Origin of the sequence: Thioclava sp. F42-5, assembly GCF_002213195.1 — a bacterium.
Classification (GTDB): domain Bacteria; phylum Pseudomonadota; class Alphaproteobacteria; order Rhodobacterales; family Rhodobacteraceae; genus Thioclava; species Thioclava nitratireducens.
In genome coordinates, this window is record NZ_NBNZ01000001.1 from 903,296 (window position 1) to 1,126,755 (window position 223,460).

General features: G+C 63.1%; 222 protein-coding genes, 5 pseudogenes and 1 riboswitch (2 of these 228 running past the window's edge). Of the genes and pseudogenes, 82 read left to right on the forward strand and 145 right to left on the reverse strand.

Annotated elements, in window-relative coordinates; all coding sequences use genetic code 11:
• From B6V74_RS04065 to B6V74_RS04115, 11 genes are all read right to left on the reverse strand, one after another.
• Positions 1-1,522 carry the 5' portion of a GMC family oxidoreductase gene (locus B6V74_RS04065; RefSeq protein ID WP_088722017.1) on the reverse strand. Its footprint begins 50 nt before the window's first position, so 1,522 of the gene's 1,572 nt are visible here — the first part of the coding sequence; it begins with the start codon at positions 1,520-1,522; the stop codon falls past the left edge of the window.
• A gap of 11 nt (positions 1,523-1,533) precedes the next feature.
• A complete protein-coding gene (locus B6V74_RS04070; protein WP_088722018.1) occupies positions 1,534-2,058 on the reverse strand; it encodes a Twin-arginine translocation pathway signal in 525 nt (174 codons plus the stop codon).
• A gap of 36 nt (positions 2,059-2,094) precedes the next feature.
• Positions 2,095-2,490: a VOC family protein gene (locus B6V74_RS04075; protein WP_075776354.1), complete on the reverse strand. Its 396-nt coding sequence runs from the start codon at positions 2,488-2,490 to the stop codon at positions 2,095-2,097.
• Between the two features lie 113 nt (positions 2,491-2,603).
• The gene (locus B6V74_RS04080) at positions 2,604-2,897 is read right to left on the reverse strand and encodes a ribbon-helix-helix domain-containing protein (protein WP_075776355.1); all 294 of its coding nucleotides are present in this window, start codon (positions 2,895-2,897) and stop codon (positions 2,604-2,606) included.
• Between the two features lie 118 nt (positions 2,898-3,015).
• The gene (locus tag B6V74_RS04085) at positions 3,016-3,816 is read right to left on the reverse strand and encodes an ABC transporter permease (RefSeq protein ID WP_075776356.1); all 801 of its coding nucleotides are present in this window, start codon (positions 3,814-3,816) and stop codon (positions 3,016-3,018) included.
• The gene (locus B6V74_RS04090) at positions 3,813-4,667 is read right to left on the reverse strand and encodes an ABC transporter permease (RefSeq protein WP_088719183.1); all 855 of its coding nucleotides are present in this window, start codon (positions 4,665-4,667) and stop codon (positions 3,813-3,815) included. Before B6V74_RS04090 ends, B6V74_RS04085 begins: the two co-directional genes overlap by 4 nt.
• Positions 4,664-5,704 (reverse strand): ABC transporter ATP-binding protein, encoded by a 1,041-nt coding sequence (locus B6V74_RS04095; RefSeq protein ID WP_075776358.1) that lies wholly within the window; start codon positions 5,702-5,704, stop codon positions 4,664-4,666. The genes B6V74_RS04090 and B6V74_RS04095 overlap by 4 nt, the downstream gene beginning before the upstream one ends.
• Before the next feature lie 74 nt (positions 5,705-5,778).
• A complete protein-coding gene (locus B6V74_RS04100; RefSeq protein ID WP_075776359.1) occupies positions 5,779-6,843 on the reverse strand; it encodes an extracellular solute-binding protein in 1,065 nt (354 codons plus the stop codon).
• Between the two features lie 29 nt (positions 6,844-6,872).
• Positions 6,873-7,829, reverse strand: coding sequence for an agmatinase (gene speB, locus B6V74_RS04105; RefSeq protein ID WP_088722019.1), 957 nt, complete (start codon positions 7,827-7,829; stop codon positions 6,873-6,875).
• Between the two features lie 95 nt (positions 7,830-7,924).
• Entirely contained in the window at positions 7,925-8,845 is a 921-nt protein-coding gene (locus tag B6V74_RS04110) for a LysR family transcriptional regulator (RefSeq protein ID WP_075776361.1), read from the reverse strand.
• Positions 8,845-9,636 (reverse strand): nitrilase-related carbon-nitrogen hydrolase, encoded by a 792-nt coding sequence (locus B6V74_RS04115; RefSeq protein WP_088722020.1) that lies wholly within the window; start codon positions 9,634-9,636, stop codon positions 8,845-8,847. Before B6V74_RS04115 ends, B6V74_RS04110 begins: the two co-directional genes overlap by 1 nt.
• Positions 9,637-9,881: 245 nt before the next feature.
• Between B6V74_RS04115 and B6V74_RS04120 the strand changes: the two genes are divergently transcribed.
• Positions 9,882-10,811: an NADP-dependent oxidoreductase gene (locus tag B6V74_RS04120; RefSeq protein WP_088722021.1), complete on the forward strand. Its 930-nt coding sequence runs from the start codon at positions 9,882-9,884 to the stop codon at positions 10,809-10,811.
• Between the two features lie 98 nt (positions 10,812-10,909).
• Here B6V74_RS04120 and B6V74_RS04125 read toward each other — a convergent pair whose 3' ends face one another.
• From B6V74_RS04125 to B6V74_RS04170, 10 genes are all read right to left on the reverse strand, one after another.
• On the reverse strand, positions 10,910-11,956 hold the full coding sequence (locus tag B6V74_RS04125) for an FAD-dependent oxidoreductase (protein WP_088722022.1): 1,047 nt from the start codon (positions 11,954-11,956) through the stop codon (positions 10,910-10,912).
• Positions 11,957-11,989: 33 nt separating this feature from the next.
• Entirely contained in the window at positions 11,990-12,658 is a 669-nt protein-coding gene (locus B6V74_RS04130; protein WP_088722023.1) for a cupin domain-containing protein, read from the reverse strand.
• A gap of 122 nt (positions 12,659-12,780) precedes the next feature.
• A complete protein-coding gene (locus B6V74_RS04135; RefSeq protein WP_088722024.1) occupies positions 12,781-13,554 on the reverse strand; it encodes a carbon-nitrogen hydrolase family protein in 774 nt (257 codons plus the stop codon).
• A gap of 28 nt (positions 13,555-13,582) precedes the next feature.
• Complete coding sequence (locus B6V74_RS04140; protein ID WP_088722025.1) at positions 13,583-13,783, reverse strand: hypothetical protein; 201 nt, start codon at positions 13,781-13,783, stop codon at positions 13,583-13,585.
• A gap of 42 nt (positions 13,784-13,825) precedes the next feature.
• The gene (locus tag B6V74_RS04145; protein ID WP_088722026.1) at positions 13,826-14,791 is read right to left on the reverse strand and encodes an FAD:protein FMN transferase; all 966 of its coding nucleotides are present in this window, start codon (positions 14,789-14,791) and stop codon (positions 13,826-13,828) included.
• On the reverse strand, positions 14,772-16,979 hold the full coding sequence (locus tag B6V74_RS04150) for a PepSY domain-containing protein (RefSeq protein ID WP_088722027.1): 2,208 nt from the start codon (positions 16,977-16,979) through the stop codon (positions 14,772-14,774). The genes B6V74_RS04145 and B6V74_RS04150 overlap by 20 nt, the downstream gene beginning before the upstream one ends.
• A gap of 11 nt (positions 16,980-16,990) precedes the next feature.
• Positions 16,991-17,461, reverse strand: a complete 471-nt coding sequence (locus tag B6V74_RS04155) for a DUF2271 domain-containing protein (RefSeq protein WP_075776368.1) — start codon at positions 17,459-17,461, stop codon at positions 16,991-16,993.
• 39 nt (positions 17,462-17,500) lie between these two features.
• Entirely contained in the window at positions 17,501-17,902 is a 402-nt protein-coding gene (locus tag B6V74_RS04160; RefSeq protein WP_088719196.1) for a PepSY domain-containing protein, read from the reverse strand.
• Positions 17,903-18,077: 175 nt separating this feature from the next.
• The gene (locus B6V74_RS04165; RefSeq protein WP_088722028.1) at positions 18,078-18,755 is read right to left on the reverse strand and encodes a cytochrome b/b6 domain-containing protein; all 678 of its coding nucleotides are present in this window, start codon (positions 18,753-18,755) and stop codon (positions 18,078-18,080) included.
• Positions 18,748-19,065, reverse strand: a complete 318-nt coding sequence (locus B6V74_RS04170; RefSeq protein ID WP_088722029.1) for a PepSY domain-containing protein — start codon at positions 19,063-19,065, stop codon at positions 18,748-18,750. The genes B6V74_RS04165 and B6V74_RS04170 overlap by 8 nt, the downstream gene beginning before the upstream one ends.
• A gap of 144 nt (positions 19,066-19,209) precedes the next feature.
• On the opposite strand from B6V74_RS04170, the gene B6V74_RS04175 reads away from it, so the two are divergent.
• The 4 genes from B6V74_RS04175 to csgH all read left to right on the forward strand — a co-directional run bounded on the left by B6V74_RS04175 (position 19,210) and on the right by csgH (position 21,997).
• Positions 19,210-19,869 carry a response regulator transcription factor gene (locus B6V74_RS04175; RefSeq protein WP_088719199.1) on the forward strand — a complete coding sequence of 220 codons (660 nt, stop codon included), beginning with the start codon at positions 19,210-19,212 and terminating at the stop codon, positions 19,867-19,869.
• Entirely contained in the window at positions 19,866-21,215 is a 1,350-nt protein-coding gene (locus B6V74_RS04180) for an ATP-binding protein (protein ID WP_088722030.1), read from the forward strand. Before B6V74_RS04175 ends, B6V74_RS04180 begins: the two co-directional genes overlap by 4 nt.
• Positions 21,212-21,448, forward strand: coding sequence for a LysR family transcriptional regulator (locus B6V74_RS19050; protein ID WP_088719201.1), 237 nt, complete (start codon positions 21,212-21,214; stop codon positions 21,446-21,448). The genes B6V74_RS04180 and B6V74_RS19050 overlap by 4 nt, the downstream gene beginning before the upstream one ends.
• A 183-nt stretch (positions 21,449-21,631) precedes the next feature.
• Positions 21,632-21,997 carry a curli-like amyloid fiber formation chaperone CsgH gene (gene csgH, locus B6V74_RS04190; RefSeq protein WP_088722031.1) on the forward strand — a complete coding sequence of 122 codons (366 nt, stop codon included), beginning with the start codon at positions 21,632-21,634 and terminating at the stop codon, positions 21,995-21,997.
• Between the two features lie 31 nt (positions 21,998-22,028).
• Here the strand turns inward: csgH and B6V74_RS04195 are convergent, their stop codons facing one another.
• The 6 genes from B6V74_RS04195 to B6V74_RS04220 form a co-directional block, all read right to left on the reverse strand.
• Positions 22,029-22,211 carry a hypothetical protein gene (locus B6V74_RS04195; RefSeq protein ID WP_088722032.1) on the reverse strand — a complete coding sequence of 61 codons (183 nt, stop codon included), beginning with the start codon at positions 22,209-22,211 and terminating at the stop codon, positions 22,029-22,031.
• Between the two features lie 74 nt (positions 22,212-22,285).
• Positions 22,286-23,932 carry a GMC family oxidoreductase gene (locus B6V74_RS04200; protein ID WP_088722033.1) on the reverse strand — a complete coding sequence of 549 codons (1,647 nt, stop codon included), beginning with the start codon at positions 23,930-23,932 and terminating at the stop codon, positions 22,286-22,288.
• Positions 23,929-24,552, reverse strand: coding sequence for a gluconate 2-dehydrogenase subunit 3 family protein (locus B6V74_RS04205; protein ID WP_088722034.1), 624 nt, complete (start codon positions 24,550-24,552; stop codon positions 23,929-23,931). The genes B6V74_RS04200 and B6V74_RS04205 overlap by 4 nt, the downstream gene beginning before the upstream one ends.
• A complete protein-coding gene (locus tag B6V74_RS04210; protein WP_075776379.1) occupies positions 24,549-25,535 on the reverse strand; it encodes a hypothetical protein in 987 nt (328 codons plus the stop codon). The genes B6V74_RS04205 and B6V74_RS04210 overlap by 4 nt, the downstream gene beginning before the upstream one ends.
• Positions 25,536-25,602: 67 nt before the next feature.
• Entirely contained in the window at positions 25,603-26,703 is a 1,101-nt protein-coding gene (locus B6V74_RS04215) for an enolase C-terminal domain-like protein (protein WP_088722035.1), read from the reverse strand.
• A 1-nt stretch (position 26,704) separates the two neighbouring features.
• The gene (locus B6V74_RS04220; RefSeq protein WP_088722036.1) at positions 26,705-28,474 is read right to left on the reverse strand and encodes a thiamine pyrophosphate-requiring protein; all 1,770 of its coding nucleotides are present in this window, start codon (positions 28,472-28,474) and stop codon (positions 26,705-26,707) included.
• Between the two features lie 172 nt (positions 28,475-28,646).
• On the opposite strand from B6V74_RS04220, the gene B6V74_RS04225 reads away from it, so the two are divergent.
• Positions 28,647-29,501 (forward strand): SDR family oxidoreductase, encoded by an 855-nt coding sequence (locus tag B6V74_RS04225; protein ID WP_075776382.1) that lies wholly within the window; start codon positions 28,647-28,649, stop codon positions 29,499-29,501.
• Positions 29,502-29,587: 86 nt separating this feature from the next.
• On the opposite strand, the gene B6V74_RS04230 is transcribed toward B6V74_RS04225, so the two are convergent.
• Positions 29,588-29,935, reverse strand: a complete 348-nt coding sequence (locus tag B6V74_RS04230) for a BON domain-containing protein (RefSeq protein WP_168184176.1) — start codon at positions 29,933-29,935, stop codon at positions 29,588-29,590.
• Positions 29,936-30,154: 219 nt separating this feature from the next.
• Here B6V74_RS04230 and B6V74_RS04235 point away from each other — a divergent pair, with 219 nt between their 5' ends.
• The 4 genes from B6V74_RS04235 to B6V74_RS04250 all read left to right on the forward strand — a co-directional run bounded on the left by B6V74_RS04235 (position 30,155) and on the right by B6V74_RS04250 (position 32,637).
• Complete coding sequence (locus tag B6V74_RS04235) at positions 30,155-30,352, forward strand: hypothetical protein (protein WP_075776384.1); 198 nt, start codon at positions 30,155-30,157, stop codon at positions 30,350-30,352.
• Positions 30,353-30,418: 66 nt separating this feature from the next.
• Positions 30,419-30,688 (forward strand): hypothetical protein, encoded by a 270-nt coding sequence (locus tag B6V74_RS04240; protein WP_075776385.1) that lies wholly within the window; start codon positions 30,419-30,421, stop codon positions 30,686-30,688.
• 131 nt (positions 30,689-30,819) lie between these two features.
• Complete coding sequence (locus B6V74_RS04245; protein WP_088722038.1) at positions 30,820-32,079, forward strand: cytochrome P450; 1,260 nt, start codon at positions 30,820-30,822, stop codon at positions 32,077-32,079.
• A gap of 321 nt (positions 32,080-32,400) precedes the next feature.
• Positions 32,401-32,637 (forward strand): hypothetical protein, encoded by a 237-nt coding sequence (locus tag B6V74_RS04250; RefSeq protein WP_346393644.1) that lies wholly within the window; start codon positions 32,401-32,403, stop codon positions 32,635-32,637.
• A 111-nt stretch (positions 32,638-32,748) separates the two neighbouring features.
• Here the strand turns inward: B6V74_RS04250 and tenA are convergent, their stop codons facing one another.
• Genes tenA through thiM form a run of 4 tightly spaced genes read right to left on the reverse strand, consistent with a single transcriptional unit; the run spans position 32,749 to position 35,616 of the window.
• A complete protein-coding gene (gene tenA / locus B6V74_RS04255; protein WP_088722039.1) occupies positions 32,749-33,420 on the reverse strand; it encodes a thiaminase II in 672 nt (223 codons plus the stop codon).
• The gene (gene thiD / locus B6V74_RS04260; RefSeq protein ID WP_088722040.1) at positions 33,417-34,220 is read right to left on the reverse strand and encodes a bifunctional hydroxymethylpyrimidine kinase/phosphomethylpyrimidine kinase; all 804 of its coding nucleotides are present in this window, start codon (positions 34,218-34,220) and stop codon (positions 33,417-33,419) included. Before thiD ends, tenA begins: the two co-directional genes overlap by 4 nt.
• Positions 34,217-34,831 (reverse strand): thiamine phosphate synthase, encoded by a 615-nt coding sequence (gene thiE, locus B6V74_RS04265; protein WP_240497043.1) that lies wholly within the window; start codon positions 34,829-34,831, stop codon positions 34,217-34,219. Before thiE ends, thiD begins: the two co-directional genes overlap by 4 nt.
• Positions 34,828-35,616 carry a hydroxyethylthiazole kinase gene (thiM, locus tag B6V74_RS04270; RefSeq protein ID WP_088719210.1) on the reverse strand — a complete coding sequence of 263 codons (789 nt, stop codon included), beginning with the start codon at positions 35,614-35,616 and terminating at the stop codon, positions 34,828-34,830. The genes thiE and thiM overlap by 4 nt, the downstream gene beginning before the upstream one ends.
• Positions 35,617-35,677: 61 nt before the next feature.
• A riboswitch (TPP riboswitch) is annotated at positions 35,678-35,772 on the reverse strand.
• A gap of 311 nt (positions 35,773-36,083) precedes the next feature.
• Between thiM and B6V74_RS04275 the strand changes: the two genes are divergently transcribed.
• Together B6V74_RS04275 and B6V74_RS04280 are read left to right on the forward strand one after the other, a co-directional pair.
• The gene (locus tag B6V74_RS04275) at positions 36,084-36,539 is read left to right on the forward strand and encodes a cytochrome c (RefSeq protein WP_077701130.1); all 456 of its coding nucleotides are present in this window, start codon (positions 36,084-36,086) and stop codon (positions 36,537-36,539) included.
• A 43-nt stretch (positions 36,540-36,582) separates the two neighbouring features.
• Positions 36,583-38,289 carry a PQQ-binding-like beta-propeller repeat protein gene (locus B6V74_RS04280; RefSeq protein WP_088719211.1) on the forward strand — a complete coding sequence of 569 codons (1,707 nt, stop codon included), beginning with the start codon at positions 36,583-36,585 and terminating at the stop codon, positions 38,287-38,289.
• A gap of 142 nt (positions 38,290-38,431) precedes the next feature.
• Here the strand turns inward: B6V74_RS04280 and B6V74_RS04285 are convergent, their stop codons facing one another.
• From B6V74_RS04285 to B6V74_RS04315, 7 genes are all read right to left on the reverse strand, one after another.
• The gene (locus tag B6V74_RS04285; protein WP_088722041.1) at positions 38,432-39,286 is read right to left on the reverse strand and encodes an SMP-30/gluconolactonase/LRE family protein; all 855 of its coding nucleotides are present in this window, start codon (positions 39,284-39,286) and stop codon (positions 38,432-38,434) included.
• The gene (locus B6V74_RS04290; protein ID WP_088722042.1) at positions 39,283-39,891 is read right to left on the reverse strand and encodes a 2-dehydro-3-deoxy-6-phosphogalactonate aldolase; all 609 of its coding nucleotides are present in this window, start codon (positions 39,889-39,891) and stop codon (positions 39,283-39,285) included. Before B6V74_RS04290 ends, B6V74_RS04285 begins: the two co-directional genes overlap by 4 nt.
• Positions 39,888-40,778: a 2-dehydro-3-deoxygalactonokinase gene (locus B6V74_RS04295; RefSeq protein WP_088719214.1), complete on the reverse strand. Its 891-nt coding sequence runs from the start codon at positions 40,776-40,778 to the stop codon at positions 39,888-39,890. The genes B6V74_RS04290 and B6V74_RS04295 overlap by 4 nt, the downstream gene beginning before the upstream one ends.
• Positions 40,775-42,847 carry an alpha-galactosidase gene (locus B6V74_RS04300; protein ID WP_088722043.1) on the reverse strand — a complete coding sequence of 691 codons (2,073 nt, stop codon included), beginning with the start codon at positions 42,845-42,847 and terminating at the stop codon, positions 40,775-40,777. Before B6V74_RS04300 ends, B6V74_RS04295 begins: the two co-directional genes overlap by 4 nt.
• Positions 42,844-43,689 carry a carbohydrate ABC transporter permease gene (locus B6V74_RS04305; protein WP_075776397.1) on the reverse strand — a complete coding sequence of 282 codons (846 nt, stop codon included), beginning with the start codon at positions 43,687-43,689 and terminating at the stop codon, positions 42,844-42,846. Before B6V74_RS04305 ends, B6V74_RS04300 begins: the two co-directional genes overlap by 4 nt.
• Position 43,690: 1 nt before the next feature.
• A complete protein-coding gene (locus tag B6V74_RS04310) occupies positions 43,691-44,608 on the reverse strand; it encodes a sugar ABC transporter permease (RefSeq protein WP_075776448.1) in 918 nt (305 codons plus the stop codon).
• 89 nt (positions 44,609-44,697) lie between these two features.
• Complete coding sequence (locus tag B6V74_RS04315) at positions 44,698-45,933, reverse strand: extracellular solute-binding protein (RefSeq protein ID WP_088719216.1); 1,236 nt, start codon at positions 45,931-45,933, stop codon at positions 44,698-44,700.
• A gap of 127 nt (positions 45,934-46,060) precedes the next feature.
• Between B6V74_RS04315 and B6V74_RS04320 the strand changes: the two genes are divergently transcribed.
• The 5 genes from B6V74_RS04320 to B6V74_RS04340 are packed head-to-tail and all read left to right on the forward strand — an operon-like array spanning position 46,061 to position 52,252.
• Complete coding sequence (locus tag B6V74_RS04320) at positions 46,061-46,864, forward strand: IclR family transcriptional regulator (RefSeq protein WP_075776399.1); 804 nt, start codon at positions 46,061-46,063, stop codon at positions 46,862-46,864.
• A gap of 32 nt (positions 46,865-46,896) precedes the next feature.
• Complete coding sequence (gene ugpC / locus B6V74_RS04325) at positions 46,897-47,958, forward strand: sn-glycerol-3-phosphate ABC transporter ATP-binding protein UgpC (RefSeq protein ID WP_088722044.1); 1,062 nt, start codon at positions 46,897-46,899, stop codon at positions 47,956-47,958.
• Complete coding sequence (locus tag B6V74_RS04330; RefSeq protein ID WP_088722045.1) at positions 47,955-48,875, forward strand: Gfo/Idh/MocA family oxidoreductase; 921 nt, start codon at positions 47,955-47,957, stop codon at positions 48,873-48,875. Before ugpC (B6V74_RS04325) ends, B6V74_RS04330 begins: the two co-directional genes overlap by 4 nt.
• A 27-nt stretch (positions 48,876-48,902) precedes the next feature.
• Entirely contained in the window at positions 48,903-50,051 is a 1,149-nt protein-coding gene (dgoD, locus tag B6V74_RS04335) for a galactonate dehydratase (protein ID WP_075776402.1), read from the forward strand.
• Between the two features lie 2 nt (positions 50,052-50,053).
• Positions 50,054-52,252, forward strand: a complete 2,199-nt coding sequence (locus tag B6V74_RS04340; protein WP_088722190.1) for a glycoside hydrolase family 2 TIM barrel-domain containing protein — start codon at positions 50,054-50,056, stop codon at positions 52,250-52,252.
• Positions 52,253-52,496: 244 nt separating this feature from the next.
• Here B6V74_RS04340 and B6V74_RS04345 read toward each other — a convergent pair whose 3' ends face one another.
• Positions 52,497-53,099, reverse strand: a complete 603-nt coding sequence (locus B6V74_RS04345; protein ID WP_168184177.1) for an autoinducer binding domain-containing protein — start codon at positions 53,097-53,099, stop codon at positions 52,497-52,499.
• A 127-nt stretch (positions 53,100-53,226) separates the two neighbouring features.
• Between B6V74_RS04345 and B6V74_RS04350 the strand changes: the two genes are divergently transcribed.
• Complete coding sequence (locus tag B6V74_RS04350) at positions 53,227-53,697, forward strand: autoinducer binding domain-containing protein (RefSeq protein ID WP_088722047.1); 471 nt, start codon at positions 53,227-53,229, stop codon at positions 53,695-53,697.
• A 70-nt stretch (positions 53,698-53,767) separates the two neighbouring features.
• On the opposite strand, the gene B6V74_RS04355 is transcribed toward B6V74_RS04350, so the two are convergent.
• The 7 genes from B6V74_RS04355 to B6V74_RS04385 form a co-directional block, all read right to left on the reverse strand.
• The gene (locus B6V74_RS04355) at positions 53,768-54,808 is read right to left on the reverse strand and encodes an aldo/keto reductase (RefSeq protein ID WP_088722048.1); all 1,041 of its coding nucleotides are present in this window, start codon (positions 54,806-54,808) and stop codon (positions 53,768-53,770) included.
• Positions 54,809-54,817: 9 nt separating this feature from the next.
• Positions 54,818-55,450, reverse strand: a complete 633-nt coding sequence (locus B6V74_RS04360; protein ID WP_199224625.1) for a dihydroxyacetone kinase subunit L — start codon at positions 55,448-55,450, stop codon at positions 54,818-54,820.
• A gap of 8 nt (positions 55,451-55,458) precedes the next feature.
• Positions 55,459-56,460 carry a dihydroxyacetone kinase subunit DhaK gene (locus B6V74_RS04365; RefSeq protein WP_075776406.1) on the reverse strand — a complete coding sequence of 334 codons (1,002 nt, stop codon included), beginning with the start codon at positions 56,458-56,460 and terminating at the stop codon, positions 55,459-55,461.
• Positions 56,461-56,464: 4 nt separating this feature from the next.
• On the reverse strand, positions 56,465-57,520 hold the full coding sequence (locus tag B6V74_RS04370; protein ID WP_166504566.1) for an ABC transporter permease: 1,056 nt from the start codon (positions 57,518-57,520) through the stop codon (positions 56,465-56,467).
• The gene (locus B6V74_RS04375; RefSeq protein WP_088722049.1) at positions 57,520-59,049 is read right to left on the reverse strand and encodes a sugar ABC transporter ATP-binding protein; all 1,530 of its coding nucleotides are present in this window, start codon (positions 59,047-59,049) and stop codon (positions 57,520-57,522) included. Before B6V74_RS04375 ends, B6V74_RS04370 begins: the two co-directional genes overlap by 1 nt.
• Before the next feature lie 120 nt (positions 59,050-59,169).
• A complete protein-coding gene (locus B6V74_RS04380) occupies positions 59,170-60,177 on the reverse strand; it encodes a substrate-binding domain-containing protein (protein ID WP_075776408.1) in 1,008 nt (335 codons plus the stop codon).
• A 32-nt stretch (positions 60,178-60,209) separates the two neighbouring features.
• On the reverse strand, positions 60,210-61,223 hold the full coding sequence (locus B6V74_RS04385) for an ABC transporter permease (RefSeq protein ID WP_075776409.1): 1,014 nt from the start codon (positions 61,221-61,223) through the stop codon (positions 60,210-60,212).
• Between the two features lie 178 nt (positions 61,224-61,401).
• Here B6V74_RS04385 and B6V74_RS04390 point away from each other — a divergent pair, with 178 nt between their 5' ends.
• Positions 61,402-62,466: a LacI family DNA-binding transcriptional regulator gene (locus B6V74_RS04390; RefSeq protein ID WP_206185173.1), complete on the forward strand. Its 1,065-nt coding sequence runs from the start codon at positions 61,402-61,404 to the stop codon at positions 62,464-62,466.
• Positions 62,467-62,499: 33 nt separating this feature from the next.
• Here the strand turns inward: B6V74_RS04390 and B6V74_RS04395 are convergent, their stop codons facing one another.
• From B6V74_RS04395 to B6V74_RS04425, 7 genes are all read right to left on the reverse strand, one after another.
• Positions 62,500-63,588 (reverse strand): tartrate dehydrogenase, encoded by a 1,089-nt coding sequence (locus tag B6V74_RS04395; RefSeq protein ID WP_088722050.1) that lies wholly within the window; start codon positions 63,586-63,588, stop codon positions 62,500-62,502.
• Between the two features lie 7 nt (positions 63,589-63,595).
• Positions 63,596-64,438, reverse strand: a complete 843-nt coding sequence (locus B6V74_RS04400; RefSeq protein WP_088722051.1) for an SDR family NAD(P)-dependent oxidoreductase — start codon at positions 64,436-64,438, stop codon at positions 63,596-63,598.
• A gap of 43 nt (positions 64,439-64,481) precedes the next feature.
• Positions 64,482-65,507 (reverse strand): LacI family DNA-binding transcriptional regulator, encoded by a 1,026-nt coding sequence (locus B6V74_RS04405; protein WP_075776412.1) that lies wholly within the window; start codon positions 65,505-65,507, stop codon positions 64,482-64,484.
• 120 nt (positions 65,508-65,627) lie between these two features.
• Entirely contained in the window at positions 65,628-66,521 is an 894-nt protein-coding gene (locus B6V74_RS04410) for an NAD(P)-dependent oxidoreductase (protein ID WP_088722192.1), read from the reverse strand.
• 47 nt (positions 66,522-66,568) lie between these two features.
• Positions 66,569-68,071, reverse strand: a complete 1,503-nt coding sequence (locus B6V74_RS04415; protein WP_088719228.1) for a sugar ABC transporter ATP-binding protein — start codon at positions 68,069-68,071, stop codon at positions 66,569-66,571.
• A gap of 65 nt (positions 68,072-68,136) precedes the next feature.
• The gene (locus B6V74_RS04420; RefSeq protein WP_077701127.1) at positions 68,137-69,069 is read right to left on the reverse strand and encodes a sugar-binding protein; all 933 of its coding nucleotides are present in this window, start codon (positions 69,067-69,069) and stop codon (positions 68,137-68,139) included.
• A gap of 167 nt (positions 69,070-69,236) precedes the next feature.
• Positions 69,237-70,199: an ABC transporter permease gene (locus tag B6V74_RS04425; protein ID WP_088722052.1), complete on the reverse strand. Its 963-nt coding sequence runs from the start codon at positions 70,197-70,199 to the stop codon at positions 69,237-69,239.
• A 466-nt stretch (positions 70,200-70,665) separates the two neighbouring features.
• On the opposite strand from B6V74_RS04425, the gene B6V74_RS04430 reads away from it, so the two are divergent.
• Both B6V74_RS04430 and B6V74_RS04435 read left to right on the forward strand, forming a co-directional pair.
• On the forward strand, positions 70,666-71,310 hold the full coding sequence (locus B6V74_RS04430) for an aspartate/glutamate racemase family protein (RefSeq protein ID WP_240497044.1): 645 nt from the start codon (positions 70,666-70,668) through the stop codon (positions 71,308-71,310).
• A 40-nt stretch (positions 71,311-71,350) separates the two neighbouring features.
• Positions 71,351-72,406: an aldo/keto reductase gene (locus B6V74_RS04435; protein ID WP_088722054.1), complete on the forward strand. Its 1,056-nt coding sequence runs from the start codon at positions 71,351-71,353 to the stop codon at positions 72,404-72,406.
• Between the two features lie 19 nt (positions 72,407-72,425).
• Here the strand turns inward: B6V74_RS04435 and otnI are convergent, their stop codons facing one another.
• Together otnI and ltnD are read right to left on the reverse strand one after the other, a co-directional pair.
• The gene (otnI, locus tag B6V74_RS04440) at positions 72,426-73,196 is read right to left on the reverse strand and encodes a 2-oxo-tetronate isomerase (protein WP_088722055.1); all 771 of its coding nucleotides are present in this window, start codon (positions 73,194-73,196) and stop codon (positions 72,426-72,428) included.
• Positions 73,197-73,199: 3 nt separating this feature from the next.
• A complete protein-coding gene (gene ltnD, locus B6V74_RS04445; protein ID WP_075776418.1) occupies positions 73,200-74,126 on the reverse strand; it encodes an L-threonate dehydrogenase in 927 nt (308 codons plus the stop codon).
• 198 nt (positions 74,127-74,324) lie between these two features.
• On the opposite strand from ltnD, the gene otnK reads away from it, so the two are divergent.
• The 3 genes from otnK to B6V74_RS04460 are packed head-to-tail and all read left to right on the forward strand — an operon-like array spanning position 74,325 to position 77,166.
• On the forward strand, positions 74,325-75,602 hold the full coding sequence (gene otnK / locus B6V74_RS04450; RefSeq protein WP_088722056.1) for a 3-oxo-tetronate kinase: 1,278 nt from the start codon (positions 74,325-74,327) through the stop codon (positions 75,600-75,602).
• The gene (otnC, locus tag B6V74_RS04455; protein WP_088719234.1) at positions 75,595-76,233 is read left to right on the forward strand and encodes a 3-oxo-tetronate 4-phosphate decarboxylase; all 639 of its coding nucleotides are present in this window, start codon (positions 75,595-75,597) and stop codon (positions 76,231-76,233) included. The genes otnK and otnC overlap by 8 nt, the downstream gene beginning before the upstream one ends.
• A gap of 39 nt (positions 76,234-76,272) precedes the next feature.
• A complete protein-coding gene (locus tag B6V74_RS04460; RefSeq protein WP_088722057.1) occupies positions 76,273-77,166 on the forward strand; it encodes an NAD(P)-dependent oxidoreductase in 894 nt (297 codons plus the stop codon).
• Positions 77,167-77,547: 381 nt separating this feature from the next.
• On the opposite strand, the gene B6V74_RS04465 is transcribed toward B6V74_RS04460, so the two are convergent.
• Positions 77,548-78,468, reverse strand: coding sequence for a DMT family transporter (locus B6V74_RS04465; protein WP_240497045.1), 921 nt, complete (start codon positions 78,466-78,468; stop codon positions 77,548-77,550).
• 102 nt (positions 78,469-78,570) lie between these two features.
• On the opposite strand from B6V74_RS04465, the gene B6V74_RS04470 reads away from it, so the two are divergent.
• Complete coding sequence (locus B6V74_RS04470) at positions 78,571-79,440, forward strand: LysR family transcriptional regulator (protein ID WP_088722059.1); 870 nt, start codon at positions 78,571-78,573, stop codon at positions 79,438-79,440.
• A gap of 99 nt (positions 79,441-79,539) precedes the next feature.
• Here B6V74_RS04470 and B6V74_RS04475 read toward each other — a convergent pair whose 3' ends face one another.
• From B6V74_RS04475 to B6V74_RS04495, 5 genes are all read right to left on the reverse strand, one after another.
• The gene (locus B6V74_RS04475; protein ID WP_075776423.1) at positions 79,540-80,895 is read right to left on the reverse strand and encodes a TRAP transporter large permease subunit; all 1,356 of its coding nucleotides are present in this window, start codon (positions 80,893-80,895) and stop codon (positions 79,540-79,542) included.
• Positions 80,896-80,898: 3 nt separating this feature from the next.
• Positions 80,899-82,221: a TRAP transporter small permease subunit gene (locus B6V74_RS04480; RefSeq protein WP_088722060.1), complete on the reverse strand. Its 1,323-nt coding sequence runs from the start codon at positions 82,219-82,221 to the stop codon at positions 80,899-80,901.
• A gap of 92 nt (positions 82,222-82,313) precedes the next feature.
• Entirely contained in the window at positions 82,314-83,411 is a 1,098-nt protein-coding gene (gene dctP / locus B6V74_RS04485) for a TRAP transporter substrate-binding protein DctP (RefSeq protein ID WP_088722061.1), read from the reverse strand.
• A 369-nt stretch (positions 83,412-83,780) separates the two neighbouring features.
• Positions 83,781-84,530, reverse strand: coding sequence for an alpha/beta fold hydrolase (locus tag B6V74_RS04490; RefSeq protein WP_088722062.1), 750 nt, complete (start codon positions 84,528-84,530; stop codon positions 83,781-83,783).
• Positions 84,531-84,647: 117 nt separating this feature from the next.
• A complete protein-coding gene (locus B6V74_RS04495; RefSeq protein ID WP_088722063.1) occupies positions 84,648-85,526 on the reverse strand; it encodes a LysR substrate-binding domain-containing protein in 879 nt (292 codons plus the stop codon).
• A 131-nt stretch (positions 85,527-85,657) separates the two neighbouring features.
• Between B6V74_RS04495 and B6V74_RS04500 the strand changes: the two genes are divergently transcribed.
• The 3 genes from B6V74_RS04500 to B6V74_RS04510 are packed head-to-tail and all read left to right on the forward strand — an operon-like array spanning position 85,658 to position 88,661.
• Positions 85,658-86,185 (forward strand): TRAP transporter small permease subunit, encoded by a 528-nt coding sequence (locus B6V74_RS04500; protein ID WP_141104897.1) that lies wholly within the window; start codon positions 85,658-85,660, stop codon positions 86,183-86,185.
• On the forward strand, positions 86,182-87,492 hold the full coding sequence (locus tag B6V74_RS04505; protein WP_088722064.1) for a TRAP transporter large permease: 1,311 nt from the start codon (positions 86,182-86,184) through the stop codon (positions 87,490-87,492). Before B6V74_RS04500 ends, B6V74_RS04505 begins: the two co-directional genes overlap by 4 nt.
• Before the next feature lie 44 nt (positions 87,493-87,536).
• Entirely contained in the window at positions 87,537-88,661 is a 1,125-nt protein-coding gene (locus B6V74_RS04510; RefSeq protein ID WP_077701126.1) for a C4-dicarboxylate TRAP transporter substrate-binding protein, read from the forward strand.
• A gap of 103 nt (positions 88,662-88,764) precedes the next feature.
• Here B6V74_RS04510 and B6V74_RS04515 read toward each other — a convergent pair whose 3' ends face one another.
• Positions 88,765-89,658, reverse strand: a complete 894-nt coding sequence (locus tag B6V74_RS04515) for a LysR family transcriptional regulator (RefSeq protein ID WP_088722065.1) — start codon at positions 89,656-89,658, stop codon at positions 88,765-88,767.
• Positions 89,659-89,751: 93 nt separating this feature from the next.
• On the opposite strand from B6V74_RS04515, the gene B6V74_RS04520 reads away from it, so the two are divergent.
• Entirely contained in the window at positions 89,752-91,302 is a 1,551-nt protein-coding gene (locus tag B6V74_RS04520) for a proton-conducting transporter membrane subunit (protein ID WP_088722066.1), read from the forward strand.
• A 4-nt stretch (positions 91,303-91,306) separates the two neighbouring features.
• Entirely contained in the window at positions 91,307-93,673 is a 2,367-nt protein-coding gene (locus B6V74_RS04525; protein WP_088722067.1) for a DUF2309 domain-containing protein, read from the forward strand.
• A gap of 135 nt (positions 93,674-93,808) precedes the next feature.
• Here the strand turns inward: B6V74_RS04525 and B6V74_RS04530 are convergent, their stop codons facing one another.
• From B6V74_RS04530 to hppD, 3 genes are all read right to left on the reverse strand, one after another.
• Positions 93,809-94,282, reverse strand: coding sequence for an autoinducer binding domain-containing protein (locus tag B6V74_RS04530; protein ID WP_088722068.1), 474 nt, complete (start codon positions 94,280-94,282; stop codon positions 93,809-93,811).
• A 188-nt stretch (positions 94,283-94,470) separates the two neighbouring features.
• Positions 94,471-95,001 (reverse strand): hypothetical protein, encoded by a 531-nt coding sequence (locus B6V74_RS18730; RefSeq protein WP_143597861.1) that lies wholly within the window; start codon positions 94,999-95,001, stop codon positions 94,471-94,473.
• 49 nt (positions 95,002-95,050) lie between these two features.
• Complete coding sequence (hppD, locus tag B6V74_RS04540) at positions 95,051-96,145, reverse strand: 4-hydroxyphenylpyruvate dioxygenase (RefSeq protein ID WP_088722069.1); 1,095 nt, start codon at positions 96,143-96,145, stop codon at positions 95,051-95,053.
• Positions 96,146-96,278: 133 nt separating this feature from the next.
• Between hppD and B6V74_RS04545 the strand changes: the two genes are divergently transcribed.
• Both B6V74_RS04545 and B6V74_RS04550 read left to right on the forward strand, forming a co-directional pair.
• Positions 96,279-96,734 carry an Lrp/AsnC family transcriptional regulator gene (locus tag B6V74_RS04545; protein WP_088722070.1) on the forward strand — a complete coding sequence of 152 codons (456 nt, stop codon included), beginning with the start codon at positions 96,279-96,281 and terminating at the stop codon, positions 96,732-96,734.
• 88 nt (positions 96,735-96,822) lie between these two features.
• Positions 96,823-97,275, forward strand: a complete 453-nt coding sequence (locus B6V74_RS04550; RefSeq protein ID WP_075777563.1) for a MarR family transcriptional regulator — start codon at positions 96,823-96,825, stop codon at positions 97,273-97,275.
• On the opposite strand, the gene B6V74_RS04555 is transcribed toward B6V74_RS04550, so the two are convergent.
• From B6V74_RS04555 to hmgA, 8 genes are read right to left on the reverse strand one after another with little or no spacing between them, the layout of a single operon-like run.
• Positions 97,272-98,582 carry a TRAP transporter large permease gene (locus B6V74_RS04555; RefSeq protein ID WP_075777562.1) on the reverse strand — a complete coding sequence of 437 codons (1,311 nt, stop codon included), beginning with the start codon at positions 98,580-98,582 and terminating at the stop codon, positions 97,272-97,274. The two genes, B6V74_RS04550 and B6V74_RS04555, sit on opposite strands and share 4 nt — an antisense overlap.
• Positions 98,579-99,025, reverse strand: a complete 447-nt coding sequence (locus B6V74_RS04560) for a TRAP transporter small permease (protein ID WP_075777561.1) — start codon at positions 99,023-99,025, stop codon at positions 98,579-98,581. The genes B6V74_RS04555 and B6V74_RS04560 overlap by 4 nt, the downstream gene beginning before the upstream one ends.
• Positions 99,022-100,062 carry a TRAP transporter substrate-binding protein gene (locus B6V74_RS04565; protein WP_075777560.1) on the reverse strand — a complete coding sequence of 347 codons (1,041 nt, stop codon included), beginning with the start codon at positions 100,060-100,062 and terminating at the stop codon, positions 99,022-99,024. Before B6V74_RS04565 ends, B6V74_RS04560 begins: the two co-directional genes overlap by 4 nt.
• Before the next feature lie 54 nt (positions 100,063-100,116).
• Positions 100,117-100,353, reverse strand: coding sequence for a DUF2783 domain-containing protein (locus tag B6V74_RS04570; protein WP_088722072.1), 237 nt, complete (start codon positions 100,351-100,353; stop codon positions 100,117-100,119).
• Complete coding sequence (locus tag B6V74_RS04575; RefSeq protein WP_088722073.1) at positions 100,350-101,906, reverse strand: FAD-dependent oxidoreductase; 1,557 nt, start codon at positions 101,904-101,906, stop codon at positions 100,350-100,352. Before B6V74_RS04575 ends, B6V74_RS04570 begins: the two co-directional genes overlap by 4 nt.
• A 27-nt stretch (positions 101,907-101,933) precedes the next feature.
• Positions 101,934-102,884 (reverse strand): MBL fold metallo-hydrolase, encoded by a 951-nt coding sequence (locus B6V74_RS04580; RefSeq protein ID WP_088722074.1) that lies wholly within the window; start codon positions 102,882-102,884, stop codon positions 101,934-101,936.
• 11 nt (positions 102,885-102,895) lie between these two features.
• Positions 102,896-104,134: a fumarylacetoacetase gene (fahA, locus tag B6V74_RS04585; RefSeq protein WP_088722075.1), complete on the reverse strand. Its 1,239-nt coding sequence runs from the start codon at positions 104,132-104,134 to the stop codon at positions 102,896-102,898.
• Positions 104,131-105,492, reverse strand: coding sequence for a homogentisate 1,2-dioxygenase (gene hmgA, locus B6V74_RS04590; protein ID WP_088719250.1), 1,362 nt, complete (start codon positions 105,490-105,492; stop codon positions 104,131-104,133). The genes fahA and hmgA overlap by 4 nt, the downstream gene beginning before the upstream one ends.
• Positions 105,493-105,751: 259 nt before the next feature.
• On the opposite strand from hmgA, the gene B6V74_RS04595 reads away from it, so the two are divergent.
• Entirely contained in the window at positions 105,752-106,228 is a 477-nt protein-coding gene (locus B6V74_RS04595) for a MarR family winged helix-turn-helix transcriptional regulator (RefSeq protein WP_088722076.1), read from the forward strand.
• A complete protein-coding gene (maiA, locus tag B6V74_RS04600) occupies positions 106,225-106,842 on the forward strand; it encodes a maleylacetoacetate isomerase (protein WP_088722077.1) in 618 nt (205 codons plus the stop codon). The genes B6V74_RS04595 and maiA overlap by 4 nt, the downstream gene beginning before the upstream one ends.
• A 181-nt stretch (positions 106,843-107,023) precedes the next feature.
• Here the strand turns inward: maiA and B6V74_RS04605 are convergent, their stop codons facing one another.
• The 4 genes from B6V74_RS04605 to B6V74_RS04620 form a co-directional block, all read right to left on the reverse strand.
• A complete protein-coding gene (locus tag B6V74_RS04605; protein ID WP_088722078.1) occupies positions 107,024-108,460 on the reverse strand; it encodes a TrkH family potassium uptake protein in 1,437 nt (478 codons plus the stop codon).
• A gap of 8 nt (positions 108,461-108,468) precedes the next feature.
• Complete coding sequence (locus B6V74_RS04610; protein ID WP_088722079.1) at positions 108,469-109,803, reverse strand: TrkH family potassium uptake protein; 1,335 nt, start codon at positions 109,801-109,803, stop codon at positions 108,469-108,471.
• Positions 109,804-109,806: 3 nt separating this feature from the next.
• Positions 109,807-110,556: a TrkA family potassium uptake protein gene (locus B6V74_RS04615; protein WP_088719253.1), complete on the reverse strand. Its 750-nt coding sequence runs from the start codon at positions 110,554-110,556 to the stop codon at positions 109,807-109,809.
• A gap of 119 nt (positions 110,557-110,675) precedes the next feature.
• A complete protein-coding gene (locus B6V74_RS04620; RefSeq protein WP_240497046.1) occupies positions 110,676-111,617 on the reverse strand; it encodes a DMT family transporter in 942 nt (313 codons plus the stop codon).
• A 284-nt stretch (positions 111,618-111,901) separates the two neighbouring features.
• On the opposite strand from B6V74_RS04620, the pseudogene B6V74_RS19120 reads away from it, so the two are divergent.
• The 3 genes and pseudogenes from B6V74_RS19120 to katG form a co-directional block, all read left to right on the forward strand.
• Positions 111,902-112,259 (forward strand): annotated as a pseudogene (locus B6V74_RS19120) (TIM barrel protein); the annotation flags it as partial.
• A gap of 35 nt (positions 112,260-112,294) precedes the next feature.
• Positions 112,295-113,410: a Gfo/Idh/MocA family oxidoreductase gene (locus tag B6V74_RS04630; protein ID WP_088722193.1), complete on the forward strand. Its 1,116-nt coding sequence runs from the start codon at positions 112,295-112,297 to the stop codon at positions 113,408-113,410.
• 436 nt (positions 113,411-113,846) lie between these two features.
• On the forward strand, positions 113,847-116,021 hold the full coding sequence (gene katG / locus B6V74_RS04635) for a catalase/peroxidase HPI (RefSeq protein ID WP_088722080.1): 2,175 nt from the start codon (positions 113,847-113,849) through the stop codon (positions 116,019-116,021).
• Between the two features lie 222 nt (positions 116,022-116,243).
• Here katG and B6V74_RS04640 read toward each other — a convergent pair whose 3' ends face one another.
• Positions 116,244-116,687, reverse strand: coding sequence for a YtoQ family protein (locus B6V74_RS04640; protein ID WP_078604465.1), 444 nt, complete (start codon positions 116,685-116,687; stop codon positions 116,244-116,246).
• A gap of 247 nt (positions 116,688-116,934) precedes the next feature.
• Between B6V74_RS04640 and B6V74_RS04645 the strand changes: the two genes are divergently transcribed.
• A complete protein-coding gene (locus tag B6V74_RS04645) occupies positions 116,935-117,744 on the forward strand; it encodes a M90 family metallopeptidase (RefSeq protein ID WP_088722081.1) in 810 nt (269 codons plus the stop codon).
• 70 nt (positions 117,745-117,814) lie between these two features.
• Here B6V74_RS04645 and B6V74_RS04650 read toward each other — a convergent pair whose 3' ends face one another.
• On the reverse strand, positions 117,815-118,954 hold the full coding sequence (locus tag B6V74_RS04650; protein WP_088722082.1) for a glycine cleavage T C-terminal barrel domain-containing protein: 1,140 nt from the start codon (positions 118,952-118,954) through the stop codon (positions 117,815-117,817).
• Between the two features lie 141 nt (positions 118,955-119,095).
• Complete coding sequence (locus tag B6V74_RS04655) at positions 119,096-119,599, reverse strand: Lrp/AsnC family transcriptional regulator (protein WP_088722083.1); 504 nt, start codon at positions 119,597-119,599, stop codon at positions 119,096-119,098.
• Positions 119,600-119,901: 302 nt separating this feature from the next.
• Here B6V74_RS04655 and rlmF point away from each other — a divergent pair, with 302 nt between their 5' ends.
• Together rlmF and B6V74_RS04665 are read left to right on the forward strand one after the other, a co-directional pair.
• Positions 119,902-120,807, forward strand: coding sequence for a 23S rRNA (adenine(1618)-N(6))-methyltransferase RlmF (gene rlmF / locus B6V74_RS04660; protein ID WP_088722084.1), 906 nt, complete (start codon positions 119,902-119,904; stop codon positions 120,805-120,807).
• 490 nt (positions 120,808-121,297) lie between these two features.
• Positions 121,298-121,924: a DedA family protein gene (locus B6V74_RS04665; protein ID WP_088722085.1), complete on the forward strand. Its 627-nt coding sequence runs from the start codon at positions 121,298-121,300 to the stop codon at positions 121,922-121,924.
• A gap of 183 nt (positions 121,925-122,107) precedes the next feature.
• On the opposite strand, the gene B6V74_RS04670 is transcribed toward B6V74_RS04665, so the two are convergent.
• The 12 genes from B6V74_RS04670 to B6V74_RS04725 form a co-directional block, all read right to left on the reverse strand.
• Positions 122,108-123,112, reverse strand: a complete 1,005-nt coding sequence (locus B6V74_RS04670; protein ID WP_088722086.1) for an XdhC family protein — start codon at positions 123,110-123,112, stop codon at positions 122,108-122,110.
• Positions 123,039-124,211 carry a M20 aminoacylase family protein gene (locus tag B6V74_RS04675; protein ID WP_088722087.1) on the reverse strand — a complete coding sequence of 391 codons (1,173 nt, stop codon included), beginning with the start codon at positions 124,209-124,211 and terminating at the stop codon, positions 123,039-123,041. Before B6V74_RS04675 ends, B6V74_RS04670 begins: the two co-directional genes overlap by 74 nt.
• 11 nt (positions 124,212-124,222) lie before the next feature.
• Positions 124,223-124,813 (reverse strand): carbon monoxide dehydrogenase subunit G, encoded by a 591-nt coding sequence (locus tag B6V74_RS04680; RefSeq protein WP_088722088.1) that lies wholly within the window; start codon positions 124,811-124,813, stop codon positions 124,223-124,225.
• Positions 124,813-125,706 carry an NAD(P)-dependent oxidoreductase gene (locus B6V74_RS04685; RefSeq protein ID WP_088722089.1) on the reverse strand — a complete coding sequence of 298 codons (894 nt, stop codon included), beginning with the start codon at positions 125,704-125,706 and terminating at the stop codon, positions 124,813-124,815. Before B6V74_RS04685 ends, B6V74_RS04680 begins: the two co-directional genes overlap by 1 nt.
• Positions 125,703-128,081 carry a xanthine dehydrogenase family protein molybdopterin-binding subunit gene (locus B6V74_RS04690; RefSeq protein ID WP_088722090.1) on the reverse strand — a complete coding sequence of 793 codons (2,379 nt, stop codon included), beginning with the start codon at positions 128,079-128,081 and terminating at the stop codon, positions 125,703-125,705. The genes B6V74_RS04685 and B6V74_RS04690 overlap by 4 nt, the downstream gene beginning before the upstream one ends.
• Entirely contained in the window at positions 128,078-128,575 is a 498-nt protein-coding gene (locus tag B6V74_RS04695) for a (2Fe-2S)-binding protein (RefSeq protein ID WP_088722091.1), read from the reverse strand. The genes B6V74_RS04690 and B6V74_RS04695 overlap by 4 nt, the downstream gene beginning before the upstream one ends.
• Positions 128,572-129,441 (reverse strand): FAD binding domain-containing protein, encoded by an 870-nt coding sequence (locus B6V74_RS04700; RefSeq protein ID WP_088722092.1) that lies wholly within the window; start codon positions 129,439-129,441, stop codon positions 128,572-128,574. Before B6V74_RS04700 ends, B6V74_RS04695 begins: the two co-directional genes overlap by 4 nt.
• 4 nt (positions 129,442-129,445) lie before the next feature.
• Entirely contained in the window at positions 129,446-130,555 is a 1,110-nt protein-coding gene (gene ugpC, locus B6V74_RS04705; RefSeq protein ID WP_075777135.1) for a sn-glycerol-3-phosphate ABC transporter ATP-binding protein UgpC, read from the reverse strand.
• Positions 130,556-130,568: 13 nt separating this feature from the next.
• Complete coding sequence (locus B6V74_RS04710) at positions 130,569-131,534, reverse strand: carbohydrate ABC transporter permease (protein WP_206185174.1); 966 nt, start codon at positions 131,532-131,534, stop codon at positions 130,569-130,571.
• A 1-nt stretch (position 131,535) separates the two neighbouring features.
• Positions 131,536-132,381, reverse strand: a complete 846-nt coding sequence (locus B6V74_RS04715; protein ID WP_206185175.1) for a sugar ABC transporter permease — start codon at positions 132,379-132,381, stop codon at positions 131,536-131,538.
• 131 nt (positions 132,382-132,512) lie between these two features.
• Complete coding sequence (locus tag B6V74_RS04720; RefSeq protein ID WP_088722094.1) at positions 132,513-133,844, reverse strand: extracellular solute-binding protein; 1,332 nt, start codon at positions 133,842-133,844, stop codon at positions 132,513-132,515.
• A gap of 240 nt (positions 133,845-134,084) precedes the next feature.
• Positions 134,085-134,810 carry a TetR/AcrR family transcriptional regulator gene (locus B6V74_RS04725; RefSeq protein WP_075777133.1) on the reverse strand — a complete coding sequence of 242 codons (726 nt, stop codon included), beginning with the start codon at positions 134,808-134,810 and terminating at the stop codon, positions 134,085-134,087.
• Between the two features lie 178 nt (positions 134,811-134,988).
• Between B6V74_RS04725 and B6V74_RS04730 the strand changes: the two genes are divergently transcribed.
• On the forward strand, positions 134,989-135,300 hold the full coding sequence (locus B6V74_RS04730; protein WP_088722095.1) for an NIPSNAP family protein: 312 nt from the start codon (positions 134,989-134,991) through the stop codon (positions 135,298-135,300).
• Positions 135,301-135,353: 53 nt separating this feature from the next.
• On the opposite strand, the gene B6V74_RS04735 is transcribed toward B6V74_RS04730, so the two are convergent.
• Positions 135,354-135,689, reverse strand: coding sequence for a hypothetical protein (locus B6V74_RS04735; RefSeq protein WP_088722096.1), 336 nt, complete (start codon positions 135,687-135,689; stop codon positions 135,354-135,356).
• A gap of 474 nt (positions 135,690-136,163) precedes the next feature.
• Between B6V74_RS04735 and B6V74_RS04740 the strand changes: the two genes are divergently transcribed.
• Together B6V74_RS04740 and B6V74_RS04745 are read left to right on the forward strand one after the other, a co-directional pair.
• Positions 136,164-138,065 (forward strand): SLC13 family permease, encoded by a 1,902-nt coding sequence (locus B6V74_RS04740; protein WP_240497048.1) that lies wholly within the window; start codon positions 136,164-136,166, stop codon positions 138,063-138,065.
• Positions 138,066-138,395: 330 nt separating this feature from the next.
• A complete protein-coding gene (locus B6V74_RS04745) occupies positions 138,396-138,824 on the forward strand; it encodes a response regulator (protein ID WP_206185176.1) in 429 nt (142 codons plus the stop codon).
• A gap of 20 nt (positions 138,825-138,844) precedes the next feature.
• On the opposite strand, the gene B6V74_RS04750 is transcribed toward B6V74_RS04745, so the two are convergent.
• From B6V74_RS04750 to B6V74_RS04760, 4 genes are all read right to left on the reverse strand, one after another.
• On the reverse strand, positions 138,845-139,207 hold the full coding sequence (locus B6V74_RS04750) for an ATP-binding protein (protein ID WP_088719262.1): 363 nt from the start codon (positions 139,205-139,207) through the stop codon (positions 138,845-138,847).
• 273 nt (positions 139,208-139,480) lie between these two features.
• Positions 139,481-139,642 (reverse strand): hypothetical protein, encoded by a 162-nt coding sequence (locus B6V74_RS18900; RefSeq protein ID WP_168173018.1) that lies wholly within the window; start codon positions 139,640-139,642, stop codon positions 139,481-139,483.
• A 67-nt stretch (positions 139,643-139,709) separates the two neighbouring features.
• Positions 139,710-139,928, reverse strand: coding sequence for a hypothetical protein (locus B6V74_RS04755; protein ID WP_075777128.1), 219 nt, complete (start codon positions 139,926-139,928; stop codon positions 139,710-139,712).
• 56 nt (positions 139,929-139,984) lie between these two features.
• Positions 139,985-140,191, reverse strand: a complete 207-nt coding sequence (locus B6V74_RS04760) for a cold-shock protein (protein WP_075777127.1) — start codon at positions 140,189-140,191, stop codon at positions 139,985-139,987.
• Positions 140,192-140,901: 710 nt separating this feature from the next.
• Between B6V74_RS04760 and B6V74_RS04765 the strand changes: the two genes are divergently transcribed.
• From B6V74_RS04765 to B6V74_RS04785, 6 genes are all read left to right on the forward strand, one after another.
• On the forward strand, positions 140,902-141,171 hold the full coding sequence (locus B6V74_RS04765; protein ID WP_088722097.1) for a DUF982 domain-containing protein: 270 nt from the start codon (positions 140,902-140,904) through the stop codon (positions 141,169-141,171).
• A gap of 460 nt (positions 141,172-141,631) precedes the next feature.
• Positions 141,632-141,838 (forward strand): cold-shock protein, encoded by a 207-nt coding sequence (locus B6V74_RS04770; RefSeq protein WP_075777126.1) that lies wholly within the window; start codon positions 141,632-141,634, stop codon positions 141,836-141,838.
• A gap of 181 nt (positions 141,839-142,019) precedes the next feature.
• Entirely contained in the window at positions 142,020-142,172 is a 153-nt protein-coding gene (locus B6V74_RS18905) for a hypothetical protein (RefSeq protein WP_168174414.1), read from the forward strand.
• A gap of 330 nt (positions 142,173-142,502) precedes the next feature.
• Positions 142,503-143,447, forward strand: a complete 945-nt coding sequence (locus tag B6V74_RS04775) for a J domain-containing protein (RefSeq protein WP_088722098.1) — start codon at positions 142,503-142,505, stop codon at positions 143,445-143,447.
• On the forward strand, positions 143,444-143,773 hold the full coding sequence (locus B6V74_RS04780) for a chaperone modulator CbpM (protein WP_088722099.1): 330 nt from the start codon (positions 143,444-143,446) through the stop codon (positions 143,771-143,773). The genes B6V74_RS04775 and B6V74_RS04780 overlap by 4 nt, the downstream gene beginning before the upstream one ends.
• Before the next feature lie 221 nt (positions 143,774-143,994).
• Positions 143,995-144,201 carry a hypothetical protein gene (locus B6V74_RS04785; RefSeq protein WP_088722100.1) on the forward strand — a complete coding sequence of 69 codons (207 nt, stop codon included), beginning with the start codon at positions 143,995-143,997 and terminating at the stop codon, positions 144,199-144,201.
• A 24-nt stretch (positions 144,202-144,225) separates the two neighbouring features.
• On the opposite strand, the gene B6V74_RS04790 is transcribed toward B6V74_RS04785, so the two are convergent.
• The 3 genes from B6V74_RS04790 to B6V74_RS18910 form a co-directional block, all read right to left on the reverse strand.
• Positions 144,226-145,158, reverse strand: a complete 933-nt coding sequence (locus B6V74_RS04790) for a transglutaminase family protein (RefSeq protein ID WP_346425916.1) — start codon at positions 145,156-145,158, stop codon at positions 144,226-144,228.
• Positions 145,159-145,236: 78 nt separating this feature from the next.
• On the reverse strand, positions 145,237-145,743 hold the full coding sequence (locus B6V74_RS04795; protein ID WP_078540095.1) for a hypothetical protein: 507 nt from the start codon (positions 145,741-145,743) through the stop codon (positions 145,237-145,239).
• Positions 145,744-145,817: 74 nt separating this feature from the next.
• Complete coding sequence (locus tag B6V74_RS18910) at positions 145,818-145,955, reverse strand: hypothetical protein (protein ID WP_168184179.1); 138 nt, start codon at positions 145,953-145,955, stop codon at positions 145,818-145,820.
• A 154-nt stretch (positions 145,956-146,109) separates the two neighbouring features.
• Between B6V74_RS18910 and B6V74_RS04805 the strand changes: the two genes are divergently transcribed.
• The 5 genes from B6V74_RS04805 to B6V74_RS04825 all read left to right on the forward strand — a co-directional run bounded on the left by B6V74_RS04805 (position 146,110) and on the right by B6V74_RS04825 (position 152,883).
• Positions 146,110-146,715 carry an SLC13 family permease gene (locus tag B6V74_RS04805; RefSeq protein ID WP_240497049.1) on the forward strand — a complete coding sequence of 202 codons (606 nt, stop codon included), beginning with the start codon at positions 146,110-146,112 and terminating at the stop codon, positions 146,713-146,715.
• A 400-nt stretch (positions 146,716-147,115) separates the two neighbouring features.
• Positions 147,116-148,867 carry a sigma-54-dependent Fis family transcriptional regulator gene (locus B6V74_RS04810; protein WP_088722103.1) on the forward strand — a complete coding sequence of 584 codons (1,752 nt, stop codon included), beginning with the start codon at positions 147,116-147,118 and terminating at the stop codon, positions 148,865-148,867.
• Positions 148,868-149,008: 141 nt separating this feature from the next.
• Complete coding sequence (locus B6V74_RS04815; protein WP_088722104.1) at positions 149,009-150,808, forward strand: NAD(P)/FAD-dependent oxidoreductase; 1,800 nt, start codon at positions 149,009-149,011, stop codon at positions 150,806-150,808.
• A 63-nt stretch (positions 150,809-150,871) separates the two neighbouring features.
• Positions 150,872-151,924 (forward strand): 2,3-butanediol dehydrogenase, encoded by a 1,053-nt coding sequence (locus B6V74_RS04820; protein WP_088722105.1) that lies wholly within the window; start codon positions 150,872-150,874, stop codon positions 151,922-151,924.
• A gap of 530 nt (positions 151,925-152,454) precedes the next feature.
• Positions 152,455-152,883: a PACE efflux transporter gene (locus tag B6V74_RS04825; RefSeq protein WP_088722106.1), complete on the forward strand. Its 429-nt coding sequence runs from the start codon at positions 152,455-152,457 to the stop codon at positions 152,881-152,883.
• A gap of 558 nt (positions 152,884-153,441) precedes the next feature.
• On the opposite strand, the gene B6V74_RS04835 is transcribed toward B6V74_RS04825, so the two are convergent.
• The gene (locus tag B6V74_RS04835) at positions 153,442-154,698 is read right to left on the reverse strand and encodes an RNA-guided endonuclease TnpB family protein (RefSeq protein WP_088722107.1); all 1,257 of its coding nucleotides are present in this window, start codon (positions 154,696-154,698) and stop codon (positions 153,442-153,444) included.
• A 26-nt stretch (positions 154,699-154,724) separates the two neighbouring features.
• On the opposite strand from B6V74_RS04835, the gene tnpA reads away from it, so the two are divergent.
• Positions 154,725-155,129, forward strand: a complete 405-nt coding sequence (tnpA, locus tag B6V74_RS04840) for an IS200/IS605 family transposase (protein WP_146694515.1) — start codon at positions 154,725-154,727, stop codon at positions 155,127-155,129.
• A 52-nt stretch (positions 155,130-155,181) separates the two neighbouring features.
• On the opposite strand, the gene B6V74_RS04845 is transcribed toward tnpA, so the two are convergent.
• Positions 155,182-156,489 (reverse strand): Glu/Leu/Phe/Val dehydrogenase, encoded by a 1,308-nt coding sequence (locus B6V74_RS04845; protein WP_206185177.1) that lies wholly within the window; start codon positions 156,487-156,489, stop codon positions 155,182-155,184.
• A 480-nt stretch (positions 156,490-156,969) separates the two neighbouring features.
• A complete protein-coding gene (locus B6V74_RS04855; RefSeq protein ID WP_088722109.1) occupies positions 156,970-157,437 on the reverse strand; it encodes a hypothetical protein in 468 nt (155 codons plus the stop codon).
• A 273-nt stretch (positions 157,438-157,710) separates the two neighbouring features.
• Here B6V74_RS04855 and B6V74_RS04860 point away from each other — a divergent pair, with 273 nt between their 5' ends.
• Positions 157,711-158,958 carry an SLC13 family permease gene (locus tag B6V74_RS04860; protein WP_088722110.1) on the forward strand — a complete coding sequence of 416 codons (1,248 nt, stop codon included), beginning with the start codon at positions 157,711-157,713 and terminating at the stop codon, positions 158,956-158,958.
• A 249-nt stretch (positions 158,959-159,207) separates the two neighbouring features.
• On the opposite strand, the gene hydA is transcribed toward B6V74_RS04860, so the two are convergent.
• Genes hydA through B6V74_RS04885 form a run of 5 tightly spaced genes read right to left on the reverse strand, consistent with a single transcriptional unit; the run spans position 159,208 to position 164,152 of the window.
• The gene (gene hydA / locus B6V74_RS04865) at positions 159,208-160,626 is read right to left on the reverse strand and encodes a dihydropyrimidinase (RefSeq protein ID WP_088722111.1); all 1,419 of its coding nucleotides are present in this window, start codon (positions 160,624-160,626) and stop codon (positions 159,208-159,210) included.
• A complete protein-coding gene (locus B6V74_RS04870) occupies positions 160,623-161,876 on the reverse strand; it encodes an aminotransferase class V-fold PLP-dependent enzyme (protein ID WP_088722112.1) in 1,254 nt (417 codons plus the stop codon). Before B6V74_RS04870 ends, hydA begins: the two co-directional genes overlap by 4 nt.
• Positions 161,877-161,896: 20 nt before the next feature.
• Positions 161,897-162,634, reverse strand: a complete 738-nt coding sequence (locus B6V74_RS04875; RefSeq protein WP_075777112.1) for an amino acid ABC transporter ATP-binding protein — start codon at positions 162,632-162,634, stop codon at positions 161,897-161,899.
• Positions 162,631-163,305, reverse strand: coding sequence for an amino acid ABC transporter permease (locus tag B6V74_RS04880; RefSeq protein ID WP_075777111.1), 675 nt, complete (start codon positions 163,303-163,305; stop codon positions 162,631-162,633). Before B6V74_RS04880 ends, B6V74_RS04875 begins: the two co-directional genes overlap by 4 nt.
• A 55-nt stretch (positions 163,306-163,360) precedes the next feature.
• Positions 163,361-164,152 (reverse strand): ABC transporter substrate-binding protein, encoded by a 792-nt coding sequence (locus B6V74_RS04885; RefSeq protein ID WP_075777110.1) that lies wholly within the window; start codon positions 164,150-164,152, stop codon positions 163,361-163,363.
• Positions 164,153-164,319: 167 nt separating this feature from the next.
• On the opposite strand from B6V74_RS04885, the gene B6V74_RS04890 reads away from it, so the two are divergent.
• The 4 genes and pseudogenes from B6V74_RS04890 to B6V74_RS19130 all read left to right on the forward strand — a co-directional run.
• Positions 164,320-165,018: a FadR/GntR family transcriptional regulator gene (locus B6V74_RS04890; RefSeq protein WP_088722113.1), complete on the forward strand. Its 699-nt coding sequence runs from the start codon at positions 164,320-164,322 to the stop codon at positions 165,016-165,018.
• Positions 165,019-165,674: 656 nt separating this feature from the next.
• Complete coding sequence (locus tag B6V74_RS04895; RefSeq protein WP_206185178.1) at positions 165,675-166,469, forward strand: ion transporter; 795 nt, start codon at positions 165,675-165,677, stop codon at positions 166,467-166,469.
• A 351-nt stretch (positions 166,470-166,820) separates the two neighbouring features.
• A pseudogene (locus B6V74_RS19125) lies at positions 166,821-167,582 on the forward strand (AarF/ABC1/UbiB kinase family protein); the annotation flags it as partial.
• 338 nt (positions 167,583-167,920) lie between these two features.
• Positions 167,921-168,039 (forward strand): annotated as a pseudogene (locus B6V74_RS19130) (integrase); the annotation flags it as partial.
• Positions 168,040-168,332: 293 nt separating this feature from the next.
• On the opposite strand, the gene B6V74_RS04905 reads toward B6V74_RS19130, so the two are convergent.
• The 7 genes from B6V74_RS04905 to B6V74_RS04935 form a co-directional block, all read right to left on the reverse strand.
• Positions 168,333-168,677, reverse strand: a complete 345-nt coding sequence (locus B6V74_RS04905) for a RidA family protein (RefSeq protein ID WP_088722115.1) — start codon at positions 168,675-168,677, stop codon at positions 168,333-168,335.
• Positions 168,674-170,059: an NAD(P)/FAD-dependent oxidoreductase gene (locus B6V74_RS04910; RefSeq protein ID WP_088722116.1), complete on the reverse strand. Its 1,386-nt coding sequence runs from the start codon at positions 170,057-170,059 to the stop codon at positions 168,674-168,676. Before B6V74_RS04910 ends, B6V74_RS04905 begins: the two co-directional genes overlap by 4 nt.
• The gene (locus tag B6V74_RS04915; protein WP_075777105.1) at positions 170,059-170,361 is read right to left on the reverse strand and encodes a (2Fe-2S)-binding protein; all 303 of its coding nucleotides are present in this window, start codon (positions 170,359-170,361) and stop codon (positions 170,059-170,061) included. Before B6V74_RS04915 ends, B6V74_RS04910 begins: the two co-directional genes overlap by 1 nt.
• The gene (locus B6V74_RS04920; protein ID WP_088722118.1) at positions 170,339-171,430 is read right to left on the reverse strand and encodes an FAD-dependent oxidoreductase; all 1,092 of its coding nucleotides are present in this window, start codon (positions 171,428-171,430) and stop codon (positions 170,339-170,341) included. Before B6V74_RS04920 ends, B6V74_RS04915 begins: the two co-directional genes overlap by 23 nt.
• Positions 171,431-171,501: 71 nt before the next feature.
• Positions 171,502-172,506, reverse strand: a complete 1,005-nt coding sequence (gene dctP / locus B6V74_RS04925) for a TRAP transporter substrate-binding protein DctP (RefSeq protein WP_075777103.1) — start codon at positions 172,504-172,506, stop codon at positions 171,502-171,504.
• A gap of 29 nt (positions 172,507-172,535) precedes the next feature.
• Complete coding sequence (locus B6V74_RS04930; protein WP_075777102.1) at positions 172,536-173,834, reverse strand: TRAP transporter large permease; 1,299 nt, start codon at positions 173,832-173,834, stop codon at positions 172,536-172,538.
• Positions 173,827-174,303: a TRAP transporter small permease subunit gene (locus B6V74_RS04935; RefSeq protein WP_075777101.1), complete on the reverse strand. Its 477-nt coding sequence runs from the start codon at positions 174,301-174,303 to the stop codon at positions 173,827-173,829. Before B6V74_RS04935 ends, B6V74_RS04930 begins: the two co-directional genes overlap by 8 nt.
• 114 nt (positions 174,304-174,417) lie before the next feature.
• On the opposite strand from B6V74_RS04935, the gene B6V74_RS04940 reads away from it, so the two are divergent.
• From B6V74_RS04940 to B6V74_RS04980, 9 genes are all read left to right on the forward strand, one after another.
• Complete coding sequence (locus tag B6V74_RS04940; protein ID WP_088722200.1) at positions 174,418-175,344, forward strand: LysR substrate-binding domain-containing protein; 927 nt, start codon at positions 174,418-174,420, stop codon at positions 175,342-175,344.
• Positions 175,345-175,488: 144 nt separating this feature from the next.
• Positions 175,489-176,412 (forward strand): MurR/RpiR family transcriptional regulator, encoded by a 924-nt coding sequence (locus B6V74_RS04945; RefSeq protein WP_088722119.1) that lies wholly within the window; start codon positions 175,489-175,491, stop codon positions 176,410-176,412.
• Positions 176,413-176,527: 115 nt separating this feature from the next.
• Positions 176,528-177,595, forward strand: a complete 1,068-nt coding sequence (locus B6V74_RS04950; RefSeq protein ID WP_088722120.1) for a substrate-binding domain-containing protein — start codon at positions 176,528-176,530, stop codon at positions 177,593-177,595.
• 47 nt (positions 177,596-177,642) lie between these two features.
• Complete coding sequence (locus B6V74_RS04955) at positions 177,643-178,728, forward strand: ABC transporter ATP-binding protein (RefSeq protein ID WP_088722201.1); 1,086 nt, start codon at positions 177,643-177,645, stop codon at positions 178,726-178,728.
• The gene (locus tag B6V74_RS04960) at positions 178,725-179,576 is read left to right on the forward strand and encodes an ABC transporter permease (protein WP_075777098.1); all 852 of its coding nucleotides are present in this window, start codon (positions 178,725-178,727) and stop codon (positions 179,574-179,576) included. Before B6V74_RS04955 ends, B6V74_RS04960 begins: the two co-directional genes overlap by 4 nt.
• A gap of 1 nt (position 179,577) precedes the next feature.
• Positions 179,578-180,354 (forward strand): ABC transporter permease, encoded by a 777-nt coding sequence (locus B6V74_RS04965; protein WP_088722121.1) that lies wholly within the window; start codon positions 179,578-179,580, stop codon positions 180,352-180,354.
• A 29-nt stretch (positions 180,355-180,383) separates the two neighbouring features.
• Positions 180,384-181,619 (forward strand): diaminopropionate ammonia-lyase, encoded by a 1,236-nt coding sequence (locus B6V74_RS04970; RefSeq protein WP_088722202.1) that lies wholly within the window; start codon positions 180,384-180,386, stop codon positions 181,617-181,619.
• Positions 181,616-182,887: a Zn-dependent hydrolase gene (locus B6V74_RS04975; RefSeq protein WP_088722122.1), complete on the forward strand. Its 1,272-nt coding sequence runs from the start codon at positions 181,616-181,618 to the stop codon at positions 182,885-182,887. Before B6V74_RS04970 ends, B6V74_RS04975 begins: the two co-directional genes overlap by 4 nt.
• Positions 182,884-183,798 (forward strand): N-carbamoyl-D-amino-acid hydrolase, encoded by a 915-nt coding sequence (locus B6V74_RS04980; protein WP_088722123.1) that lies wholly within the window; start codon positions 182,884-182,886, stop codon positions 183,796-183,798. The genes B6V74_RS04975 and B6V74_RS04980 overlap by 4 nt, the downstream gene beginning before the upstream one ends.
• 92 nt (positions 183,799-183,890) lie before the next feature.
• Here the strand turns inward: B6V74_RS04980 and B6V74_RS04985 are convergent, their stop codons facing one another.
• The gene (locus B6V74_RS04985; RefSeq protein WP_088722124.1) at positions 183,891-184,115 is read right to left on the reverse strand and encodes a hypothetical protein; all 225 of its coding nucleotides are present in this window, start codon (positions 184,113-184,115) and stop codon (positions 183,891-183,893) included.
• 298 nt (positions 184,116-184,413) lie between these two features.
• Here B6V74_RS04985 and B6V74_RS04990 point away from each other — a divergent pair, with 298 nt between their 5' ends.
• The 3 genes from B6V74_RS04990 to B6V74_RS18735 all read left to right on the forward strand — a co-directional run bounded on the left by B6V74_RS04990 (position 184,414) and on the right by B6V74_RS18735 (position 185,907).
• Complete coding sequence (locus B6V74_RS04990) at positions 184,414-184,608, forward strand: hypothetical protein (protein WP_088722125.1); 195 nt, start codon at positions 184,414-184,416, stop codon at positions 184,606-184,608.
• A 7-nt stretch (positions 184,609-184,615) separates the two neighbouring features.
• Complete coding sequence (locus tag B6V74_RS04995) at positions 184,616-184,930, forward strand: hypothetical protein (RefSeq protein WP_088722126.1); 315 nt, start codon at positions 184,616-184,618, stop codon at positions 184,928-184,930.
• Positions 184,931-185,718: 788 nt separating this feature from the next.
• Complete coding sequence (locus B6V74_RS18735) at positions 185,719-185,907, forward strand: hypothetical protein (RefSeq protein ID WP_146694516.1); 189 nt, start codon at positions 185,719-185,721, stop codon at positions 185,905-185,907.
• 19 nt (positions 185,908-185,926) lie between these two features.
• Here the strand turns inward: B6V74_RS18735 and B6V74_RS05005 are convergent, their stop codons facing one another.
• The 3 genes from B6V74_RS05005 to B6V74_RS05015 are packed head-to-tail and all read right to left on the reverse strand — an operon-like array spanning position 185,927 to position 188,446.
• The gene (locus B6V74_RS05005) at positions 185,927-186,685 is read right to left on the reverse strand and encodes a glycosyltransferase family 25 protein (protein ID WP_088722128.1); all 759 of its coding nucleotides are present in this window, start codon (positions 186,683-186,685) and stop codon (positions 185,927-185,929) included.
• On the reverse strand, positions 186,682-187,728 hold the full coding sequence (locus B6V74_RS05010) for a glycosyltransferase (RefSeq protein WP_088722129.1): 1,047 nt from the start codon (positions 187,726-187,728) through the stop codon (positions 186,682-186,684). Before B6V74_RS05010 ends, B6V74_RS05005 begins: the two co-directional genes overlap by 4 nt.
• A 1-nt stretch (position 187,729) precedes the next feature.
• On the reverse strand, positions 187,730-188,446 hold the full coding sequence (locus B6V74_RS05015) for an FkbM family methyltransferase (RefSeq protein ID WP_088722130.1): 717 nt from the start codon (positions 188,444-188,446) through the stop codon (positions 187,730-187,732).
• 468 nt (positions 188,447-188,914) lie between these two features.
• Here B6V74_RS05015 and B6V74_RS05020 point away from each other — a divergent pair.
• Positions 188,915-189,174: pseudogene (locus B6V74_RS05020) on the forward strand (transposase); the annotation flags it as partial.
• Between the two features lie 243 nt (positions 189,175-189,417).
• Here the strand turns inward: B6V74_RS05020 and B6V74_RS05025 are convergent.
• Positions 189,418-190,239: an IS110 family transposase gene (locus B6V74_RS05025; protein ID WP_346425918.1), complete on the reverse strand. Its 822-nt coding sequence runs from the start codon at positions 190,237-190,239 to the stop codon at positions 189,418-189,420.
• A 297-nt stretch (positions 190,240-190,536) separates the two neighbouring features.
• Here B6V74_RS05025 and B6V74_RS05030 point away from each other — a divergent pair.
• A pseudogene (locus B6V74_RS05030) lies at positions 190,537-191,279 on the forward strand (integrase core domain-containing protein); the annotation flags it as partial.
• 190 nt (positions 191,280-191,469) lie between these two features.
• On the opposite strand, the gene B6V74_RS05035 reads toward B6V74_RS05030, so the two are convergent.
• On the reverse strand, positions 191,470-191,694 hold the full coding sequence (locus tag B6V74_RS05035; RefSeq protein ID WP_088722132.1) for a hypothetical protein: 225 nt from the start codon (positions 191,692-191,694) through the stop codon (positions 191,470-191,472).
• A gap of 335 nt (positions 191,695-192,029) precedes the next feature.
• Between B6V74_RS05035 and B6V74_RS05040 the strand changes: the two genes are divergently transcribed.
• The 4 genes from B6V74_RS05040 (at position 192,030) to B6V74_RS18740 (ending at position 195,832) form a co-directional block, all read left to right on the forward strand.
• Positions 192,030-192,320: a hypothetical protein gene (locus B6V74_RS05040; protein WP_088722133.1), complete on the forward strand. Its 291-nt coding sequence runs from the start codon at positions 192,030-192,032 to the stop codon at positions 192,318-192,320.
• Positions 192,321-193,798: 1,478 nt separating this feature from the next.
• Positions 193,799-194,338: a DUF6634 family protein gene (locus B6V74_RS05045; protein WP_088722134.1), complete on the forward strand. Its 540-nt coding sequence runs from the start codon at positions 193,799-193,801 to the stop codon at positions 194,336-194,338.
• Between the two features lie 2 nt (positions 194,339-194,340).
• Positions 194,341-195,087, forward strand: coding sequence for a metallophosphoesterase (locus B6V74_RS05050; RefSeq protein ID WP_088722135.1), 747 nt, complete (start codon positions 194,341-194,343; stop codon positions 195,085-195,087).
• Complete coding sequence (locus B6V74_RS18740) at positions 195,074-195,832, forward strand: hypothetical protein (protein WP_146694517.1); 759 nt, start codon at positions 195,074-195,076, stop codon at positions 195,830-195,832. Before B6V74_RS05050 ends, B6V74_RS18740 begins: the two co-directional genes overlap by 14 nt.
• A gap of 636 nt (positions 195,833-196,468) precedes the next feature.
• On the opposite strand, the gene B6V74_RS05055 is transcribed toward B6V74_RS18740, so the two are convergent.
• The 13 genes from B6V74_RS05055 to uxaC all read right to left on the reverse strand — a co-directional run bounded on the left by B6V74_RS05055 (position 196,469) and on the right by uxaC (position 208,613).
• Positions 196,469-196,858, reverse strand: coding sequence for an antitoxin Xre-like helix-turn-helix domain-containing protein (locus B6V74_RS05055; protein ID WP_088722136.1), 390 nt, complete (start codon positions 196,856-196,858; stop codon positions 196,469-196,471).
• 153 nt (positions 196,859-197,011) lie between these two features.
• Entirely contained in the window at positions 197,012-197,170 is a 159-nt protein-coding gene (locus B6V74_RS18915) for a hypothetical protein (protein ID WP_168184180.1), read from the reverse strand.
• A 238-nt stretch (positions 197,171-197,408) separates the two neighbouring features.
• The gene (locus B6V74_RS05060) at positions 197,409-198,290 is read right to left on the reverse strand and encodes a sugar kinase (protein WP_240497051.1); all 882 of its coding nucleotides are present in this window, start codon (positions 198,288-198,290) and stop codon (positions 197,409-197,411) included.
• A complete protein-coding gene (locus B6V74_RS05065; RefSeq protein WP_088722137.1) occupies positions 198,287-199,807 on the reverse strand; it encodes an altronate dehydratase family protein in 1,521 nt (506 codons plus the stop codon). Before B6V74_RS05065 ends, B6V74_RS05060 begins: the two co-directional genes overlap by 4 nt.
• Positions 199,800-200,984 (reverse strand): mannonate dehydratase, encoded by a 1,185-nt coding sequence (gene uxuA / locus B6V74_RS05070; protein WP_088722138.1) that lies wholly within the window; start codon positions 200,982-200,984, stop codon positions 199,800-199,802. The genes B6V74_RS05065 and uxuA overlap by 8 nt, the downstream gene beginning before the upstream one ends.
• Positions 200,981-202,420 carry a mannitol dehydrogenase family protein gene (locus B6V74_RS05075; protein WP_088722204.1) on the reverse strand — a complete coding sequence of 480 codons (1,440 nt, stop codon included), beginning with the start codon at positions 202,418-202,420 and terminating at the stop codon, positions 200,981-200,983. Before B6V74_RS05075 ends, uxuA begins: the two co-directional genes overlap by 4 nt.
• Positions 202,398-203,141 (reverse strand): 2-dehydro-3-deoxy-D-gluconate 5-dehydrogenase KduD, encoded by a 744-nt coding sequence (kduD, locus tag B6V74_RS05080; protein ID WP_088722139.1) that lies wholly within the window; start codon positions 203,139-203,141, stop codon positions 202,398-202,400. Before kduD ends, B6V74_RS05075 begins: the two co-directional genes overlap by 23 nt.
• The gene (kduI, locus tag B6V74_RS05085; protein ID WP_088722140.1) at positions 203,138-203,962 is read right to left on the reverse strand and encodes a 5-dehydro-4-deoxy-D-glucuronate isomerase; all 825 of its coding nucleotides are present in this window, start codon (positions 203,960-203,962) and stop codon (positions 203,138-203,140) included. Before kduI ends, kduD begins: the two co-directional genes overlap by 4 nt.
• Positions 203,963-203,973: 11 nt before the next feature.
• The gene (locus tag B6V74_RS05090) at positions 203,974-204,279 is read right to left on the reverse strand and encodes a cupin domain-containing protein (RefSeq protein WP_078599802.1); all 306 of its coding nucleotides are present in this window, start codon (positions 204,277-204,279) and stop codon (positions 203,974-203,976) included.
• Positions 204,280-204,292: 13 nt separating this feature from the next.
• Positions 204,293-205,573 (reverse strand): TRAP transporter large permease, encoded by a 1,281-nt coding sequence (locus tag B6V74_RS05095; protein WP_088722141.1) that lies wholly within the window; start codon positions 205,571-205,573, stop codon positions 204,293-204,295.
• Positions 205,574-205,577: 4 nt separating this feature from the next.
• Positions 205,578-206,135, reverse strand: coding sequence for a TRAP transporter small permease (locus tag B6V74_RS05100; RefSeq protein WP_088722142.1), 558 nt, complete (start codon positions 206,133-206,135; stop codon positions 205,578-205,580).
• A 62-nt stretch (positions 206,136-206,197) separates the two neighbouring features.
• Entirely contained in the window at positions 206,198-207,178 is a 981-nt protein-coding gene (locus B6V74_RS05105; protein ID WP_088722143.1) for a TRAP transporter substrate-binding protein, read from the reverse strand.
• Positions 207,179-207,206: 28 nt separating this feature from the next.
• Positions 207,207-208,613 (reverse strand): glucuronate isomerase, encoded by a 1,407-nt coding sequence (gene uxaC, locus B6V74_RS05110; protein ID WP_088722144.1) that lies wholly within the window; start codon positions 208,611-208,613, stop codon positions 207,207-207,209.
• A gap of 143 nt (positions 208,614-208,756) precedes the next feature.
• Between uxaC and B6V74_RS05115 the strand changes: the two genes are divergently transcribed.
• Entirely contained in the window at positions 208,757-209,419 is a 663-nt protein-coding gene (locus B6V74_RS05115) for a GntR family transcriptional regulator (protein ID WP_240497052.1), read from the forward strand.
• Between the two features lie 73 nt (positions 209,420-209,492).
• On the opposite strand, the gene B6V74_RS05120 is transcribed toward B6V74_RS05115, so the two are convergent.
• The 7 genes from B6V74_RS05120 to B6V74_RS05155 all read right to left on the reverse strand — a co-directional run bounded on the left by B6V74_RS05120 (position 209,493) and on the right by B6V74_RS05155 (position 218,218).
• Entirely contained in the window at positions 209,493-210,740 is a 1,248-nt protein-coding gene (locus B6V74_RS05120) for a Mob protein (protein WP_088722146.1), read from the reverse strand.
• A gap of 492 nt (positions 210,741-211,232) precedes the next feature.
• Positions 211,233-213,071: an ABC transporter ATP-binding protein gene (locus tag B6V74_RS05130; protein WP_088722148.1), complete on the reverse strand. Its 1,839-nt coding sequence runs from the start codon at positions 213,069-213,071 to the stop codon at positions 211,233-211,235.
• A 3-nt stretch (positions 213,072-213,074) separates the two neighbouring features.
• Positions 213,075-213,950 (reverse strand): metallophosphoesterase, encoded by an 876-nt coding sequence (locus tag B6V74_RS05135; protein ID WP_088722149.1) that lies wholly within the window; start codon positions 213,948-213,950, stop codon positions 213,075-213,077.
• Between the two features lie 68 nt (positions 213,951-214,018).
• The gene (locus tag B6V74_RS05140; RefSeq protein WP_088722150.1) at positions 214,019-215,584 is read right to left on the reverse strand and encodes an ABC transporter substrate-binding protein; all 1,566 of its coding nucleotides are present in this window, start codon (positions 215,582-215,584) and stop codon (positions 214,019-214,021) included.
• Positions 215,585-215,647: 63 nt separating this feature from the next.
• Complete coding sequence (locus tag B6V74_RS05145) at positions 215,648-216,529, reverse strand: ABC transporter permease (protein WP_240497053.1); 882 nt, start codon at positions 216,527-216,529, stop codon at positions 215,648-215,650.
• A 4-nt stretch (positions 216,530-216,533) separates the two neighbouring features.
• Positions 216,534-217,463 (reverse strand): ABC transporter permease, encoded by a 930-nt coding sequence (locus B6V74_RS05150; protein ID WP_088722151.1) that lies wholly within the window; start codon positions 217,461-217,463, stop codon positions 216,534-216,536.
• A complete protein-coding gene (locus tag B6V74_RS05155) occupies positions 217,457-218,218 on the reverse strand; it encodes an HAD family hydrolase (protein ID WP_088722152.1) in 762 nt (253 codons plus the stop codon). The genes B6V74_RS05150 and B6V74_RS05155 overlap by 7 nt, the downstream gene beginning before the upstream one ends.
• A 167-nt stretch (positions 218,219-218,385) precedes the next feature.
• Between B6V74_RS05155 and B6V74_RS05160 the strand changes: the two genes are divergently transcribed.
• Positions 218,386-219,288, forward strand: a complete 903-nt coding sequence (locus B6V74_RS05160) for a LysR family transcriptional regulator (protein WP_240497054.1) — start codon at positions 218,386-218,388, stop codon at positions 219,286-219,288.
• A 188-nt stretch (positions 219,289-219,476) separates the two neighbouring features.
• Here the strand turns inward: B6V74_RS05160 and B6V74_RS05165 are convergent, their stop codons facing one another.
• The 3 genes from B6V74_RS05165 to B6V74_RS05175 are packed head-to-tail and all read right to left on the reverse strand — an operon-like array spanning position 219,477 to position 221,973.
• Complete coding sequence (locus tag B6V74_RS05165) at positions 219,477-221,210, reverse strand: ABC transporter ATP-binding protein (protein WP_088722153.1); 1,734 nt, start codon at positions 221,208-221,210, stop codon at positions 219,477-219,479.
• A complete protein-coding gene (locus B6V74_RS05170) occupies positions 221,207-221,698 on the reverse strand; it encodes a lasso peptide biosynthesis B2 protein (RefSeq protein WP_088722154.1) in 492 nt (163 codons plus the stop codon). The genes B6V74_RS05165 and B6V74_RS05170 overlap by 4 nt, the downstream gene beginning before the upstream one ends.
• Before the next feature lie 5 nt (positions 221,699-221,703).
• On the reverse strand, positions 221,704-221,973 hold the full coding sequence (locus B6V74_RS05175; protein WP_088722155.1) for a PqqD family peptide modification chaperone: 270 nt from the start codon (positions 221,971-221,973) through the stop codon (positions 221,704-221,706).
• 138 nt (positions 221,974-222,111) lie between these two features.
• Here B6V74_RS05175 and B6V74_RS05180 point away from each other — a divergent pair, with 138 nt between their 5' ends.
• A complete protein-coding gene (locus B6V74_RS05180; RefSeq protein ID WP_088722156.1) occupies positions 222,112-223,014 on the forward strand; it encodes a hypothetical protein in 903 nt (300 codons plus the stop codon).
• Positions 223,015-223,460, forward strand: the 5' portion of a protein-coding gene (locus tag B6V74_RS05185) for a sulfotransferase domain-containing protein (protein WP_088722157.1). It continues 415 nt past the right edge of the window; only the first 446 of its 861 coding nucleotides appear in the window; it begins with the start codon at positions 223,015-223,017; the stop codon falls past the right edge of the window. It begins immediately after the preceding gene.

The following is a 223,460-nucleotide window of genomic DNA, read 5'->3' on the forward strand; positions in this document are numbered from 1 at the left end:
TCGCGAGCGCCACGATGGTCAGCGTGGGGTTTTCGGCGGCGCCGGTCGTGAATTGGGAGCCGTCCGAGATGAACAGGTTGGGCACGTCATGGGTCTGGCCGTGTTTGTTCACCACACCGTCGCGCGGGTTCTCGGACATCCGGTTGGTGCCGAGGTTATGTGTCGAGGGATAGGGCGGCGTCGGCAGCGTCCGGGTCGCCCCAACCGCTTCGTAGATCGCCTTGCCACGGGCATAGGCGTGATCGCGCATCGCCCGATCGTTCGGGTGATCGGTGTAATTCACATTCGCGACCGGCAGCCCGTAGGCGTCCTCGACCGAGTGGTTGAGCGTGATGCGGTTGGTCTCCTGCGGCATGTCTTCGCCCACGATCCACATCCCGGCCATGTTCTCGTAGCTGTCGAGCGCAGTCGTGAACTCGCGCCCCCAGCCGCCCGGATCGAGGAAGGCCGCCATGAAGGGCAGACCGAGGCTGAGCGTCTCCAGCTCGTACCCGCCGACGAAACCGCGCGAGGGATCGTGACGCGCCTCGTCGCGGACGATGCCCGCCATCGTCGTGCCGCGCCACATCTTCACCGGCTTGTCGAAGATGCCGTAGACCGAGCCCGTGGTGTGCCGCATGTAGTTGCGCCCCACCTGCCCCGAGGAGTTCGCAAGCCCGTCGGGGAACATCGCCGAATGCGAGTTCAGCAGCACGCGCGGACTCTCGATCGAGTTGCCCGCGACGCAGACGATCTTGGCCTTCTGCATCTGCAGGTTGCCGTCCTTGTCGAAATACTCGACGCCCGACGCGCGGCCCTTGTCGTCATGCAGGATACGCGCGACATGACAGTGATCGCGGACCTCCAGATTGCCGGTCGCCTCGCCGCGCGGAATATCCGTATAGGCCGACGACCACTTGGCGCCCCATTTGCAGCCCTGGAAACAGAAGCCCGTCTGCTGGCACGACATCCGGTCGTCGTAGTCGATCGAGTTGATCGCCATATGGCCTGTATTGACCTCTTGGTAGCCAAGCGACTTCGCGCCTTTCTCCAGCACCTTGAAGTTGTTGTTGCCCGGCAAGCCCGGACGATCGCCGGTGCGGGTCACACCCAGCTTCGCCTCGGCCTTGTCGTAATAGGGCGCAAGCTCCGCCGGATCGATCGGCCAGTCGAGCAGGTTTGCCCCGTCGACATTGCCGTAATGGGTCTTCGTCTTGAACTCATGGTCCTGAAAGCGAAGGCTCGCCCCGGCCCAGTGGATCGAGGTGCCGCCGACCGCTTTCACGATCCATGCGGGCAGACCCGAGAAATCCTTGGCCACGCGCCAGTCGCCGCTCGTGGTGCGCGGCTCGGTCCAGGCGAGCTGGCCGAAGCTTTCCCATTCGTCATTGATGTAATCTTCGGGCAGATAGCGACCGCCCGCCTCGAGCGCCACGACCTTGACGCCCTTCTGCGCCAACTCGTTGGCCAGCACACCGCCGCCAGCGCCAGTGCCGATGATGACAACGACGCTGTCGTCGCTCAGATCAAATTTCGCAACCATGTCTGCCTCCCTTACAGCCAGTCGATGTCGTCAAAACCGCGGTTGATGTAGCCGCCCTTGGAATAGGACTCGCCCTCGTAGCCGAAGATCGGCCAGACCGCTTTCTGGTTGTAGAGGCCGGTCACCAGACCACCCCGAATCTTCTGGAAGAAGGGGCTCTCCTCCATGCCCCGCAGGATCATGACGCGATCCTTCTCCCAGCCGGTTTCAAGGTAATTCGCGAAGCCTTTGCCGCGCGCCGCCGCATCGAGCGCGGCGATGCCGGCTTCGATCTCGTCGGCCGCATCTGGGCTGTCATAGCCTTTCACCGCGATGACATAATACTGGTCGTCGACCCTGTCGTGCGGATAGATATCGCGCGCCATCTGCACCAGCGTCGCGAAGGTCGTGGGCTTGATCGCCGAGAGCTCGGTGGCCCAGGCAGCATTGCGCGCCGCCATGAACCCCGACCCCACGACGAAGCTCGCCCCTGCCGCGGTCGCCCGCGCCAGCAGCTGCCGTCTGGTCAGCCCTTTCGAGCTTGCCTTGGTCGTCATTGTCGTCTCCTCCCTGATGTCTCCCTTAGGAAAATCTCACTTGAAGCGGCCTTCGCGCGCGAGCACCTCGATCTGGTATCCGTCCGGATCGGCCACGAAAAAGAACTTCGCGACGACCTCCCCTGCCGGCGCGAATTCCACGAGTTTGCGGGGCGCGAGGCCCTCCGCCTCGAAGCGCTTGTGCTCGGCTTCGAGATCATCGACCGCGACCGCGAAATGGCCGTAGCCATCGCCGAGGTCATAGGGCTCGGTCCGGCCCTTGTTGACGGTGAGTTCCAATTCGAAATCGCTTTCGGGATTGCTCAGATAGACGAGCGTGAATTCCGGAAAGTCGAGACGGTCGGCGACCTTGAGGCCGAAAGCCTTGTCGTAAAACGCGACCGAGCGGTCCTCGTCGAGGACACGGATCATGGAATGAATGGATTTTGCCACCGGTTGCTCCCGCTGTAGTGCTGTCAGTTGTCCTGAGAGCGTAGCAGCGGGCGAAGGTGGGGCGGGTAGTAGGTCTATACTACCCCTCAAGAATGTTTGACGTCAGGCTTGCGCTACTCTGCAGCGACGGCGAGCGGTGCGCGATCGGCCGAGATCTCCATGAATTTCAGGCAGGCACAGCGCAGGAGCGACGTGAAGTTCGACGGCTCCCCGCGCAGTTCGAGCACTTCGGCATGCAGCGTCGAGATGAAGGTCGGCGTGGATACCCCGTCCCGCGCCGCGATCTCGTCGAGAATATCCCAGAAGGCGTTCTCGAGCCGGATGCTCGTGCTTTGCCCGTTGAGCCGAAGCCTGCGTGTCTCGCTGGAATAACGCTCCGGATCCTGACCGGCGAATACATGGCACATATCGTCTCTCCTCCCTCGGATCCGATTGCCGGGGCGAACCAAGATTCACCCGAGACTCAAGAATATGGGCAATCCGGAGCGGGTCAATCGTGTTGTGAGAGCGGACGGAGAGGCCCGCCTATTCGCTCGATCCCCGCTCAGACCCCATCAAACGCGGCAGATCGCCGAACTTGCCGATCAGCCCGAAGACGACCGCTGCAAGCAGAACGAAAAGCACCGACACCACCCCGAGGATCGGCGTGTAGCCGTAGCGCAGGGCGTTGAAGATCTTGATCGGGATCGTCTCGACGGTAAAGCCCGCGACCATGTAGGCAATGATGTATTCGTTGAGGCTGAGCACGAAGGCGAAGGCATAGCCCGACACGATGAAGGGCAGCACCAGCGGACCGATCACCGTGCGCAGCACCGTCCAGCGCCCTGCCCCCATCACGCGGGCGGCCTCCAGCAGCGCGCGGTCGATGCCCTTCAACCCGAGCGAGATCGTCACCAGCGGCAGCGTCACGAGAAAGACGGCATGCGAGACGATCGTGGCCCAGATCTGCCCGTACCCGCCGACCGTCATCCAGAACACCATGAAGCCCAGAGCGGAGATCACCGGCGGCAGCGTGAAGGGCGCGAGCCCCAGCCCGGTCAGCAGCCGCGCCGCGATGCCGTTGCGCTCCCACGCGAACAGCGCGAGCGGCAGCGCGACTGAGACCGAGAGCGCAGAGGCGCAAGCCGCGATCAGCAGCGAATGGCCCAGCGGCACCAGCCACGCGCTGTCCTGAAACAGCGTGCCATACCAGCGCAGCGACGGCTCCACCGGGGGGAAGCGCAGGGTCTGCGGCCCGTTCAGCGACACTCCGGTCACGACGACCAGCGGCGCAAGCAGCAAGAGCAGGATCACGATCACATAGGCGCGTTTCAACCAGCTTGTCATGATGCGCTCCTTTGCCGTCCGGCGAGCGAGGCGAGGCCCACGAGGGCCAGCGCCACCAGCATCAGGAAGATCGACATCGCCGCGGCGAACGGCAGGTTCGTCTGGTAGATCGCCTGATCGGTGATGTGGACCGAGAGCGTCCAGTCCTCGGAGCGACCCAAGAGCTGCGGCAGAAGATAGGAGCCCAGCGTGAAGACGAAGACGAGGATGAAGGCGCCCACGATCGCTCCGCGCAGGTTGGGCACGATCACCCCGAAGAAGGCGCGCGAGGCGGAGGCCCCCATGACGCGGGCGGCCTCGACGATCTCGGGATCGAGCCGGGAGACCGGCGGGTAGAGCACCAGCACCGCGAAGGGAAAGCCGATATAGCAAAGCCCGGTGATCAGCGCGAAGAGCGACGGCGTATAGGCGCGCGGCGCATCGATCATCCCGAGCCAGTAGAACAGGTTCGAAATCCCCGCCGTCTTCGACAGCAGTGTCGAGAGCGAGAAGCCGATGATGACCTCCGAGAGCGACAGCACCGAGAGCAGCACCACGAGCGCGACGGTCTGCGCGCGATGGCTCATCGAGGCGAGGAAGACGGTGAACGGAAAGGCCAGCACGACGCAGATCGCGGCCGCCGCCAGCGACACGCCAACCGAGACGCCCATCACCTTGGCGAAGAAGGCGGTCATGAACCGCGCGTAATGGGTAAGCTCGAAGCCCGGGATGAAGGCGCCGGCCGGATCGCGTTGCGAGACCGACACGGCGACCATGATCCCGAAGGGCACAAGGAAGAAGACCGCCAGCATCAGCGCCGGCCAAAGACCGACCCAACCCGGTGTCGCACGCATCTCGGTATTCTGGCTCATGTCACCACCACACGCTCGCCCGGGCGGAAGCTGAGGCTGACCCGGTCGCCGGGGCGATAGCTCGCCTGCGTCTCGGGGGAGAGCTGTGCAGTGATCTCTTGGCCTTGCGCATCCAGCAGCACATGGCGGCTTTCGCCGAGATCGCGCAGGAAGGTCACTTCCGCCTCGATGCCGCCAGCGCCCGCGGGCTCGATGGCGACATGCTCGGGCCGGATCGAAAGCTGCGCCTCGCCTTGCTCGAGAGCGATCCTGTCGCCCTCGGCAATCGGCAACCGCGCGCCCAGCACCTCGATCGCGCCGTCGCGGACGGTGCAGGGCAGCAGGTTCGTCGTGCCGATGAAGCCCGCCACGAAAGCATTCGCCGGGTTGCGGTAGATCTCCATCGGCGCGCCCGCCTGCTGGATCACGCCGTCCTTCATCACGATGACCAGATCGGCCATGGTGAGCGCCTCTTTCTGGTCGTGGGTGACGACGATCGTAGTCACGCCCAGGCTTTGCTGGATCTGGCGCAGCTCGATCTGCATATGCTCGCGCAGGCCCGCGTCGAGCGCCGAGAGCGGCTCGTCGAGCAGGAAGACCTTCGGGTCGATGGCGAGACCACGCGCAATCGCGACACGCTGACGCTGGCCGCCCGAGAGCTGGTCGATCCGCCGCGCGCCCATGCCGGGCAGGCGCACCAGTTTCAGCAGTTCATCGGCCTTCGCGTCTCGCTTGGCGCGGTCTGCGCCGCGGATCGCGAGCGGATAGGTGATGTTTCCCGCCACGTCGAGATGCGGGAAAAGCGCCAGCGACTGGAACACCATGCCCATGTCGCGGCGGTGGGTGGGGACCTTCGTCTGGTCATCGCCATCGACGACCACTCGGCCTTTGGTCGGCGTCTCGAGCCCGGCGACCACCCGCAGAAGCGTGGTCTTGCCGCAGCCCGAGGGACCCAGAAGGCAGACGAATTTCCCCGTCGGTATCTCGAGCGAAACATCATCGAGGGCGGTGAACGACCCGAATTTCTTGCTTAGCCGCTCGATGCGCAGATTGGTCATCGCTGTCCTGTTTCCTCAAAGCAAATAGACGCCGTGGCGACATGCGGACGCCACGGCGCAAGTTAGTAGCCAAATCAGCCGGTGATCATTTCCGACCACTTCTGATTGATCCAGTCACCGCGGTCCACATAGATATCGTAGAGCGGCAGGATCGGCTGCTTGTCCGAGGACACGGCCGCGAATTCCTCGTCGGTCAGGTCGGTCTTCTCGCGCGGCACGGTCGGCGCGGTGCCGACATTGCGCGACAGCTTCGCCTGAATTTCCGGCTGGGCCATGTAGTCGATGAAGATCTGCGACTGATCGAGCGCGCTCGACGCCTTCGACACCACCCACGAGCCGGAATCGAGCACCGCGCCCTCATCCGGGAAGGTCGAACGCACGGGCTTGCCCTGCGACGCGGCCAGCGAGGTCACGTCGTGGTAATACTCGCCCATCGGGATTTCGCCGGTCTCGAGCGCCTGCTGGAACTGGCCCTCGTCGCGATACCACAGGCGCACATTCGGCTTCACCTCGGCGAGCTTGTCCATGACCTTGAGGATGCCCTCCTCGGTCTTGAGGATGTCGGTGCCGCCGAAATAGGTGGTCGCGGTAATCTCGAGCAGGAAGGAATTTGTCGCGAGCGACATCAGCCCGAGCTTGTCCTTGTTCGCCGGATCCCACAGCGCCTTCCACGAGGCGGGCGCATCGGCATAGGCGTCGGTATTGGTCACCAGCGTGATATACCAGCTGACCGCGCCGGTTCCGTAGACGCTGCCATCCTCATAGCGATGCACGAAGTGATCGGGGAGCACGGAGATGTTGCTCATCTTGTCCGCGTCGAGCTTGGCCCAAAGGCCCGAGCGCTCGCCCTTGATACGCGGCAGCTGCGCGATCATCGACACGTCCGCCGGGGCCTGATTTGCGCGCGCCGCCTGCGACAGCTGCACCAGCCACGCCTCGCCCGTGGGCTCGGCGATGCTTTCGACCTCGATACCCGTGGCGGCCGTGAAATCGGGGTAGATGAACTTGTCGAAGCTGTCTTTGAAGTAGCCGCCATAGGTGCCGACCTTCAGCGTCGAAGAGGCCGCGCGCAGCACGGTCGGAGCCGCAAGCGCGGCCGTTCCAAGCGCGGCACTTACCAGAAACTCACGTCTTTTCATTGGATATTCTCCCTGTTGTCCGGCTTGTCTTAACGCCCTTGCGGCACGCCGGGCAGCGCGCAGAGCATTTCGTAGAGGAAGTTCGCGGCGATCACCGCCGTGTTGCCTGCCATGTCGTAGGGCGGCGAGACCTCTACCAGATCGCAGCCCACGAGGTTGAGCCCCGCCGTCCCGCGAATGATCTCGAGTCCCTGCATCGTCGTCAGCCCGCCAACCTCGACCGTGCCCGTGCCGGGCGCGAAGGCCGGATCGAGGCTGTCGATATCGTAGGACAGATAGACCGGCGCGTCACCGATTTGCGCACGGATATCCGCCATCAGCGGCGCGAGCGATTTGTGCCAGCACTCTTCGGCCTGGATGCAGGTCCAGCCGCGCTCGCGGCCCCAGTCGAAATCGTCGGTGCCGTAACCGGTACCGCGCAGACCGATCTGGAAGACCTTGTCGTTGATCAGGCAGTCCTCTTCCCAGGCGCGGCGGAACGGGCAGCCATGGGCGGCCGTCTCTCCGAACATATTCGCGTTGGTGTCGGAATGCGCATCGACATGGATCAGCGCGACCGGCCCGTGTTTCTCCTTGATCGCACGCAGGATCGGCCAGGTGAGCGTGTGGTCGCCGCCTAGCGTGAGCGGGATCGCATCCTGCGCGAGGATGCCGCGATAATGCTCCGCGATGATCTCCACCGACTTCTTCAGATCATACAGGTTGATTGGCACGTCGCCGATATCGGCCACCTGCAGATGCTCGAACGGGGCCGCGCCCGTGGCCATGTTGTAAGGCCGGATCATCCGGCTTTCGTCGCGGATCTGGCGCGGGCCGAGACGTGTGCCCGGGCGGTTCGACGTACCGATATCCATCGGAATGCCAACGAAACACGCGTCGAGCCCCTCCGCCGTCGGTGCGGAGGGCAGTCGCATCATCGTCGCGGGCCCGCCGGTGCGCGGCATCGCGTTTCCGCTCAGAGGCTGATTGTATCGGTGTTCGGTCATCGCAATCTCCGTAATTCGCGGAAGCATGCGTCGCGACGATGGACTGAAAAATATAGTTGTGTCGAAATTCACTTCGACGAAATTCGAAGCATAGATCAGACGGTGACGCTTTTTTCAGCATCTCCAGCGTAGACCGCTTCAAGCTCCGAGCGCATGGCCTGAGCAAGCGGTGAGGCCTCCGCATCGGGGCGCGTGATCGCCTCGAAGGGACAGCGGTAAAGGAAACGCTGCGGCAGGATGGCCCGCAGGCGGCCCGCCTCGACCCAGCGCCGCGCGGAGTGGTCCGGCATGTAGCCGATGAAGGCGCCCGAGAGGATCATCACCAGTTGCTGCTCGAGCCCCTGCGCCATCGCGGTCGTCTGCGGAAAATCGCGATTGTTCCAGTGATCATCCCGCCAGTAGCTGCGCCCGACCGCGCGCATCGAACTGACGAATTCAGGGGTCAGCGCCGCATCGGGCACTGACCAGAGCGGGTGACCCGGCGCACAATAGAGGAAGTTCTCCTCGTCATAGAGCTTTCGGTAATTGAGCCCGGCTACCTTGTGCGGGAAGGACCCGATCGCGAGATGCAGCGATCCGTCGAGCACCCGGGTCTGAAACTCCTGTGGCGAGCCTTGCGCAAGCTCGAACCGGACCGAACGCGCGCGACGCTCCAACGCGGCGATCGCTTCGGGCAGCCGGAAGTTCGGATCGGTCACGACATGGTCCACGAGCCCGATCCGCAGCGTGCCCGAGAGCGTGCCACGCAGGGCGGCGGTTTCGGTGACGAACTCCTCCGTCGCGGCGATCAGCTTGACCACCGCCGCATGCACGATCTCGCCCTTCTGGGTAAGCCGGAACCCCGCTCGTCCCCGCCGGCAAAGCGTCACGCCAAGCCGTTCTTCCAGCGCCGTGATCTGCGTCGAGATCGTCGACTGGCTGACATTGAGCTCTGCCTGCGCGGCGGCGAAGCCGCGATGGCGGACGACCGCGTCGAAGACGCGCAGAAGACGCAGGTCTGTTCCCGCAAGCTGCATCAGGCCGTCTCGTCGACGTGGCGGAAGTCCTGCGCCTGCGTCGAGACGAGCGCGGGATCGTACTGCCGCTTCAGGGTGGCAAGGAGCATCGCAGGATCGCTCCCGGCGCGGGCGAGCGTCTTGCCGTCGGGGCCCATGATGACCGAAAGGCCGAAATACTCCAGATCGGCCTCGCTGCCGCAGAGATTGGCATAGGCGATGGCCAGCCCGTGATTGGCCGCCATCGCGGGCACGACATGATCGCCCACATGCTCGAACGGGCGCATCGCGGCGGTCGGCGCGAGGATCAATTCGACCCCTTTGTCACGCAGCGCCGCGACATGCGGGGCGAATTCGACATCGTAGCAGATCAGGATCGCAGTGCGCTTGCCCGCCAGGTCGAACAGCGTGTAGCGCGATCCCGGCACGAAGCGCTCGGCCTCTGCGGGGCCGTAAAGCTGGATCTTGCGATGATTGCCCAGCACCTCGCCCGTCGACGAGACGCAGATCGCCGAATTGCGAAGCCCGTCCGCGGCGCGCTCGGGGTATCCGACGCAGATCGCGCAGCAAGCCTCGCGTGCAAGCGGCGCGAGCCGGTCCGCCATATCCTCGACGCTCAGCGCAAGCTCGTTGAGGTCGTCGCGCTCATACCCGGTCAGGAACAGTTCGGGAAAGACGATCACCGCCGCCCCCGCCTGCCCCGCCGCGCGCGAGGCGCGGGCGATCTGACCGAGCGCGGCGTCGCGATCCCCCGCGACCGTCTGTCCCTGCCAGAGCGCCACGCCCAGCCCGTCTTGCGCCTTGTCACTCATCGCTGCCCTGCTCTCGCTTTACGAAATTTTTCTGCGCCAGTTTCACCGCTCCGGAAAACGGCTGCAAGTCCGGAGCTGTGGATGGCGCATCGGCGCGCCGCCAACCGTCGGCGCTTCACATCTTCGGTGTCCATGGACCTTCAGCGCCGCGTTCGAGTTCTACCGTCAGATTGACCTAAAGACCTCTTGAACCGCGACCCACGCGCAAGCCGGTTTCCCATCCCATTCAAACAGGAGATACGCCCATGAAAGCCGCCATCATCCGGGACTACGACACGGCGATCGAAATCGACGACATCGCCCCGCCCCAGCTGAAGGAAGGCTCCGTCCTGATCGCCGTCCACGCGGCCAGCGTGAACCCCATCGACTACATTCTGCAATCGGGCGCGATGAAGGAAAACGTCCCGCTCGAGTTCCCGCATGTCATGGGATACGACGTTTCGGGTGAGATCATCGAGGTCGGCCCGGGTGTCACGGATTTCGAAGTGGGAGACGCGGTGTTCGCGCGCCCCAACCAGGAGGACGCCGGCGCGATCGCGCAGGTCGCTCGCCTCAAGACCGATGAGATCGCGCTCAAGCCCGCGAAGCTGAGCCACGAGGAAGCGGCTTCCGTTCCGCTCGCCGGACTGACCGCGTGGCAGGCGCTGATGTCGAAAGCCAAGCTGAAGCCGGGCGACAAGGTTCTTATCCATGCCGGATCGGGCGGGGTCGGCACCTTGGCGATCCAGATCGCGAAGCATTTCGGGGCCCATGTCGCCACCACCTGTAGCCCGCGCAACGCTGATCTGGTCCGCGAGCTCGGGGCGGATATCGTGATCGACTATCACAGTCAGGCCTTCGACGAAGAGCTTTCGGATTACGACATCGTCTTTGACCTGCTGGGCGGCGAGACGCTGAACCGCTCGTTCAAGGTTCTCAAGAAGGGCGGCAAGCTCGTCTCGATCAAGGGGCAGGACACGGACGATCTGGCCTCCAAACACGGCGTCGAGTTCGAATGGTTCCTGATGGAGCCCGATGGCGCGATGCTGTCCGATCTGGCCAAGCTGCTGGAAGACGGGGCCGTTCGTCCCGTGATCGACCGCGTCTACCCGATGAGCGAGACTCGTGAGGCTTATGAGCGGCTCAAGGACGGGCACGCCGTAGGCAAAATCGTGGTGACCATCGACCAGACCTGAGACCGCTTGCGGAAGGACTGAAAGCGGCTTGCCGGTCGGGGTGCGTATCCCGACCGGCAATGTTGTCTAGGATCGGCTTTTCCGACAGCGGGTTCGGCTCAAATATCCAGTTCGCGCGCCACGCGTTCTGCCGCAGCCAACGCGCCTTCCATGTAGCCGCCCATCTCGGGCGCGGTCTCGGATGAGGAGAGATGCACATGTCCGTCATGGAGGCCCCGAAGGACCGGCGGCAGGCCGTAATCGGGGTGAAACCGGAGCGGCTCGAGATCGGCTTCCGTCGCGGTTTCGGGGGCCATGGCCCAGTCCTCCAGCGCATAGGTCAGCGGGTTGGCGGCTTCGGGACCGAAGATACGCGCCAATTGCGCAAGCGCCATCGCTTCGATCGTCTCTCCCTGCCCGATCCGCGCCCGCGCGGGGACGCCCAGAAATCCAAAGAGCGCAGCCGGAGATCCTTCCGCCCCAGAGGCATCGTGGATTTCCGCCAGCGGCCCGCGCTGGCTCATCGCATCGCCTGAGAGCCCGGCTTCGCGCCAGAACGGACGCTCGTACACCGCGACGAACTTTGCGTGTCCCGCCATCCACGTCGGGGGCGCGCGGAGCGCCTGCATCTGCACGTCGCTCAGCGGCGGCGCAAAAGAGATTTGCGCCGCGACGCGCGGCGGCACGGCAAGCACGACATGCTCGGCCCAGCAGACACGGCCATCCGCAAGCGTGACCGAGGGCCCAGTCCCAAGCGCCACGACCCGCGCACCGGGATGAAGCCGCGCGGACGGAAGCTCAGCGGCCAGCGCGTTCGTCAGCGCGACCATTCCGCCTTCGAGGCGCCACGACCCGGCCATGCTGGCAAACCCCATGTTGCGGTGAACATGGCCGTTCGCATCTTCCAGCGACACCGCGCCGCGCGCGTACTGCTCGAACTTTCGCAGCTTCAGCGCCTCGGTGAGCGCAGCGATACGTGGCTGGCCGGGCCAGAACCACGACGGGCCGAGATCGACCTTCCCGGCGCCGATCTCAAGCGCCTTGATCCGCCCGCCGAAGCGGGGCCGTGCCTCGAACAGCTCGAAAGCAATCCCGCGTGCGTGCAGACGCCGCGCAAGCGCCAAGCCTGCCAGCCCACCGCCGACGATCGCGACCTGCGTCTTCATTGAAATCCCGTCATTTGGAGAAATGGTTTTCCGTCACTGGTCCGGTGCCGCGACAAAGCGCAGATGCCCTGTCTTGATCCAGAACTCCGCGCCGTCCTGCCCCGCCTGAACCTGCAGCGTGTGTCCGATAGGCAGGCGCAACCACGACCCCTTGCGCAGCTCGTCGCCGCTCTCGGTCAGCGTCCCGCCAAGCACGAGCAGTTCCATCCCGCCCGGATCATCGAGCGACAGGCCCGCATTCGGCGCCAGCCGGAAATAGCGAACGATCTCACGTGCATCGCGGTGAAGCTCGGAGCACTCAATACCCTCTTCGGTGTGGACCAAATCGGTCCGCATGTCCTTGTGGAACTGGTCGCGGTCGTCGGGGTCGAATTGCCAGAGCTTCACGAAGATCGTGCAGCCGCCCTCCGAGCCCGGACGATGCCGGGTCTGCGGCGGATTGCGCACGTAAGTTCCCGCTGGATAATCGCCGCTCTCGTCCTGGAAGACCCCTTCCAGCACGAGGTATTCCTCGCCCCCGCCATGCGTATGCGCCGAGAAACTATGCCCCGGGGCGAAGCGCACGATGCTCGTCGCCCTTGCCACCTCGTCGCCGATCCGGTCGAGCATCCGCCGCTCCACGCCAGCCGACGGCGAGCCATGCCAATCGAGCGTGTCGGAATGAACGAGCACGCGCTCCGAAAACTCCGCGTTGATTTCCATATGTCCTCCGAAATATTTGCCCCAACCCGAGGTGGACTGTCGCACCGCCCCTAAGCGGTGCGTAATCGGGAGCTATGCTCGGATGGCCGAATTTCAAATCGCGAAGGCGCGAAGGCCGCCGACTACTCCACGCGACGCAAATCGTCGAACTGAACTGAGATCGCCTCGGCCGGATAATCGGCAGTTTTCGGCAGGTCCGCAATCAACGTCGTCGGCCCTCTTCCGGCCTGCGCCACGGCCTGCCCGTCGGGGCCCGCGATCACCGACTTGCCGCCAAAGTCGATCTCTCGATCAGGTCCCGCGTAATTCGCGTAGACGACCACGGCCGCGTTTTCGTTCGCCCGCGCCCGCACGAGCAGATCGGGAACGTGATCGTAGCCAACCGGATTCGCCGTGGGCACGAGGATCAATTCGGCCTTGGCACGCGCCAGAGCACGCGCATGTTCCGGGAACTCGATGTCATAGCAAATCAGCAGACCGGTCCGGACGCCATTCAGCTCGAATACGGGTGGCGCCTCCGTACCGAAGTCGAAGCTCGCACGCTCCATCTCGCCGAAGAGCTGAATCTTGCGATAATGCCCGACCCTTGCGCCTGTCTTGTCGAGCACGGACGCCGCGTTGAACACCTGATCGCCCAGCCGTTCGGCCCAGCCATAACAGATCGCGCACCCGTGTTTCCGCGCGATGTCGCGCATCGCTGCGCACCACTCTCCGTCGAGCGGTTGCGCCTGCTCGCGGTGTTCTTCGGGGCGGTTGTAGCCGGGCAGTATCAGCTCGGGCAGCACGACAAGATCGGCTCCGAGCGACGCCACACCGCTCACCCATTCCTCGATGATCGCAAATATTCGCCTCTGATCAGAGGAAAGCGGCCGCGGTTGGACAAGCGCGATTTTCATGTTCGTCTCCATTCTCGACAGACAAGGGTTATCGCTTGCGCCGCAGCCCGGCAATCAGAGCGCGACCTGCAAACTGCGCAGCCCTTTCCGCGTCAAGGCGGATCGGATTACTCGCGGCACAGGGATCGCGCGATGCATCAACGATCAGGTCGGGGATATCGTTTTCCTCCATCGTTACGCCCATCCCGATAAGGGGCGAGGACATGTCGGAGCGCGCCTGCAGCGGCATCTCCCGGCGCCGTCGGTCGGATCCGCGGCGAACCGACGTAGCCTATACCGTGGCCGCCACACTCTGGGGAAAGAGTTCGCCTGTGCCACGGCTTTGCACGCTGCCGTCGTCCTCATGCATAAGGAAAAGGGCGTCGAGACCGCGCGCCTTCGCAACCTCCAGCCCCTTGCCCGGACCGAGCACCATCAGCGCGGTGGCCCAGCCATCAGCTTCGGCGCAACTGCGCGCGACCACCGTCACGGAGGCAGGCGATGCCAGCAACGGCGCGCCACGCGAACGATCCATCGTATGCGAGAGCCTGCGCACGCCGAGATCGATCCAGTGACGGTAATCGCCCGACGTTGCGACCGATGCATTCTCGAGCGCGAGGATCGAATGCGGCATGCGGCGAAGCGGATCGGGGCTCTCGACCGCGATCGTCCACGCGCTGCCATCTGGCCTGAGCCCCTCGGCCCGCATTTCGCCGTCGATCCCGACAAGACCAGCCTCGATCCCCTGCGCGGCAAGCGTCTCGGCGAGGCGATCCACGCCGTAACCTTTCGCGATCCCGTTCAGGTCCAGCGCCGCAGGGCTGTGCTTGCGCACCCTGCCATGGTCGATCTCGAGCCATTCATATGCAGGCTGCCGCGGCACGCTCATCGCGGCGCGGATCGCGTCGGGCGACGCTTCGTCGGGCCCGAAGCCCCACGCCGTGACCGCATCGCCGAGCCCGACATCGAACGCGCCCCCAGAGGCTTTGCCGATCTCCAGCCCGAGGTGGAGCACTTCGGCCAAGCGACCGGGCACCTTCACCCATTCGCCGTCCGGAGCCGCATTGAGCCGCATCAGGTCGCTGTCGGGTTTCCACGTGGACATCTGGGTGTCCACCTCCGCAACCGCCGCCTGAAGCGCGGCCCGGATCGGCGAGGGATCGCGCCCGGGCGGTGCGAAAAACAGGGCGGTCCAGCGGGTGCCCATGGTCGGGCCGTGCAGGGCGTGGCGCACGAGATCAGAAGATGTCTTCGACATAGCGTCCCTCCGTTTTCAGTTTGGTCGCACTCAGACCAGAGGCCGCGAGGATATCGTGAAGGGCATCGGCGACCCCCGTCGCCATGTCTCTCCCGCCGCACACCATGATCCGCGCGCCGCTCTGCACGAGCCGAACCAATTCGGGGCCATCGGCGCGCATCGCATCCTGCACATAGCGCGGGCGCTGGCCGCGCGAGACCGAGGTCACGAGCCGCGACAGACGGCCCTCGTCCTTCCAACCCCCGATCTCCTGCGCATAAAGGAAATCGCTTTGCGGATCGCGCATCCCGAAGAACAGGTGGATCGGGCGACGTTGCTCGTTCTCACGCACGAAGCCCACAAGGGGGCCGATCCCCGTGCCCGCGCCGATCAGGATCAGCGGCGTATGCGAGCGGTCCGGTCGGAAGGCGGGATTGCGCCGGATGAATGCGCGAACGCGCTCCCCCGGCTCGAGTGACGTCAGTTGGCTCGAACACAGGCCGCCGGGATGCTTCCTGACCACGATCTCCAGAAACCCGTCGCGACGCGACGACGCGAGCGAATAAAAGCGCGGTGTCGGCGCCCCTTCGGGCAGGATCCCGATCAGGTCTCCCGCGGCGAACCGCGTGAAACCCGTACCTGTCAGCCTCTGCCAGAACGTAGCGCGCGGCAGCGAGAAGCGCAGGATCGACGTCGGCGCCTGCACGTCCGCCCCGTAATCGCGCCGCGACTGGAGCGTGAGTTCGGTCGTGACGGGCGGCGTCGGTTGGTGATGCAGATCGAGCTCGATCCCGAGCACCGCGCCCAGCGCCTGCCCCCAGCGCGCGAAGGCCTGCGGCGACTGACGGTCGATCGTGTCATAGGGCAGAAGAACCGGCCACCTCTTCGCGTCCACGGTGTCGGCAACCGTCTGGGCATAGGCGCAATAGGCAGGGAAACTCCGGTCCCCGAAGCCGAGCACGGCAATCGGGATATCCAGCGCATCGGAATGGGCTTCGAGTTTCGTCAGGAACCCTTTCGCGGAACTGGGCTCCGCCCCGTCGCCATAGGTCGCCGCGAGCACGATGATCCGATCGGCCCGGGCGTAACGCTCGGGGGCGAAGGACGACATCGGCGCGATGTGAACACTCTGGCCCGCTGCGCGAAGCGCGGCGTGCAGGGTCGTCGCAAACCCCCATGTGCTGCCGCTTTCGCTACCGACGAGAAGGATCGTCTCCGCGCCCCCGGCCGGCTGGTTGGCCCGGATACGCGGGCGTCCGCGACGCCCCACGAGCCAGATCGACACGCCGGTCAGACCCATCGCCGGCACGCCGAGCGCCATGAGACCCAGCACCGCACCAAGCAGCGCAGCGCCCTGCCCCGTATGCAGGGTGTAGATGGTTTCCGAGACGCGTTGCCATGCTGTCAGATCCGCCCAGGCGAGCACGGTGCCGGTGCCCTGATCGAGATAGCCGGTGCCGCGATCGGTCTTGAGCGTGAACACATCGGTGGCATCGCCGTCATAGGGGAAACTCAGGCTGCGCAGTTCCGAGACGGGCGTGGTGCCGAGCAAGCCGAGATCGGCAATCGACGCGCCCGTTTGGCCGCTCACCTCGGCGGGCACGCCCAGCGACGGCCCGCCATCCGGGATCAGCGCGAAGGTCGAGGCCGTCATCCACAAAGAGGTGACGGAGGAGAAGATCAGACCTATCACCGCGACGCGGGCGATCTCCACATGGAGCCGCCCGGCGAGCGGCCCGCGCAAACCGGAGAACCAGCTCCGCCAACCGCCGACACGCCGCGCGACGAGCATCGCTCCGGAGACCGAGAGCACAAGCATCGCGACGGCGCCCAGCGCGCTCGCGACACGGCCGGGATCGCCGAGAAAGAGGGAGCGATGCAGGTTGGTCAGCCAACGCTGAAAGCCATTCGGATCAGCCGAGGCGACGCCGCGACCCGTCATGGGATCGATTACGGCGGCACCGGGCTGTCCGGACTCGAACCAATAGGCGGTGATCCGCCCCGACGGTGCACGCCGGATCTGCTCGAGCCCCGGATAGACAGTCTGGATGCGCTCGGCGAGGGGCGCAACGCTTAGCTCTGCGCCGGCCTGCGGCGCCGCGATCCGCTCCGTCACAGGAAAGACCGCGAGCACCGCGCCGCTAAGCGCCAGCACCGTGACAAGCGCCAGGGCAATCAGCCCCGGCCAGCGATGAAACGCGCGGATCATGGCCTTTCACCTCACATGTCGTAGGTGAAATCGGCCACGTAGCGACGGCCCGAGACCGGCTTGCCCGCGCCGTCCGTGGTCAGCGGTACGGCGATCTCGTTGGGGCTGTCGCGCATGTCCTCGACCGCGGCGTCGACGTGGAGCGTGTAGCCCGCGTCGAAGAGCGCATCCGCGAGATCGAGCGTTATCTCGAGCGTCCGGCCCGCGCCGACGCTGGCGCCGGTGATGCCGTTGATCTGCGCCGGGTCGCCCGCGGTCGCGCGATACCAGTCGCGGAGATGCTCGTAATATTTGGACTTGCCACCCGCCATCCAGAGGCTGCCCGCATAGGCGCCCGACGGGTCGGTGACATAGAGCGCGAGATAAGCGCCGTCGCCGCCGTAATTGTTCAGCGTGGTCTTGAGTGTGACGGGCTGCGCCGACGCGAGGGCGGGAACGGTCAGCGCCGTGCTCAGCGCCAAAGTTGCTAGAAGAGACTTCATTACGGGAATCCTTTTTTGGGGGAGGAATGCGATGTCGGCTCAGTTCACCTGAACCTTGGGCGGCGCGCCGTTGCCGAAGAGACCGTTTTTCGGCGGGGCGACCGTGCCCGCGGGGGCCGGGTTGCGCGCCGATGCGCCGTAATCGTCATCGTCGTCGTCTTCTTCGTCATCGTCGTCATGTTCCGACCTGATGAGGCGCAGCGTCGCCGGATCGAGCTTGGTGTCGATTTTGCGCCCGTCGCGGTCGCGGCCCTCGATCTTGTATTGGCCGTCTTCCGTCTCGATTTCCTCGACGGTCCAGCCGTTCTCGCGCGCCATCTGCATCACCGCATCACGGGACATTCCTTCGCCGCGCGAAGACTTTCTGTAGTCGTCGTCGGCCAAGGCCATCCCTGCGGGCAGCAGGGCGATGAGGGGAAGTGCGGTCAGGGTCTTTCGCATGGCAGTGTCTCCTTTTTCATCTGCTACCGACAATCTGCGCAGCGGACCTGAGGGCATCCTGACAGGCGGACGGTTTCCGCTTCAGCTTGGCGTCAGGAAAAAGGCCCCGCCGTGTGAGGGCGGGGCCGAGTGAGGCCGCGGAACGAAACGGCCTTGGCGACGAAATCGGAAGCGGTCAGGCGATATCGCCGGGGCCAGGCGCACGCTTGTCGCCGGTGAGCATCGACCGCGCGAGGTTCTCGCGATGCCGGGAAGACGCGAGAACGACACCGGCGACATGCAACGCCACGAGCAGCAGGACCAGATTGGCGAGAACCTCGTGCAGCTCCTCGAGCGCCTCGTTACCGCCGCCCTCCGCGCCCTCCGCGCCCTCGCCGTATTCGCCCTCCTCGTCGGCCAGCGCCGGGGTCACGATCTGCGGCAGCGCGGGCAGCATCGCAATGCGTGTGGGCTCCGCCATCAGCCAGCCGGTGAAGGCGGCTCCCGACAGCGAGATCAGCAACGCCACGATCATCAACGCCCCCGCAGGGTTGTGACCGAGATAGCGACGCTCCTTGCCGCGCAGCATATCGCCAAGATAGGAGAGCGTCTGCCCCGGCCCTCTGAGGAACTGGGTGAACCGGGCATAGCGCCCGCCCACGACCCCCCAGATCAGTCGGAACGCGACCAGCCCGGCGACAGTGTAGCCTGCAACCTCATGCACCGGCTGCACTTCGTCGGCGGTGAACCAAGCAATCGCGAAGGTGGCGACAACGGCCCAGTGGAATATCCGCACCAGCGGATCCCAGACCCGCACGCGTCCCCCGGCCTCGCCGTTCGGACGCGTTGCGTCGCGAAATGCTGCGTCACTCATGGTTGTCTCCTTCACGATCTTGGCGGGACCGACCGTCTTCGCCGTTTTCATATTCGATCTCGAGAACCTGGAGCGTCGCCGGATGAAGCTTCACTTCGACCCGGCGGCCCTGCACGTCAGTGCCGTCGATCTCGTAGCAGCCGTCGTCGATCTTGATGCGGCGCACTGTCCAGCCGTTCTGCTCGGCGAGCTGGACCACGGCGTCGCGGGGCTGCCAATCCGCCATCGGCGCGAAACAATCGTCATCGGCCAGGGCCGCCCCGGCCGGGAACGTCGCGAGAAAGGCGAGAATTGTCATGGTCTTCTTCATGGGCCAAACTCCTGTTCACGGCCAATTCCGCACCTTTCATGGGCAATCAATCTGACGGGAACCTGAAGCCGCATCCCGCGCAGCGTCAGCTTGGTGTCAGCCGGGCGGGTGAAGAGGGGTCAACGGACAAGAGATGGAACGAAGATGCGCATCCTGCTGATCGAGGACGACACTATTCTGGGCAACGCGGTGCGCGACCAGATCGCAAGCGACGGTCACTCCGTGGACTGGGTCACGCGACTCGACGAAGCGGGCGCGTCGGTCCGCAGCACCGGCTACGATCTCGTCCTGCTGGACCTCATGCTTCCCGACGGTCGGGGCATCGGCTTTCTGAAGGCGCTGCGCGGCCGGGGCGATGTGACGCCGGTTATCATCATGACCGCGCTCGATCAGGTCTCGGACCGGATCGAGGGGCTTAACGCGGGCGCCGACGACTATCTCGTGAAGCCCTTCGATCTCGCGGAGCTCTCGGCGCGCATCGGGTCGGTGGCGCGGCGCTACAGCGGCAATCCGAACCCCATCGTGAGCCATGCCGGGCTCGAGATCGACCTCGCCGCGCGCAGCATCAGGCGCGACGGCAAGCCCGTGCAGCTGACCGCGCGCGAATGGGCCCTGTTCGAAGCGTTCCTCTCGCGACCCGGCCAGTTGCTGTCGAAAGCCCAGCTAGAAGAGAAGCTCTACGCCTTCGATGCGGAAGTGGAGAGCAACACGATCGAGGTCCATGTCAGCCGCCTGCGCAAGAAACTCGGCGCCCATGTGATCGAGACAGAACGCGGCCTCGGCTACAGGCTGGGCAAGGCATGAGGCTGCCCCGAAGCCTTCAGGCCCGTCTGGGACTTTCGCTCGGGGTCGTGCTGGCGTTGATGTGGATCGCCGCAGCGACAGTCACCGCGCTGATCGTGCGCAAGGAGATGAGCGAGGTCTTCGATTCCACGCTTCAGGAAACGGCGCAGCGGATTCTGCCCCTCGCGGTCATGGATATCGTGAACCGTGACAGCACGAATGTGACACAGCGCCTTGCGCAGCTTCGCAATCACGAGGAATTCTTCACCTATATCGTGCGGGACGCGGAGGGGCATATCCTGCTCCAATCCCACGCCGCCGATCCTTCCGTGTTCCCTGCGTATGAGGGACGGGGCTTCAGCCAGACGGCCACCCACCGGCTGTACAGCGATGCCGCGCTTCAGGACACGGCACGGATCACCGTCGCGGAGCCGCTCGCGCATCGCGCGCAGGTCGCCCGCGAGATCGAGCTCGGCCTCGGCCTGCCTTTGCTGATCGTGATCCCGCTCGCTTTCGCGGCTGTCGTTCTCGCGGTGCGGACCAATCTGGGGCCCTTGCGGCGGTTCCGGACCAGCCTCGAGGCGCGCAACGCCCGCGACCTTACGCCCATTCCGACTGACGACCTGCAGGCCGAGATCGCCCCGGTCGCAGCCACGCTCAACAATCTTCTGGGGCGGTTGCGCGAGGGGATCGAGGCCGAGCGAAGCTTCGCCTCCAATGCGGCCCATGAACTGCGCACACCGCTTGCCGGTGCCATCGCGCAGACCCAACGGCTGAGCGCGGAAACCACCGATCCAGCCGCCAAGGCACGCGCCGCCGATATCGAAGCGACGCTCAAACGTCTAACGCGGCTCTCGGAACGTCTGCTGCAGCTCGCCCGGGCGGAAGGCGGGCCGTTGCGGCTGGAGCGCAGTTCGGACCTGCGCATGACCGCCCGCCTGATTGTCGAAGACCTCGCGCGCAGCCTCGATCCCGGGCGTATTGCGCTGGAGTTACCGGAGACGCCCGTGCTCTCGGATCTCGATCCCGACGCCTTCGGCATCCTGTGCCGGAACCTCATCGAGAACGCCCTGAAGCACGGTACGCAGGACGACCCCGTCACGGTACGGCTGACCAAGGAGGGCGTGTTCACAGTGACGAATGGCGGGCCCGTCATCCCCAAGGAGACGCTGGCGCGCCTGACTGCGCGGTTCGAGCGAGCGGGCAGCACGAATGACGGCAGCGGGTTGGGCCTCGCCATCGTCTCAGTGATCGCGGAGCGCATCGAAAGCCCCCTCACTCTGACCTCGCCGCCGAGCGGTCGCGACGCGGGTCTCGAGGTCAGGGTGCAGCTCCCTCTGAATGGGACGGAGGTTAAGCCGTCGTGACGGTCACACGCCGCAGGGATGGGCAAACGACCGCCGCATGGCATCGTCGTTTAGCGAAGGCGCAAGAAACGCTGAAAGACATCAACCTCAACGCGATGAAACACTTCGTGGCCGTCGCCCGGCTGGGCGGCATCTTGAAGGTAGCCGAGGAACTGGGCGCGTCGCCCTCTCCCGTCAGCGAGCGCGATCATTCGAATGGCCGAGCGGGGACGGAAATAAACCGTCCGGGGTAAAGCCAGCTCCGATCAGACGTGATATTCTCGATATGTCAGGGTCTTGCATCATCTGAAAAAGGCACCAGCGACGTGATCGCCAGAGACGTGCGGTCCCAGCTGCTGTTCTTAGCCGGCACCACGTTCGTTTTTACTCTGGAGACCTCAACCGGCCGGCGCGCCCCGTGATCACAGGAGCTCATCATGAAACTGAAGGCCTATCTCCTCGCCTTTCTACTTGTCGCACCGTTTCAGGCTCTGGCCGACGGGGCCGGGCGCGCATGGATTTCACTCTCGAAAGACAAAGGACTTGTCACGATTGAGACCTTCTCCCGGCTGGAGCCCGGCCATTCGGGTAAATATATCCTCGAGGTGATGAAAAGCGGCCCGAACGGGCGATCCGTCAACCGGCAAGCCGGCTCTGTTCCTGTATCCGATGGAGACGCGACCGGCCCGCTTTCCACAGCGAAGATCTCGTTGGAAGCGAATGCGGACCTCACCGTTCACCTGCGCGTCACCGATGACGAAGGGCGGGTGTTCGAAGATACGGCGGTGAAATCCGGCGAGTGACCCTGCAGCGGATCAGCCGCCGAACACGCACCTATTCGGAGCGTTCTCCGGGAGGTTTCTTGAGCCGGACGTAAGCCGCATAGCCTTCTCGCAAGGGGGTGTATTCCGTTACGTTCTCCACGAGGCCGTCCTCGAAGCGGTCATCGACCTCCGGCAACCGGTCGACGTTCTTGTCGGCCCTCAGACCGTCCGCATATTCGACCTTGATCTTCATGGCGTCCTCTCAAATCGGGTAATCTCTATGAACTCGCAGCGCCCCGCCTGCGTGCGGGGCGCCACCCTTCGTCTTCAATGGAAGCGCGCATCGATGATCCGGTCGGCGATCCGCGCGGCATTGGCGAGGATCGTCATCGCCGGGTTCACGCCGCCGCCGGTGGGCATCAGCGAGCCGTCACAGATCCACAGATTGTCGACATCCCAGCTGCGGCCCATGTCGTTGGTGACCGAGGTCTCGGGATCGTCGCCCATCGGGCAACCGCCCATCAGATGCGCCGTGCTCTGGGTTTCGAACAGGTTGTGACCGCCCGCGGCGCGCATCATCCGGGACATGAACCCCCGCGCATGTTCCTGCAGCCGCTTGTCATTGTCGCAGAAGGAATGGGTCACCTTGGCCCGGGGAAGGCCAAGCGCATCGGTCTCGTCGGCCAGCGTCACGCGGTTGTCCGGTGACGGCATCGACTCTCCCACCATCTTCAGCCCCGCCATCCGGTTGTAGCGGCCCATCTTGCTCAGCAGATCGTCGCCGAACAGCCCCGACGAGGAGACGAGCGTGCCCGCAAAATCGCCGGGCAGCGGGCCTTGGCTCATGAAGGAATAGCCACCGTCGAAATCCTTGCTCGGGTCGTCATCGGCATAGTTCCAGTGCTCGCAGGTCGCCATCGAGGGCGGGCCCTTGTACCAGCGGATCTCCTCGTCGAACTCGCCCCAGACAGCGTCGTTCGCATGCACCATGAGGTTGCGCCCGACCATGCCGTTGGAATTGCCCAAGCCCTGCGGATGATGCGCGTTGGCCGAGTTCAGCAACAGCCGTGGCGTCTCGATGGAGTAGCCGGCCACCACCACATTCGCGGCCTTCTGGAAATGCCATTCCCCGTCGCGATGGTAGGAGACGCCACTGGCGCGCCCGTCCGGGCCCGTTTCGATGCGGCCAACCATGGCGAGGTCGCGCACCTCCGCCCCCGCCTTGATCGCGCGGGGGACATAGGTAATCAGCATGCTCTGCTTGGCATTCACCGAACAGCCGATCTTGCACATGCCGCGATAGGCGCAGGGCGGAGACTTCCCGCGTGGCGCGGAGACGGTGCAGAGCGGCGTCGGCGCCCAATCGACGCCAAGCGCCTCTGCCCCGCGCGCCAGAACCAGACCGGCCTCGTTCACCTCATGCTCGCGATAGGGGTAGCGCCCGCGATCGGGCCCCCACGGGTAGCGGATCGGCCCCGAAATCTTCAGCGCGTCCTCCACCTCGTCGTAGTAGCGCCACATCTCGCGCCAATCGACGGGCCAGTCGCGGCCGTAACCAAGTTTCGAGCGGGACTTGAACCATTCCGGACGGAAGCGGAGCGACACCATCTGGAAATGCACCGAGGAGCCACCCACCGCGCGGCCGGAGTTGTTCGCCCCGAGTTCGATCGGATCGTCGCCGTCGGAGATACGCGGATCGAGCCAATAGAGCTTGTCCTGCTCGCGCTCATCGGATGCGAAGTCACGCTTTGGCTGGAAGAAGGGACCGGCATCGAACAGCACCACCGACATTCCGGCTTCGGCGAGCTTGGCTGCGAGAACCGAACCGCCGCAGCCCGCACCGACGATTACGAAATCGACCGGCGCGTTCTTAGGGTATTCGCGCATCGGCACCTGCCCTTCGCGCTTGAATACGTCCGGGGCGTGGCCATCCACCGCGCGGGGGCGATCGCTGCGAGACGCGTCTTGGGTCATGCCTGGTCCTCCCATTTTCCGAAGGGCGCCTCCCACGGGTCGATCTGGCCGGCCTTGAGGCGCACATAGCCGCGTGGCGCGGCGGGGCCGCCATAGCCGATCTCGCTCATCCCGGCGGGGGCGCTGTAATAGATTTCCACGATCTGCTTGAGCAGAAGCGCGCGGAAGAATTTCTGCGGTGGCATGTCCTGCCATGTCTCGGGCGCGCGACATTCGCCGCGATCGATGGCGCGCAGCAGGCGCTCCTGCTCGGGCCGGTCGAGCTCGCGAAATCCGAGCCCGTCGAACGTCGCGCGTGCCTCGGCGTCGATCGCCTTCAGGCCGCGGGGCCATGCCTCGCGCTCGGGCGGCATCGTGGCGAACCGGGTGCCGGTGCCGCGATCCTCGTGCAGCGCCGCGTCGATGAAGGGCGCGATGGGCACGGGCTCGGGGCGGCGCTGCGGGATCACGACCGCGCAGAGCGCCTCCAGAAGCGCGAACTGGTCCGGGTCGAGGAAGCGGCGCGGCGGCGGATCACGTCGCGCGCGCAGAACCGCGCGGGTCTGATCGTCGAAGGACGGGCTGTCCCATTTATCGAGCACGTCATAGCCCGGATACGGGGTACGAAACGGTTCGCTCATATCGCTGCCCTTTCCTTTGTCTGGTGCGGCTGATCCTGTTCCACCGCGAGCAGATCGAGTGCGGCACGCCCGGTCTTGCCGAGCCCCGCGAAGCTGATTGGCGCGGGCATCGGCGGGCCCGCCAGCGTCGTCTGTCGCCAGTTGCGCCAGCCCGCCGAGTTGCGTGCGACGCCGTAGGCATGAAAGCCTGTGCCGACATAGCCAAGCCCCTCGACCGCGCGCAGCAGCAGGGTAAGCGGGCGCCGGAAGCGCCTATGCGGATAGATCGCCTGCGCCATCAGCCCGGCGGCGGCGAGCGGCGGCAGCGTGACCGGCAGATACATCGCCTTGTCATGGAACGCGCCGCGGAAATGCAGCAGCGCAACTTCGCCCGACTCCGCCACCAGCGCGAGCGCGGTGAGGCAGGCCAGTTCGCGCCCGTGCAGATGCTCGTAGCCGCGAGTCTGGGCCATCCGGTGGGTGACCATGCCGAACAGACCGCTCATGATCAGCGCCCCCGGTGCACCGAGCGGCGCGGCGTAGAACAGGTTGTTCCACGAAATCCCGCCGGGCCGGCGACTGATGTTGCGCAGGTGGAACCCCATCCCGGCCATCCCGATCCCGACGGAGGTGAGATGCGTCGCCTCGAGCGCCCGGCCGCGCTTGCTGCGCCGCGGCTCCGCCAGGGCGGCTGCCATCGCGGTCGCTCCAGTCAGCGGGGCGACATACATCTCGTCGCGGCGGAAATCGCCGCGCAGATGTTCCAGCGCGCTGTCGAAAAGGACGCTTGCGCCCATGATCGCGGCCCCGTCCCGACCGAGCCGCAGCGCCTCGCGCTTGTTGCGCGACCGCTTCACCGGGTTGCCGGAACGCGGGCGGCGCGCGGCCAGCCCGGCGGCGACGAAACCGAGGCCCACGCCTGCGACGATGGCGCCCAGCCCGATGCCGCCGACGGGCCGACGGGTGCGGCGTCGGAATGCTTCGTATATCCTGTCATGGGTCATTGCGAATTCCCTTTGCTACTGCCGAAACCTTTCGTCCCGGCGTCAGACGATGCGCCGGGAACTGCGCTCAGGCCTGTCGGAACCGCTCGGCTTCACGCGGACGCAGCCGCAGCCCCAGCCCCGGTTCGCCATTGTCGCGAAGCTGGCCCTTCTCCGGCTCGGGCGCGCCGTCGAACAGCATCCCCTCGATCCGGACATGGTCGTGAAACCATTCGAGATGGATCGCGGGCAGCGCGGCGAGGCAGGCGTGCAGATGCAGCGCGGGAGCGCAATGGGCAGAGAGCGGCACCTGATGCGCGGCGCTCAGCGCGGCCACGCCCATGAAGCCGGTGATACCCGCGCAGCGCGTGGCATCCGCCTGCAGCACATCCACCGCGCCCGCTTCGAGCATGTGGCGGAAATAGCCGATATTGAAACCGTACTCCCCCGCCGTGACATTCATCCCCGCCGGGGCCCGGTCGCGGCACAGGCGCAGCCCTTCGAGATCGTCCGAGGAGACCGGCTCCTCGTGCCATTCGACGCCGAATTCGCGGGCACGCTCGGCCAACGCCAGCGCCTCCTTGCGGTTCTGGGCACCATTCGCATCCATGAATAGCCGACAGTCTGAACCGATGGCGTTGCGCGCCTGTTTCAGCCGGTGCGGATCGCGATCGGGGTCGCGCCCGACCTTGATCTTCACCATAGAGAAGCCTTCGGCGGCCCAACCCTCGAGTTGGTCGCGCAGCTGCCGGTCGTCATAGGAGGTGAAGCCGCCCGAGCCATAGGCCGGAATCGCGTCGCGCGCGCGGCCGAGAAGGGCGGCGACGGGCTGGCCCAGCAGCTTCCCTTTTAGGTCCCAAAGCGCCGTGTCCACCGCCGCTATCGCCATCGCGACGGGACCATCGCGCCCGATGTTGCGCGTGGCATGCACCATCGCCAGCCAGAGCTTCGCGATGTCGAGCGCATTGCGCCCTTCCACTTTTGGAAAGAGAGTATCGCGCACGATCCCCGCCGTCGCGGGGGTCGTGTAACTGTAGCCAAGGCCGGTCTCGCCCCCAGCGGAGATGGAGACGAGAACCATCGAGGTCTCGCTCCATTCCAGCGTCCCGTCGGATTCCGGCGCATCGGTCGGGATCGTCAGGACGGAGACGTCGACCGCCTCGATCAGCGGATCGGAGCCGAGGGTCATCTCAGCGGTCCGTGACGCGCTTGAACGCCTGCTTCACGATGCCACCGGCCTCGGAGTCTCCATGGACGAGCGCGCTCATGAAGGATTTCGCCTGCTCCATCGTGATATGGGGCGGCAGCGTCGGCACGTCGGGATCGACGGTGGCGTGGATCACGGTCGGGCGATCCGCGGCGAAGGCGGCTTCCCACGCCGGACCGATCTCCTCGGTGCGGTCGATCCGCAGCCCCTTGAGGCCCAACAGCTCCGCATAGGCGGCCATGTCGATATCGGGCACGTCCTGCGTCTTGTCGACACGCGGGCTGTCGGCCATCGCGCGCAGCTCCCAGGTCACTTGGTTGAGGTCCTGGTTGGCCAGCACACAGATCACCAGCCGCGGGTCTGCCCAGTCGCGCCAGTATTTCGAGACGGTGATCAGGTCGGTGATGCCCAGCATCTGCATCGCGCCGTCACCCACGAAGGCCACAGCCGCGCGGTCCGGATAGCAGAACTTCGCCGCCACAGCGTAGGGCACGCCCGGGCACATCGTCGCCAGCGTCCCCGAAAGCGAGGCCTTCATGCCGCGGCGGATCTTGATCGCACGCGCCAGCCAGTTGGCCGAGCTGCCGGAGTCCGCCGACAGGATCGCGTTGTCGGGCAGCCGCGACGACGCCTCCCAGAACAGCCGTTCGGGATTGACGGGATCGGCGCTCTCCTTGGCGCGCTTTTCGACACCTTCCCACCATTCGGCGGTCTTCTTCTCGATCTTCTCCCGCCACGACCGGTCGGTCTTGGGCTTGAGGCGCGGCAACAGGGCCTCCACCGTGTCGGCTGCATCGCCGACGAGGTTCACGTCCATCGGGTAGCGCATGGACACCATCGTCGGGTCGAGGTCGATCTGCACCGCCTTGGCCTGCCCTTCCTCGGGCAAGAATTCCGAGTAGGGGAAGCGCGAGCCGATCATCAGAAGCGTGTCGCATTCGCGCATCATCCAGTCGGAGGCCTGCGTGCCCAGAAGCCCGATCGAGCCGGTCACGAAGGGCAGATCGTCCGGCAGCGCGGCCTTGCCCAGAAGCGCCTTGGCGACGCCTGCGCCAAGGGTTTCGGCAAGCTGGGTGATCTGCGTCTCTGCGCCGATCGCACCCGCGCCGACGAGGATGCCAACCTTCTCGCCCGCGTTCAGGATATCCGCCGCGGCGGCGAGGTCCTTGTCTGCCGGCAGCAGGCGCGGCGCCTGATAGCCGACGCCGCTGTGGACGGTGCCATGGGCGTGGGGCGGCGCTTCGACCGCCTGAGCCTCCTGCACGTCATTGGGGGCGATCACGCAGGTCACGCTGCGCCGCGCCTGCGCGATCCGGAGCGCCCTGTCGATCAGGTGGCGCGCCTGTCCCGGTGCCATCATCGTGTGGACATATTCGCTCGCCACATCCTTGAAGAGCGATTGCAGGTCGACCTCCTGCTGGTAATTGCCGCCAAGCGCGTTGCGCCCCTGCTGGCCGACGATCGCAAGCACCGGCTGGTGGTCCAGCTTGGCGTCGTAGAGACCGTTGAGCAGGTGGATCGCGCCGGGGCCGGAGGTCGCGAGACAACAGCCCACCTCGCCGGTCCATTTCGCATGCGCCGCCGCCATGAACGCGGCGCTTTCCTCGTGGCGTGCCTGAACGAATTCGATCTCGTCATCGCGTCCAAGCGCTGCGACGAGCCCGCTGATCCCGTCTCCCGGGAAGCCATAGATACGGGTAATGCCCCACTGCTTGAGGCGAGAAAGAATGAAATCGGCAACGGTGTCGGACATGTCTGCCTCCACTGTCAGATGTGATGAATGGATTAGGGAAACGGATGCGTCTTGCCGATGTTCCCACAAGAGCCTGTGAGGAGAGGGCCGCGGCGCCCCATGAAGAAACACAGGAACATAGCAGCGCGCATCCGGTTGGTGCGTTCAGACCCATCCAGAAAGGAGCCCGGCAATGAATTACCCCAAACCTCCCTTCCCCAAGCAACCGCAATCCGTTCCCGGTTCGACGGAGAAGATGGACCCGCGCCCCGATCATGGCGAGCAGAGCTATGTCGGGTCGGGCAGGCTCGACGGGATGGCCGCCCTTGTGACGGGCGCAGACAGCGGCATCGGTCGCGCCGTGGCCCTGGCCTATGCGCGCGAAGGGGCCGACGTGATGATTTCCTATCTCGAAGAGCATGACGAGGCCGAGGAAACGCGCCGGCTTGTCGAAGAGGCAGGCCGCCGCGCGTATGTGATGCCCGGCGACATTCAGGACGCCGATCACTGTCGCGCATTGGTGCGCGATACGCATGAAGCCTTCGGGCGTCTCGACATTCTCGTCAACAACGCGGCGCACCAGATGCATTTCGACGAGATCGAGGACATCTCCGATGAAGAATGGGAAACGACCTTCCGCACCAACATTCATTCGATGTTCTACCTGTGCAAGGCGGCGCTCCCGGTGATGGAGAAGAACGGCGCTATCATCAACACGGCCTCGATCAACTCGGACAAACCCAACCCCGGTCTGCTGGCTTACGCGGCGACCAAGGGTGCGATCCAGAACTTCACCACCGGGCTGGCACAGATGGTGGCAGAGCGCGGGATCCGCGTGAATTGCGTCGCACCGGGGCCGGTCTGGACACCGCTGATCCCCTCGACGCTGCCTGAGGACTCGGTCGCGCATTTCGGCGAGGACAAGCCGATGGGCCGCCCCGCGCAACCGGCGGAGCTGGCCTCCGCCTACGTGATGCTTGCCGATCCGCGCTCGAGCTACACGTCAGGCGCGACGGTGGCCGTCACCGGCGGCATGCCGATGATCTGATTTAAAGACGCGGGCCGCCAGCAGAAGCTGCGGCCCGCGCGAATTTTCGTTCGCTCGACTTTTCGGCGGTCAGGCGTCCGAGCACATCACGCGGGCCCTACGCCGAGCTGATTGCGGACCAGCAGAACACCACGCACTTCCTGTGCAAGCGCTTCTGCGAGCGTGCGCTGGAATTCCAGCCCGATCGTGCCTTCGAGCGTCACCACCCCTTCTTCCGCGGCGATCAGGACATGGCTCATGTCGATCCGTCCGTCGCCTTCGAGCGCGCTCCGCACGGCGGACGCCAGTTCGTCGTCGGGGAGGATCTCCGCGGGTTGCTCCGGCAAGTCGGGCATGATCGGTTGCTCGACGCCGTGATACCCGTCCGGTCGGCTCGGCGCCGCAAGGTCAGAGCGCACCACATGGACGTCTTTTTCATCGCCATTCTCGGTCATGATCTCCTCCATGGCTATGGAACGGATCAACGAGTGAGCATCCCGCTTGTTCCTGCGCGCACGCTAGCCGCGCACGGTTTGTTCCGCCAGAGTCACGATGGTTCGCGCCATGGAACAAAGGCTGGCGGGGTTCGTTTTTCGGGTAAGCATGACGACCCTCGCGCGGAGCACTGCACGGGTCCCACGCGGGGGTCTCACTTTGACCAAAGGAGGCCTACCATGTTGACCAGACTGCTCTTTGCAGCCTCAGCCCTCGGTGCCTTGGGGTATCTCATCAACCAACGGCGCGGCACCTCGGCACAGGGCGTCCGTCCCGCAGGTCCCTCGCAGATGCGAAACCCACCTCGGAACTGGGACCGGGTCGACGAGGAAATGGATGAAAGTTTCCCGGCAAGCGATCCGCCAGCGAATTATTGACTTCAATTCACCTAGAACAGGGGCCCCGGCGCCAACCCGCCGGGACCCCGCGAAGAGAGCGACCAGATGCCAAATACCTATCTCGAAGAAACATTGGTCACGCTGGAGGCTCGTTTGATCGCGCAACGCCGCGTTCTGGCACGGCTGGTGTCGGAACTACCCGCAGAGTCGCGCGAGACCGTCATGGCGTGGATCGGCGAACGCGAAGTGATGCATGACGGTCAGGAAGATCCCGGCGCGGACCCGGACGCGACCGACGCGCTTCCGCTAAGCATTGCCGAGGAGTTCCAGCAGATCGCGACGCTCGCGCGGCGCCACCGCCGCGGCAATGGGTGATCCGTCCGGCCGAAGCGCAGACGACGAAGGCAGACGCCCGTGATGCCACCTGCCGCGGGCTTGGCGCAGCCCGCATCGGCGTCGTGCCCCTAGCACCAGCAACCAATCAGGCCCATAGCGAGGCAAGGCAAATGCAGAATTCCCAATCCATTCCCCATCTCTCGGGGATCGACAGCACCCGGGCCTTCCTCAGCGAGGGCTATTCGTTCATTTCCCGCCGTTGCGATCAGCTTGGGAGCGATGCGTTCCGAACCCGGCTGATGCTGCGCCCCGTGACCTTCCTGCGCGGACGCGACGCGGTACGCAGCTTCTATGAGCCGGGACGGATGACGCGTCGCGGTGCGATGCCGCCCACCGTGGTGCCGCTTCTTCAAGGCAAGGGCAGCGTGCAAAGCCTCGACGACGAAGCGCATCACATCCGCAAGCAGATGTTTCTGGACCTCATGGACCGCGACCGACTGCGCGCGGCCCGCCGGATTTTCGCAGAGGAATGGCAGGCTGCGGCCCGCAGTTGGCAAGGCTGCGAGATCGACTTCTCTGATGCCGTCGACGGCATCATGACGCGAACGGCGCTGCGCTGGTGCGGCATCGACCCGTCACAGCACGACGTTGCCAGCCGCGCGCGCGAACTCAGCACGATGTTCGCCGCGGCCGGCACGCTCGGGCCTGCCTATCTACAGGCACGCTGGCTCCGGGCGCGGTGCGAGCGTTGGGCGCGTAGCCTGATTTCGCAGACCCGCGAAGCGGACGGACCTGCCGGAAGCACCTTGGCCAAGCTCGCCTTCCACACCGATCTGGACGGCAGCCGGATGAGCGAAGACGTGGCCGTGAAGGAACTCCTGAACATACTGCGTCCGATCGTGGCGGTCGGGCGCTATGTCGTGTTCGCCGCCCACGCTCTGCACTCCCACCGCGCAGCCATCCCGGCCGTTGCGGAAGACGACGAGCCGACCTGCCGCGCGATCGCCGAGGAGGTGCGCAGGCTCTACCCGTTCTTCCCGGCGATCGGCGGGCGCGTGCGCGAGGCGTTCGACTGGCACGGCGCCCGGTTCGAACCCGGCGATTGGCTGGTCCTCGATCTCTACGGCACCAACCACGACCCTGACATTTGGGAGGACGCGGAACGCTTCCGCGCCGAACGCCATCTGGGCCGTGACATCCAACCCGAGGGGCTCGTGCCGCAGGGCGGCGGCGACTATCTGCAAAATCATCGCTGCCCGGGCGAATGGCTCACGATGGAGCTGCTGACCGAAGCCGTCATGCAGCTGCGCAAGCTCGATTGGACGGTCCCCGAGCAGGATCTGACACTTTCCGACAACCAGTTTCCCCCGCTGCCGGGAGACGGCCTGCGCATTGCAGTCCAGCCGGAGCATCCGGGCGCGCGCTGCTGAAAACTCCGGGGCGACAGGCCGAACGCATGCCAGATACCATGTCGAGCATGGGCAGGTCGCAGCCGGTCGAACGCCCCGGGTAAGAGACTTCGTGCCGGCGCCTAACCCGCGCCAACTCTTGACGTCGCCCCACGATAAACCAGATTATTTTCGAAATGACGTTCGCATCGAGTGGCCAAATTGTCGGATCCACATCCGGATTAGGCCAACATGCTGCTAGATTGACCCAAGGCGCCGCAGACAATCCGCCTTTGCCAAACAGCCTGAACGAGGTCCGCTATCAACGCCCAGTTACTTGCTGCCCTGATCCTTCTGCCGTTCGTGTTCATCGCCATTTACGCAGGCGTGCACGAGTTCCTGCGTTACAAATCGAAGGGACGTGCGAATTACGGCCTGATCTTCGATGAGGAGACCGGAACCTCCTACGTGACCGGCATCTCCGAGGAGGAGGAGGCCTTCGACCCCGAAGATTTCGATCCCAATGACTACAACGAGACCGCGGCCGTCGAGGAAACCGACGGGGAAACCAGCGAGGAAAGCGACGAGCGCAAATCCTGAGCCTCGGAAATCCGGCCCCGCCATCGACGCCCGACAGGTGATCGAGGCGCGCGAAACCGGCAAGCGGCAAGGCCCGGAAGCCGACAAAGGCGCCCCCTTTCGGTTCGCGCCTCAAGCGGCAGGCTGCTGCCAGCTTTCGCCGCGATAGGCGCTGTCCCAGAACCGCCATTCATGCCAGCAACTCCGCGCGAAGGCGCGGTGCATCCGGGCTCGCGCGGGCGCGTCTGCATTCGCGCCCAGCCTGTCCGTCAGCTCGAGCATCCGCGTCACGCTCTGATCGAACGCCTCTCCGGAATAGGTCGCGATCCAGGCCGCATAGGGATTTTCAGCGCCGCTGACCTGCGCGATCTCCCGACCGATATCGCGATAGATCCAGAAACATGGCAGCAAGGCCGCCACCGCTTCGGAAAAATCGCCGATCGCAGCGCTGCGCAGCAGAAAAGTGACGTAATGATCGCAGGCCGCCGAAGGCTCGATCCGCGCAAAATCTTCCGCCGAGACGCCGAACAGCCCCATGTAATGCGCGTGCAATTCGCGCTCGACGGCGATCGCTCCAGCCGCCGATCCCGCAAGCTGGGCCACGGTCGGCGCATCTGGGGCTTTGGCGGCGGCCAGCGCGAGCGCGCGGGCGAAGCCTTCGAGGTAATGTGCGTCCTGAATGATGTAGCCCTGGAAGGTTTCCCGATCGAGGCTTCCCTCTGCCAGTTCGCGATTGAAAGGCATGTCATGAATCTGGCGGCGCAGCGGCGCGGTCGCCTGCGCTAGGTCTTGGGCGAAGCTCATTTCTTCTTCTCCTGGAATGCGTGGAAATGGTGCACCGGCCCGTGCCCCGACCCGACAGTCAGCCGATCAGCTGCCGCAATCGCCGCGCTCAGATACGCCTTCGCCCGCTGGGTGGCCTCCGCGAGCGGCACCCCTGCCCCGAGCCATGTCGCCAGCGCCGAGGACAGGGTACAGCCCGTCCCGTGCGTGTTGCGCGTCGCGATGCGCGGTGCGTCAAGCCAGAGCTCTTCCTGCGCCGTGACCAGCAGATCCGGGCTTTGGTCGCCTTGCAGATGACCGCCCTTCAGCAGCACCGCACGCGGCCCGAGCTCGCGCAGCGCATGGGCCTGATCGCGCATCTCGTCGAAGCGCGTCGCCTCGGCGCAGCCCAGCAGATCGGCGGCCTCGGGCAGGTTCGGCGTGACCAGATCGGCCCGGGGCAGCAGGCTGTGCAGCGCGGTCACCGCCGCCTCTTCCAGCAGCCGATCGCCGCCTTTCGCGACCATCACCGGATCGAGCACTACCGGACAGTCGAGCCCGGTCAGCCTCTCGGCCACAGTCTCGATGATCGCGGCATCGCCCAGCATTCCGATCTTGATCGCGTCGATACGAACGTCTTCGCGCAGCGATGCCAACTGAGTTGCGATCAGCGCCGTGTCGCACAGGCTCACCGCCTGCACGCCGCGCGTGTTCTGGGCGGTCAGCGCGGTAATCACGCTCATCGCGTAGCCACCATTGGCGGAGATGGCCTTGATATCGGCCTGAATGCCCGCCCCGCCCGATGGGTCGGAACCCGCGATGGTGAGAATATTGGGGATCATGTGTCGCTCCATGCGTTGCGCAGGGTTCGGGTGGCGCGCGCCATGTCAGGGGCACGCGAGATGGCGGAAATCACCGCGAGACCGGCACCGCCCGCCGCGCGGATTGCGGGCGCGTCAGTGGCAGTGATCCCGCCGATCGCGAGGCAGGGAATATCGGTGCGCGAGACGATCTTGGCAAAGCCCACATGGCCGATCGGGGCGGCATGGTCGGGCTTCGAGCCGGTCGCATGGATCGGACCGACGCCGAGATAATCGATACCGGGAGGAACGGCGGCGATCTGCGCCTCGGTCTCGATCGAGAGGCCAAGGAGCATGTCGGGCCCGATCCGGCGGCGGATCGCGGCGGGGTCGCCATCGCTCTGACCGATATGCAGCCCGGCGGCCCCAATCTCGATGGCCACCGCGACCCTATCGTTCACGATCAGCGGCACGTCATAGGGGGCAAGCGCTTCGACCAGCGTCCGGGCCAGCGCGGCGAATTCCGCATCGGGGAGCACCTTGTCGCGCAGCTGCACCCAGCCTGCACCGCCCCGTGCCGCGGCCACGGCTTGCGCGAGCACCGGCTGCGGGGCGGCCGGGTCGGTGACGAAACAGATGGACGGGATCATCATGCGGATTCGATCCGAGCTCCGGCGCTCAGCGCCTCGGCGTCGATCGCATAGAGCGCATCGAGGAACGCGACCTGAAAACTTCCCGGGCCTGAGGCACTCGCCCCGGCGCTCTCCCCGGCGAGCCCGAAATAAGCCAGCGCCGCGACGACCGCCTCGAAGCGAGGCTGTCCCGCGAGAAACGCAGCCACCAGACCGGTCAGCGAACAGCCCAAAGCGGTCACGCGCGGCATCATCGCATGGCCATTGGCGACCCGCGCAGCGCGCTCCCCATCCGTCACAAAATCGACCGCGCCAGTCACCGCAACCACGGCCCCGCTCATCCGGGCCAAGGCCCGTGCGGCGCCTTCCGCGGTCTCGACACTCTCAGTGGAATCCGCCCCTTTCCCCGCGCCAGCCTCGCCCGCAAGCGCAAGGATCTCCGACGCGTTGCCGCGGATTGCCGTCGGGCGCAGTTCCACGAGCCGCGCACCGAGCGCACGCCGATAATCCGTCGCGCCGACAGCGACAGGGTCTAGCACCCACGGGGTTCCCTGCGCGCTCGCGACCTTGGCCGCCGCCGCCATCGCCTCAGCCCAGGGCGGCGACACCGTGCCGATATTGATGCTGAGCGCCTGCGCGAGTCCGGCGAACTCGGCCGCCTCCTCGCGCGCATGCACCATCGCGGGCGAGGCGCCGGAGGCGAGCAGAACATTCGCCATCACGTTCATCGCGACGTAATTGGTTATGTTGTGAACGAGCGGCGCGGTCTGCCGCATCGCCGCGAGATATTGTCCGGGATCTTCCATCGCTCTCTCCTTGGCTGCGGGCATCAGGAGAAGTGCGAGGGGGCAAAGGCGGGAACGCGCCTGACCGTCTCACGCGCCTCCCTCCGCCGGCATTATCCGGTTCAGGTTCTAAGGGTTCGTCTCAGCCCGGTTGCCCGAGCGCCCCTGTCGCTTCGCTCCGAGAGGTGACAGCCTTCGCGCCGCCCGTCAAGCCGGGTCAGACGAGGCGCCCACAGCTTCGCCGCGATCAGCATCCAGCGCATATCCTTGAACGGCGGAACCATTCTGGTCGCCGTCATATGTCAGGCCGGAAAAGAGCGAAGATACCGGCGTCGTTTTCGGATCCGCTTTCCCATCCGAAACATGCTCGGTGCAGACCCGTCTGCCTGATGCCCGCAAAGCAGAATGGAACAAAGGCACCTTGCATCCGTTGGGGAACCATATCCCCCACCGCTCCGTCCCAGCATTATTGAGCGAGGTTTTTTAGCATGAGACGTCTAGACACGCATTCCGGAACGGCCCTGACCGGCCTCGTTACCGCCCTTGTCCTCTGCGCGAGCGCAGCCTACCCGGGCTCTTCGGACCAGCAGGCCCTTTTCACATCCAAGCAGGCATCGTCAGGCCACGACGTGTACAAGAAGCACTGCGCCGATTGTCATGGCAGCGATCTGATGGGGGATGCAGGCCCGGCACTGGCGGGCAAGAAATTCGCCGACAGCCTCGATTACAGCGGCATGACCGGCAAGCAACTATACGACTTCATCGCGAAGCACATGCCCAAGGATGACCCGGGCGAGCTGACCGACAAGCAGTATCTCCAGACATTCGCCTATCTGCTTTGCAAGAACGGTTTCAAACCCGGGGACAGCGCGATCGACCAGAAAGCGATCGATGCGATGGACCTGCAGCCGTTGCCGGACTCGTCGCAGTCATCCTGCGACTGACCCGACCGCCGCGGCTGATCATTTCAAGAGAGGAGGACCGAACATGGCACATTTGCCACCATTCACCGCGACCTCGCGAGGCGCCGTCCGACCTCTGATCCTGTCCGTATGCGTGGCGGCCCTGCCGGCACTTGCGCACGCGAAGCAGAGTGACGAGATCCAGGGCACGAGCGACACGAACCGCGCCCAGATGAAGGAGCTTCCCGCTTCGGCGAATGTCGCTGTCGACGACAACGCGATGCGATCCGCCAAGGACAACAAGTCCGATTGGTTGCTGCATGGCCGGAGCTACAGCAACCAGCGCTATTCGCCACTCGACCAGATCACGACGGACAATATCGACAAGCTGCACCCGGTTGCCTTGGTGCAGACCGGAAAGGTCGCCAGCTTCGAGACCACGCCGATCGTCGTCGATGGCGTGATGTATATCTCGACACCGATGGTCGATAACGAGATGACGGTCATGGCCGTCGATGCCGCAACTGGCGAGACGTATTGGAGCACGACCTATGACGTCTCGCAGGTCAAGACCTGCTGCGGCCCGGTGAACCGGGGCGTGGCCGTGGGTTACGGTAAGGTCTACATTGCGACGCTCGACGCCAATCTTCTCGCGCTCGACGCCAAGACAGGCAAAAAGGTGTGGAAGACCAATCTCGCAGACCCGCAAGCGGGCTTCTCGGAAACGATGGCGCCGCAAATCTATGACGGCAAGGTGATCGTCGGCAGTTCCGGCGGCGAATGGCCGATCCGCGGCTTCGTCGCCGCGATCGATGCGAAGTCGGGCGAGGAGGTGTGGCGCTGGCACGCGACGGATCCCGACACGTTCGAAGGCGACTCGTGGAAGTCCGGTGGCGGCATGGTCTGGACGACCCCCGCAATCGATCCGGAGCGGAACATGGTGATCTTCAGCACCGGCAATCCGAACCCCGACCTCGACGGCTCTAGCCGCAAAGGCGACAACCTCTATACCGACTCGATCGTCGCGCTCGATGCCGATACCGGCAAGCGCAAATGGCACTATCAGGAGGTCAAGCACGACGTCTGGGATTACGACGCCGTCAGCAATGTCGTGCTCTTCGACGCCAAGGACTCCAACGGCAACGTCGTTCCCGCTGCGGGCGAGGCCGGCAAGGTCGGCTGGCTCTATGTGGTGAACCGCGAAACCGGCGATCTGATCCGCAAGTCGGACCCGCTCGTGAAGATGTCGGACAACATGTTCACGCCGCCGACCAAGGACGGGGTTAAGATTCTGCCGGGCGCCAATGGCGGCGCGGAATGGTCGCCGCCGGCCTACTCGCCGGAGACCAACCTGTTCTACGTCATGGAAATGAACCAGTTGATGAACTTCACGACCGATGGCGAAACGACGACGCTGCCGGGTACGCTTCGGCTGGGCAGTACGTTCAAGAACGTCAAGGGCGACGAGGCGATGCAGACCGGCGTGCTCGACGCGGTGAACGTCAACACCGGCAAGGTCGAGTGGAGCTACGACGCGCCGCAGCCGATGATCGGCGGCGTGCTAGCGACGGCCGGGAACTTGGTCTTCACCGGCGAGGGCAACGGCATGTTCGACGCCTTCAATGCGAAATCGGGCGAGAAGCTCTGGAGCTTCAATCTTGGTGCCGGCGTCAACGCACCGCCGATCACCTATCAAGTCGACGGCGAGCAATATGTCGCGGTCGCAGCCGGCGGCAACTTCCAGCTCGGCTTCCCGCGCGGCGATGTCGTGGCGATCTTCAAGCTCGACTGATCCGCCACGAAAACACGTTCAACCTCAAATTCAGGGCCGCGACGCATCCGTCGTGGCCCTTTATGCAGAGAAAGTTTCCGGCGCCTGAACGGCTATCTCGTCCCCCGCGGCCGACGAGAGTCGCGCGGCAGGAGCGTCGCGATCACCCGGGCAGGCGCACCGCGGGCTCGGGCCGCCCAGCGACTCCGGCGGGGGCGCAATAGACCCGGCCCTGCGCGGCATCGGGTTCCTCGATCCCTTCCTTCGCCGTGGTGACAAAAAGCGTCTTGAACTCCGGCCCGCCGAAAGCCGGACAGGAACTGTGCCGCCCGCCGACTTCGATCGCCCGGTCGAACCGCCCGTCGGGCAGGTAGCGCGCGACCCGCCCCGAACCCCATTGCGCACTCCAGAGCGCGCCCTCGGCATCCGTCAGCCCGCCGTCGGGGTTCAGCCCATCCGCGCTCAGATCGACGAAAATCTCCGGCGCGCCCTCTGGCCAGCCTTGCGCATCCAGCGCGACCGTCATGATCTTGCCTTTCGGCGTGTCGGAGAAATAGGCGCGCCTTCCATCGGGGGCGAAACAGATCGAATTGGGGATCGAGATTTCGGGGAAAAGCCGCTCCACCGTGCCCTCGAAATAGCGATAGATCGCACCTGCGCCGGTCTCCGCGTTTCTGCCCATCGTGGAGGCCCAGAATCCCCCCATCGGATCCGCGCGGCCATCGTTGCAGCGGGTGTCGTCGCGGTCGGCCTCGATCGCGACGAGCGGCTCATGCGCACCCGAGGCAATGTCGAAACGGCGCAGCCCGGTTTCGGTGGAGATCACCAGCGTGTCGGCATCGACCCAACCCGCTGCAGAGGCCATCTGCCCAATGTTCCATTCGCGGGGCCCGCTCGCGTCGCGGCTGAGCAGCCGCCCCGCGAGGATGTCGAACCAGAACAGCTGGCCGCGTTCGGGATGCCAGAGCGCGCCCTCGCCGAGAAAGCAGTTGCGGTCGTCGTAAATCTCGTAGCTCATGCCGTGCAGACCTCGTCATAGCGGGCGACCAGCGCGCGGGCCTTTCCGGCTACGGTATCCACGCTGTCGCCGGGTTTGTAGAGCGACGAGCCGATGCCGTAGCCCGCAGCGCCGGCCTTATGCCACTCGCCCATGTTCTCGGCGGAGACGCCGCCCACCGCGAAGAGCGGCACTTCGGGCGGCAGCACCGCGCGCATTGCGCGCAAGCCCACGGGGCCGATCAGCTCGCCCGGGAACAGCTTGAGCCCGTCCGCCCCTGCGGCGAGCGCCGCGAAGGCCTCGGTCGGGGTCATCACGCCGGGAAAGCTCTGCAGACCGGCGGCTTTGGAAGCGGCAATCACGTCGGTGTTGCAATTGGGCGAGACGATCAGCTTCGCGCCGGTCGCGGCGACAGCTCCGACCTGATCCGTGGTCAGCACCGTCCCCGCCCCGATCAGAGCGTCAGCGCCGAAGCGCTCCACCATCGCGGCGATGCTGTCGAGCGGGTCGGGGGAGTTCAACGGCACCTCGATCCGGGTGACGCCCTCGGCGATCAACGCCTCGCAGACGGGGATGGCTTCGGCGGGAGTGATCCCGCGCAGGATGGCGATGATGGGTCGGCTCATGTTTCGGCTCCGATGGTCTGGTGCGCGGCATAGAGCCCCGCGAGGGTCACGTCTTCGGCGTCTTGGCTGGTCGCATCAATGCCGCGACCTGCCAGCGCCCGGGTATAGAGCGGGCTTAGAACGGGGCTTCCGATCAATGCGACGGGCTGACCCTGCCAGAGATCGCGCGCGGCGGCCAGTTCCCAGCCGATCAACAGCCCCGAGAGGCGGCAGGCGGCGGTTTCGGGCGATTGCGCGCCCAGAAGCGCCCCGGCCCGCAGCGCGAACAGCGCCCCATAGGCGCCCGCCGGATCGGCCTGGGCCTCGGCCACCGCCGCGTCGAACGCTGCCATGTCCTGACACCCCTTACCGATCGTGTGGCGCAGCACGGAGCGATGGGCGAGCAGGTCGTAGATCTCACCGGTCATACAGCTGCGGAACCGCTCGATCCGACCTGCGCGCAGGGCCACCCATTTCGTATGGGTGCCTGGCAGGCAGATAGTGCCCTCGAAGCCGGGATTGCGCAGCAGGAAGCCAGCGATCTGGGTCTCCTCGCCGCGCATCACGTCGGGCGGGCTGTCTTGACGCAGGCCGCAGGCGATATAGACCGGGCGCGCCGCGTGATCGGGCACCCGTACGAGACGCGGCTGGGCGGCGCAGGGCACCGGCGCATAGGGCGCCTCGGCCCAGCCCTGACGCGAGCCGACCATGCCACAGGTCACGACCGGAGCCGCGCCCCAGCCTGCAACGGCCTCTTCCAGCACCGGTCCGAACTCGGCGGGGGCGAGCTTGCCCATCCCCTGCTCGGAACTCCGTCGGTCGAGCACTTCGCGCCCGCGCATCGCCCAGACACGCAGATGCGTCGTGCCCCAATCGGCGGCGATCCAGTCGGGAGCCGCGTCACTCATAGTCTTTCTCCTTCAATCACATGGATGCGCTCGGGGAAGGTCCAGGGCAGTGTGAGCCCCTGCCCCATCAGCGCTTGCCCACTGAGCGTAACCGGTCCGGTCTTAAGCGCGGGGATCCCCCGCGACAACCGGGGCAGGTCTTCTGCCGTAATCAGCCGCAACCGATAGCGCGCTGCGGGGTCCAGCCCGGTCAGTCGCAAGGGGCGCGGCAGGATCTGCGAGGAGGTCGCCGCCTGACCTGCGAAGGCCACGAAACGGCTACCATCCTCGGCCAGCTGCAACTCGGCGATCACGGCCTGGTCGGCGCTGTCGAGCCGCAGGATATCCGCCCGCATCCGCCAGTCGCGGTTGTCCTTCCACCAGCGCGTGACGGAGGTCAGCACCTCGGCCTCCTCCGCGGTCAACTCGCGCGGGTCCATCTCGAAGCCCATATGACGTTGCGCCGCGACCCAGGCGCGGGTGCGAATATCGATCACCCGGCCCGAGGTGTGGCAATGGCGCGGGCCGACGTGAGAGCCGGTGACGCAAGCAGGCAGGAACAGCGCGGCATCATGCTGGATCCGCAGCCGCTCCAGCGCATCGTTGCTGTCCGAGAGCCACACGCGGCCGGTGCGTTCGAGAATGCCGAAATCGATCCGCCCGCCGCCCGAGGCGCAGCTTTCGAACTCCACATCTGGATGGGCCGCGCGCAGCCGGTCGAGCAGATTGTAGAGGCCCCGCGCCTGCGCTGCGTCGGGATACGGCAGCACGCGGTTATGGTCCCATTTGACGTAAGCGATTTCATAGGCCGAGAGCACCGCGTCGATCGCGGCAAAGAGGTGGTCGCGCACCGCCGGGTTCGCCATGTCGAGTACGCGCTGCTGACGACCCTCGATCTGATCGTCCGGGCCCAGCAGCCAGTCGGGATGGGCCCGCGCCAGATCGCTGTCGCGATTGACCATCTCGGGCTCGAACCAGAGGCCGAATTCCATCCCGAGGCTTTGGACATGATCGACCAGCGGCGTCAGCCCGTCGGGATATTTGCGCGGATCGACCGCCCAGTCGCCCAGTGAACTGGTGTCGTCGTCGCGCTTGCCGAACCAGCCGTCATCCAGCACGAAGCGTTCCGCACCAAGTGCGGCGGCGCGCGCTGCGATAGATTTCAGCTCGGCCAGATCGTGCTTGAAATAGACCGCTTCCCAGCAGTTGTAATGCACCGGGCGCGCCTTGGCCAAAGGGGCGTGTTTGCGCAGATGGCGCTGGAAGGCCACCGCGCAGCCATTCGAGCCCGCCTCCGAGAAAGCGGCATAAAGCGTCGCGGTCTCGAACCGCGTCGCCGGTTCCGGCTCGGAGCCGCTCGCATGACCGAACTGGATTTGCCTGCGTCCGTCAGGAAGCTCTTCGGCCACCATCCGATGCCCGCCCGACCAGCCGTAATGGAAGCCGCGGGTTTCGCCTTGCGTCTTGGTGGCGCCGCGCGCAGGCAGGATCAACCCGGGGAAATGCTCGTGCCCGGTACGGCCCGTATGGTTGTCGCGCACGCGCTGACCGGGGCGCCACGGCGTCGCCTCGATCTGGAATTCACCGATCCAGCGCCCCGAGACTTCAAGCATCTCGTCGGCCAGCTGCGGGCCGGGAAACACCGGGGCGGCGAGCCAATGAAGCGTAATCGGCTCATCGCTCTCCAGCGCTGCGCGCGCCGCGATCAGACCGGTGTCGGGGTCGAGCGTGAATTGCGCGCTATAGCGCAGCCCAAGCGCCGCATCGCGATAGGTAAGCCTCAGTTCGCGGCCGGTCTGCGTCTCGCTCTCGAACCGGAAGGCGGGGCGCAACGGCTGCCCCGCCCCGTCGCGCGCGATCAGGCCGGGCTCTCCGGGGAAGCTCTCGCTGGCCTCGGGGCAGATCGAGACCTCTGGTGCGCGGTCGAGCATCCCGCCGGTGACATCCGGCACGCTCGCGACGGCCAAGCCCGCGAGGTCTTCCCCCTCGGGCAGCACCGCGCCCCAATAGACGATCTCGGGAAGCCTCTCGTTGTGACCCGCCAGAACGAGGCTTTGGCGGGTGTCCTGCAAATGCCATGTGCGGATCATTTCACCGCCCCGAGCGTCAGCCCTGCGATGAAGTGTTTCTGCATCAGGAAGAACATCGCCACGGGGGGCAGAGCGGCGAGGATCGAGCCTGCCGACACCAGTTGCCACGCCGCGACCCATTGGCCGTTGAGCGATTGCAGCCCCGCGGTGATCGGCTGCGTATCCGCCCCCGTGGTAAGCACCGTCGCCCAGAAATAGTCGTTCCAGATGAAGGTGAAGATCAGCACCGACAGCGCCGCGATCGCGGGTCGCACCAGTGGCAGCACGATATGCCAGAAGATCTGCCATTCGCCCACGCCCTCTACCCGGGCGGCTTCGATCAGCTCTTTCGGGAGCGCCTTGATGAAGTTGCGCATGAAGAGCGTGCAGAACCCGGTCTGGAAGGCGACATGGAACAGTGCGAGCCCGGTGATCGTGTCATAGAGCCCCATCTTCACTGTCAGGTCGCGCACCGGCACCATCAGGATCTGGAAGGGCACGAAGTTCCCTGCCACGAAGATGAAGAAGATCAGCAGGTTGCCCTTGAACTTGTAGACGGCGAGCGCAAAGCCCGTCAGGCAGGACAGCGCCACCGCCCCGATCACCGTCGGGATCGTCACCTTGAAAGAGTTCAGCATGTAGCTGGCGAAGGGCGAATTCTTGAACACGTCGAGATAGTTCGAGAAGGCCAGATAGGACGGCACCCCGAAGTAGTTGCCCTGTGCGAGATCGCTCGACGGACGGATCGAGGTGACGGCGACGCCCAGAAGCGGCAGCAGCCAGAGCACCAGCATCACCGGCAGCAAGACCTGATAGGTCAGTCGGGCGGCGGGGCTCATGGATTGAATGGGTTTGGGAAACATCTCACAGCCCCCTTTCGTCGCGCCACATCTTCCAGATGAAGCCCGAAATGAAGATCATCATGATCGCGAACAGCACCACCGCGATCGCCGCGCCATAGCCCATGCGATAGCCGTATTCCGACAGCGCCTGCTCGTACATGTAGTAAGACAGCACCCGCGAGGATCCGAAGGGTCCGCCATCGGTCATGATCGACACGAGATCGAAGCTGCGCAGCGCACCGATCACGGTGACGACGACCGCGATGAAGGTAGCCGGGCGCAGTTGCGGCAGCACGACATACCAGAGCATCTTGATGCCCTTAGCCCCGTCGAGACGCGCCGCTTCGATCTGGTCGGGCGCGACCGCGTTCAAACCGGTCAGGTAGAGGATCATGCAGTAGGCGATCTGTGGCCACAGACCGGCGGCGATGATCCCGTAGGTCACCGTGTTGGGATTGGCGAGGATCGCGATCCCGGTCCCGTCGAGCCATTTCGTCAGTTCGAAGAACAGTCCGAAGCCCGGTGCGTAGAACCACGAGAAGATCAGGCCGACCACGACCTGAGAGATCACGAAGGGAAAGAAGAACAGCGATTTGTAGATCCGGATGCCGCGCACGGTCTGGTTCAGGAAAAGCGCGATGAACAGCCCGAACGGGATCGCCAGCATATAGAGCACCAGCCAGATCACGTTGTTCTTGAGGCTGGTATAGAAGGCGTCGTCATCGAGCAGTTCGAGATAGTTCGACAGACCGACCCACGTCTTCGCGCTCAGCCCGTCCCATTGAAAGAAAGAAATCCACATCGATTCCACGATCGGGATCAACACGTAGATCAGGAACATCAGCGCGCCGGGGGCGAGAAACAGCCAGGGCGCGAGCTTGCGGTTCAACCGGCGGCGGCGCGGTGCGGGCGTACCCGTCTCCGCGTGCGGCTCGGACATTGCGGGTGAGACGGTCATCGTCGCACTCCTCGGATCTGGAAAAACAGGAAGGGGCGGCGCCCTGTTACAGACGCCGCCCTCGGGGAGGATCAGTTCTTGTAGACGCGCTGACGTACCTTCTCGAGCCGGTCGAGGATCGCGTCGAGATGATCGGGATAGGCCATGAATTCCTGGAAGCCTTCCATGCCCGCCTTCGCCATCTGTGCCGGTGCGTCACGATCGAAGAACTGCGCGATACCGCCGTCGGCCGTGGACAGGATCTTGAAGCCCGCTTGCAGGAAGGGATCGTCGCCAACCGAGGAGTTCTTGTTGATCGGCAACTGACCGAGGGTCTCGTTCATCTTGGTCTGCACGTCGGCCTTCGCGACATAGGCGAGGAACTTCTTGGCGTCTTCCTTGTTCTTCGCGCCTGCCGGGATATGGATCGTATCGGTCGGCGCTTCTTCGGCACGCGGAATATCCGGGTTGATCGTCGGGAAGTCCATGAAGCCAAGCGTGTCATTGGTCATCCCGCCATCCTTGAAGGTGGCGACGGCGAAGTTGCCCATGACGTAATTCGCAGCCTTGCCCTGAACGATGTTCGACACAGCATCCTGCCAATCGATCGCGGCGACGTTCTTGGTGGTGTAGGGCAGAACCTTCTTCCACTCTGCGAAGACAGCTCTCACGCGGTCGTCGGTCCACGGGATTTCGCCGCTGGTGAGCTTCATGTGGAAGTCGTAGCCATTGGTGCGCAGGTCGAGATAGTCGAAGATCCCTGCCGCTGGCCACAGTGCCTTGGTGCCCGTGGTCAGGCAGTCGACGCCCATCTCCTTGAACTTCTTGCAGTTCGAGATGAACTCGTCCCAGGTCTTGGGCACGTCCACCCCGGCCTTCTTGTACAGGTCTTTGTTATAGTAGATGCCCCACTGGTAGTAGGTGTAGGGCACGCCCCATTGCTTGCCGTCGATGGTCATCGACTTGAGCGCCGAGCCGAGGCTGTCCTTGAGCCCGTTCTCCTCCCAGACATCGGACACATCGGTGAATTGGCCGGCATTGACGAAGGGCGCCATGCGATTGCCCGCATACCAGTTCGCCAGATCGGGACTGTCGGCGGTCAGGAAGTTGCGGATCGCGGTCTTGTAGCCTTCGTGATCGAAGGTATTCACCTCGACCTTCACATCAGGGTTTTCGGCCTCGAAGCCTTTCACGAGCTGCTCGAAGGCGGCCTTCGGCGCCGGATCGGACGCATCGGTGAAAAGCTTGAGCACGCGCTGTTCGGCCATTGCCGGAATGGCGATCGACCCCATCAGCGCCACGAGCGCGGTGGTTTTCAGGATATTCATTCGGTTCTCCTCCCGTTTCAGTAGCCCACGGCTCAAAGATTTTAGTTTCAAATAATGGAACCGTGTTTTACATATTGAAATGCTGCCGCGAATCTCTCATCCTGTCAACAGTCCTGAGGAGGAGCCCATGAACGACGCCACGCCAAAGCCGGAGAAATCGGACGGCACGGTCGGACGCACGTTGGCCGTGCTCGACCGCGTCGCGGAATTCGGCCGACCCGTGCGCTTCGCCGAGCTGCTACCGGTCTGCGATCTGCCCAAGGCGACGCTGTATCGCTTCCTGCAAACGCTCACGAACCAGGGGATGCTGTCGCTCGACGAGGACCGTCAGACCTATACGCCGGGCTTGCGTCTCGTGCGCCTCGCCCATGCCGCCTGGGCGCAAAGCTCGCTCGCGCCGATCGCGGCACCCTATCTCGACCAACTGTCGAAGGAGACCGGCCAGACGCTCCACCTCGCTCAGCTCGATCAGGGCATGGTACTCTATGTCGACAAGCGAAACGCCTCGCGCCCGGTCGAGATGTTCTCGCAATCGGGCAAGGTCGGCCCCGCCTATTGCACCGGAGTGGGCAAGGCGATGCTCGCCTATCTCCCCGAGGACGCGCTGCAGAATGCGCTGACGCGGCAGAGCTTCCATCGCTTCACGGAACATACCCTGACCGACGTGACCAGCCTGCGCGCGGAGCTGGAGACCATCCGCAAACGCGGTTTTGCCTGGGATGACGAGGAGCATGAACCCGGCATCCGCTGCATCGCCGCCCCGATCCTGTCGCCTCAGGGCCGCGTCCTGGGCGCGCTCTCGATCACCTCGGCCCAGCCCGACGGTCAAAGACAACTCGAAACCTACGCCCCGCTGATCCTCGAGACGGCGGAGAAGATCGCGAAAGCGGCCAGCCACTGGCGCTTTCCGGAACAGAAACGCGCCGACTGAACCCCGGTGCGCAAAAACAGGGAGGAGACCCCGTGAGCGGAGTCGCATTGGAGAAGATCGTCAAACGGTTTGGCGATGCGGAGGTGATCCACGGCGTCGACCTGACGGTCGAACCGGGGGAATTCTGTGTCTTCGTCGGGCCGTCCGGTTGTGGCAAGTCAACGCTTTTGCGGATGATCGCGGGGTTGGAGGAGACCTCGGACGGTGCGATCCGCATTGGCGGCCGCGAAGTCACGAAAGCCGAACCCGCCGAACGCGGCATCGCGATGGTGTTTCAGACCTACGCGCTCTACCCGCATATGACGGTGGGCGAGAACATGGGCTTCGGGCTGAAGATGAACGGCCATCCCAAGTCTGAAATCTCCGAGAAAGTGCAGGAAGCCGCGCGCATCCTGAAACTGGAGCCGCTTCTGGACCGCAAGCCCGCTGCGCTTTCTGGCGGTCAGCGCCAGCGCGTGGCCATCGGCCGCGCGATCACCCGCGGCCCGGACGTTTTCCTCTTCGACGAGCCGCTGTCGAACCTCGACGCCGAGTTGCGCGTCGAGATGCGCGCTGAGATCGCGCGTCTGCACCGCGAGATCGGGGCGACGATGATCTACGTCACCCACGATCAGGTCGAGGCGATGACGATGGCCGACAAGATCGTCGTGCTGCGGGCCGGCAATATCGAACAGGTCGGAAGCCCGATGGAGCTTTACGACGACCCCGACAATCGCTTCGTCGCGGGCTTCATGGGTTCGCCTTCGATGAACTTCCTCGCCGCGACCGTGGTAGACGGTCAGCTCGACGTGCCTGCTCTGGGGCAGCGCATCGACAGTCCCGTCGCCTTGCCCGCGGATGGCACGAAACTGGAGATCGGCATCCGCCCCAACGCGCTCCGCCTGAGCGGCACGGATGGCAATTTCACCATCGAGATGGCCGAGAACCTCGGCGGCGTGAGCTACGCGCATCTGGACGGCGTGACAGGCGAGCGCGTCGTGGTCGAGACCGATCAGCGTCTCCACGGCGCGGTCGGTGGCAAGACCGGGATCAGCTTCGATCCGGCCTCGGTCTATGTGTTCGACACCAGCACGGGCGCACGGGTGCGCGGATGAGCCTTGCCGTCGGCCTCGTGGGGCTGGGAGCGATCGCCCGCGCCCAGCACCTTCCCGCGATTGCGGAGACGGACGGCGTGCATCTCGCCGCCATCGCGAGCCGCAATGCCACCCTGCCCGACCTGCCGAGCTATCCCGACCTGCGCGCGATGCTCGACGCCGAGCCCGAGATCGGCGCGGTCTCGCTCTGCACCCCGCCGCAGGGGCGGTTCGATCAGGCGATGGCGGTGCTGCGCGCGGGCCGTCACCTGATGCTCGAAAAGCCGCCGGGCATGACGCTGAGCGAGGTCGAGGCGCTGCGCGAGACCGCCGCCAAGGCGGGGCTGACGATCTTCGCCACATGGCATTCGCGCGAGGCGGCAGCCGTGGAGGCGGCACGCCAATGGCTCGCGGCGCGGGAGATTTCCGCCATCCATATCGACTGGCGCGAAGACGTGCGCAAATGGCATCCCGGGCAGGAGTGGATCTGGCAACCCGGCGGGCTCGGCGTCTTCGATCCCGGCATCAACGCACTCTCGATCCTGACCCGCATTCTGCCCCGCCCCGTGCGGCTGACAACAGCCTCGCTGAGCATCCCGCAAGGCCGCCAGACCCCGATCGCTGCCGATCTGGAAATGTGCGCGGGAGAGACCCCGATCAGCGCCGCGTTCGACTGGCGGGAAACGGGTGACGAGCTGTGGCGCATCACCCTTCAGACCGACCGAGGCGCAGCAACGCTCGACAAGGGCGGCGCGGAGTTCAGCACCGATGGCGAGGTAATCGCCACGGGCGAGAACCGCGAGTACGCCAACCTATACGCCCGGATGCGCGATCTGGTGCGCGCCGGGCAGAGCGATCTCGACCTCGCGCCGATGCGCCTTGTCGCGGACGCCTTCATCAACGCACGTTTCGCGATCACCGAACCTTTCGACGCCTGATCGCGCCGACCAACCCCGAGGACCGATATGAAAATTACCGCCATCGAAACCTTCATCGTGCCGCCGCGCTGGTGTTTCGTGAAAATTTCCACCGACGAGGGCATCTCCGGCTGGGGCGAGCCGGTGCTGGAGGGCCGCGCGGCCTCTGTCGCTGCCTGCGTGGAGGAACTCTCGGACTACCTGATCGGCAAGGACCCCGGCCATATTCAGGACCACTGGACGGTCATGTATCGCGGCGGCTTCTATCGCGGTGGCGGCATCCACATGTCGGCCATCGCCGGGCTCGATCAGGCGCTGTGGGACATCAAGGGCAAGGCGCTAGGCGTGCCTGTCCATTCGCTTCTGGGCGGCCAGCAGCGCGACCGCATCCGGGTCTATAGCTGGATCGGCGGCGACCGTCCGGGCGACACGGCGCGGATGGCGCGCGAATGCGGCGACCGGGGCTTCACTGCGGTGAAGATGAACGGCACCGAGGAACTGCAATTCATCGACTCCCACGACAAGATCGACGCCGTGCTGGAACGCGTGCAGGCGATCCGCGAGGAAATGGGCCCCGATTTCGGCATCGGCGTCGACTTCCACGGTCGCGTCCATCGCCCGATGGCCAAGCAGCTCGCGAAAGAACTCGAGCCCTTTAACCTGATGTTCATCGAGGAACCGGTGCTGAGCGAAAACGCCGAGGCGCTGCGCGAGATCGCGAACCATTGCTCGACCCCGATCGCACTGGGTGAGCGGCTCTATACCCGCTGGGATTTCAAATCGATCCTGCAGGGCGGTTACGTCGATATCGTCCAGCCCGACCCCTCGCATTCCGGCGGCATCACCGAGACCTACCGGATCGCGGCGATGGCCGAGGCGCATGACGTGGCTTTGGCGCTGCATTGCCCGCTGGGGCCGATCGCGCTGGCGGCGAACCTCCAGCTCGACGCGGTCTGCTACAACGCCTTCATTCAGGAGCAGTCGCTAGGCATCCATTACAACAAGGGTTCCGACCTGCTCGATTATCTGAGCAACCCGTCGGTCTTCGAATATGACGACGGCTTCGTCGCGATCCCGCAGGGGCCCGGCCTAGGCGTCGAGGTCAACGAGGAGAAAGTCCGTCAGGCGGCTGCGGAAGGTCACCGCTGGCGCAACCCGATCTGGCGCCATGCCGATGGCAGCTTCGCGGAGTGGTAATGATGAGAGAGATCAGCAAACTGAACGGAGGCTGGACCTTCGCGGAAGGCTTCGACACGGCCAAGGTCGCAGAGCCCCTACAGGGCGAGACGGTCACCCTGCCCCATAACGCCACCGACCTGCCGATGAGCTATTTCGACGAGCGCGGCTTCCAGCGCCCCTTCACTTATCAGCGTGAGATCGCATGGAACGATGCGTGGGCGGGAAAGCTGGTGCGGCTGCGGTTCGATGCGGCGATGGCCGATGCGGTGGTCTATGTGAACGGCGCCGAAGTGCTGCGTCACCGCGACGGCTATACGCCCTTCACCGTAGATCTGACGGACCGCTTTGTAGGCGGCAAGGCGTTGGTGACGGTGCATATCGACGGTTCGGAAAACCCCGAGATCCCACCCTTCGGTGGCCGCATCGACTACCTCACCTATGCCGGGATCTATCGCGACGCCTGGTTGGAGGTGCTGCCCGAGGCCCATATCGCAAGCGTGAAGATCGAGACGCCCGACGTGCTGGCCGAGACCAAGCGCGTTCTGATCAAGCTCGACGCGCCGGGCGCCGTGGAGGCGGTTCTGTCGGACGCCGAGGGCCAAGAGATCGCGCGCGGCCAAGGCACGGGCGAGATCACCTTGGAGGGTCTCAGCGGCATCACGCTCTGGTCGGTCGAGACGCCCGCGCTCTACACGCTGACGCTGACCTTGATCGAGAGCGGCGACCGCCTCACCCAGCGCTTCGGCTTCCGTCACGCCGAATTCACGCCCGAGGGTTTTTTCCTCAACGGCGAGCGCGTGGTCCTACGCGGCCTCAACCGGCATCAGAGCTTCCCCTATTCGGGCTATGCCCAAGGCAAACGCAGTCAGGAGCGCGACGCGGAAATCCTGCGCTACGATCTGGGCTGCAACGTCGCGCGCACCTCGCATTACCCACAAAGCCCCTATTTCCTCGACCGCTGCGACGAAATCGGCCTCATGGTCTTCGAGGAAATCCCCGGCTGGCAGCATATCGGCGGCGACATCTGGCAAGATGAATCGGTGCGCAATGTCGAGCGGATGATCCGGCGCGACTGGAACCACCCCTCGATCATCATCTGGGGCGTTCGGATCAACGAGAGCCCCGATGCGGAGGCGTTCTACAAACGCACCAATGCCTTGGCGCATGAGCTGGATGCGACGCGCCCCACCGGCGGCGTGCGCTGCATCACCGACAGCCAACTGCTCGAAGACGTCTACACGATGAACGATTTCATCTTGGGCGATTTCGAACTGCCCTTCTCGAACCGCCTGCGTACGAGCTTGCGCGACCAGCAGGAGGTGACTGGGCTTCCCACGCGCGTGCCCTATCTGGTGACCGAGTATAACGGGCACATGTATCCCACCAAGGCGGGCGACCCCGAGCATCGCCAGCACGAGCATGTGCTGCGCCATCTCGACGTGCTCAACGCCGCCCACGACCCCGATGCCGGGCTTGCGGGCTGCATCGGCTGGTGCATGTTCGACTACAACACGCACAAGGATTTCGGCGCGGGCGACCGGATCTGCCATCACGGTGTGATGTCGATCTTCCGCGAGCCGAAATTCGCAGCCTACGCCTATGCCAGCCAGCGCGATCCCGACGAGGCGATCGTGATGGAGCCGGTCACCGTCTGGTCGCGCGGCGAGCGAAATATCGGCGGGGTGATCCCGCTGATCGTGCTGACCAATTGCGACGAGGTGGAGTTGTCCTACGCCGACGTGGTCAAGCGCGTTGGGCCCGACCGCAGCCGCTTCCCGCATCTGCCCCATGCGCCAGTCGTCATCGATTACGACCATTTCACCCCCGACGAGGTGACCGCCTGGGGGGAGAGCTGGCATGCGGGCCGCCTGCGCGGCTACCTGAACGGGGAGTTGGTGATCGAGCGCGACTTCCCCGCCGACGCGATGTTCGACCGGCTGGAAGTGGCGCCCGATGTCACCGAAGCCGAGGCCGATCCGAGCGACGAGATCCGGGTGATGATCCGCGCTCGCGATCAGGCAGGCAACAAGCTGCATTTCCTAAACGAGCCGGTGTTCCTAGACGTCGAAGGTCCGGCGAAGCTGATCGGCCCCGATTGCGTGGCGCTCGCGGATGGCGCGACCGGCTGCTGGCTCCGCCTGACGGGTGAGCGCGGCAAGATCAGCGTGACCGCGCGGCTTCGTGACAAAATCGAGTCGGTGGAAATTGCGGCGCTGTGATTGGCAAGGGCGCAGGAGCGTATCGCTCGCGCCCTCTCCATCGCAGACTATCGATGAAGATTGACCGCGCGACGCAGGCGATGCGCGATCACCTGTCGCGGATTCTCGATCAGATCGATCGCATCCAGGACGATCACACCAAGCTTTTCGAGGTCGCGCCACAGAGCTGAGTTCGGGACGGTGTGAATTATATCCAAGGCCCTGCCCGCCGAGTCCGTTTGCATCAACGAGGCGGTCGGGACGCTTACAGGAGGCCTCGGCTCGCGGCGATGCTCGCAGCCTCTCGCAAGGTCTTCGCCCCGAGCCGGTCCGCAGCGCCCCTGAGCCGCGCCTTGACGCCCCCGACGGAGAGCTGCAATTCGTGGGCGACCTGCTTGTGGAGATAGCCCTTGGAATAGAGTTGGAGCGCTTCCATTTGCGCCTCGGTCGGCATCTCGGGCTCGTCCGCATGGATGCGCGAGAGAACCCTCTCGATCTCTTTCATTTCGGAAGCCCGAAGCTCCCGGTCTGAGCGCGCAAAGATGCCAAGGCTCCGCTTCGGCATCTCCTGCGTCCCGTGGATCGACACGACACCTCCGAATTCGAAGCCGAAAGACCGATAGTCGCGCATGAAGCTCGTGCCGACGAAGCTGTCTATTTCACCCCACCGCGCATAGCCCGAATTTTCCTGGCACCAGCGCAGCAGCGGGTCGGCCAGCGCCAACCCGGAAAACGTGTAATGATTAATCCATTCAGGCGGAAACAGGTTCAACTCGGCTTCGGGCGCGAAAAAGCCAGCCCGCAAGGCGACGTAGCAGCCTGCCGGAGCGAGATCGGCGAAAAGGCTCTGGTGATCACGAAGAATCATGCCGTTTCGAACTTCCATTCTGTCCGAGTGCTCAATAGTCACTACGGAAGTGCGGCTCGGTTGGACCAAGATAGTTCCGCAATGCGTTGGTCGAGGGATTCACTGAACATAATACAAGGGTAGCTGCATGATCGATGTGCGTACATTGCGCCGGAAATTGCAACTTGTGAGTGCAATATCAGACTGGAAATTCGCCTTGGGGCTGCATGTGCGCTTTGCAAACCCTACACTCCTATACCAGACATATCCACAGGAATGGATCGATTTCTATACTGCGAACGGTCTCGTGTTCCGGGATCCGACGGTCAGATGGGCCATGACGCATACAGGCATTTGCGATTGGTCCGAACTCGCGGAGCAGGACGAGAGCAACGTGTTTGGTCAGGCGGCCGAGTTCGGACTGCGCTATGGCAAGGCCGTCGCTGTCGGCGACGAGACCCGGTCCGCCGGTTTCTTCGCCCATCCTTCGCGAAGGATCGAACAGGCCGAAGTCGAGGAAGCGCACGCACTCCTCAAGGAATTGCACGACATGACGAAGGGCGTGGAACTTATGCCTGCGGAAGAGTTGAAGCGCCTCCGGGCCGAACTGCACCCCTGAGGTCTTCGCGCGGCACGAAACGAGTTCGCCCGTGCCGCGCGATAGCTTAAGTTGATCCCCCCGGGCTCGATTAGCCCGTCACGATCCCGTCCGCCGGGCCGAAGCGCGGCTTGGCGAATTGTTCCTGATGCCACAGCGGGTAGATCAGCGGCGGGCGGCTGACCTCGTCGAGGAGGGCGAGATCTTCGGTGGAGAGCCTGACGTCGAGCGCGCGGAAGTTGCGCTCGAACTGCGCCACCGTGCTACCGCCGACCACCAGCGAGGCAACGCCGGGACGGGTGAGCAGCCATGCCAGCGCGATCTGCGCCGCCTCGACGCCATGCGCCTCGCCCAATTCGTTGAGCACATCGACGATCTTCCACAGCCGTTCCTGATCCCGGATCGGCGGCTCGGTCCAGCCCTTGGCCTGACGGCTCCCCTCGGCCACCGGATTGTCGCGGGTGTGTTTGCCCGACAGCAGCCCTGCGGCAAGCGGGCTCCAGACGGTCGCGCCGACGCCCTGATCGACCGCGATCGGCAGCAGCTCGTATTCGGCCTCGCGCGCCTCGAGCGTGTAGTGGATCTGCTGGGTGACGAAGCGCGCCCGACCCGGCTTCTCCGAGGCCATCAGCGATTTCATGACCTGCCAGCCGGTATAGTTCGAGCAGCCCGCATAGCGGATCTTGCCCTGCTCGATCAGCGTTTGCAGGGCTTCGAGCGTTTCCTCGACGGGGGTTTGGCCGTCCCATTCGTGGATATGATAGATGTCGATGTGATCGGTGCGCAGACGTTTCAGGCTACGCTCGCATTCGCGGATCAGGTGCCAGCGGCTCGCGCCCTCGCCATTGGGGCCGTCATCGATCGGCATGCGAGCTTTCGATGAGATCAGCACCTTGTCACGGCGGCCTTCCAGCGCCTCGCCCACGATCTCTTCGGCGGTGCCGGTGGAATACATGTTCGCCGTGTCGATCAGGTTCACACCGTGGTCGATCACGCAATCGAACAGGTCGCGGGCCTCGGCCACGCCCTGACTGCCGACCATCGCGAAGGGACCTTCGCCGCCGAAGGTGAAAGTGCCCATCGCGAGGGCCGAAACCTTCAGCCCGCTCCGTCCCAGCGTATTGTAGTGCATGTCCCTCTCCTACGCGCCCAAGGCAGCGCTTGTCTCTTCGATGAGGATGCACGCGACGGTGCCGCCCGCGTCCTGAATTCCCTTGGATTTCTCGCCGAACGCGGCAGCCTTGCCGTGCTGGGCTTCCATCTCCTTGGTCGCCTCCAGCGCCTCTTTCGCAGCTTGGGCTGCTGCGTGTGATGCCTCGGCGGGCGATGCGCCCGCCTGCGCCTGCGCGGCGATGGTCTCGGCGACCGGGTGCAGCACGTCGAGTACGGTCTTGTCACCCAGCTGCGCCTTGCCGCGCTGCGCGATCCCGTCGCGGAAGGCAGCCCAGAAATCGGCCAGCGCGGCGGTGTCCATCACTTCCGCACCGTCGAGTGCCTTCGCTCCGCGCAGGAAACCCGTTGCCATCAGCGTCCCCATGGTCGAGGGCGCGGCTTTCGCGATCGCGGCGCCCGCGGTCTTCATCCCGTCTGCCAGCGTCTCGGGCGCCTTTTCCTCAAGGGCGGCCGCTGCGGCGGCGAAACCCTTCGCCATGGTCAGACCCAGATCGCTGTCGCCGACCTTGCCGTCGAGCTCGATCAGGGCCTGTTTCTCGGCGGCGAACCGATCCCGATAGCGGTTGAACAGACCGGGCAGCGCACTTGCATTCATCGTCATGGCAGCCCTCACTTCGCGATATGTTTGAAGAACGGCGTCGTCGCGCTGCGTTCGATGAGCGGCTTCAGCTCGTCATCGAGATGCAGGACCGAGATCGAGGCGCCCGCCATCTCCATCGAGGTTGCGAATTCACCGATCCAGACCTGCGCGATGGTCACGTTGCGCTCTGCGAACAGCTGCGAGATGCGGCGATAGAAGATGTAAAGCTCTTCCATCGGCGTCGCGCCCAGCCCGTTGACGATGATCGCCACCTCGTCGCCTGCCGCGTAATCCTGCTCGGCGAAGATGCGCTCCATCATCTCGTCAACGACGGCATCGGCGGGCTCGAGCGTCTTGCGGGTGATCCCCGGCTCGCCATGGATGCCCATGCCGATTTCCATCTCGTCTTCGCCGAGCGTGAAGCTGGGCTTGCCGACCTCGGGAACGATACAGGGCGTCAGCGCCACGCCCATTGTGCGGGTGCGCGCCTTCGCCTTCTCGGTCAGACGGACGACCTCGGAGAGCGGCTTCATCTCGGCGGCGGCGGCTCCCGCGACCTTGTAGAGGAAGACGATCCCGGCGACGCCGCGGCGCTTGTGTTCCTCGCCCGGCTTGGAGGAGGCCACATCGTCATTGCCGACCACGGTGGCGGTTTCGATATCGTCGACCTCGGCCAGTTCCCCGGCGAGGTCGAAGTTCATGATGTCGCCGCTGTAATTGCCGTAGAGATAGAGAACCCCTGCCCCCTGATCGACATGCTTTGTCACTTCGAGGATCTGGTCCGAGCTGGGCGACTGGAACACGCCGCCGACACCCGCACCGTCGAGCATCCCGTCGCCGACATAGCCGAGGAACAGCGGCAGGTGGCCGGAGCCGCCCCCCGTCACGATCCCAACCTTGCCGGGGACCGGGTTCGCTGTCACGAAGCAATGCAGATCGTCCGCGACATGGGTCACTTCCGGATGGGCGGCGTAAATCCCCTCCAGCATCTCTTCGACGAAATCTTCGGGTTTGTTGAGAAACTTCTTCATCGGATCACTCTGCTTTGCGTTGCTTGGGTTTTTGCTTGCGGCGCACGAAGAAGGCCGCTGCGAGAAGGATGAACGCGCCCACGACAAGGCGCTGCCAGGTGCTGGGGATGCCCACCAGAACCAGCGTGTTGCTGACCACGGTGATCAGGAGAACACCGGCCACGGTGCCCAGCACCGAGCCCGTGCCGCCGGTGATCCGCGCCCCGCCGAGAACGACGGCGGCGATCACCTCGATCTCGGTGCCGACCAGATCGAACGGGTTGGCCATGCGGGTCGCGCTGACATGGATGATGCCTGCGAGACCTGCGAGCGCCCCCGCGAAGGCGAAGACGAAGACATGCACCACGCGCTGGCCATAGCCGAGCCGCGCCGCGACCTCCGGGTTGCCGCCGGTAGCAAAGATCGCCCGCCCCATCAGCGTGCGGTCAAACAGGAACCAGGCCAGCCCGACGACGACCGGGAAGATCAGGAAATAGGCGGGCAGATCGACGGTCACGCCATTGGCGCCCTGAAACTGGTAGAGCGCGGCCTTCCCGAAGGCGGTCATCTGCGGCGGAAGCTCCATCAGCCAAACCGTACCCACGAAGGCCAGCAGGATACCGCGGAACAGGTATTGCGTGCCGATCGTGACGATCAGCGAAGGCACGCGCAGCCCGTGAACCAGAAGGCCGTTCACCGCGCCCAGAAGCGCACCGGCCACAACGGCAATCGCGATGATCGCCGCCATCGGCAGATCGGGCGCCACGGTGATCACGAATTTCGTAAGCGAATACATTGTCAGCGCCGCGATCGCGGTGAAGGAGACGTCGATGCCCCCTGCCGCGAGAATGGCGAAGACACCGAGCGCGAAGAGCCCGGTCACCACGCTCGCGCGGCCCATATCGATGAGCGAGCCCGGCTGCAGAAAGTTGGGGTTGATGATCGACACCGCCACGCAGATCACGACGAGGATGGTCAGCGTCACCATCTCGGGGCGACGTCGCAGGGTCTCCCAAATCGTCAGTTTGTCCTCGGGACGTTTGGGCGTTGATCGGTCATTCATCTCTTGCACCATGGTCATCAGGCAGCCTCGTTCGCCGAGCCAAGCATCGATTGGTAAATACGGTTCTCGTCGGTGGTCGCGGCGTCGAGTTCATCGACGAGGCGCCCGCGATTCATCACGAGGATCCGGTCGCAGTTCTGCAGCAGTTCCGGCAGGTCGTCGGAGACGATGATCAGCCCGATCCCGCGCTCCGCCATCGCCTGGATCGCGCGGTAGATCGTGTCCTTCGACCCGACATCGACGCCGACGGTCGGGCCATGAAGCACCAGCAATTTCGGCTCGATGCTGAGCCACCGGCCGATCAGCACGCGCTGCTGGTTGCCGCCCGAGAGCGCCGAGACCGGCAGGTCGATATTGCCGGTATTGAGGTTCATCGCCTCGGAAATCTTGCTCGCCGCCTCGCGCCCCTTGCGCTTGTCGACGACGCCCCCGCGCCCACGCAGCCGGTCGAGGATCAGCGTCACCTCGTTCTGGTAGATCGACTTCTGCAGGAACAGCCCTTCGGAGAGGCGGTCCTCGGGGACATAGCCGATGCCGCGTGCAATAGCGTCCGCGGGGGAGTCGAGATGCACCCGCGCGCCGGAAATCTCGATATGGCCGGAGCTCAGCGATTGATGGCCGGCCAGCGCGAGCGCGACCTCGTTGCGACCGGAATCCGAAAGACCGGTGATGCCAAGCACCTCGCCAGCCTTCAGCGAGAAGGCGACATCCTCGAAGTCCGCGCCGGAGCTCGCCCCCTCGACGCGCAGCACCTCTTCGGCCCGCGGCGTGCCATTGCGGTAGCGCATCGTGTCCAGTTCGCGCCCGGTCATCAGATGCGAAAGTTCGGCGCGGGAATAGTCCGCGATTGGGCCCTGCGAGATACACTCGCCATCGCGGAAGATGATCGCTTGCCCGCCGATGCGGTAGCACTCCTCCAGTTTGTGGGTCACGAACAGCACCGCCACGTCGCGTTCGAGCAATTTGCCGACCAGTTCGATCAGCGCGTCGACCTCGTGCCGGGTGAGCGAAGTGGTCGGCTCGTCCATGATAACCAGCCGCGCGTCGGCGGCGATGGCCCGCGCGATGGCGACGCGCTGCCGGATCGCAAGCGGCAGATCCCCGACCATTGTGTTAAGGAGTTTCGCCGTCGGCTCCAGCCCGACATTACGGATTGCCTCGCGGGCCGTTTCGCGCAGACGGCGGCGGTTCAGCAGCCGCATCAGGCGCCCGTTGCCGCTCACCAGTTGGTCGCCAAGCGCGACATTTTCCACGACGGAGAGGTTCGGCAGCAGGGAGAGGTCCTGATAGACCGTCTCGATCCCCGCTTCGAGCGACTGGATCGGCGACAGCTCGCTATGCGCCTGCCCATCGAGAACGATCTCTCCCTCGCTGGGCGCATGGGCGCCCGAAATAATCTTGATGAAGGTGCTCTTGCCGCAGCCATTCTCGCCCAGCAGGTGATAGGCGACACCAGTGTCGATCGTTACGTCGACGCCGCGCAGCGCGTGAACACCGCCAAAGCGTTTGTGGATGCCGCGCAGCTCCAGAAAATGTCCGTCTGACATCTGATTGCTCCCCCTGAACACCGGTCTTTTCCGTCCCCTGCGCCGCAGCTCCTCCAGCCTAGGCACGGGCGGTTCGAAAGCCGGCCGGGGCTGCCCCCGGCCGGCCGATTTTTTCACGTCTTAGAAAAGGGTCTCTTTGTAGGTATCCTTGTCGACGAGAACCATGCCGTTACCCACGACAAGCACGCCGTCACCGGCACCGGGGCGCACGCTGACACTGTGGTAGCCGTCGACACCCAGATCCATGCCGTCGGTGATCTCTTCACCCGCGAGGATCTTGGTGGCCAGCGAGTTCATCGCCATCCCGGCCTTCTGCGGATCCCAGAAACCGATCGCGGTGATCGCACCGCTGTCGAGATAGGCCGCCGAGGGGTTCGGCAGACCGGTGCCCACAAGGCAGACCTTGCCGGCCAGACCGGCTTCTTCGATCGCGCGACCGACGCCGAGCACATCATTGCCCGCCGAAGTCTGGAAGCCCTTGATATCCGGGTGCTTGCGCAGGATTTCCTTGGCTTTCTCGTAGGTGCCCTGGGCGTCGTCGAAGCTTTCGTTGTTCGGATCGACGAGTTCCATATCCGGGTATTTCTTCGCGTTCTCCTCGCCCGCGCCAACCCATTGCATATGGGTGCGGCTGCCCAGCGAGCCGACGAAGGTCGTCCACTTGCCCTTGCCGCCCATGCACTTGGCCAGACGCTCGTTCAGCGCCGCACCATATTCCGCGTTATCGAAGGCTTCGACATCGGCCATGGTGTTCTTCTGGTTGTCGGCCTCGTGGGTCACGACGACGATGCCGCGATCCATCGCGCGCTTGAGCACGCCTTCGAGGATCGCCGGATCCATCGGCACGACGGCCAGCGCATCGACGCCGCGCGCGACGAGATCCTGCACGATCTGCAGCTGCTGGGCGGAATCCGCCGTGGCGGGGCCGACCTGCTCGATCTTCATGTCGGGATGTTCCTGCGCGTATTTCTCGACACCGGTTTTCATCCGGTCGAACCACGGGATACCGCTGATCTTGACGACCGTGGTGATCGACTTGCCTTCCTGCGCTGCGACCCCTTGTGCGCCAGCCAGCATTGCCGCCGTGGTCGCGGCCAACAGGCCGATTTTCAGTCCTTTGAATGCCATGATGATCTCCTCCCTGGATTACATTCTTCGGCTCAGTGTTTCGGAGCGCGCGCCGCGCGCCCCAGCGAAAAGCGTGTGATGACCTGGTCGACCAGCTCGAAGCGGTTGACCGCGAGGAAGCACAGCAGCAGCGCGCCCCAGGCGAAATCCCGCACGAAATTCGAGAACCCGACGAAGTTCAGCAGGCTCGACAGAAGCTGCAGCGTGATCGCCGAAAGCACGACATTCACGATGCGCCCATAGCCGCCCTCGGGCCGCACCCCCGCCATCACCGCGACAAGGATCGCGATCAGCAGATAAGAGGTGCCGTAGTCCCATTTCACGTTGATGTTCCGCGCCGCGATGATGACCCCGGCCAGACCGGCCATCAGCCCCGACAGCGCGTAGGTCGTGATCAGGATGCGGTCGCGATTGAAGCCGCTGAACAGCGCCGCCTTCGGGTTGGCGCCGGTCAGCATCAGCTTCATCCCGTAGGGCGTGAAGCGCAGCACCCCGCCCAGGATCAAAGCAGCGCCGAGGAAGATCAGGAAGCTCGCCGGCACTCCGAAGATCAGGCCATTGCCCAGATCGTAGAGCGCGGGCGGCGATCCGATCGTCACCGAGCGCCCTTCCGAGAACACGACCGCCGCGCCGGTGAAGGCCATCTGCGTGCCCAAGGTGCACAGGATCGGCGTGATCTCGAAACGCGAGATCAGAAATCCGTTCAGCGCACCGCCCAGCACGCCGATGATCAGACATCCCCCGGCGAAGGTGATAGTGAACAGCACGGGCGCTTCGTCGACCGGGAAGATCGACAGCGCAACAAGCCCCGAGGCCACGCCCGAGAGGTTCGCAAGCGCGATCCCCGACAGGTCGATCCCACCGTTGCCGGAGCACATCGCCAGCATCACGCCGATCGCGAGCAGCCCGATCTCGGGCACCTGGTTCGCCATCGATTGCAGATTGTAGATCGAAAGGTAATTGCCGCCGGATGCCGCCCCGCCGACTGCTAGAAGCAGCACGATGAGCACGGACAACACAAACAGGTTCCCATCCAGTTTCGACATCTCCTCCCCCGCGCCGTTTACTGAAGAATTATCTTATTTACTAAATTCGTACTATTATGTTTACTAAAGTCAACCCCGTTTGTTCACTAGCTGCTTCGAGCGCGAGCGAATAAAAAGACCGAACTTTCCGAAGGCCCGTTGTGCAGTGCGGGAGGTTCGCCCATAGATTGAAGGCCACATGAGCGACACGATGGAAATTGAGCCAAAAAAGCCGGTCACCCTGCGCGAAGTTGCCGGGCACGCGGGGGTTTCCGCTGCCACCGTTTCGCTGGTCTTGAACGACAAGGGCGACATCTCGGAGGCCACCCGCGCCCGCGTTTTGGAAGCGGTGGAGGCGTTGAACTACACCCCGCGCTCGAATCGGGCGCGGACCGAAGTCACCAACACGATCCGCTTTCTCAAGATCGCGCGCCACGGCCAGACGGTGAATCGCGACCACAACCACTTCATCTCGGACTATATCGACGGGATGTCTTTCGAGGCGCTTCGCCGCGACTACGCGCTGCAGGTCGTGAGCTACGAACAGGAATCGCTGCATCAACTGTTGTCGAGCCTGGACGGCTCGGAACCGCGCGGCATCGTCGTGCTCGGCACCGAACTTTCACGCGAAGATATCGAGATGATCATCGAGCGCGCTCCGCTGCCGACCGTGCTCATCGACACCTACCACCCGTTCCTGAAGGCGAATTTCGTCGATATGGACAACGATCAACTCGTCTACGATGCGCTCTCGCATCTGGTTTCGCGCGGCTTCCGCAAGATCGGCTATGTCGGAAGTTACAGCGAGGTGATGAACTTCCGGCTGCGTCAAACGGCGTTCCGGAACGCGGCCGCAGCGTTCGGATTGCAGAGCGAGGACGCGCAGGAACTTTCGGTGAAGTCGACACTGGACGGCGCCTATGAAGAAGCCTTGACCCAGTTGGGCGACCGGCCTCTCGCGGATGCTTATTTCTGTGCGAATGACATCATCGCCTTCGGCTTCGTCAGGGCCTTGCGCGAATTGGGCCACAGAGTGCCGGAAGATGTTTCGGTCGTGGGCTTCGACAACCTTCCCACCTCGAGCGTCTTCGATCCGCCCCTGACTTCGGTCGACGTTCCGAAAGCGCGCATCGGCGCGATGGCGATCCGCCTGCTCGACGACCTCATCGCGACGGACGAGCGAGATCAATCTCCGGTGAAGGTCCTGATGACGGGGGAACTGGTTGTGCGCGATAGCGTGGCGGATTTCAAACCACGGCGCTGAAACGCGAGAGCTTCTGAAGCTGCGACGTAACTTTCAGCTGCCCCCCACTATCTCGTCGAGCGCACGGCAGAGCCGTTCCGTCACCTGTGCAGTGCCGGACGTGCCGCCGAGGTCGCGGGGGCGGCTTTCGGGATCCGCCGTCACGAGTTCGATCGCGCGCATCATTTGCGCCCCTGCCTCGGTCTCTCCGAGGTGCTCCAACATCATCGCCGCGCTCCAGAAGGTGCCGATGGGATTTGCGACGCCCTTGCCGGTGATGTCGAAGGCGGAGCCATGGATCGGCTCGAACATCGAAGGCGCAGCGCGCTCGGGGTTGAGGTTGGCCGTGGGCGCGATGCCGATAGAGCCGGCCAGCGCCGCAGCCAGATCCGAGAGGATGTCGGCGTGCAGGTTCGTGGCGACGATCGTGTCGAGCGAACGCGGATCGAGCGTCATGCGCACGGTCATCGCGTCGACCAGCATCCGGTCCCACGTCACGTCGGGAAACTCGGCCGCGATCTCGGCGGCGATTTCGTCCCAGAGCACGAGCCCGTAGCGCTGCGCGTTGGATTTCGTGACGACCGTCAGCCGTTTGCGCGGACGTGCCTGGGCCTGCGAGAAAGCCACGCGCATGATGCGTTCGACGCCCGTGCGGGTGAAGATGGCGGTCTCGGTGGCGACCTCATGCGGCTGGCCGCGATGGCTGCGCCCGCCCTGCCCCGCATATTCGCCCTCGGAATTCTCGCGCACGATGAGCCAGTCCAGGTCGTCCGGGCCGACACCCGCAAGCGGGCTCGACAGGCCGGGCAGGATCCGGGTGGGCCGCAGGTTCGCGTATTGATCGAGCCCCTGACAGATCGCGAGGCGCAGCCCCCAGAGCGTCAGGTGATCGGGCACGTCCGGCGCGCCGACCGCGCCGAAGAGGATCGCGTCGTAGGCCCGCAGCGCGTCGACCCCGTCCGCGGGCATGAACGTGCCTTCGCGCTGATAGCGTTTCGAGCCCCAGTCGAAGCGGTCGACCTCCAGCCGGAATGCGTTGGTCTGGCGGCTCAGGTGATCGAGCGCCGTCAGCGCGGCGTCGACCACCTCCGGCCCGATCCCGTCGCCGGGGATGGCCGCGATACGATGCACCCGGGTCGTCATGGCCGCATCACGCCTTCAGCCACGCCTTGAAGGCGTCATCGTAGTCGGGATGCCAGCGCGACAGCGGCGGGCGGTTCTCGGTGATGTCGCCCGCCGCCCAGAGGATGCGCTTCACGTCGGTCGCGCGGTCCACGTCGTTGTCCGGACACAGGATGTAGAAATCGCCGCGCTCGATCGCGTCAAAGAGGAATTCCACGACCTGTTCGGGCGTCCAGGCGCCAGCGGGTTTCTCGGTGCGCCCGCCCGCGGTCAGCGGCGTGTAGACGAAGCCCGGAATGAACAGCCGCGCCTCGACCTTGCAGTCCTCGCGGTTGCGCAACTCGTGCTGCAGCGCCTCGGTGAAGGCCTTCACGCCGGCTTTCGACACGTTATAGGCCGGATCGCCCGGGGGCGTGGTGATCCCCTGCTTGGAGCCGGTATTGACGATCAGGCCCGGCGTGCCCGACGCGATCATGCGCGGCGCGAAAATCTGGCTGCCACGAATGATCCCGCCCAGGTTCACCTCGAGGATGCGGTCCCAGTTGCCTTCCTCATCGAAGATCGAACTGCCGGGCTGCATCCCCGCGTTGTTCATCAGCAGGTTGACCGGACCGAAGCGCGCCCAGACCTCGTCGGCGAGCGCCATGAGCTGCGCGCGGTCCGAGACGTCGGTCGCCAGCGTCATCACGTCCGCCTCCGCGGCACCCGCGGCGATCAGAGCGTCGGAGGCGGCGTCGAGCGCAGCCCCCGGCAGATCGGCGATGCAGACGCGCATGCCAAGCCCGGCGAGGTGGCGGGCGGCAGCGAGGCCGATACCCGAGGCCCCTCCGGTGACGACTGCGACATTGCCTTTGGCGAGAGCGGGATGCATGGCATTTCTCCTTTCAGTTCGGTGTCCGAGATCGGCGCGCGCTTCAGGCAGTCGCACCGGCGAAGACCTCGAAATCAGTGTCGATGATGGTCGGCGCAGACGGGCGTTCTGGCGAGGCCAGAACCTCCTCGATCGCCTTCTTGCCGATCAGGAAACGGTTCGAGCGGACGGTCGAGAGCGGCTGGGGCAGCTCCTTGCCGATATCGAGACCGTTGAAGCCGAAGATGGCGAATTGGTCGGGCAGGCTGATGCTTTCGGCAAGGCAGTGGAAGACGCCGCCCACCGCCATGTCGTCGTTGGAATAGACCGCGACGTCGACCTGCGGGGCCGAAGCACGCAGGCGCGCTGTCTGTTCTCGACCCGTACCGACCGAGCTGGGCCCGTCATCGATCGCATGCGCCTCGATGGAGAGCCCCGCTTCGGACAGCGCCTCGCACAGCCCGTCATAGCGCAGCCGCGCGCGGCGGTCGGCCTCCCAGTCATGGCCGACATAGCCGAAATGGCGGTAGCCGCGTGAAATCAGGTGGCGACCGATGGCGTGGCCTGCACGGCGATGCGAGGTGCCCACCGCGATGTCGATCGGCGTGCTGTCGATATCCATCATCTCGACGACGCGGATGTCGCTCTGTTCTAGCATCTTGCGGGTCGCGTCGGTGTGATCGAACCCGGCCAGCAGGATCGCGGCCGGTTTCCAGCTGAGGATGCCGCGCACCACGGCCTCTTCGCGGTCCACATTATAATCCGTGGTCGAGATCACCGGCTGCAGGTCACTTCCCTCGAGCCCGGCATGGACGCCCTGCAGGACTTCCGGGAAGACGATGTTGGAGAGCGACGGGATGACGACGCCGACGAGGAAGGAGTCGAGCGAGGCCAGCGAGCCAGCGATGCGGTTGGGGACGTAGCCCATCGCGCGGACCGTCTCCATGACCTTCTCGCGGGTAGCTTCGGCGACCAGTCCCTTGTTGCGCATGATGCGAGAGACCGTCGACTCGCTGACATTGGCACGGCGCGCGACCTCGCGCACGGTGATCTTGCTTTTGCGGTCGGGCAATCGCTGCTTGGTCCCCATGACGCTTTCCTCCAATTCCTTTCGGGCAAGCCCGAGTCAATTACCCAGAAATGCACCTAGCGGCAGCGTTTTCAAAGGCCATACATGCATGGCGCGAAAACATCGCGGGGACCGTGGCGATCATACCTCCACGTATTTGCGCCACGGATGCGCTTCCTTGAAGCCCAGAACCTCGCGCGCCTTGCGGTTCGAGATCGGTGCCTCGTCGGCACCCATCTCACGGGTGACCGGCGTGTTCGGGCAGTATTTCTTCAAGAACTCGGTGGTCGGCATGTCGGCGGTGATCGTGTCGTTGACCGCGTTGAACACCTGATAGCCCAGACCGTCCTTCTCGATGCACAGATGCACGATCTCACCCAGATCGCGCGCGTCGATATAACTCCAGGCGTTGCGTTTGCGGCTCATCGGGTTCTCGAGGAACCCCTTGAACATGCCGTATTCATGGGGCTCGATCACGTTGCCGATGCGCAGCGCGTAAATATCGGCGCCGTAGCGGGCGGCGAAGGCGCGGGCGGTCTTCTCGTTGCAGACCTTGGAGAGCCCGTAGCTGTCCATCGGATCGCTGTCGTAATCTTCCTCGAGCGGGAAGGAGTGGAAATCCTTGTCGCCCTCGGCGAAGCACACGCCATAGGTCGTCTCGGACGAGGCGATGATCACCTTGCGCACGCCGAGCTTCATCGCCGCCTCGATCACGTTGTAGGTGCTCATGACGTTGGCCTGATAGGTCACGTTATCGGGCTCGATCAGCACGCGCGGGATCGCGGCGAAATGCACGACCGCATCGGGCGGCGACGGCGGCGCGCCCTTCTCGAACCCGCCGAAGTCGTGGTGGGTGGTCAGCGCGTTGAACACGGCGCCGCTGTCGGTCACGTCGGTGATCAGCGTGTTCACGCCCGGGACGTCGAGCGGCTTGAGGTCGACGTTGAGCACATCGTAGCCCTTGCTCAGCAGATGCGGCACCGCATGACGCCCTGCCTTGCCGGTTCCGCCTGTGAATACTACGCGCTTGGTCATTTCAATCTCCGTTTCGTTCATTCGCTTTTCGGTTCGGCGGGACGGCCTCAGCCGGTCGCCGCCAGCATCACGCTTTCCTGCGTGGCGTTCTCTCGGGTCAGTTCGCCGCTGATCTTCCCCTCCTTCAGCACGATCACACGGTCGCTGATCGCCAGAATCTCCGGCAGGTCCGACGAGACGACGATGATCGACATGCCCTCCTCGGCCATCTTGCCCAACAACGTGTGCACCTCGGCCTTGGCGCCGATGTCGATCCCGCGCGTCGGCTCGTCGACGATCAGGATCTGCGGACGGCGCGCGGCCCATTTCGCCAAGACGACCTTCTGCTGGTTGCCGCCCGACAGGTTGAGCACCTTCTGCTCGGGCGACGGCGTCTTGATGCCCAGCGCGCGGATATAATCCGCACAGGCCGCCGTTTCCTTGCGACGGTTCACGAAGTCGAAGCTGCAATAGTCACTCAGATGCGTCAGGGAAAAGTTCTCGCGCACCGACATGCCGAGGACAAGCCCTCGCGATTGCCGATCCTCGGTCACAAATCCGAGCCCATGCTCTATCGCGTCCGAGGGCGAGGAAATCCGCGCCGGTTTGCCGTTGATCGAAATCTCGCCGCTATGGGGGCGGCTACCGAAAATCATCTCCATCACTTCGGTCCGTCCGGCACCGACCAGACCGAAGAAGCCCAGAACTTCGCCGCGATGCAGGTCGAAATCGACATCGCGCACGAACACACCTTCGTCCTTCACGCGCTTTTCGGTGAGATTGCGCACCGACATCAGAACCTCGTCGGTCGCGTGGGAGGTGTGATGGCCGAAAAGCTGGTCGAGCTCGCGATCCACCATCAGGCGCACCAGCAGGTCGCTCGTCATCTCGGAGACGGGCCGTGTATCGACGGTGCGACCGTCGCGCAGCACGGTGACGCGGTCGGCGATTTCGAAGATTTCCTCGAGCTTGTGCGAGATGAAGACGATACCGACACCCTGCTCGGCCAGTTTGCGCGACATGCGCAACAGCGTCGAGGCCTCGTGGTGGCTGAGCGAAGCGGTCGGCTCGTCCATTATGATGAGTTTGGAATTGTAGGAGATGGCGCGGGCGATCTCGATCAGCTGTCTCTGGCCGATCGAAAGCGTGCCGACCATAGCTTCCGGGTCGATTTCCACGCCAAGCTCGTGCAGCACCGCGCGGGTGTCCGCATTCATCTTGGTGCGGTCGATCAGGCCGGTCGGCAATAGCGGCTCACGCGCGAGAAAGACGTTCTCGGCGACGGTGAGGTTATTCACCACTGCGAGTTCCTGGTAAATGATCGAGATGCCGAGCGACCGCGCATGGACCGGGTTCTTGATCACGACGGGTTCGCCCTCGACGCGGATCTCCCCTCCCGGATCGGCGCGCAGCACGCCTGTCATGATCTTCATCAGGGTGCTCTTGCCGGCGCCGTTTTCCCCTGCCAGCACATGCACCTCGCCGGAGTTGAGATGCAGGTCGACGTGGTCCAGCGCCTTCACCCCGGGAAAGGTCTTGGAAATGCTGATCATTTCGAGAAACGGTTTCATCGCGGCCTCAGGCTGAAGAATGTCGGGCGGGGCCACGCTTGGCCCCGCCCAGGTGTCGTCGGAGATTACTTGGTGTAGCTGTCGAGGTTGTCGGCAGTCACGACGGTCACACCGGTGTCGATGTTCTGCGGATCGGTCTCTTCACCCTTGATCTGGGCCACGAGATGCTCGACCGCCAGCTTGCCCATCGTGATCGGGCGCTGGACCATGATGCCGTCGATGAAGCCTTCCTTCACGCCCTTGATCGTGTCGGGCAGATCGTCGAACGCAAAGACCTTCAGCTTGCCTTTCTTGTCCGCGAATTCCTGCTGCGCGAGAACCTTCGCGACGGCCGGGCCGCCGACCTGGCTGATGCCGAAGATACCGGCGAGGTTCGGGTTTGCGCGCAGGAGCGCCTCGGTCACCGAAACGGCGCGGGCGAGGTCGTCCTCGGTGCCTTCGGTCGCGACCAGCTTGATGTCGGGATAGTCGGCCAGCGCTTCCTTCACGCCGTCGATCCGCTCGTTCAGGTTGGACGCACCAAGCTGACCGGTGACGATCGCCACCTCACCCTTGCCGCCGAGCGCTTCGGCCATGGACTTGCCCATGGTGACGCCCGCCTGCTTGTTGATCGTGCCGATATACATGCTGCGCGCGCTATTGGCGCTGTCGCTGTCGAAGGTGACGACCTTGATACCCGCATCGGTGGCCTGCTTGATGATGCCCTCGACCGATTTCGGCTCGTTGACCGAGATCCCGATCCCGTCGACGTGACGCGCCATCAGATCCTCGATGATCTTGACCTGAGTCGAACCCTGCGTGTTCGCCGGCACCACCCACTGGTAGTTCACGCCCAGCTCTTTCGCTGCCTCGGCCCCGCCGGTGTTGCAGTCGTCGAAGAACGGAACGGCCACCTTCGGCACGAGCGCCACGGTGATGTCCTGAGCATAGGACGCAGCCGCCCCCATACCGGTTGCCAGGGCCAGAACCGCCGCGGCGGCTTTCATTGCAATACGCATCTTCTCTCCTCCTCCAGACCCGACCACGCGCGGCAGGCCTCTATTGTTGATGCAGTTTCGGTTTTGCGCCCCGCACCGGGGCCTTCTTCGTCCGGATCTCGCGCCGCTCTCTCCTCTTCGAGACGCGGTCCGGCTTCTTGATCTTGTTGCTTTCCGGACGACGCGGCTCAGCCGCGGCCGCCCATCCGATTGCGCAGCACGTCCAGACTGACCGCGATCAGGATCACGCCGCCGGTAATGGCCTGCTGGGCATAGGTATTGATGTTGAGCAGCACGACGCCGTTGGCGATCTCGCCGATCAGGGCGGCCCCGATGACCGCGCCCAGCACCGAGCCGATACCGCCCGCAAGGCTGGCCCCGCCGATTGCGGCCGCGGCGATCACCTCAAGCTCCGAACCGAAGCCGGACGCCGGTTCTGCCGACAGGTAGCGCGAAAAGGCGATAACGCCGGCCAGCGCAGAGATTGTCGAGGACAGGACGTAGACCGCGAGCTTGACGCGCTGGACCTTCACCCCGCTCAGACGTGCCGCGTTCTCGTTGCCGCCCGTGGCATAGACGTGCCGACCGAAGCGGGTCCGGGTCATGATGACCGTAAAGACGAGCGTCAGAACGAGCAGGATCACCACCGGCACCGGCACCGGGCCGACATAGCCCTGCCCCAGAAAGCTGAAGCTCTCGGGAGTGTCTGGGGTCAACGGCACGCCGTGGGTAATCATATACATCAAGCCGCGCCCGATGCTCAGCGTGCCGAGCGTGGCGATGAAGGGCGGCAGGCCGATCGCGGTGATCAGCAGCCCGTTGGTCAACCCGAAGGCAAGCCCGACACCGAGCCCCGCGGCCACCGCCGCATATTGCGAGTAGCCCGCATCGAAGCAGAGCGCCGTGATCAGACCGGCGAGCCCCATCGCGGAGCCCACCGACAGATCAATCCCGCCGGTGATGATGACCATCACCATGCCGATGCTCATGATGGCGGTCAGCGAGAACGCCCGCGACACCCCCATCAGGTTCGACACGGTCAGGAAATACGGTGTGAACAAGCTGATCAGCAGCCCCATCAGGATCAACGCGATCAGAACGTTGAATTCACGCATGTGACGCAGTTGAAGCAATTGATGCAGGACTCGCATGGATTTCCTTTCCGATGGCGTGACCGAATTTTCCGACAGTGCCAAAACGCCCCTCCCTTCTCCGCGTCCCCGACCTTCCGCACGCACATCCGGCGCCGAACGCTTCGGCGGGGGCTGGCGGGTCGGACGGGGGTTCGCCCGAAATGCTAGCGCTGCCATTCCTCCTGTGACAGCGCTGTCATATTGCGAACCGCAAAGCCGTCTTGTCAATCAGCAAATAACAAAAACTTGTGTCAGGACAGGTGTCGGAAGGACGCGCCCTCCCCTGCGGAACGTAGTTCCGAACCCGGTCAAAGCGTTTCAAACAAGGCGCTTGGGACATTCCGGCTTGTCATCGAAGCAGGTCCATGATGATACTCACGAACATGACAGCGCTGTCATGGCTAGCGAGACCAGAGCGCGTCAACCGCAACATAGGAGCCCGCGAATGCATCACGAAAGACACGAATCACCTCGCTCCCTTGCGATGATCCATACCGTCGCCGGGTTGATCCCGGAGCTTGAAGGCCTGGCGCAGGCCCGCCTGCCCGACTGGAAAGTTTTCAACATGCTCGACGAGAGTCTTCTGCGCCTGACGATCCGCGACGGATCGGTCAGTCCGATGACGGCGCGCCGCCTGACGGGCATGATCTGGTCGGCGGTCGATGCAGGGGCCGAGGCGGTTCTCGTGACCTGCTCCAGCCTCGGCGGCGCGGTCGAACGCATCGCACCGCTCTGCCCCGTGCCGCTGATGCGCATCGACGAGGGGATGGCACAGGAAGCGGTCGCAAATGGCCGCCGCATCGGTGTGCTCGCGACCCTGCAATCGACGCTGACGCCCACCGCCGAGCTGATCGAGCGCGTCAGCCGCGAGGCCGGGGCGGACAGCGCAATCACGAGCCAGGTCGTCGAGGGCGCCTTCGAGACGCTGCAATCGGGCGACCGCGAGGGGCACGATGCGCGGGTTGCCGAAGGCATCGCCCGGCTCGCCCGCGAAAACGACGTGGTGGTTCTGGCACAGGCCTCGATGGCGCGCGCGCTCCAACGGCTCGAGACGAGCGCGGATGATCCGCCGGTTCTGACCAGCCCGACCTTGGGCATCGCGCATGTCGCAAGACTTCTGGCGCGCTGATCGCGCCTGGACAAACGATACTCAAGAGGAGGAGATATACATGAAATACAGAACCTTAGGACGATCTGGACTCAAGGTTTCGGTGCTCACGATGGGCACGTTCACGTTCGGGGGCGCAGGCGCTTTCAAGGCCGTCGGCGCCCAAGGCGTCAGCGAAGCGCGCAAGCTGGTCGACACCTGCATCGACGCCGGCATCAACCTCTATGACACCGCGAACATGTACTCGACCGGTCTTTCGGAAGAGATCCTTGGCGAAGTGCTCGACGGTCGGCGCGATGACGTGCTGATCTCCTCCAAGGCGCGGATGCGGATCGCCGATGGACCGAATGACGAGGGCTTTTCGCGCTATCACCTGATCCGCGAATGCGAACGCTCGCTCAAGCGGCTGCGCACCGACCACATCGACATCTACCACATGCATGAATGGGACGGCGTGACCCCGATGGAGGAGATGGTCTCGGCGCTCGACACGCTCGTGCAACAGGGCAAGGTCCGCTACATCGCCTGCTCGAACTTCTCGGGCTGGCACATCATGAAGGCCCTCGGCGTCAGCGACCGGAGCCTGCGCGAGCGCTTCGTGGCGCAGCAGATCCACTACACGCTCGAGGCCCGCGAGGCGGAATACGAATTGCTGCCGATCTCAGTCGATCAGGGGCTGGGCGTGCTGGTCTGGAGCCCGCTCGCCGCCGGTCTGCTGTCGGGCAAGCATCGCCGAGGCAAGGACACGCCGAAAGGCTCGCGGCAATTCGCGGGCTGGACCGAGCCGCCGATCCGCGACGAGGAGAAGCTGTGGAACATCGTCGATGCGCTGGTCGAGATCGGTGACGCGCATGGGGTCTCGGCGGCGCAGGTCGCGCTGGCGTGGCTGCTGACGCGTCCCGCGATCAGCTCGCTGGTGATCGGCGGACGCAATGAACAGCAGTTCCGCGACAATTTCCGCGCAGTGGATCTGGAGCTGAGCGAAGACGAGCTGAAGCGCCTGCACGAGGTCAGCAAGCTGCCTGTGATCTATCCCTATTGGCACCAGCAGCAATTCGCCTCGGACCGGTTCAGCCCGGGCGACTGGGCGCTTCATCGCGATTACATCGAAAGCTGATAAGGGGCGCGCCTTCGTCTCAGGCGAAGGCGCGCATCCAGTCCAGACCATCCTCTGTCCGGCCTGCCGGGCGGTATTCGCAGCCCACGAACCCTTCATAGCCCAGTGCGTCCAGTTCGCGCAGAATGCGCGCGTCGTCGAGCTCGCCGGTTCCTGGCTCGTGCCGATCCGGCACCGCGGCGATCTGAACATGTCCGATGATCGGCGCCATCTCCCGCAGCCCCATCAGCACGTCCCCGTGCAGAATCTGGCGGTGATAGATGTCGAATTGCAGCTTGAGATTGGGCAGCCCAAGCTCCGCGATCAGATCGGCAGCGAAGCTGAAATCATCCAGAAAATAGCCCGGCATGTCGCGCGTGTTGATCGGCTCGATCACCACATCGAGCCCCAGTGCCCCGGCCGCATCACAGACCCTCCGCAACGAGTCGCGATAGGCGGTCAGCGCGGTCACATCTTGGCGCGAGGCGAGCCCACTCATCACATGCACGCGCCCGACCCTGGTCGCCTCGGCATAGCGCAAAGCAGTGTCGATCGAGGCGCGGAATTCCTCTGCGCGATCCGGCAATGCGGCCAGCCCGCGATCACCCGCCTCCCAGTTGCCGGGCGGCAGATTGAAGAGCGCCTGCGTCAGGCCGTGCGCGCGCAGCCGCTCTGCGATCGCCTCGGGCGGGTGGTCGTAGGGAAAGAGATATTCGACCGCATCGAACCCGGCCTTTTTCGCCGCGGCGAAGCGGTCGAGAAACTCGTGCTCGGTGAACATCATCGTCAGGTTGGCGGCAAATCTGGGCATCGCTCAGCCCTCGCTTGCGGGCGCTGCATCAGGCAGATCGAGCCCCGCGATATTCGCCAGCATCCGCGCGACAGAGGCATCGTCGTCGCGCCCCATCCCGGCCGCCGCCGTCATCACGAACATCTGCAGAGCCGTCCCGGCGATCGGTGTCGGGAATTTCAGGTCCCGCCCGATATCCGCCACGATCCCGAGATCCTTGGTGAAGATATCCACCGCGCTGCGCGGGCTGTAATCGCCCTCGAGCACGTGCGGCACGCGGTTCTCGAACATCCACGAATTGCCCGCTGACGCGGTGATCACCTCGTAGACTTTCTCCAGGTCCAGATCCATCGCCTTGGCGAAGGTGATCGCCTCACAGGCCGCCGCGATATGCACACCGGCGAGAAGTTGATTGACCACCTTGAAGGCCGCGCCCGTGCCTGCCTCCTCGCCAAGCTCGTAGACCTTGGCGGCGACACTATCGAGCGCTGGGCGAATGCGCGCAAAAGCCGCCGCCGGACCCGAGCCCATGATCGTCAGCTCACCGCTGGCGGCACGCTGAGCACCACCGCTGATCGGCGTATCGAGATAGGTCACGCCCGCCGCGGCGCAGCGCTTGGCGAAGACGCGCGCCAGATCGGGGGCCATCGTAGCGCAGGACATCACCACGCCGCCCTCGGACATGGTCGCGACGGCGCCGCCCGGTCCGAAAAGCACCTGCTCTGTCTGGTCGGCATTGACGACCACGGCGATCACCAGTTCCGCATCTTGCGCCCCCGTCGCAGGGTCGGCTGCAACCGCGCCGCCAAGCGCCGCAAAGCGCTCCATCGCATCGGCATTCACATCGACGCCCGTCACCGCGAACCCGTCTCGCAGCAAGCTCTCGGCCATGCCGAAGCCCATCGATCCCAGACCGATGACACAGACCTTCGTCTCTTGGGGTGACTTCATGCGGAATACCTCTCAATCGCCGATTTCCAGTCTCAACCTGCCCCCTTCCAGCGTCCGTCTTGCGCTTGCATTGCTGGAATGATAGCGTTGTCATTACATCGTTAGCCCGAGCCGCAACGGCTTTGCAAGGGCTATGTGAAATCGCCGCCCCGCGCCGTCGGGGCGATCGGCGATCTGTGGACCGAGGGAGGAATTTCCATGCTGATCGGAGCGGTCGCCGACGATATTACCGGCGCCACTGACCTGTGCCTGATGCTGTCACGCAGCGGGTTGAAGACGCGGCAGGTCATCGGCCTGCCGGGGCCGCAAATGGACCTGTCGGGCGCCGATGCGGTGGTGGTCGCGCTGAAGTCGCGCACCATTCCGGCAGGCGACGCGGTAGAGCTGTCGCTGAAAGCGGCGAAAGCCCTGCGCGCGGCCGGGGCGCAACGCCTGATGTTCAAATATTGCTCGACCTTCGACTCCACCGACCACGGCAATATCGGGCCGGTCACCGAGGCCCTGATGAAGTTCACCGGCACGACCCTGACCATCGCCTGCCCCGCCTTCCCGGCGACCGGGCGCACGGTCTACAAGGGCCACCTTTTCGTGGGCGACCGTCTGCTGTCGGAAAGCCCGCTCAAGGACCACCCGCTCACCCCGATGCGCGACCCCGATCTGGTGCGGGTTCTGGGGCGGCAGACGACGCTGAAAGTCGGCCTGATCGACGTCACGACGATCAGGCAGGGAGAGGCCGCGCTGCGCAAGGCCTTTGAGACCGCCCGCACCGCTGGCACCCGTGTCGTCGTCACCGACACGATCGACGAATCGGACTTGATGACGCTCGGCGCGGCCTGCGCGGAGATGCCGCTGGTCACCGGCGGCTCGGGCATCGGTCTGGGCCTGGCCGCAGCGCTTCGCGACCGGAGCGACGCGCATAGCGCGCCGGATCGGATGCCAGCCCCGGAGGGCCGCAGCGCGATCCTCGCGGGCTCCTGCTCGGTCGCGACCCGTGGCCAGATCGCGGCGGCGCAAGCGGCCGGCCTGCCGAGCCGCGCGCTCGACGTGGAGTCACTGACCGAAGGCAGACAGAGCGCGGATGAGATCGCCGATTGGGCCATCGCGCAGCCCGCCGACAGCACCCCCCTGATCTATTCCAGCGCAGATCCGGCGCAGCTCGGCAAGATCCAGTCCCGTCTGGGCCGAGACGCCTCCGGCGCACTGGTCGAAGACACGCTGGCCGCAATCGCCGAACGCCTGCGCGACGCCGGGTTTACCCGCATGCTGATCGCGGGCGGCGAAACGTCGGGCGCGGTGACGACGGCGCTCGGTGTGCGCCTGCTCGACATCGGCCCCGAGATCGACCCCGGCGTGCCGTGGACGATGAGCCTCTCCGGCCCGCGCCTCGCGCTCGCGCTCAAATCAGGCAATTTCGGCGCCGAGGATTTCTTCCTCAAGGCGTGGGACCTTCTGGAGCCGGAGGCCGAACATGTCTGACGAAACGCGCCTGCGCGACCAGATCTGCACCATCGGGCGCTCGCTCTTCGATCGCGGCCTTACCGCCGGGTCTTCCGGCAATATCTCGGCGCGGCTGCCCGATGGCGGTTGGTTGATGACGCCCACCAATGCCTCGCTCGGCACGCTCGATCCGGCCCGGATCTCCCTTTTCGACCGGGACGGCAACTTCGTCTCGGGCGACAAGCCGACCAAAGAATCCTTCCTGCATTTCGCGATGTATGACGAGCGTCAGGAAGCGGGCGCGGTGATCCATCTGCACTCGACCCACTCGACGGCCGTCTCGATCCTGCGCGACATCGATCCCGAGGACGTGCTGCCGCCGCTCACGGCCTATCACGTGATGCGCGTGGGCAAGCTGCCGCTCGTGCCCTACTACGCGCCGGGCGATCCCGAACTGGCCGAGGCCGTGCGCTCGCTCGCCAGCGCGCATCATTCGGTGCTGCTCGCCAATCACGGCCCTGTCGTCGCGGGCACCAGCCTGTCGAACGCGCAATATGCCGCCGAAGAGCTGGAGGAGACCTCCAAACTGTTCCTCGCCCTGCAGGGCCACGCGATCCGCCCGCTGACCCCGGCGCAGGTCGCCGACCTGCGGGAGCGCTTCAATCTCTGATCCGAATTTCACGACCTATCGACCCAAGCGGAGTATCCAATGACTAAGACCCAGGAAACCATCGGCTTCATCGGCACCGGCCTGATGGGCCACGGCATGGCCAAGAACATCGTCGAGAAAGGCTATCCGCTGACCGTGATCGCCCACCGCAACCGCAAGCCGATCGAGGACCTGGTCTCGCGCGGGGCGACCGAGGCGACCTCCTATGAAGACCTCGCGTCGCGCTCCTCGATCATCTTCCTGTGCCTCACCGGCGCGCCGGAAGCCGCCGAGGCGGTCGCAAAGCTGACTCCGGGCCTGAAAGAGGGCAGCGTCATCGTGGACTGCTCGACCGGCGAGCCGACCGTGACGATGAAGCTTGCAAAGGACATGCAAGAGATCGGCGTCGCCTATGCGGATGCGCCGCTCAGCCGCACCCCGAAAGAGGCCTGGGACGGCACGCTCGATTGCATGGTCGGCGCGGATGAAGAGCTGTTCGCGCGCATCGAGCCCGTGATCGACACCTGGGCGGGCAAGATCGTACGCGTCGGCAGCCTTGGCGACGGCCACCGCATGAAGCTGCTCAACAACTTCATCTCGCTGGGCTATGCCGCGCTTTATTCCGAAGCCCTCGCAATGTCGCGCAAGGTGGGCATTCCGATCGAGCAGTTCGACAAGGTGATCCGGGGCGGCCGGATGGATTGCGGCTTCTACCAGACCTTCATGGGCTACGCGCTCGAGGGCAACCGCGAGGCGCACAAGTTCACCCTCGCCAACGCCTACAAGGATTTGCGCTACGTCGAGTCGATGGCGAATGCCGCCACTGTCGCAACCCCGCTCGCCAGCACGGCCAAGAACGCCTTCGCGATGGCAATGGCCACCGGCGGCGACGGCCCTGAAGATTACGTGCCGCATCTCGCGGATTTCGTTGCACGCGCGAACGGGCTCGACTGAGCCCACGCACCTCCCGGAAGCGACGGCTCAGCCCGGCCGGATATGGTCGGGCTGAGCCAGCTCATCGGGACGGTCAACCGGGATAATCGCGCTTCATCTGCAGCGATCGGCTTCTGGCGGCATTGATCGGTTCGGCCTCGGCCCGCTCATTCGAATATCCGACCGAGAAAGATGCGCCTCGAGACCGATGTCGCGCAGGAGTGCAGGCGGGAGGTCTCGCGGGTCGGTGAAGCGGCGTCGTTTTCGGAGACGACACGCGAGACGCCAGAGCAGGTTCTTCATGGGACAGATGCTCTCTTGGGGGCGATCTGACGCCCCTCAGCCAGAGCCATGTTCCGGCCGAAGGCATCACGGAAGCTTCAAGTTCGCCTGAGGGCGCCCTCAGTTGCGACCGGGCAGACGAAGCCGGCCGCTTGCGAGCAACACGCCGAGGATGGCGACGAACACACCCAGAATCTGTTGCCAGCCGGGCATCCGCCCGAAGGCGATCGCGACGAGAAGCGCGGCGACAGGGACGAGGTTGAAGAGGACCGAGGTCGCGGCCGGCCCCCGCACCGAAATGCCGACCTGCCAGAACAGATAGGCCAGGACCGAGCCGCCCAGTGCCATGTAGAGAACCAGCAACTGGGTGACCAACCCAGACTGCACCAGTTCTCGCACAGGATTTCCGACGAACAGGGAGATCACCACGAGCCCGAACGCTCCGAAGACCATTGTCCAGGTCGCGGTTTCCACCGCAAATGCCTCGCGCACCCAACTGCGGCATCCGATGGAGTAGAGCGACCAGCCGATGCTGCCGATCAGGATGAGAATGTCGCCGCCGGAGAACCGCGTTCCCGAGAACGCTCCGACCGTCATCGCGACGCCGACGAAGCTCACGATCATTCCGACGATCGCGGTCCCTTTCGGCAGGCGTCTTTGAGCCAGCGCATCGAGCAGATTGGTCGTCAGCGGCGTCGTGCCCATGATCAGGGCAGCGGTGACCGGGCTCGAACTTTGCATCCCCAGAAAGAGGGCGGCGTTGAAGCCCGCGACCCCGGCGACGCCGAGAACCGCGAAGGCGGGCCAGTTACGCTTGAGCACCTGAAAATTGATCCCGCGCGAAACCCCAAGCCAGATCACGATCGCAACCGCTGCGATCGCGAAGCGGCTCGCGGCAGCGGTCCAGGGAGAGAGATGTTCGAGAGCGACGCGGGTCGCCTCGAAATTGGTGCCCCAGAAGATTGCCGCCAGCGCGCTTAGGGAGAGCGCACTGCCGTCTGACATGGAGCGTTTCGCTGGAGGGAAGTCGATTGCGGACATGATGGCCTCATCCGATGGGAAGACGCCGGCTGTTTACGCTTTTCATTTTGGGAGGCGTATAGATAATACTGGCAATTAGTTTTCCAAAATTGGAAGAAAGCTTTGCGACTTAATTGGGATGACACTCGGATTTTCCTCGCTCTGGCGCGGACGGGCACCCTCTCCGGGGTCGCCCAGACCCTTGGCCTTGGGGTCGCGACGGTATCGCGCCGCGTCGATCGGCTGGAGCAAGCGCTCGGCGTGCCTCTCTTTCTGCGCCACCAGAGCGGCTACCGTCTGACCGATCAGGGCGAGGCGCTCTTGCCGCGTGCAGAAGAAGCGGAGCAGGCGATACAGGGCTTTTCTCAAGGCGCGGGGGCGGAGGCCGAAGTGGCGGGCCTCGTGCGTCTGGCAAGCTTCGAGACCATCGTCGCGCCCATCATCGTGCCGGCGCTCGCGCCGTTGCTGGGAAGACATTCCGGGCTCGATGTGGAAATCCTTTTCAGTGCTGCAGTCGTCAATCTCCATCGTCGCGACGCCGATCTGGCGCTGCGGTTGTTGCGCCCAGAACATGGTCACCTTCTGGTGCGTCAAGTGGGCGTTCTGGGGGTGGGCCTTTACGGACCGCCGAGCGGGACCCGACCCGAGCGCTTCGTGACCTTCCCCTTTCCAGAGGAGAGCGGGGTGAAGCTGCAGGTCGAGTGGGCCCGCGCCTTCGGGGCGGACCAAGCGCCGCGCCTGGCGGTCAACACCTTGGCGGGACAGGTCGAGGCGATGGCGCGCGGCGTGGGCGTGGGCGTGCTGCCGCACCTTCTGGCCCGCGCGGCAGGGCTCAGGCTCCTGGCGGATCGGCTCCCCGACGGATCTGCGATGGAGCATCCCATCTACATGGCAATCCACGCCGATCTCGCGGCATCGCGCAGGGTTCGGGCGGTGGCCGATACGCTCATCGAAGCCCTCGAGGCCCGTCGCGCCGAGCTGGCAGAACCGTGAGTGCTCATGCGATCCGGAAATCGCGGCAGATCAGCCAGAATGAAAAGCCCCGCGACACGGCGCGGGGCTTCTCGTGTCTCCTAGACTAGATGCGAGTGATCAACCGTAGACCAGTTTCGGCAGCCAGATGATGATCTCCGGGAAGAACATGCACAGCAGCAGCCCCACCACCTGAAGCGCGAGAAACGGCAGCGCCGAGCGGAAGATGTCGCCCATCGGAATTTCCGGCGGCGCCACCCCGCGCAGATAGAACAGCGCGTAGCCGAAGGGCGGCGAGAGGAAGCTCATCTGCATGTTCACGAGGTAGAGCACCCCGAACCACAGCACGAGATCGTCGGGATCGCTCAGCCCGAAGGCCTCGGCCCCAAGCGCCTTCACGATCGGCACGAAGATCGGCACGCAGAGCAGCAGGATGCCGACCCAGTCGAGGAACATCCCGAGAATGATCAGCACGAGCTGCATGATGATCAGGATGCCCCACGGCCCGAGCCCGGTCGCCTCCAGCGCGTTCTGCACGAATTGCTGTCCGCCCTCGAGCACGTAGAGCCCGACGAAGATCGTCGCCCCGAACATGATCCAGATGACCATCGCCGAGGCCTTGAGCGTCGTGATCGCGGCCTCGCGGATCGTCTGCCAGTCGAGCTTGCGGTGGATGGCGGCCACGATGATCGCACCGAAAGTGCCGATGCCCGCCGCTTCCACCGGGGTCGCGACGCCGGTGAAGATCACGCCCAGCACGATCACGATCAGCGAGATCGGCGCCGACATGTTGCTCATCAGGCGGATCTTCTCGCGGCCCGTGATACGTTCTTCCGGCGGGATCGGCGGGCCCATCTCGGGGTTGATCGCACAGCGGATCAGCACATAGGCCACATACATGCCCGACAGGAGAAGGCCGGGGATTACCGCACCGATGAACAGCTCGCCCACCGATTGCTCGGCCACGACCGCGTAGATGATCGCAAGGATCGACGGCGGGATCAGGATCCCGAGCGTGCCGCCCGCCATGATAGACCCCATCGCGATCTTGGCATTGTATCCGCGATCGAGCATCGCCGGCAGCGCGATGATCCCCATCGTCACCACCGCAGCCCCGATCACACCCACCATCGCGGCAAGCACCGTCGAGGCAATGATGGTGGCCGCGGCCAGACCGCCGCGCACACCGCCCAGCACCTTGTAGATGACGTCGAACATCTCGTTGATGATCCCTGCTCTCTCCAGCATTGACGCCATGAAGATGAACAAGGGGATCGCCGAGAGCTGGTAGTTCGTCATCAGCGGGAAGATGCGGCTCGGCACGATATTGAGCGCGCGTTCGTCGCCCAGCACGAATAGGAAGACACAGGCCAGACCGCCCGTGACGAAGGCCAGTGGAAGCCCTGCCATCAGCAGGACGACCAGCGAGCCGAACATGATGAGTGTCAGCCACTCAATTCCAATCTCAAGTCCCATGTATCAGCCCCTGCCCATCACGACCCGCAGATCCTGCGCGAATTTTGAAATGCCCTGCAGAACAAGCAGCAGAGCGCCGATCACCATGACCCATTTCATCGGCCACAGAGGCACCTCCCATTCGTTGAAGCTGATCTCGCCCCAGCGGACATTCGCATCGGTCCATTGTCCGAGATTCCAGTTCGCCAGCATCTCGCCGGTCGGAATTTCGCCGCGCGCCCATTGCGAGATGAGCCCGTTGCCCGTGGGCACGGCGATCGCATCCATCGCAAAGATCCACGACGTCACCAGAAGCGTGCCCGCGAAGATGAAGAAGAAGACCGAGGTCAGCAGATCGACCCACGCCTTGCGGGGTTTCGACAGCGGCGCGTAGAAGATGTCGACGCGCACATGGCTCTCGGTCAGCATCGCGTAGGCACCCGAGATCAGGTACTGCATCCCGAACATCAGATACATCGCCTCATGCGCCCAGTTCGTCGGGCTGTTGAAGACGTAGCGGCTGATGACCTCGAAGTAATAGACGAAGACCGCGATGATCGCCCAATAGCTGACGAACTCGCCCGCCTTGAGCGAAATCCGATCGATCCAGCCTGTCCAACCTTTCGAGACATGTCGGGAATCGTCTTTCATCTCCTCTTCCTCGAGCGCTTCGAGACGCCGCTCGACCTCGCTTTCCTCGTCACGCTCGGGCAGCGAGGCGTTGGCGCGCCGCACCAGCATCGGAAGCAGGAGCGCGTCGATGACGATCCCCGCAAGCAGCACCCAGAAAGCGTATTTCGAGATGCTGCGCCATTTTGCGAGCACGGCGGCGGCGGCGTCCCTCTTCGGGCGCGCCTCTGTGAGATCGGCTTGAGCCTGTTCGATCAGCGACTCGCCATCCGCGACCCGCTTCTCGGCGCGATCGACATTTCGCTGCGCGCGCTTCTGCGCAAAGCTGCCCTCTTCGGCGGCGGCCAGCTCCTCGCGCAGCTTCGGAAGATCGGCCTGCGCGGTGTCGACCCGCTCCTGTTCGCGGCTCAGAGAACGCTCGGCCATACGCACCACGTTCGACATGTCCGAAACCGTGCCGCGCGCGTTATGGCCCTGTGCATTCGCGTAAAGAATGGCGATGAAGACCGGAATGAAGAGAAAGCCCAGCAGGCTTTTCACATAGAAGCGATGCAGTCCCAGCATCCCCCCGGTCACGAGAATGAAATAGCCCAAGGAGAGCGAATAGCGCCGCTCCGTCTTGCGTGGCCGGTTGGCCAGAGACGCCGCAATGATCGGAAACAGGATCAACCCTGCCCAATAGGCCCAATGCGGTAGAGTGAAGTCGATATTGGGCATTGCCCACCCCCTGTTGTCGGGACATGCCCGGCCATCAGTTGAACCGGGCCCGCGCCAGAGGGCGGGCCCGTCAGACTGTCTTCGAGATCAAATCAGAGCTTCAGTTCCAGCCCGTCGACCAGATCGGGCGTCACATAGCCGAGCGAGCCGGACATCATGTAATCGAGCTGCGTCTTGAAGATCCGCGCGCTGTCCTTGTCGCGGTTCGCGTACTTGAACCAGATCGGGACGGCGACTTCGGTCATCAGCTCCACATCGTCCTGGCTGAGGCGCGTGACCTCGGTCCCGTCGGCCTCGAACTTTGCCCAGGCTTCCTGGTCGGCCTTCTGGATCGCCGCGTGATGCATGTCGGAATAGACGTGGGTTTCCATTTCGACGAACTGCTTCATCTGCGGGCTGAGCTTGTTCCACGCATCCATGCCCACGGTGATGTCCATGATGTCGACCGGCTGGTAGAGCGACATCATGCCGGGCGGGCCCATCGAGATATAGCTGGTCACCTGACTGAAGCCGAGCGCGTAGTTCACCGCAGGGCCTACATAGTCCGCCACGTCGATCGTGCCCTTCTCCAGCGCGGGGAAGATTTCCGAGCCCGGAAGCACGGTGGTCTCCGCCCCGATTTCGCCGAAGACGTCGGCGACCATGCCGCCGGGAAGGCGCATCTTGCGGCCGCGGAAGTCGTCGATCGACCGGATCGGCACCTTCGAGTGGATGATGTTCGGGCCGTGGTGGACGGGACCCACGAAATACATGCCTTGCGCCGCATAAAGCTCGCGCGCCATTTCCAGCCCGCCGAGGCCGTAATAGAACACGTCGAATTCGTGCGGATTGCGCAGGCCGAGCGGATAGGACGTCAGGAACACGCCCGCCGGGATGATGCCCTGCACGTAGATGGTGAACGGGTTGACCGCGTCGAGCACGCCGTTCTTGACCGCGTCGTAAAGCTGGAAGTCGCCCACGACGTCATTGGCGCCGAAAGGCTGGAAGGCCAGCTCGCCGCCGGTCTTTTCCTGAATGGTGGCGCACCAGTCCTTGAAGGTCTGAAGGCCGACGCCGCCCGGCCACGAGGTCTGGATCTTCCAGGTCGTGCCGTTGGCTTGGGCCGAGGCGATATGCGGCGCGGCAAGGCTGGCGGCGCCCGCCGCCGCAAGAGTGCGCAACGCATGTCTGCGAGTGGTCAGATGTTTCATGGTTCCTCCCCGTTTTGGTTGCGACCCCGACGGACGCGGGGCCGAATGAGAGGGAGGTCGAAAACACGCGATGGCACTCCTCCAAGCGCATCGCGACTTCGTGAGACGGCGTGACCGCCAAGGCTTCCAGCTTCTCCTCAAAAGCGGAAACCCACTCTCCTCCCCCTGTATAGGCGAGGTTTGCACGGGTTTTGTTTTTTCGCAAGTATTCACGAATTTGCGTGCGTTCGTGAAATATCCCTAAAATTCCAACGGGGGCGGCTCAGGGCCGAGCTGCAGCCCTTGCCCATCGCAATACAGGCAACGCTGCGGCGACTTCAGGTCGATGGAGAAACACTCTCTGCCAAATACTTCCCTGCTGCGCGCGCTTTATCGCCTGTTCGCGAGGATGAATTCCCCGATCTTCTCGACCAGCAAATCGCGGTCGTGGTCGAGGGTCGCGACGTGGAACGAATTCTCCAGCCAGACCAGTCCGACATCCGAAGATCCGACATCGCGCAGGATCCGCAGCCCATTCTCGGGGGCGACGACATGATCGATGCGGGACTGGAAGACCAGGATCGGCTGGCGCAACTCCGGCAGCATCGCGCCCGTGGCACAGGTCAGCACGAAGCGTTCGCGCATCGTGGTGGACGGAATCCGGTCGTAACAGATTTCGCGCCGGTCGGGATGGCGGATATCCGAGCCGATGCCGCGCTGGAACGGCTCGGGCCGATCGCCGAACAGGCTCGCAACCTGATCGGGGCGATAGAGCCCGGTCGAGCCGTTGATTGTCACGACGCGATCGACCCGATCAGGAAAGCGGATCGCGAGGTTGAGGGCGATGGTCCCGCCGAGAGACAGCCCCGCCACAACGATCCGGTCGCACTCCTGCCGCAGCGCCGCGAGCGCCGCCTCCGCCGAGGCCAGCCAGTCCCGATATCCGGTCTGCGCCAGTTCCTCCGGTGTCGTGCCGTGACCGGCCAGCAGCGGCACGCGGATGCTCACCCCGCTGCGCCGATGCAGGCCATGTGCGACATGAGCCACGCTTTGGGGCGTGCTCGTGAACCCGTGCAGCAACAGCACACCCGTACGGGAGCCCTTGAGGTCAAAGGGCGCAGGGTCGGTATCGTAATCCATCGGGTCTCACACTGGCAGTCGGCATTTGCGGCGCCATAAGACGTCAGGTGTTCCGCGAGGTTCAAATAGGCTTGTGTGATCGGGTGATCGCGAAATTGGATCACCCCCGCCGCGGTGTCAGCCTAGGAAGATCGTACGGAAATCCTGCAGCAATTTCGTGTCGACCACCTTGCTCCAGGCCATCGCGATCGTCAGCTCCGGGCTCCAGCCCGGCACCGGGAGAATTTTCAGCGCGGCCGGCAGACTGTCGGCGGCGCTGATCGGGTAGAAGGTCAGGCCCCGCCCCTCCGCGACGCGCTGGAAGATCACCTGCACGTCCCACGCTTCGTCGACGACCACCGGATCGAGACCGCCCTGTGCGAAGGCCGTGTCGAGCAGGGCCCGGAACGAGCGCCAGTTTTCCCGCAGGCCCATCACGAAGGACCGCTCGCGCAGCGCCTCGAGCGACAGCGCCTCGACATCGCGCGGCACGACGACGCCGATCCGAGTGGACCAGATCGGCTCCTGCGCGACGGCCGGGTCTTGCACGCTGTCATGCGCCAGTAGGAAGCCGATATCGATCTCGCCCGACTTCAGGTTCCGCATCATCGTGTCCGTCGACATCACGTGCATCTCGACCTGACAGCCCGGATAGCTCTGGTGGAACCGATCCAGCCCGGCGGAAATCTGCGACGACGAGGCCAGTGCGGAATAGCCCACGATGATATGCCCGCGCGCGCCGAGCGCGTTCTGCCGCGAGGCGCGGATCGTGCGCTCGAACGTGGCGAGGGTCAGGCGCGCATCCTCCAGAAAGATCCGTCCTGCCTCGGTGATCTCGAACACGGTCGCGCTGCGCCGGAAGATCGCGAAACCCAGATCGGTCTCGGTGTCCTGAATCGTCTTGCTGATCGCCGGCTGCGCGATGTTGAGCGCCTCGGCGGCGGCGCGGAAACCACCCGCATCCGCGACCGCGATCGTGTAGCGCAAGTGGCGAATGCCGATGCGCGTTGGGCCCATGAGTATCTCTCCCTGTCATCCTCCCCGGAGCGATAACGAACCGCGATCACCCGATCAAGCTTTGCTATTTGAATAGGTAGTCCCCGTCAGGAATGCTCTGGCCGGCGCACAAGATCGCGGGGAGGTGACCGGTGCAGAGAGGATTCATTGATCGAGCGTTTCGGCGACTGACTCACGGGCTGATGCTCGTGGGCGGGCTGGGCATCATCGTGATGATGGGCAACATCACGCTCGACGTGGTGCTGAAGGTATTCTGGAACGCCCCGATCCAGGGAACGGTCGAGATCTCGTCCTATTATTACATGGTCGCGATCGTCATGCTGCCGATGGCGCTGGTCGAATATGACGACGAGCAGATCAGCGTCGATCTGCTGTTCAACCATTTTCCCGACTGGCTCCAGCGGATCAGCCTGCTGATCACCTTCTTCGCGACCGCGGCGATCCTGTCGGTGATGACGTGGCGCACGGGTCTCGACGCGGTCCGCGCCTTCAAGGTCGGCGAAGTCGTGATGGGCAGCCGCGAGATCATCGTCTGGCCCGCCCGTTGCATGTTGCCGTTGGGTTTCGGGCTTGCGGCCGTGGCGGCACTCTTGCGCGCCGTGCTGCTTGTGCAAGGCAAACCCGTCACCAAACTGCATGATACGGAGTCCGCGGCATGAGCATGTTGACCATTGGGTGGATCGGCGTCGCGAGCCTGTTCGGACTTCTCGCGCTGCGGATGTCGATCGGCATCGCCTTGATGATCGTCTCCTTCATCGGCATCGCATCGATGCTGAACCTGACCGCCGCTTTCGGCATCGTGAGCGCCCTGCCCTTCAGCTTCATCGGGGACTGGTCGCTGACCGCGATCCCGATGTTCCTGCTGATGGGCTTCGTCGCCGCCAATACCGGGCTGACGAGTGGCGCCTTCGACCTGCTTAAGATGCTGCTGGCGCGGGTGCCGGGCGGTCTCGCCTCGGCCAGCGTCGGCGCCTGCGGACTGTTCGCGGCGGCGTCGGGCTCGAGCATCGCGACCACCGCCGCGATGTCGCGCATCGCCGTGCCCGAAATGCTGCGCGCGAAGTATCACCCGTCGCTCGCGACCGGCGTCGTGGCCGCTTCGGGCACGCTCGGCTCGCTGATCCCGCCGTCGATCCTGATGGTGCTCTACGGGATCTTCACCGAGCAGTCGATCGGCCAGCTTTTCATCGCGGGCGTCGTGCCGGGCCTGATATCCGCGCTGATCTACATGGGAATGATCACCATGCGCTGCGCGGTGAACCCGAAACTCGCCCCGCGCACCGCCGAGCCGTTCGACATGCGCCGCTTCCTGAGCCTGCTGTGGTCGGTCTGGCCGTTCCCGGTCCTGATCATGGGCGTCCTTGGCGGCATATTCGGGGGCTTCTTCACACCGACCGAGGCGGGCGGAATGGGAGCGACTCTCGCCGTTCTGATCGCGCTGCTGCGCCGGAGCCTGACATGGGAGGCGATGCGCGCCGCGATCCGCCAGACGGTCGTCGCCACCTCCTCGATCTTTTTCCTGTCGATCGGGGCGATCATGTTCACCCGCTTCATGGGGCTGTCCGGCGTGCCGCGCTCGCTGACCAACGCGATGCTCGCCGTCTCCGACGACAAGGTGGTGATCATCCTGATGGTGGCGGGGCTGTTCGTGATCCTCGGCATGGTGATCGACTCGATCGGCCTGATGCTGCTGACTCTGCCGATCCTGCTGCCGGTGCTGGAAGCCGCCGACATCAACCTGATCTGGTTCGGCATCATCACGATCAAACTCCTGGAGATCGGCCTCGTGACGCCGCCTGTGGGGCTCAACCTCTATGTCCTGCACAGCGCGCTGTCGGGGAAGGTGAAGCTCGGCAACATCATCTCCGGCACGACCTGGTTCATCGCGATGGACCTGCTGACGCTCATCCTGCTGATCGCGTTTCCGGCGCTCAGCCTCTACCTGCCCGCGCTGATGGCCGGGTGAAACGACAACTCATTTACCGTTCCAAAGGGAGGAAACCTGTGAACATGACGTCGACGATGAAGACCGCGGCGATCGCCTTCGCGATGATGACCACCGCGACCGTGGCGAGCGCGGCAGACTACAACGCCAACCATTTCTTCGCCGAACGCCACTCGATGGTGCGCGGCCCCTACGTGGAATTCGCCAAGAAGGTCGCGGAAGAGACCGATGGCGAGATCAATTTCACCGTGTTCTCCGCAGGCTCGCTGCTGCCGCCGGCCTCCTCGCTGCAGGGCGTGCGCGACGGGATCGCGCAGGTCACCTATCACGCCGGGACCTACACCCCCTCCGAGCTGCCGATCGACAATCTCATCGGCAACATGGCTTTCTACAACACCGACCCGCTGGTCATGGCTTTCGCCTCGACCGAGTTCGGCCTGACCAACCCCGCCCAGCTGGCGGAGTGGAAAGCCAATGGTGTGGTCTATGGCGGGGGCTATTCGACCTCGCAGTACTTCATGCAGTGCAACACCCCGGTCCGCACGCTGGCCGATATCAAGGGCAAGCGCCTGCGCATGGCGGGCGGCGCGTGGTCGCGCTTCGCGGAATTCGTAGGCGCCGTACCGGTCTCGATGCCGTCGAGCGAGATGTATACCGGGCTTGACGCCGGCTCGCTCGATTGTGCGGTCGCGGCGGCGGATGCGCTCGACAGCTTCAGCCTGAAGGATGTCGTCACCGACATGAACACGCTCGCGATCGGCAACTACTACGCCGGGTTCGAATGGGGCTACAACGTCGCCTTCTGGCAGTCGATCTCGCCCGAGAACCGCCGCGTGCTGTTCAATGAGATGGCCTATTACCTCGCAGAGCACCGCATCGCCTTCGACAAGGATGTCGAGAAGGCCGTGAACTCGGCGAAAGAGAACGGCATGGCCGTGGCCGAGCCGGATCAGGCCCTGAAAGATGCGCTGGCCGAATTCGTGGTCGCCGATGAAGCCACGCTGATCGCCAATGCCAAGGATCGCGGCGTGAAGGATCCCGAAGCGATCCTCACCGAGTTCAAGGCGCTCGTCGACAAGTGGGACGGGCTGCTCGCCAATGTGGACACGACCGATGTGGACGCGCTGGCCGCGCTTGCGCGCTCGGAGATCTACGACAAGCTCGACGAGACGACCTACGGCGTCTACTGAGACCGACTGGGATCGAAACCAAAAGAAAAGGCGGCTTTCGAGCCGCCTTTTCGCGTTCTTGTCCAGCAAGGTCGCGCGCGCCATTGTCCCGCGGTTCCCTGGATCAACCGCGACCGGACGCCTCTGCCTCCCGCGCCTTCTCGATCAGGTCCGTGACCACCGGGTTCGGAAAGCGGCGCTGCAGCGTCACCGCGTAGAAATCCTCGCCGATATCGAGATCGAACGGTGCGGTCACCAGCAACCCGTCGCGAAGCTCGTCGGCCAGAACGACGGCGGGCGTGATCGCAAGCCCCGCATCCTCGCGGGCCAGAAGGCGGATCATCGCCATGTCGTCCACCTCCGCCGCCACTTGCGGACGCAGCCCGAGCCGGGTGATCAGACTGTCGAAGCCGGTCCGGATCGAACTGTCGGTCGGCAGGATCACGGGTTCCTCGCTCAGCATCTCCTCGAGCGTGGCATGCCGCAGCCGGTGCGGCGTGCCGTGCAGCAAGACCTTCTGTTCGGCGACGCGATGCGCGACGAAGCTCGAGAACACGTCGCGTGCCGGCGGCTCCGTCGTCAGCACCACGTCGAGCGCCATCGCCTGCAGCGCCTCGAACAGGACGCCCCCGTTGCCCGAACGCAGCACGATCTCCACATCCGTGCGCCCGATGAGCGGCGCGAGAAATCCGATCTGGAAATTGCGCGAAAGCGTGGAGAGCGCGCCGATCCTCACCGCCTGACGTCCCGCCGAGGCCTGTCGCAACGTGGCCGCAAGCTCTTCGCCCGCCTCGAAAATCCGCTCCGAATAGTCGAGCGTGATATGCCCGACCTCGGTCAGCACCAACTGCCGCCCGCGCCGCTCGAACAATTGGTGACCGATCCGTGCCTCGAATGTGCGGATCTGCGTCGAAAGCGCCGATTGCGAAACGTTCAGACGCTCCGCCGTGCGCGTCAGGTTCCCGTCCTTCGCGACTTCGTGGAAATAGCGCAGATGATGGTAGTTCAACTCTGGCATCGTTCTATTAAACAGAACGAAAACCCACAAACAATGAATTTTTCTTCACACTAAGTCGCCGCTACCTCTCCCGGGAACGAACTGGAGGTTGCCATGTCTTATCTCTTGCTGCTGCCCGCTGCGCTTTTGATCGCGGTCGGCACTGATTTGCTTCTGAGGCCTGCGGAGCGGGCCGGAGCGCGACTGCGTGGGCCGGAGTTGGCCTCACTTCTGGGGCTGCTCGCGACGGTGAGCGCGGCGGTGATGCTTGCGCTGTCGGGGCCGACGACGAGCCCGCTCATAGGCATGGCGGGCATCGGTCTCTCTGCGCGCATCGACATCGTCAGCATCTCGCTGGCACTGACCGTCGGCTTCGTCGGCTGGGTGGTGCTGCGCTTTTCGCGGGTCGCGCTCGATGGCGAAGCGCGGCAAAGCTGGTTCATGGGCTGGATGAGCCTGACACTCGCCTGTGTGCTTGCGCTCGTGGTGGCGGGCAACCTGTTCCAGCTGGTGATCGCATGGATCGCGGTCGGCACCGGTCTGCACCGGTTGCTGCTGTTCTATCCAGAGCGCCCCGGCGCGCAACGCGCCGCGCGGAAGAAATCGCTCAGCGGGTTGGTCGCGAGCGGTGCCCTGCTGGTCGCGGTGAGCCTTCTCGCCTATGGCTTCGGGACCACCGACATCGCGCGCATCCTCGAGGCCGCGCGCGACGGGCAAGGGCCGCAGACGCTTTGGCTCGTGGCGGGGCTTCTGGGCGTCGCTGCGGTGTTCAAATCGGCGCTGATCCCGACCCATGGCTGGCTGACCGAGGTGATGGAGGCCCCAACCCCGGTCTCGGCACTGATGCATGCGGGCGTGGTCAATGCAGGGGGCTTCCTGCTGATCCGCTTTGCCGACGTGATGCTCGCCGCGCCCGGCGTCCTCGCGGTGCTGGCGCTGGTCGGCGGGCTCAGCGCACTCATCGCGGCGGCAGTGGCGACGACGCAATCGGCGGTGAAGACCTCGCTTGCATGGTCCACCTGCGCACAGATGAGCTTCATGGTGCTGCAATGCGGACTGGCGCTGTTTCCGCTGGCGCTGCTGCATATCGTGGCGCATTCGCTTTACAAGGCGCATGCCTTCCTGTCCTCGGGCAGCGCGGTCGCCGCGGTGGCGCAGCAGCGCCGGCCCGGCCCGGTCGCGGTGCCGGGCGCCGGAGCGGTGCTGCGCGCCTTCCTTCTTTCGCTCGCAATCTACGGCGGGGCGCTCGCGCTCTCCGGGCTCTGGCACGAGCCGCCACAGGCGATCGCGTTGGGGGCGATCCTCGTCTTCGGCGTCGCCTACCTGATCGCGCAAGGGCTGGCGGAGGCCGCGCCGTGGCCGCTGTTCTGGCGCACGACGCTTATGTCTCTGGGCGCGACCCTTGGTTATTTCGCGCTGCATTGGGGGGCAAATGCGCTCTCGGCGGGCACCCTGCCGCCCCCGCCCCCGGCCGATCCGCTGATCTGGCTGGTGATGCTCCTGACGATCGCAGGCTTCGGCCTCGCGGCCTGGGCGCAGGCGACCTTCCCGCTTTGGGGCAGCCATCCGGCTGCGGCGGGGCTGCGGGTCCACCTCATGAACGGTCTCTATCTTAATGCGCTCACCGATCGGCTGATCGGGCAGACGCCCCTCAAGAAAGGTTAAGGCTATGAGTTTCCACAGCTATCAATTCCCCGGCGCGACCTTGCAACTCTTTGCCGCAGCCGAAAAGACGCTGGCTCAGATCCCGCCCGCCTTCGGGCTGGAGGCGACGGTGGCGGTGAACCCCTATCTCGGTCAGGCCGGAGAGAGCCGCCTTCAGGCCGCGACCCGGCTGGCGCGGGTGGCGGGCGCCCGGACGACCGCCCCGCGCGAGGCAATAGCCCAGTGGCTAGAGGCCGGGCGGCTCACGCTGCAGGATATTTCGGCCGCCGCGATCGAGGCCGGGCTCGACCCCGATCAGGTGCGAAAGGCGCTTCACGCCCCCTCGCCCGCGTATCGGCCCGATCCGACGCTGGCCGATCTGGCCGCGAAGGAGACCGGACAGGACTGGCCCGCGCTGATCGCGGACCGGGTCGGTCTCTGGGCCGGCGGGCATTTCGACAAGGGGCAAGCGCTCTGGCCTGCGCCCGAAGGCGCGGCCTTCAAGGCGTGGCGGGCGTTCGCGCTGCGCGACCTGACGCCGGGTCTGCACGGGCTGCGCGGCTTCTGCGCCTTCGCGGCGAGCCTGCCCACGGATGCGCGCGCCGCCTTCGCGGAACTGACGGGCCGGCTTGGTCTGAGCACCGAGGCCGCGCCACTCTACCTGCATCGGCTCGCGATGAGCCTTGGCGGCTGGGCGCAATATGCGCGCGGGCTTGGCTGGGCGGACGGGCTGAAGGGTGAGCGCAATGCGCTGGCGTTCGAGATGCTGGTGATCCGGCTCGCGTGGGAGGTGGCGCTGCTGGAGTGTTTCCGCGACCGGCTCTCCGCCCCGTGGACGCGGGCGCTGAAAGACCATACCGCGCCGCTGGATCCAAGCCTCGATCTGCGCATCGATCTTGCACTGCAAGAGGCCGCGGACCGGGCCGAAGAACGGGCCTTGGCGGAAACGCTCGCAGCGGCGGACGAACGGACCGGCGCACAGGCACCCGACATCCAGGCGGTCTTTTGCATCGACGTGCGGTCCGAACCCTTCCGGCGGGCCTTGGAAGCCGCCGATCCCGGCGTGCAGACGCGCGGCTTCGCGGGCTTCTTCGGTCTGCCGATCGCCCATCGCGGGCTGGCCTCGGACCAGCGCGACGCGCGGGCGCCGGTGCTGTTGGAAACAGGGGTCGAGTCGCAAGTCGCGGTGAGCGACAAGGCCGATCAGGCCGCGCGGATCGCCCGGCGCGCCACCCGCGCTTGGGGCCGGTTCAAGCTGGCCGCGGTGTCGTCCTTCGCCTTCGTGGAAGCGGCCGGGCCGCTGTATCTGGGCAAGCTTTTCGGGTCGGCGATGGCGCAGGAAACGGCACCGATCCCCGAGCCCGTGCCCGCGCTTGACCTGCCCTCCGATGAGCGGATCGCGCTGGCGGGCCGGGTGCTGCAGGCGATGTCGCTCACCTCCGATTTCGCGCCGCTGGTCCTGATCGCGGGTCACGGCGCGCATGTCACCAACGCACCGCATGCGAGCGCGCTGCAATGCGGGGCCTGTGGCGGCCATGCGGGCGATGTGAACGCGCGGTTGCTCGCGGAACTGCTCAACGATCCGGTGGTGCGCAAGGGACTGTCCCGGAACGGCATCGCGATCCCGCCGGAGACGCGGTTCCTTGCCGGGCTGCATGATACAGTCAGCGACGAGCTACGGCTGTTCGAGGATGGGACGGCTGCGGTGCCACGGGCGCATCTGGCGCAGTTGCAAACAGCGCTCGCGAAGGCGGGCCAGATCGCCCGGACGGCGCGGGCGCAGGCCCTCCCCCGCGCCGGGTCGGGGGCAGATCTGCCCCGGCGGGGCAAGGACTGGTCCGAGTTGCGGCCCGAATGGGGGCTGGCCGGTTGCCGCGCCTTCATCGTGGCCCCCAGGGCGCGGAGCAGGGGCTGCGATCTGGGTGGGCGAGCCTTCCTGCACGATTACGACTGGCGGCAGGATGCGGGCTTTTCCACGCTCGAGCTGATCCTGACCGCCCCTGCCGTCGTCACCAGCTGGATCGCGCTGCAATATAACGGCTCCGCCACCGCGCCCGAGGTATTCGGGGCGGGCAACAAGCTGTTGCACAACGTGGTCGGCGGCATCGGTGTGTTCGAGGGCAATGGCGGCGATCTGCGGGTCGGGTTGCCGATGCAATCGATGCATGACGGCGAGCGGCTGCGGCATGATCCGCTGCGGCTCTCGGTGGTCGTCGCGGCCCCGACCGAGGCGATCACCGACGTGCTGGAGCGGCATCCGCAGCTCAAGGCGCTCTTCGACAATGGTTGGTTGTCGCTGCAGGCGATGGACGATGCGGGCCGGATCACGGCGCGCTATGAAAACGGTTCGTGGGTGGAGCGGGACCAACCGTCCCAGATCCGCGCCGCCTGACGGTAAACGCCGCTCGCAACATCGGGGGCTGCCCGCACCGCAACTGCTCGGGCGCGGGCAGCCCATTAGACTCTGCGGCTCTGCTCGATTGGCATTGGTATTCGGGTCTCTGGGGTCTGGCCCAAGAACTCCGGCTTAGGGCTGCACCGGGATCTGGCGAAGCTCCTCGAGCTCCTTATCGGACATGTCCAACGCATCGCGGGTGACGTCGTGAAGCTCCTGCATTAGCGATTGAGCCTGCTCGATCTCCTCCTGCGTGATCGGACGAGAAGGATGGGCAAAGAAGCCAATGGAACGGTCCAGTTCCCCAAGTGCAATGACCTTCCCGTAACGCAATCCAAAACGCGAAGCGGCGCCGAACACGTCACTCTCATCGCCGTCGGAAAGGTCCGCCCAATCGCAAATACCCTGATTGGAAATCGCCCATCGGACGGTCGGGTCCACGAAAACGAGCTGTTTTTCGGTGTAGTAATCCACCCATTCTTTCGGGTAGGTCACATAGCTCAGGGTCGGATTGGCAAAGCGAATGTGCAAACCCAAGGCGAATTTCCAATCGGTGACCCGATTAAGGCGCTGCAAGCGGTCTTCGATTACACGCAGCTGATCCAATCTTCGCCTCCTGACAAGTTCAGTTTATTTTGCGCCGATCCCTATGGCGCATTTCTGAGCCGTTTTGCCGAAGCTTACGATTTGTGGATTCGGAAGGAAAGAGCGGACGCCGACAAGGCCCAACTGATCTGCCTCGGCGCACTCTTTCAGGTTTTTCTCAGCGGATTTTTCTCTGTCCGCTCAGCCAATCAAAGCAGAAACTTCGCCCTAGCTTCCCGCAGCGCGCGGGCCATTTCGAGATACCCGGCATTGCTGTTATTTCGATGCATCAACTCATAATGGTCCGCCCAGCGCTCAATCTGCGACCGCGGCACCTTGTCCGACCACGCGCCTTTGCGCAGTCGGATCGCCCCGTCATCCAAGTATTCGATTTCGATAGAAGGCTCCGTCATGAAAATCTCCGCCTGTTTGTAATTGGGGCCGGAGGGCTTGCGATCCGGCCCCGGGCGCACAGGAAAGTCTTTTTGAAAAATAAATTCTCTCGAATACCTATTTGCTATCAAAGGAAGACGGCAGCATTCACCTGAGGAATTCCGGACCTTCAGCTTCGATAACGGAGAGTTGATCGAACTTTCTGCATGGCGCCGCCGGTTCCCGGGCCCAAACAACCCAACCGGCTCCGACCGATCGTCGAGCTCGCCAGGCTCTGCTCGGCGTGGTGCGTGCTTTTGGATTTCGCTGAGCGGCAAGGTTCCGTCCGCAGCGCCGCCGAAATGCATACGGGGCAGGCTCCAGCCTGCCCCGTCGCAACTTGGATTTGTGGCGCGATCATTCGGCGACGAGTTCGCCGCTTTCGATCTGCTCGCGCTCGATCGACTCGAAGAGCGCCTTGAAGTTGCCTTCGCCGAACCCATCGTCGCCCTTGCGCTGGATGAATTCGAAGAAAATCGGCCCGATTACCGTCTTCGAGAATATCTGCAACAGAATCTTGGTCTCGCCGCCGCCGAGGACGCCCTCGCCGTCGATCAGGATGCCGTGCTTCTTCATCCGATCGACCGGCTCCTCATGCCCGGTCACGCGGTCATGGCTGAGCTCGTAATAGGTTTCGGGAGGGGCAGGCATGAAGCGGATCCCGCGATCGGCGATCGCGTCGGTCGCCTCGTAGATGTCGCGCGCGCCCACGGCGATGTGCTGGATGCCCTCGCCCTTGTACTTCTTGAGATAGGAGACGATCTGGCCGGTTTCGCCGCGATCCTCGTTGATCGGGATGCGGATGCGCCCGCAGGGCGAGGTCAGCGCCCGGGAATAGAGGCCGGTATATTTTCCCTCGATATCGAAGAACCGGATCTCGCGGAAATTGAAAAGATCGCCGTAGAAGTTGAACCACTTGTCCATGTTGCCCTTGAAGACATTGTGGGTCAGGTGGTCGAGATAATAGAAGCCCACGCCCTTCGGCTTCGACGTCTTCAGCCAGTCGAATTCCTCGTTATAGGGCGAGGTGTCGTAATATTGGTCGGTGAAATAGATCAGACTGCCGCCGATCCCCTTGATCGCAGGCCAGTCGACGGTCTTGTCCGTGCCCTCGTAGGGCTCCGCGCCGTTCTTCACCGCGTGATCGAAGGCGTGCCGCGCATCGACGACGCGCCATGCCATCGAGGGGGCGCAGGGCCCGTGCTCTTCCACGAAACGGGCCGCGAAGCTGTCGGGGTCAGCGTTGATGACATAGGTGATGTCGCCCTGCTGCCAAAGCTCGACCGGCTTCGATTTGTGGTTCGCTACATGCTCATAGCCCATCTTCGAGAAGAGGTCGCGCAGTTCCTGCGGATCGGGATGTGCGAATTCGACGAATTCGAACCCGTCCGTGCCAGCGGGATTCTCCTCGGTGATAGTGGATTGCGGGGCGTCGTGGGGGAACGGTCCCATGGGTTTCTCCTCCTGTTTGCGCTAAGAAGAGGGTAGCCTGGGACGAATGCTCGTTCCGCGCGAAGTGGCGCATAGGGGCGCCAATTTTTGCGCAAATATTGCATCCAGGTGGAATTCGGCGCTAAATCTCCGCATGATCGACCATATCGACAAACGCCTGCTCGCGGAACTGCAGCAGAACGCCCAACTAACCTCGCAGGACTTGAGCGAGCGGCTGAACCTGTCGCCAAGCCAAGTGGGGCGCAGGCGGCAGCGGCTCGAGGCCGAGGGGCTGATCCGCGGCTATGGCGCGCGGCTCGACGCGGCGCGGCTTGGGCTTGCGGTTCAGGCCTTCGTGCAGGTGCAGATGCTGCGCCACGGGGCAGAGCCCGCGCAGCAATTCTCTCGCCTCGTCTCCCTGCAGCCCGAGATAACCTCGGCCTGGACCCTTACCGGGGAGGCCGATTATCTGCTGCGTGTCTACTGCGCGGATCTGGCAGCACTGCATCGGCTGATCCACGACGTGCTGCTTGCCCATCCCACCGTCGCCCGGGTGCAGAGCCAGATCGTCATGCATCAGTTCAAGCAGGATGCGCCATTGCCGATCTGAGTGCGGACCGCGTCGGGAGCGGCCTAACGAAAGTCATTTCATTGCACATGAAACACTGCCATCCTGCCCCGAGGAGGATTTGCACCGCATGAAGCTCGAGGAATTCTTTCCCTACCGTCTCGCGATCGCCGCCGAGGCCTTCTCGCGCAATCTCCAGGATGTCTATGCGCGCGAATACGGGCTTACGCGAGAGGAATGGAGGCTGATGTCGATCCTCGACGGGGTCGGCCGGATTTCATCGCTCGACATCGCGCGCCGCACCACGCTCGACAAGGTTCAGGTAAGCCGGGCAGCGGCGCGTCTCGAAGCGCGCGGGCTGATCCGGCGCTTCGTGCCCGACAGCGATCGGCGGCTGCGTGAGTATGAATGCACCGAGGCGGGCCGTGCGCTTTATGGCGAGGCCCGGCCCAAGGTGAACGCCCGGGCCCAGACGATGCTCTCCGCCCTGCCCGAGGAAGCGCGCGCCGGACTCGAAGCCGGGGTGAATGCGCTGATCGACACGCTCGAGCTCGATATCCGTACCGAGCCCGAGCGGGACTAGCCGACCAGCCAGAGAGAGATCACCGGGAAGGCCACGATCAGCGAGATCCGCACGATATCTGCCACCCAGAACCACAGGATGCCGCGGAACATCGTGCCCAGCGTCACGTCCGGCAGAACCGAACGCAGCACGAAGACATTCATGCCCACAGGCGGCGTGATCAGCGAGATCTCCGTCGCGACCACGACGATCACGGCGAACCAGATCAACGCATTGTCGGGATTGGCCAAAAGCCCTGAACCGAAATCGAGCTGGTAGATCACCGGGTAGAAGATCGGCACCGTCAGCAGGATCATCGACAAGCTCTCGAGCACCATGCCCAGCAGCATGTAGATCAGTACGATGATGATGATCACCTCGTAGCCGCCCAGCCCGAGATTGTAGACCAGTTCGGCCAGCGCGTCGGGCAGGCCCGCGAAGGTGACGAAATTGCCGAAGATCTCGGCTCCGATGACGATCGCGAAGATCATCGCGGAGGCGATTGCCGCATCGGTGAGCGCCCGCCAGAGCGCGCCGAGCCTCAGACCGCCGACCGCAGCCGCGATCAAGACGGCCGCAGCGGCGCCCATGCCGGCGGCCTCGATCGGGGTGAAGAACCCGCCATAGATGCCCACCATGATGAAGACAAACAGCCCGAGCGTCGCGAGCACGCCGACGATGTCCTGCCGCTTCATGGCAAGGGGCTCGCGCACTTCCGGGGCGAGTTTCGGGTTCAGCCGCACTGCGACCATGACCGACACGAGATACAGACCTATGCCGAGAACACCGGGAACGATCCCCGCGATGAACAGCTTGCCGATGTCGCTCTCGGTCAGAAGACCGAAGATGATCATGATGACCGAGGGCGGGATCAGAATACCCAGCGTGCCGCCCGCGGCGATGGCGCCGGTGGCGAGCGAGTCGTGATAGCCGAAGCGGCGCATCGATGGCATCGCCACCTTCGACATCGTGGCCGCGGTCGCGAGCGACGAACCGCAGACCGCGGAGAAGCCGCCGCAGCTGAGGATCGTGGCCATCGCGAGCCCGCCACGCATCCGCCCGAAGACCCGGTCGGCGCCCGTGAAGAGACCGCTGGCGATCCCCGATCCGGCCAGCACATTGCCCATGAAGATGAAGAGCGGCACGACCGAAAGCGAATAGTTCATCCCGGTCTCGAAGACGGCGCTGCCGACCATCGAGCCGGCCGCCTCGGCGCCGCGCATCCATGCGAACCCGGCCCCGCCGACAAGCGCCATCGCGAAGGCGATCGGCACGCGCAGGAAGACCAGCGCCAGAAGTATGGCGAATGCCACGAGAGATATCGTCATTCCGGCCTCCGAAGCACCGCGACAAGGGCGGAGACGGCGAAGCTGAGTACGCCGATCACACCGAAATACCAGAGTTTGATCCCGAGACCCGAGGTCGCGAGCTGCGTGTGGAACTGATCCTGTGTCAGGATCACCAGCCGCCATGCGAAATAGAGCATGACGAGCGCCGCGATCGCGCTCCCGATCCGCCCGAGCATACGCCGCAGCACCGGCGGCAGGATCGGCATCAGCAGGTCGACCTCGACATGGCCTCCCTTGCCCGTGGTGAGAGGCATCGCGACGAAGACGAGCGCGCCGAGAAGCACCTGGGTGATCTCGTAGGCGCCGGTCAGCGGGTTGTTGAACAGATACCTGCCGACCACGTCGAAACAGGTGACGAGGATCAACCCCGTCACCAGGCCCGCGGCGATTGCCTCGAGAACGAAGCGGCCGCGTGCGATCATACGTCCACGCCCGTCATCTTGCGGAACTCGGCAAGCGCGGCGCGACCGTCATAGTCGCCGCCCAGGCTGTCGGCCCACTGCCCTTCGAGCACGCTGGCCTCTTGCTTGATCGCGTCGAGCACGCCCTGCGGCGCGGTCTCGGCGACCATGCCACCCTCTTTCGCTGCCTTCTTGCCGCGCTCGTCCGCGCCGTTCCAAGCCTTGCCGACGCGGGTTGCGAAGGCGAGCCCGGAGAGCTTGTTGATCGCCTCCTGATCGGCCGGGGAAATCGCGTCCCACTTGCCGGAATTCATCACCAGGAACCAGGTGGTGTTGTAGATGCCGCCCGGGATCGTGGTGGTGTATTTCAGGTAATCCGCGAGGTTGAACGAGGCGATCGCGTCATAGGGGAAGGTCACGCCATCGACGACGCCGCGCGAGAGCTTTTCATAGACTTCGCCCGAGGGGGTGAAGATCGTCTCGACGCCGAAATGGCTCATCAGATCGGCGATGTAGCCGCCCGGCACACGCATCTTCAGACCCTGCAGGTCTTCGATCTTGTTGATCGGACGCTTGTTGTTGTGGACCATCCCGGGGCCATGGTTGAACAGGCCCAGCAGATGGGTGCCGGCATGTTCCTTCTCGGCGCCGAGCTTCTCGGTATAGACGGTCCAGAAGGCTTCCGACATCGACACGGCATCATTGCCGAGGAAGCTGAACTGGCCAACGCGCGAATTCTTGAAGCGGTCATCCTGCGTGAAGCTGTGCAGACCGTAGGTGATGTCGGCCACGCCATCGCGCGCCATGTCGAAATGCGCTGGCGGCGAGCCCAGCGGCTTGGCGAGCACGCGGATGCGCACGCGGCCCTCGGTCGCTTTCTCGATGTCCTTCGCCCAGGGCTTGATCGCGTCCACCACGATCGGGTGGCGCGGCGGCAACCAGCTCGACAGGACGAGGTCCACGCCCTCGGCCCGTGCCGGGATCGCAGGCATCGCAAGGGTCGCCCCCACCGCGGCGGCGGAGCCCAGGAAAGCACGTTTCGTCAGTTTATGCGTCATTGTTTCCTCCCAAGAATGACGACGAACGCGGAGCTCCCGCGTTCGGTAAAGGCATCAGCTATCGGCGCGCATCTGCCCGGTTTTCGGGCTCGCATCGGGACGCCCGGCACGCGCGGCGAGCTCGAACGCCTCCTCGAGCACGCGGCGGTCGCCGATATGGTTCATCAGGATCAGGATCAGCCGCGCGTTGAACGCGGCGCTTTCCGCCTCGTCCAGCCCCTCATGGGCGGCGATAAGCCGCTCGTAGAGCGCGTCGTGATCGGCAAGGTTCAGGTCGGTGATCAGGCTCATGCGCTGCCCTCCTCGATTGCAGCCAGTTGCGCGGCGATCTGCTCGGCCCCCGCTTTTTGCCAACGCGCCGCGACGACTTGATCGGGCCGGATCAGGTAGAGCGCCGAGGGCGCATCGCCGAGATAGCGGGTGCGCAGCTCCGGCGTCGGATCGAGCGTCATTCTGCGCAGCCCCGCGACCTCGGGCGCCTCGGCACCGAGGCCCAGAAGCGTGAAGCCGCCTGCAAGCCGGTCGAGCAGCCATTCGTTGCCAAGCGGAGCATCGGGGGCGACCGCGCCGGGACGGGTGCCACTCGGCAAGGCCGCATCATCGGGCGCCTGGTCCAGCGGGTAGCGGCACGGCAGGCTCAAGCGCCCCGAGTTCACCATCGGGCGGGCGAAATCCGCATGCTCAGACAGCGCCAGAACCGCATCGCGGAACCACCGCTCCGCCCCCGGGCGCGGCGACATGAACCGCGTGGTGCGGCTGGAATTGGCAATGTTCTCGTCAGAGCCGAAGGTCCGCTCGGCGTCATAGCGGGCGAGCAGCGCGGGCGTGCTCTCTCCCTTCACGACCCGCGCCAGACGCCAGCCCAGCGCGTCGACATCCTGCAGCCCGCCATTGCCGCCACGCGCGCCGAAGGGCGAGACGACATGCGCGCTATCGCCCACGAAGATCACCCGGTCATGGACGAAGTTCTTCAGCCGACGGCACTGGAACGTGTAGATCGAGGTCCAGTCGAGCTTGAAATTCGAATGGCCCACCGCCTTCTCGATCCGCGGGATGATGCGCTCGGGCTTGCGCTCTTCCTCCGGATCGGTGTCCCAGCCCAGTTGCAGATCGATGCGGTAGATATTGTCAGGCTGTTTGTGCAGCAGTGCCGACTGGCCCTCGTGGAAATCCGGCTCGAACCAGAACCAGCGCTCCGACGGGAAATCGGCCTGCATCTCGATATCGGCGATCAGGAAGCGTTCCTCGAACAGAACGCCCTCGAATTCGAGCCCCATCATCTGCCGGATCGGCGAGCGCGCCCCGTCGCAGGCCAGCACATACTCACCTTCGAGCGTATATTCCCCATCCGGCGTCTCGATCGAGACCGTCGCGTGATCCGCCGCCTGCTCGAGCGAGGTGACCTTGTTCTTGAAGCGTAGGTCGACAAGCGGGTTCGCCTGAGCAGCGGCGACGAGATACTCCTCGACGTAATATTGCTGCAGATTCACGAAGGCGGGCATCTTGTGGCCGTCCTCGGGCAGCAGGTCGAAGTTGAACACTTCGCGCGCGCCATGATGGGTGCGTCCGACCTTCCAGGTCACACCCTTCTGCACGCAGGCATCGCCCACGCCCAGCCGGTCGAGTATCTCGAGCGAGCGTTTCGACCAGCAGATCGCGCGGCTGCCCACCGACACCACGTTGTTGTCGTCGAGCACGACCGACGCCACGCCGTAATTCGCAAGCTCCAGTGCGGCGGCGAGACCGATCGGCCCGGCCCCAACGACGATGACCTTGTGACGCGGCTCCGGGGCGCTCAGCCCCTTCGGCGCAACATAGTCGAACGGCTTGTAATCATATGGCATCGGTTCCTCCTCCCCTGCCGGCGCGCCTCAGCCCTGAAGCGCGTCCCACATCTCGCGGTCGCGCTCTGCCGTCCAGACACGCGGGGTGTCGATGCCGCGGGCCTCGTCATAGGCGCGCGCCACGTTGAACGGCAGGCAATGTTCGTAGATCGCGTAATCGGCGAATTTCGGATCGCAGGCTTCGCGCACCGCGTCCCACGCCTCTTTCAGGGTGCCGCCACGGGCAACGACGCGTTCCACCGGCTTGAAGGTGGAGCGGACGAAATCGGCGGTGTTCTCCAGCGCTTCGGTGACCATCTTCTCGCCCAACAGCGCATCGCCACGACCCGGCGCGATCGCGCGCGGCTCGAAGGCTGCGATATTGGCCAGCGTCTCGGGCCAGTCGCCGAAATGACCGTCGCCGCAATAGCAGGCCGAGTGGTATTCCACGATATCGCCGGTGAACATCACCTCCTGATCGGGCACCCAGATCACTGCATCGCCTGCGGTATGAGCGCGGCCCAGATGCATGATGTCGACGCGGCGATTGCCGAGGTAAACCGTCATCTGGTCGCTGAAGGTCGTGGTCGGCCAGGTCAGACCGGGGATTTCCTCATGGCCCTGGAACAGGCGCGGGAAGCGGCCGAATTCGCTGTCCCAGTCTTCCTGCCCACGTTCTGCGACCTGCGCGCGGGTGGTGTCGGACATGATGATCTCGCGCGCGCCATAGGCGCTGGCGCCCAGCACGCGAACCGCGTGGTAGTGCGTCAGCACCAGGTGGCTGATCGGCTTGTCGGTCACCGAGCGGACGCATTCGATCACCTTGCGCGCAAGACGCGGGGTGGCCTGCGCCTCGACGATCATCACGCTGTCGTCGCCGATGATGACGCCGGTGTTCGGGTCGCCCTCCGCGGTGAAGGCGTAGAGGCCCTCGCCCACTTCCGTGAAGCTGATCTTCTTCTCTTCCATGTCGCCTTGCGACGCGAATGCCTTGGCCATCAGATGCCTCCTTATTCCTTAGCCCAGTCGGGCAGAGCGCGCGCAGGGAGCACCTGCCCCGTGCAATCTCCGAACCCGATGCGGTATCCCTTGCCCTGCGCAGCACCGCGCAGGGTCAGCGTGTCGCCATCCTCGATGAAGCTGCGGGTCGTGCCATCGGGAAGCTCCAGCGGCTCCTTGCCCGACCAGCTCAGTTCGAGCAGCGAGCCCCGGCTGTCTTTTTCAGTGCCCGAGATCGTGCCCGAGCCCAACAGATCGCCCGCGCGCATCGGACAGCCCGAGGTCGTGTGATGGGCCAGCTGCTGCGCGGCGGAGTAGTAGAGCATCGAGGTATTGGTGCGCGAAATCACCGCCTCCTCGCCGCCCTCCGGGCGCAGCGCGACTTCCAGCTTGATATTGTAATTCATCGGCCCCGGCTCGCGCAGATAGGGCAGCAATTCGCGCTCACGCTCGGGCGTGTTGACGCGGAACGGCTCCAGCGCCGCTTTCGTCACGATCCAGGGGCTGATCGTCGTCGCCGTCGCCTTGGACTGGAACGGTCCGAGAGGCACGTATTCCCACGCCTGGATGTCGCGCGCCGACCAGTCATTGAGCAGCACGTAGCCGAAGATCATCTCATCGGCCTGACTGACCGAGATCATACCCTCGGAGGGCTGGCCGACGATGGCGCCGAATTCCAGTTCGATGTCGAAACGCGCCGAAGGGGCGAAACGCGGCAGCTCCTCGTTCGGGCCTTTGACCTGCCCGTTGGGACGGATGACCGGCGTGCCGGAAACGACTACCGACGAGGCGCGACCGTTATAGCCGATCGGGATCGACAGCCAGTTCGCGGGCAGCGCGTTTTCGGGGCCACGGAAGATCGTGCCGACATTGGTCGCGTGGTTCTTGCCGGCGTAGAAATCGGTGTATTCGGTCACGCGGAACGGCATCAGCATTTTCGCCCCGGCTTGCGACACCAGATGCGGCTCGACCGCGGACTTGTGCCCTTCGTCGGAGAGAAGCTCGGTCAGACGCGCGCGCAGCTTGGCCCAGATCTCCGGGCCCGCCTCCATGATGCGGTTCCACGCGGGCTCGGCGAACAGATCTGCCGAAAGCCCGTGATCCACCTTGGCGACGTCGAGGATCATATCCCCGATGGCGACGCCCATCCGCGCCCCATTGCCGTCGTCGAAGACGCCGTAGGGCAGGTTCTGGATCGGGAAGTCGGTGTCGCCCTGAGCGGACGCCACCCAGCTGGTCTGGTCGGTCATTTGGTCCCCGGTTTTCCGTCGAATTTCTTCTCGATGCTGTCCCAGCAATCGATGTAATCGTCCTGCAACGGCGCCTCCTTCGCGGCGAATTCGGTGAGGTGCTGCGGGAAGCGCGTCTCGAACATGAACTGCATCGTGTTGCCTTGGAACGCAGGCTCCATCGGTTCGTTCGAGGCGTGTTCGAAGGCGTTACGGTCAGGGCCGTGCGGCAGCATCATGTTGTGCAGGCTGGTCCCGCCCGGCATGAAGCCCTGCGGCTTGGCGTCGTAGATGCCGTAGATGTTGCCCATCAGTTCGGACATGATGTTCTTGTGATACCACGGCGGGCGGAACGTATGCTCGGCCACCATCCAGCGCTCGCGGAACAGCACGAAATCGATGTTCGCGGTGCCTTCCTGCCCCGAAGGCGCGGTGAGCACTGTGAAGATCGACGGATCGGGGTGATCGAACAGGATCGCGCCGACCGGGCTGTAGGTGCGCAGATCGTATTTGTAGGCGCAATAATTGCCGTGCCATGCCACAACGTCGAGCGGGCTGTGGTCGATGAACGTCTCGTGGAACTGGCCGCACCACTTGATGACGACCCGGCTTTTCGCGTCGCGATCCTCGAAAGCCGCGACGGGGCATTTGAAGTCGCGCGGATTGGCGAGGCAGTTTGCACCGATCGGGCCACGGCCCGGAAGATCGAACTTCTGGCCGTAGTTTTCGCAGACGAAGCCCCGCGCCGGCCCTTCGAGCACTTCGACCCGATAGACCAGACCTCGCGGCAGGATGGCGATCTCCTTGGGCTCGAGGTCGATAATCCCGAGTTCCGTGCAGAAGCGCAGACGCCCCTCTTGCGGCACGACGAGCAACTCGCTGTCGGCCGAGAAGAAATACTCGTCCTCCATCGACTGCGTCACGAGATAGATATGGCTCGCCATGCCGACCTGCGTGTTCACGTCGCCCGCGGTGGTCATCGTGCGCATGCCGGTGACCCAGGTCAGCGGCTCATCGGAATGGGGCACCGGGTTCCAACGATACTGGCCGAGCGAGATCACGTCCGGATCGACATTCGGCGCGGATTTCCAATAGGGCACGTCGATCTTGGTGAAGCGACCGACATGCTTGACCGAGGGCCGGATCCGATAGCACCAGGTCCGCTCGTTCTGGCCGCGCGGCGCGGTGAAGGCGGTGCCGGAAAGCTGCTCGGCATAAAGGCCGTATTCGCATTTCTGCGGGCTGTTCTGGCCCTGCGGCAGCGCACCCGGCAGCGCCTCGGTTTCGAAATCATTGCCGAAACCCGGCATGTAGCCTTCATGCGGCCCCGACGTGCCGGTTGCCCGCACCATGCCGCTCGGCAGAGCTTGCTCGGTCATGAGATCCTCCACTCCCTGTTCGCCGGCCTCTTGCAAAAATGCCGGCGTCGAACTCCGCCCAAGTTTCGTTTCATTCGCAACGAAGTCAAGGATTTTATTGCATTCGCAACGAAGAGCGAGGGAGACTTGGTAAAAAATCAATTATTTACTGATGGTTACACATCCAGATTTCCGGACGGCGCACGATTTTCGTTGCAATCGCAACGTATTTCGTGCTCATTCGTTGCAGTCGCAACAACTTGAAGCCGCATCGAATCCCATGACCGTTGAACAAAAAGTTCGTGAAACCGCTGATGAAGAGATCCCCCTCCCGGGGTTCGATCTCGAGCGTTTCCTGCCCTATTTGGTCGCGGAGCTCTCGGTGAAGCTGAGCCAGGAACTGGCGGCGGGCTATCGCGACGCCGGGCTTACGATGCCGCAATGGCGGGTGATGGTGCATCTTTCCCATGCGGGCCGGGTCTCGGTGCGCGATATAGAACGACGCACCTCGCTGGAGCGCCCAAAGGTCAGCCGCGCGGCGAGCCACCTCGAGGCGAAAGGTCTGGTCGAGAAACGGGCCGACGACGTGGACGCCCGGCTAGTCGCGCTGAGTCTGACCCGCGAGGGGCGACGTCTGATGGCGGAGCTGTTGCCGCGCGCGATAGCCTATCAGCGGCAGCTGGAGGCGGTGCTCGGATCCGATCTCGCCGGCTTGCAGCGCGCAATGGACAAACTGCTGGGGACGCCGATCGAATGACACGACTTCATGATTACTGGCGGTCTTCGGCAAGCTACCGTGTCCGTATCGCCCTCGCACTCGCCGGGATTGAATGGCAGGCCGCTCCGGTCGATCTGACGACCGGCGCACAGCGCGATCCCGACTATCTCGCCGTCAATCCGCAGGGGCTCGTGCCGACGCTTGAGATCGATGGCGACCGGTTTACCCAATCCCTTGCGATCGTCGAATATCTCAACGAGACCCGCGCGCTCGGCCTGCTGCCCGAAGCTCCGGCCGACCGCGCCCATGTCCGCGCCCTTGCCCAGGCTATCGCGGTCGATATCCATCCTGTCTGCAATCTGCGCGTCGCGAAACACGCCGTGGCGGCCTCGAACGGTGCGATCACGATGGAAAGCTGGATGCAGACCTTCATCGCCCCCGGCCTCGCCGCGGTCGAGGAAATGATATCGGGCGAGCGATTCTGCTGGCGCGACCAGCTGACGCTCGCGGATCTGTGCCTCGTGCCACAGATCTACAATGCGCGGCGCTGGGGGATCGACCTTGCGCCGATGCCGAATATCTCGCGGATCGCCGCGCATCTCGAGACGCTTCCGGCCTTCGCCGCCGCGCGACCGACGCCCCCCGCGGTCTGACGCTTCGGGAGAGGCGGTGTCCGGTTTCAGCGCCTACGTGACGGACGAGGAAATCGAGACGCAGCACAAGATGACGCGAAGCTGCGTCGGCGATGATCTGTGACCCGATCCCGAGACTTCCACGGCCCGTGGATCGAGCTTCTCAGCTTTGTTCAGAGTGACGGACTGCCCCCCTTGGAGATCACGCCCGTTCCCCCAAAACCGCGATCTCACGCCAAAATTCGGGCTTGAAGAGCACCAATACCGTGAGAATTTCCAGACGTCCGAGATACATCCCGAAGGTCAAAATTATCTTCACGGGATCGCTGAGGGAGGAGAAATTCCCAGCCGGACCGATGATTGGTCCGACCCCTGGTCCGACATTTGCCAAAGCCGTCAAAGCTCCGCTGGTTGCCGTCGCAAAGTCGAGACCGAAAAAGCCCAGAAGCGTGGTGAGCCCTAGGAACGTCGCCATATAGATAACGAAAAAGGCGATAACGCCCGCGAGGACGTCATTCTCGATCACGCGCCCCTCGTATTTTATGGAGACAACCCGACGCGGTAATCTAATCACTTTCATCTGTGCGCGCGCCGCCTTGGAAAATACGATCCAACGCATCGCCTTCGCGCCACCCGCGGTCGATCCGGTGCAGCCCCCTACTGCAGAGAGAATGAAAAAGGCAACAACCGCGAACGGCCCCCAGACAGTGTAGTCGGTCGTGGCGTAGCCTGTGGTCGTCACGACAGAGACGACGTTGAAGGCGACCATGCGAAGAGCGGTCAGCGGCGGCGTTCCACTTGTCCAGACGAGCCAAACCGTCAGCCCGATGATGACGACCCCCAAGGTGAGCAGCATGGCTTCGACCTGCTCGCTTCGAACCGTCCGCCGATAGATGCCGCGGATATACCATGCGAACGGAAAGGCCCCAAGCAGCATGAAAAGCGTCGCAGTCCATTGCAGGAATGGGCTGTCGAAATGGCCGAAGGACGCGTCATAGCCTGAATATCCACCGGTCGACAACGTGGTCATGGCGTGGGTCACCGCGTCGAAGAAGTTCATGCCACCAGCAAGGTAGGCAAGCGTACAAAGCCCGATGAGAGCTACGTAAATCTGCAGCGTCACCGAGGCGAACTTCGCAGTGTTGCTCAGTTCTTTGTCCCCTTTGTCCGAGCTCTCGGTGCGGAAGAGCTGCATGCCGCCGACCTTCAGGATCGGCAACAAGGCGATGCCGGTGACGATGAACCCGACGCCACCGACAGCCTGAAGCAGCGCTCGCCACATGATGATGCCGCGCGGTGTGGTATCGAGACCGCTCATCACCGTAGAGCCCGTCGTCGTAATCCCCGACATCGCCTCGAACAGAGCATCCACGGGAGTGAGCGACCACATTGCGAGCGGAACGGCGCCGGCAATTGCGGCGGTAAGCCAAACCGACGACGTGAGCAGGAAAGCGTGAAGCCGCCCCAAGCCGAGAAAGGACGAGCGGGAGGCGACGCTGATCGTCGCACCCAAAGCGCCCACCAGTGCGCCGGAGAGCGCAAAAACCTTGGCTGTATCCGAAAAAAGAAGCGCATCGATGCCCATCAAGGCGGCGAAGAAAACCAGTGTAAGACCGTTGATGAAAGATACGAAATTCATGACTGGTCCTAGCCGAGATACACCGTTCCGGCCGGATAGCCGATCCGTCGGGGCCGCCGTGTGGCAAGCAGGAAACCGAGGGTGAGAGGACCTACGCGGCCCACGAACATCACCGCCATGATGATAGCGCGTCCGGCACCATCAAAATCGCCAGTGATGCCGCGCGACAAGCCGACGGTGCCGAAGGCAGAGGTGGTCTCGAAGGCAAGATCGAGAAAATCGCCTTCATGGCAGAGCAGCAGTGCGAAGAGCGCGCAAAGGATCAGCAGAACGCTGATGATCGCGAGGGCGAGAACTTTCATGACCTGATCGAGACCGAGCTCGCGCCCGAAGACCTGGATACTCGAACGCTGCCGGAAGAAGGCGACCGTTGCGAGCAGCAGGACGATGAAGGTCGTGACTTTTATGCCGCCGCCGGTCGACGTGCTGCCCGCGCCGATGACCATCAGCGTCATGAACATGAGCGAAGTGCCGTCTGTGAGATTGCCGATCTCGACAGTGTTGAAGCCCGCCGTTCTCGTCGTGGCTCCCTGGAACCAACTGGCCCAGAGCCGATCGGACCACGAGAGGCTCCCCAGCGTGCCCGGATTTGTCCATTCCATAATCCCGAATGCCAGTGCGGACCAAATGAGCAACGCTATCGTGCCGACAAGCATCAGCTTGGTGTGCAACGAAAAGCGATGCCAACGTCTTACCCGCCAGATATCGGAGGCGACCGTGAAGCCGAGGCCGCCAAGTATGTAGAGCGCTGGAATGGTAAGATTGATGATCGGGTTTCCAACCCATTTGCTCAAACTGTCCGGGAAAAGCGCGAATCCAGCGTTGTTAAAAGCGGAGACCGAGTGGAAGAGCGCTTGCCAGAGACCCTCGCCCCACCCTGCCTCAGGCACGAAAACCGATGCAAGGAGAGCGGCGCCAACGAATTCGCAAATGAAAACGACCTTGAGGATCATCCGGGTCAGTGCCAGCAAATCCGTCGCGGACGTCTGATTCAGATCCTCTCTCAGATAGAGCCGATGGGTGAACCCCACTGGCAGCCCGAACATCGACAGGATCAGCACGGCAAAAGTCATCAGCCCGAGACCGCCGAGCTGGATCAGCAGCATCACCACGGCCTGACCAAACAGAGTGAAGGCGCTTCCAGTATCGACAACCGCCAGACCGGTCACGGTTACGGCGGACGTGGCAGTGAAGGCCGCATCAGACCACGTGATCGGGGTGGTCGTCGCAAAGGGCAGCTTCAGCGCAGCGCAGCCAAGCACGATGAGTCCAGCATAAATGAGGATCAGGACAAGAGGTGGTGCGAGATGCGGAGCCTGACGCTTGGAATAAATGCGCGCCATCGGTCATTTACCGTCACGCAAGTCGTCTCCGAAATGCCGCAGATCGGACCGCTTGCCGAGCAGCAGAAGCTTGTCACCTTCACGCAGCGTGAGCTCGTCACTATCGCAAGACAGATACTGGTTCTCGCGCATGGCACCGAGGGCCCTGAGGTTGTATTTCTCGAGAATTGCGGCGCTGCCGACGACTTTGCCATCGAGCTTCGCCGGAACGTTCAGGTCGACCACGTGATAACCGTTCCCGAGGCTCACATAGTCCCGCACCAACGGATTGTGGAGCATCTGCGCGATGTGCTGACCGACTTCCTGCTCTGGCAGGATCACACGATCCGCACCCAACTTGGTAAGAATGCGGTGATGCGTGCGATTGAGTGCCTTGACCCAGATCGTCTCGACACCGAGCATCTTGACGTTCATCGTGCAAAGCACATTGGCCTCGAGGTCTTCACCAATCGCAACGACGGCGACGTCGTAATTACCGACTCCCGCCTCACGCAACGCCGCCTCGTCCTTGCCATCGGCGATTATGGCCTCTGTCAGGGTTTCTGCGAGCCTCGTAACATTTCGCCCTTCGATGTCGATCCCCAGGACAGGGTTGCCGAAGCGGGCGAGTTCGCTCGCCACAGTACTTCCAAACGTCCCAAGGCCGATTACGGCGAAGCTACGGGTTTTCAACGGTTCTGCCTTTCGGCTGTTGCGGATAACGGCAGCAAAACGCCATACCACCCCCGAATGCAAGCCTTCGGGCAAGGCCATCTCCCCCTGATGGAAGCCACTTCCGTGGGATAATGGCGAGCCATTGGATGAATGTGATGCGCCAGCAAGGAGGAGATAGCCGTCTCCGAATTCTTGGCGCGGAGAACGACGCCGCCGCCTCAGGAGCGCGCGCGAAATTCCTTTTCGTCAGGCCCGTCCTGCACCCTTTCGCGATGGAAGACATAGATTCCGGATGCCAGGATGATCCCGGTGCCGAGGAACGTGAGCGCGTCGGGAATGTCGCCGAACACCAGAAACCCGAGGACTGTCGCACCAACGATCTCGAGATACTGGAACGGGGCCAGCAGGCTCGCCTCGACGCGAGAGAACGCAAAAGTGATCATCAGGAACGTCACCGTCGACAGCGCCCCGGCGGCGAGCACCGCATAGCCCGTCCAACCGGGCAAGAGAGGCAGGTCCGGAGCGAGCCCGCTGAGATGGCGGAGTATCTCGATAAACAGCAGGAGGCCCGCGGCGCAGAGCGAGGCGCCCAATTGGAAGCTCAGGGGGGATTGCCCGCCACGCGCCTTGCGCAGGACGATCATGTTGAGCGCATAGCACAGGGCGGCCAGCAGCGGCAGCAACGCGACCGGACCGAACACGGCAAAGTTCGGCCGAATCACGATCAGCGCGCCGACGAGCCCGACCCCGACGGCAGCGAAGCGACGCGGGCCCGGAACCTCCCCAAGGAACGGCCCGGCAAGCAAGGTGAGAAGCAGCGGCTCGACGAAGAAGATCGCGATCGCCGTGGCGATGGGCATGACCTCGAAAGCGGTGATGAGCGAATAGAGCACGGTCACGATCAGCCCGGCCGAGATGAGGGACGCCCCCGAGAGGATCGGACCCGCGAGGTGACGACGCATGACCCACGCAACCGGCAGGAAGAACGCGGCCTGTGCCAATGAGCGCAGCAAGGTGACCTCGAAAGGCGCAATGACCGTGGTGAGCGATTTCGAGATCGCGTCCCCCACCGGCAGGAGCGCCATTGCGAGCGCCATCGACGCCATTCCGATACGCTTGTGCTCGAAGGTGGCGGTGCTGGGATTTGCGGATAATGCCATGATGCCTCCTCGGCGCCGTCCGAGGTATCGGTAGGCGCGCGCGACAGGTCCGGGCGTTCAGGACAAAAACGGGATCGGGGCGAGACTCCATCTCGCCCTTCGATCGTTGGTATTGCCGGGGCCTCGCCCGGTCAACCTTTTCCGGTGCGCCAACCACGCCGACCCGCAATACGCCAAAACAAGATCGACGAAAGCTTCCCGGCTTTTCCACATCACATGTGTCCGTCCAGCCCAAGGAGGAAGTATTTGCTGAGGAAGTCGGTAAGGGGCAAGCGCGCCGCCACAACCGTATCCGGGCCTTCTACGTCAAGGATGCGGAATTCGTATCCTCGGGGCGCCAGGGCGTCTACCGAGGCTACCAGTCGTGGGTGAACCGCGCGGGCGCGGTTCCGGTCGCTTGGCGACGGGCAGGTGAATTTCGGGCGGATCTTCTCGCAGATGGCAGCGCATGACTTCGACGGCTGGGCCGTGCTTGAATGGGAGTGCGCGCTCAAGCATCCTTAGGATGGCGCGCGCGAGGGGGCGGAGTTCATCGCCCGCCGCATCATCCGCGTGACCGATCACGCATTCGACGATTTCGCAGGCGCGGGCACCGACGAAGGTGCCGCTCGGCGTATTCTCGGGCTGGAGAGCAAGACGTGAACGAGACGAACGGACATCGCAAACTGCGCCTCGGCATGGTCGGCGGCGGCGAGGGAGCCTTCATAGGGGGCGTTCACCGCATCGCCGCACGGCTCGACGACCGGTTCGAACTGGTGGCGGGGGCGCTTGCTTCCGAGCCTGCGCGCGCGCATCGCTCCGCGGCGGCACTGGGGTTGGACCCCAAGCGCAGCTACGCGGATTTCGAAGTGATGGCGCGAGAAGAAGCGGCGCGGCCCGACGGGATCGAGGCGGTGTCGATCGTAACCCCCAACCATATGCATGCGCCTGTCGCGACCGCCTTCCTGCGCGCGGGCATCCACGTGATCTGCGACAAGCCCATGACGCGCACGCTCGAGGAGGCGGAGGCATTGGCCGAAGAGGTGCGCGCCTCAGACGCGCTCTTTGTGCTCACACATAACTACACCGGCTACGCGATGGTGCGACAGGCCCGCGCTATGGTGGAAGCCGGACAGCTCGGGCGCATCCGGGTCGTTCAGGTCGAGTATCCGCAGGACTGGCTCACCGAACCGGTGGATACGGATGGCACGAAACAGGCGGTCTGGCGCACCGATCCCGCGCGCGCCGGTGCAGCGGGTTCGCTCGGTGATATCGGCACCCACGCAATGAACCTCGCGAGCTTTGTCTCGGGTCTTGAGCCGCGCGAAGTCTGCGCCGAACTCACCAGTTTCGTGGCCGGACGCGCGGTCGATGACGACGTGCAGATGTTGATCCGTTATGAGAGCGGAGCGAAGGGTATGCTCTGGGCCAGCCAGGTCTCCCCGGGCAACGAGAATGGGCTGAAGCTGCGTGTTTACGGCGAGACGGCGGGGCTTGAATGGCTGCAAACCGCGCCCGACAGCTTACGCGTCTCCCCATTCGGAGAGCCCCCGTATCTGCTGTCCCGGGGCGGGCCGGGGCTCACGCCCGAGGTGGCCGAGATGGCGCGTGTTCCGGCTGGCCATCCGGAAGGGTTCCTCGAGGCTTTCGGCAATATCTATAGCGCCGCAGCTGACGCGATTCTGGCCCACGAGCGCGGCGAACCCAGACCGCTTGGATTGCTGCCTGGCGTTGCTGATGGCTTGGCGGGAATGCGCTTCATCTCGGCGGCCTTGCGATCATCCCAGGCGGGAGGCGTCTGGACCGCGCTCTGAGGCAAGCCCGGGACAGGGCCATCCGCGTCGTGACGGCTGCGCTCTGCCTCGAGCTTCCCTCTCGCCACGACTGTCATCCGAAAAGAGGAGTCAACAGGTTCGTCGCGAGAGATCACCGAGGCCGTTCCCTCGCATAGAAGCGTTCCGCAGGGTAGCCGTCCTTGGCAACCCTCTCCAAATCCGGAAAGACCGAAAGCCTTACCGCGACGAGCGAAAAACGCCCTGAGAACTTCGGTTTCGCCACTACACCACGAAACCATAACTTTAGCTTATGTCCATAATTATAATTTACAAATTTTTATTTATCACAACGCCTGCTATCACCATCATCTAAGATGTGAATTCACGTGCCCGGGCTCCGTTCGAGTAAACTGCGGCACGTCAGACCTCGACCGGTCTGTTCGATCAACCCCGTGCTCAGCAGGAGGAAGCACAGATGGACGGAAACGAAGTGAACACCGGCGGCAAGTGCCCGGTGATGCATGGCGGAAATACCGAGCTTGGCTCGAACGTGATGAATTGGTGGCCGCAGGCGCTCAACCTCGACATCCTGCACCAGCATGACACCAAGACGGACCCGCTGGGGCGCAGCTTCGACTATGCCGAAGAGGTCGAGAAGCTCGACTATGAGGCGCTGAAAGCCGATCTGCATGCGCTGCTGACCGAAAGCCAGGAGTGGTGGCCGGCTGACTGGGGCCATTACGGCGGGCTGATGATCCGTCTCGCCTGGCACTCGGCGGGCTCCTATCGTCTCGCCGATGGCCGCGGCGGCGCGGGCACCGGCAATATCCGCTTCGCACCGCTCAACTCCTGGCCCGACAATGCGAGCCTCGACAAGGCCCGTCGCCTGCTCTGGCCGCTCAAGAAGAAATACGGCAACCGGCTCAGCTGGGCGGACCTGATCATCCTTGCTGGCACCGTCGCTTATGAAAGCATGGGGCTGAAGACTTTCGGCTTCGGCTTTGGTCGCGAGGACATCTGGCATCCCGAGAAGGACACCTACTGGGGCGCCGAGAAGGAATGGCTCGCGCCGTCGGACGAACGCTACGCCAATGTCGACAAGCCCGACACGATGGAAAACCCGCTCGCCGCTGTGCAAATGGGCCTGATCTACGTGAATCCCGAAGGCGTCAACGGCCAGCCCGACCCGATGAAGACCGCGGCACAAGTCCGTGAGACCTTCGCGCGCATGGCGATGAATGACGAGGAAACCGCCGCGCTGACGGCGGGCGGCCACACCGTCGGCAAATGCCACGGCAATGGTGACGCGTCGGCCCTCGGCGCGGAGCCGGAAGCGGCCGATGTCGATCAGCAGGGCCTCGGCTGGTTCAACCCGAACCTCAAAGGGCAAGCGAGCAACGCGATCACCGGCGGGCCGGAAGGCGCATGGACGACGAACCCGCTCGAATTCGACATGGGCTATTTCGAGATGCTCTTCGGTCACGAATGGGAAGTCACCCAGAGCCCCGCTGGCGCGAAACAGTGGAAGCCGGTGGACATCGCCGAAGAAGACATGCCGCGGGACCCGTCGGACCCGACCAAGCGCCGGATGCCGATGATGACCGACGCCGACATGGCGATGAAGGTCGACCCGATCTACAACGAGATCTGCCAGAAATTCATGGCCGACCCGGAGTATTTCAAGGACACCTTCGCCCGCGCCTGGTTCAAGCTGACCCACCGCGACATGGGCCCGAAGGTTCGCTACAAGGGTCCGTGGGTGCCGTCGGAAGATCTGGTCTGGCAGGACCCGGTCCCCGCCGGTTCGACCGATTGGGACGTCGAGGCTGTGAAGGCGAAGATCGCGGCGTCGGATCTGTCTGTGGCCGAGCTGGTCTCGACCGCATGGGACAGCGCACGCACCTATCGCGGCTCGGACATGCGGGGCGGCGCCAATGGCGCGCGCATCCGTCTGGCTCCGCAGAAAGACTGGGAAGCCAACGAGCCTGCGCGTCTGCAGAAGGTGCTCTCGGTGCTCGAACCGATCGCGGCGGAAGCAGGTGCCTCGGTGGCGGACGTGATCGTGCTCGCGGGCAATGTCGGCGTCGAGAAGGCGATCAAGGCGGCTGGTCACGACATCGCAGTGCCCTTCGCACCGGGTCGCGGCGACGCGACCGACGAGATGACCGATGCCGACAGCTTCGACGTGCTCGAACCGCTCGCCGACGGCTTCCGCAACTGGCTCAAGCAGGACTACGTCGTCTCGCCCGAGGAGATGCTTCTGGATCGTGCCCAGCTGATGGGGCTGACCGCGCCTGAAATGACCGTCCTGATCGGCGGCATGCGGGCGATCGGCACCAACCATGGCGGCACCAAGCACGGCGTCTTTACCGACCGCGAAGGCCAGCTGACGACCGACTTCTTCGTCAACCTGACCGATATGGGCTATAGCTGGCATCCGGTGGGCGACGGGTCCTACGAGATCCGCGACCGCAAGACCGGCGCGGTGAAATGGACCGCGAGCCGCGTCGATTTGGTCTTCGGCTCGAACGCGATCCTGCGCGCCTATGCCGAGGTCTACGCTCAGGACGACGCGAGCGAGAAGTTCGTGGAAGACTTCGTAGCTGCCTGGATGAAGGTGATGAACGCCGATCGCTTCGATCTCGCCTGATCGTCTGGCTTGAGAAAATTCGCGCCCCTCGCAGGACTGACTGCGGGGGGCGTCTTCGTTTGGGGACCAGCGAGACTCCGGTCCCAGCTCAGACCGACGCCGGGGGCGACCAGCCCCGGGCAGCGCCCGACCTCCCCCCGGGAGGGCGCCGCCCTCATCACAAATTCGCTCGCGCTGCCCGGGCCGCTCACGCGGCTGATCCGGGCGGGGCACCGTTGCGCCTTACAGCGCCGCCGTCGTCACATAGCGCAGGGCGCGGGCCACCTGTTCGGGCGTGCGCGCGACCGCATTGGCCGCAGCATCGACCTCCTTGAGCGCATGGTCATGCTCGGGCGGCTGAAGCACGATAATCGGTTTGCCGAGCGCCGCCGCATAACCCGCATCGAAGGCCGCATTCCACTGCTTGTATTTCTCGCCGAAACAGACGACGAGCACGTCGCAGCGCTCTATCCCGGTGCGAATCCGGATCGCGTTGAGCGACGCGCCCTTGCGGTCATGCCAGAACTTGTCCTCTTCGGCGCCGAAGATCTCGACCCCGCAATCATCCGAAGCGCCGTGATCGGTGACAGGCCCCGACCATTCGATATCCAACCCCTCGCAGGCCGACTTCACCGCCTCGCGCCAATCGGTATGAATTTCGCCCGCCAGATAGACATTCAGTTTCATCGCATCCTCTTTTTGCTGCCGCGTGGGCCCTGCTTCGAGCCGCTTCGCATTCGGCCGGAATCTTCGGGGATCGGGACCAGCTTGGCAACCTACGCGGTTTTTCGGAATCGCATTGGGGAGGCAGGATATCGGAGCTTTCGGGCTGTTAGACTAACCGGTCCGGCGCGTCTGTTTGGATGCGCCATTTGCATTATTCTCTGCAGATATCTACGCCATCAAATAGACCAGCCGAGATTGGACCGCGGTAATGACAGCTTTGCTTATCCTCGTGATCCTTGCCACAGGCTGCATTGGATATATCTTCTGGTTCAAGCGACAGAAGCGCGCCCATCTACTGAATACCGCGCTTCCGGAGCCTCAGCGTGTCATCGTGCAGCAGCAGGTCCCTTTGATCCGGAAACTACCGCCCGACCTGCGAGATCGCCTCGAAGGCAAGATCAGTCTGTTGTTGGACCAAGTCGACTTCATCGGCTGCGATGGCTTGGACGTGACCGATGAAATGCGGCTTTCCATCGCCGCCCAGGCCTGTCTGCTCATCGTCAATTCACCGAGCTGGTATGACCACCTTCGCACTATTCTGATCTATCCCGGAGCCTTCAAGTCCCGGCAGGCTCAGCGCAACGGTTATGTTTTGACGGAACGCGAGTCGATCCGAACCGGGGAGAGCTGGGCGCGCGGCCCCGTCGTTCTGTCTTGGACGCACGCCCAGAGGGGGGCCTTCAACGATCACGATGGCCATAACGTCGTGTTTCATGAATTTGCCCACCAGCTCGACGATCTTTCGGGACGCACTGATGGAATTCCGGCGCTCGAAAAAGACCAAAGCTTTTCTGGCTGGGTGACGGTATTCGCAGAGGCATACAAGCACCATGTTCAGCAAGTGAGCCATGGGCGCCGGACCGTGATCGACGCTTATGGCGCCGAGGGGCCGGAAGAGTTTTTCGCCGTTCTGGTCGAGGTATTCTTCGAGCGACCGGTGGAGCTCAAACACGCCGAACCCGCGCTCTACGACCAGCTGACGACATACTTTCGTCTTGATCCCACGACCTGGGCCTGATGGCCCAGCGCACATTTATGCCCCCCACCAATCCCGTAGGTTGGAAGGGGCTTTTGGCGAGGTCTTTGGGTCAGGCTGCCGCGAGCGCTTTTTTCGGGTCGAAGAAGGGTCGTTCAACCACCGTGGCGAGGGTCGGACCGGATGGCAGAACCACTTCGACCTTCATGCCGATCTGCGCGTGGCTCACACCGACCATCGCCAGCGCGATATTGCGTTCCAAGCGAGGCGAGTAGATGGCGGACGTCACCTTGCCGATCTCCTCGCCATTCTGGTTGATCTGCCAGAAGGTCGTGTTCGGCCCCGCCAGAGGCTCCGCGTCGATGACAAGGCCCACTTGCATCCGCGTCACCCCCTCGTCGCGGATGGCTCGCAACGCTGCCTTGCCGATGAATTCGGCCTCCATATCGAGATTCACAAGTCGGTCGAGACCGAGCTCGTAAGGATTGGTGTTGATGTCAGCATCAGCATGGTAGGAGAGCATGCCTCCCTCGATGCGCCGAATGGACGAGGTGTGACCCGGCTTCAGCCCGAACTTCACGCCCGTCGCCATGATCCGTTCCCACAGAGCATCCCCCTTGGAACCGTCGCGGAGATAAAGCTCATAGCCCAGTTCGCTAGACCATCCGGTCCGGGAGACCACCAACGGGATTCCATCGAGTTCCAGCTCACGCAGCCAGTAGTATTTGAGGCTGAGGATTTCGTCGCCGAAGAGCGCCTGCATGATCTGGCCGGACTTCGGCCCCTGAAGCTGCAGCGGCGACACGTCGGGTTCGCAGATCTGCACGTCGAGGCCGGAATGCACGGCAACGCCCTGCGCCCAGAGCAGGATGTCGCTATCGGCGAGCGAGATCCAGAAGTGATTTTCGGCCAGCCGCAGCAAGATCGGGTCGTTCAGGATACCGCCCTGTGCATTGGTAATCAGGATGTATTTGCACTGTCCGACAGCCATCTTGGACAGGTCGCGCGGCGTGAGCATCTGAACGAAGCGCGCCGCATCCGGACCCGTGATCTCGACCTGACGCTCGACGGCCACGTCGCACAGGATGGCATCGTTGACCAGGTTCCAGAAGTTCTGCTCGGGGTCGCCGAAGTCGCGCGGGATATACATATGATTGTAGACGGAAAACCCCTTCGCGCCCCACCGGACGGTGGCGTCGAAATAGGGGGATTTGCGGATCTGGGTGCCGAAGCCGAACTCGTCTGCCTTCATCGTTTTGCGCCTTTGCTGAAGCCCGATCTGTCGATCCGGGACGCGGTGGTAGATGACTCGGATTTAAGCGACGAAATCGGCGCGCAGCGGTCCAAATGACGGGCGTTTTCAGGACCGTTCGGACTGAAATTGCAGCCCGCTTCAGGCCGTTCGGTCGGCCGGAACCGGCCCCGCCATTTTTGCGATGTTCGGGTGGGAGGCTTTGACCACGCGAGTGGCGATGTAGGTCATGTAACGATCGACGCCGAGCTCGGCATCCATCATGTCCTGCATCAGCACCTGGAATGCCGTGAGGCTCCTGCAAACAGCTTTCATCACGTAGTCCATTCCGCCGCCCGTCGCGATGCACTCGGTAATCTCGTCGTGGCGATACAACCACGCTTCGAACCTTTCGAAATCGGCCTTGCGATGATGGGTCAGGGAGATCGTGACGACCACTTGCGTAAAGTCGACGACCCGCTCAAGCGCGATATCGGCGTGATAGCCCCTTATATACCCCGCCGCCTTCAGCCGATCGAGCCGTGCCCAGCAAGGCGTCGCCGAGATATTCACGATTTCGGACAGGCGCGTCTTGCTCAACTGCCCATGGCGCTGAACGGCACTCAGGATACGGATATCGGTGGCGTCGAGGCCCAGCTTCTTCACCGTGTCGTCACTTTCCTTCTCGGGGGTCGAAAGGGAAATTCGGCATCCGTCTCCCTCGGCAAAGAATTTCTAGAAGATCTTGGCCAATTGTCAGTCCAGTTTGCGACCCGAACTTTACCAAGGACGACGTCTTTCGGGTCGGTTGATGTCCTGTAGCAGGCCCAGAGGAGCTGCGCCGCAGTGGTTGGTGCCTTTGTAAAGTTCTGGTATGGCCGTTCGGGCATTCCTCACGCCGCCATGAAAACCTATGATCGCATCCAGTTGGACGCGTTTTCCCCACCAAGATGCATGAAGGTTTTTCGATGGCCATCAAACCGATGTTGCACCCACGCAATCAACACCGGGAGGGGTATGACTTCGAACGGCTGATCGCGCAGTCACCCGGACTGGAGGCCTTCACGACAAGAAATCCCCGCGGCCGGATGACGATCGATTTTTCGGACGTGGACGCGGTCCGCATGCTCAACCAGGCGCTTTTGCTGACGCACTACGATATTGAGTTCTGGGAGATCCCCGCCACTTACCTCTGCCCCCCGATCCCCGGGCGGGTCGATTACATCCATTATCTGGCGGATCTTCTTGCTGAGAGTAATGGCCGAAAGATCCCGCACGGGCCTGACATCAAGGCTCTGGACATAGGGACAGGTGCCAGCCTCGTATATCCGCTGATTGGTCAGCATGAATATGGCTGGGATTTCACCGGGGTCGACATCGATCCTGTCTCAATCAAATCGGCGCGCCAGATCTGCAAGCGAAACGGCCTGAACATAAGGCTCAGGCGCCAGAACAATCCGGAAGATATCTTCAAAGGGGTCATCGAGCCCGATGACATCTTCCACGTCACCCTGTGCAATCCGCCGTTTCACGCGTCACTTGAACAGGCAGACAAGGGCAGCCGGCGGAAGTGGCGGAACCTTGGCAAAGGGCACTCGAAAAAACTCAATTTCGGTGGCCAGAACGCAGAACTTTGGTGCCCCGGTGGCGAGATTGGCTTCATCGCCAGAATGATCGAGCAGAGCCTCGATTTCGCCGATCAATGTCTATGGTTTACCTCCCTGGTCTCCAAGAAAGACAACCTGCGGCCACTCTCCAGACTGCTGAGGAATGCGAAGGTTGCCGAATTCAAGGTCGTCGAAATGGGACAAGGGCAGAAGACAAGCCGGTTTGTTGCTTGGACCTATTACCCTGAACCGCAGCGATCCCTGTAAGTGGACCGGGTTCGTCAATAGGTATTGTCTGTATCCTCCGGTCTTCCGTGCGCTTGCCGAGCACTGTGAGAGGCCGCGGCATGTCCGTCTTCTTGATAATGGTTCCCGATCGCGGCGCGGGTCGCGCCTTGCACTGACTTGTGATTGGCGCAGACAATTGCCGTCAGATCAACGACCTGTTCGAGGTCACCTAACGGAAATGAGGCGCGACGAACTGTTCGCCAGTTTAATTGGACCAAGCATCTTAAATTGACCAAGCATCCGCGCCCTGCGACAAAGCCCGCCCTCGCAGCTCATCGGAAAAACGGAAGCCGAATGGGCGCGGCTTGGACACGCTTTCGCGAGATTTCTTTCCCGTCCTCGTCGCCGCCACACCTTCCTCTAACGCGCCTAGCCGCGGGACAGGCTCCGTGCAGAGCGTCTTGGAGAGTCGCTTCGATAACGCGCAGCTCGGCGATCCGACCTCGTTTAGCAGTGGAAAGAACAGGACATGTTTTCAGGACTGATGGCAGCCATCGCGGGCTTTATAACCCATGCAATCAGCTCCATGGGCTATGCCGGGATTGCTGCTTTGATGGCGATTGAATCTGCCTGCATCCCACTCCCATCTGAAGTGATCATGCCCTTCTCGGGCTATCTCGCGTCCACCGGTCAGTTCTCGCTGCTCCTTGTCGCCACCGTTGGTGCGCTCGGCTGCAATATCGGCTCGACGATCGCCTATCTCGCCGGTGCCTATGGCGGTCGCAAGGCCGTGGAACGCTGGGGGCGCTACATCTTGCTCAGCCCCTCGGATCTGGACCGGGCCGATCGCTGGTTCTCCCGTTTCGGCAGCGCCGCGGTCTTTATCTCGAGGCTCTTGCCGCTGGTGAGAACCTTCATCTCCCTCCCGGCCGGCATCGCACGGATGCCGTTTTGGAAGTTCCAGATCTACACATTCATGGGCTCGTGGCCCTGGTGCCTCGTCCTTGCCTATGTCGGCCTCAAGCTCGGCGAAGAGTGGGACAAAAGCCCGGCCCTGCGCAACACGATGCACGCCCTCAACGGTGTGGTGCTGGTTGCGATCCTGGTAGGCCTCGGCTTCTACGTCCGGCGCTTCTTGAAAAGTCGGAAGGCCTAACTGCGGGCGAGAGCAGGGCAGCCAAGAAGGATCGACCACCAAAGACATCGACGGTGTTCTCTGCCGTGACGCCTGCCGAAAGAAAAGCGCCGCTCAAGACATGGGTCGAACTTTTGTCGCGCAGAGCAGCTTTGGGCTTAGATAAGGTTCGCAGGGACTAGTTCGGGCCGGCACCCTCGAATTTCATAGACCGCGCTGCACTTCTGCAAACACTTCGGCCAGCACCGACACGGCCAGCAGCCTTGGGTCGCGCGCGGATTGGATCACCCCGATCGGCCCGCGAACCCGCGCGCGGGACGCCGCCTCGACACCACGGGCCTGCAAGCCTTTCTGTCGGCGATTTTGCGTGCGCATGCTTCCCTGCGCTCCGATATAGAACGCGGGGGTTGCGAGCGCTTCATGAAGTATATCCAGTTCCCAATCGTGATCGTGAAACAGAAGGATCACGGCGGTGTGGGCGTCGATGACAACATCTGGAGGGATCGCGCTTCGGTCCAATTTTCGCACCGTGCAACCAGCGCCTTCAGCATTGGCAAACGTGTCGTCTTCGGGCGTCAAAAGAAGATGCGGCGCGCCGGTGGCGCGCACCAGATCGGCGAAGAAGACCGCCTCGGCGCCAGCCCCAAAGATCACGAAGCGAGGCTCCGGGAGGAAAGCGATACGCAGATCAACCGTCTCGTCGGGAGCCTCGTCCTTGGGCGCGAAACGCAAGCCACCCGACGCGCTCAACCCTAAGGCCGTCTCCTCGCGCCGTGTGCGCCGGTCTGCCAACTCGGTCAACAAGGCGCAGTCCGGCGCGGGGATCACTGTGACCTCGAGCGCGCCGCCGCAGGGCAGTCTCAGATCGAAAAAGGGCGAGCCCGCGCCATAGCGCAGCTTGCGCACCTTCCCGTCGGCCAGCGCCGCGAGCGCATGGTCGACCACATCTTCTTCGATACAGCCGGAGCTCAGCGCCCCGAAGCGCCGACCGTCCGGCAAGATCGCCATCGCGGTGCCGAGATTGCGATAGGCTGGACCTTCGATGCCGGAGATAACCGCAATCGCACCGGGTTTGTCAGACCTTGCCAGTTCGAACCAGGGATCTTGCGCGGCGGGATGGGTCACGGCTGGACCCTCAATCGTTCGACCCGGCCAGCGCGCGATGCGCGACCTCGACGAAGAACTGCACGCCGAGCGGAAGGATCGCATCGTTGAAATCGTAATGCGGGCTGTGCAGATTGCGCCCGCCCTCTGCCGATCCGTTGCCGATCCAGCCATAGGCGCCGGGCACCTTATCCAGAAGGAACGCGAAATCCTCGCTCGCCATGCTGGGTGCGTAATCGACCTGCACCGCATCGCGGCCCACGATGGCCTCGGCCGCGCGGCGCGCCGTTTCGGCGGCCCCCGCGTCGTTGATCGTGGCCGGGTAGCGACGCTGATAGGTCAACTCGGCCTTGGCGTGAAACGCCTCGGCGATCATCTCGGCGCGGCGCGTCATCTCGACCTGCACAAAGTCACGCGTCGCGGGGCGCAGGGTGCGCACGGTGCCGCGCAAGATCACTTCGTCGGGGATCACATTGAGCGTGTGGCCCGCATGGATTTGCGTCACGGAAATCACCGTCGCGTCGGTCGGATCCACCGCGCGGCTCACAATCGTCTGCCACGCCAACTGCAACTGCGCGGCCAGCGTGATCGGGTCGATCCCCTCATGCGGCATCGCGCCATGCGACCCCTTGCCCATCACCTTCAGTTCGAACGTGTCGAACGCGGCCATCACTGGGCCAGCGCGCATCGCGATCTTGCCTGCCTCCAGCCCCGGCCAGTTATGCAGCGCAAAGGTGCTGTCGAGCGGGAACTGGTCGAGCAACCCATCCTCGATCATCACCCGCGCGCCGCCTTCGTTTTCCTCGGCGGGCTGGAAGATGAACACCACCGTGCCCGGACCCGGCGGATCGACCGCCATCACCTGCGCCGCCCCGAGCAGCATCGTGGTGTGACCGTCATGGCCACAGGCATGCATCTTGCCGGGGATCTCGGAGGCATAGTCCGCTCCGGTCAGTTCGGAAATCGGCAGCGCATCGATATCGGCGCGCAGGCCGACCGTCGGCCCTTCGCCATTACGCAGAACGCCGATCACCCCGGTCCCGGCGAGCCCCTCATGGACCTCGAGCCCGAACCTGCGCAACTCAGCTGCGATGAAGGCAGCGGTCTCGTGTTCTTCGAAGGCCAGTTCGGGGCGGCGATGCAGCGCGTGCCGCCATTCGACCAACTGGTCTTCCATCGCCTTGATCGCCGGGGTGATGTTCATCGCGCGTCCTTTCAACCAAAGAGCCAGCAGATCCCAAACCCGAGGCCAAGACCGACCAGAAGCCAAGCCACGCGGTCGATCAGCGGAATATGCCCCACCGCCGCAGTCGCCACCGCACCCGTCGGGGCGGCGCCTGCGCTATCCGAACTTACATCCTCCGCCTCGCCGGTCACGACCCGCGAGAAGGCATTGAAGAAATCCTCGGCATTCTTGCGCGCGACGCCCTGGATCAATCGCCCGCCGACCGCGGCCAGTTTGCCACCAACCTCGACATCGGCGACATAGGACAAACGCGTGCCCTCGCCTTCGGGCGCGAGCTTGATTTCCGCGCCGCCCTTGGCGAAGCCCGCAGGGCCACCCTGCCCGCGCCCGGCGATCCGGTATGAGACGGGCGGGACCAGATCGCTCAGCTCCACCTTGCCGCGAAAGCTGGCCGAGACCGGGCCCACCCGCGCCACGACCGTAGCGGTGAATTCGGCCTCACCCGTCTGCTCCATCGCCTCGCAGCCCGGGATCGCGCGGCGCAGCACCTCGGGATCGTTGAGCCCACGCCAGACGGTTTCGGGATCGGCCGGGATCAGGTGATCGCCTTCGAACCGCATCACCCGGCCTCCGCATGGATCGCGTTATAGGCGCGGTAGAGCGCCTGCGTGCCCTCTTCGCCGAAACCGTCATCCACCAGTTTGCCATACAGGCTGCGCGCCAGAGACAGGCCCGGCAGATCGAGGCCCAGTCTTTCGGCCTCGCTCAGCGCGATCGACATGTCCTTGACGAAATGATGGACGAAGAAGCCGGGCGCGAAATCCTCATCGACCATCTTCGGTCCGAGCCCGTTGAGCAGGAAGCTCGACGCGGCCCCGGTTCCGATGACCTTGAGAACCTGCATCGGTTCCAGACCGGCGGCGCGCGCATAGCTGATGCTTTCCGCGACCGCGAGCATGGTCGAGGCGATGGCGATCTGGTTGGCCATCTTGGTGTGCTGGCCAGCCCCCGCCTTACCCATCAGCGCGATATTTCCGCCCATCAACTCCAGCACCGGCAGAACCCGCTCGAACGCCCGCTGGTCGCCGCCCAGCATGATCGCGAGCTTGCCCGCTTTCGCGCCGACATCGCCGCCGGACACCGGTGCATCGAGCGCGGAGATATTGCGTGCAAGAGCCGCCTGCGCGATCTTCGCGGCCAGAGCCGGGCTCGAGGTGGTCATATCGATAAGCACCGAGCCCGGGCGCGCCTTGGCGATGATCCCACCCTCACCGAGGTAGACCTGTTCGACATCGGCGGGGTAGCCTACGATGGTGATCGTGATGTCGCTGACCTCGGCCACGGCGCCGGGGCTGTCGCACCATGTCGCCCCCTTCGCGACGAGGGCATCGCCCTTGGCGCGGGTGCGGTTGTAGATGTTGAGCGGATGCCCCGCGGCGAGGATATGCCCCGCCATGTGCTGGCCCATGATTCCGAGTCCGATGAAGCCGACGCTGAGTTTCTCTTCTGTCACGGCTGGGTCCTTTTCGTTGAGCTGGGCGCGGCGTCCCGCAGGAGCGCGCGAATGGATTGGGGGGTCAGCGGAAGACGCTCGATCGTCACGCCGCGCGGCGCGAGCGCGTCGCTCACGGCATTGGCGATCACGCCGATCGCACCCATCACGCCGCCTTCGGCCATGCCCTTGATCCCGGCGGGCGTGCGGCGGTTCGGCGTATGGTGATGCAGGATTTCGAACTCCGGCAGTTCGTTCGGGGAGGCCACGAGGTAATCGGCGAGCGTCGCGGAAAGGTTCTGCCCCGTGCCGTCATAAACGACCTGTTCCAGCAGCGCGCCGCTCAGCCCCATCGCGATCGCCCCTTGCTGCTGGCCGCGCACGACGATCGGGTTGAGGACGGTGCCGGCGTCCTCCGCGACGAGATAGCGGTCGATCGAAATCGCCCCGGTCTGCGGATCGACCTCGACCTCGCAGGCATGGGTCGAATTGGAATAGGTCATCGCGGGCGGGTCGTAGCTGTGCGAGAAGTCGAGCCCCGGCGCGATCCCCTCGGGCAGCGCCAGCGGGTCGAGATAGGCGCGTCGCGCGACATCCGGCAACGCAAGCCCCGTCTCCTGCCAGTCGTCGCCAATCATCCGTTCGATCTGGCCCGCCCGCATGCGCAGCCCGCCAGCATCGTTGAGATCGAGCATCGAAGCCGCAATCGCGAGCACCCGCTCGCGCGCCTTGAGAGCACAGAGATAGAGCGTTCCGCCCCCGGCCGTCGCGCCGCGTCCACCGCGGCTGCCCATCCCGTATGGCGCGATATCGGTATTGCCCATATGGACCGTGACATCTTCCGAGCGCACGCCGAGCCCTTCGGCAACCGCCTGCGAAAGCGGGCTCTCGTAACCCTGCCCCGTGCCCATCAGCCCGACGGAGGCGTTGACCGCCCCGCTCGGTTCGATCCGCACCCATGCCGATTCATGGCCCGATCCGGGGATGCCGGCGGCTTTGTAGAATTCCGATCCGTAAGTCGTGCTTTCGATAACCGTGCAAAGCCCGAGCCCAAGAAACCGCCCCTCGGCGAGCGCCTTCTCTTGCCGTTCGCGGAACGCGGCGACATCGATCGCTTCCACGGCGATCTCGAGCGTTTCCCGCGGGCTGACATCCTCGAGGATTTCGCCCGTGGGCATCTTGTAGGGCAGATCCTCGGGGCCGAGCGCGTTGATGCGGCGCAGCTCGACCGGGTCGAGTTCGAGTTCGCGGGCGATGGCGTCGATCGTGCCTTCCATCACCCAGCTCGTGATGGCCATGGGCGCGCGCATCGGGCCAGCACCGCATTTGTTCGTCAGTGCGACGCGGACCTCATAGGCGTAGTCCTGAATCCGGTAAGGCCCGGTCATGATAAGCGCGATGACGCGGGCCATGTAATTGGCCGGGTAGAAGCAGTAGCCGCCGAAATCCTCGTCGATCTCGAGCTCGAGACCGAGGATCCGTCCGGTTTCGCTGACCGAAGCGCGGGTGCGGCACTCGTATTCCCGCGCATGCGCGGCGGCCATCAGGTTCTCCATCCGGTCCTCGCGCCACCGAACCGGGCGTCGCAGGTGACGAGACAGAGCCGCGACCGTGAGTTCCTCGCGATAGAGCGCGATCTTCTGACCGAACGCGCCGCCCACATCGGGGCTCATCACCGTGACCTGGCTTTCCGACAGGCCCAGCCGCGCAGCAAGCTGGCTGCGCAACGGGTGCGGAACCTGATTGCCGATATGCATGTTCAGATGTGCGCGCCCTTCATCCCAATCGGCGACGCAGCCGCGCGTCTCCAGCGGAACATGGGTGTGGCGATGAAGCGCGAAACGGGCCTCGACCACACGATGCGCCTCGGCCCGGCGCGCGGCGGGATCGCCGACATTCAGGCTTTGATGCGAGACCAGATTGCTCGAAAGGCTGTCATCGACCAGCGCCGCGTCGGGAGCGAGAGCTTCCGCGATCGAGGTTACGGCCGGAAGCTGTTCATATTCGACTGTAACGCACTCGGCTGCATCCTCGGCGAGGTAGCGATCCGTCGCGACCACGCAGACCACCGGATCGCCGTGGAAACGGACCTTGTCGATCGGCAGCGTCGTCATTTCGGTTGGCTGCAACCCTTCGATCGGCGGCGCGAGACGCAGCCGCGTCGTCATCTGATCGAGATCGCGCCCGGTGAAGACACCCACGACCCCGGGCATCTCGGAGGCTTCTGCGCTGTCGATCCCCAGAATGCGCGCATGAGCGTGGGGCGAGCGCACGAAGCTCACATGGAGCGCGCCGGGAAAGGCGAGATCGTCGAGATAGCGCCCGCGACCGGAGACGAGGCGTCGATCCTCCTTGCGCGGCAGGGCGCGACCGATCTCTGTGAAATCACCGCTCATGCCGCCTCTCCACGCATCCGGGCCGCAGCCTTCAGCACGGCGGCGACGATATTCTGATAGCCCGTGCAGCGGCACAGATTGCCAGACAGGACGTCGCGCACCTCCTCTGCGGTCGGGTCCGGGTTCTCGCGCAAATAATGCTCGAAGGTCACCACGATGCCGGGCGTGCAGAAACCGCATTGCAGCCCGTGTTCCTCGTGCAGCGCCTGTTGAAGCGCCGAGAGGGCATCGGGCCGCCCCATGGCCTCGACCGTCGTGACCTCGTGGCCCTCCATCTGGGCGGCGAAAGTCAGGCAGGCACGGGCCGGGCGCCCGTCGATCAGGATCGTGCAGGCACCGCAGACGCCGTGCTCGCAGCCAACATGGGTGCCGGTCAGAGCAAGATCCTCGCGCAACACATCCGACAGGAGCTTGCGCGCAGGCACCCGAACTTCGTGAGTCTCGCCATTCACGCTCAGCGAAAGCGTCAGGGGGTTGTGTGTCGGAGCGGTCATGCACCCTTCTCCCGGTTCAACGCGGACTGGAACGCGCGAATGACGAGCGTTTCGGCAAGCTCCCGGCGATAAACCGCGGGCACCTGCTCGCTGTCTTCGGGCGCAATCGCCGCGGCACACGCGGCTGCGAGGTCGCGGATGGTGGTCTCGTCGGCAGGCCTACCCTGAGCGCGCGCCTCGATCTCGGGCAGGCGCAGCGGAACGGTATCGACGCCCCCAAGCCCGAGCCGCAAAGCAATGATCTTCCCCTCCGCGTCGCGCGCGAAACTGAGCGCGACGCTGACCAACGCGAAATCGCCGTGACGTCGGGAGAAGGCCTCGAAGGCCCACAGATCGCCGACGGGGAGCGGAAAGCGCAGCGCGGTGATCAGTTCGCCATCGCGCAGATCGACCGTCATGATCGATTGCAGGAAATCGGAAGCGGGAACTTCGCGCGCGCCTGCGGTTCCCGAAATCACCAGCGTCGCCCCCAGCGTCACCGCGATCAAAGGCAACTGGGCGGCGGGGTCCGCATGGGCGAGGCTGCCGCCGATCGTGCCGCGCTGGCGGATCGCATAATGCCCGATCGAGGCGGCAGCGGCACCGAGAAGCGGCAGGCTCCGCTGCACTTCCGGCGCATTGGCAAGCCGGTGATGGCGCGTCAGCGCACCGATTTCCAGCATGTTCTCCTTCACCCGGACGCGGTCCAGCTCGATCAGATCGTTGAGATCGACGAGATGGCTCGGACGCGCCAGTCGCATGTTCAGCATCGGCCCGAGGCTTTGTCCTCCGGCGATCGGTTTCGCTGCGGGTCCATGCGCGCGCAATAGCGCCAACGCCTCAGCGAGGTTCGCGGGCCGATGGTAGGTGAAAGGGGCCGGTTTCATCGCTTCAAACTGCGTTCCAGACCAGCGACTGACCGGTTTCGCGATCGAAGACATGCAGGCGATTGAGATCCACCGCGAGGGTGATGTCCTCGCCGAACGCATGGCGCAGATCCTTGCCGACGCGGAAGAACAGCTCCTCGCCGCCGAAATCCATACCCAGATACTGATCCGAGCCAACCGGAAGCACTGAAGTCACTGTGCCGCTGAGGGCATTGTATCCCGGCTCGGCGGTGCCTTCCGCGACATCCTCGGCCCGGATACCCAGCCGCACCGCGCGGCCCTCCTGCCCTTTCAGGCGCGCCGCCTGATCGACCGGCAACACAAGACGCAGCCCATCGCGGACGAAGGCCATCTCGCCATCCGGACCGGCCTCGAGCACGCCGTCGAAGTAGTTGATAGGCGGGCTGCCGAGGAACGACGCCACGAAAGTGTTCGCCGGGCGCTCGTAAATGTCGTCAGGCGTGCCGATCTGCTGCACGACCCCGTCATTCATCACCACGATACGATCCGCGAGCGTGAGCGCCTCGGCCTGATCGTGGGTCACGTAGACGAAGGTCGTCTCCATCGCGCGGTGAAGTTCCTTGATCTCCGCCCGCATCGAGATGCGCAGCGCCGCATCGAGGTTCGAGAGCGGTTCATCCATCAGGAAGACCGACGGATCACGGACCATCGCGCGGCCGAGTGCCACACGCTGGCGCTGGCCGCCCGAAAGCTGCGATGGACGCCGGTCGAGCAGGTGCGAAATCTCGAGCTTCTTCGCGGCGTCGCGAACGCGCTCGTCGATCTCTTCCTTGGACGCGTTGCGCATCTTCAGTCCGAAGCCGATATTGTCGTAGACGGTCTTGTGCGGGTAGAGCGCGTAGCTCTGGAACACCATCGCGACGTCGCGCTTGTGCGGGGGCACGTAGTTCACGACCTGCTCGTCGAAGATCAGATCGCCGTCCGAGACCTCCTCGAGCCCTGCAATCATGTTGAGGGTCGTGGATTTGCCGCAGCCCGACGGGCCGAGCAGGACGATGAACTCCCGATCCTCGATATCGAGGTTGAGATCGCGCACGGCATGGAAGCCGTTGGCGTATTTCTTGTTGACGTTGGTGAAGCGGATCCGGGCCAAGACTTTGTCCTTTCTAACCTTTGACAGCCCCGGCGGTCAGACCGGAAACGATGTAGCGTTCGAAGACGATGGCGACGATCACCGGCGGCACGACCGCCAGGACGCCAGCGGCGTTGAGGAAGGAGAAGCTCACCGTAAAATCGGAGGTGAACGAGGCCAGCAGGATCGGCAGGGTCTGCGACGCGGAGGTCTGCGTGAACATCAGCGCGAGCAGGAATTCGTTCCAGCTGGTAAGGAAGGTGAAGAGGACCACGGCGACGAGCGAGGGTAGCGAGAGCGGCAGGAACACCTTGATCAGCGCCTGGAGCCGCGAACAGCCATCGACCCGCGCGGCCTTGTCCAGCTCGTCCGGGAGGCCCTCGAAATACTGGATGAGGATGAAGACCGTGAAGGGCACCGTGATCGCGAGATAGGTGATCACCAGCGATCCAAGCGTATCGAGCATCCCGAGCTTCCGGATCACCAGGAAGAACGGCACGACCAGCGCGATATCGGGGATCACCCGCGTGATCAGGATGAAGTAGACCGACGCGTTGCGCCCCCAGAACCGGATCTTCGCGATGGCATAGGCGGCCGGGACCCCGACGAGCAGGTTCAGGATCACCACCAGGGTCGCGACGATCAGGCTGTTGGCCATTGACGGCAGAAGGTTCTCGGCGGTCGAAGGGATGAAATCGCCCGCGGCCGGATCGGTGCCCGAGCGCGTGTCGTAGGTGACGGGCTCATCGTTTCCGGCGGTGAAGATCGCGTCGAAATTGCGCAAGGTGGGCTCTTCGGGAATCCAGTGCGGCGGTATCGAAACGATCTCCGTCTCGGTCTGGAAGGCCGAGGAGACAAGCCAGGACACGGGCGCGAGCACGTAGGCCGCGACGACGATCGCGGAGGCAAAGATCACCAGGCGCTGGACGATGCGCCCGATTTTCTGGCGGCGGCGGTAGTCGATCGTGTCGACAGACGGGGTGATAGGCATATCGCTCATGTCAGATCTTGCGCCCCAGCGTTCGTATGAAGAGGTAGGAGAGTGCGAAAGTCGCGATTGCGAGGAGGTAGGACATCGCAGCACCGCTCCCGAAGGACAGGTTGCGGAAGGTCTCGACATAGATGTGCCAGGAGAGCACATGCGATGCGCTGCCGGGCCCGCCCTCGGTCAGGATGAAGAACAGGTCGAAATGGCGGATGGCCATCATCGTCTCGTAGATCATCACCAGCATGAAGCCAGGCTTCATCGCAGGCAGGGTGACATGCACGAAGCGCTGCCAGACCGTCGCCCCGTCGACGCGCGCTGCCGCATAGAGATCGGACGGGATCGACTTGAGCGAGACCAGCAAAAGGATCGTCGCGAGCGGCACTTCCTTCCACACGAAGGCATTGGCGATCAGGAACAGCGTTTTGTCCTGATCCCCCAGCCAGACCATGTATTTGTCGATGAAATCGAGCTGGTAGAGCAGGCCATTCAGCGCGCCATAGCTGGAATCGTAGATCCATTTCCACATCAGCGCATTCGCGACATAGGGGATCGCCCACGGCACCAGCAGGATCGTGGAGAGGACACGGCGACCGCGGAATTCCTGGTTCAGCAGCAGCGAGACAAGCAGCGCGATGAGGGCAATCGCGGTGACCGAAACGAGCGAGAAACTCACCGTGCGCCAGACCGCGCCCCAGAAAGCTTCGTCGCCCAAGAGATCGGTATAGTTCTTCAGCCCGACGAAGGGGGTCCGGTTCGGACGCGTCAGCTTCATGCTGAAGAAGCTGATGTAAAGCGAATAGGCGATCGGGAAGACCGCGACCGCGCCCAGCACGGCCATAACCGGAGCAAGAAACAGCATCGCGCTGCGCTCCTCGTATCCCACCCGCCATCTCGGGCGTGTCGCCCGTGTCATTGCATTCGCCACGTCATGCTCTCCCGTTGCCCTGCCCGCTCGTCGGCGGGCCTTTCAAAAAGGCCCGCCGCGCTTGTTCAGTAGCTGTCTTTCAGCTCGTTCCAGAGATCGGCGGATTTCTGGACCGCGCCGGCGGCGTCGACATTGCCGAGGATCGCCGATTGCCAGGCCGAACCATTGGTGTCGTTCCACTCGCCGAACCACGGGGTGACCGTGTCCTTCTTGCGTGCGAGCGCCTGCTGAGCCTGGATCATGTCGACATCGCCGTAGGAGTCGTAGGCCGCGCGGATCTCGGGATCCTCGAACAGCGGCTTGACGCCGAACCCGGCCCCGATATCGAGGAACAGGAGCTTCTGGAACGTGTAGGCGCCGTCCGCCTTGCCGCCGAACCATTCGATCAGCTTCGCTGCATTCTCGGCGCGGGCCTTGTCCTGCGCAGCCTGCGCCGACATGCCGTGGAAACGCATCCAACCGACCGTCGCGTGAGAGCCGTTGGCGCCCTGCGGCATCATCGCCTGCTTCACGTGGCCGGCGATCTGCGACTGTTCAGGGTCGTTGAGCATCCGCAGACGGTATTTCGCGACCATCGCGAAGGCGTGGTTGCCCGCCGCGAAGGATTTCAGGCCTGCCAACTCGCCGGTCTCGACACAGGCGGGCGAGACGATCTCGTGCTTGTTGACCGCATCGACGACCCAGCTCAGCGCCTCGACGGCCCCTTCTTTCGGGTCTTGCATCACGGCCATACCGTTGTCGTCGACTAGACGCCCGCCATGCGAATAGACCAGCGTCGAGATGAACTCGATCAGCCAGCTTTCCTGCGCCATTGCCAGCATCATCGGGTAGTCGGCAATGCCCTTCTCTTTCATCACGAGCGACTGCTCGACCAGTTCATCCCAACTCGACGGCGGGGCGTCGAACCCAGCTTCCTTGAGCTTCGCCTCGTCATAGAGAAACGCCATGTAGTCGGTGTAATAGGTCAGGCCATATTGGCGACCGCCGTAGGTCATCGAGTCGGTGCAGAAGTCCTCGGCCTCGGCATTGTATTTCATCAGGCTGTCAAACTCGTCGACCGGGGCGATCCAGCCGGCTTCGGCCCATTCGGGGAGCCAGGAATCCGAGACCCACATGGCGTCGAGAGGAGCACCGCCGACGAATTTCGCGACCATGCCCTCGCGGTATTGGGCCCAGGGCGAATTGCCGTAATTGACGGGAATCCCGGTTTCCTTGGTGAAGGCGCTGAGGTGGCTCTGCACGGTGTCTACTGCAGCCGACCACGTATGCATCGTCAGCGCGGCCGTTTCGGCTTTTGCCGGACGAACCAGACCCGGCGCGATGAGCGCGCCGGCGCCAGCTGCCGAGTAACGGAGGAAATCCCGGCGCCCGAGACGGCGCGTCTTATCCTTGAGCATCATTCGATTCCTTATGCGTGGCCGCCTCAGCCGAGCCCGATCAAAGCCCGATCCACAGCAAGCCGTCCCTGTTGGTCTTGTTTGTGAGGAATGACGCTATTGGCGATTTATTTATTCGTCAACTGACGACAAACGAAAAGTTGAAGATTTCCTTTCCGCAACGGAAATCGCACAAGTTTTCAGCACCCGCGGAGCCCTCCGCAGACGAAATTGCGACAAAAATGGAGCTGATTGCAGCGCTCAGCGGCCGCTGCACACCTCGACCATGTCCTCGAATCCCGCGAGGAACACACGAACATGCATCGAAACCACCTGATCTTCGGTGAGTGACAGGCTGCTTTGATAGATATGACGCCGAATCGCATAGTGAGAGATCGCACCATGCAGCGTCCACGCCATTTCGCGGAGCAATGCGGGATCTTCCGGCAGCTCCACGCCGCGCTCATGTGCCACCTCACGCATCACCGTCTCCAGCAACTGCATGACGATCGCTGCGATGTAGTCAGGCGCCATATTCGCCTCAGCCAGGGAGGCATAAAGGAACAATCGCAACCACTTGCGCGTCAAGGTGGACTGAAGATAGTCGCGATAGAACGCATCGAGGCGCTTGGAAACGGGCTGCGATCGATCCTGAAGCTCCACGAACCAGACGGCCTTGAAGGCGCCAAGAATCTCTCGGTTATAGACCTCTTTGAGCAGGTCTTCCTTGGTCGGAAAGAAGCGATAGAGAAGGCGCTGGGAGATACCGCATTTCTCCGCCAGCTGACGCGTTTGCCCCGCCAGCCCATTCTCGGCGAAGAATTCAGTAGCGACGTCCAGAATCTGAGCACGGCGCTCGTTGAACGGCATCCGCACAGTCCCCTGCGGCGAACCGGGCTTGCTTCCGGCGCCGTTCGTTTTGGACGAACCTTCAGTCATTTTCGGCTTGGTCTGCACGTTTTCCCCTTGGCACCCCTTGTTGTTCATTCTGGCGCCGGACGCAATGACTTGAGCCTCTTACATTAGCCCATTCCGCAGGAAGGCAAAGTCTGTTTTCGTCACTTGACGACTTATAAGTTGCGAAAGCCCAGGATTTGGTCGTAGCTTCGGCCCGTCAGGTCGCGCCAGCGCCTGCGATTTTCTGCCTTTCATGCCGGAGCCCAACATGATCTACGAACAACGCACCTATCGCATCACGCCCGGGAGAGCGCCCGAGTTCCTGAAGCTTTATGAGGCCGAGGGCCTGCACATCATCACCCAATACGCGAAGCTGGCTGGATGCTGGATTAGCGACAGCGGCGTGCTGAACGCTGTCACTTTCCTCTGGGCCTATGAAGATTACGGCCACCGCAGCGCACAGCGGGCCAAGCTGGGCGCGGACCCGGAATGGCAAGGTTTCGTACCCAAGATCCTCCCCTATCTCGTGCATCAGGAAAGCGTCTTCCTGCAGCCCGCAGCATTCTCGCCACTCGACTGAGACAGGCGTAGGCAGCGCGCACAGGCTTGGCCATCCACTGCGCCGCCTACGTTCTACCACGGATATTCGGCTGACACGTTCACGATACGCGTTTTCCCGACCATGATTTCCGTGGGGTGATGCGTATGCCCGAAATACCACTCGGCCGGCTGACATTGGCGAATGAAATCGGTGAGATCGCTCGCGTAGCACCAAGGGAGCGGAGCTCCTAGGGGGACCGCGGCTGGGTGCGGGGCACGATGAGTGACGACAACCGTCGCGCCATCGAAGGGCGCCGCCAGCTGCGCGCGCAGCCATTCGCTATGGTCGTGGTGTTGCGCAATCGTGTCGGCTGGACGTGCCTTGCGGTAGTTGCTTCGCGCGCCGCGGATGTCGCGATAGTCATTCATCACCCGATCGTTTTGGAAGATTTCTCCGCAACGCTGCCGGGTCCGCGCGCGAAATCACTCCACAGAGTGCCGCGTAGGTAGAGCTTATTTTCTACGGTGACCTCCCGCTTCTGAGCGAAATTTGCCCCAGCGTCGCGCGCGATCTGTTCGAGCAGGTCATCACGGTCAAGCGGCTACGGTGGCAAACATCGAGACTGGCCAGCGGCGTATCGACGTGATCGAACTGCGAAAAACGCTTAATCTAGCTGATGCGAAAAAACGGAAGTCGGTATCTTAGTTGGCATCCGCGGTGCGAACTGACACGTGCCATGAGTTGGCTTTAGAGGTTCATCAGAGCGGATGGACCGGGGACCAAGTCGTCTGGCGATCAGCGAAAAACAGAGCAAAGAACTCCGATCTTCGCTCTGGCAAGGTAAGATAAATGCGTGCGAAATTCCATCTGGTGCGTATCGAAGGCATGTGCTTCCTGCCATCATGGCAGCGGACCTCACGACCAAGGATCGCATGATGACAGCGCCACAAATCACCTTGTTTGCGATTCTGGCCGGAACCCTCTCGCTGTTTCTGTGGGGGAGGCTTCGCCACGACCTGGTTGCCTTGGCTTCGCTGATGGCCTGCGTCTTGACCGGGTTGGTTCCGGCCGATGCGGCGTTTGCAGGATTTGGTCATCCTGCCGTGATCACGGTGGCCTGCGTTCTGATACTAAGTCAGGGGTTACAAAATACCGGGGCGGTAGACTGGCTTGCGGGGGCAATTCTACCTTCCGAGGCAAAGCGTCTGACCAGCATGACGGCGCTCATAGCCCTTTCGGCTGTTCTTTCTGGCTTCATGAACAACGTCGGAGCGCTGGCGCTTCTCATGCCGGTCGCGATCCGGCTCGCCGGGCGGCTGGACCTGACACCCGGGCAGATGCTGATGCCCCTGGCCTTTGGCACGATTCTTGGCGGCATGACCACGCTGGTCGGCACACCGCCCAACCTGATCGTCTCGGGGTTTCGCGCCGAAGCCGGATTGGGGCAGTTCGGTATGTTCGACTATGCCCCCGTAGGTGTGGCGGTCGCCGTCGTCGGCGTGGCGTTCATCGCGCTTCTCGGATGGCGCATCGTGCCTGCGCGCAAACCGATGAGCACGGCAGGTTTCGACACCGGCAGCTATCTGACCGAGGTTCGGGTGCCCGAAAAAAGTAAGGCCGTGGGACTGACCCTGCGCAAGTTCGAACGCGGGATTGAAAAAAGCGGCGCGCAGATCATCGGGCTAATCCGCAACGACGTGCGGATGACCGCGCCACATGGCGGACGGCGCATACAGGCGGACGACGTTCTGATCCTGGAGGCCGAAGCTCAAGAGCTGGGCGAAGTATTGTCGGCCTTCGGCATCACGCTTGAAGAGGAGGAGAGCGGGTCGGCGCGAGCGGAAAGGAAAGCCGGAGAGACGACGTCACAGACCGAAAACGATGAAGCCGAGAGCAACACGTCCGCCGAGGACACCGCTGCAGCGACGAAGCCTTCGGACCGCGACGAGGATATCGTGTTGCGCGAATTCGCGGTGCTTCCGGGCTCTACGATCGTCGGGCAGTCCGCGACAGACCTGCGGCTGCGGACGCGCTACGGCCTCAATCTTCTGGCCGTCTCACGGGAAGGACGCCCCCCGCGGACGCGGCTGCGGACGCTGAAGCTGAAGCCCGGCGATCTGCTGATGATGCAGGGGCCCGCCGAGATCATGGCCGATTTCATGAACGAGACCGGCTGCGCGCCTCTGGGAGAGCGGGAATTGCATCTTCCCAACGCGCGAATGGCGATCATCGCCAGCGCGCTCTTGCTTGGTTCTATCGGCATTGCCACCTTCGGCCTGCTGCCGGCATCCGTGGCCTTTACGTTGGGGGTTCTGGGCTCGATGCTCCTGCGAACCGTGCCGCCCGGGCAGGTCTACAAAGCCATCGACTGGCCAGTCATCGTCCTGCTGGGATCGCTTATCCCGGTGGCCGGCGCGATGCAGACCACTGGCGCGGCAGATGTTCTGGCGCGTTTTCTGGTCGAGACGATCGCGCGCGGTAACGCCATCGCGGCTCTGGCGGCAATTCTGGTCACCACGATGTTCCTATCCGACTTGATGAACAATGCGGCCACGGCAGCGGTGCTGAGCCCAGTTGCCCTGGGCATCGCCGCTTCGCTCGACGTGAACCCCGACAGTTTCCTGATGGCGGTGGCGATCGGGGCATCTTGTGCTTTCCTCACGCCGATCGGGCATCAGAACAACACTCTCATCCTCGGGTCGGGCGGCTTTCGCTTCGGCGACTACTGGAAGCTTGGACTGCCGCTCGAGATGATCGTCGTGGCCGTAAGCTTGCCGCTGCTACTGATCGTCTGGCCACTTTAGACGCTCGCGAGGGCACGTGCTGACCAGCAGCCGTTTATTGGATACTAGAAAGCGAGCCCCTACTTCGCGGCAAGTCTTCAAAGCCATCCCCAATGGCCGCAGCCAAGTTCCAAGCCACACGGACCGGGCTCTGATCGCGGATCATCTCGCGGATTAGCGCCGATCTCGACACGACTGCCGCATTTGTTGCCGAGCGCCCCGTGACGTCCCATACCGACCCCGCCGTCTTGACCGTGACTGACGCGACACGCACCGAGAATAGATAAATATTAAATTCGCAAGGGAACCTCTCATGTGCGACAGCGTTAGCCAACGTATTCTGTATGCCAGATGCTCTTCCGCTATGGCGTGTTGTCCTTGTGTCTTGGCAAAGCGCACCCCTTCCTCAGGCACCAAGGTGAAGCGATGCGCAATGACGCAATCAAGGTGCTCGTCGTCGAGGACGAGGCCATCATAAGGATGGATCTCGTTCTCGGGCTCGAAGAACTGGGCTACGATGTGATCGAGGCGAACTCCGCTGATGCTGCACTCAACCTGCTAGAAGCACGGCATGAAATTGACCTGCTAATTACCGATATCGATATGCCAGGCAAAATGGACGGAGTGGGACTCGCGCATGAGGTGCGGCGCAGGTTTTCCGCGTGCCAGATCATCATCATGTCGGGGCATTCAGCGCCCGAAACATTAGACCTGCCCAAGCGCAGTGCTTTTGTGTCAAAACCGATCAGCCCCGGCGAACTCGCCGCGGCCGTCACCTGACGAAAGACTCTCAATATCCTCTATTGCGCCTGAGACGGCATCCGCAGTTTGAAGGTCGTGTCGGCTGAAGCGCTGGACTCGACGGTCAACTCTCCATCGTGGGCGCGCGCGATTTCGGCCGCGATGTAAAGACCGAGCCCCAATCCCTGCAGGCTGCTCTGCTTTCCGGGTCGCGAAAAGTGCTGGAACAGCGAAGCCCGAACCGCATCTGGGATCGGCGCGCCTCGGTTATTGACCGAGAGGAACAATTCGCCGCTTCTTTCAAAGCCCCGCACCTGGATCGGCTGGCTCCGGTCGCCATGCGTTACCGCATTACCCAACAGGTTCGACAGCAATTGCCCGGGCCGCTGCGGATCCGCGACGATCGGATTTGGCAGGTCGATATCGCTCTTGAGCGGAACGGTTGTTCGGCGCTGGTTGTCGAACCGTCTTCAATTTCACGATGGCCGCTCTGCTCGTCGGATCGCTCTATCCGATTCTCGGTTTTAGAATTCTGAAGGCAGAAAACCCATTCGCTAAGAAAGCGAAGCGGCAGGAGTTTCCTCCCGCCGCTTTGCCTCCCGACAAGTCGTGAGGCGAGCATCGTTAAGTTCTTGTGAAACCTCACATCGCTCAGCCCTCTTGCCAGGAACTCCGGTCCCTATTTTCAGGGAAGACTATTCCTGAACACCGCCCGACAGGGCGCTGCGCTCGTCCGATATCTTTTCTTCGGACAAACTCCGGAAGAAGTGGTGCCAAGCAAGGGCTGCATGGCCCTTGGAATGCGCGTGGTCCTTCGTCTGGGACTTCTTGCCCGTAGGCATTTTTTCGACAGCCATATTTCGGCCCTCCCTTTAATCCCCGAGAGATACTCGGGAAATTCCTGTGGATGACCGAAATATCCGGTCAGCGTCGCGGCTTCTTCCCGCGCGGAGCCTCTGCCGCGGCACTTTCGTCCGCATCCCGCTCCATGCGCGCCGCGCGCAAGGTCGCGGTCAGCTCCGCTCTTTTCTCGGCGTCATCGTCACGGATGAGGCGCACTGCAGCATCCGTCTTGTCCTGAGCCGTCGTGGCTTTCTTGGGCAGATCACGGAAAAAGCCGTCCACATTGTAATTGCGGGGCATATGCCCTCCTTGGTTGCGAAATCCGGCCCACCGGGCCGGATATGGAACCTTTGCGTTCAGCCGAGCGCCAGATCGCAGGCGGACTCACGCCCGTCGCGTCCGGTTTCGATCTCGTAGGTGACGGCCTGTCCGTCATCGAGCTGCGAGAGGCCCGCGCGCTCGAGGGCCGAAATGTGGACGAAAATGTCACGCCCACCGGTCTTCGCTTCGATAAAGCCGAAGCCTTTGGTCTGGTTGAACCACTTCACGGTGCCATTGGCCATCGTGATGTCTCCTCAAATATTGCGGTCCGCGGAATGCGACAGCCCGGCTCAGTCAATTCAAAAAGGCAGACTGAAGCCAAGTAGGGAGACAGGTTGCAGAAGGGAATAACGTAGCTCGATCTGTCTACGCCAGTTTGACCCATTAAGCAAAGGAAATGCGCGGCACTCCATCGCGCTACCCGGCCTCCCCCTGGCGAAAGCCGATTAATATCGGGCACAATCAATCTGTTGTGCGAAAACGCGGGCGCGCACTGCAATTTCCTCGCAATCGCGGCGCCGATCGCTTATCTGTGAACTTGCATATCGTAATTCTCGGACCCTGTTCCTTCCGGCTCAGCGACGATCTTGAGCTTTGTCGGGCCGCGCGTTTTCGAAGGCGGCATAAGGAAAAGGAGCCTCACGCGGCCCATAGCGCCGCGACTCCGTTCGAGCAGACCAGCCTCTCAGCAACCGTGCCTCGCGGGCGCTGGTCGATAGCACTATTCCACCCCTTGCGGGGTCGCCGCGAGCTTCGCACATCGAAAGTGCCGGATCGTGAACCGCGCGCGTTGACGCTGACGCGTCACGATCCGAACGGAAAGACATCTGGCGCGCAATACCGCGCGTCGACCCAATTCACCGCATGGCGCAGGCCTCGCCCGCACCGTGCCTCCGTGATCGCGCGACCAGTCAGACTGGTCCCTTCACGCACTCTTGGAAAGATACGAAACATGATCGAAATTTACTGGGGGAAACCCATCTCTCTCGTCGTGTCGCCCGAAGGCGACGTCAAGAACTTCAGCACCATCGAACAGGTGCATTACTGGCTTCGCAAGAAGTGGCCCGTCGCCGACACCGCGCAAGACCATGCGATCGGACGCATCGAGGCCGCGATGGACTGCTTGGGTTCCGTGGGCGATGCCCGCAGCGCCTTCCTCGGTGCCGCAGGCACCGCAGGTTTCGTGCCATTTGAACCAGCGGCTCGTGCCCTTGCGGCCTGACCGGTTCGCCCCTGCGGCACCCCGTCCGTAACGGGGCCCGCCGCGCGAAGCGCCAAGGCCGCAGGCTATGTGATCGAAGCTTTTTTGCGGCCCTTTCGCTTCACCGCAAGCTGATCCTGCCGATCGTGGAGAATGGGGCTGGCGCAAGGGCACGGGCGCCTACTCCCTGGTGATACCGTCCGGGCCTCCGGCCGACGAAGTAAGCGCGCAGGTCGAGGCCTTTCTCGATACCGAGAAAGGCCGCCCGGCCTCACCCCGGAACGCGCATCTGGGTTGAGAGTCGCATTTCTCATCTCATTTCTCGGTTGCACCTTGTATCGCCGCCCGCCCGCCCCATCTATAGGGAGCTTCGTTATTCCGACCGCACCCTGTCTCCTTCATCGGCCTCAGTTTGCTTTTCGATCTGACCGGCCGACCTGCCGCATCCTGCGGGCAGATTTCCAAACAAGGAGACGACACGATGGCCAATGGCACCGTGAAATGGTTCAACCCCGGCAAAGGCTTCGGCTTTATCCAACCCGAGAACGGTCGCAAGGACGTGTTCCTGCACATCAGCGCGCTCGAACGGGCGGGCCTTTCCCAGATCGACGACGGTCAGAAAGTGACCTTCGAGATCGAAACCGGCCGCGATGGTCGGGAATCCGCCAAGGATCTCGAACTCGCCTGATAAAACCGTTCGCGGACCGGTGTCTTCCGGTCCGCGAACGCGCCCATGGGGCGAGAGTCTTCTCTGCTCGAATACCTTTGCGCAGTCCAGGTTCGAAACATCTGTAGAACCACCCATCCGGCATTGCGGATCAGGATGTGCGGGCGGGTTCAAAATTCACCTGTCTACGCGGAGAACGATCATGGGCTATTCCCCTCAAAAGAAACAACTCGACCTCAAGGATTTCCTGAGCCAGCCCGCCAAGAAAGGCTTCCGGAAAGGCGTCGGTTTCCGTCGTGCGCCGACAAATCCGACCCCTGTCAAAACCGGCGCAAAACAGGCTGTGACGAAATAAACGGCTGCGCCGAGTTAACTGATTTCCCCGCTCCCCGAGAGACGGGACTGATCAGTCGGCGTTCAGCGCGATCCACTTTCCTGAATGCTTACTGAGACGTCTTGATCCCGGCTTTGGGTCAATACTCCCTCATGGGTGGCAGCCTCCTCGCTCGCCGCGTTTGCCGTGGGTTCGCCGCCGTTTGGCCCCACATCGCTCGGCACACGGCATTTCCACATTGACGTGGATCACGGACCTAAGACCTCTTCTCGTGGCATCCAACGACAAGTGAACCCATTTCCGCACGCGCTCTGTACTTACGATGCATCGCTCGCCGAACAGGAAACCTGGATGCCCGATGATCCATACAAAGTCCTTGGCCTGACCAAGGCGGCCACAGCTGACGAAATCAAGAAGGCGTATCGCAAACTTGTGCGGACAAGCCATCCTGATTTGCACCCGGATGACGCAGGAGCCGAAGCGCGGTTCAAGGCGATATCGGCCGCTTACGACATCCTGAAAGATCCCGAAACCCGTGCGCGCTATGACGCCGGAGAAATCGATGGCCTCGGTGCAGAACGTCCGCAGCGCCAGTATTACCGTGATTTCTCGGGCTCATCCGACAACGGCTATCATCGACAGCGCGGGTTTGGACCGGATGTCGATCCGGCAGATATCTTCGCTGACATATTGCGCAATCGCGGACGGTCTGGCGCTGGCGACTTCGGCGACCGTGGTTTTTCCGCGCGCGGCGCCGACGCGCGCTATTCGCTCAACGTGCCGTTTCTGGATGCTGCGCGCGGAGCGGAAACCCACATCACGCTGCCCGATGGACAAAGCCTGACAGTCAAGATCCCACGGGGCACTGAAGACGGCCAGACACTTCGGTTGCGCGGCAAGGGGGCGCCTGGCTATGGCGGTGCTCCTGCGGGAGATGCGTTGATCACCGTTCTGGTGGGGGCTCATCCGGTTTTCGACCGAGACGGCGATGATATCCTGGTAACGCTCCCCATCACCATCGAAGAGGCCGTTCTCGGCGGCAAAGTCACCACGCCGACCATTGACGGCCCCGTCGGGCTCACGATCCCAGCAGGCGCGAATTCGGGCCAGGTCTTACGTTTGCGTGGACGTGGCATCGCCAACGCGAAGCGCAAAACCAAGGGTGATCAGCGGGTTGAGCTGAAGATCGTGACACCACCCAGCATTGACGAGAATCTGCGCAATTTCCTCACCGAGTGGCGCAAGACACATCGCTTCGATCCGCGTGTTGATTTGATGAAGAGGGCCAGCGCATGACGGACAGGTTTTCCGAAGAGGACGTGATTTCCAACGTCACCCGGCTCACAAGAAGCCAGCTCTTGAACTTTATCGAAGGCGAACTCGTTCGACCGGAAAAGGGCGAAACTGGTTTTATTTTTCGCCGCGTCGACATCGCGCGGTTGGAGCTATTATGCGATCTTTCCCATGATCTTGACCTCGACGAAACGGCGTTGGCGATCGTGATGTCGCTCCTTGACCAGCTGCATGCCGCACGACAGGACCTCGTTGCCATTGCACGCGCGATAGACACCCTGCCCTCAGAATTGCAGACGCGTGTCATTGCGGCAATGAAGCAGCCGTAAGCCCAACTCGCCTCTCCTCGTTTGGGAAACAAGCTAGCTTCAAAACGGGGACGTTTCAGGAGAGCATGTCAGAGGTTATTGAATTATTGTCGCTTTCTTGACCCGCGAGCCTCCCCGGTGCGACCATGTCAATCCGCACCGCAAAGGTTGAGGCTCTTTGCAGGAGTATGGCGGTTCGTTTCATTAGCTGCCTGAGGGCGGAAACGAGAGGGAGATTGAAAATGGAAGATGCAATTCAGCCCGGCAAAGGCGTTTTTGTGACTGGCGCAGAAAAAACGATCTTCCGGTTTGAAGGACGCGCACGGGATGGCTTCGTGACTATTAGCGGATCAGGCGGCTTCACCTGCGACTTGCCAGAGGATTGTATTCAAGCGGTCAAAAAGCGCACCCGGAAGGAATTCGGAAATATCGACTTTCATCGCGACTGAACGCACAAAGCACCCATCACCTGATTAACGCCTTGGCAGGTCGTCGAAACTTGCCTCCTCCGCCACGGACACGGGGGCGCGCCCGTTTTGAACGGAGACCTCAACAGAGAGATCATAGAGCGCGTTGCCAAATCCTGAGAAGCTGCCCGAAATCGGTGAGACCTGATGGATGCCTCTACCGACCGCGACCGGTATCAGGTTCTGCGACCCGACGCTGCGATTTGTCGGGTCGAATGCGATCCATCCGGCGCCGGGGACGAATATCTCGACCCATGCGTGGGTCGCCCCTGAGCCAGCCGATCCCACAAGGTTCATTTCGGGATTGAAGAGATATCCCGAGACGATGCGGGCTCCGAAACCGAGATGGCGGACGGCCTCGGCAAGCAGGACTGCGAAGTCGCGGCACGAACCCCAGCACCGGTCGAGTGTTTCGGCCGGCGATTGGGTGCCCTCATCCTCCCGGCTCTGGTAGGAAATCTGCGTGAACACCCCGGTGCTGATGTCCTTCAGCAGAGACAATGTGTCAGTCGGGCGCCCCATGACGAACTTCTCGACCCAGCGAGAAAGGCGGCCTTGGATGTCTTGATATTGCGGCTTGGTCAGCGCCCCCAAATCCGTCCAGTCGTCCGCAGCGTAGAGAAAAGGATATTGGGCTGCCGATGCAGCGATGGCGAAGACCGGCCAGGCCGACGCCGTCAATTCTACGGTCGCACGGCTTTCGATTGCCAGATGATCAGTCTGGTCGTCGAACACGGCAGTGGCGATGGCGTTGCCCGCCACATCATGCGCCCATGTTATGTGCGCCGCCGGCGTAATGGAGAGCGCGTGCGAGAGCAGCCGCAATTCTCGCGTCTCGCGCGGGCGCAGCATCAACCTGTGCGGCCCGAGAGAGACGTCTCCCCGGTATCGGTAGGTCGTTATGTGAAGAATGTCGAGGCAGGCCAAATGACGCTCCAATACGGTCAGATAAGAGTGGCAGCCACGCCCACAGCCATGTCGGCTAGCAATGGGGCAGCCAGACGCCTCGCTAAGCCGCTAATTTCTCGGTCGTGTTTCCGGACTCGTCGGCATCCCTTCGTTTTCGGCGGCCAGAATGGAGGCTTCGTAGCGCCGTCTTTCGGGAGCCGGCAGGGGCTCCAGTCTGGATAGATCAGGATCAGGCGATCGGAATACCGAGTAGAGATGGCGCAGATGCGCCTCCGAGACACCATCGGCTTCCATCACGAGGCGCACCATCGGATCCGAAAGCATCTCTTCCACGAAAAAGTCCGACAGGGCACGGCCCGTAAGCTTGTCTCTGGCACGCGCGTGATCGAGATCGGCCAGGGAAACGGTCAGCGTCCTTACCAATCCGGGATGTGTGGCTCTGGGATGAAGCTTCACCATGACGGAAGCTTTCCAGGTTTCGGGGTCCTTCCGATCCGGAGGCGAGACCAGCTCCGTCTCGATCTCATACTCTCCCGCCGGGAGTGTCTCGGCAAACCCCGGAATGTTGAACGGGCGGGAAAAAACCGCGACGGTCTTGCGTGTAAGTTCTTCCACTGGCCTAATCCTCTCACATCATGAGCGAATGACCCGCGCCCTTGCCAGGGCCGGGGCGCGGGTCTGCGCAGGTCTTAAGAAGTCTTGGATTTCGCTGGCGCTTCCTTGCTGGCGGCCTTAGGCTCGCTGTTCTCGGCAGAAGGCTTGGCAGTCTTCTCGGGCGTTGGCTTCAGCGCCGCTGCGGCCCGAGTAGTCAGGTCCTTGAAGGACATGTCATCGATCCTTTTATCGACCGACGTCAATTCTTGGTCCATGTCGGACCGGGATGCTTGTCGCCGGTGTGATCTATATGGGGACCGGGGACCCAATTTACGATGGTCAGGCGCCGAGGAATCGGAGATCTGATGAGTCAATCTGCACGCAATCATGGCCGATTTCATGAACGAGACCGGCTGCGCGCCTGTGGGGGAGCGGGAATTGAATCTTCCCAACGCGCGAATGGCGATCATCGCCAGCGCGCTCTTGCTTGGCCCTATCGGCATTGCCACCTTCGGCCTGCTGCCGGCATCAGTGGCCTTTACGTTGGGGGTTCTGCGCTCGATGCTCCTGCGCGCCGTGCCGCCCGGGCAGGTCTACAAAGCCATCGACTGGCCGGTCATCGTCCTGCTGGGATCGCTTATCCCGGTGGCCGGCGCGATGCAGACCACCGGCGCGGCAGATGTTCTGGCGCGTTTTCTGGTCGAGACGATCGCGCGCGGTAACGCCATCGCAGCTCTGGCGGCAATTCTAGTCACCACGATGTTCCTATCGGATTTGATGAACAACGCGGCCACGGCAGCGGTGCTGAGCCCAGTTGCCCTGGGCATCGCCGCTTCGCTCGACGTGAACCCCGACAGTTTCCTGATGGCGGTGGCGATCGGGGCATCTTGTGCTTCCCTCACGCCGATCGGGCATCAGAACAACACTCTCATACTCGGGTCGGGCGGCTTTCGCTTCGGCGACTATTGGGGCTTGGACTGCCGCTCGAGATGATCGTCGTGGCCGTAAGCTTGCCGCTGCTACTGATCGTCTGGCCACTTTAGACGCTCGCGAGGGCGCGCGCTGACCAGCAGCCGTTTCTCGCCAGATCTAGCCCGGGACGCGAACTCGGCCTGCATGGGGCTCCCGCCCCATTCGCCCGGCTCTCAGGATCGAACAAGCGTAACCCTGAGCCTGACTTTCAGCGCCAGTCAAGAAACTCCGGTTTCGCGAATGCGCGCAGTGCGTCGGGCGGCGAAAGGCATTGAGAACGATCAGCCGAAGCCCCACTGTCAAAAAAGCCAGTATTCAAAGGCGAAAAGCTCCGCATCAGCGATGCCTTTCTCTACGACCAATTTCTGTTCCGATCTGAAGCGCAGTCTGTGCTATCGTCCCTCCAGGGAGGCGACGCGCCATGAGAGATGCAGGGCATGTCGAGGAGATCGGACGGGTGCTGGAAGGCAGCCAGACTGGGCGCGACAGTTTTGTCTCGGCCTCGTGGCGGCGTTGTGTCGAGCTTTACGGCATGGACCCCACGCGCTCCGACCCGGCCCATATCGTGACCGAGGCAGAGCTGCGCGATCACCGCAAACAAGCGGAATGGATGATCGCCGCGGCACGCTCCGGGTTGCAATCGCTTTTCCGGCAGGTAGCAGGGCAGAATTACGTCTTGCTGCTCACCGATGCCAAAGGGGTCTGCGTCGATTTCTTCGGCGATGATCTCTTCACCGAAGACCTGCGCAGCGCGGGGCTCTATCTGGGGTCGAACTGGTCCGAGGATCTGGCCGGAACCTGTGGTGTCGGAGCTTGCATCGTGACGCAAGAGCCTGTGACCGTGCATCAGGACGATCATTTCGGAAACGCCCATACTGTTTTGTCCTGCACCGCGGCGCCGATCTTCGACAGTCTCGGGCAACTGGCGGCGGTGCTCGATATCTCGCTTTTGCGCTCGCCTGCGCCGAAGAGCAGCCAGAACCTCGCGATGAACCTCGTGACCTCCGCGGCACGACGGGTCGAGATGGCGAACCTCATGGCCGAGAGCCCGCGCGACTGGGTGTTGCGCCTGTCCTCCAGCCCGGAATTTCTCGATGTCGATCCCGAAGCGGCGGTGCGGCTCGACGGGGCTGGGCGCGTGCTCGGCTATACCCGCGCCGCGCGGCGATTGTTTCCTGAAGGTGCCCCGATCCTCGGTCGCCGGATAGACGAGGTGCTGAGCGTAAGCGTCGATGACCTGCCCGACCTGATGCGCGACCGCCCGACCGAAGAGCGGGTGGTCGAGATGCGCGATGGCGGGGCGCTGTTTGGTCATGCCATCGCTCCTAAAGCACCCCGTCACGCCCATCAGCGGATGCGCCACGGCGGGCCGCTTGCTGGTCTGACCGGGGGCGATCCCGAAATGGATCGACTTATCGGACAGGCCGAGCGGCTTGCCCCGGGCTCGGTGCCCCTGCTCATCTGCGGCGAGACCGGCACCGGGAAAACAAAACTCGCCCGTGCGATCCACATGACCAGCAAGGCGCAAGGGTTCATCAGCCTCGAATGCGCGGGGCTAGACCCGCAGACGCTGATGCAAAACTGCGCCGAGGCGATGGGGCCGACGACGCTCCTGCTGCGTCGGATCGAAGAGATCGCACCAGAAACGGCGATTGGGCTCGGCGGGCTCCTCGACCGTCGCCCCGAATTGCGCGCGCTGGCGACGAGCTGTCTGGACCCGGGCCGGATCGCACTGCCGCGCCCGCTGTTCCACCGGTTGGCAGGGTGCGTACTCAACGTGCCGCCCCTGCGGATGCGTCGCGATCTCGACTGGCTGATGTCGCGTCATCTGCGCCGCCACGCGGGCGACTCGGTCCGGCTGTCACCTTCGGCGCGGGCCGAATTGCTGGGACGTAGCTGGCCCGGCAATATCCGCGAGCTCGAACAAGTTCTCGATGTGGCGGCCGCGATCTCCGTGGGCTCCGTGATCGACCTTCCCGATCTTCCTGCGCCGCTCGACCCGGTCGCCAAATTCGAACAAATCACCCAAGGTCCAATGGAGCCGGAGACGAATCTCGAAGAGGTTCTGGACGCCTGCGACTGGAACATGGCGCGCGCGGCGCGGCGGCTCGGGGTCAACCGCTCGACCATCCTGCGCCGGATTCGCAAGGCCGGGTTGCGCCCGCCCGAGTGATCTGTTGCGCCCTTGTTGCGCGCGCAACATGCCGCATCGCAGCAGACGCTTTTCCTCCCCTTGCACGTGTCGCGACCATGGATCGCTCAGCGATCACGCGCCGATACTCCTCCTGGAGACACGCGCAGAGGAGGAGATGCGATGCTTGACACCACCATCAACACACAGACCCAGGACATGCTGGACAGCCTCAACGCCGCGCTGGAGAGCGGCGATATCGACCGCGCGGCCGCGCTGTTTGCGACCGACAGCTACTGGCGCGACCTCGTGGCGGTCAGCTGGAACCTGAAAACCGTGGAGGGGCCGGACGGCGTGGCCGACATGCTGAGAAACCAGCTCGAGCATACCCGCCCCGGCAAGTTCGAGATCCAGTCGGGCGAGTTCCCCGCCGAGGAGGGCGGCGTGATCACCGCCTGGATCACCTTTGAGACGAAGTCGGGACGCGGCTGGGGCCTGATGCGCATCCGAGATGGCCGCATCTGGACGCTGCTGACCGCGCTTCAGGAGCTCAAGGGGTTCGAGGAAAACCGCGGCACACGCCGTCCGATGGGCGCCGAACATGGCGCACGAAAGAACCGAACCTCGTGGAAGGAGCGCCGCGAGGCGGAAGAAGCCGATCTGGGCTATGGCACGCAGCCCTATGTGTTGATCGTCGGCGGCGGACAGGGTGGAATCGCGCTGGGTGCGCGGCTGCGCCAGCTTGGCGTGCCTGCGATCGTTCTGGATAAGCATGACCGGCCCGGCGACCAATGGCGGAGCCGTTACAAGTCGCTCTGCCTGCATGACCCAATCTGGTATGACCATCTCCCTTACATCAAGTTTCCCGACAACTGGCCGGTCTTCACGCCCAAGGATAAAGTTGGCGACTGGCTCGAGATGTATACCAAGGTGATGGAGATCAATTACTGGACGCGGTCCGAAGTGACCGGTGCCAGCTACGATGACGCCACCGGAAAATGGACGGTCGAGGTCAATCGCGACGGCGAGAAGGTGACACTTGAGCCGACGCAGCTTGTGCTGGCCACCGGGATGTCTGGCAAGCCGAACATGCCGCATTTCCCGGGCATGGAAGACTTCAAGGGCACGATCCAGCACTCGTCGCAGCATGAGGGGCCCGGCCCCTGGGCGGGCAAGAAAGTGGTCGTGATCGGTTCGAACAACTCCGCCCATGACATTTGCGCGGCGCTCTGGGAAGGCGATGCGGATGTCACCATGGTGCAGCGATCCTCAACCCATATCGTGCGCTCGGACTCGCTGATGGAGATCGGACTCGGCGCGCTCTATTCGGAAGAGGCGGTCGCAAACGGCGTCACGACCGAGAAGGCGGACATGATCTTCGCCTCCCTGCCCTACAAGATCATGCACGAGTTCCAGATCCCGCTCTACGACCAGATGCGCGAACGCGATGCGGAGTTCTATGCAGGGCTGGAAAAGGCCGGGTTCGATCTGGACTGGGGCGATGACGGCTCTGGGCTGTTCATGAAATACCTGCGCCGCGGCTCGGGCTATTACATCGACGTGGGCGCCAGCCAGCTGATTATCGATGGCGAAGTGAAGCTGGCCAAGGGTCAGGTCGATCATTTCGAGGAAGACGCTGTAGTGCTCGCCGACGGCACGCGCTTTCCCGCCGATCTGGTGGTCTTCGCAACAGGCTACGGCTCGATGAACGGTTGGGCCGCCGATCTGATCAGCCAAGAGGTCGCCGACAAGGTTGGCAAGGTCTGGGGGCTTGGCTCGGACACCACGAAAGACCCCGGCCCGTGGGAAGGCGAGCAGCGCAATATGTGGAAGCCGACCCAACAGGAGCATCTGTGGTTCATGGGCGGCAACCTGCACCAATCGCGGCATTACTCGCTCTATCTCGCGCTGCAATTGAAAGCGCGGCTAGAGGGGCTCGAGACCCCGGTCTACGGGCTTCAGGAGGTCCATCACCTCTCCTGACCCCATCCCTCTCCCGGCCCCTCACGGGCCGGGATAACTCCCCCCATTGAACGGAGACATTCCATGAAAGCTGCACGTTGGCACGGCGTGAAAGACATTCGCGTCGAGGAAATAGACACCCCTACCCCCGGTCCCGGAGAGGTCGCGATCAAGGTCGCATGGACCGGGATCTGCGGTTCCGATCTGCACGAATATTTGGCGGGCCCGATCTTCGTCCCGGTCGAGCAGGATCATCCGCTTAGCCATGACAAGGCGCCGATCACCATGGGTCACGAATATTGCGGGACCGTGGCGGAGTTGGGAGAAGGCGTCACCGGACTGAAGATCGGCGACCGAGTCGCGATCGAGCCGATCTTCGCCTGCGGCACCTGCGCCGCATGCCTTGAGGGCAAATACAATCTCTGTGACAGCCTCGGTTTCGTCGGGCTCTCCTGGGGACATGGCGGTTTCGCTTCGACCTCGGTCGTGCCTGCCCGAATGGTTCACAAGATGCCCGACGCGCTGTCGATGGAACAGGGTGCGTTGGTCGAGCCCGCCGCCGTCGCGCTGCATGCGGTGCGCATGTCGAAGATCAGGGCGGGTGATACCGCCGCTGTTTTCGGCGCGGGCCCGATCGGGCTTTTGGTCGTCGAGGCGCTGCGCGTCGCGGGCGCGGCCCAGATCCATGTCGTCGAACCCTCGGTCGAACGCCGCGAAAAAGCGCTCGAACTCGGCGCGACCAGCACAATCGACCCGATGGCGGAAAACCCCGTCGAGAAAATTCGTGCGGCCACAGGCGGTGTTCATGTCGCCTTCGAGGTGACGGGTGTGCCGCGCGTTCTGCCGCAATGCATCGACAGCACGCGCCACGAAGGCCAGACGCTGATCGTCTCGATTTGGGAGGGAGACGCCTCTTTCCACCCCAATACCGCCGTTCTGAAAGAGCGCCAACTGCAGGGCACCATCGCCTACCGCAATGTCTATCCGGCGGTGATGGAGCTGATGGTGCAGGGCTATTTCAGTGCCGACAAGCTGGTGACCAAGCGGATCAAGATCGATCAGATCGTGGAGCAAGGCTTCGAAGCGCTCGTCGCGGAAAAATCTCAGGTGAAGATTCTGGTAGAAGCGCAAGACTGAAAACTTAGGGCATGATCTGCGCTGCGCGCGCCGCATCCAAAGAGCGCGCGCGGCATATCGGTGCGTGAGAGCCATTCTTTGCTCCAAGACCTCTCACGGGGCCAAGCATTCACCGTGACGGCTCGATTTGTAGTTGGAAAAGCTTCAAGCGTTTCTTCGTTCAAGAAAGTGCGCCCCGAACGACACAGTCGCTGGGTGCTCGATAATCAGCATAGAAGTGCGCGGTTCGCGACATGCCATATCGTTGAGCGAGCACCCTCTCTTTGAAAGCTGGTATTTGAGAGGATGCTCGGCAGACCAGAAAACGAGCAGGAACGCATCTGCGAGAACTGACGCCAAATTCTGAGGCGAAAAGCTAGCTATAAGACAGACCATTGCTGGCTTTCTTGAACGGCTGAATTGCGGGCCGGCGCGACCAGCGTCGGGTCCGGCTTGAAAAGCCAGCACGCGGGACCCACCATAGGGAAACCCGCCCCCTGCCCGAGCACACGGTCTGCACGCTTGACCGCCTGACCTAACGAAGACTTTTCATGCGCAGCACCCCAGACCGTATCCGCCAGGCCGTGAGTTTCGAAATCATCGGCATCCTCATCGTGACGCCGCTCTTCGCCTGGGTCTTCGATCACCCCATGGGAGATATGGGCGTGCTGGTCGTTCTAGGGGCGACCGCGGCCACCGCCTGGAACTACCTTTTCAACCTGGCTTTCGATCACATCCTGCTCTGGCGTCGCGGCGATGTCCGCAAGACGATACCGCTCCGGATCGTTCACGCGGTGCTTTTCGAGGCGACGCTGCTCGCGCTGCTTCTTCCGATATTCGCATGGTGGCTCGAGACCTCCTTGCTGACCATCCTCGTGATGGAAGCGTCTTTTGCAGGCTTCTATCTCGTCTACGCCTTCGTCTTCACTTGGGGATACGACACGATCTTTCCGCCGCAAGGACGCGAACGGATCGCGTGACGATGGAAGACAAAGCTGCGGGAGGGACTGCAGCCTTCCCATGCGCTGCACCACAGATCGTATTCGCCGAGCCTTGTGTTTCGAAATCATCGGCATCCTCATTGGGTGGCCGATCTTCGCCCGGATGTTCGGCCACCCCATGGGTAATATGGGCCGGGGCGCCAGACGCCATCCCGGTCGAGGCTGGCTACCTCGGCTGGCAACAGTCACTGGAGAACCTTGCCCGGCTCGTCGAACCTGAGATCAAGCAGTAGCCGGAGTTGTAAAGCTTGACCGTCGCAAGCAGAGGCACTCCGCGACCGAGTCTCGTTGATTGCGAAGGCTTAGGCGTTCTCGATGGTCTAGTGCCCCGGAATATTCTATGCCGGTCGAGAGCCGGAACCAGCTCGCGCCCTCGACCCGAGCCGCTTCGATCAGTTCGCCGGGACGTAGCCGGGCTTGACCGGACGCTTCTCGGCTTGCGTCTCGGACAGGCCGTAGAACACCGCGGGGGGCCGCCAGACTTGTAATTCTTCATGAACCTCCCCCACCAATCTCGTAGGTTGAAAGGGTTTCGGATCAGGCGGCTGCCTGATCCCCGACCGTCCCGGCCGAGTTGATCGTTTCCGCGTTCTGGCGACGTCGGCTCTCCACGAGCCCCCACCGCAGCAAAACGAGGGCCGCGGCCTCGTCTCGCCCGAGACGACAGCCGCAGTCGCAATCATGGTGGCGCTCCGCGAGTGCCTTCTTCCGCACGGCGCCGCAATCCGGGCAGCGCTGTGACGGCTTCATCTCTCGCGTCTTCGCCTCAAGGAACTCCGCACCAGCTTCTTCCGCTTTGTATCGGAGCATGTTCAAAAAACCGGCCGGAGCCGTGTCCAGGATCGATCGGTTCAGGCCCGCCTTCTGGGCCACATTCCGGCCCGGCGCTTCCGCGGTTCCGCGGGCCGAGCCGGTCATGTTGCGCACCGTCAGCGCCTCGGTCGCGATCAGGCGGTGCCGCCCGACGATCTGCGCGCTCGTCTTGTGCAGAAAGTCCTTCCGGCGCGCGGCGATCTTCGCATGACGACGCGCCAGAGCGCGGCGATGCTTCCGCAGCGCCCGTTGGGAGATCTTTCGCGCCCGGGCCGCGGCCGAGAGCCGGCGCTGCTCAGCCTTGAGGTCCTCGGCCTCGAGACCCCAGTGGCGCGGGTTCGGCAGTTCCTCGAAGGCGCCGTCTTCATGCGCGAGCGTGGCAAAAGTCGAGACACCCCAGTCGAGCCCCACCGCCTGCCCCTCGGCCGGCGCGCGCTCGGCGCAGCCGGTCTCGACGACGACGTTGAGCCTCCAGCCATGGACTGTCCGGGTCACATCGGCCTTGAGCACGCGGCCCGGCGTGCGCGCGACGCCCCGCATCCGCATGCGCCCGATCCCAAACAGCGTGGCATGGCCATGCCGACCGCCGTCGCGCATCTCGACCCTGAAGCCGTTGCCGTGCTCCTTGTAGCCCCAGCCACGGAAGCGCTCGGCGCTCTTGAAGCGCGGGAAGCCCGGCGTTTCCCCCGCGCGCAAGCGGCGAAAGAAAGCCTGGAAGGCGAGATCCAGACGCTTCAGAACGACCTGGGCCTCATGCGTGTGGACGAGCCCGCACCAGCCCTCGAGACCGAGGCGGATCTCCTTCAACGCCTTTTCCTGGTCGGAGCGCGAGACCCGGGCCTGGCTATGCCGCCAGGCACCGATCCGCTCCTCGAGCGCGGCGTTCCACAGGTCTTTCAGCATCAGGTGCTTGCGCGCCAGCGCCGCCGCCTGGGCGGGCGACGGATAGAGCTTGAAGGAGAGGGATCGAGTTGCGGTCATGGCCCGAATATTATATTGGTTCCGACATGGCGGATCAATCCTATAGTCGCACAAACAATTGCGTTTTTAGTCTCCATTACCATATGGTTCTGGTGACGAAACAGCGCCGCGCAGTGCTGACATCCGAAATGCTGAAGGCGGCAGAGGTCGCGATCCGGGAGCGCTGCGATGTTCGCGGCGGCGCGCTGGAGGAGTTCGGCGCGGAGGCCGATCACATCCACATCCTGTTCTCGTTGCCGCCCGCCGAGGCGGTCGCCGGCTTCGCAAACGCGGTGAAGACCACCACCTCGCGGCGTCTCCGGAGGGACTTCCCGAGCCTGAAACGCCTTGGCGGCGCTCTCTGGTCTCCAAGCTACTTCGTCAGCAGCTGTGGCAGCGCCCCGCTGGAAACGATCAAGGAATATGTCCGCTCGCAGGAGCGACCTGACTGACCTCACCAGCCCTGCGGGCTCCCCCACCAATCCAACCGGGCGCTAGCGCCTGTTAAGACCCCTCGAAATAAGCGGGAGTGCCCCGGGCTTCCACGGATTCCGCGATCCGACGCAGGCCATGGATGTAGGCGGCATCGCGCATCGAGAGTTCCATCTCGTTGTGTAACGTCCAGATCGATTGCGTCTCGGTTTCCATCGTCGTTTTAAGGTGATCCCGGACGCGCGAACTGTCCCAATAAAAACCCGATCTGTTCTGAACCCATTCCAAATGCGAAACCGTAACGCCGCCGGAATTCGCGAGGATATCGGGCACGACGATATGTCCCGCTTCCGTCAGCTTCTTGTCGGCCTCGGGAGACACCGGTCCGTTCGCCATTTCCAAAATGATGCGGGCTTTGATCCTGTCGCAATTCTCAAGCGTGATCTGCCTTTCCAATGCGGCAGGCACCAGCACCTCGCAATCAAGCTCCAGGAGTTCGGCGTTTGAGATTTCTTTGGTCTTGCCTTGACCCTTTGCGCCTTTCACGCCGCCTGTCTGATGCTTGTGCTGCATGACGGCCAGCGGGTCCAAACCGCCCGGGTCATATACGCCGCCGCCGGAATCCGAAATGGCGACGATTTTATACCCATCCGCGTGCAGCAGCTTGGCGCAGTGGAAGCCGACATTCCCAAACCCCTGGATCGCCACTGTGGCCGTATTCGGGTCGAGAGCGAGTGCGGATTCCAGATAGCGCAGGGCATAATATCCGCCGCGTGCCGTCGCATCGACCCGCCCGTTCGTGCCCCCGAAAGCGAGAGGTTTGCCGGTAATCGCGCTCGGAGAGGCTTGCCCTGAAATCCAGCTGTATTGGTCGGCCATCCACGCGATGACGATCCCGTTCGTATACATGTCCGGCGCCAGAATATCGCGATCGGGCCCGATGAAGGGCGCGAAGGCTTCGACATAGGCCCGGCTCAAATGCTCCAACTCGTTGACCGAGAGCGTCTTCGTGTCCACGCAGACCCCGCCCTTTCCGCCGCCGAACGGCAGGTTGGCCACGGCGCATTTGAACGTCATCCAGAAGGAAAGCGTCTCGATCTCGTCGAGCGAGACGTTTGGATGGAAACGAACGCCACCCTTCGTCGGTCCCCGTCGATCGTTATAGCGGCACCGCCATGACTGGAACGCCCTGCGACTCCCGTCATCCATCCGGATCAGAAGCGTTGCGGCCAGAGTCTCGCGGGGCCATTTCAGTTCCTCGTAGACGTCGGGATGAATGTTGAGCCGCTCGCAGGCCGCCCGCAGCGTTTCGCGAGACTTCGCGAGCATGCCAGTCGTCAGGGGCTTATCGTCCTCGACGTCTTTTTTCTTGGTCGGCATTAATCCGGCACTCCCCAGCGAGGCTTCTCAAAGCGGTTTCTTCAGAACATGCTTTTACACTCGGCCGAGATGGCGGCGGCGTCATTGATTTGTCTCAACCTATGCGAGCCGGCACTCGTGAGTTTGATCGCGGACGTTCCTGCGGATCGGCTCTATGAGCAATATGGCTTTGTAACGACGGCGCCCCGGTCAATTGCGATGGGTCGAAGGACACGCTGAAACTCAAGACAGGAACATATTACGGTGCGATGCAGGAAAGGTGGCCTTCTCCGAGCGCCGAAACTCTAGAATGAGGTCGTGACAGAGATGGCTCGTGCGCAGCCAAGGTGCGCAGCTTGGCCGCGACTGTTCAGGCCGCTTGCGCCTTCCCGCTGGCCCTCGCCGTCTAACATCAGCCCATCCCGGCTAATCATTACCACGATCCTGTGAAGGCCGCATCGCCCGACCCCCAACCTCTCCAGCGCGCTCGATAATAAGTTGCTACGAGTTCTCCCGATGCCGGCGTGACAGAAAATACGCGTTGTTCTGACGTGCCGCTTGAATCGCGCCTTCCAACCGGATTTGTGAAACAGGAACTTTGAGGGTCACATCGCAGGCTTGCATACGTTCGCAAGTAAGGTCGTCCCCGCGCATTTCGCTGGAGACCAATATCAAGGGGAGCGAGGGGCAAGCGCGCCTTACGCGCATGCAAAAATCAATCGTGTCTTCAATGTCTCCCAAATGATCGCCGTCGACCATCAGGACGTCGATCTCGTCGGTATGAAGCGCCAGCCAAATTTCGGGCAACACCCCTTCCGGCCAGACGAGTAGTCTCGCTTCCTCACGCTCACAAAGTTCAGAGAGCTCAGCGCCGATCAGACCGCCTGCGCCACAGTAAATAATGCAGCGCTTCGGAAGAAGGAGGGGGGCGGCGAAATGCAACTGCTCGCCGGTCGAAACGCGATCCATTTGATCCCGGACGAATGCGCTTGGAGAGTGCGCTTTCGCAGTTACACCTCTGCCAAATTTCCGAGCCATATCAAATCCAAAGAATCTTCAGAAATTTTCGGAAGCATCCACGTGCTTCGAGTTCAACATTTAAGACAACTTTAAGGCGAAATTTGGCCATTGAGACATCTTTGCGTCATCTTTATGCGGAGCCATCGACAGCTATCGCCAGATCGGCCATGGCATTGGGCTAGGAGCGAATGGGAACGGCTTGATGCGTCGGACACGTTGGTGATGGTCGAGTTTATCGGTCTTTGTATCGCAGCTCTCGCGACGGCGGGCGTGATCCTGCGCCCCTTTGGCTGGGCTGACTGGATCTTTGCCGTGAGCGGCGCCGCAGCGGTGGTTCTTCTGGGGGCACTGCCACTCTCCGATGCCTTGCATGCCATCGGCGAAGGCCGAGAGGTCTATTTCTTCCTGCTCGGCATGATGCTGCTCGCCGAAGTCGCGGGCCGCGAAGGCCTTTTCGACCATCTTGCCGCCCGCGCGGTGCAGGCAGCCGCTGGGTCCGCACGGCGCCTGTTTTTCATCCTCTACCTGGTCGGCGCCGGCGTGACGGTTTTCCTGTCGAACGACACCACGGTCGTCGTGCTGACGCCTGCCGTTCTCGCGGTGACACGCCATGCGCGCGTTCCGCCCCTGCCCTATCTCTTCACCTGCGCCATCGTGGCAAATGCGGCGAGTTTCGTCCTGCCGATCTCGAACCCGGCAAATCTCGTAATCTTCCATGGTGCCATGCCGCCACTTGGCGATTGGCTCGCACGGCTCGCCCTCCCCGCTCTTGCCGCGATCGTGGTCAGCTACCTCTCCCTGCGCTGGGCGATGCGCAATGATCTGGGCACAGAGCCCGCGACAACCGACGTCCCCGCGCTTTCGCGGGGCGGCTGGATCGCGGCGACAGGGCTGAGCCTTTCGGCGGTGGCACTGGTGACGGTCTCATCCTTGGGCGGCGGCCTTGGTCTTGCGACACTCAGCGCCGGGGTCGCCGTGGCGCTGGCGGTCGCGCTGAGCAACCGGCGGTCTCCCTTGCCCCTGTTGCGGCACCTGACTTGGGGCGTGCTGCCACTCGTCGCCGGGCTTTTCGTGCTGGTCGCCATGCTGGACCGCGTTGGGGTCCTGTCGACCCTGGGCCAATGGCTCGGGCAGATGTCAGCAACCTCGCCGCAGGCAACCGCGGGGCTGAGCGGGACCGCAGTCGGCATCGCGAGCAACCTCGCCAACAACTTGCCTGTCGGACTGGCTGCCGCCGCGGCTGCGGCAGCAGGAGCGCTCGGAGATCTCATGCGCGACTGCCTGATGATTGGTGTGGATCTCGGACCGAACCTTTCGGTGACCGGGTCGCTTGCAACACTCCTATGGCTCGCGACGCTGCGCCGGTCCGGGCTTCACGTCTCCGCAGCCCAGTTTTTGGGCGTCGGGCTCAGAGTCATGCCACCGGCGCTGATCCTCGCGCTTCTTATCCGCCTGTGCCTGCCGGGATAAAGCGCCGCCTGCAGATATTTCTTCGCGCCCATTTCGTAGAGGTTCGGCCCGGCCCGGTCACGCTCAGGCGATCCTGACCACCCCTGGTTGCTCGACCAACGACATGGGCGTGCCTTCAGGGTTCTCGGATCGCGACATTGCATGTTGTCGGTCGAGCACCCCATGCCGCCAGCAAAGCATTGAAAATTCCGGAATCGAGGAATGTCTGGATGCTGCGAAACGCGCGCCCTGATTTGGCCAGACAACCACCTACCAGGCCGAACTGGTCGCCCGCGACAGATACCGCCCGGCCCTGCCCTGCTCTAGAACCTCTCCGTCGGCGGCGATTGTCTGGCCGCGAAGGATCGTGCGGACGGGCCAGCCCTCGATCTCCATGCCCTCATAGGGCGTGTAATCGGCGCCGTGGTTCAGGCTCGCTTGGCGGATCACCGCCTTGCGTTGCGGATCCCAGAGCGTGATATCCGCATCTGCGCCGATCACCAGCGCACCTTTTTGCGGGTAGAGGCCGTAGAGCTTGGCAGGGTTGGTCGAGGTGAGCGCCACGAAACGCTCGATACTGATCCGACCCTTTCGCACGCCCTCCGAGAACAGGATGGGCAGCCGCGTCTCCACGCCGGGGATGCCGTTCGGCACCCACTTGAACGAGGTGCGTGCGCGGGGATTATCCTTGCCGGTCTCGTTAACGCCGTCGAAATAGAACGGACAGTGATCAGACGAAAAGATGTCGAAGGTGCCGTCACGCAGCCCCTCCCAGATCGCGTCCTGGCTGTCGGTGTCGCGTGGCGGCGGCGAGCACACATATTTCGCGCCCTCGAAATCCATGTTCAGCCCTTTGAGATCATCTCGGGTCAGGACGATATATTGCGGGCAGGTTTCGGCGAAGACCTTCATGCCACGCTTCTTCGCCCATTGGATCTGCTCCATCGGGTCGCGCCCCGAGACATGCACGATCATCACCGGCACGTCGGTCAACTGCGCGTGGCTGATCGCGCGATGGGTCGCCTCTCGCTCGGCAATCTGGTGATGCGCCACGGCATGGTAATAGGGCGCGGTCTTGCCCTCTTCCTCGAGCCTGCGGGTCATGTGCTTGATCGCGTCGTGGCCTTCGGCATGGACCATAACGAGTGCGCGCTCGCGACGGGCAACGTCGAAGACATCGAGAAGCTCTGCATCGTTCAGCACCAGATCGTCATAGGTCATGAAGACCTTGAACGAGGTGTAACCATCGCGCACGAGGGCCGGGAGTTCCTGCCCCAGAACCTGCGGCGTCGGGTCGGATACGATCAGATGGAAGGAGACATCCGTATAGCACGCGCCCTCGGCCTTTTCGTGATAGGCCGTGAGACATTCCCGCAGAGAGCTGCCTTTGACCTGCAGCGCGAAAGGCAAAACCGTGGTATTGCCGCCCGCCGCGGCCGACCGGGTGCCGGTCAGGAAATCATCGGCCATCACCGTGCCGTCCGAGGTGGGCTGCGCGAGATGAACATGGGCGTCGATCCCGCCCGGCAGCACCATCAGACCAGTGGCGTCGATCTCTTCGCGCGCATCCGCGATCTCTGCCGCGATTTCAACGATCTTGCCGTCGCGAATGCCCAGATCGGCGCGGAACTGATCCGAGGCGGTCACCAGCGTGCCGCCCCGGATCGCGAGATCGCACCCCGCCCTCACGACGCCATCCGCATCTGGGAGGTGATACTCGCAAGCGCCTCGGTCAGCGCGTCGACCTGCGCCACCGAATTGTAATGAACCATCGAGACGCGCAGGCAGCCGCTCTGCTCGGTTTCCTTCATATCCTCGACCAGACGGCGCGAATGGAAATCGCCAAAGCGGATCGCGATGCCGAACTTGTCCATCTCGCGGGCCACCATCTCCGAGTTGAGATCGTCGAACTTGAAGGCGATCGTGGGAACCCGCCCCTTCTCCATCCCGCGCCCGATGATGCGGCAGTCGTTTCGCGCCTCAAGCCAGGAAATCAGCCGTCCGGTCAAGACATCCTCCTGCCGGGCTATGCCTGCATAGGCTGCCTCGAGGCGTGCGCGATCGCTTCCCTCGCCGCCCAGATGCGTGCCAAGCGCGATCAGGTAATCGACGACGCCCACAGTGCTATAGGCCAGCTCGTAATTCGGATTGCCGGGCTCAAGCTTTCCCGGGACTTTGTCCTTGCCGTAGAAATAGTGATACTGGCCGTCGAGCTCGCCCAGCAGATCATATTTGCCATACATGATCGCCATATGCGGCCCGTAGCACTTGTAGATGCTGAAGATGTAGTAATCGACATCCCAGTCCTGCACGTCGATCGCGCGATGCGGCGCATAAGCGACCCCGTCGACGCAGATGCGTGCGCCGCGCTCATGCACGAAATTCGCAAACTCCTTCACCGGGTTGATCGAGCCGAGGATGTTGGAGACGTGATGGATGCAGACCAGCTTCGTGCGCGGGGTCATCAACGGATCGAGATCCTCGAGACGCATCGACATCGAGGCCTGATCTAGCGGCCAGTTCTTGATGACGACCCCGAATTCGCGCAGCGCGTCCCACGGTCCGATATTGGACTCGTGATCCGCGTGGCTGACGATAATCTCGTCGCCGGGCTGCAACTGGCCGCGCATGGCCGAGGCGAGCGTGCGCACGAGTTGCGTGGTCGAGGGGCCAAAAACGATCTCTTCGGGGCGCGCGGCATTGACGAGGGTCTTCGCGGCTTCGCGCCCCAACATCAGCCCTTCGGCCGCCGCTTTCGAGACGGCGTAGCTACCACCGGTCTGCACGTTGCGATGGATCAGGAACTCGCTGATCTTGTCGACCGCGTCCTGAACGATCTGGCTGCCGCCCGCGTTGTCGAAAAACACCCAATCGGCGGCGAGCCCCGGAAAATGTCCCCGAATGAAGTCGAGATCGATCGCGTCCTGCGCTGTGTTCATCTTGATATCCTACTCTTTGATCAATGGCTCAGCACAGCGCTGAGAAAATTCTGCGTGCGGGCTTCACGCGGCGCACCAAGCACTTGCTCGGGCGTGCCGGTCTCGATGACCTCGCCCCCATCCATGAAGATCACCCGATCGGCGACCTGACGGGCGAAGCCCATCTCGTGCGTGACAACGATCATCGTGACACCGGTGCCGGCGAGCGACTTCATCACATCGAGCACCTCGCCCACCATCTCGGGATCGAGCGCGGAGGTCGGCTCGTCGAAGAGCAACACCTGCGGCTCCATCGCGAGCGCCCGGGCAATCGCCACCCGCTGTTGCTGCCCGCCCGAAAGCTGGCCCGGATACTTGTCGGCCTGCTCTACGATGCCGACCCGGCGCAGAAGTGTCTCGGCCTGCGTCGCGGCATCGGCCCGGGAGGTGCGACGCACGCGGCGTGGGGCCAGCATGACGTTCTCGCGGACGGTGAGATGCGGGAAGAGATTGAAGCTCTGGAACACCATGCCGACTTCGGCGCGCACCTTCGCCAAGGCCCGCCCCGGAAGGACCGGGATGCCGTCGACGCGGATTTCGCTCGCGCGGTCGAAATCCTCCAGGCGGTTGATGCAGCGGATCAGCGTTGACTTGCCCGACCCCGAGGGACCGATCACGCAAACTACTTCGCCTTTTTCGATCTCCAGATTGATCCCGCGCAGCGCTTCGTAGCTGCCGTAATATTTGCGCAGATCTCGGATGCTCACATAGCCAGTCATACGCGCCTCCCGGAATTGAAACGGTTCTCCAGACGTGACACCAGCAGCACCGCCGGCCAGAGGAAAACGATGTAGATCAGCGCGGCTCCGATCAGCGGCGAGGGGTTCGCCGCGAGCGCCTGCGCCTGTGTCGCCTGTTTCAGAAGGTCCGGCATCGCGACCACGGAGGCGAGCGCGGTGTCCTTCATCACGTTGATCGAATTGTTGGTCAGCGGCGGTATCACGATCCTGATCGCCTGCGGCAAGATCACGTCGACCATCGTCTGGCGGTGGCTCAGCCCCAGCGCCTCGGAGGCCTCGAACTGGCCGTTCGGGATCGCCTCGATACCGGCACGAAAAATCTCCGCCGTATAGGCGCCAGAGACAAGCGTCAGCGCAGTCATCGCCGAAGCAAAGGACGACAGGCGCACGCCGAGGAAGGGCAACGCGTAATAGACAACGATCAGCAGCACCAGAAGGGGGATCGAGCGGAACACGTCGATATAGATCTTCGTCAGCAGACGCACCGGCGCCACGCCATAGAGCCGAAGCATGGAGAGGATCAGGCCGAGGACCAGACCCGCCACGATGCTCGCCACGCCCAGCTGAAGCGTCAGCCAGAGGCCGCTCAGAAGCATAGGCACGCTTCGCTGCAAGACCTCGAAGTTCAGGAATGTGTCAAAAAACGTCATGAGACTCTTTCGGTCAGCGGCGCGTCCCCGCTGAACGGAGACGCGCCCGAGGTCGTTACTTCAGCGAGGGCATGTCCATGACCGTGACGGTGGAGGTGTCCGCTTCAGGGGCGACGCCGAACCACTTTTCATGCAGCTTGGCGATCGTGCCATCCTTCTTGAGCTCGGTGATGATGTCGTTCACTTCGCTGGCCAGCGGCGCGTCCTTGGCGAACATCATCGAGTATTTCTCGCCCGTCGCGATCCGCTGGACGACCTTCAGCTGCGGCTTGTCCTTCACGTAGTAGAGAAGCGCCGGAATATCGGAGATATAGCCGTCGATCCGCCCCGCCGTGAGGTCGAGCATCGCGGGTGCCAGCCCCTCATAGCGCTTGATCTCGGAGAAACCGTATTCTGCGTTATGCTCGGTCGCCCACATGTCGCCGGTAGAGCCAGTGTCGACACCAACGATCTTGCCCTTCATCTCGTCGAGCGATTGCGGCCCGCTGGCGAGCGCGGTCAGCGACTGGTCGCTATCGTAATAGGGCTGCGCGAAGGAGACCGATTTCAGACGCTCGTCGGTGATGGTGATCGACGAGATCGCCGCATCGATCCGGCCCGACTGCACCGCCGAGAAGAGACCGTTGAAGGGGATGTTCACGATCTCGACGTCGCGCCCGAGTTTCGCGGCAACCGCATCGACCAGATCGACCTCGAACCCCACGTTCTTGCCCGTCTCGTCCTGAAACTCCCACGGCACGTTCCCGATATTGGCGCCGACGGTGAGCGTCTCCGCCCAGGCGCTCGTCCCGAGGGCAGTCACTGCAACGAAGGCCATCGCGGCGATCTTTCCAAATTTTCCAGACATGTTCGTTTTCCCTGTTGATCGTCGTTTTATTTTGCTTAACTGGCATGACCGGTCAGACCGGTCTGACCTTTTGAAACATGCTTTCCCCGATCTGACAAGGAACTTCTTTGATGTTGGCGGGCGCGGGGGGCTATAGATTTAATAACTGCCAGCTTAAGAGGCGCCGCATGGATTTCACGAACGACAAAAGCCCCGTCACCCAGACGGTCGCGCGCCAGCTGCAAGAAATGATCCGCACCGGAGCGCTGAAAAAAGACGAGCGCTTGCCCTCGCAGCGCGTGCTGTCAGAACAGCTGGGCGTGTCGCGCGCATCCCTTCGCGAAGCCCTGCTGACGCTGGAAACGATCGGTCTTGTGCGCACCTACCCCGCTCGCGGCACTTTCGTGACCGGCGCTCAGACAGGCAAGCCCGCCGCGATGGATCAGTGGCGTTTCGAGGAGCAGTATTCCATCCTCGACGTCTTCCAGTCCCGCCTTCTGATCGAAGCCGAACTCTGTCGCCTCGCCGCCCCCCACGTTACGCCCGAGATTGCCGACGAACTGCGGCGTGCGACGGAGGAATTCGAGCAGGCATGGCGCAAGGAAGATCTCGTGACCCATGTCGAAGCCGATCTCACCTTCCACAACATCATCGCGCAAACCTGCCCCAACGCCATGCTGCGCCGCCTGCACCAATCCGTGCGCGACCTTCTGACCGAGACTCAGCGCGTGCCAATCCCGAATACCGAAGTCGGCCGCATGAACGCGTCGATCAAAGAGCACAGGGCGATCCTGGAAGCCCTCACGCGGCAGAATGCGAGCGATGCCGCGGATGCGATGCGAGAGCATATCCGCAATACCGCACTTTGTGCCGGGGTAGAGATTTGAGGGAACGAGGCTCCTCTGCCTGCGCTTTAGTTTTCAAATCCACTCCGTTTGCGGAGTGCTGATGCGCGTCGGGGTTTCAGCGCAACCAACACCTTCCGCAAGGCATTGAAGAATATAGAATAAAGATGTCTCTGGATATCGCAAAACGAGCCCCGATTTGGCTGGACACCTACCTCTGGATACAGTTCTCCGGTTGGCTCGTGCAGACATCTCGTGAAGTAATGCTGTTATGAGGTTTCGGTCGGATATCCCACGGATGATCTGCTTGAACCAACGTTGCGCCAGTTGCACTCTTTCCGCGCTACACCGCCTAGGCCGGGGAACGTGTTGACGCAAGTCACCCGCCGCGGGGCCAGCGCATTACCAATCTTGCAGAAGTTCTCGGCGCAACACTTACTTAAACGGAAGCGCAGGAGCGCAGTCTGCCTCCCTCTACAGTGGGTCCGACGTCGGCGAACCTGACGGCAACTTGGTTCTCATCCCCCTCCAGCGCGGCCAGGTCATTCGCACCATCGGTTTGGTCCGGTCGCATTCGCCGAGGTAGGTCGCGGCATGGTGCGCAGCGATTTCTCCAAGGCACTCATTGCTGAAGGGTGAGGTTGCGCGAGCCCTGCCCAGGGACCATATCCCACCGGCCAATAAGACGGGGGGACTGCATGACTTTGCGCGACCGGATCGCGATGATGCTCGACACATCGACTTTTAGAAACGCGATCACCGGCGTGATCCTGTTCAACGCGTTGCTTCTTGGACTCGAGACTTCAGAACGCGCGATGACCCTCGCTGGCGATCTGATCCGGCTGCTCGACATGCTATGCCTGTCGGTCTTCGTGATCGAGATCGGGCTGAAACTGTTCGCGCAGCGGCTGGGCTTCTTCCGCTCGGGTTGGAACCTCTTTGACTTCACCATCGTCGGCGTGTCGCTTCTGCCCGGCGCACAGGTCTTCAGCGTGCTGCGGGCGCTGCGCGTGTTGCGTCTGCTGCGCATCATCTCGGTCGCGCCGCGCCTGCGCAGGGTGGTCGAGGGGCTGATCAATGCGCTGCCGGGCATGGGCAGCGTATTCCTGCTGATGGGCATCATCTTCTACATCGCGAGCGTCATGGCGACGAAACTCTTCGGCACGAGCTTTCCGGACTGGTTCGGCTCGCTCGGACAATCGGCCTATTCGCTGTTCCAGATCATGACGCTCGAGAGCTGGTCGATGGGCATTGTGCGCCCGGTGATGGAAACCCACCCTCTGGGTTGGGCATTCTTCGTGCCCTTCATCATGGTCACGACATTCGCGGTGGTGAACCTGCTGGTGGGCCTGATCGTGAACTCGATGCAGGATGCCCATTCCGAAGAGGAGACCACGCGCACCGATGCCTATCGCGACGAGGTGCTGCTACGGCTCGAGGCGATCGAACAGCGGATCGGCGATCTGCGCGAGGCGGCTCCGCCCCGCGAGTGAGCCCGTTTCTGAGCGCGCGCGTACAGACAAAGACTAACCCGATCTCAGGAGACCCCGCGCGATGCGCCTGCGCCCCACCCCGACGTTCCCACCTGGTTCGCCCACACCTGATCCGGTGCGCGCCCGATGACCGACCGTTCGCGCCGGGTTCCCAAGACGCGCCTCACGCGGTTCGCCGCCTTCGGTCAGATGGCGGGCGGGATCGCGGTGGGTGCATTGGGCGAAGGGGCGCGCAAACTGGCCAAGGGCGAGCGCCCGCAGCTTTCCGACCTTATCCTGACACCCGCAAACGCGCGCCGCGTCACCGATCAACTGGCGCGGCTGCGCGGGGCCGCGATGAAACTCGGGCAGATGATTTCGCTCGATGCAGGCGATGTGCTACCGTCCGAGTTGACCGAAATCCTTGCGCGGCTGCGCGAGGCGGCGAATGTGATGCCGCCCAAGCAGCTCGACCGGGTTCTGGCGGCACAATGGGGGCCGGACTGGCGCAAAAAATTCGCGCGTTTCGAGACGCGCCCGATTGCGGCAGCCTCGATAGGCCAGGTGCATCGGGCAGTGCTCCATTCGGGGCGCGAGCTGGCGGTGAAGGTGCAATATCCCGGCGTCGCGACGAGCATCGACGCCGATATCGACAATGTCGCGGCGCTGCTGCGCTATTCGGGGCTCCTGCCTGCCGGGCTCGATATCCGACCGCTTCTGGCCGAAGCCAAGCGGCAGCTTCATGAGGAGGCCGATTACCTCCGCGAGGCGGAGCAGATGCGCCGCTACCGCGCCCTGATGGAGGAAGACCCGCGCTTCGTGATCCCCGAACCGATTGAAGAGCTACTCCGCCCGACGATCCTGCCAATGGATTTCGTCGCAGGCGCCCCGATCGAAACCCTGGCCGAGGCCGATCAGGCCACCCGCGACGAAGTGACCTCGGCGATGCTCGCATTGGTCCTGCGTGAGCTGTTCGAATTCGGCTACATGCAGACCGATCCGAATTTCGGCAATTTCCGCTGGCAGAAAGAGCAGGGACGGATCGTGCTGCTGGATTTCGGCGCCGCCCGGGCGATCCCGCCCGAGACAACAGCCTCCTACCGCCGCTTGCTGCGTGCGGGGCTCGACGAAGATCCGGCAAAGCTGCGCATGGCCCTTCTGGAGATTGGTTTCGTGTCTGAGGCACAGCTGACCCGGCACGGTGGCACCTTCGACGAGATGATCGAAATTTTGCTCGCGCATGTCGCGCGAAGCCGGCCCGAGGGGGCGCTCTTCGACTTCTCCGACCGCAGTTTCGTCGAGGCGTTGCGCGAACGCGCGGCCCCAATCATGGCGGATCGGGCGAACTGGCACCTGCCTCCCGCGCAAACCCTGTTCGTGCAACGCAAGATCAGCGGCACCGCGCTCCTGAGTGTGCGGATGCGCGCCCAAATGCCCTTGATCGAAATGGTTCGTCCCTATGCCGAAGGTAGCCTGGGCGTTTCCATGAGCGCTTCAGATCTAAACACGGCAACACGCCCGCCTAAATCTTGACTGGGTGACGTCCATCGGCCTCGAACCCATCGCCCACGGCACGCACACAATAAGCCGCGCCGCTTTCATGCGAGCAGGCATACTTCCCGGTCTGTAGGTGCTCGACCAACGACATGGGGGTGGCTTCAGGGGTTCTCGGAACGCGACGCTGCATGTTGTTGCTCGAGCACCCCATGCCGTCTGCAAAGCATTGAGAAGTAGGGAATCGAAGGGCGTCTGGATGTCGCGAAACGAGCACCCCGATTTGGCTAGACGCCTCAAGCCAGATATTTGCCTGCGTGCTGGAGGCTCTCATGGCCCTGAGCCTATACCCGCCTAGGCGGGCGGGACGTCAAACCAAAGCCAACTTGTTCATTCGGCGCATGCCGCCGTGACGATGATTTCCACTTTCAGCTCCGCGCGTGCCAGCTTGGCTTCACCGCACGCACGTGCGGGGGCCGCCCCCTCCGGCACCCATTCGTCCCAAACTGCATTCATCGCATCGAAATCGGCCATGTCGGCCAGCCAGATGATAACCTGTAGCATCTGATCGCGCGACGAGCCCGCGCGAGCAAGAAGGGCGTCAACTCTGGAAAGACAATCTCGGGTTTGTTCTGCCACGTCGGCGCCGGCACCCACCTGCCCGCACAAATAAGCAACGCCATTGTGGCGCACGATTTTGCTCATGCGCGCGCCCGTCTCAATGCGGTCAATCATCCTGTTTTCTCCGGTTCATTGGGGTGTGTCATCTGCGCGATTTCTCCGAGGGTCACTGGCTTGATAGGCGGTCGCAGTCGATAATACCCGGTCGCTTCCACAGAAGCGCCATTCACCTCTGCGAGAAGCTTGCTCACGGTGAGACCGCAATAACGCCCTTGGCACGGGCCCATACCCGCTCGATTGAAAGCTTTGGACTGGTTGGGGCCGGCGCATCCGAGCGAGGCTGCTCGACGGATGGCACCAGCTGTGACTTCTTCGCAGCGACATATGATGGTGTCGTCCGCAATCGCTTCAGGATAGGGTGGGAAAGCAGCATCGAGGAAAGGGCGCACCGCGCGCTCTGCCAAGAGTGCCCTACGGATCGGCGCCGCGCGTCGATCCCGATCGACGACTTCGATCGCGCCAAGATCTCGTGCAATTTCGAGGGCCGTGAGCCTGCCCGCGTGTTCAGCGGCAATCGCGCCCCCGATCCCCGCCCCGTCGCCGGCAATGAAAATGTTTCGCGCGCTCGAACGCCCCCAGTCGTCGAGGCGCGGTTGGAAACAAGCCTGCGCCTCGCACCAGTCATGATCGAGCCGCAAAGCCCGGCTCGCCTGGACGTTTGGAACGACGCCATGATGCAGGAAGACTGTATCGCAGGAAATCTCTCGTGTTCGTCCTTTTTCCTCGAACCGAACCTTATTCACCTGCCCTTCGCCTTCGATCGAGATGGCGCGCACGCCGCGGTAGCGGGGAACGCCGGCGCGGCGCAACTCTGCCAAAAGCCTCATTCCCTTGCCGAGGACACGCCAGCCCATGAGTGCGCGCGGCGCATATCGAAGTGCAGAATACGGCTGCCCCTGCGTTTCAAGGAGAGCCAGCGGCGCAGATCCAGCGCGCACCATCTGCGCAGCCACGAGGTAGAGTAGCGGGCCGGATCCCGCGAGCACGGCACGACGGGAAACGAGGCCCGACTGCTTGAGCAGGATCTGGGCCGCGCCCGCAGCCATTACGCCGGGCAAAGTCCAGCCAGGCACGGGCATCGGACGCTCAAGCGCGCCGGTGGCGATCAGCAACCGCTCGAAGCGTAGAGAGCCTGCCGCCCCGTTGCAGGTAAAGCTCAGCACGCCTTCTGGCGTCATGTCCCAAACCGTCGTGCCGGACATATATGTGACGTTTTCGGCTTGCGTGGCACCTGTCAGGCTGAGTCCGTGCGTGTAGTCCTTGCCTAGGATTGCTCCGCGCACGGATGCGGCACGATCGACCTCTCTATAAATCTGGCCGCCGGGCCGCGGCTGTTCGTCGAGAAGCACGACACTCAACCCTGCGGCACTTGCCTCTGCTGCGGCAGCGAGCCCGGCTGGCCCAGCGCCGATAACGGCTAGATCGTATGTCTCCATCAATCGTCCTCCTTCCGCCCGGCAGGGCTGGCAACGAGCCCATCGCACACCTCGATCATGCACGCCTGACGGATCACGCCATCGATTTCGACGAGACAATCGAAACAGGCGCCCATCATGCAGAACGGGCCGCGTGCGGCGCCGGAGACCGGGGTATTTCGGAGACTGAGACGACCCACGGAAAGCAGCCCAGCCGCAAGCGACACGCCCTCTGGCAGGTCGTAATCCTGCCCATCGAAGGTCACCCGGACCCGCGGGCAGTTGCCTTCGGTAATCGGCTCAAACAGCGAAGCGTTTTTCACTGAACTTCTCCAAGTCTGGGGCATCCGCATCCTCTTCGAGCCAAGCAGGCAGGAAGCGCGCATGTGCTGCTGCGAGTGTGATGCCGGAATGGCATGTGATCATCGCTGCTCCGGGCATCGTTTCGGATTTCTGATAGATCGGAAGCCCATCGGGGGTCATCACACGCAGCGCCCCCCAACTGCGCACGAGCTGCGCTCGGGAAAGCGCGGGCATGACGGTCACCGCCCGCTGCGCGATTGTCGACATCGTCTCGACGGTCACATGATCATCGAAGCCCACTTCTTCCTTGCTATCTCCGATCTGAATGCCGCCCTCGTTCACTTGTCGGATGATACCCGAGGGTCTGTTCATCAGTTTCGGAAGCTTCTCAGTGATCAGAACCTGTCCGCGTTGCGGCCGGATCGGAGCGCGAAAACCCAAAGCGGGTCCAAGCGTTTGCGCCCCCAAACCGGCGCTCAGGACAACCTTGCCGGCATCAACGCGACGACCCGAAGCGAGCGTGAGCCGAAATCCTTCTTCGACCCGTGAAACTCGGTCCCCGATGATGACCGTCGCACCAGCCCTTCGCACGGCATCTGCGAGACCGCGCAACAGCAGCAGCGGGTTCACATGACCGTCTTGATGGTGAAGGATTGCGCCGGCTACTTTCGGGCCGATCGCAGGTTCTTCGCGCTTGAGTGCATTGTGGCCGAGGACTTCGAATGGATAGTCGCCACCGAGCTCGGCCTTGAGCGCCTCATATTGCGCGACCTTCGCGGCCAGGCTCTCTTCGCTCAGATGGAAGTCATAGCCACCGTCTTGCCGCAAGCTGAGATCGTGACCGGTCTCCGCCGCAAGCTCCTTGGCGAAATCGCCCCATGCGGCAGCGGACCGCTGCGACCAACGGGCGTAGTGCGGCGCGCCGATACCTTTGGACTGGACCCAAACAAGTCCGAAATTCCCTCGGCTCGCCCTGTAAGCGTCATCTTCACCGTCTATGACAATGACCTTCAGACCGCGTCGCGTCAGGCCATAAGCCACCGACAGGCCGACGACGCCGCCGCCTATGATTGCGTAATCCGCATCCATCGTCTTGCTCTTTTCGGAACGGTTTCAGTATTTCGCGAGCCGGCGCCTCCGCGCGCCGGCTCGCGCCGCCATCAGTTGGTGCCTTGTGCGGACTCCGCCTGTTTCAGTATCCCATTGCCCCAATCCTTACCGATATCGTTCAGGATCACCGGCCAGACCTCGGCGCGCACCTTCTTGGCCATCGCGGCGAGCTGGTCATCGGAGAGTTTGACAATCGAGGCACCCGCATCCGCGAGCTTCTGTTCGTTTTTGCCCTGATCCTCTTGGGCCACGCCCCAGCGGGTCGCTTCGAATTGCTTCGCTGCATCTTTGAGAGCTGACTGATCCTCGGGCGAAAGCGCGTTCAGCGTCTCATTCGAAATAATCATATACCAGACCTCGAAATGGGTATTGGCCGGGATGTAAGTCTTCGTCACGTCACGAAACGATGCGTAGTAGCCCTCGGCCCCCGAACCAATCACGCCGTCAACGACCCCGGTCTGAACGGCAGTGAAAGCGTCCGAGAACGGGATCGGCGCAGGGATGTAGCCAAGGGCTTCACCAAGAAGCTGAAAACTCTTGATGCCGGGAACGCGAACCTTGATGCCCTTCTTGACGTCCGGTTGGCCAGGCGACACCGCCTCACGGTTGAGTGCGATCCCACCGAAATAGACCGGGTAAGCCGCGAGCATTGTGATGTCTTGCTTCTGGTAAAGCTCCGCCATGGTGTCGCGAATGATCCCACCGGGCCCGTAAATCGCTTTGGCCTGCGCCCAGTTTTGGGCCAAATAGGGGAACGAACTGATCTGCATCCGCCGATCGGCATCGGTCGCGGCAGGTTGAACAGCCATATCGACTGCGCCGACCGAGACCCGCTGCTGCACAGTGGTGTAGTTCCCCAGTTCAGAAGACGGGAAGAGCTTGATGGTTACGTCGCCGTTGGTGCCCGTTTTCACATCATCCGCAAAGGCGGCAAGCTCTTTGTTGATCGTAGCGTCAGCCGGGCGCACGTCGCTCAGCTTGAGCTCCTTCGCCATAGCGGGTCCCGCAACGGCCACGATGGCGGCAGTGGCGGCGCTTAGAAAATAATGTTTCATCGTTAGTCTCCCTGTTGTGTTTGGTTGGTTCAGTAGCCGAAGACACTCGGCAGCCAGGTCGAAAGCCCTGGCCAGAAAGAGGTGAGGAACACTACCGGCACATAGCCCGTGACGATCAGGATCATCGCCGGCGGAATAACCTTGGTGACCTTCACCTTGCCGATGCGCGCACCGAGATAGAGGATCGAGGCATAGGGCGGTGTGACCCCGCCCATCGCGGTGTTGACCCCCATGATTGCGGCGAATTGCACCGGGCTGACGCCAATCGCTTGCATGAGCGGAAGCAGAAGCGGCGCGATCAAGATGATCGCCGTGACGTCATTGACGACCATCCCAACGAAAAACAGCAAGATATTGATGAGGATCAGGAGGATTGTCTTGTCTTGGGTGATCTCGAAGATCGCTTGCACCAATTGCTGCGGCACACTCTCCAGCACGAACATCTGACTGAGGATCATCGAGAAGAGGATCATCATCATGATTGCGCCGACGGCCGTGGCTGCTTCCTTCCCGGCCTCGAGGAAATTCGACCAGCGCAGACCCTTGTAGATGAGGAAACCGACGGGGATCGCATAGATTACGGAAACGGCCGCAGCCTCGGTCGGGGTCATCACCCCGCCATAGATTCCTCCGAGGATGATTACCGGCATCAGGAGCGCCGGAAAGGCGTGAATACCGCGCCGCGCGACCTCTCCGGAGAGCTCGGAGAAACTCGGCTTGTCATCGAGGATGAGAGGAAATTTCCGCGACATGAAGATGTTCACGACCGAGAAGTTGAACATGATGAACAACCCCGGCAAAAGCGTCGAAAGGAAGCAGGCCAAGATGGACGTGTCCGTTACCCAGCCATAGACGATCATGGTCACGGAGGGCGGAATGAGCAGCCCGAGGATCGAAGAATTCGCGATCAAGGCGGTGGCATATTCACGCGGATAGCCACGCTTCTCCATCTCTGGGATCAAGAGGGGACCGATCGCAGCGATACCCGTCAACCCCGACCCAGAGATCGCGCCGATCACCGCGCAGGAAACGGCAGCCACGACACCCAAGCCGCCCCTTACATGACCGATGAAGGCATTGACGAAGCGCAGGAGCGAAGCGGCAATTCCACTCTCGGACATGATCGTTCCGGCAAGAACGAACAGCGGGATCGCCAACAGAACCGGGTTGCTCAATTGTTGCATGCCCCAGAGCACATTGCCCTTCATGATCACGTCGCCGACGAAATACATCACCATCAAGGCACCGCCGAAGCAGTAGGGCAGAGGAACGCCAAGTGTCAGAAGGATCACGAGCGCGGCGACGGCGAGGAGTGCGACTTCAACCATGGTGGAACTCCCCATTCCGGATATCCCGGATATGTGTGATCAGGTGCAAAGCGGTGAAAACCATCATCAGAGCCAGCCCGAGCACCAGCGCCACATCCGCATAGAAGGTCGGGATGTAGAGCGTTGGGCTCGTGCGCCAGACGCGCCAGGAATAGGCCGTGAAATCCCAAGCCCAGATCAACAGCCATAGCCCTACGACGAGACTCGCGATCTCTCCGATCACGGCGAGAACAGCATGCTGGCGCGGCGTTTTGAGGAAGATCTCAAGCACATTGGCGCGAATATGGGTGTTTTCGCGCGAAGCGTTTACGGCGCCCAGAATGTAGAGCCAAATCGTGGGGTAGAGCATCGTCTCGTCGAGGCCCATGACTGGCACCTGCAAGATATAGCGCGTGATCACCTGCACGAATTGCCCCAAGGCGACAGAACATATCAGCGCAGTCAGGACATATTTCGCGATTTTTTCCATTAAGCCTCCCTGGAGCCTTTCGGCTTCTCTGTTGCGAGCTAATTGACGGAAACCCTCCTATAGATGCAAATTGAAAAAATCGCTGATTTCATAAAGTCACCTTATGGGGCAGGAATGAACCTCACCGTCCGGCAACTACAGACCTTTCGAGAAGTGATGCGGTCGGGTTCGATTTCCGAAGCCGCGCGCAATCTCGGACGAACGCAACCCGCGGTCAGCTCCATGATTGCGGGACTTGAAGACGAATTGGGGTTCTCACTTTTCGACCGCGGCCCGGGACGCTTTCTACCGACCCCCGAAGCCTTGTTCTTCGCCGAAGAAGCCGAAGCCATACTTCTGCGGATCGACCGCACACGTGCGAACCTGCGGAGCCTTTCAGCTCATAACCATGGGCGTCTCAAGATCGCCAGCCATCCGGCGGCGTCCGGGATATTCGTGCCGCGCATTCTCGGTGAGTTCTTGCGGGGAAAACCCGATGTCGAGGCGACGGTAATGATGCGCTCGTCAGCAGTGATCGAAGATCTCGTCGCCTCGCAACAGTTCGATGTGGGCTTCGCCGAAACACCGGAACCGCGAAATTCCATCAGGCAAGAAGACTTCGAACTGGAACACCTCTGCGCAGTCCCGGAGGGCGACCCACTTGCAGAAGCGGATGAAATCACGCCAAAAGATCTGCATGGCTTACCCATGGCCACCCTATTCGATGAACATCCGAGCTTTGTTCAGACCAGTGCCGCCTTTGCCTCGCAGAATTGCGCGTTGAAGAGACGCTTCGAACTCCAGACCTTCCTTCCAGGCCTCACGCTTGTCGCATCCGGGCTTTGCTACATGATCTGCGACATGATCACCGCAGATAGCTACCTGCATGCGCCCCCTACGGGCCCCAAAGTTGTCTTCCGAAGGTTTCGCCCCCGCATTGCAAGCGGCATCTCGATACTCACGCCAGCGCACCGCCCGGTCTCGCTGCTGACAACAGAATTCTGTCGTCAGTTGCTGGAGGAAGTCCGGCGCTTGGAAAACCGGATGGCCGAGAGCTTGTGACAAAGGGACGACGGAAATTCCGAGACTTTCGGCGGGCGTCACGTCCAGTTGAGATGAGGACGTCGAACCCGCCGCGCACAGGCATCGCTTGAAAACCGCGTCCGCTTGCAACAAGACTTGGGCTCGAGCAGAGACGAGGCCGATGTGACGCAAGAGATGTCCCCCGAGGCGCAACCCGGGTCGGGAGATGACCCGATCGACATGCGGATCATGGCGATCTTTCCCGAGCTGACCCCCAGCGAGAAACGCCTTGCCGAGGTCGTGCTCGAAGCGCAATCGACCCTGTCGAGCTACACGGCGGCGGAACTCGCCGAAAGCGCGGGAATCTCCTCGGCCACGGCGGCGCGCTTTTTCAAGCGGCTGGGTTATCGCAATTACAACGAGGCGCGGCTGCATTCGCGGCGCAATGGTAGCTGGGGCTCGCCGCTGAGCGAATTGAGCGACGGCACCGCGCCGGGACAGCTCGCCGATCACTTTGCACAGGACATGCAGAACCTGACCCGCAGCACCGAGATCCTGTCGGAGGAGGCGGTGCGCGACGCGGTTGAGCACCTCGCCTCGGCGCGCCGGATCTGGGTTCTCGGCTATAGGAACTCGCGGGCGCTTGCGATCTACGCCCGCGCCTTGCTGCTCAATCTGAAATCGGACGTGCAGCTTCTGCCCTATGAGGGCGCGTCGCTCGCCGAGGATGTCGCGGGGTTTGCGCCGGGCGATGTGCTGCTTGCGATCGGGTTGCGGCGCAGGCCGCGCGCACTCGGCGAAGTGATGACTGTCGCGCGCGAGGCGGGCATCCCGACGATCTTGATCGGCGACCCTACCGTGGCGCAGACCGCACGCCACGCGGCAATCACCCTGCGCTGCCACAACCGCGGTCAGGGCATCTTCGACAGCACGGTCGTCGCGATGAGCCTGATCAACTTCCTCTGTTCGAGCCTGGTGGACTCGCTCGGCCCCGAAGCCCGGAAGCGACTCGCCCGGATTGAGGACCTTCATGCGCGTTTCGATGACCTCGGACCGCCCCCGGAGAGCCTCGAGGCGCTCACCAAGGCTGCAAAACAGGACAAATAGCGCCTAAAAACTGCGCATGGCCCGAATGAAAGCGTATTTTCATTTTTAGAGTTTTGTGAAATAATTCTTTCCTGCGAAGGTGACCTCGCCATCTCATGCAGCGAAAGGATATGCCATGGATCGCCGACTATTCCTGAAATCTGCGCTTGCGGGCACCGCTCTCGGGGCGTTCGGCCCGGCGGGACGAGCGCTGGCCGCGACCGATCTTCTGTGGATGACCTGGGAGAACCTCGCTAAGGACGACTATCTCGCGCCCTTCCTCGACAGCCATGACGTCGACCTGACCAAAACCTTCATCGGCACCGATGACGAGCAATTCGCGAAACTGCGCGCGGGCGGGGCCTCCTCGGTCGATCTGATCACGCCCGGCCTCGACAAGGTGTCCTACTACACCGCCTCTGATCTTCTGCAGCCGATCGACTTCGACAAGGTGCCGAACGCGAAGCTCCTCTACGACACGTTCAAGAAGACCAATCTGGGCAAGACGGACGGCCAGACCTACGGCATCCCCTTTTATTGGGGCATCAACCCGATCGTCTATCGCGCCGACCTGATGGATGAAGAGCCCGACTGGTCCGTCTTCTTCGAGGGCGACAAATACAACGGCAAGCTCGCGATGCGCGACTACGCGCTCGAAGGGATCATGATCGCCGCGATGTATCTGGGCATTCCGCGCGACGAAATGTTCACGATGGACGACAAGCAGCTCGCCGAAGTGAAAAAGGTGCTGATGATCCAGAAGAGCAAGCTGCGCACCTACTGGAATTCCATCGGCGACCTGACCAACCTCTTCGCGACCGGCGAAGTGGTCTGCGCCTTCTCCTGGGTGCCGCCCTATTACGACCTGAAGGAAAAGGGTCTCGAAATGGGCATGGCCAAACCCAAGCAGGGCGTCATCGGCTGGTGCGACACGATTGCCGTGCCTAAAGGCGTCGAGGGTGCGCGCCGGGACTCGGTGTTCGAACTGGTGAACTACCTGCTCGGCCCGACCTACGGCAAAAAGCTCGCCTATGGCGGTCCCTATGCGCAATCGACCTCCGCCGCGCGCGACGAGATCGACGAAGCCCAGCAGGAGAAGATCTTCATCAAGGACCTGTCGGTGATGGACAACTTCGTCTGGAAGCAAAATCCGCCGCGCTACAACGACTGGGTCGCACTCTGGAACGAAGTGAAGGCCAGCTAAGAATGACCGAGGCAGGTTCCGGGCCGACGGGTGGGCAGGGGCAGACGATGCCCCTGCTCCGCGCGCGTGCCCTTTGCAAGACATATGGCACCGTGCAGGCCGTGCGCGGTGTGAATTTCCGGCTCGACGAGAATTCCTACGTCACGCTGCTGGGGCCTTCGGGCTGCGGCAAGACCTCGATCCTGCGGATGATCGGCGGGTTCGAGGAGGTGAGCGAGGGGATGCTCGAGCTCGACGGCAAGAAGATCAACGACGTGTCCGCAAGCGCCCGCCCGATCAACACCGTCTTCCAGAGCTACGCCCTCTTCCCGCATCTGAGCGTGCTCGAAAACGTGGGCTTTGGGCTGCGCTACAAGGGTCTGAGCCGCAAGCAAGAGCGCGAGAAGGCCCGCGCGGCGCTGGAAACGGTGCAGATGACCGCGATGGCCGAACGCCGTCCGCGCCAGCTCTCGGGCGGGCAGCAACAGCGCGTGGCGCTGGCCCGCGCGATCGCCAACGAGCCGCGCCTTCTGCTGCTGGACGAGCCGCTCTCCGCGCTCGACCGGCGGATGCGCAAGGACATGCAGATCGAGCTGAAAGACCTTCAGCGGCGACTGAAAATGACGTTTCTCCATGTCACCCACGATCAGGAAGAGGCCTTCGCGCTCTCGGATTGGATCATCGTGATGCGTGACGGGATCATCGAACAACAAGGCGCCCCGGATACGATTTATCGCCGTCCCGAGACCGCGTATGTGGCCGATTTCATCGGGGGCGCGGCCTGCGTGCCGGGCGAGATCACCGACACCGCCATTGGGGCCTATGAGATCGAAACCTCCTTGGGCCAGTTCGCGACACCCGGCGTGCGCGGTCTGCAAGCCGGCTCCCCCGCCGTGCTCTGCCTGCGCCCCGAGCAATTGTTCCTTGACCCGCAGGGCCGGATTTCCGCGCGCGTGACACATGCCGTCTATCGCGGTGCGGAGTGGCTGGTCGAAGCCGAGGCCGCGGGCACCACACTGGCGCTGACCGTCGGCCATGACGACGTGCCCGAGATCGGTGCGGAGATCCGCATCGGCTTCGATCCCGCGCAGGTCTGGATCGCGAAAGCCGAGGCGGAACAGAAGGCAGGGCAGACTGCGGAGGCCAAGCCATGAGCCTGCGCGTCGGCACGCTCCTCGCCGCCCCGGTGACGGCCTTCCTGCTGGCGCTTTGCGTGGCGCCGCTTCTGATCCTCTTTGCCTACAGCTTCTTCCGCGTCGATTTCGTCGCGATCTCTTACGACCCGTCCTTCGCGAATTACGCAAAGATCGCGGGCTCTGCGACCTATCGCGGGCTGATCCTGAAAGCCTTTGGTTCGGGCGCGCTCGTGGTCGCGATCACCGCCGTGATCGGCTACCCGGTCGCGTGGTTCCTTGCCAAACGCGCGGGCGCTATGAAATCCGCGCTGCTGACACTGCTGCTGGTGCCGCTTTATTCCGGCGATCTGGTGCGAGTGTTTGCGTGGCGCGTGTTGCTTGGCGCCGAAGGGGTCATTAACCGCTCGCTGATCTGGGCAGGTGTCTCCGACGCGCCCATTCAGGGGCTGCTGTTTTCACCGCTCGCGACCCATATCGCGCTGACCTACAACTACCTGCCCTTCATGGTGATCGGGCTGTGGCTCGCCTTCGAGAGCCTCGATGACGCGTGGCTGGAAGCCGCCGCCGATCTCGGCGCGCGCAGCCCCAGCCGCTTCGCCCGCGTGACCTTGCCGCTGACCTTCCCCGGCCTGGTAGCGGGCGGGCTGATGGTCTTCGTGATGGTGGTCGGCGATTACCTCACACCGCAACTTCTGGGCGGGGCCTCGGGCATCACCGTGATCTCCGCGATCAACGACCTCTTCGGCACTGCCTTCGACTGGCCACTCGGCTCGGCCATCGCCTGGACGATGCTCGCGATCCTGATGGCCTTCTTCGCTGTGGGCGCGATGCTGATCCGCCGCTCCAGCCTTGTGGGAGGGTCCTGACATGTCGCGTCTCTCCACACTTTGGGTCTGGGCGGTCTTCGCCTTTATGTATCTGCCAATCGCGATGATCGCGCTGTTTTCGGTCAACGATTCCAAGATCATGTCCTTGCCATTCTCGGGCTTCACCCTGAAATGGTATGCCGAGGTGATGGGCGACGGACGCCTGGGCGGGGGCTTCCTGACCACGCTGAGCGTCGCTTTCCCCGTCGCGATCTGCGCGACGCTTCTGGGCGGGCTCGCCGCTTTGGCGATCAGCTTCTACCCGATGCGCGGGCGCGGCATCTTCGCGGTGCTGCTGCTCGCACCCTTCCTGATCCCGAAACTGATCCTCGCCGTGGCGCAGCTGATCATGTTCAACGAGACCGGGGTGGCGCGCAGCCTACTGACGGTGATCGCCGCGCAGACGGTGATCGTGCTGCCCTTCTCGACGCTGGTGATCGCCTCGGTGCTGATCCGGATCGACCGCGGGCTGCTGGAAGCCGCAGCCGATCTGGGGGCCTCCGCCCTCTCGGCCTTCCGCCGGGTAGTGCTGCCGCTCATGGCGAACGGGCTGATGGCGTCGTGGGTCGTAGCCTTCGTGCTCTCCTCGGCCGAATACGTCCTGACCGCTTTCGTTTCGGGCCGCGCGCAACCGCTTTCGGTGCTCGTCGCCTCCGACTTCCGCTTCGCGCTGTCTCCCTCACTCAACGCGCTCGCCGTGATGATCGTGTTCGGCAATATCGCCCTCGTGGCGCTGGCCGAGCTGATCCGCCGCCGCGCCTCCAAGACGGGGGCCTGAGCGCGATGACCAACCACAAGGACCCTATCATGATTTTCGAAAATGCCCTCGGAGAGGGGCAGTCCAACGAGCTCATTCTGAACCCGCATTACGACACCGCGAAAGGCTATGGGCCCAAGCAGGAGGCCGTTTTGAACGATGCGGCCTTCGATCTGGCCAAGCGCACGATTTCTTCGTGGGAAGGCTACGCGCCGACGCCCCTCGTCTCGCTGCCCGCGATGGCAGCGAAGGCGGGCGTGGCCGAGATCCAGTTCAAGGACGAGGGCGGACGCTTCGGCCTCGGCAGTTTCAAGGCGCTTGGCGGCGCCTACGCCGTGCTGCGGCTTCTGGCCCGGGAGATCGCAAAGGCGAAGGACATCCCTGAGCCCAGCGCCGAAGACATCGTCGCGGGCAAATATGCGGACATCGTCTCGCAACTGACCGTCTGCTGCGCGACCGACGGCAATCACGGCCGCTCGGTCGCATGGGGCGCGCAACGCTTCGGCTGCCGCTGTGTGATCTTCATTCACGCCACGGTCTCCGAGGGTCGCAAGGAGGCGATCGAGGCCTACGGCGCCGAGGTCCGCCGTTGCGCCGGCAATTACGACGACAGCGTCCGCGAGGCGCAGGACACCGCCACGCGCGAAGGCTGGTTCGTCGTCTCCGACACCTCCTATCCGGGCTATACCGAAATCCCGAAAGACGTGATGCAGGGCTACGAGCTCATGGCGGCGGAAGCGGCCGATACGCTTGGCATCCCGCCCACCCATATCTTCATCCAGACCGGCGTCGGCGGGCTGGCGGCGGCGGTCGCGGCGCAGTTCGCGCGCCGCTATGGCTCGGAAGCCCCACGGGTGATCCTCGCCGATCCCGACCAATCGGCCTGTTGGCTCGAGACGATCCGCGAAAGCAAACCCACTGCCGTCGAGGGCGATCTGGACACGCTGATGGCAGGTCTGGCCTGTGGCGAGGTCTCGCTGCTGGCCTGGGACGTGCTGGAGCCACTGGCTTTCGCGGTGATGTCCGTGGCCGACCCGGATGCCGTTGCGGTGATGCGCGCGCTGGCCAACCCCGAGGGGGACGATCAGCCGGTGGCCGCCGGAGAATCCGCTGTGGCGGGGCTCGCCGCCTTCCTCGCAGCTGCCGCGAATGACGACGCGCGCAAGGCCCTCGGGATCGACGCGCATTCGCGCATCCTGTGCTTCGGCACGGAAGGCGACACCGACGCCGCGCTGTTCAAGACCCTCGTCGGTCGCAGCGCCGCTGAAGTGCGAGGCGCGGCATGAGTATCACCATCGACATTGAGCGCCTGATGGCGCGACTGGACCGGCTGGGGCAGATCGGCGCCCTGTCCGGAGGCGGCGTGAAGCGCCTCGCGCTCAGCCCTGAAGACGCCGAAGGCCGCGCCCTCGTAATGCGCTGGATGCGCGAGTTGGGTCTCGAGATCACCACGGACGTCATCGGCAATTGCTGGGGCATCCGCGCGGGCGAGGAAGACGGCCCGCCAGTCGTGATGGGCTCGCATATCGACACGGTCGCGACGGGCGGTCTCTATGACGGCAGCCTTGGCGTGTTGGCCGGGCTGGAGGTGATCGAGGCGCTCAATGTCGCTGGCGCGCGCACCCGCCGCCCCGTTGCGGTCGCGTTTTTCACCAATGAGGAAGGCGCGCGCTTCGCCCCGGACATGATGGGCTCGGGGGTGGCGCAAGGCGCGCTGCCGCTGGACGAGATGCTGGAGGTGGAAGGTATCGACGGGGTGCGCCTGCGCGATGCGCTCGCCGCCATTGATGCCGCAGGCCCCGCCCCGGTCGGCGCGCTGAAACCGCACAGCTATCTGGAACTGCATATCGAACAGGGCCCGGTGCTGGAAACCGAGGATTTGGAGATCGGCGTCGTGACCGGTGTGCAGGGCATTTCCTGGACCGAGATCACCGTGACAGGCGCCTCGGCCCATGCGGGCACGACGCCGATGGCGCTGCGCCGCGATGCGGGGGCCGTGATGGCAAGGATCGCAGTCGAGGCCCAGCAGATCGCTGCAGATCACGGGCCGCCACAGGTCGCGACCGTGGGTCGCATGCGCGTCTCGCCCGATCTGGTCAACGTGGTGCCGCAAGAAGCGGTGATGACCGTCGATCTGCGCCATACCGACGAGGCTACGCTGCAAAAGGCCGAGACCCGGCTTTGGCGCGCAGCGCAGGAGTTCGCACGCGCCGGGGGATGCGCGATCACCCGCCGAACGCTGGCCCGCTTCGCGCCGGTGGAGTTCGACCCGGCGCTGGTCGACCGTATCGCAGCTGCCGCCGAAGCACGCGGGCTGCGCCATCGCCGAATGCCTTCAGGCGCAGGCCATGATGCGCAGATGTTCGCGCCCAATTGCCCCTCGGCCATGATCTTCGTGCCCTCAAAGGACGGGATCAGCCACAACATTCACGAATATACCGCCCCCTCGGACATCGCGGGCGGGGCACAGGTGCTGATGGATGTCGTCTGCCAGCAGGCGGAGCTTCAGGACGCGCCCGAATTTCAAACGATCCAGACAGGACAATTGCCATGACCCGCAAATTCATTGCCGCCGCCGCACAGCTTGGGCCGATTGCGCGTGACGAGCCGCGTGCCTCTGCCGTGGCGCGAATGCGGAAGCTGTTGATCGAAGCCCATCGGCGCGGCGCGGAACTGGTCGTCTTCCCCGAACTGGCGCTGACCACCTTCTTCCCGCGCTGGCTGATCGAAGACGAGGCCGAGCTCGACAGCTTCTATGAAACCGAGATGCCGAGCGCCGAGGTTCAACCACTGTTCGACACCGCCCGCAAACTCGGCGTCGGCTTCTATCTCGGCTATGCGGAGATCGCCTACGAGAACGGCCAGAAGCGCCGCTTCAACACCTCGATCATGGTCGACGAGAGCGGCCAGATCATTGGCAAATACCGCAAGATCCACTTGCCCGGCCATCCGGAATACGAAGACTGGCGCCCCTTCCAGCATCTGGAGAAACGCTATTTCGAACATGGCAATCTCGGCTTCGGGGTGTTCGACGGCTTCGGCGGCAAGCTGGGCATGTGCCTGTGCAACGACCGCCGCTGGCCCGAGACTTTCCGTGTGCTGGGCTTGCGCGGGGCGGAACTGGTGATGCTGGGCTACAACACGCCGGTGCACTACCCGCTCGCGCCCGAGCATGACCACCTTCAGGACTTCCACAACCACCTGTCGATGCAGGCAGGCGCTTATGCGAACGGGTGCTGGGTGATTGGCACGGCGAAAGCGGGGCGCGAAGAGGGCTGCGACCTGATCGGCGGCACATGCATCATCGCGCCGACCGGCGAAATCATCGCCAAGACCCAAGGCTTCGGCGACGAGTTGGCCATGGCGGAAATCGACCTCGACCGCTGCCGCGAGCTGCGCGAGAACGTCTTCAACTTCGCGCTTCACCGAGAGCCGGACGACTATCGCGACATCTGCGCGGGATAAGAAAGTGGTCGAGTGTTGGGACTATTGATCAGCGCAGCGGCGCATTCGAGGCGGCGGCGGACTGTTTCGCATACGCCAAACTGCGCTCGCTTTCAGGTCGCGCCACTCGAAGGATCATCCCCCGCGTCGCGGTCTTTATCCGCCTTTTCGCCGAAATAGGCATCGCCGGACAGAGGCTGCGAATTGAACCAACGGATGTCTTCCGTGCTCAGGCTCGCCACATCTTTGATATACCGGCGCTCACGCATCACAATCCAGAAGGCCGCCACAGCGAACACGCCCATCAGGATCATACCAGCTGTCACATTCCAGTCCATATCGCGCTCCCTAACCTTGAATTAGACCGAAGAGGGTAACTAAAGTCAAACGGGACTAAGGTTATCGCTTTACCAGAAGCACCTTCAGGAGGCAGCGCAGGAAGGCCGATCCTTGCCGGTTTCCGCCGCAGGACCGAGGGCAGGTCACCTGCCGTATCGGCACGTCCGCGAGAACTGCTATAGCTGCTTACAAGGAGCGCGCCGTCGCGCAGCTCAAACGAGCGCAGTCAGCTTCACTGATCAAACGAGACAAAGCCTACGCTTTCAGGCTATAATTGATTTCTACGGAGGACCGCCGATGGAAGATCTTTACAGGAAACGGCAAGAAGAAAAGGCGCGGAGCCGCGCGAAGGATGAAGAACGTCTGGCTAAGGGCGAGGTCGATCCTGTCGAGTTGCAGCGTCAGAATTTCGTGTTCAAGAAAGTCCGAGCCGACAAGATCGGCTTCGTAAAGAACCGCGAGCCGAAATCCGTCAAATTCCTGAGCCTTTGAGGCTGTTATGCCTATCGATCAGGAACTGGCTCGAGCGAGATCCCAACAGCCAAAGCTCGTAGGCGAGCTGGAGGCACTGCTGCGAGCAGGCAATCCAGACCTCAACCTCTTCGTCTCGGCTCTCGCCCATTATAGCGAGCCTGGATTGGCCCACCTCCATCTCCATGGCGTCGAGGGTGACCGCGAACTTAGATCCCGGCTGATGAAATTTGCGACAGCCTGGCTTCTGGAGCGCGGCATTTCGATCGAGCTTCAGGAGGGACGCGACCTTTATGACATTCGTCCATGGCGCGAGGCCCGGAACTTCAAGCCGTCAAGCTGAACCTGGGGTGGGATGCAGCCGCCGCTTACAGATGTTCTACAATCCAAAGCGCAAGCACGCCCGAAATGGAAGAAATCACTTGACGGACGGAGACCCGTTACCGGTGTCCTGAGCCTACAAATAGGGAAGGAAGCCATCGTCCGTCACGCCATGAGAGGCGCAAAGAGAGGGAAAGGCGCGTGCGGTTCCCTGAAGCGGTAGCATTTGCTTATGCCATGGATCGCCCCTGAGTATCGGCATCACGATCACCTGGACGGCCATAGAGACGGCAGGTGAACGCAACGAAGGCCAGTGCCTCGGGCGCGTTGAATGGGATCGGGAAAGATATGCCCGCGAGGAGCTGGCGCGTCTGTTTCACTCTGAGGGAGTGCCCTTTGTCGGCCTTTGGTGGGCGCGGGCATGGGTTAGCAGGTTCACCTGTCGATCTTCTGGCCCTCATACAAGTGACCCAGCTCGTCGCCTTGATTGAGTGCGTAAGCGGCAGCTCTGCGGACTCTGTGTTGAAGCCCTACGCGGCGGACCTTGTAGCTGGTTCCGTCTGTGGCGGCTGGCAGATCAACGTGAACAACCGAGACCGGGAAGGTGCCCTTGAATGGGCGGAACACATCGCGGCCCAGCACGCCAAGCCCCCGCCCCGCCCAAGATCAAGAGAAAGGCATTCGGCATATCCCAAGCCATACGAAAAGCGGCCCAGGAGCGCGAGAGGCCCGACGGTTAAATATGACACTTACACTGCCAAGAAAAAACGGAAAGCCCCTGAGAGGCCCGCATATCGCCACTAAGCGGCAATGAAAGGACCGGCATGGGAAAGATTGAAAGGCCAAAAGGAAGATCTCGGAGGTCGGGTAGGCCCGCACAAAATAGGCATCGCTGTGCGGCAGATCTATGACGAAAAGTACGCCTTTCTGCGCGACACCGCCGATGACGAGAACAGCCTCACCGAAATCTGCATGCGCATCGCCAAACAGCGGGGTTGATGCCCTGCCGGCGGTGGCCTCAGCCGCCGCCCAGAAGCTTGAACCGGCTCGCGATCAGTTTCTCGCCCCAGAGCCGGCCCTGCTTGCGAAAGAAATACGCCGTGCTGCGCTGATGCTTGGCACGGTTGCCTCCGGATCGCGCGGAGATGTCGCTGTCGAACCGACCCGCGTCCACCAGCCGGGGCACCGTTGCAAAACCCTTGTTGGACCGCGTGAGCACATAGCGCATCATGTTGTCTGCCGGACAGAAGAGCGTGCCGGCCGCGTCGAGATAAGCCTGCGCACCTACCTGGCTCCAAATCATCGCGTGCGCCAGCATCGGGAAATAATGCGCCCGCACGAGGCTATGTCCGGCGATCCGCGCCACTTCCGTCGTAATCTTGGGCTTGCGCGCGCCGATATTGATCGCGTGCCAGTCGATCGACGTCTGGTCCAGCCAGTCTAGCAATGCATCGAGCGGAGCCTGCGCGCCGGCTTCAAAGGTGATGTCATCCTCGAAGACGATGGCCGTTGGCGCTCCGCTCTCCACGAAGGCGCGCAGGGCGCGGCAATGGCTCTCGTAGCATCCGATCTCGCCGCCGGTCATCGACCGGCCCAAGTAGCGCCGCGTGCGCGCGTCATCATAGGCTGGGTACATATCGGGCGCGATCTGCCGTCCGTCCATGCCGTCTATCCGCACCGCCTCGATTCCGTGCGATTCCAGTTCGGCGCGGGTATGAGACATGCGATCCGGCGATTCCGCGAGGTTGATGACATATCCCGTCGGCCGTGTGCTCATGACTGCACCTCACGCGGACCATTGCGAAAGAGATCGGCATAGGCGGACACCACGGCATCCACGGAAAACATCTCGTCCAGCCGTGCCTTCGCGTTTTCAACATAGGCCCGCCCCTGCTCCGGGTTGTCCCGGATCGCGATCAACCCGGCGGCCAATGCGTCGATATCGTCGATCTCGGTCAGGATCCCGTCCACCTCGGGCCGCATGTACCAATCCGGCCCTTCCGAGCGCGTGGATACCGAGGGTACACCCGCGCGCCATGCCTCCAGCAGCATGTTGCCCAACGGCTCGTGCCGGGATGGCATCATGAAGGCGTCCGCGGCGGCGATGTGATGGATCGCCTCCGGAACCCACCCGATGAACTTAACGCGGTCGCCCACGCCCAGGTCGGCCACCAGCGCGCGCAGGTTCTCCTTCTCCTCGCCCTCGCCCAGCAGCCACAGCCACGCACCCGGTACGCGCGCAACGGCACGGATCGTGGCGTCCAGGCCCTTGCGCGGCACGAACCGACCGCCGGCGACCACGAGAAACACGTCATCCGGCGTGTCGTGATCCGCGCGCGAAACCGGCTGCACCGCGACGGGACGCGGAAAATTGGAGATCGTTCGCGTCTCTTTCGTCCAGCCCAGTTCGCGTACCTGGTCTGCGATGGCGGGCAGGTTGCCCACGATCACGTCCGTATTGCCGAAATAGCGCAACTTTAACGGGAAATCCCCCAGCCGCGTGATGCGCACCGCCTTCGGATAGTCGGGGATCAACCGGCTCGCGCGCGGCATCCACGCCATAATGGCATCCGGCTCCCACCTGCGGCAGAGCTTGCGTATCCGATACTGCATGACCCCGGTGGCAGCGATGAAATGCGAAAAGTTGCCCTCGATCACCGGTCCGAGTGCTGCGATGTCCGCGCTCCATGTCCGATTCGGGCGCACGATGAAGCGCTGCTCGATTCCCCGCTGCGAAAAGGCCTGCGAGAGTGCCACAAAAAAACGCTCGGCACCGCCTTCTTTGCCGAAATGAATATGGAGAACCTTGAGATGCTCCATGTCAGGCCGTCCGCGTCAGAAGGACGTTCTTCTGGAAATCGGCTTCTACGGAGAACCCCTGCGCCGTCAGTCCCGAAATTAGCGCGTTGATCTTGTCCTTGCCCACGATATGCGGATGCGTCTCAAGGATAATGCAGCGCACGCCAGTCAGATTAGCGGCCGGCAGCAGGTCCACCTCGGCGCCTTCCACGTCTATCACGAGGACCGTGGGCGCTAGGTCACGCAGCACTGCCGCGATCGTTACGCTTTCGACGGTGACGTGCTGCCCGGCCACGTCGCGCGCATAGGCGGAGGATGAAACCAAATTTTCGGCGGCAAAAAACGAAAGCGCTGAGCCATCCGTCGTCACTGCGCGCATTTGCAGCTGCGGCGCCACGTCGTTCAGCGTGTAGGTTTCCCGGATCAGCGAATCCATCTTCGGGTTGGCTTCGAAGGAAAAAACATTTTGCGAACCGCAGATCTTCGCGCAGAGCGCGGAAATGAAGCCGGTGCCCGTGCCGATCTCCACCACCCGGTCACCCTCACGCAGGGCGTGCCGCACCATGACCGCCTCGTTCGCCTCGTACTGGCCGGTGAAGACCCCGTTACGCACCGTCTTGGGAACCCGGTCCGCCGCGGTCGGCACCACGACACCGTAATGGGTAAGGTGCGCAGGCCGTCGTGCGCGGTACCACAGGCGGCGAAGCGAGCGGTACGGGTTTTTCTGGGGAGCCTGCATATCGGTGTCCGGAACCTCGTGTCTTACATAAGTTGCTGCGGCTGCTTTTCAGCATACACCGACATTCCCCAAGTGACCTGCTGTCTGGGACCAATATCGCCTGAACCTTACCTTTGGACAAGCATTTTTCGCCCCGAGCGACACGCGCCAGACAGGCCGGTCGACATGACTGGGCATCGAGTCCGTCGACCCCGATGACCGCTGGAGAGGTGGAGCCCTTCTGCCGCGAAAGCGCGGCAACGGCGTGAGAGTGAGAGACGGTCAGCCCAGTTCTAGGGGCCGCCTCTTTTCATTTCACACGCAATCTCCCTGGTCGGCTAATCGGCGAAATCTGGATCTGAGCGACCATTTCCCTTTCTTCCCTACAATCCCCACCAGAGCGGGGGGTGCTCTGCCCCCTGAGAACTGGATCGTTTGAAGCTGGAGTTTTCGGCTAATTTTTCCTGGCTGGGAGAGGAGCGGAATCGCATGAAGGCATCGAAGTTCACGGAGGCGCGAGACAGTCGTTCATCCTGAAGCAGGGCGAGGAAGGCACGCCGGTCGCAGAGATCTGCCGCAAGGCCGGGATCAGTCAGGCGACCTACTTCAACTGGAAGAAGCGATACGGCGGGTTGCTGCCGGACGAGATGCGGCGGCTGAAGCAGCTCGAGGACGAGAATGCCCGGCTGAAGAAGATCGTGGCCGACCTGACGCTCGACCGCGAGATGTTGCAGGACGTCATCCGCCGAAATGTATGGTTCGCCCCGCCTGTGCAAGGTTCTTCCTGATGACGTTCAGGATTGCATAAATGTATCCGGCCTCTCGCGAGTGGGCTGGTTTTCCAGCCAGGCCATGATGAGATCCGCACGCGCCGTTCCCAATTAGCTTGTTCGGGCACGGAGCCCGCTTTCGGAACGGGTTTACAGCGCGTCGACCATCCTTTTCGTCATCATTTCGAGCCTCGCATTCTGATCCTGGATTTCCGGATAGGTTTAGACGCAGATCCCTTCGGGAGCGCGCCGTTCGTATGTGGCCCCAGGTTTGCTGAGCACAACCCAGATTACCCTCGCCAATTTAGCGGCCAGTGCGACAGTTACCTTGTTCACGTGCATCCTGGTTCGGAGTTCGTCCACCCACAGGCCAAGCCGGTCCTTGGCGCAATCGAGATGCATCAAGACTGACCGGGCGCCGTGGATTAGAAGCGTTCGGACATAGCTGCTCCCGCGCTTCGCTATGCCGAGCAGCGTCTGTTTTCCGCCAGTAGAATGTTGCCTCGGCACAAGTCCCAGCCAAGCAGCAACATCTCGTGCTTTCTTGAAGCGCGTGGGGTCACCAATGGATGCAAGGATTGCCGTTGCCCAAAGTTGGCCGACACCAGGAATGGTCATTAGCCGACGCGCAGTCTCATCCCTGTCTGCGATGTTTTTAATTTCGGCCGAGACACTGTGGATCCGCTCTTCAAGGCGGAGCAAGTCTTCCTGCAGTTCACGCAAGACAATCCGCGCTCGCTCAGTCAAATCGTTTTCGGGATTATCGATCGCGCGGGCGATATCAAGCTTGAACACCCCGGCGCCTTGGCGAAGCGCGACGCCGTGTTCCAAGCAATACGACCGCATCTGACATATGAGATTGGTCCGTCCCTTCACAAGCCGACTGCGAACACGATGCAGCATCTGCAAATCGACCTGATGTGCCTCTTTTATGCCGACGAACCTCATCGTGGGTCTGGTCGCAGCTTCCGCGATCGCCTCAGCATCAATGATGTCGTTCTTGTGCGACTTTACGTAGGGCTTGACGAATTGAGCCGGGATGATGCGGACGTCATGGCCGAGCTCCCGAAGCTTCCGGGCAAGCCACTGCGAACCCGGACAGGCTTACATGCCTACGAGGGTCGGGTCTGCCTGCGCGAAGAACTGAAGAATTGTGTCGCGCCGCAGCTTGGCCTTCTGGACAGGGGCGCCCGAGGCGTCGAGGCCCACCACGTGAAAAAGCGTCTTGCCGATGTCGACGCCGAAGACAGCGCAGGTTTTAGGGTCGATGTGCATCTTCTTACCTCTCAAGTTGAAGTCGAACGATTGTTGCCCGGGGCGGCGGGGCGAACCATCCCATTAGCTCTGAGGCCTGTCCGGAAGCGACAGCTGGTCGACGGGATGCTGGTCGATTGGGGCGTGTCGATCCGCCGGGCCTGCCGGGCTCTGCGGTTCGACACCTCGACCTACCATTACAAATCCCGCCGCACCGGACAGGCCGGTCTCGAACGACGGATCAAGGAGATTTGCGAGACCCGTATTCGATACGGCTATCGACGGGTGCATGTGCTGCTGCGCCGAGAGGGTTGGCAGGTGAACATCAAGAAGACCCGCAGGATTTACAACGAGTTGGGGCTTCAGTTCCGCAACAAGCGCCCCAAGCGGTGGGTGAAGGCAAAGCTGCGCGAGGACCGTCAGGAAGCCGTCGGCCCGAACGATGTCTGGGCGATGGCCTTTGTTCACGATCAGCTTGCGACCGGCAAGAAGCTCCGCATCCTGACCATTGTCGACACCCATTCGAGGTTCAGTCCGGCGACCTCGATCTCTGGGCCTATGCCAACGACGTCATTCTGGACTTCTCGCGGCCCGGCAAACCCACCGACAACGGGTTCATCGAGGCGTTCAACAGCAAGCTCAGGGCGGAGTGCCTGAATGCCCACTGGTTCATAAGCCTTGCCGACGCCCGCGAAAAGCTGGAGGATTGGCGTCGACACTACAACGAGGACCGACCTCACAGCGCGATCGGATACAACGTCCCGATCGCCATGCATTTTCCCGATGGCGCAGCCAGCCCCGCCATCGTGATCAGAGCCGGGGAATTCTAGCTTCCGGTGATCCAACCTTGGGGAGCGGAGCACAAACCTGCAGACTCTCGTTATGAACGAGGGACCCAAGGGGCAGGTCAGGCTCTCAAGCGAGAAATCCGCCCGCAACTGCGCGGCGGCTTGCATATCTGCGAGAAGATGCCTTCTGCGAGGTCACAATGCTAAGCGTCCGACGTGATCAGCATCGCTTTCAGGTCGAGCCATTCGAAGGATCATCCCCGTCGTCGCCGTCTTCATCCGCCTTTTCACCGAAATAGGCATCGCCGGACAGAGGCTGCGAATTGAACCAACGGATGTCTTCCGCGCTCAGGCTCGCCACATCTTTGATATACCGGCGCTCACCCATCACAATCCAGAAGGCCGCCGCAGCGAACACGCCCATCAGGATCATTCCGGCTGTCACATTCCAGTCCATATCGTGCTCCCTAACCTTGAATTAGACCGAGGAGGGTAATCAAAGTCAAACGGGACCACGGTTATCGCTTTACCAGAAGCACCTTCAGGAGGCAGCGCAGGACGGCCGATCCTTGCCGGTTTCCGCCGCAGGACCGTAACCGCGCCTTCGTCGTCAGGTTTGTAAGCGTGGCTACAGTGAAACTCGCGCCGGCGAAATTTTCTCTGCCTCCCAAAAAATCGAAAACCCGTTTTTTCACCCCCGGCACCTAGACTGAATGCATCGCCAGATCCGTTCCGGATCGCCCTACCCGTTCCCGTCGAGCCTCGCTCGCGCGGCCTCAGGAGATGCATGCCATGGCCCAGCGCCCCTTCACGCCGAACATGCGAAAATCTCATCGCGTAACTGGGTTCAGCAAGGCCGATGAAGAGCTTCTCGCGCGGCTCGTGAAAGCCCGACTGCACGTCGCCGAACTGATGCTGGAAAGACCAATTTATGCTCCGATTTTCGAGAGACTGGAGCGCGAAATCGCGGCAATCGAGGCGCGCCGGATCGAAGATCCTCTGGCCCGCGCGAGAGCGATCCTGCGTGGACTGCCAAGTGACGCGACCTCCCCGTCAGAAGACGATACCCTGGAGCCTTGGTAAGTCTGACTGGCGCACCCGTCGAAGGGCGAGAATCCCGAATGCATCGGGCAGCTCAGTCGTCATGCGAAAAGCGAAAGGCAAAAATCCCCAAAAGCCTTCTAGCCAAGAAACATGAAGCGAAAATGCACAAAAATTCAAAATGAGCATCGGCAGATTACCCTGCGGCAGCGCCAAGCATGCAGAAAATCGAGAACATCCGCGAACGCGTGCGAAAAAAGATTTGCGAAGGCAACTCGGCGATGCTTTCGACAGAATGGGACAGGCGTCCCCGGAAACGATGCGAGCCTTCGACAGCCGCAAGCGATCGCCCCCAAGCGACGAAAGGTGCAGTGACACTCAGCAACCGCACCCCGGACGCAAATATCGAAGCTGGGCAGTGCGTATCGAGGCGGTCGGCTCCGTGACCCGCCCGAAAATTCACGCTCGCACCGTGCGAAAAAGCCTGCCCTCGTTGCTCATGCGAAAAACGAACGGCGAACGGGCCCGGCTTGGACAAGCTTTCGCGAGCTTTCTTTCCCGCCCTCGCCGCCGCCACAGTCTCTTATCACCCTCCCCCTTGTCACGGTTCAAGCTCCGCGCCGAGCGTCTTTGGAAGTTGCAAGGCGTAAGGACGGGCGAGAGCCGGCTAGTCTAGGGAGATCAATGGATAGCACCGCAAACTCAGCCAGGCTTCTCAGCAGCCAGCCAATCGGACGTAATTTTCTGAAATTCTTGGAAGGCGACCCGCTGCCTGTTGCCCGGTGCGAAAAACGAGCATGCCACCGCGCAGAGACTAAAAGCCGGCGGGGACGACCGGCCTAGGTGCTCAACGCCATCTCGGGCGGTTGACCCACCGATTCGGCACCGACCTACGAACGTGGTCGTAATGACTGAGAGACAATGGACCTGCTAGCGGTCCAGGGCCGGGCTACGGGCCCCGCGCAGCCTCTCGAGACCCCTTTTTTGCAACAGCTTGTCACATGCGAAATTCCTTCCCGCGACAGGCCTGTCAGGTCCGACGTGTTCGTGGGAACGCCTTTGTTTATTGGATCCTAGCCTCATCCGGCGTCTACCAGAACGCTATGCGAAAGTCGAAAAACTCGTGCGAAAACATAAGGTTGCGAGACGAATGGCAAATATTGCCGCTGGTGTCTTCCGGCGTCATAGGGTATTTCTGAGTTAGACCGACCCACCGCGTAACCCTTAGAGGCAACCCGATGTAAACCAGCCTGACAATGCCGCTTTAGCGGCTCACGCCCTCAGCGGCTCGCGCCCTCCTTGCAGGACGCGTTCCAAACCAGACATCGAATATTCACACCCGGCATCCGGGTCGACATGCTGTCGGCCTGCGCCTTTCGCCATGGCTGATAACCTGGACACTGCACAGTCCGGGGCCGGTCGGCTCATGCCGAAAACCTAAATCCGCACGCGCCTCACCAGTAGCAACATTGCTACTCAGGGCGCCAAACAATGTCAATGAGTGAAGGACGACCCTGCCCATGACAAAGACCAAACTGGCACTTCAGCCCTACTTAGAGATCATTTCTGAGCTCCCCAACGTCAACCTTCCTGGGATGCTTGATCTCGGCAGCACCCAGCAACTCATTCGAGAACATCCGGCGCTTGCTCCGCTCCTGCAGACCTATCTCGCCGATCGCGCTCTCGGCGGACAGGGTGGATCGATCGGAGATGGTAGGTTCGACAGCAACAGCTTTCTCACCTGGGTAGTTGAGCTAAGCCGACTCAGACCCTCGATTGCCGATCTGGAGACCGCGCCACTCCTCGACCCATGGTGCCCGATAGTCGAAGACGACGTGCCCCTGCTTGTCGGGCAGGTCTTCGGCCACCCGCATCTGCGTGAGGGTGCGCGGGTTCGAACTTCGCCTCTCATGAATCTCCAGCCGAAGTCGGGCTGGGCTCGAAGTTGTAACCGCTTCTATCGCTTGGGCTTATACGATCCAAGTTTCCTGAAAACCCTGCAAAAAGATGGACGCCTTTCTACGAGCGCAAAGCTCCTGCGCGCCGATCGGAGATCCTGATCATGTCCAAGGTGCTTATCTTGGCGGACCTGCATCTCGATCTCTGGATGCAGAAACACCGCAACCCATTCGATGACCTTGAGCTCGAGAACGCTGAGCTTCTCATCATAGCTGGCGACCTCGCCAACAAGCCCAAGATCCGTTGGCGTCCGGCGCTTCAGCTGATCGGCCAGCACGTCGATCTCGATCGGGTTCATATCATCCCGGGCAATCATGACTATTACGATTTTCGGCTCGATGGCGACGACCGCCTCGCAGATCTCGCGCATGAAGCCGGCGCGCATCTCGCGCAGAAACGTGTGATCACCCATGAGCGCACGCGATTCCTCTGCGTGACGCTCTGGACCGACTTCGCGCTCGGGCCGGGAAGCGTTGCGGAAAAGTCGTCCCGCAGCGACTGGGTGATGAATGACTATCGTTATATTCGCGTCGCAGGAAGCGGCTACCGCAAGGCGCGGCCAGCCGACACCATCGCGAAACACCATGAGCATCTCGATTGGCTGCGAGGGCAATTGGCGACACCCTTCGAGGGCGAAACCGTCGTCGTCACGCATCATGCCCCGCACCCGGCTGCGCTCCCTCCGGGCGCGCCGCTTCCCTGGTGCTACGCCTCAGACCTGACTGCACTCATCGAGGAATACCAGCCCGAGAAATGGCTTTTCGGCCATACCCACCATGCTGCGGAATTTCAGGTTGGGTGCACGCAGCTGAAGAATGTTTCGAAAGGATATCCAAATGAGCATAGTTAAATCTGATGTAATGAAGTATAAACTAATATCAAGTTGGGACGACAAACACGCTACACCAGAAGAAGATTGGATCGAATTTGAAGGCAAAAAAGTCAAATATATAAAAGGGGTTTTTCATAAGCCTTACAGCTTAGCGCCTACGCTACCGCATGAACCGGGAGCCTATATCCTCTATGGAAAAAGAAATTTTTATTGCGGAGAAACAAATGATATTAACCGTAGAGTGGTTGAGGGTGTCCGCCGGATGGGACGCGATACAAGCTTTGTTTGCTTTAGCACAAGCATGTTGAAAAACGAAAATGACGTGCATAAGAAACGTTTTTTTAAAGAAATACAAGATAATTGCATTCCGGTTTTGGCCACTGCTATCCATTTCTTAAAATTGCCTCTCGAGCTTGAAAACAAGCAGGGAGTCCACCTTTTGTCTCCCGAGACCCGAGAGAAAGACGAAAATTCAGTCCACGCCTTAGCGGAAAAAATTGCAATGACAGCACTTTATCATATGGGCTACCCCAGATGGCTATATCAAATATACCTCGACAAACGTCTTTACCATCAAACTAACACCGCGGCATGCTCTCTCAGCGATCTAATCTGGGATCCAATACGCGAAGACGAGCTTGCTCGTCAAAATAAGAGATGCGCATCAAGCCGCCGAAACAAGTTTGATTTAAGTTTAAAATGCAATGAAGAAACGCCACCCCTGCCAAAAGTTTGGCAAGTATCTGCCCGAAAGACGCATTAACCATATAGGCTCCAGAATCTTAACCAGAAGAGCACAGTTGTCGCCAACGCGATGGCAAAGCGAAAGGCCGTCGGGCATCACTCGTAGCGGATCGCCACCCGTCGCCAGTCGTTAAGCCTGCCGAACGTTATCTTGATCCGGTCGCGGATACGTCGCTATCAGGTGCTCGTTCAACGACATGCCACACCCGAACTGCAAATAATCGAGCACTTTAAGCGCCGGACCCGCAGGTGCTCGTTCAACAGCACGGGGGTGCTCGGTTCGCGACATGCGATGTCGTTGAACGAGCACCTCTACCGCCTCGTAAGTCACTGAAATCTTTCGAAAGCGGGTTTGAACAAATACAGTAAAATGAGCACCCCCTGTTTGAAGGCTCGCGCGGAACAGGCCCGAGCGCCTCCCAGAGATGACTGAAATGCCCTCTTCCGGGCCTCATGCGCCTTATTGTTGTAAGTTATTGAACTTAATGCATTTGTTGCGCCCAGAGCAAAGCTTCGGACCGCAGAGACAACAAAACGTTTGCCTTCAATAGCTTAGATCCACGAACACAACGCGAAGGGATTAACCTACTCCAGTTATGGCAGGTCTGGATCGAGGCCGTGACAATGGCCCAGAATTATGGGTGACCGGGCGTGCTCATGCGCCTTGCAACAGGCCGTCGAGGTAGGTCCGGATCGCGAGGATCTGCGGCAGGCCACCCTCAATGGCTGTCTCAACCGGACGGCGCCCACCAAACAAGTGACCCGTATTCGGCCGCGCGAACCAGCGTCTCGCCAGCGGCTCTGAAAAATAGAGCTCGAGCGCCTCATAGATGCCAACTGCTGCGCTCAGGCGTAGGAGCTGGTCCCGCGTAAGCTCGCCCGCGAAATCACGCGCCTTCGCACGCGTCCAATCACTTTCGGCCATATCCGCGAGGCCGGCGGCCTCTTTCTCGCTGAGGCCCCAAATTTTGACGATGCGTGCAAAGGCTTTGGGCGCGACGGTGGCGATCTGGGCCGGATCTTGAGTTTTGCCATTCGTCTGCATTTCGGTCTCGCTTACTCACTAGGAGGAGGAGCATAGAGCACCGCGCCAACGTCCCAAAGCATCTATTTGAGAGCTTCTTCCGGGATAATCGATGCGGGTTGTAGGGGGGGGGGCCTTGGTGGGCCGAGAGTATCTTGCGGAAAGCAACCAGGGTCACCCCACTCCCGGCCCATCAATCTCATCATCGCGCGCCGGCTGCATTCTCCCGACCCCGGACTCCACGGCTTGCACCAGAAGATCCAGCACACCACTGATCATCCGGTCTTCGTCGCTCTCGCCAAGCTTAGCGAGACAGAGGCGCATATCCTCCATCACGATCTCGCCGCTTGAGCTCTATGCCCGCCCCCTTCATGCACGTAGGCAATCTTCACCGCCTATGGGTGCTCGAGCAACGATATCCCGTCGCCTGACGTATAGTGTCGAACATGCAAAGGACGGGATCGGTCCTGCTCTACTAACGATATGGAGCCCTCCAACCGCCCCGCAAAGCATTGAATATATAGAATCGAGATATTGTTTCATGCTGCAAGGCGAGCCCCCTCTTTGGTAGCTACGCAGCTATGATCGCCCCCGGCTGCGCTATCACCTCGAGCGCGCAGGCATGAGCCTGAACAAGGCAGTCCTCGTCTGAAGCGCCCCGAAAATGCGCGGCGAGCCATGCACCGTTGAAACTGTCGCCGGCCGCGGTGGTATCGACCACCTTTTGCGCGGCAGGCAGGTCGAGCGGCTTGGCGGTGGGATCGAGCGATATCGCCCCTCCCGCGCCCATCTTCAACGCGCCTTTGCGCGCGCCCCAGGAGTTAAGCCGTGCGCGCACCGCTTGCGCGTCGGGGTCTCCAAACAGCGCCATCTCGTCATCCAGCGAAGGCAGCGCGATATCGGCGATGCGCCACGCCGCCTCGGTCACGGCGCGGGCGGTCTCGATATCTTCCCAGAGCCGCGGGCGGTAGTTGGAATCGAAAGCCACCCGGGCGGGATGTGCCTCCAGATGCGCCAAGAGCGATAAGCGCACCGAATGGGGCAGGATCGCCAGCGTGATCGCGCTGAGGTAGATCAGATCAACCCCTTCAAGCTGCGCGAACCCATCCTCGAACAGGCAGCGCGCTGCGGATTGGTCGCGCCAATAGGAAAAGCTGCGCTCTCCCTTTGCGTCGAGCGCGATCGCGTAGATGCCGGGCAGGCGCTCGGGGTGGCGGCGGATACGCGCGCAGCCCACACCTTGGTCGGCGATGAAGGCGCTCATGCGGTCGGAGACGGCATCGCGCCCCAGCACGGTGACGAATTCGACCTGCGCCGCTTCCCCGGCCGCGCGCGCAAGATAAACCGCAGTGTTGAGCGTATCTCCGGCAAAGCCGATCTGCTGCTCGGGGCGGTCGAAAGACAGCTCGACCATCGCTTCCCCGACGCAGGCGATCACGGGTTTCTTCGTCACATCACCGCTCCGATTTGCCACGGCTGGAATTCGTTATCGCCCAGCCCGAGGTCTTCTGATTTGGTCTTCTCACCCGACGCGACCCGCAGGATCGCCTCGAAGATTTCCGCGCCCTTGTCAGCGATCGACACGCCTTGGCTCAGGATGTCGCCGCAGCCGATATCCATATCGTCGGGCATCGCCTCCATAAGCCGGTCGGACGTCGCGAGCTTGATCGTCGGTGCCGGTTTCGAGCCGAAGGCTGAGCCGCGCCCGGTCGTGAATACCACGATCTGAGCGCCTGCCGCGATCTGGCCCGTGGCCGAGACCGGATCGTAACCGGGGCTGTCCATGAAGCTCAGCCCCGGCGTGCGGACCTGCTCGGCATAGTCATAGAAGGCCCGCAGCGGCGTCGCCCCGGCCTTGGCGACCGCGCCGAGGGATTTCTCGAGGATCGTGGTGATCCCGCCCTGCTTGTTGCCGGGGCTCGGGTTGTTGTCCATCGAGCCGCCGCCCTGTGCCGCATAGCCTTCCCACCAGTCGAGACAGCCGAGGAGCTTTTCGGCTACCTCGGGCGTGGCGCGGCGCAGCAGCAGGTCTTCTGCACCATGGATTTCGGGTGTCTCGGAGAGGATCACGCCACCGCCCTGCCCCACGATCAGGTCCGAGGCCACGCCCAGCGCCGGATTCGCAGTGATCGCGGAAAACCCGTCCGAGCCGCCACACTGCAGCCCGATGCGCAGCGCGGAGACCGGGCAGGCGCGGCGGCTGGTCTTGTTCACCTCCGGCAGAATCTCGCGCAGCTTCGCCTTGATCGCCTCGATCGTGGCGCGGGTGCCGCCGGTCTCCTGAATGGTCAGCGCGTGGAACCGTTCGGTCCCCGCGGACCCGAAATGCGCCTCCATGCGCGCGATCTGCATCACCTCGCAGCCCAAGCCCACGAAGATCGCCGCGCCGACATTCGGGTGGGTCGCATGCCCCCAGAGGACACGCTCGAGACTGTCCGCCCCGCGACCGCTCGCCGCCATGCCACAGCCGGTGCCATGGGCGAAGGCGACGACGCCATCGACGTTGTCATATGGATCGGGCGCGCCCTCGGCCGTGATCTCGGAGGCTGCGCATTTGATCACCGTGGCCGAGCAGTTCACCGTTGCGCAGAGCGCGATATAATTACGCGTGCCAACCCGACCATCTTCCCGCGCGTAGCCCATGAAGCTGCGCGGCGCGACCTTGGGGATCGCGGCCTCGGCGCGGGCGAGATCGGCGCCGATCTGGTGGGTCTCGTCATGGTCCGAATAGCTGACATTGTGGCTGTGAACATGTTCGCCCACCGAAATCGGGGCGCTCGCCCGGCCGATGATCTGGCCGAACTTGATCACCGGATCGCCCTCGGCCATCGCTACGCGCGCGAGCTTATGTCCCGCGGAAACCGGATGTGCGAGCGGCTCACCGATGCCAAGCGGGGTGCTGCCCGCGTCCGCGCGCGCGGCCAGAACGGAGACCGTGTCGCGCGGATGCAGTGTGATCGCTTCAGCCATCGTGGCGCCCCCTCAGCCCGGCGATCACGCCGCGCATCTCGGCCAGCCCGCGCATCCGCCCGATCAGCGGGTAGCCGGGGAAAGAACCGCGCGTGGCGTCATCGAGCAGGACATGACCGTGATCGGGCCGGAACGGGATCTGTGCGTCCGCGCGCCCCTCGGAGGTCCGGCGCGTTTCCTCGGACAAGAGCGCGGCAGCCACCGCGACCATATCGGTATCTCCACCCAGATGCGCGGCCTCCTCGAAACTGCCATCGGGGTCTTTGCGCACGTTGCGCAGATGCGCGAAATGGATACGCGCCGCGAAGCGCTCGGCGATCGCGGGCAGATCGTTGGCCGGGTTCGCTCCGAGCGATCCCGTGCAGAGCGTCAGCCCGTTCGCGGGGCTGTCATGCGCCTGCAGGATCCAGTCGATATCCTCGGCGTTGGAGACGACGCGGGGCAGCCCCAGAATGTCGCGTGGCGGATCGTCGGGATGCATGCAAAACCGCAGCCCCAGTTCCTCCGCCGTGGGGATCACCTCGTCAAGGAAGCGTTTGAAATTGCGCCGAATCTCGTCGCGATCGAGGCCGTCATAGAGCGCAAGCTGGGTCCGCAGACCGGCGATGTCGTAGCGGTCATAGGCACCCGGCAGCCCCGACATGATCGCGTGCAACAGCGCGTCACGCTGGTCCTGCGTTGAGCCGTCGAACCAGGTCTTGGCGCGAGCGCGCACTTCCGGAGAATAATCGGCTTCAGCTTCCTCGCGCCCTAGCATGTGAATTTCGAACGCCGCCATGCGATATGCCTCGAAGCGCAGGCAGCTGCCGCCAGTCTCAAGCGGTGCGGTCAGATCGGTGCGTGTCCAATCCAGCACCGGCATGAAATTGTAGCAGATCGTGGTGATGCCCTCGGCGGCGAGATTGGCCATCGATTGGCGGTAATTGGCGAAAAGAGCGCTCAGATCGCCTTCGCCGCGCTTGATCCGCTCATGGATCGGCAGGCTTTCGACCACGTGCCAATGCAGCCCCGCCGCCTCGATCCGGGCGCGCCGCTCGGCGATAGCCTCGCGCGACCAGACCTCGCCATAGGCGATCTCGTGCAAGGCGGTAACGATGCCGGATGCGCCCGTCTGCGCGATCTGCGGCAGGGAAATCGTGTCCAGCTCGGGGCCATACCAACGCCAGCTCTCGATCATTGGAGAACCTCCTGCACCGCGGCGCGCGCGCCTTTTTCGACGAGCGCGCGATAGGCCTCCGTGACCGGGGCCTGCAGGGATTGTGCGAGCTCGGGCGGAAACACAGAACGCAACGACAGAAGCGCCGCAACCTTGCCCTCGGCATCCGCGGCACTGTCGGAGAGCGCACGTAACTCAGCGGCCAGCGGGTCTTTCACCTCGATCGGCTGCCCGCTCTCGTCGACGCCGCCGACGTAGCGCATCCAGGCCGCGATCGCGAGCATCAGGCCCGGGCAGCTCCGCCCGGCCTTCAACGTATCGGCGACGGTGGCCAGAATGCGCTGCGGCAGTTTCTGGCTGCCATCCATCGCGATCTGCCATGTCCGGTGACGGATCGCGGGATTGGCGTAGCGCGCTGCGAGCGCGTCGGCATAGTCCTCAAGCGACACGCCGGGCGGCGGGGTCAGCGAAGGAATGATTTCGGAGCGCCACAGATGGCGCACGAACCCGGCCATCACCTCGTCGTCCATCGTGTCGGAAATCGTCTCATGCCCCGCCAGATAGCCGAGATAGGCCAGTGAGCTGTGCGTGCCATTGAGCATCCGCAGTTTCATATGCTCGAACGGCGTCACATCGCGGACCATCTCGACTCCGACTGCGCCCCAGTCGGGCCGTTCGCCGTCGACGAAGTCATCCTCGATGACCCATTGGCGAAACGGCTCGTGCATCACCGGCAACGCGTCGTGCCAGCCTGCGAGCTCTTCGAGCCGCACGATGTCCTCGGGCTTGGTGGCGGGGACGATGCGGTCCACCATGGTCGAGGGGAACCGTCCCTCATCCGCGATCCAGTCTGCCAGCTGCGGGTCGATCCGACGCGCAAGATCCAGCACCACGCCGCGCAGCAGCCGGCCGTTTTCGGGCAGGTTGTCACAACTCATCGCGGTGAAGGGACGCAATCCGCGCGTGCGGCGCAGTTGCAGCGCGCGCACCAGATAGCCAGGCGCAGAGACGGGCAGGTCGTTGGCCATGTCATGGACGATATCGGGATGATCGGGGTCGAGCGCGCCGGTCGCGGGCGAATGGCAATAGCCCTTTTCGGTGATCGTGAGCGACACGATGCGCACGTCCGGATCGGCCATCACGTCGAGCACCGCCTGCGGGTCTTCGCGCGCCACCAGAATGTTGCTCACGATCTCGATGCGCTCGGGCGTTTCGCCCTCGGGGCCGAACTCCAGCCCGCTATAGGCGAAATCCTGCGGCGCCAGCGCGTCGCGCATCCGCGAGGATTGCAGCGACACGCCGGTGATCCCCCAATCGCCGCCGCTCTTTGCTGCGGCTTCCGCGGTATAGATCGCCCCATGGGCGCGGAAGAACGCGCCAAGGCCGAGATGGACGATACCGGTTTTGAGCTTCGCGCTCTCGCGGGTGAGACGTTCAGCGGGCAAGCCAGCCTCCATCGACATTCAGCACCGCGCCGTGGATGTAGCGCGCGGCGGGGGAACACAGGAAAGCGGCCGTGCCGCCGATATCGGAAGGATCGCCCCAGCGCCCCGCCGGGATGCGCGCAAGGATCGCCTCGCTGCGCTCCGGATCGGCACGCAGCGCCTCGGTGTTGTTGGTCGCGATATAGCCGGGTGCGATGGCGTTCACGTTGATCCCTTTAGCCGCCCATTCATTGGCGAGGATCTTGGTCAGTCCCGCCACGCCATGCTTGGACGCGGTATAGGAGGGCACACGGATGCCGCCCTGAAAGGATAGCAGCGACGCGATATTGACCACTGCCGCCGGAGTATTGTCCTGCTCCAGCGCGGCGCGGGCGAAGGCTTGCGTGGTGAAGAACAGCGCCTTGAGGTTCACGTCCATCACCGCGTCCCAATCGGCTTCGGTGAAGTCCAGACTGTCTTCGCGCCGGATGATGCCCGCGTTGTTCACGAGGATCGAATAGCCTGCATCCGCGAAAATATCCTGCGCGGCCATCGGGTCCGCGAAGTCGAGGAGCAGAGCCTCGCCCTGCCCGCCCGCATCGGCGATCATCGCCAGCGTTTCGGTGCATTCGCGCCGACCCGCGCAGGTCACATGCGCGCCTTGCGCGGCGAGCGACACTGCGATCGCCTGACCGATGCCGGTATTCGCGCCGGTGACGAGGGCGCGGCGGTTCTCTAGCGAAAACGGGCTCATTTCAGATCCGCCGGCTGCACGAAGTCCATGTCGGTGTAATCGACATTGTCGCCCGCCATCGCCCAGATGAAGGTGTATTCCCCGATCCCGGCCCCGGAGTGGATCGACCAAGGCGGCGAGATCACGGCCTCTTCGTTGGCGATCATCATGTGGCGGGTCTCGGTCGGCTCGCCCATCAGGTGCAGCACGCGCGCCTCGGGCGTCATGCCCCAGTAGAGGTAGGCCTCCATCCGGCGATCATGCACATGCGCCGGCATCGTGTTCCAGACCGAACCTTCGACCAGTTGCGTGTAGCCCAGCACCAGTTGGCAGCTTTCCATCACGGTGGGATGGATGAACTGGTTGATTACGCGCTTGTTGGAGGTCGCCGCCTCCCCCAGCTCGACGCGGTTCGCCTCGGCCAGTTTGATAAGGCGATGCGGACAGGCGCGATGGGCGGGGGCGGAGACCAGATAGAACCGGCCGTCGCCCTCGAAGGTCACCGGTCCTGCGCCCATGCCCAGATACAGCACATCGCCGCGCCCCATCTCCCAGGTCTCGCCAGCGGCTGAGACGCGTCCCGTGCCGCCGATATTCACGACGCCCATTTCGCGCCGCTCGAGGAAGGTGGCGGTCCGCGTCTCGTCCACCACATCGAGCGTCAGCGATGCGCCATTCGGCACCGCGCCTCCGAGGGTGAACCGGTCGTAATGCGTGTAGATCAAGCGGATCTCGCCGGGCGCAAACAGCCCCGTGCCCAGGAAATGCTCACGCAGCTCTTGCGTGAGCATGGTGCGGGCGTGATCGGGATGGATGGCGTGGCGGGTTTCTACGCTGAGCATTGAATGTCCTTTCACAAAAAGTCGTCGCGGCGCGGGGTGAAGCAGTCGAGCAGCTCCCCCGCTTCGACGCAGACACAGCCGTGTTCGGCGCCGGACGGTATCATCAGGCTGTCCCCGGCGCGCAGCACGTGCTCCGCGCCGTCCAGGACAAAGCGAAATTCGCCGGAGGTGCAGTAGGTGGCCTGCACGTGAGGATGGGAGTGGAGCGCGCCCTCTGCCCCGGCCTCGAAGCGAACCGAGACCAGCATCATCTGCTCGTTTTCGGTCAGCACCTGACGGGCGATGCCCTCATCGGGATAGGCGATCGGATAGCTCATGCGAAAACTCCTCTCAGTGGAAGACCGACGGCAGCCAGAGCGAAAGCGCGGGGATGTAGGTCACCAGCATCAGCGTGGCGAAGGTCGCGAAATAGAACGGCCAGATCGATTTCATCACCGTCGTGATCGGCACCCGGCCCACTGCGCAGCCGACGAACAGCACCGCACCGACCGGCGGCGTGCAGAGACCGATCCCGAGGTTGAGCACGAGGATCACCCCGAACTGCACCGGATCGACACCGAAGGCCTGAGCCACGGGCAGGAAGATCGGCGTGGTGATCACGATCAGCGGCGACATGTCCATGAATGTGCCCAGAACCAGCAGCAGCAGGTTGATCAGCAGCAGGATGACGATCGGATTGTGCGAGAAGTTCTCGAGCAGATGGATCAGCTTGGCAGGCACTTGCAGATAGGCCAGCAACCAGCCGAACGAGGCCGCGCAGCCGATCACCATCAGCACCATCGCCGTCGTGCGCACGGCGCCCTTGGTAGCCTCGATGAAATCCGACAGCTTCATCGTGCGATACAGGAAGACGGTCACCAGCAGCGCATAGACCACCGCGATATTGGAGCTTTCCGAAGCCGTGAAGATGCCTGAGCGCACGCCGCCGAAGATGATCAGGATCATGATCAGGCCGGGCATCGCATTCCAGAACAATCGCGCCAGCGCTTTGCGACCAGGGAAGGGTTCGGTCGGGTAGCCACGGCGCTTGGCGACGAAATAGGCGGCGGTCATCAGCGACAGCGCCAGCACCAGACCCGGAATGATCCCGGCGGTGAAGAGGTCGGCAATCGAGATCTTCCCGCCTGCCGAGATCGAATAGATGATCATGTTGTGGCTGGGCGGCAGCATCAGCGCGATGATCGCCGCCGTGACGGTGATGTTCACACCGTAATCCGCGCCGTAGCCACGTTCGCGCATCTGCGGCACCATCAGGCCGCCCACTGCCGAGGCATCCGCCGCCGCAGAGCCGGAGACACCGCCGAACATCACCGAGGCAAGGATGTTCACCTGCCCCAGCCCGCCGCGCATGTGCCCGACCAAGGCACCCGCCAGCGCGACCAGCCGCCGCGCGATATCGCCGCGCACCATCAGGTCCCCGGCATAGATGAAGAACGGGATCGCCATCAGCGCGAAGACCGAGACGCCGGAATTGAGGCGTTGGAACACCACCACCGGCGGCAGCCCTAGATAGGTGACTGTCGCAAAGGAGGCCGCGCCGAGGCAGAACGCAACCGGCGTTCCGATCAGCAACAGGACGGTGAACGTCCCGAACAAGATCCAGAGTTCCATCAGTTCAGTTCCCTTCGCCAGTGACGGCGTCGCCCTCGAGCTCCGCCGCTTCGTGATCGTCGCCGAACCGCGACGTCGAGAGACCCGCCAGCCGGCGCAGGATGCGCTCGGCGCAGAAGATCATCAGCAGCGCTCCGCCCGCCGCGACCGGCACGAAACGAAAGGCCCCGGATACGCCGAGCCCCGAGATCGTCGTGGCGGACATCTTGTCGGCCAGTTGCCAGCCGTATTTGAGCATCCCGAAGCCGAAGGCCGCGACAACGAGGTCCGAAATCGAGAAGAAGGTCAGTCGCACCTTTTCGGGCAGCACGAAGAGCAATACGTCGAAGCTGAGGTGATAGCCCTCGCGGATGCCCACGGCCGCGCCGAGAAAAATGAACCAGCCCATCAGGATCACGCTGGCCGGTTCGGCCCAGAACAGGCTCGATTCAAGCACGTAGCGGTAAAAGACCTGGGCGAAGACGAAAGCCGTCATCAACACCAGCCCGATCCCTGAAAGCCAAAGGGCAGCCCGGCCCAACCAGCCGGTCCAGTCGGCCAGTTTCTCCAACACGTTGCGCATCTGTGGGATCTCCACGAAAAGAGTGTGCCCCCGCCGCAATCGGCGGGGGGCGATGGATCAGATCACTTCGTCGCTTGAATGCGCGCCACCAGATCCTTGGCTTCGGGCGTGGTCACGTATTTGTCGTAGACCGGCTTCATCGCGTCGATGAAGGGCTGCTTGTCGATGTCCTTCACGACTTTGACGCCGGCCGCTTCCACCTTGTCCTCGGATTTCTTTTCCTGCTCGGCCCAGAGCTTGCGCTCGAGCGTTTCCGAGTTCTTCGCAGCTGCCTTGATGACCTTCTGGTCTTCGGGGCTCAGCTTGTTCCAGGTCGTCAGGGACATTGCCACCAGTTCCGGAACCATGAGGTGCTGGTCCTGCGTGTAATAGGGCGCGACCTCGTAATGGCCCGAGCTGTCATAGGAGGGCCAGTTGTTCTCCGCGCCGTCGATGACGCCGGTCTGGATCGAGGAGTAAACCTCGCCATAGGGCATCGGCGTAGCATTCGCGCCGATCGCCTGCATCATGTCGACGAAGACGTCGTTCTGCATGACACGGAACTTCATGCCCTGAAGGTCGTCGATCGATTTGATCGGATGCTCGGAATTGTAGAAGCTGCGCGAGCCCGCATCGTAATTGGCCAGCTGGACCAGATCATGCGCTTCGAACGCCTTGCCGACTTCTGCGCCGATCGGGCCGTCGAGAACATGGTGCTGATGCTCGACCGAGCGGAACAGATAGGGTAGCGAGAACAGCTGCGTTTCCGGAACGATGTCGTTGAACGTGCCGAACGAGGCGCGCACCATGTCGATCACGCCCAGCTGGGTCTGCTCGATCGTATCCTTTTCCTCGCCCAGCTGCGCGGACGGATAGACCTCGATGCAGATTCGGCCGTCGGTCTTCGCCTCGACCTCCTTGGCCATCGATTTCACCGCCTCGACGGTCGGGTAGCCATCGGGGTGAGTGTCCGACGAACGCAGGGTCATGTCGCAGGCCGACGCGGTCGTGACGCAAGCGGCCGAAATCAGCAGCGCAGCGATAGGTGTCAGTGTCTTCTTCATTACTTCTCTCCTCCCAGAAAGTGCTCAATCAGAGCTTGTAAGCTTGGCGTGCAAGCCTGTGTGTGAGGTCGTGGATGACCTCAGAAGCTTCCTCCTCCGTCAGCCGCCCGGTAGCGACCAAGTTGGCAAGGAATCCGGCATCGACCCGGCGCGCGACGTCATGGCGCGCGGGGATCGACAAATAGGCACGGGTGTCGTCATTGAAGCCGACCGTGTTGTAGAAGCCCGCCGTCTCGGTGGTCATCTCGCGGTAGCGCCACATGCCTTCGAAACTGTCGTGGAACCACCACGCCGGACCGAGCCGCAGACAGGGATAGACCCCCGCAAGCGGCGCCAACTCGCGCGCATAGGTGCTCTCGTCCAACGTGAACAGGATCACGCGCAGCGCGGGGTCCTGCCCCACCGCATCCAGAAGCGGCTTGAGCGCCGCGACATAATCGGTGCGCGTCGGAATATCGTAGCCTTTGTCTCGCCCGAAGCGGGACTGGATCGGGCCCGAATGGTTGCGCGACGAGCCGGGGTGGATCTGCATCACCAGGCCGTCCTCGCAGGACAGCTTCGCCATTTCGGTCAGCATCTGGGCGCGGAATGCCTCGCGTTCCGCCGCGTCCGCTTTCCCCGCGAGCACCTTGTCATAGAGCGCCTCCGCCGCGGCGCGATCCAGATTGAGCGTCGCGGCCGTCGGATGACCATGATCGGTCGAAGTCGCCCCGAAAGAGGCGAAATAGGCGCGCCGGTCGCGATGGGCGTCCAGATAGGCTGCGAAGGACGTGCCCGACTGCCCGCCAAGCTGGCAGAACGTCTCGACGTTCTGCGCGAAGCCTTCGAAATCGGGATCGACCACCGGATCGGGGCGATAGGCGGTGATCACACGCCCGCCCCACCGGCTTTCGCGGATCATCCGGTGCCATTTCAGATCGTCGAGCGGGCTTTCCGTCGTCGCGATCACCTCGATGTTGAATTGATCGAACAAAGCGCGCGGACGCATCTCCGGGCGCCCAAGCGCCTCCGAGATACGGTCGTAATACATGTCGGCGGTGTCGGCGCTGAGCCGCTCGGTGAAGCCGAAGATCGTCTCGAACGCATGGTCCAGCCAGATCCGCGAGGGCGTGGCGCGGAACAGGTGGTAATGCTCCGCGAACAGCCGCCAGATCTTGCGACCATCGGTTTCCGTCTCACCGCCATCGACGCGCGGCACGCCAAGCGCCTCCAGCGGCACGCCCTGGCTGTGCAGCATCCGGAACACATAGTGATCGGGCGTCACGAAAAGCTGGGCAGGGTCGGGAAAGGCTTCGTTCAGCGCATACCAGCGCGGGTCGGTATGGCCATGGGGCGAGATGATCGGAGCATCCTTGACCGTGTCATAGAGATCGCGTGCGAGGGCACGAACCCCCGGATCCGCTGGCAGCAGGCGATCTTTATTCAACAGCGCCATGGTCTATCGCTCCCCCTGTGGCTATTTTCTTAGGTGGACTAACACCGAACTAATAAACTAATATGCTAGAATACCCGGACCGTCAACGAGGAGTTCCGATGCCCGCGCCCCTGCCTTTGACCCAGCTTGATCAGAACGCACGCATGTCTGTCTCCGATGTCGTTTTCGAACATTTGCGCCAACAGGTTCTGGGTCTATCCCTGCCCCCGGGAACCAAGCTCTCAGAAGTGGAGGTCGCCAAGCAGATGGGCGTTTCGCGCCAACCGGTGCGCGATGCCTTTTACCGCTTGTCGAAGCTCGGATTTCTCGTGATTCGACCTCAGCGTGCGACGACGGTGTCGCTGATTTCCCGCGAAGCGGTGCTGCAGGCGCGCTTCATTCGCAACGCGCTCGAGGTCGAAACCGTGCGGGTCGCTGTCGCTGCATTGACCGATGAGGATCTCGCGGCGTTGCGCGATCTGATCGAGCAACAGCGTGCCGCGATGGAAAAGGGTGAGAAGACCAAATTCCACGAACTGGACGATCAGTTTCATCGCGAGATCTGCACCCGTGCCGGGCTCGGCTTCACATGGGAACTGATCGCCGAGAACAAGGGGCACATGGACCGCGTGCGGATGCTGTCGCTGTCTTTCGCCTCGCGCGATGCGTTCGACGATCACGTGAAGATCCTGAGCGCGCTCGAATGCCGCGACCTTGATCGAGCGACTCAGGCGATGCGCGATCACCTGTCGCGCATCCTCGATCAGATCGACCGCATTCAGGACGATCACACCGAGCTTTTCGAGGTCGCGCCTCACCAGAGCTGAGGTCGGGATGGTGTGATCGCCGCATACTTCGACCGGGGAACTCAAGGTCGACATACGAGAAGGCATCGGGCGTCTACCCAACCCCGGGCCCATCAATCTCGTAATCGCGCGCCGGCTGCAGCGCACCAACCCCGACCTCTCCAGCGCGCACGATGAGATCGAGAATAGCTTGGATCATCCAGTCCTCCGCAGTCTCACCGAGCGCCTTGAGAGAGGCAGGCATATCCTCCATCACAATGGTGCCTTCCGAGATCTGAGCATGACCTTCGGTGAGCGCGGTTATAACCTTGGCGACGGCGTCTTGCTTTTCCGCAAATTCCAGAGCTCTTCGGTCACGCTCCGCGAACGCGCCCCGCATCTGCTCCGCATTCGCCTTGCGCGCGGCATGTTGTTTCGTCGTTAGCCGCGCCTTTCGCGGCCCGTCGCGCAAGAGCCCGCAGTGCTCTCCGACCGCCCGGTGGTAATCGTCCTGGAACTGACGCATGGCCGCACGGTAGGCGACCATTTCCGGAACCTCACCGCGCAGTTTTCGAGCCGCTTTCAGATGAGCACGGTTCTCTTCTTTCCACGACGCGAGCACCTTCGCATTTTCAGCCCGCACCGCGCGACAGTCCGTGCGCCACGCCTCAAGACGCGCAGCATTATGCGCCTTGTTGCGCGCGATGGTCTCCGGTCGCTTGCCAAGAGCCCGCTTGCGCGGTCTCGGAGGAAGAGGCTTGGGAATGGGACGCGGGAGCGAGCAAATGGCCGAAGGGGTCTCGCAGGAGGCGCGCACCTCCGCGGCTGCGCGCTTGCCCGCATGCAGCTTGTTCGCATCGAGCTTCGGATCGTCGACATTGATCGCAAGGATGTGGAGGTGGACATGGGCCTCATCGAGATGCAGCACGGTCGCCCACTCCACGCCCTGCGGCATCCGGATTTTAAAATGCGCAAGCACTCGCTTCACCCAGGTCTTGATCTCAGGTGTATGCCGTCCCCCATCATGGGTCAGGGTCTCGACCGATAATGGGTGCGAGTGAATTTCCGAGTAGAGCGTCGCCGCATCCCGGCGCAGCCGACGCTTATAGCTCGTGCCTTTCGCACTTTTCACGGTCTCACGGATCGCCTCCACCTTCTCGGTCCAGAGCGCCTCGAGCTTGTTGAGCGTCGTCGTGCCGTCAAGCTTGATCGGCGCTTTCGGTTCGTCGACATGACGCGAATAGCGCGGCACCCGCATCGCCTCGCCAAAGACCTGCTCGGCCGTGTTCACCTGCTCGGGCGCTCCCTTAACCTTGCGTGGGGCCGCCGAATAACATTCGATATGGACAAACTGATAGCTCATGGATCACCTCTTCTCTTCCTTGGCTCTCCTCCGAGGATAAGTTGGTGACCTGAAAAAACGTGCAGGAGACCGGTGCGAAAAACGACGCCGGGAAAACTAGCTATATGACAGACTGTAGGTAGGTTTTTTGAACGGCTGGATTGCGGAACGATGCAACAGCGCGCTCAGGGGTTGGAGAATGCCGAGGCGCAGGAACGGCGCGCTGCCCAGAACATCACCGATGCAATCGCGCTCCGCAGCCACGTCTGAGCGCGCTGGCCCGTTTGAACAGAGGCACGGGGTAGCCACGAAGACCCTGAGGCTGACCGTTTTCCAGATGTCCCCCGATCCTTTCGCCGAAGGCAACAAAAAGTCGCCCTGCGCTCTCTCAACCTCGCGTGCTTGCGCCGCGTCCATTTTTTCGCGCGCGAGGCTTCGAGCTTGTCGATCACTCGAACTCCTTGCAGCGGGCGTTAGCCCAGCGCCCAGCGCCCACGACAAGTGGCGCCGCTGCTAGATCACCATACTCCCGACGCCTTCGCGCTTCGCTTCACGCGGGGCCTCTGACGCAGCGCGCGTCATCGACTGGTAGGCCATCAGCTCGACCGTGTCGCGGATGGCCACGAAATGCCCCTCCCCGACTTCTCGCAGCCCGATGCGCTCGGGGTCGATGTCACGCGGCAGCAGAAGCTTCGGCGTTTTCAGGTCGGCTGCGCGCTCGCGCGGGAGCGGTCTGCGCTGCGGGTCCGGATGCGGCACCGCCGACAGCAATCGTCGCGTGTAGGGATGCACCGGGTTCTTCAGAACGGTGTCGGTCGGCCCGGTTTCGACGACCTGCCCCGCCCACATAACGGCGATGCGGTGACTGACGCGTTCGACGACCGCGATATCATGGGAGATGAAGAAGAAAGAGACACCCTCTTCCTTCTGCAGCTTGGCGATCAGATCGGTGATCTGGCGCGCGACCGATACGTCGAGGGCCGAAACCGCCTCATCCGCGACGATGATCGCCGGTTTAACCGAGAGCGCGCGGCAGATGCAGAGCCGTTGGCGCTGCCCGCCGGAGAACTGGTGCGGGTAGCGATACATCGCGGCGGCTTCCAACCCGACCCGTTCCAGAAGCTCGCCCGCCATCGCCCGCCGCTCGGCGCGCGTCATCGGATTGCGGATATGGGCGGGCTCGGTGATCAGATCATAGACCGGGAGCCGTGGGTTGAGGCTGGCATAGGGGTCCTGAAAGACCATTTGCATCTTTCCGCGCAGCGGGCGCAGCTCTTGCGCCGTCAGGCCGGTTAGGGTCTGCCCGCTCAGCCGGACCCGCCCGCCAGACGCTGCCTCGAGACCGAGCAAGGTCCGCGCCAAGGTGGATTTGCCGCAGCCGGATTCCCCCACCAGCCCAAGCGTTTCACCGCGCCCGAGGGTCAGCGAGACCTCGTTGACCGCGTGATAATCGAGCGCAGGCCGTCCCGGAGCGGCGCGGCGCACCGGGAAACGAACCGACAGCCGGTCGACTTCGAGGAGCGGCGCATCTGCATTGAGCGGCGGTTTCGGCGCCCCCGCGCCCAGCATCGGCGTCGCCGCCATCAGGTTGCGGGTATATTCGGCCTGCGGAGCGGCGAAGATCTGCCCGACCGGACCGGTTTCGACCTGTTCGCCGCAACACAGCACGACGACGCGGTCGGCGATCTCGGCCACCACCCCCATGTCGTGGGTGATGAACAGCACGGCCATTCCGCTTTCCTCCTGCAGCTCTTTGATCAGCGACAGGATCTCCGCTTGCGTCGTCACATCGAGCGCGGTCGTCGGCTCATCGGCGATCAGCAGATCGGGCTGGCAAGCCAGCGCCATCGCGATCATGACGCGCTGCCTCAGACCGCCCGACAGCTCGTGCGGATATTGCACCAGCCGCCGTTCGGGTTCGGGGATCTTGACCCGCGCGAACGCGGCGCGGGCCGCCGCCAGCGCCGCCTTGCGGTCCAGCCCCTGATGCAGGCGCAAGACTTCTGCCACCTGCTCGCCAAGCGGCATCACCGGGTTGAGCGCGGTCATCGGCTCTTGAAAGATCATAGAGATCCGGTTGCCGCGCACCTGCTGCATCTCGCGTTCCTCGAGCGCCGTGATCTCGACCGGCGTGTCACCGTCGAGATCGATGCGTCCGCCGGTCAGGCGCCCGCCCTCGCGTTCGATCAGGCGCATCAGCGCCAGCGCGGTGGCGGATTTGCCCGAGCCGGACTCCCCCACCAACGCGACGGTCTCGCCGCGTGCGATGTCGAAGCTGAGCCCCGACAGCGCGGTGTGGGAGCCGAAAGCGAGGCTCAGGTTCTGGACTGACAGAAGCGGTGCGCGGCTCATGGATCAACTCGCGGCTGCGGCAGCGCGGCGGACGCGTGCCTCGGGGTGGTCGGCGAAGGACGGCAGCGGGGGCGTCCAGCGGCGATGGCGGGGAGTGGTCTCGAAGGAGAAGGGATCGTCGCCCACGACCTCCCAGCGGAAACTGTCGCCCAGTTCGATCATCCCCATCGCGCCGGCGGCTTCGCCCTCGGTGGTGAAGCTCTCGGTCAGCGATTGCTGGGTCAGATGGGTGATGCCGTCGACCGTGGTGACGGTGTTCCAATGCACGTGGCCTGCGAGGCAGACGACCGGCACCTTCGCACGCGAGAGCGCGGCACGGGCACGCTCGGCCATCGGATAGGTCGAGCTGGCGGGGTTGTTCTCGAAATAATAGTTGCCCAGCTGCGAATGGCCCGAGATCGGCACGTGGCTGACCACGAGCGTCGGACGATCACTCGCCTGCATGGTGCGCGAGAGCCAGATCACGTCAGGCTCGGTCAGCACGAAGCCGGAATAGTCGGGCATCCGGCGGATACGCGTATCGGCGCGCCACAGGACGATGCGCCAGCCGCCGATATCGACCACCCTGTGATCGAGCGTCTGGCCGAGGATCCCTTCGTTATCCGAGACCTCCAGATGATCGCGATCATGGTTGCCGTTGAGATGCAGGATCGGGGCCTCGACGGCGCGGAAGGCCTCGGCCACCTCGGCTTCCAGACGCAGGTCGGTGTCGCGGTTCTCATCCGAGATCCGGTCCCCGAGATCGAGCACCAGATCGGCGCCGCCGTCGCGAACGTAACGGGCGAAGTCTTCCATCAGGGGCAGCGCCATGTCGCCGCGCTTCGCGGTCGAGGGTTTGCCATGGTGGATATCGGTGACGATGGCGATACGGGTGGACATGCTGAAACTTTCCAAAGAGTGGGGGAAGGTGCCCGCCGCCGCGCGCAAGCGGCGACGGGCGGGGGGCGTTAGTTGGAGGCGAAGGAGATCGCCCCGGCGCGGAAGTCGAGCACATAGGGGATGTGGCCGGGCTTCGGCGCCCAAGCGATATCCTTGCGCATCGCCCAGCTCTCATAGGGACGATAGAGCGGCAGCACCGGCGGGTCCTGCTTGATGCGATCCATCAGCTCGGCATAGGCGGCGCGACGATCCGCGACATCCTTGGAGAAGCGGAACTTGTCCCAGGTCTTGCGATAGGCTTCGTCGGTGGTGAAGCGACCTTCCGATTCCGAAGCCGCATCCGGAGCCCACATCACGCCAAACGAGCCGAAGGGGTCCGCGAAATACATCGGGTTCGACCAGTTGCGGGTCATCATGTCCTTGCTGTTGCCGGTCCATTTCTCGGCGACGTTCACCTTGCCCTTGATGCCGACCTGCGCCCACATCTCGACGATGGCCTGCGCGGCCAGAAGACCGTTGGTGTAATAGACCGGGTCGGTGTCATAGGTGATCTCGAACCCGTCATAGCCAGCCTCTTTCAGCAGTTCGCGGGCCTTCTCGGGGTTGTATTCGAAGGTCTTCAGCTCCGGCATGTAGAGATCGCCGTATTCCTTCATCGTGTGGGTCGAGGGAACGACGGCCTTGCCCAGCCAGAGCGCCTCGTTCAACGCCTCGCGGTCGATCGCGAGGCTGAGCGCCTGACGGATGCGCGGGTCGCGCAGCTTGGGATGGTTGGTGTTCATGATCATGACGTGGAACAGCGGCGTGACGCTGCCCGCGGCCTTGATGCTCGGATCGGCTTCGATCAGCGACAGCTGGTCGGGTGCGACATTGGTGATCATGTCGACTTCGCCGGTCTTCAGCGCGGTGATCCGCGAGGCGGTTTCCGGGATATGGATCACGGAGACCTTTTCGAGCGGCGCCTTGTCGCCCCAGAAATTGTCGAAGCGGGTATAGACCACGCGCTCGCCGGGGCTGAATTCGCTGATCGCATAGGGACCGGTGCCGACCGGAGCCATCGAGAAGGCTTCGTAATCGCTGTCCTCGGCGACGTTCGGATCGCCGGTCAGGCCCTTGGTGTAGTCTTCGGGGATGATCATGACCTGCTGCAGGTTCACGAGCGTTTCCCAAAGCGGCTCTTCGCGCTTCACCGTGATGCGGATGGTGTAATCGTCGACCTTCTCGGCTTTCTCGAAGTTGTTCAGACGGTCCTTCGAGCGCACCATGTAGGGCGGGAACGTGGCCTGATACATGCGGTTGAGCGAGAAGACCACGTCATCGGCAGTCATCGCTTCGCCGTTCTGGAAAGTAACGCCCTGACGGAGCTTGAACTCCATGACCTTGGGCGAAACGAGGTTCCATTCGGTCGCCAGACCGGGGCGCCATTCGCCGCCGATCTTCTCGTGATCCTTGTCGATCAGCGTGTCGAAGGTGTTGTAGTAGAACTGCGAGCCGACATTCGAGTGGTCGCGGCCGGGATCGAGATATTTGGCGACGTTGGCAGCGCCGACTTTCAGTTCGCGGGCCTGAGCCCCCGTGACGCCAGCGGCAGCGATGCCGGCGGCAAGAGCGGTGGAAACGAGCAGTCTGAGCATGGGTCTCTCCATTGCAGGGTTTGACGACGGGCGCTTGCGGCCTTCTGTTCTTGTTGCGGGGTGTCAGCGTGCGCGCAGGCGCACGTCGACGCTGTCGCGTAACCAGTCACCGACCACCTGGACGGCGAAGGTCAGCAACACGATCAGCGCGGCGGGGACGATGACGATCCAGGGGGCGGTCGGCATGTAGTCGCGACCGATCCCGACCATCGAGCCAAGCGTCGCGGTCGGCGGCTGCACGCCGAGGCCGAGGAAGGACAGCGTGCTTTCCAGCAGCACGATATTCGACAGCGACAGCGTGAACTGGACCACCAGCGGCGAGACGATATTGGGCAGCAGGTGGGTGAAGGCGATGCGCCGCGGGCTGGCGCCGGCGGCGCGGGCGGCCTCGATGAAGGGCAGATGCATCAGGCGCCGCACGTCGCCGCGCACGATCCGGGCATATTGCTCCCAGCCGGCGAGGCCGAGGACGATGATCATCACCTGAAGCGAACTGCCGAAGATCGCCAGCGTGAACAGCGCAATCAGCGTGAAGGGCACCGCGATCTGGGTATCGACCGCCGACATGATCGCGGCATCGGTGCGTCCGCCGACCACGCCTGCCAGCAGCCCGAGCAGCCCGCCGACGAGAAGGCCCAACAGCGCTCCGAGGAATGCCAGCATCAGGGTCAGGCGCAATCCGTGCAGGCTGCGCGACAAGACATCCCGGCCCAGTTCGTCCGTGCCCAGCGGATAGGCGATCTTCGCGCGATCGAAGCCGATCGGCGGACGCAGCCGCGAGAGCAGGCTTTGCGCATTGGGATCATGCGGCGCGATCAGCGGGCCGAGAATGGCCATGAGCAAGAGGGCCAGCCCGACCGCGAAGGCGATCTTCTGGATCGTGTTCGTGCCGGTCCAGAGGCGACGCAAGGCCGAAGGCGCGGGCAGATTGAGGGCCATGGTCATCGGGTCACCCTTTGAGTTGATGGCGCAGGCGCGGATCGGCCCAGGCGTAGGCAAGGTCGATGGCGGCGTTGATGAGGATGACGGCGATTGCGACGGTGATGACCCCGAACTGGAGCACCGGGTAGTCGCGCCGTATCGCCGAGGAGACGAGCAGGTCGCCGATGCCGGGCCAGGCGAAGATCGATTCCACCACCACCGAGCCGGAGGCGGCGAGCCCCGCGATCTGAAGACCGATTACCGACAGCAGCGTGATCGAGGCGTTGCGCAACCCGTGGCGCAGGATCACCGCGCGCTCGGGAAGGCCCTTGGCGCGGGCGGTGCGCATGAAGTCCTGCCCAAGCACGTCGAGCATGGCATTGCGAGTGAAGCGCGTGAGCGCCGCGATCAATACTCCCGACATCGCCAGCGTCGGCATGATGAAATGCAAAGGCGTTCCGTTGCCCACCACCGGCAGCCAGTTCAGCCAGTAGGCAAAGACCAAGACCATCACGACGGCGAGGATGAAGTTCGGCACCGCGTAGCCGAGGAAGGCCACGACCATCGCCGCGCTGCCCAGCCAGTGCTTGCGCCAGATCGCGGCGATCACACCCAAAGGCAGCGACACCACGAGCGTGAGCCCGATCGCCGACAGCAGAAGCTGCGCCGAGGGCCACAAGCGCTCCGCCACGATCTCGATCACGGGTCGGCGCTCGATGAAAGAGAGGCCGAAATTCCCATCAAGGAAGGCGCGCAGGAAGGCGAAGTATTGGTCCCAGAGCGACCGGTCGAGCTCGTAATAGCGGATCAGGATCTCGCGGTCTTCTTGAGTCATGCCCTCGCCCGCGAGGAAATCGATCGCGTTCCCGGACAGACGCGTGGCGAAGAACACGAGCGTGACGATGACGAAGAAGGTCAGCGCCATCCGGACGAGGGTGCGCAGGGTGTAGCTCAGCATGTCACGATCTCCTGGGCGAGGGTCACGCCGCCCGGCCGGGCGAGCAGGACGAACTCGACCCCGGCGGCGGCGGCGGCGCGCCCGTCTGTTTCGGGCGTATCGCCGAGAAAGACCGCAGCACCCGGTGCGACGCCTGCGCGCGAGAGCGCGGCGTGAACCAGATCGGGCGCGGGCTTGGCGAGGCTCGATGCGGTGGCGGCGGGCACTGCGGCGCGCGCCGCGGCCCAAAGCGCACCGGTTTCGGGACGGGGCGTGCCGTCCGGGCCGGGATGGAACGTGTCAGGATTGCTCAGCAGCACCGGCAGGCCTCGCGCGGCCATCGCGGTCAGCTGGGTCAAGTCGGCGAAGCTGAAGCCGGTGTCGCGCGCCAGCAGCACCAGCTCGGGCTGCGCACGGTCGGGCACCAGCCCGAGCTTGCGCGCCAGTGCCACAAGCGGCGGCGCAGCGAAGAGCGCGACGCGGGCGCCGGGGCGACGGCGCTGCAGATTGCGAAGCGTTTCCTCCCCCGCCAGCACCATGCGCTCTGCCGCTACCGCGAGCCCCATCAGGCCGAGCCGGGCCGACAGGTGCTCGGCCGTGTCTGTGGAATTGTTCGAGACGACCCAAAGCCGCTCGCCGCAGCGCGCGATCAGCTCGGGCACGCCGGGCAGCACGCGGTCCCCAGCGATCAGACAGCCATCGAGATCGGCCAGGATCGCGGCACGCTCGGGGAGCGGCCCTGACAGGAACTCGGACAATCCGACAGGCTGGGTCATGGGCAAATCCTCTCCGTTCGGGGCCTCGGCCCCGTTCGCGCAATGCGCGTCAGTTCATGCGGTGATGGGGCGTCGCCCCGGACTGCTCACGGTTTGACGAGTTTCTGTGACGTGGGTGTTACATCTGCAAGCTAAGCCGTCGGATGATGAAAGCTTCGGTTGGATCTTTGGCGAGCGCCCTGTCGCTTTCCCGCCTGCGCTCGGTGACTGCGGTCGCCGAGGAGGGGTCTTTTTCGGCTGCCGCGCGCCGGCTGGGCGTGTCGCATTCCGCAGTCGCGCAGCAGATTCGCGACCTCGAGACCGCCTTCGGCGTGCGACTGTTCGATAAGCTCAACGGGACCCTCTGCGCGACGCCCCTATGCGAGCAACTTTGCGACATCGGCGCCCGGATGCGCGAGGCCGAGCATGACGCGCTGCGCATCCTCGAACGCCGAGGCCCGACTGGCAGACGCCGGCTGCGGGTCGGGCTGGGCAATTCCATGCCCGGCATCGCGATCGTCCACCAGCTTCTGCGCCAGCACCCTTCCCTGACGGTCTCGGTGGAAAGCGGCTCGCATCAGGACATCCTCGCGGCCTTGCTGCGGCGCGAGGTCGATGTCGCAGTGTTGCCCGATCTGCCAAACGATCGCCGGTTCCGCACCGCGCGCGTGCTCTCGCAGGAGGTGGTCGGCATCGTCGCCGCGGACAGCCCGACGGGATTGCGCGACGAGGTCAGCCTCGAAGACCTGGCGCGGCTGCCGCTGATCTTCCGGTCGCAGGGATCCTCGACGCAAAAAGTCGTCGACCGCGCCTTCCGCGCCGCCGGCCTGTCCCCCGAGCCGCAGCTGATCGCAGACACCCGCGACGCAGTTTATGAGGCCGTGGCCCTGGGCATCGGTGTCGGCTTCATGTGGCGCTTCGGCACTTATCGAACCGATACCGTGCGGCGGCTGCGGATCCGGGACATCCGGTCGACGGTGGACGAGGTCGTGTTCGCCCTGAAGGACGAAAGAAACGAGCTGATCGAGCTGTTCTTCAACGCCGCCGGTCAGGTCGATCCGGCCGGAGCTGCAGGCCCTGAGATCAATTGAGAATTGGTGCACCGAAGCCTAAGTGCCGTGGCCTAGACCGACGCAGCGACGCGTTCGGAAAGCAGCGCCGGGGTTTCTTCGGGAAAAGCTAGCTACATGACAGACTATAGCTAGCTTTCTTGAACGGTTGGATTGCAGGCGGGGCTCGGGATATTTTCCGTCGAGCTGGGCCGCCGCGACGGCAATATTCAGGACGTCAATTCGGCGCCGCGCAGCTCAGACCAACTGCCCATACGCGCGATGCGCCCGGCCTTCAATTCGATGACCTGATCGGCATGCTCGAGCGTGGCCAGACGATGTCCGATGAGCACGATGATCAGATCGCCATGCAGCCGCCGCAGAGCGTCGCGGATCGCGAGTTCATTCGCCGGGTCGAGCGCGCTGGTGGCCTCGTCCATGATCAGAAGCCTGGGCCGAGCCAGAAGCGCCCGAGCGATCGTCAGGCGCTGGCGCTCCCCTCCCGACAGGCGCATGCCATTTGCACCCACGACAGTGTCCAGCCCGTTCGGCAAGTCCCGCACGAAACCAGCCGCTGCCTTGTCCAATGCCTCCAGCAGCGCCTCTGTCGTCGCGGCCGGGTTACCCCACAACAGGTTGGCGCGGATCGTATCGTCAAAGAGGAACACCTCCTGTGGCACATAAGCCACCGATTGGCGCCACCTGACACGCATTTCTCCTCGCACGCGCACGCCGTCGATCAGCAAGTGGCCGGCATCCGGCTCGATCAACCCCATCAGCACATCGGCGAGGGTGCTCTTGCCAGCGCCAGACGGCCCGATGATCGCGGTCGTCGAGCCTGCCGGCAGCGTCAGATCGATCCCCGCCAGCGCGGGAGGGCTGCGCTCGTCATAGTGCAAGCCGACGTCCTGTAGGCCGATAGATTGCGCGACGTTCCAGCGCGCCGCCGTCTGCGCAGGAGCCGCTTCAGCATGGGCCGCGCTTCGCTCGAGGAAATCCAGCACCGCTGCCAGCGGCGGTTCAGCGCTGATAACGCGGTGCAACATCTGCTGGGCCGAGGCGAAAAGTGGCATCAGGCGGCTGAAGAAGAAGGTCAGCGCCACGAGTGCCGCCAGCGGAACCTGCAGATAGGACCAACCGATCAGGACATAGCCCGAGATCAGGACGGCCCCGATGATCTGCTGCGAGGCAGTTGTGAGGCTGGTGATGCGCCCCAGCTTCAGTTGCCCGGCCCGAACCCGGGAGATCGAGGCAATCAGCCGTTCGATGTGGCGGTCATCCGTCGACAATGCCTTTAGCGTCTTCAATCCGCTGACGCTGTGCTGAACGTCCGCAGTCATGGCACGATTTGCCTCGAGCTGCTGCCCCCCCAATTGATGAGCACGCGCCCGGATTCCCCGCATCGCCGCGAAGCCCACTCCTCCAGCCACCGCGGTCAGCGCCGCCATGGACGGTGACACGACCGCTGCCGCCACGAGATAGGCGACAGCCGCAGACAGGCTGGTGACCAGCGTGATGCCGGAGTGCAGCCCGTTCCCAATCCGGTTCACGTCAGTCATGACCAGCGACATGTAATCGCTGTGCTTCTGGCGCGTCAGCCACCGCCAGTCCGCACGGTTGAGATGACGGATGCAGTCGCCCCGGAAACGATCGACGACGTCGTGCTGCAATCGGAGCCCTTGAAGGTCACGTCCGTATTGGATCGCGCTCCGCAGCGCCACCGCCCCCACGAAAAGTCCGAGGACGACAGCGGGCGTAAGCGGCAGCCCTGTCGCCGCGAGGCCATCGACAAGCCGCGAGGCCACCGCATTGTCGAACTCGGCACCGCTCATGGCGGAAAGCAGAGGCACCAGGAGGATAAGACCGACCCCATCGGTGAGGCTGCTTGCGGCCAGGAGCGCGGCAAACACCCACAGGCGCCAACGTGGCACGCGCCGCAAGGCCTGACGCCACGGGGCGATCATGCGTCTTGCCCTGTCATGGGCGCATGATTGGCAAACATTCGCACCACGGTGAAGTCTCCGAAACTCGCGCCCCCGGTCACGGGCAAGCCCCCCGTCATCACCCAGGCATGCGCGTCGATATCACCCTGGACATCCGCAGAATGCCTCACCCCGAAAAAAAGTGTGTAGGGGATACCGTAGATCCCGAGCAGAAGACGGGCCACAAGCGCTTGCGGGAAGCAATTGGCAACCCAGGGCGAATATTTGACAGCCAGCGCAACGACCTGCCGGATCCGATATGCACGATGAAACTGTCGCGGCGTCGCAAGGGCAAGCCATGCATCAGCCCCAAAATCATGACCATAAGCCGTTGCGAGTCGTTTGTGCGACAGGCGCAGGATAGCCAGACGCGCCAGCCCCAGAAGCAGCCATGTCGGCCCTAGCCAGACGAGCACGAAGACGGGCGTGCGACACACGCTGCGCAGTTTTCGAGCTACCCGGCCGACCATCGACCTCAGGCCGGAGTGACGAGGCCGTTCTCGGCCAAGTTATCAAGGAAGACGGAAACATCTGCGCGTGCGGTCTCTGAATCGACCTCATAGACGGCACAGATAGCGTCAGTCAAAGAGGATACGGTTTGGGGCTTTTCCAATAGCTTCCAAATCAAAGTCCCGACACCACGAATGCCGAAGTAAGTCCCCTTTTCGATGTCCATCATGACGGTTTCATCGTCCATTGGCGTCGCCAGAGTTTTCTCGGACTGACGATACGCTTGTTCGGTCATCGTGATGTCTTTCTAAATCAACGTCGCTAAAAGGCACCGCTACAAGAGACCCTGCCGGGACGCAAGAACACCGGTGCTTGTCCCCCAAAACGAAAACCGTTAGCTCGGTCATCCGACCATCTCAGGCCAGAATATCCCATGACCTTTCAATACATTACCTACGGACTGGTCTTTGTCTCCGATCTGGAACTGCCGGAACTTCAATCCATATCCACCGAGAAAACCGTCGCGGACGTGGCAATCAAGTTCGGGCCGGTCCCTGCCGACGGGCTGCCCGGCGGCCGACAAATTTCGCCTTTCATCTGGGTCGGAGCAGACGATTTCTGGCTTGAAGTGCCGCAGGTCGCGCGCTTCCGGGTTTCGGACAAACGGCAGATCACGATCGATCCTGCAGCAGGCATCGATGAAGCTTCGATCCGGGTCTTCCTTTTGGGGTCGGGCTTGGGCGCTCTCCTGTTCCAGCGCGGGATGCTCATCCTGCACGGCAACGCGATCGAGATCGATGGCCAGTGCATGGTCTGCGTAGGTCCTTCCGGTGCTGGCAAATCGACCTTGGCCGCAGCCTTCGCCCAGCGCGGGTATCGGCTTCTCGCGGATGACGTTGTCCCGATTGATCCTGCCGGATGCGCCGTGCCGGGGTTTCCCCGTATTAAACTCTGGCAAGACACGGCTGACAAACTTGGCATCCAGACTGACGACCTGCAGCGTATCCGGCCCGAGCTGCAGAAATACAACCTGCCCACCCATACCGAATTCTGCGGAGACCCACGACCTGTGCGATGGATCTACCGGCTCTCACCTAATCATCAGAGCGACATTACCCTGACCCAGTTGACTGGGATCGAAAAGTTCAAGCGGCTACGAGAAAACACCTACCGACACCGGTTCATGGTGGGCATGTCACTGCAGGCAACCCATCTTGAGCAATGCGGCGCCCTTGCCAATCAGGCCCGGATGGCCCTGGCCGAACGGCCATCGGTTGGTTTCGAGATCGATCGCCTCGTCGATGCCTTGTTGGCGGATGTCAAAGGGCATTCATAAATGGGAGGGATCTACTGGCTCGCGTCATACCCCAAATCCGGCAACACATGGTTTCGCGCAGTGCTCGCCAACTACATGTCGGACAGCGAGGCACCGGTCGGTATCAATGAGCTGAATACCGGTGCCATCGCCAGCAGCCGTGGCTGGGTCGATGACGTCATCGGTTTCGACACGGCGGATTTGACCCAAGCGGAAGTGCAGTCGCTCCGCCCGCGGGTTTATCGCTGGGCAAGCCGCGACGACGCTGTCGGCTATCACAAGATCCATGATGCCTATAGCTGCGACGATGATGGCCGCCCCCTGGTCGATGACCTTGCGACGCTCGGAGCGATCTACTTGGTGCGCAATCCGCTAGACGTGGCCCCGTCGCTGGCCAATCACAATGGCATCGACATCGATGGTGCAATCTCGCTGATGGCCAATCCGAATCATGCGCTCGCCCGCGG

Coding starts and splice junctions, on each gene's coding strand:
- B6V74_RS04070 (WP_088722018.1), bottom strand. CDS start 2,058: ATGACGACCAAGGCAAGCTCGAAAGGGCTGACCAGACGGCAGCTGCTG.
- B6V74_RS04080 (WP_075776355.1), bottom strand. CDS start 2,897: ATGTGCCATGTATTCGCCGGTCAGGATCCGGAGCGTTATTCCAGCGAG.
- B6V74_RS04085 (WP_075776356.1), bottom strand. CDS start 3,816: ATGACAAGCTGGTTGAAACGCGCCTATGTGATCGTGATCCTGCTCTTG.
- B6V74_RS04090 (WP_088719183.1), bottom strand. CDS start 4,667: ATGAGCCAGAATACCGAGATGCGTGCGACACCGGGTTGGGTCGGTCTT.
- B6V74_RS04095 (WP_075776358.1), bottom strand. CDS start 5,704: ATGACCAATCTGCGCATCGAGCGGCTAAGCAAGAAATTCGGGTCGTTC.
- B6V74_RS04100 (WP_075776359.1), bottom strand. CDS start 6,843: ATGAAAAGACGTGAGTTTCTGGTAAGTGCCGCGCTTGGAACGGCCGCG.
- speB (WP_088722019.1), bottom strand. CDS start 7,829: ATGACCGAACACCGATACAATCAGCCTCTGAGCGGAAACGCGATGCCG.
- B6V74_RS04110 (WP_075776361.1), bottom strand. CDS start 8,845: ATGCAGCTTGCGGGAACAGACCTGCGTCTTCTGCGCGTCTTCGACGCG.
- B6V74_RS04115 (WP_088722020.1), bottom strand. CDS start 9,636: ATGAGTGACAAGGCGCAAGACGGGCTGGGCGTGGCGCTCTGGCAGGGA.
- B6V74_RS04120 (WP_088722021.1), top strand. CDS start 9,882: ATGAAAGCCGCCATCATCCGGGACTACGACACGGCGATCGAAATCGAC.
- B6V74_RS04125 (WP_088722022.1), bottom strand. CDS start 11,956: ATGAAGACGCAGGTCGCGATCGTCGGCGGTGGGCTGGCAGGCTTGGCG.
- B6V74_RS04130 (WP_088722023.1), bottom strand. CDS start 12,658: ATGGAAATCAACGCGGAGTTTTCGGAGCGCGTGCTCGTTCATTCCGAC.
- B6V74_RS04135 (WP_088722024.1), bottom strand. CDS start 13,554: ATGAAAATCGCGCTTGTCCAACCGCGGCCGCTTTCCTCTGATCAGAGG.
- B6V74_RS04140 (WP_088722025.1), bottom strand. CDS start 13,783: ATGCCGCTGCAGGCGCGCTCCGACATGTCCTCGCCCCTTATCGGGATG.
- B6V74_RS04145 (WP_088722026.1), bottom strand. CDS start 14,791: ATGTCGAAGACATCTTCTGATCTCGTGCGCCACGCCCTGCACGGCCCG.
- B6V74_RS04150 (WP_088722027.1), bottom strand. CDS start 16,979: ATGATCCGCGCGTTTCATCGCTGGCCGGGGCTGATTGCCCTGGCGCTT.
- B6V74_RS04155 (WP_075776368.1), bottom strand. CDS start 17,461: ATGAAGTCTCTTCTAGCAACTTTGGCGCTGAGCACGGCGCTGACCGTT.
- B6V74_RS04160 (WP_088719196.1), bottom strand. CDS start 17,902: ATGCGAAAGACCCTGACCGCACTTCCCCTCATCGCCCTGCTGCCCGCA.
- B6V74_RS04165 (WP_088722028.1), bottom strand. CDS start 18,755: ATGAGTGACGCAGCATTTCGCGACGCAACGCGTCCGAACGGCGAGGCC.
- B6V74_RS04170 (WP_088722029.1), bottom strand. CDS start 19,065: ATGAAGAAGACCATGACAATTCTCGCCTTTCTCGCGACGTTCCCGGCC.
- B6V74_RS04175 (WP_088719199.1), top strand. CDS start 19,210: ATGCGCATCCTGCTGATCGAGGACGACACTATTCTGGGCAACGCGGTG.
- B6V74_RS04180 (WP_088722030.1), top strand. CDS start 19,866: ATGAGGCTGCCCCGAAGCCTTCAGGCCCGTCTGGGACTTTCGCTCGGG.
- csgH (WP_088722031.1), top strand. CDS start 21,632: ATGAAACTGAAGGCCTATCTCCTCGCCTTTCTACTTGTCGCACCGTTT.
- B6V74_RS04195 (WP_088722032.1), bottom strand. CDS start 22,211: ATGAAGATCAAGGTCGAATATGCGGACGGTCTGAGGGCCGACAAGAAC.
- B6V74_RS04200 (WP_088722033.1), bottom strand. CDS start 23,932: ATGACCCAAGACGCGTCTCGCAGCGATCGCCCCCGCGCGGTGGATGGC.
- B6V74_RS04205 (WP_088722034.1), bottom strand. CDS start 24,552: ATGAGCGAACCGTTTCGTACCCCGTATCCGGGCTATGACGTGCTCGAT.
- B6V74_RS04210 (WP_075776379.1), bottom strand. CDS start 25,535: ATGACCCATGACAGGATATACGAAGCATTCCGACGCCGCACCCGTCGG.
- B6V74_RS04215 (WP_088722035.1), bottom strand. CDS start 26,703: ATGACCCTCGGCTCCGATCCGCTGATCGAGGCGGTCGACGTCTCCGTC.
- B6V74_RS04220 (WP_088722036.1), bottom strand. CDS start 28,474: ATGTCCGACACCGTTGCCGATTTCATTCTTTCTCGCCTCAAGCAGTGG.
- B6V74_RS04225 (WP_075776382.1), top strand. CDS start 28,647: ATGAATTACCCCAAACCTCCCTTCCCCAAGCAACCGCAATCCGTTCCC.
- B6V74_RS04230 (WP_168184176.1), bottom strand. CDS start 29,935: ATGACCGAGAATGGCGATGAAAAAGACGTCCATGTGGTGCGCTCTGAC.
- B6V74_RS04235 (WP_075776384.1), top strand. CDS start 30,155: ATGTTGACCAGACTGCTCTTTGCAGCCTCAGCCCTCGGTGCCTTGGGG.
- B6V74_RS04240 (WP_075776385.1), top strand. CDS start 30,419: ATGCCAAATACCTATCTCGAAGAAACATTGGTCACGCTGGAGGCTCGT.
- B6V74_RS04245 (WP_088722038.1), top strand. CDS start 30,820: ATGCAGAATTCCCAATCCATTCCCCATCTCTCGGGGATCGACAGCACC.
- tenA (WP_088722039.1), bottom strand. CDS start 33,420: ATGAGCTTCGCCCAAGACCTAGCGCAGGCGACCGCGCCGCTGCGCCGC.
- thiD (WP_088722040.1), bottom strand. CDS start 34,220: ATGATCCCCAATATTCTCACCATCGCGGGTTCCGACCCATCGGGCGGG.
- thiE (WP_240497043.1), bottom strand. CDS start 34,831: ATGATGATCCCGTCCATCTGTTTCGTCACCGACCCGGCCGCCCCGCAG.
- thiM (WP_088719210.1), bottom strand. CDS start 35,616: ATGGAAGATCCCGGACAATATCTCGCGGCGATGCGGCAGACCGCGCCG.
- B6V74_RS04275 (WP_077701130.1), top strand. CDS start 36,084: ATGAGACGTCTAGACACGCATTCCGGAACGGCCCTGACCGGCCTCGTT.
- B6V74_RS04280 (WP_088719211.1), top strand. CDS start 36,583: ATGGCACATTTGCCACCATTCACCGCGACCTCGCGAGGCGCCGTCCGA.
- B6V74_RS04285 (WP_088722041.1), bottom strand. CDS start 39,286: ATGAGCTACGAGATTTACGACGACCGCAACTGCTTTCTCGGCGAGGGC.
- B6V74_RS04290 (WP_088722042.1), bottom strand. CDS start 39,891: ATGAGCCGACCCATCATCGCCATCCTGCGCGGGATCACTCCCGCCGAA.
- B6V74_RS04295 (WP_088719214.1), bottom strand. CDS start 40,778: ATGAGTGACGCGGCTCCCGACTGGATCGCCGCCGATTGGGGCACGACG.
- B6V74_RS04300 (WP_088722043.1), bottom strand. CDS start 42,847: ATGATCCGCACATGGCATTTGCAGGACACCCGCCAAAGCCTCGTTCTG.
- B6V74_RS04305 (WP_075776397.1), bottom strand. CDS start 43,689: ATGTTTCCCAAACCCATTCAATCCATGAGCCCCGCCGCCCGACTGACC.
- B6V74_RS04310 (WP_075776448.1), bottom strand. CDS start 44,608: ATGTCCGAGCCGCACGCGGAGACGGGTACGCCCGCACCGCGCCGCCGC.
- B6V74_RS04315 (WP_088719216.1), bottom strand. CDS start 45,933: ATGAATATCCTGAAAACCACCGCGCTCGTGGCGCTGATGGGGTCGATC.
- B6V74_RS04320 (WP_075776399.1), top strand. CDS start 46,061: ATGAACGACGCCACGCCAAAGCCGGAGAAATCGGACGGCACGGTCGGA.
- B6V74_RS04330 (WP_088722045.1), top strand. CDS start 47,955: ATGAGCCTTGCCGTCGGCCTCGTGGGGCTGGGAGCGATCGCCCGCGCC.
- dgoD (WP_075776402.1), top strand. CDS start 48,903: ATGAAAATTACCGCCATCGAAACCTTCATCGTGCCGCCGCGCTGGTGT.
- B6V74_RS04340 (WP_088722190.1), top strand. CDS start 50,054: ATGAGAGAGATCAGCAAACTGAACGGAGGCTGGACCTTCGCGGAAGGC.
- B6V74_RS04345 (WP_168184177.1), bottom strand. CDS start 53,099: ATGATTCTTCGTGATCACCAGAGCCTTTTCGCCGATCTCGCTCCGGCA.
- B6V74_RS04350 (WP_088722047.1), top strand. CDS start 53,227: ATGATCGATGTGCGTACATTGCGCCGGAAATTGCAACTTGTGAGTGCA.
- B6V74_RS04355 (WP_088722048.1), bottom strand. CDS start 54,808: ATGCACTACAATACGCTGGGACGGAGCGGGCTGAAGGTTTCGGCCCTC.
- B6V74_RS04360 (WP_199224625.1), bottom strand. CDS start 55,450: ATGACGATGAATGCAAGTGCGCTGCCCGGTCTGTTCAACCGCTATCGG.
- B6V74_RS04365 (WP_075776406.1), bottom strand. CDS start 56,460: ATGAAGAAGTTTCTCAACAAACCCGAAGATTTCGTCGAAGAGATGCTG.
- B6V74_RS04370 (WP_166504566.1), bottom strand. CDS start 57,520: ATGACCATGGTGCAAGAGATGAATGACCGATCAACGCCCAAACGTCCC.
- B6V74_RS04375 (WP_088722049.1), bottom strand. CDS start 59,049: ATGTCAGACGGACATTTTCTGGAGCTGCGCGGCATCCACAAACGCTTT.
- B6V74_RS04380 (WP_075776408.1), bottom strand. CDS start 60,177: ATGGCATTCAAAGGACTGAAAATCGGCCTGTTGGCCGCGACCACGGCG.
- B6V74_RS04385 (WP_075776409.1), bottom strand. CDS start 61,223: ATGTCGAAACTGGATGGGAACCTGTTTGTGTTGTCCGTGCTCATCGTG.
- B6V74_RS04390 (WP_206185173.1), top strand. CDS start 61,402: ATGAGCGACACGATGGAAATTGAGCCAAAAAAGCCGGTCACCCTGCGC.
- B6V74_RS04395 (WP_088722050.1), bottom strand. CDS start 63,588: ATGACGACCCGGGTGCATCGTATCGCGGCCATCCCCGGCGACGGGATC.
- B6V74_RS04400 (WP_088722051.1), bottom strand. CDS start 64,438: ATGCATCCCGCTCTCGCCAAAGGCAATGTCGCAGTCGTCACCGGAGGG.
- B6V74_RS04405 (WP_075776412.1), bottom strand. CDS start 65,507: ATGGGGACCAAGCAGCGATTGCCCGACCGCAAAAGCAAGATCACCGTG.
- B6V74_RS04410 (WP_088722192.1), bottom strand. CDS start 66,521: ATGACCAAGCGCGTAGTATTCACAGGCGGAACCGGCAAGGCAGGGCGT.
- B6V74_RS04415 (WP_088719228.1), bottom strand. CDS start 68,071: ATGAAACCGTTTCTCGAAATGATCAGCATTTCCAAGACCTTTCCCGGG.
- B6V74_RS04420 (WP_077701127.1), bottom strand. CDS start 69,069: ATGCGTATTGCAATGAAAGCCGCCGCGGCGGTTCTGGCCCTGGCAACC.
- B6V74_RS04425 (WP_088722052.1), bottom strand. CDS start 70,199: ATGCGAGTCCTGCATCAATTGCTTCAACTGCGTCACATGCGTGAATTC.
- B6V74_RS04430 (WP_240497044.1), top strand. CDS start 70,666: ATGATCCATACCGTCGCCGGGTTGATCCCGGAGCTTGAAGGCCTGGCG.
- B6V74_RS04435 (WP_088722054.1), top strand. CDS start 71,351: ATGAAATACAGAACCTTAGGACGATCTGGACTCAAGGTTTCGGTGCTC.
- otnI (WP_088722055.1), bottom strand. CDS start 73,196: ATGCCCAGATTTGCCGCCAACCTGACGATGATGTTCACCGAGCACGAG.
- ltnD (WP_075776418.1), bottom strand. CDS start 74,126: ATGAAGTCACCCCAAGAGACGAAGGTCTGTGTCATCGGTCTGGGATCG.
- otnK (WP_088722056.1), top strand. CDS start 74,325: ATGCTGATCGGAGCGGTCGCCGACGATATTACCGGCGCCACTGACCTG.
- otnC (WP_088719234.1), top strand. CDS start 75,595: ATGTCTGACGAAACGCGCCTGCGCGACCAGATCTGCACCATCGGGCGC.
- B6V74_RS04460 (WP_088722057.1), top strand. CDS start 76,273: ATGACTAAGACCCAGGAAACCATCGGCTTCATCGGCACCGGCCTGATG.
- B6V74_RS04465 (WP_240497045.1), bottom strand. CDS start 78,468: ATGTCCGCAATCGACTTCCCTCCAGCGAAACGCTCCATGTCAGACGGC.
- B6V74_RS04475 (WP_075776423.1), bottom strand. CDS start 80,895: ATGGGACTTGAGATTGGAATTGAGTGGCTGACACTCATCATGTTCGGC.
- B6V74_RS04480 (WP_088722060.1), bottom strand. CDS start 82,221: ATGCCCAATATCGACTTCACTCTACCGCATTGGGCCTATTGGGCAGGG.
- dctP (WP_088722061.1), bottom strand. CDS start 83,411: ATGAAACATCTGACCACTCGCAGACATGCGTTGCGCACTCTTGCGGCG.
- B6V74_RS04490 (WP_088722062.1), bottom strand. CDS start 84,530: ATGGATTACGATACCGACCCTGCGCCCTTTGACCTCAAGGGCTCCCGT.
- B6V74_RS04495 (WP_088722063.1), bottom strand. CDS start 85,526: ATGGGCCCAACGCGCATCGGCATTCGCCACTTGCGCTACACGATCGCG.
- B6V74_RS04505 (WP_088722064.1), top strand. CDS start 86,182: ATGAGCATGTTGACCATTGGGTGGATCGGCGTCGCGAGCCTGTTCGGA.
- B6V74_RS04510 (WP_077701126.1), top strand. CDS start 87,537: ATGACGTCGACGATGAAGACCGCGGCGATCGCCTTCGCGATGATGACC.
- B6V74_RS04515 (WP_088722065.1), bottom strand. CDS start 89,658: ATGCCAGAGTTGAACTACCATCATCTGCGCTATTTCCACGAAGTCGCG.
- B6V74_RS04520 (WP_088722066.1), top strand. CDS start 89,752: ATGTCTTATCTCTTGCTGCTGCCCGCTGCGCTTTTGATCGCGGTCGGC.
- B6V74_RS04525 (WP_088722067.1), top strand. CDS start 91,307: ATGAGTTTCCACAGCTATCAATTCCCCGGCGCGACCTTGCAACTCTTT.
- B6V74_RS18730 (WP_143597861.1), bottom strand. CDS start 95,001: ATGCATTTCGGCGGCGCTGCGGACGGAACCTTGCCGCTCAGCGAAATC.
- hppD (WP_088722069.1), bottom strand. CDS start 96,145: ATGGGACCGTTCCCCCACGACGCCCCGCAATCCACTATCACCGAGGAG.
- B6V74_RS04545 (WP_088722070.1), top strand. CDS start 96,279: ATGATCGACCATATCGACAAACGCCTGCTCGCGGAACTGCAGCAGAAC.
- B6V74_RS04550 (WP_075777563.1), top strand. CDS start 96,823: ATGAAGCTCGAGGAATTCTTTCCCTACCGTCTCGCGATCGCCGCCGAG.
- B6V74_RS04555 (WP_075777562.1), bottom strand. CDS start 98,582: ATGACGATATCTCTCGTGGCATTCGCCATACTTCTGGCGCTGGTCTTC.
- B6V74_RS04560 (WP_075777561.1), bottom strand. CDS start 99,025: ATGATCGCACGCGGCCGCTTCGTTCTCGAGGCAATCGCCGCGGGCCTG.
- B6V74_RS04565 (WP_075777560.1), bottom strand. CDS start 100,062: ATGACGCATAAACTGACGAAACGTGCTTTCCTGGGCTCCGCCGCCGCG.
- B6V74_RS04570 (WP_088722072.1), bottom strand. CDS start 100,353: ATGAGCCTGATCACCGACCTGAACCTTGCCGATCACGACGCGCTCTAC.
- B6V74_RS04575 (WP_088722073.1), bottom strand. CDS start 101,906: ATGCCATATGATTACAAGCCGTTCGACTATGTTGCGCCGAAGGGGCTG.
- B6V74_RS04580 (WP_088722074.1), bottom strand. CDS start 102,884: ATGGCCAAGGCATTCGCGTCGCAAGGCGACATGGAAGAGAAGAAGATC.
- fahA (WP_088722075.1), bottom strand. CDS start 104,134: ATGACCGACCAGACCAGCTGGGTGGCGTCCGCTCAGGGCGACACCGAC.
- hmgA (WP_088719250.1), bottom strand. CDS start 105,492: ATGACCGAGCAAGCTCTGCCGAGCGGCATGGTGCGGGCAACCGGCACG.
- B6V74_RS04595 (WP_088722076.1), top strand. CDS start 105,752: ATGACCGTTGAACAAAAAGTTCGTGAAACCGCTGATGAAGAGATCCCC.
- maiA (WP_088722077.1), top strand. CDS start 106,225: ATGACACGACTTCATGATTACTGGCGGTCTTCGGCAAGCTACCGTGTC.
- B6V74_RS04605 (WP_088722078.1), bottom strand. CDS start 108,460: ATGAATTTCGTATCTTTCATCAACGGTCTTACACTGGTTTTCTTCGCC.
- B6V74_RS04610 (WP_088722079.1), bottom strand. CDS start 109,803: ATGGCGCGCATTTATTCCAAGCGTCAGGCTCCGCATCTCGCACCACCT.
- B6V74_RS04615 (WP_088719253.1), bottom strand. CDS start 110,556: ATGGCCTTGCCCGAAGGCTTGCATTCGGGGGTGGTATGGCGTTTTGCT.
- B6V74_RS04620 (WP_240497046.1), bottom strand. CDS start 111,617: ATGGCATTATCCGCAAATCCCAGCACCGCCACCTTCGAGCACAAGCGT.
- B6V74_RS04630 (WP_088722193.1), top strand. CDS start 112,295: ATGGTCGGCGGCGGCGAGGGAGCCTTCATAGGGGGCGTTCACCGCATC.
- katG (WP_088722080.1), top strand. CDS start 113,847: ATGGACGGAAACGAAGTGAACACCGGCGGCAAGTGCCCGGTGATGCAT.
- B6V74_RS04640 (WP_078604465.1), bottom strand. CDS start 116,687: ATGAAACTGAATGTCTATCTGGCGGGCGAAATTCATACCGATTGGCGC.
- B6V74_RS04645 (WP_088722081.1), top strand. CDS start 116,935: ATGACAGCTTTGCTTATCCTCGTGATCCTTGCCACAGGCTGCATTGGA.
- B6V74_RS04650 (WP_088722082.1), bottom strand. CDS start 118,954: ATGAAGGCAGACGAGTTCGGCTTCGGCACCCAGATCCGCAAATCCCCC.
- rlmF (WP_088722084.1), top strand. CDS start 119,902: ATGGCCATCAAACCGATGTTGCACCCACGCAATCAACACCGGGAGGGG.
- B6V74_RS04665 (WP_088722085.1), top strand. CDS start 121,298: ATGTTTTCAGGACTGATGGCAGCCATCGCGGGCTTTATAACCCATGCA.
- B6V74_RS04670 (WP_088722086.1), bottom strand. CDS start 123,112: ATGCGATCCTTCCGCTCGGCGTGCAGTTCTTCGTCGAGGTCGCGCATC.
- B6V74_RS04675 (WP_088722087.1), bottom strand. CDS start 124,211: ATGAACATCACCCCGGCGATCAAGGCGATGGAAGACCAGTTGGTCGAA.
- B6V74_RS04680 (WP_088722088.1), bottom strand. CDS start 124,813: ATGCGGTTCGAAGGCGATCACCTGATCCCGGCCGATCCCGAAACCGTC.
- B6V74_RS04690 (WP_088722090.1), bottom strand. CDS start 128,081: ATGAGCGGTGATTTCACAGAGATCGGTCGCGCCCTGCCGCGCAAGGAG.
- B6V74_RS04695 (WP_088722091.1), bottom strand. CDS start 128,575: ATGACCGCTCCGACACACAACCCCCTGACGCTTTCGCTGAGCGTGAAT.
- B6V74_RS04700 (WP_088722092.1), bottom strand. CDS start 129,441: ATGAAACCGGCCCCTTTCACCTACCATCGGCCCGCGAACCTCGCTGAG.
- B6V74_RS04710 (WP_206185174.1), bottom strand. CDS start 131,534: ATGAGCGATATGCCTATCACCCCGTCTGTCGACACGATCGACTACCGC.
- B6V74_RS04715 (WP_206185175.1), bottom strand. CDS start 132,381: ATGCTGTTTCTTGCTCCGGTTATGGCCGTGCTGGGCGCGGTCGCGGTC.
- B6V74_RS04720 (WP_088722094.1), bottom strand. CDS start 133,844: ATGCTCAAGGATAAGACGCGCCGTCTCGGGCGCCGGGATTTCCTCCGT.
- B6V74_RS04725 (WP_075777133.1), bottom strand. CDS start 134,810: ATGAACAACAAGGGGTGCCAAGGGGAAAACGTGCAGACCAAGCCGAAA.
- B6V74_RS04730 (WP_088722095.1), top strand. CDS start 134,989: ATGATCTACGAACAACGCACCTATCGCATCACGCCCGGGAGAGCGCCC.
- B6V74_RS04735 (WP_088722096.1), bottom strand. CDS start 135,689: ATGAATGACTATCGCGACATCCGCGGCGCGCGAAGCAACTACCGCAAG.
- B6V74_RS04740 (WP_240497048.1), top strand. CDS start 136,164: ATGGCAGCGGACCTCACGACCAAGGATCGCATGATGACAGCGCCACAA.
- B6V74_RS04745 (WP_206185176.1), top strand. CDS start 138,396: ATGCTCTTCCGCTATGGCGTGTTGTCCTTGTGTCTTGGCAAAGCGCAC.
- B6V74_RS18900 (WP_168173018.1), bottom strand. CDS start 139,642: ATGGCTGTCGAAAAAATGCCTACGGGCAAGAAGTCCCAGACGAAGGAC.
- B6V74_RS04755 (WP_075777128.1), bottom strand. CDS start 139,928: ATGCCCCGCAATTACAATGTGGACGGCTTTTTCCGTGATCTGCCCAAG.
- B6V74_RS04760 (WP_075777127.1), bottom strand. CDS start 140,191: ATGGCCAATGGCACCGTGAAGTGGTTCAACCAGACCAAAGGCTTCGGC.
- B6V74_RS04765 (WP_088722097.1), top strand. CDS start 140,902: ATGATCGAAATTTACTGGGGGAAACCCATCTCTCTCGTCGTGTCGCCC.
- B6V74_RS04770 (WP_075777126.1), top strand. CDS start 141,632: ATGGCCAATGGCACCGTGAAATGGTTCAACCCCGGCAAAGGCTTCGGC.
- B6V74_RS18905 (WP_168174414.1), top strand. CDS start 142,020: ATGGGCTATTCCCCTCAAAAGAAACAACTCGACCTCAAGGATTTCCTG.
- B6V74_RS04775 (WP_088722098.1), top strand. CDS start 142,503: ATGCCCGATGATCCATACAAAGTCCTTGGCCTGACCAAGGCGGCCACA.
- B6V74_RS04780 (WP_088722099.1), top strand. CDS start 143,444: ATGACGGACAGGTTTTCCGAAGAGGACGTGATTTCCAACGTCACCCGG.
- B6V74_RS04785 (WP_088722100.1), top strand. CDS start 143,995: ATGGAAGATGCAATTCAGCCCGGCAAAGGCGTTTTTGTGACTGGCGCA.
- B6V74_RS18910 (WP_168184179.1), bottom strand. CDS start 145,955: ATGTCCTTCAAGGACCTGACTACTCGGGCCGCAGCGGCGCTGAAGCCA.
- B6V74_RS04805 (WP_240497049.1), top strand. CDS start 146,110: ATGGCCGATTTCATGAACGAGACCGGCTGCGCGCCTGTGGGGGAGCGG.
- B6V74_RS04810 (WP_088722103.1), top strand. CDS start 147,116: ATGAGAGATGCAGGGCATGTCGAGGAGATCGGACGGGTGCTGGAAGGC.
- B6V74_RS04815 (WP_088722104.1), top strand. CDS start 149,009: ATGCTTGACACCACCATCAACACACAGACCCAGGACATGCTGGACAGC.
- B6V74_RS04820 (WP_088722105.1), top strand. CDS start 150,872: ATGAAAGCTGCACGTTGGCACGGCGTGAAAGACATTCGCGTCGAGGAA.
- B6V74_RS04825 (WP_088722106.1), top strand. CDS start 152,455: ATGCGCAGCACCCCAGACCGTATCCGCCAGGCCGTGAGTTTCGAAATC.
- B6V74_RS04835 (WP_088722107.1), bottom strand. CDS start 154,698: ATGACCGCAACTCGATCCCTCTCCTTCAAGCTCTATCCGTCGCCCGCC.
- tnpA (WP_146694515.1), top strand. CDS start 154,725: ATGGCGGATCAATCCTATAGTCGCACAAACAATTGCGTTTTTAGTCTC.
- B6V74_RS04845 (WP_206185177.1), bottom strand. CDS start 156,489: ATGCCGACCAAGAAAAAAGACGTCGAGGACGATAAGCCCCTGACGACT.
- B6V74_RS04855 (WP_088722109.1), bottom strand. CDS start 157,437: ATGGATCGCGTTTCGACCGGCGAGCAGTTGCATTTCGCCGCCCCCCTC.
- B6V74_RS04860 (WP_088722110.1), top strand. CDS start 157,711: ATGGTCGAGTTTATCGGTCTTTGTATCGCAGCTCTCGCGACGGCGGGC.
- B6V74_RS04870 (WP_088722112.1), bottom strand. CDS start 161,876: ATGAACACAGCGCAGGACGCGATCGATCTCGACTTCATTCGGGGACAT.
- B6V74_RS04875 (WP_075777112.1), bottom strand. CDS start 162,634: ATGACTGGCTATGTGAGCATCCGAGATCTGCGCAAATATTACGGCAGC.
- B6V74_RS04880 (WP_075777111.1), bottom strand. CDS start 163,305: ATGACGTTTTTTGACACATTCCTGAACTTCGAGGTCTTGCAGCGAAGC.
- B6V74_RS04885 (WP_075777110.1), bottom strand. CDS start 164,152: ATGTCTGGAAAATTTGGAAAGATCGCCGCGATGGCCTTCGTTGCAGTG.
- B6V74_RS04890 (WP_088722113.1), top strand. CDS start 164,320: ATGGATTTCACGAACGACAAAAGCCCCGTCACCCAGACGGTCGCGCGC.
- B6V74_RS04895 (WP_206185178.1), top strand. CDS start 165,675: ATGACTTTGCGCGACCGGATCGCGATGATGCTCGACACATCGACTTTT.
- B6V74_RS04905 (WP_088722115.1), bottom strand. CDS start 168,677: ATGATTGACCGCATTGAGACGGGCGCGCGCATGAGCAAAATCGTGCGC.
- B6V74_RS04910 (WP_088722116.1), bottom strand. CDS start 170,059: ATGGAGACATACGATCTAGCCGTTATCGGCGCTGGGCCAGCCGGGCTC.
- B6V74_RS04920 (WP_088722118.1), bottom strand. CDS start 171,430: ATGGATGCGGATTACGCAATCATAGGCGGCGGCGTCGTCGGCCTGTCG.
- dctP (WP_075777103.1), bottom strand. CDS start 172,506: ATGAAACATTATTTTCTAAGCGCCGCCACTGCCGCCATCGTGGCCGTT.
- B6V74_RS04930 (WP_075777102.1), bottom strand. CDS start 173,834: ATGGTTGAAGTCGCACTCCTCGCCGTCGCCGCGCTCGTGATCCTTCTG.
- B6V74_RS04935 (WP_075777101.1), bottom strand. CDS start 174,303: ATGGAAAAAATCGCGAAATATGTCCTGACTGCGCTGATATGTTCTGTC.
- B6V74_RS04940 (WP_088722200.1), top strand. CDS start 174,418: ATGAACCTCACCGTCCGGCAACTACAGACCTTTCGAGAAGTGATGCGG.
- B6V74_RS04950 (WP_088722120.1), top strand. CDS start 176,528: ATGGATCGCCGACTATTCCTGAAATCTGCGCTTGCGGGCACCGCTCTC.
- B6V74_RS04955 (WP_088722201.1), top strand. CDS start 177,643: ATGCCCCTGCTCCGCGCGCGTGCCCTTTGCAAGACATATGGCACCGTG.
- B6V74_RS04960 (WP_075777098.1), top strand. CDS start 178,725: ATGAGCCTGCGCGTCGGCACGCTCCTCGCCGCCCCGGTGACGGCCTTC.
- B6V74_RS04965 (WP_088722121.1), top strand. CDS start 179,578: ATGTCGCGTCTCTCCACACTTTGGGTCTGGGCGGTCTTCGCCTTTATG.
- B6V74_RS04970 (WP_088722202.1), top strand. CDS start 180,384: ATGATTTTCGAAAATGCCCTCGGAGAGGGGCAGTCCAACGAGCTCATT.
- B6V74_RS04975 (WP_088722122.1), top strand. CDS start 181,616: ATGAGTATCACCATCGACATTGAGCGCCTGATGGCGCGACTGGACCGG.
- B6V74_RS04980 (WP_088722123.1), top strand. CDS start 182,884: ATGACCCGCAAATTCATTGCCGCCGCCGCACAGCTTGGGCCGATTGCG.
- B6V74_RS04985 (WP_088722124.1), bottom strand. CDS start 184,115: ATGGACTGGAATGTGACAGCTGGTATGATCCTGATGGGCGTGTTCGCT.
- B6V74_RS04990 (WP_088722125.1), top strand. CDS start 184,414: ATGGAAGATCTTTACAGGAAACGGCAAGAAGAAAAGGCGCGGAGCCGC.
- B6V74_RS04995 (WP_088722126.1), top strand. CDS start 184,616: ATGCCTATCGATCAGGAACTGGCTCGAGCGAGATCCCAACAGCCAAAG.
- B6V74_RS18735 (WP_146694516.1), top strand. CDS start 185,719: ATGAAAGGACCGGCATGGGAAAGATTGAAAGGCCAAAAGGAAGATCTC.
- B6V74_RS05005 (WP_088722128.1), bottom strand. CDS start 186,685: ATGAGCACACGGCCGACGGGATATGTCATCAACCTCGCGGAATCGCCG.
- B6V74_RS05010 (WP_088722129.1), bottom strand. CDS start 187,728: ATGGAGCATCTCAAGGTTCTCCATATTCATTTCGGCAAAGAAGGCGGT.
- B6V74_RS05015 (WP_088722130.1), bottom strand. CDS start 188,446: ATGCAGGCTCCCCAGAAAAACCCGTACCGCTCGCTTCGCCGCCTGTGG.
- B6V74_RS05035 (WP_088722132.1), bottom strand. CDS start 191,694: ATGGACTGGAATGTGACAGCCGGAATGATCCTGATGGGCGTGTTCGCT.
- B6V74_RS05040 (WP_088722133.1), top strand. CDS start 192,030: ATGGCCCAGCGCCCCTTCACGCCGAACATGCGAAAATCTCATCGCGTA.
- B6V74_RS05045 (WP_088722134.1), top strand. CDS start 193,799: ATGACAAAGACCAAACTGGCACTTCAGCCCTACTTAGAGATCATTTCT.
- B6V74_RS05050 (WP_088722135.1), top strand. CDS start 194,341: ATGTCCAAGGTGCTTATCTTGGCGGACCTGCATCTCGATCTCTGGATG.
- B6V74_RS18740 (WP_146694517.1), top strand. CDS start 195,074: ATGAGCATAGTTAAATCTGATGTAATGAAGTATAAACTAATATCAAGT.
- B6V74_RS05055 (WP_088722136.1), bottom strand. CDS start 196,858: ATGCAGACGAATGGCAAAACTCAAGATCCGGCCCAGATCGCCACCGTC.
- B6V74_RS18915 (WP_168184180.1), bottom strand. CDS start 197,170: ATGGAGGATATGCGCCTCTGTCTCGCTAAGCTTGGCGAGAGCGACGAA.
- B6V74_RS05065 (WP_088722137.1), bottom strand. CDS start 199,807: ATGGCTGAAGCGATCACACTGCATCCGCGCGACACGGTCTCCGTTCTG.
- uxuA (WP_088722138.1), bottom strand. CDS start 200,984: ATGATCGAGAGCTGGCGTTGGTATGGCCCCGAGCTGGACACGATTTCC.
- B6V74_RS05075 (WP_088722204.1), bottom strand. CDS start 202,420: ATGGAGGCTGGCTTGCCCGCTGAACGTCTCACCCGCGAGAGCGCGAAG.
- kduD (WP_088722139.1), bottom strand. CDS start 203,141: ATGAGCCCGTTTTCGCTAGAGAACCGCCGCGCCCTCGTCACCGGCGCG.
- kduI (WP_088722140.1), bottom strand. CDS start 203,962: ATGCTCAGCGTAGAAACCCGCCACGCCATCCATCCCGATCACGCCCGC.
- B6V74_RS05090 (WP_078599802.1), bottom strand. CDS start 204,279: ATGAGCTATCCGATCGCCTATCCCGATGAGGGCATCGCCCGTCAGGTG.
- B6V74_RS05095 (WP_088722141.1), bottom strand. CDS start 205,573: ATGGAACTCTGGATCTTGTTCGGGACGTTCACCGTCCTGTTGCTGATC.
- B6V74_RS05100 (WP_088722142.1), bottom strand. CDS start 206,135: ATGCGCAACGTGTTGGAGAAACTGGCCGACTGGACCGGCTGGTTGGGC.
- B6V74_RS05105 (WP_088722143.1), bottom strand. CDS start 207,178: ATGAAGAAGACACTGACACCTATCGCTGCGCTGCTGATTTCGGCCGCT.
- uxaC (WP_088722144.1), bottom strand. CDS start 208,613: ATGGCGCTGTTGAATAAAGATCGCCTGCTGCCAGCGGATCCGGGGGTT.
- B6V74_RS05115 (WP_240497052.1), top strand. CDS start 208,757: ATGTCTGTCTCCGATGTCGTTTTCGAACATTTGCGCCAACAGGTTCTG.
- B6V74_RS05120 (WP_088722146.1), bottom strand. CDS start 210,740: ATGAGCTATCAGTTTGTCCATATCGAATGTTATTCGGCGGCCCCACGC.
- B6V74_RS05130 (WP_088722148.1), bottom strand. CDS start 213,071: ATGAGCCGCGCACCGCTTCTGTCAGTCCAGAACCTGAGCCTCGCTTTC.
- B6V74_RS05135 (WP_088722149.1), bottom strand. CDS start 213,950: ATGTCCACCCGTATCGCCATCGTCACCGATATCCACCATGGCAAACCC.
- B6V74_RS05140 (WP_088722150.1), bottom strand. CDS start 215,584: ATGCTCAGACTGCTCGTTTCCACCGCTCTTGCCGCCGGCATCGCTGCC.
- B6V74_RS05145 (WP_240497053.1), bottom strand. CDS start 216,529: ATGACCATGGCCCTCAATCTGCCCGCGCCTTCGGCCTTGCGTCGCCTC.
- B6V74_RS05150 (WP_088722151.1), bottom strand. CDS start 217,463: ATGCTGAGCTACACCCTGCGCACCCTCGTCCGGATGGCGCTGACCTTC.
- B6V74_RS05155 (WP_088722152.1), bottom strand. CDS start 218,218: ATGACCCAGCCTGTCGGATTGTCCGAGTTCCTGTCAGGGCCGCTCCCC.
- B6V74_RS05165 (WP_088722153.1), bottom strand. CDS start 221,210: ATGATCGCCCCGTGGCGTCAGGCCTTGCGGCGCGTGCCACGTTGGCGC.
- B6V74_RS05170 (WP_088722154.1), bottom strand. CDS start 221,698: ATGGTCGGCCGGGTAGCTCGAAAACTGCGCAGCGTGTGTCGCACGCCC.
- B6V74_RS05175 (WP_088722155.1), bottom strand. CDS start 221,973: ATGACCGAACAAGCGTATCGTCAGTCCGAGAAAACTCTGGCGACGCCA.
- B6V74_RS05180 (WP_088722156.1), top strand. CDS start 222,112: ATGACCTTTCAATACATTACCTACGGACTGGTCTTTGTCTCCGATCTG.